The 230,686-nt window shown below is 61.7% G+C and carries 168 protein-coding genes and 3 pseudogenes (2 of these 171 only partly in view); 100 read left to right on the top strand and 71 right to left on the bottom strand.

The genetic code is table 11. From position 1 onward, the window contains the following. The 6 genes in view from ACMTA2_RS15365 to fabI are tightly spaced (at most 20 nt apart) and all read left to right on the top strand, a layout consistent with a single transcriptional unit that may run on beyond the window. A protein-coding gene (locus ACMTA2_RS15365; protein WP_413795525.1) for an extracellular solute-binding protein crosses the window boundary here: on the top strand, positions 1 to 551 show its end. It extends 1,282 nt beyond the left edge of the window; the window shows 551 of its 1,833 coding nt (coding positions 1,283-1,833); the start codon falls outside the window, past its left edge; the stop codon is at positions 549 to 551. Continuing rightward, entirely contained in the window at positions 548 to 2,401 is a 1,854-nt protein-coding gene (locus tag ACMTA2_RS15360; protein ID WP_413795524.1) for an extracellular solute-binding protein, read from the top strand. Before ACMTA2_RS15365 ends, ACMTA2_RS15360 begins: the two co-directional genes overlap by 4 nt. A 4-nt stretch (positions 2,402 to 2,405) precedes the next feature. Then, the gene (locus ACMTA2_RS15355) at positions 2,406 to 3,479 is read left to right on the top strand and encodes a microcin C ABC transporter permease YejB (protein ID WP_413795523.1); all 1,074 of its coding nucleotides are present in this window, start codon (positions 2,406 to 2,408) and stop codon (positions 3,477 to 3,479) included. A gap of 1 nt (position 3,480) precedes the next feature. After that, positions 3,481 to 4,500, top strand: coding sequence for an ABC transporter permease (locus tag ACMTA2_RS15350; protein ID WP_060741967.1), 1,020 nt, complete (start codon positions 3,481 to 3,483; stop codon positions 4,498 to 4,500). Between the two features lies 1 nt (position 4,501). After that, a complete protein-coding gene (locus tag ACMTA2_RS15345; protein ID WP_413795522.1) occupies positions 4,502 to 6,112 on the top strand; it encodes an ABC transporter ATP-binding protein in 1,611 nt (536 codons plus the stop codon). Between the two features lie 20 nt (positions 6,113 to 6,132). Further along, positions 6,133 to 6,927, top strand: a complete 795-nt coding sequence (fabI, locus tag ACMTA2_RS15340) for an enoyl-ACP reductase FabI (protein ID WP_003202751.1) — start codon at positions 6,133 to 6,135, stop codon at positions 6,925 to 6,927. Positions 6,928 to 7,179: 252 nt separating this feature from the next. Here fabI and ACMTA2_RS15335 read toward each other — a convergent pair whose 3' ends face one another. After that, positions 7,180 to 8,142 carry a GGDEF domain-containing protein gene (locus ACMTA2_RS15335; RefSeq protein ID WP_413795521.1) on the bottom strand — a complete coding sequence of 321 codons (963 nt, stop codon included), beginning with the start codon at positions 8,140 to 8,142 and terminating at the stop codon, positions 7,180 to 7,182. Positions 8,143 to 8,280: 138 nt separating this feature from the next. On the opposite strand from ACMTA2_RS15335, the gene ACMTA2_RS15330 reads away from it, so the two are divergent. After that, the gene (locus tag ACMTA2_RS15330; protein WP_413795520.1) at positions 8,281 to 9,105 is read left to right on the top strand and encodes a helix-turn-helix transcriptional regulator; all 825 of its coding nucleotides are present in this window, start codon (positions 8,281 to 8,283) and stop codon (positions 9,103 to 9,105) included. A gap of 176 nt (positions 9,106 to 9,281) precedes the next feature. Here ACMTA2_RS15330 and ACMTA2_RS15325 read toward each other — a convergent pair whose 3' ends face one another. Beyond that, positions 9,282 to 9,869, bottom strand: a complete 588-nt coding sequence (locus tag ACMTA2_RS15325) for a LysE family translocator (RefSeq protein WP_413795519.1) — start codon at positions 9,867 to 9,869, stop codon at positions 9,282 to 9,284. Between the two features lie 190 nt (positions 9,870 to 10,059). Here ACMTA2_RS15325 and ACMTA2_RS15320 point away from each other — a divergent pair, with 190 nt between their 5' ends. From ACMTA2_RS15320 to ACMTA2_RS15305, 4 genes are all read left to right on the top strand, one after another. Beyond that, positions 10,060 to 11,514, top strand: a complete 1,455-nt coding sequence (locus tag ACMTA2_RS15320) for a TrkH family potassium uptake protein (protein ID WP_413795518.1) — start codon at positions 10,060 to 10,062, stop codon at positions 11,512 to 11,514. 116 nt (positions 11,515 to 11,630) lie between these two features. Beyond that, the gene (locus ACMTA2_RS15315; protein WP_413795517.1) at positions 11,631 to 12,713 is read left to right on the top strand and encodes a bifunctional transcriptional activator/DNA repair enzyme AdaA; all 1,083 of its coding nucleotides are present in this window, start codon (positions 11,631 to 11,633) and stop codon (positions 12,711 to 12,713) included. A 23-nt stretch (positions 12,714 to 12,736) separates the two neighbouring features. Then, on the top strand, positions 12,737 to 13,351 hold the full coding sequence (locus tag ACMTA2_RS15310; protein ID WP_413795516.1) for a DNA-3-methyladenine glycosylase family protein: 615 nt from the start codon (positions 12,737 to 12,739) through the stop codon (positions 13,349 to 13,351). Between the two features lie 194 nt (positions 13,352 to 13,545). Beyond that, positions 13,546 to 14,034 carry a GFA family protein gene (locus ACMTA2_RS15305; protein WP_413795515.1) on the top strand — a complete coding sequence of 163 codons (489 nt, stop codon included), beginning with the start codon at positions 13,546 to 13,548 and terminating at the stop codon, positions 14,032 to 14,034. Positions 14,035 to 14,147: 113 nt separating this feature from the next. On the opposite strand, the gene ACMTA2_RS15300 is transcribed toward ACMTA2_RS15305, so the two are convergent. Beyond that, entirely contained in the window at positions 14,148 to 14,753 is a 606-nt protein-coding gene (locus ACMTA2_RS15300) for a MiaE family protein (RefSeq protein WP_413795514.1), read from the bottom strand. A 178-nt stretch (positions 14,754 to 14,931) separates the two neighbouring features. Between ACMTA2_RS15300 and ACMTA2_RS15295 the strand changes: the two genes are divergently transcribed. Beyond that, entirely contained in the window at positions 14,932 to 15,795 is an 864-nt protein-coding gene (locus ACMTA2_RS15295; RefSeq protein WP_413795513.1) for a universal stress protein, read from the top strand. 151 nt (positions 15,796 to 15,946) lie between these two features. Here the strand turns inward: ACMTA2_RS15295 and ACMTA2_RS15290 are convergent, their stop codons facing one another. Continuing rightward, entirely contained in the window at positions 15,947 to 16,417 is a 471-nt protein-coding gene (locus ACMTA2_RS15290) for a DUF1289 domain-containing protein (protein ID WP_003202781.1), read from the bottom strand. Positions 16,418 to 16,825: 408 nt separating this feature from the next. Between ACMTA2_RS15290 and acnB the strand changes: the two genes are divergently transcribed. Further along, a complete protein-coding gene (gene acnB / locus ACMTA2_RS15285) occupies positions 16,826 to 19,435 on the top strand; it encodes a bifunctional aconitate hydratase 2/2-methylisocitrate dehydratase (RefSeq protein ID WP_249877324.1) in 2,610 nt (869 codons plus the stop codon). Between the two features lie 125 nt (positions 19,436 to 19,560). On the opposite strand, the gene ACMTA2_RS15280 is transcribed toward acnB, so the two are convergent. Next, entirely contained in the window at positions 19,561 to 20,841 is a 1,281-nt protein-coding gene (locus ACMTA2_RS15280; protein ID WP_413795512.1) for a serine/threonine transporter, read from the bottom strand. A 386-nt stretch (positions 20,842 to 21,227) separates the two neighbouring features. On the opposite strand from ACMTA2_RS15280, the gene ACMTA2_RS15275 reads away from it, so the two are divergent. Next, positions 21,228 to 22,178 carry a 2-hydroxyacid dehydrogenase gene (locus tag ACMTA2_RS15275; protein WP_413795511.1) on the top strand — a complete coding sequence of 317 codons (951 nt, stop codon included), beginning with the start codon at positions 21,228 to 21,230 and terminating at the stop codon, positions 22,176 to 22,178. A gap of 301 nt (positions 22,179 to 22,479) precedes the next feature. Here the strand turns inward: ACMTA2_RS15275 and tssA are convergent, their stop codons facing one another. The 5 genes from tssA to ACMTA2_RS15250 form a co-directional block, all read right to left on the bottom strand. After that, on the bottom strand, positions 22,480 to 23,568 hold the full coding sequence (gene tssA / locus ACMTA2_RS15270) for a type VI secretion system protein TssA (protein ID WP_413795510.1): 1,089 nt from the start codon (positions 23,566 to 23,568) through the stop codon (positions 22,480 to 22,482). Then, positions 23,565 to 27,386, bottom strand: coding sequence for a type VI secretion system protein (locus ACMTA2_RS15265; protein WP_413795509.1), 3,822 nt, complete (start codon positions 27,384 to 27,386; stop codon positions 23,565 to 23,567). Before ACMTA2_RS15265 ends, tssA begins: the two co-directional genes overlap by 4 nt. After that, the gene (locus tag ACMTA2_RS15260) at positions 27,383 to 28,144 is read right to left on the bottom strand and encodes a DotU family type IV/VI secretion system protein (protein ID WP_413795508.1); all 762 of its coding nucleotides are present in this window, start codon (positions 28,142 to 28,144) and stop codon (positions 27,383 to 27,385) included. Before ACMTA2_RS15260 ends, ACMTA2_RS15265 begins: the two co-directional genes overlap by 4 nt. Positions 28,145 to 28,161: 17 nt before the next feature. Continuing rightward, complete coding sequence (tssK, locus tag ACMTA2_RS15255; protein ID WP_413795507.1) at positions 28,162 to 29,493, bottom strand: type VI secretion system baseplate subunit TssK; 1,332 nt, start codon at positions 29,491 to 29,493, stop codon at positions 28,162 to 28,164. Between the two features lie 64 nt (positions 29,494 to 29,557). Then, positions 29,558 to 30,007, bottom strand: coding sequence for a type VI secretion protein (locus tag ACMTA2_RS15250; protein WP_413795506.1), 450 nt, complete (start codon positions 30,005 to 30,007; stop codon positions 29,558 to 29,560). Positions 30,008 to 30,231: 224 nt separating this feature from the next. Between ACMTA2_RS15250 and tssB the strand changes: the two genes are divergently transcribed. From tssB to ACMTA2_RS15200, 10 genes are all read left to right on the top strand, one after another. Continuing rightward, positions 30,232 to 30,792, top strand: coding sequence for a type VI secretion system contractile sheath small subunit (tssB, locus tag ACMTA2_RS15245; RefSeq protein ID WP_413795505.1), 561 nt, complete (start codon positions 30,232 to 30,234; stop codon positions 30,790 to 30,792). Between the two features lie 30 nt (positions 30,793 to 30,822). Next, a complete protein-coding gene (tssC, locus tag ACMTA2_RS15240; protein WP_014337906.1) occupies positions 30,823 to 32,304 on the top strand; it encodes a type VI secretion system contractile sheath large subunit in 1,482 nt (493 codons plus the stop codon). 128 nt (positions 32,305 to 32,432) lie between these two features. Further along, a complete protein-coding gene (locus ACMTA2_RS15235; protein ID WP_109756006.1) occupies positions 32,433 to 32,930 on the top strand; it encodes an Hcp family type VI secretion system effector in 498 nt (165 codons plus the stop codon). A gap of 13 nt (positions 32,931 to 32,943) precedes the next feature. Beyond that, positions 32,944 to 33,387 carry a type VI secretion system baseplate subunit TssE gene (gene tssE / locus ACMTA2_RS15230; protein WP_413795504.1) on the top strand — a complete coding sequence of 148 codons (444 nt, stop codon included), beginning with the start codon at positions 32,944 to 32,946 and terminating at the stop codon, positions 33,385 to 33,387. Beyond that, complete coding sequence (gene tssF / locus ACMTA2_RS15225) at positions 33,371 to 35,161, top strand: type VI secretion system baseplate subunit TssF (protein WP_413795503.1); 1,791 nt, start codon at positions 33,371 to 33,373, stop codon at positions 35,159 to 35,161. Before tssE ends, tssF begins: the two co-directional genes overlap by 17 nt. Beyond that, positions 35,125 to 36,150, top strand: a complete 1,026-nt coding sequence (gene tssG, locus ACMTA2_RS15220) for a type VI secretion system baseplate subunit TssG (protein ID WP_413795502.1) — start codon at positions 35,125 to 35,127, stop codon at positions 36,148 to 36,150. Before tssF ends, tssG begins: the two co-directional genes overlap by 37 nt. Before the next feature lies 1 nt (position 36,151). After that, positions 36,152 to 38,695, top strand: a complete 2,544-nt coding sequence (tssH, locus tag ACMTA2_RS15215) for a type VI secretion system ATPase TssH (protein WP_413795501.1) — start codon at positions 36,152 to 36,154, stop codon at positions 38,693 to 38,695. A gap of 42 nt (positions 38,696 to 38,737) precedes the next feature. Beyond that, positions 38,738 to 39,304 carry a hypothetical protein gene (locus tag ACMTA2_RS15210; protein WP_413795500.1) on the top strand — a complete coding sequence of 189 codons (567 nt, stop codon included), beginning with the start codon at positions 38,738 to 38,740 and terminating at the stop codon, positions 39,302 to 39,304. Between the two features lie 11 nt (positions 39,305 to 39,315). Continuing rightward, on the top strand, positions 39,316 to 41,325 hold the full coding sequence (locus tag ACMTA2_RS15205; protein ID WP_413795499.1) for a type VI secretion system Vgr family protein: 2,010 nt from the start codon (positions 39,316 to 39,318) through the stop codon (positions 41,323 to 41,325). 13 nt (positions 41,326 to 41,338) lie between these two features. After that, positions 41,339 to 41,875 carry a toxin-antitoxin system YwqK family antitoxin gene (locus tag ACMTA2_RS15200; RefSeq protein ID WP_413795498.1) on the top strand — a complete coding sequence of 179 codons (537 nt, stop codon included), beginning with the start codon at positions 41,339 to 41,341 and terminating at the stop codon, positions 41,873 to 41,875. Positions 41,876 to 42,018: 143 nt separating this feature from the next. Here ACMTA2_RS15200 and ACMTA2_RS15195 read toward each other — a convergent pair whose 3' ends face one another. Both ACMTA2_RS15195 and ACMTA2_RS15190 read right to left on the bottom strand, forming a co-directional pair. Further along, a complete protein-coding gene (locus ACMTA2_RS15195) occupies positions 42,019 to 43,440 on the bottom strand; it encodes a diaminobutyrate--2-oxoglutarate transaminase (protein WP_413795497.1) in 1,422 nt (473 codons plus the stop codon). Between the two features lie 121 nt (positions 43,441 to 43,561). Then, complete coding sequence (locus ACMTA2_RS15190; RefSeq protein WP_413795496.1) at positions 43,562 to 45,622, bottom strand: TonB-dependent receptor; 2,061 nt, start codon at positions 45,620 to 45,622, stop codon at positions 43,562 to 43,564. Between the two features lie 249 nt (positions 45,623 to 45,871). Here ACMTA2_RS15190 and ACMTA2_RS15185 point away from each other — a divergent pair, with 249 nt between their 5' ends. The 8 genes from ACMTA2_RS15185 (at position 45,872) to ACMTA2_RS15150 (ending at position 84,307) form a co-directional block, all read left to right on the top strand. After that, complete coding sequence (locus ACMTA2_RS15185) at positions 45,872 to 46,849, top strand: TauD/TfdA family dioxygenase (protein ID WP_413795495.1); 978 nt, start codon at positions 45,872 to 45,874, stop codon at positions 46,847 to 46,849. Positions 46,850 to 46,856: 7 nt separating this feature from the next. After that, complete coding sequence (locus ACMTA2_RS15180; RefSeq protein WP_413795494.1) at positions 46,857 to 50,285, top strand: condensation domain-containing protein; 3,429 nt, start codon at positions 46,857 to 46,859, stop codon at positions 50,283 to 50,285. A 17-nt stretch (positions 50,286 to 50,302) separates the two neighbouring features. Beyond that, positions 50,303 to 51,349 carry a TauD/TfdA family dioxygenase gene (locus ACMTA2_RS15175; RefSeq protein ID WP_413795493.1) on the top strand — a complete coding sequence of 349 codons (1,047 nt, stop codon included), beginning with the start codon at positions 50,303 to 50,305 and terminating at the stop codon, positions 51,347 to 51,349. Between the two features lie 111 nt (positions 51,350 to 51,460). Beyond that, entirely contained in the window at positions 51,461 to 54,523 is a 3,063-nt protein-coding gene (locus ACMTA2_RS15170) for a non-ribosomal peptide synthetase (RefSeq protein ID WP_413795492.1), read from the top strand. 58 nt (positions 54,524 to 54,581) lie between these two features. Beyond that, positions 54,582 to 68,528 (top strand): non-ribosomal peptide synthase/polyketide synthase, encoded by a 13,947-nt coding sequence (locus ACMTA2_RS15165; RefSeq protein WP_413795491.1) that lies wholly within the window; start codon positions 54,582 to 54,584, stop codon positions 68,526 to 68,528. Positions 68,529 to 68,620: 92 nt separating this feature from the next. After that, positions 68,621 to 78,826, top strand: a complete 10,206-nt coding sequence (locus tag ACMTA2_RS15160; RefSeq protein ID WP_413795490.1) for a non-ribosomal peptide synthetase — start codon at positions 68,621 to 68,623, stop codon at positions 78,824 to 78,826. Further along, positions 78,823 to 82,659, top strand: a complete 3,837-nt coding sequence (locus ACMTA2_RS15155) for a non-ribosomal peptide synthetase (protein ID WP_413795489.1) — start codon at positions 78,823 to 78,825, stop codon at positions 82,657 to 82,659. Before ACMTA2_RS15160 ends, ACMTA2_RS15155 begins: the two co-directional genes overlap by 4 nt. A 1-nt stretch (position 82,660) precedes the next feature. Beyond that, a complete protein-coding gene (locus ACMTA2_RS15150) occupies positions 82,661 to 84,307 on the top strand; it encodes a cyclic peptide export ABC transporter (RefSeq protein WP_413795488.1) in 1,647 nt (548 codons plus the stop codon). A 104-nt stretch (positions 84,308 to 84,411) separates the two neighbouring features. Here ACMTA2_RS15150 and fhuF read toward each other — a convergent pair whose 3' ends face one another. Beyond that, complete coding sequence (gene fhuF, locus ACMTA2_RS15145; RefSeq protein ID WP_413795487.1) at positions 84,412 to 85,101, bottom strand: siderophore-iron reductase FhuF; 690 nt, start codon at positions 85,099 to 85,101, stop codon at positions 84,412 to 84,414. 199 nt (positions 85,102 to 85,300) lie between these two features. On the opposite strand from fhuF, the gene ACMTA2_RS15140 reads away from it, so the two are divergent. From ACMTA2_RS15140 to ACMTA2_RS15125, 4 genes are all read left to right on the top strand, one after another. Beyond that, the gene (locus tag ACMTA2_RS15140; RefSeq protein WP_413795486.1) at positions 85,301 to 87,004 is read left to right on the top strand and encodes an ABC transporter ATP-binding protein/permease; all 1,704 of its coding nucleotides are present in this window, start codon (positions 85,301 to 85,303) and stop codon (positions 87,002 to 87,004) included. A 295-nt stretch (positions 87,005 to 87,299) separates the two neighbouring features. Continuing rightward, positions 87,300 to 89,162, top strand: coding sequence for an ATP-binding protein (locus tag ACMTA2_RS15135; RefSeq protein ID WP_413795485.1), 1,863 nt, complete (start codon positions 87,300 to 87,302; stop codon positions 89,160 to 89,162). A 92-nt stretch (positions 89,163 to 89,254) separates the two neighbouring features. After that, positions 89,255 to 90,487 (top strand): porin, encoded by a 1,233-nt coding sequence (locus ACMTA2_RS15130; RefSeq protein WP_413795484.1) that lies wholly within the window; start codon positions 89,255 to 89,257, stop codon positions 90,485 to 90,487. A gap of 11 nt (positions 90,488 to 90,498) precedes the next feature. Beyond that, positions 90,499 to 90,936 (top strand): type 2 periplasmic-binding domain-containing protein, encoded by a 438-nt coding sequence (locus tag ACMTA2_RS15125; RefSeq protein WP_413795483.1) that lies wholly within the window; start codon positions 90,499 to 90,501, stop codon positions 90,934 to 90,936. A 4-nt stretch (positions 90,937 to 90,940) separates the two neighbouring features. Here the strand turns inward: ACMTA2_RS15125 and ACMTA2_RS15120 are convergent, their stop codons facing one another. Beyond that, entirely contained in the window at positions 90,941 to 93,313 is a 2,373-nt protein-coding gene (locus ACMTA2_RS15120) for a bifunctional diguanylate cyclase/phosphodiesterase (RefSeq protein ID WP_413795482.1), read from the bottom strand. Between the two features lie 354 nt (positions 93,314 to 93,667). On the opposite strand from ACMTA2_RS15120, the gene ACMTA2_RS15115 reads away from it, so the two are divergent. Beyond that, entirely contained in the window at positions 93,668 to 94,678 is a 1,011-nt protein-coding gene (locus tag ACMTA2_RS15115) for a response regulator (protein WP_413795481.1), read from the top strand. 3 nt (positions 94,679 to 94,681) lie between these two features. After that, positions 94,682 to 95,635 carry a sensor domain-containing diguanylate cyclase gene (locus ACMTA2_RS15110; protein ID WP_413795480.1) on the top strand — a complete coding sequence of 318 codons (954 nt, stop codon included), beginning with the start codon at positions 94,682 to 94,684 and terminating at the stop codon, positions 95,633 to 95,635. Between the two features lie 158 nt (positions 95,636 to 95,793). Here the strand turns inward: ACMTA2_RS15110 and treA are convergent, their stop codons facing one another. Further along, complete coding sequence (gene treA, locus ACMTA2_RS15105; protein ID WP_413795479.1) at positions 95,794 to 97,419, bottom strand: alpha,alpha-trehalase TreA; 1,626 nt, start codon at positions 97,417 to 97,419, stop codon at positions 95,794 to 95,796. Positions 97,420 to 97,782: 363 nt separating this feature from the next. On the opposite strand from treA, the gene ACMTA2_RS15100 reads away from it, so the two are divergent. The 3 genes from ACMTA2_RS15100 to ACMTA2_RS15090 all read left to right on the top strand — a co-directional run bounded on the left by ACMTA2_RS15100 (position 97,783) and on the right by ACMTA2_RS15090 (position 99,542). Beyond that, the gene (locus ACMTA2_RS15100; protein WP_413795478.1) at positions 97,783 to 98,301 is read left to right on the top strand and encodes a cysteine hydrolase family protein; all 519 of its coding nucleotides are present in this window, start codon (positions 97,783 to 97,785) and stop codon (positions 98,299 to 98,301) included. 60 nt (positions 98,302 to 98,361) lie between these two features. Then, entirely contained in the window at positions 98,362 to 98,682 is a 321-nt protein-coding gene (locus ACMTA2_RS15095) for an isochorismate lyase (RefSeq protein ID WP_413795477.1), read from the top strand. 335 nt (positions 98,683 to 99,017) lie between these two features. Next, a complete protein-coding gene (locus tag ACMTA2_RS15090) occupies positions 99,018 to 99,542 on the top strand; it encodes an AidA/PixA family protein (RefSeq protein ID WP_413795476.1) in 525 nt (174 codons plus the stop codon). 88 nt (positions 99,543 to 99,630) lie between these two features. Here the strand turns inward: ACMTA2_RS15090 and ACMTA2_RS15085 are convergent, their stop codons facing one another. The 5 genes from ACMTA2_RS15085 to ACMTA2_RS15065 all read right to left on the bottom strand — a co-directional run bounded on the left by ACMTA2_RS15085 (position 99,631) and on the right by ACMTA2_RS15065 (position 105,945). Next, positions 99,631 to 99,852 carry a formate dehydrogenase subunit delta gene (locus ACMTA2_RS15085; protein WP_413795475.1) on the bottom strand — a complete coding sequence of 74 codons (222 nt, stop codon included), beginning with the start codon at positions 99,850 to 99,852 and terminating at the stop codon, positions 99,631 to 99,633. Then, positions 99,849 to 102,725, bottom strand: coding sequence for a formate dehydrogenase subunit alpha (fdhF, locus tag ACMTA2_RS15080; RefSeq protein ID WP_413795474.1), 2,877 nt, complete (start codon positions 102,723 to 102,725; stop codon positions 99,849 to 99,851). The genes ACMTA2_RS15085 and fdhF overlap by 4 nt, the downstream gene beginning before the upstream one ends. Further along, positions 102,722 to 104,281 (bottom strand): formate dehydrogenase beta subunit, encoded by a 1,560-nt coding sequence (locus ACMTA2_RS15075; RefSeq protein ID WP_413795473.1) that lies wholly within the window; start codon positions 104,279 to 104,281, stop codon positions 102,722 to 102,724. Before ACMTA2_RS15075 ends, fdhF begins: the two co-directional genes overlap by 4 nt. Next, positions 104,275 to 104,757, bottom strand: a complete 483-nt coding sequence (locus ACMTA2_RS15070) for a formate dehydrogenase subunit gamma (RefSeq protein ID WP_413795472.1) — start codon at positions 104,755 to 104,757, stop codon at positions 104,275 to 104,277. Before ACMTA2_RS15070 ends, ACMTA2_RS15075 begins: the two co-directional genes overlap by 7 nt. A gap of 294 nt (positions 104,758 to 105,051) precedes the next feature. Beyond that, positions 105,052 to 105,945 carry a LysR family transcriptional regulator gene (locus ACMTA2_RS15065; protein ID WP_413795471.1) on the bottom strand — a complete coding sequence of 298 codons (894 nt, stop codon included), beginning with the start codon at positions 105,943 to 105,945 and terminating at the stop codon, positions 105,052 to 105,054. A gap of 125 nt (positions 105,946 to 106,070) precedes the next feature. On the opposite strand from ACMTA2_RS15065, the gene ACMTA2_RS15060 reads away from it, so the two are divergent. Both ACMTA2_RS15060 and ACMTA2_RS15055 read left to right on the top strand, forming a co-directional pair. After that, on the top strand, positions 106,071 to 106,517 hold the full coding sequence (locus ACMTA2_RS15060) for a cyclophilin-like fold protein (RefSeq protein ID WP_413795470.1): 447 nt from the start codon (positions 106,071 to 106,073) through the stop codon (positions 106,515 to 106,517). Positions 106,518 to 106,542: 25 nt separating this feature from the next. After that, a complete protein-coding gene (locus ACMTA2_RS15055) occupies positions 106,543 to 107,571 on the top strand; it encodes an alpha/beta hydrolase (protein WP_413795469.1) in 1,029 nt (342 codons plus the stop codon). Positions 107,572 to 107,590: 19 nt separating this feature from the next. Here the strand turns inward: ACMTA2_RS15055 and ACMTA2_RS15050 are convergent, their stop codons facing one another. Continuing rightward, positions 107,591 to 108,142, bottom strand: coding sequence for a cytochrome b (locus tag ACMTA2_RS15050; protein WP_413795468.1), 552 nt, complete (start codon positions 108,140 to 108,142; stop codon positions 107,591 to 107,593). Between the two features lie 320 nt (positions 108,143 to 108,462). Here ACMTA2_RS15050 and ACMTA2_RS15045 point away from each other — a divergent pair, with 320 nt between their 5' ends. Together ACMTA2_RS15045 and ACMTA2_RS15040 are read left to right on the top strand one after the other, a co-directional pair. Further along, positions 108,463 to 109,401 (top strand): hypothetical protein, encoded by a 939-nt coding sequence (locus tag ACMTA2_RS15045; protein ID WP_413795467.1) that lies wholly within the window; start codon positions 108,463 to 108,465, stop codon positions 109,399 to 109,401. Between the two features lie 36 nt (positions 109,402 to 109,437). Beyond that, a complete protein-coding gene (locus ACMTA2_RS15040; RefSeq protein ID WP_413795466.1) occupies positions 109,438 to 109,599 on the top strand; it encodes a DUF2986 domain-containing protein in 162 nt (53 codons plus the stop codon). Between the two features lie 23 nt (positions 109,600 to 109,622). Here the strand turns inward: ACMTA2_RS15040 and ACMTA2_RS15035 are convergent, their stop codons facing one another. Then, positions 109,623 to 110,339: a class I SAM-dependent methyltransferase gene (locus tag ACMTA2_RS15035; protein WP_413795465.1), complete on the bottom strand. Its 717-nt coding sequence runs from the start codon at positions 110,337 to 110,339 to the stop codon at positions 109,623 to 109,625. Between the two features lie 128 nt (positions 110,340 to 110,467). Between ACMTA2_RS15035 and ACMTA2_RS15030 the strand changes: the two are divergent. Beyond that, positions 110,468 to 110,858: pseudogene (locus ACMTA2_RS15030) on the top strand (NAD(P)H-dependent oxidoreductase); the annotation flags it as partial. Positions 110,859 to 110,943: 85 nt separating this feature from the next. On the opposite strand, the gene ACMTA2_RS15025 reads toward ACMTA2_RS15030, so the two are convergent. Continuing rightward, on the bottom strand, positions 110,944 to 111,249 hold the full coding sequence (locus ACMTA2_RS15025; RefSeq protein ID WP_413795464.1) for an NIPSNAP family protein: 306 nt from the start codon (positions 111,247 to 111,249) through the stop codon (positions 110,944 to 110,946). 205 nt (positions 111,250 to 111,454) lie between these two features. Between ACMTA2_RS15025 and ACMTA2_RS15020 the strand changes: the two genes are divergently transcribed. From ACMTA2_RS15020 to ACMTA2_RS15010, 3 genes are all read left to right on the top strand, one after another. After that, complete coding sequence (locus tag ACMTA2_RS15020; protein ID WP_413795463.1) at positions 111,455 to 111,748, top strand: hypothetical protein; 294 nt, start codon at positions 111,455 to 111,457, stop codon at positions 111,746 to 111,748. A gap of 37 nt (positions 111,749 to 111,785) precedes the next feature. Then, positions 111,786 to 112,352: a DUF6630 family protein gene (locus ACMTA2_RS15015; RefSeq protein WP_413795462.1), complete on the top strand. Its 567-nt coding sequence runs from the start codon at positions 111,786 to 111,788 to the stop codon at positions 112,350 to 112,352. A gap of 97 nt (positions 112,353 to 112,449) precedes the next feature. Then, entirely contained in the window at positions 112,450 to 114,216 is a 1,767-nt protein-coding gene (locus tag ACMTA2_RS15010) for a S8/S53 family peptidase (RefSeq protein ID WP_413795461.1), read from the top strand. Positions 114,217 to 114,236: 20 nt separating this feature from the next. On the opposite strand, the gene ACMTA2_RS15005 is transcribed toward ACMTA2_RS15010, so the two are convergent. Both ACMTA2_RS15005 and ACMTA2_RS15000 read right to left on the bottom strand, forming a co-directional pair. Next, positions 114,237 to 114,944 carry a class I SAM-dependent methyltransferase gene (locus ACMTA2_RS15005; RefSeq protein WP_413795460.1) on the bottom strand — a complete coding sequence of 236 codons (708 nt, stop codon included), beginning with the start codon at positions 114,942 to 114,944 and terminating at the stop codon, positions 114,237 to 114,239. Between the two features lie 192 nt (positions 114,945 to 115,136). Beyond that, positions 115,137 to 115,673, bottom strand: coding sequence for a dihydrofolate reductase family protein (locus tag ACMTA2_RS15000; protein WP_413795459.1), 537 nt, complete (start codon positions 115,671 to 115,673; stop codon positions 115,137 to 115,139). Positions 115,674 to 116,022: 349 nt separating this feature from the next. Between ACMTA2_RS15000 and ACMTA2_RS14995 the strand changes: the two genes are divergently transcribed. Beyond that, on the top strand, positions 116,023 to 116,490 hold the full coding sequence (locus ACMTA2_RS14995; protein ID WP_413795458.1) for a hypothetical protein: 468 nt from the start codon (positions 116,023 to 116,025) through the stop codon (positions 116,488 to 116,490). 126 nt (positions 116,491 to 116,616) lie between these two features. Further along, a complete protein-coding gene (locus ACMTA2_RS14990) occupies positions 116,617 to 117,990 on the top strand; it encodes a transposase (RefSeq protein ID WP_413794108.1) in 1,374 nt (457 codons plus the stop codon). Positions 117,991 to 118,978: 988 nt separating this feature from the next. Here ACMTA2_RS14990 and ACMTA2_RS14985 read toward each other — a convergent pair. Continuing rightward, on the bottom strand, positions 118,979 to 120,349 hold the full coding sequence (locus ACMTA2_RS14985) for an aminotransferase-like domain-containing protein (protein WP_413795457.1): 1,371 nt from the start codon (positions 120,347 to 120,349) through the stop codon (positions 118,979 to 118,981). A 133-nt stretch (positions 120,350 to 120,482) separates the two neighbouring features. Here ACMTA2_RS14985 and ACMTA2_RS14980 point away from each other — a divergent pair, with 133 nt between their 5' ends. The 5 genes from ACMTA2_RS14980 to ACMTA2_RS14960 all read left to right on the top strand — a co-directional run bounded on the left by ACMTA2_RS14980 (position 120,483) and on the right by ACMTA2_RS14960 (position 125,669). Beyond that, positions 120,483 to 121,769 (top strand): hydroxymethylglutaryl-CoA reductase, degradative, encoded by a 1,287-nt coding sequence (locus tag ACMTA2_RS14980; RefSeq protein ID WP_413795456.1) that lies wholly within the window; start codon positions 120,483 to 120,485, stop codon positions 121,767 to 121,769. After that, positions 121,769 to 122,689 (top strand): hydroxymethylglutaryl-CoA lyase, encoded by a 921-nt coding sequence (locus ACMTA2_RS14975; protein ID WP_413795455.1) that lies wholly within the window; start codon positions 121,769 to 121,771, stop codon positions 122,687 to 122,689. Before ACMTA2_RS14980 ends, ACMTA2_RS14975 begins: the two co-directional genes overlap by 1 nt. Positions 122,690 to 122,750: 61 nt before the next feature. Next, positions 122,751 to 123,227, top strand: coding sequence for a hypothetical protein (locus ACMTA2_RS14970; RefSeq protein ID WP_413795454.1), 477 nt, complete (start codon positions 122,751 to 122,753; stop codon positions 123,225 to 123,227). After that, entirely contained in the window at positions 123,224 to 124,612 is a 1,389-nt protein-coding gene (locus ACMTA2_RS14965; RefSeq protein WP_413795453.1) for a tripartite tricarboxylate transporter permease, read from the top strand. Before ACMTA2_RS14970 ends, ACMTA2_RS14965 begins: the two co-directional genes overlap by 4 nt. A 37-nt stretch (positions 124,613 to 124,649) precedes the next feature. Then, the gene (locus tag ACMTA2_RS14960; protein ID WP_413795452.1) at positions 124,650 to 125,669 is read left to right on the top strand and encodes an SMP-30/gluconolactonase/LRE family protein; all 1,020 of its coding nucleotides are present in this window, start codon (positions 124,650 to 124,652) and stop codon (positions 125,667 to 125,669) included. A gap of 399 nt (positions 125,670 to 126,068) precedes the next feature. Here ACMTA2_RS14960 and ACMTA2_RS14955 read toward each other — a convergent pair whose 3' ends face one another. After that, positions 126,069 to 126,308 (bottom strand): hypothetical protein, encoded by a 240-nt coding sequence (locus tag ACMTA2_RS14955; protein WP_413795768.1) that lies wholly within the window; start codon positions 126,306 to 126,308, stop codon positions 126,069 to 126,071. Here ACMTA2_RS14955 and ACMTA2_RS14950 point away from each other — a divergent pair. Further along, positions 126,216 to 127,439 carry an OprD family porin gene (locus tag ACMTA2_RS14950; RefSeq protein WP_413795451.1) on the top strand — a complete coding sequence of 408 codons (1,224 nt, stop codon included), beginning with the start codon at positions 126,216 to 126,218 and terminating at the stop codon, positions 127,437 to 127,439. The genes ACMTA2_RS14955 and ACMTA2_RS14950 overlap by 93 nt on opposite strands. Positions 127,440 to 127,515: 76 nt before the next feature. On the opposite strand, the gene ACMTA2_RS14945 is transcribed toward ACMTA2_RS14950, so the two are convergent. The 4 genes from ACMTA2_RS14945 to ACMTA2_RS14930 all read right to left on the bottom strand — a co-directional run bounded on the left by ACMTA2_RS14945 (position 127,516) and on the right by ACMTA2_RS14930 (position 132,868). After that, the gene (locus ACMTA2_RS14945) at positions 127,516 to 128,316 is read right to left on the bottom strand and encodes an IclR family transcriptional regulator (protein WP_092168902.1); all 801 of its coding nucleotides are present in this window, start codon (positions 128,314 to 128,316) and stop codon (positions 127,516 to 127,518) included. 74 nt (positions 128,317 to 128,390) lie between these two features. Then, the gene (locus tag ACMTA2_RS14940; protein WP_413795450.1) at positions 128,391 to 129,731 is read right to left on the bottom strand and encodes an MFS transporter; all 1,341 of its coding nucleotides are present in this window, start codon (positions 129,729 to 129,731) and stop codon (positions 128,391 to 128,393) included. Positions 129,732 to 129,816: 85 nt separating this feature from the next. After that, a complete protein-coding gene (locus tag ACMTA2_RS14935) occupies positions 129,817 to 131,406 on the bottom strand; it encodes a GMC family oxidoreductase (RefSeq protein ID WP_413795449.1) in 1,590 nt (529 codons plus the stop codon). 31 nt (positions 131,407 to 131,437) lie between these two features. Continuing rightward, positions 131,438 to 132,868, bottom strand: a complete 1,431-nt coding sequence (locus tag ACMTA2_RS14930) for an NAD-dependent succinate-semialdehyde dehydrogenase (protein ID WP_413795448.1) — start codon at positions 132,866 to 132,868, stop codon at positions 131,438 to 131,440. A gap of 193 nt (positions 132,869 to 133,061) precedes the next feature. Here ACMTA2_RS14930 and ACMTA2_RS14925 point away from each other — a divergent pair, with 193 nt between their 5' ends. From ACMTA2_RS14925 to ACMTA2_RS14910, 4 genes are read left to right on the top strand one after another with little or no spacing between them, the layout of a single operon-like run. Further along, positions 133,062 to 133,457: a cupin domain-containing protein gene (locus tag ACMTA2_RS14925; RefSeq protein ID WP_413795447.1), complete on the top strand. Its 396-nt coding sequence runs from the start codon at positions 133,062 to 133,064 to the stop codon at positions 133,455 to 133,457. Further along, entirely contained in the window at positions 133,454 to 134,221 is a 768-nt protein-coding gene (locus ACMTA2_RS14920; RefSeq protein ID WP_413795446.1) for an HpcH/HpaI aldolase family protein, read from the top strand. Before ACMTA2_RS14925 ends, ACMTA2_RS14920 begins: the two co-directional genes overlap by 4 nt. Positions 134,222 to 134,251: 30 nt before the next feature. Beyond that, positions 134,252 to 135,181 carry a DUF6282 family protein gene (locus ACMTA2_RS14915; protein WP_413795445.1) on the top strand — a complete coding sequence of 310 codons (930 nt, stop codon included), beginning with the start codon at positions 134,252 to 134,254 and terminating at the stop codon, positions 135,179 to 135,181. 11 nt (positions 135,182 to 135,192) lie between these two features. Beyond that, the gene (locus ACMTA2_RS14910) at positions 135,193 to 136,254 is read left to right on the top strand and encodes a beta/alpha barrel domain-containing protein (RefSeq protein ID WP_413795444.1); all 1,062 of its coding nucleotides are present in this window, start codon (positions 135,193 to 135,195) and stop codon (positions 136,252 to 136,254) included. Between the two features lie 167 nt (positions 136,255 to 136,421). Here the strand turns inward: ACMTA2_RS14910 and tssI are convergent, their stop codons facing one another. Further along, positions 136,422 to 137,813, bottom strand: a complete 1,392-nt coding sequence (tssI, locus tag ACMTA2_RS14905; protein WP_413795443.1) for a type VI secretion system tip protein TssI/VgrG — start codon at positions 137,811 to 137,813, stop codon at positions 136,422 to 136,424. 28 nt (positions 137,814 to 137,841) lie between these two features. After that, the gene (locus ACMTA2_RS14900; protein WP_413795442.1) at positions 137,842 to 138,945 is read right to left on the bottom strand and encodes a polyamine ABC transporter substrate-binding protein; all 1,104 of its coding nucleotides are present in this window, start codon (positions 138,943 to 138,945) and stop codon (positions 137,842 to 137,844) included. Between the two features lie 138 nt (positions 138,946 to 139,083). On the opposite strand from ACMTA2_RS14900, the gene ACMTA2_RS14895 reads away from it, so the two are divergent. Next, positions 139,084 to 139,875, top strand: coding sequence for a response regulator transcription factor (locus ACMTA2_RS14895; protein WP_413795441.1), 792 nt, complete (start codon positions 139,084 to 139,086; stop codon positions 139,873 to 139,875). A 28-nt stretch (positions 139,876 to 139,903) separates the two neighbouring features. Here ACMTA2_RS14895 and argC read toward each other — a convergent pair whose 3' ends face one another. Continuing rightward, the gene (gene argC / locus ACMTA2_RS14890) at positions 139,904 to 140,833 is read right to left on the bottom strand and encodes an N-acetyl-gamma-glutamyl-phosphate reductase (RefSeq protein WP_413795440.1); all 930 of its coding nucleotides are present in this window, start codon (positions 140,831 to 140,833) and stop codon (positions 139,904 to 139,906) included. A gap of 114 nt (positions 140,834 to 140,947) precedes the next feature. Between argC and ACMTA2_RS14885 the strand changes: the two genes are divergently transcribed. Together ACMTA2_RS14885 and ACMTA2_RS14880 are read left to right on the top strand one after the other, a co-directional pair. Continuing rightward, complete coding sequence (locus ACMTA2_RS14885) at positions 140,948 to 141,844, top strand: LysR family transcriptional regulator (protein WP_413795439.1); 897 nt, start codon at positions 140,948 to 140,950, stop codon at positions 141,842 to 141,844. A gap of 86 nt (positions 141,845 to 141,930) precedes the next feature. Then, entirely contained in the window at positions 141,931 to 143,790 is a 1,860-nt protein-coding gene (locus ACMTA2_RS14880; RefSeq protein ID WP_413795438.1) for an ABC transporter ATP-binding protein, read from the top strand. Positions 143,791 to 143,818: 28 nt separating this feature from the next. On the opposite strand, the gene ACMTA2_RS14875 is transcribed toward ACMTA2_RS14880, so the two are convergent. The 7 genes from ACMTA2_RS14875 to ACMTA2_RS14845 all read right to left on the bottom strand — a co-directional run bounded on the left by ACMTA2_RS14875 (position 143,819) and on the right by ACMTA2_RS14845 (position 151,247). Next, positions 143,819 to 144,337, bottom strand: a complete 519-nt coding sequence (locus ACMTA2_RS14875) for a hypothetical protein (protein ID WP_413795437.1) — start codon at positions 144,335 to 144,337, stop codon at positions 143,819 to 143,821. A 180-nt stretch (positions 144,338 to 144,517) separates the two neighbouring features. Continuing rightward, the gene (locus ACMTA2_RS14870) at positions 144,518 to 144,961 is read right to left on the bottom strand and encodes an HIT family protein (protein WP_413795436.1); all 444 of its coding nucleotides are present in this window, start codon (positions 144,959 to 144,961) and stop codon (positions 144,518 to 144,520) included. Between the two features lie 598 nt (positions 144,962 to 145,559). Then, positions 145,560 to 145,961, bottom strand: a complete 402-nt coding sequence (locus ACMTA2_RS14865) for a response regulator (protein WP_413795435.1) — start codon at positions 145,959 to 145,961, stop codon at positions 145,560 to 145,562. Beyond that, positions 145,958 to 148,141 carry a PAS domain-containing sensor histidine kinase gene (locus ACMTA2_RS14860; protein ID WP_413795434.1) on the bottom strand — a complete coding sequence of 728 codons (2,184 nt, stop codon included), beginning with the start codon at positions 148,139 to 148,141 and terminating at the stop codon, positions 145,958 to 145,960. The genes ACMTA2_RS14865 and ACMTA2_RS14860 overlap by 4 nt, the downstream gene beginning before the upstream one ends. 104 nt (positions 148,142 to 148,245) lie before the next feature. Beyond that, a complete protein-coding gene (locus tag ACMTA2_RS14855; protein WP_413795433.1) occupies positions 148,246 to 149,076 on the bottom strand; it encodes an amidohydrolase family protein in 831 nt (276 codons plus the stop codon). Between the two features lie 28 nt (positions 149,077 to 149,104). Then, complete coding sequence (locus ACMTA2_RS14850; RefSeq protein ID WP_413795432.1) at positions 149,105 to 150,394, bottom strand: MFS transporter; 1,290 nt, start codon at positions 150,392 to 150,394, stop codon at positions 149,105 to 149,107. 121 nt (positions 150,395 to 150,515) lie between these two features. Then, positions 150,516 to 151,247, bottom strand: a complete 732-nt coding sequence (locus ACMTA2_RS14845) for a GntR family transcriptional regulator (protein WP_413795431.1) — start codon at positions 151,245 to 151,247, stop codon at positions 150,516 to 150,518. A gap of 360 nt (positions 151,248 to 151,607) precedes the next feature. Between ACMTA2_RS14845 and ACMTA2_RS14840 the strand changes: the two genes are divergently transcribed. From ACMTA2_RS14840 to ACMTA2_RS14830, 3 genes are all read left to right on the top strand, one after another. Then, positions 151,608 to 152,951, top strand: coding sequence for an OprD family porin (locus ACMTA2_RS14840; RefSeq protein WP_413795430.1), 1,344 nt, complete (start codon positions 151,608 to 151,610; stop codon positions 152,949 to 152,951). 311 nt (positions 152,952 to 153,262) lie between these two features. Continuing rightward, positions 153,263 to 154,756, top strand: a complete 1,494-nt coding sequence (gene arcD / locus ACMTA2_RS14835; RefSeq protein ID WP_413795429.1) for an arginine-ornithine antiporter — start codon at positions 153,263 to 153,265, stop codon at positions 154,754 to 154,756. Positions 154,757 to 154,836: 80 nt separating this feature from the next. Next, a complete protein-coding gene (locus ACMTA2_RS14830; RefSeq protein ID WP_413795428.1) occupies positions 154,837 to 155,376 on the top strand; it encodes an Hsp20/alpha crystallin family protein in 540 nt (179 codons plus the stop codon). 331 nt (positions 155,377 to 155,707) lie between these two features. On the opposite strand, the gene ACMTA2_RS14825 is transcribed toward ACMTA2_RS14830, so the two are convergent. The 3 genes from ACMTA2_RS14825 to ACMTA2_RS14815 all read right to left on the bottom strand — a co-directional run bounded on the left by ACMTA2_RS14825 (position 155,708) and on the right by ACMTA2_RS14815 (position 160,493). Continuing rightward, a complete protein-coding gene (locus ACMTA2_RS14825) occupies positions 155,708 to 157,063 on the bottom strand; it encodes an MBL fold metallo-hydrolase RNA specificity domain-containing protein (protein ID WP_413795427.1) in 1,356 nt (451 codons plus the stop codon). Between the two features lie 100 nt (positions 157,064 to 157,163). After that, positions 157,164 to 158,054: a universal stress protein gene (locus tag ACMTA2_RS14820; RefSeq protein WP_413795426.1), complete on the bottom strand. Its 891-nt coding sequence runs from the start codon at positions 158,052 to 158,054 to the stop codon at positions 157,164 to 157,166. 66 nt (positions 158,055 to 158,120) lie between these two features. Next, positions 158,121 to 160,493 carry a phosphoketolase family protein gene (locus ACMTA2_RS14815; protein WP_413795425.1) on the bottom strand — a complete coding sequence of 791 codons (2,373 nt, stop codon included), beginning with the start codon at positions 160,491 to 160,493 and terminating at the stop codon, positions 158,121 to 158,123. 170 nt (positions 160,494 to 160,663) lie between these two features. Between ACMTA2_RS14815 and ACMTA2_RS14810 the strand changes: the two genes are divergently transcribed. Continuing rightward, positions 160,664 to 161,647 carry a zinc-dependent alcohol dehydrogenase family protein gene (locus tag ACMTA2_RS14810; RefSeq protein ID WP_413795424.1) on the top strand — a complete coding sequence of 328 codons (984 nt, stop codon included), beginning with the start codon at positions 160,664 to 160,666 and terminating at the stop codon, positions 161,645 to 161,647. Positions 161,648 to 161,757: 110 nt separating this feature from the next. Here ACMTA2_RS14810 and ACMTA2_RS14805 read toward each other — a convergent pair whose 3' ends face one another. Both ACMTA2_RS14805 and ACMTA2_RS14800 read right to left on the bottom strand, forming a co-directional pair. Further along, positions 161,758 to 162,669 (bottom strand): universal stress protein, encoded by a 912-nt coding sequence (locus ACMTA2_RS14805; protein WP_413795423.1) that lies wholly within the window; start codon positions 162,667 to 162,669, stop codon positions 161,758 to 161,760. 100 nt (positions 162,670 to 162,769) lie between these two features. Then, positions 162,770 to 164,020 (bottom strand): MgtC/SapB family protein, encoded by a 1,251-nt coding sequence (locus ACMTA2_RS14800; RefSeq protein WP_413795422.1) that lies wholly within the window; start codon positions 164,018 to 164,020, stop codon positions 162,770 to 162,772. Between the two features lie 395 nt (positions 164,021 to 164,415). Here ACMTA2_RS14800 and ACMTA2_RS14795 point away from each other — a divergent pair, with 395 nt between their 5' ends. Next, complete coding sequence (locus ACMTA2_RS14795; protein ID WP_413795421.1) at positions 164,416 to 167,163, top strand: cation-transporting P-type ATPase; 2,748 nt, start codon at positions 164,416 to 164,418, stop codon at positions 167,161 to 167,163. A gap of 116 nt (positions 167,164 to 167,279) precedes the next feature. Here the strand turns inward: ACMTA2_RS14795 and ACMTA2_RS14790 are convergent, their stop codons facing one another. Beyond that, positions 167,280 to 168,602, bottom strand: a complete 1,323-nt coding sequence (locus tag ACMTA2_RS14790; RefSeq protein ID WP_413795420.1) for a sigma-54 interaction domain-containing protein — start codon at positions 168,600 to 168,602, stop codon at positions 167,280 to 167,282. Positions 168,603 to 168,832: 230 nt separating this feature from the next. Between ACMTA2_RS14790 and ACMTA2_RS14785 the strand changes: the two genes are divergently transcribed. The 7 genes from ACMTA2_RS14785 to ACMTA2_RS14755 all read left to right on the top strand — a co-directional run bounded on the left by ACMTA2_RS14785 (position 168,833) and on the right by ACMTA2_RS14755 (position 174,544). Continuing rightward, positions 168,833 to 169,711, top strand: a complete 879-nt coding sequence (locus ACMTA2_RS14785; protein WP_413795419.1) for an MBL fold metallo-hydrolase — start codon at positions 168,833 to 168,835, stop codon at positions 169,709 to 169,711. Positions 169,712 to 169,751: 40 nt separating this feature from the next. Then, a complete protein-coding gene (locus ACMTA2_RS14780) occupies positions 169,752 to 171,422 on the top strand; it encodes a bifunctional protein tyrosine phosphatase family protein/NAD(P)/FAD-dependent oxidoreductase (protein WP_413795418.1) in 1,671 nt (556 codons plus the stop codon). A 28-nt stretch (positions 171,423 to 171,450) separates the two neighbouring features. After that, positions 171,451 to 172,254 carry a sulfite exporter TauE/SafE family protein gene (locus tag ACMTA2_RS14775; protein WP_413795417.1) on the top strand — a complete coding sequence of 268 codons (804 nt, stop codon included), beginning with the start codon at positions 171,451 to 171,453 and terminating at the stop codon, positions 172,252 to 172,254. Positions 172,255 to 172,297: 43 nt separating this feature from the next. Continuing rightward, entirely contained in the window at positions 172,298 to 172,732 is a 435-nt protein-coding gene (locus ACMTA2_RS14770; protein ID WP_413795416.1) for a YeeE/YedE family protein, read from the top strand. 2 nt (positions 172,733 to 172,734) lie between these two features. Beyond that, a complete protein-coding gene (locus ACMTA2_RS14765) occupies positions 172,735 to 173,172 on the top strand; it encodes a DUF6691 family protein (RefSeq protein ID WP_413795415.1) in 438 nt (145 codons plus the stop codon). Next, a complete protein-coding gene (locus tag ACMTA2_RS14760; protein WP_413795414.1) occupies positions 173,169 to 173,357 on the top strand; it encodes a YgaP family membrane protein in 189 nt (62 codons plus the stop codon). Before ACMTA2_RS14765 ends, ACMTA2_RS14760 begins: the two co-directional genes overlap by 4 nt. Before the next feature lie 95 nt (positions 173,358 to 173,452). Further along, positions 173,453 to 174,544 (top strand): ArsO family NAD(P)H-dependent flavin-containing monooxygenase, encoded by a 1,092-nt coding sequence (locus ACMTA2_RS14755; protein ID WP_413795413.1) that lies wholly within the window; start codon positions 173,453 to 173,455, stop codon positions 174,542 to 174,544. A 45-nt stretch (positions 174,545 to 174,589) separates the two neighbouring features. Here the strand turns inward: ACMTA2_RS14755 and ACMTA2_RS14750 are convergent, their stop codons facing one another. Genes ACMTA2_RS14750 through ACMTA2_RS14720 form a run of 7 tightly spaced genes read right to left on the bottom strand, consistent with a single transcriptional unit; the run spans position 174,590 to position 180,884 of the window. Next, positions 174,590 to 175,957 carry a sensor histidine kinase gene (locus ACMTA2_RS14750; RefSeq protein WP_413795412.1) on the bottom strand — a complete coding sequence of 456 codons (1,368 nt, stop codon included), beginning with the start codon at positions 175,955 to 175,957 and terminating at the stop codon, positions 174,590 to 174,592. Further along, a complete protein-coding gene (locus ACMTA2_RS14745; RefSeq protein ID WP_003201124.1) occupies positions 175,954 to 176,616 on the bottom strand; it encodes a response regulator in 663 nt (220 codons plus the stop codon). Before ACMTA2_RS14745 ends, ACMTA2_RS14750 begins: the two co-directional genes overlap by 4 nt. Before the next feature lie 11 nt (positions 176,617 to 176,627). Next, positions 176,628 to 177,272 (bottom strand): tetratricopeptide repeat protein, encoded by a 645-nt coding sequence (locus tag ACMTA2_RS14740; protein WP_413795411.1) that lies wholly within the window; start codon positions 177,270 to 177,272, stop codon positions 176,628 to 176,630. Further along, positions 177,269 to 178,078 (bottom strand): SDR family oxidoreductase, encoded by an 810-nt coding sequence (locus ACMTA2_RS14735; RefSeq protein ID WP_413795410.1) that lies wholly within the window; start codon positions 178,076 to 178,078, stop codon positions 177,269 to 177,271. Before ACMTA2_RS14735 ends, ACMTA2_RS14740 begins: the two co-directional genes overlap by 4 nt. After that, complete coding sequence (locus ACMTA2_RS14730) at positions 178,065 to 178,739, bottom strand: iron-containing redox enzyme family protein (protein WP_413795409.1); 675 nt, start codon at positions 178,737 to 178,739, stop codon at positions 178,065 to 178,067. Before ACMTA2_RS14730 ends, ACMTA2_RS14735 begins: the two co-directional genes overlap by 14 nt. Further along, positions 178,736 to 180,217, bottom strand: coding sequence for an AMP-binding protein (locus ACMTA2_RS14725; RefSeq protein WP_413795408.1), 1,482 nt, complete (start codon positions 180,215 to 180,217; stop codon positions 178,736 to 178,738). Before ACMTA2_RS14725 ends, ACMTA2_RS14730 begins: the two co-directional genes overlap by 4 nt. Next, entirely contained in the window at positions 180,207 to 180,884 is a 678-nt protein-coding gene (locus ACMTA2_RS14720) for a thermostable hemolysin (RefSeq protein WP_413795407.1), read from the bottom strand. Before ACMTA2_RS14720 ends, ACMTA2_RS14725 begins: the two co-directional genes overlap by 11 nt. 244 nt (positions 180,885 to 181,128) lie before the next feature. Between ACMTA2_RS14720 and ACMTA2_RS14715 the strand changes: the two genes are divergently transcribed. Continuing rightward, positions 181,129 to 182,835 carry an amidase gene (locus ACMTA2_RS14715; RefSeq protein WP_413795659.1) on the top strand — a complete coding sequence of 569 codons (1,707 nt, stop codon included), beginning with the start codon at positions 181,129 to 181,131 and terminating at the stop codon, positions 182,833 to 182,835. 41 nt (positions 182,836 to 182,876) lie between these two features. On the opposite strand, the gene ACMTA2_RS14710 is transcribed toward ACMTA2_RS14715, so the two are convergent. Then, positions 182,877 to 183,731 carry a LysR family transcriptional regulator gene (locus tag ACMTA2_RS14710; protein WP_413795406.1) on the bottom strand — a complete coding sequence of 285 codons (855 nt, stop codon included), beginning with the start codon at positions 183,729 to 183,731 and terminating at the stop codon, positions 182,877 to 182,879. A 74-nt stretch (positions 183,732 to 183,805) separates the two neighbouring features. Between ACMTA2_RS14710 and ACMTA2_RS14705 the strand changes: the two genes are divergently transcribed. Both ACMTA2_RS14705 and ACMTA2_RS14700 read left to right on the top strand, forming a co-directional pair. Beyond that, positions 183,806 to 184,762 carry a DMT family transporter gene (locus ACMTA2_RS14705; protein WP_413795405.1) on the top strand — a complete coding sequence of 319 codons (957 nt, stop codon included), beginning with the start codon at positions 183,806 to 183,808 and terminating at the stop codon, positions 184,760 to 184,762. 90 nt (positions 184,763 to 184,852) lie between these two features. After that, positions 184,853 to 185,251, top strand: a complete 399-nt coding sequence (locus ACMTA2_RS14700) for a VOC family protein (RefSeq protein ID WP_413795404.1) — start codon at positions 184,853 to 184,855, stop codon at positions 185,249 to 185,251. A gap of 21 nt (positions 185,252 to 185,272) precedes the next feature. On the opposite strand, the gene ACMTA2_RS14695 is transcribed toward ACMTA2_RS14700, so the two are convergent. Beyond that, positions 185,273 to 186,208, bottom strand: coding sequence for a LysR family transcriptional regulator (locus ACMTA2_RS14695; RefSeq protein ID WP_413795403.1), 936 nt, complete (start codon positions 186,206 to 186,208; stop codon positions 185,273 to 185,275). 149 nt (positions 186,209 to 186,357) lie between these two features. Between ACMTA2_RS14695 and ACMTA2_RS14690 the strand changes: the two genes are divergently transcribed. Then, a complete protein-coding gene (locus ACMTA2_RS14690) occupies positions 186,358 to 187,557 on the top strand; it encodes an MFS transporter (protein ID WP_413795402.1) in 1,200 nt (399 codons plus the stop codon). Between the two features lie 589 nt (positions 187,558 to 188,146). Here ACMTA2_RS14690 and ACMTA2_RS14685 read toward each other — a convergent pair. Next, complete coding sequence (locus ACMTA2_RS14685; protein WP_046062217.1) at positions 188,147 to 188,494, bottom strand: carboxymuconolactone decarboxylase family protein; 348 nt, start codon at positions 188,492 to 188,494, stop codon at positions 188,147 to 188,149. A gap of 110 nt (positions 188,495 to 188,604) precedes the next feature. On the opposite strand from ACMTA2_RS14685, the gene ACMTA2_RS14680 reads away from it, so the two are divergent. After that, positions 188,605 to 189,528: an AraC family transcriptional regulator gene (locus ACMTA2_RS14680; RefSeq protein ID WP_413795401.1), complete on the top strand. Its 924-nt coding sequence runs from the start codon at positions 188,605 to 188,607 to the stop codon at positions 189,526 to 189,528. 3 nt (positions 189,529 to 189,531) lie between these two features. Here ACMTA2_RS14680 and ACMTA2_RS14675 read toward each other — a convergent pair whose 3' ends face one another. The 5 genes from ACMTA2_RS14675 to ACMTA2_RS14655 form a co-directional block, all read right to left on the bottom strand. Further along, the gene (locus tag ACMTA2_RS14675) at positions 189,532 to 190,437 is read right to left on the bottom strand and encodes a LysR family transcriptional regulator (RefSeq protein ID WP_413795400.1); all 906 of its coding nucleotides are present in this window, start codon (positions 190,435 to 190,437) and stop codon (positions 189,532 to 189,534) included. After that, entirely contained in the window at positions 190,437 to 191,357 is a 921-nt protein-coding gene (locus ACMTA2_RS14670) for a LysR family transcriptional regulator (RefSeq protein WP_413795399.1), read from the bottom strand. The genes ACMTA2_RS14675 and ACMTA2_RS14670 overlap by 1 nt, the downstream gene beginning before the upstream one ends. A 79-nt stretch (positions 191,358 to 191,436) precedes the next feature. After that, positions 191,437 to 192,066 carry a glutathione S-transferase family protein gene (locus tag ACMTA2_RS14665; RefSeq protein WP_413795398.1) on the bottom strand — a complete coding sequence of 210 codons (630 nt, stop codon included), beginning with the start codon at positions 192,064 to 192,066 and terminating at the stop codon, positions 191,437 to 191,439. 130 nt (positions 192,067 to 192,196) lie between these two features. Continuing rightward, positions 192,197 to 194,251: a 2Fe-2S iron-sulfur cluster-binding protein gene (locus ACMTA2_RS14660; RefSeq protein WP_413795397.1), complete on the bottom strand. Its 2,055-nt coding sequence runs from the start codon at positions 194,249 to 194,251 to the stop codon at positions 192,197 to 192,199. Positions 194,252 to 194,425: 174 nt separating this feature from the next. Further along, entirely contained in the window at positions 194,426 to 196,033 is a 1,608-nt protein-coding gene (locus tag ACMTA2_RS14655) for an ATP-binding response regulator (protein WP_413795658.1), read from the bottom strand. A gap of 101 nt (positions 196,034 to 196,134) precedes the next feature. Between ACMTA2_RS14655 and ACMTA2_RS14650 the strand changes: the two genes are divergently transcribed. From ACMTA2_RS14650 to ACMTA2_RS14640, 3 genes are all read left to right on the top strand, one after another. Beyond that, positions 196,135 to 196,773 (top strand): LuxR C-terminal-related transcriptional regulator, encoded by a 639-nt coding sequence (locus tag ACMTA2_RS14650; protein ID WP_413795396.1) that lies wholly within the window; start codon positions 196,135 to 196,137, stop codon positions 196,771 to 196,773. A 315-nt stretch (positions 196,774 to 197,088) separates the two neighbouring features. Then, entirely contained in the window at positions 197,089 to 197,586 is a 498-nt protein-coding gene (locus tag ACMTA2_RS14645) for a hypothetical protein (protein ID WP_413795395.1), read from the top strand. 248 nt (positions 197,587 to 197,834) lie between these two features. After that, the gene (locus tag ACMTA2_RS14640) at positions 197,835 to 199,466 is read left to right on the top strand and encodes an ATP-binding response regulator (RefSeq protein WP_413795394.1); all 1,632 of its coding nucleotides are present in this window, start codon (positions 197,835 to 197,837) and stop codon (positions 199,464 to 199,466) included. On the opposite strand, the pseudogene ACMTA2_RS14635 reads toward ACMTA2_RS14640, so the two are convergent. The 4 genes and pseudogenes from ACMTA2_RS14635 to ACMTA2_RS14620 form a co-directional block, all read right to left on the bottom strand. Further along, positions 199,447 to 199,920 (bottom strand): annotated as a pseudogene (locus ACMTA2_RS14635) (methyl-accepting chemotaxis protein); the annotation flags it as partial. The gene ACMTA2_RS14640 and the pseudogene ACMTA2_RS14635 overlap by 20 nt on opposite strands. A 114-nt stretch (positions 199,921 to 200,034) precedes the next feature. Then, a pseudogene (locus ACMTA2_RS14630) lies at positions 200,035 to 200,772 on the bottom strand (PAS domain-containing protein); the annotation flags it as partial. A 291-nt stretch (positions 200,773 to 201,063) separates the two neighbouring features. After that, complete coding sequence (locus ACMTA2_RS14625; RefSeq protein WP_413795393.1) at positions 201,064 to 201,843, bottom strand: EAL domain-containing protein; 780 nt, start codon at positions 201,841 to 201,843, stop codon at positions 201,064 to 201,066. Between the two features lie 364 nt (positions 201,844 to 202,207). Beyond that, positions 202,208 to 203,164 carry a threonine dehydratase gene (locus tag ACMTA2_RS14620; RefSeq protein ID WP_413795392.1) on the bottom strand — a complete coding sequence of 319 codons (957 nt, stop codon included), beginning with the start codon at positions 203,162 to 203,164 and terminating at the stop codon, positions 202,208 to 202,210. 92 nt (positions 203,165 to 203,256) lie between these two features. Here ACMTA2_RS14620 and ACMTA2_RS14615 point away from each other — a divergent pair, with 92 nt between their 5' ends. From ACMTA2_RS14615 to ACMTA2_RS14555, 13 genes are all read left to right on the top strand, one after another. Beyond that, positions 203,257 to 204,072, top strand: a complete 816-nt coding sequence (locus ACMTA2_RS14615; protein ID WP_413795391.1) for a helix-turn-helix transcriptional regulator — start codon at positions 203,257 to 203,259, stop codon at positions 204,070 to 204,072. Positions 204,073 to 204,315: 243 nt separating this feature from the next. Then, the gene (locus tag ACMTA2_RS14610) at positions 204,316 to 206,190 is read left to right on the top strand and encodes a 3-dehydroquinate synthase (RefSeq protein ID WP_413795390.1); all 1,875 of its coding nucleotides are present in this window, start codon (positions 204,316 to 204,318) and stop codon (positions 206,188 to 206,190) included. After that, positions 206,187 to 207,077: a UbiA family prenyltransferase gene (locus ACMTA2_RS14605; RefSeq protein WP_413795389.1), complete on the top strand. Its 891-nt coding sequence runs from the start codon at positions 206,187 to 206,189 to the stop codon at positions 207,075 to 207,077. Before ACMTA2_RS14610 ends, ACMTA2_RS14605 begins: the two co-directional genes overlap by 4 nt. Next, on the top strand, positions 207,074 to 207,847 hold the full coding sequence (locus ACMTA2_RS14600; protein ID WP_413795388.1) for an EboA domain-containing protein: 774 nt from the start codon (positions 207,074 to 207,076) through the stop codon (positions 207,845 to 207,847). The genes ACMTA2_RS14605 and ACMTA2_RS14600 overlap by 4 nt, the downstream gene beginning before the upstream one ends. A 40-nt stretch (positions 207,848 to 207,887) precedes the next feature. Next, the gene (locus ACMTA2_RS14595; RefSeq protein WP_060741816.1) at positions 207,888 to 208,772 is read left to right on the top strand and encodes a TatD family hydrolase; all 885 of its coding nucleotides are present in this window, start codon (positions 207,888 to 207,890) and stop codon (positions 208,770 to 208,772) included. Then, on the top strand, positions 208,769 to 209,998 hold the full coding sequence (eboE, locus tag ACMTA2_RS14590) for a metabolite traffic protein EboE (protein WP_413795387.1): 1,230 nt from the start codon (positions 208,769 to 208,771) through the stop codon (positions 209,996 to 209,998). Before ACMTA2_RS14595 ends, eboE begins: the two co-directional genes overlap by 4 nt. Continuing rightward, positions 209,988 to 211,433 (top strand): alkaline phosphatase family protein, encoded by a 1,446-nt coding sequence (locus ACMTA2_RS14585; RefSeq protein WP_413795386.1) that lies wholly within the window; start codon positions 209,988 to 209,990, stop codon positions 211,431 to 211,433. The genes eboE and ACMTA2_RS14585 overlap by 11 nt, the downstream gene beginning before the upstream one ends. Next, the gene (locus ACMTA2_RS14580; protein ID WP_413795385.1) at positions 211,412 to 212,554 is read left to right on the top strand and encodes a hypothetical protein; all 1,143 of its coding nucleotides are present in this window, start codon (positions 211,412 to 211,414) and stop codon (positions 212,552 to 212,554) included. Before ACMTA2_RS14585 ends, ACMTA2_RS14580 begins: the two co-directional genes overlap by 22 nt. Before the next feature lie 10 nt (positions 212,555 to 212,564). Next, entirely contained in the window at positions 212,565 to 214,952 is a 2,388-nt protein-coding gene (locus ACMTA2_RS14575; protein ID WP_413795384.1) for a hypothetical protein, read from the top strand. 136 nt (positions 214,953 to 215,088) lie between these two features. Continuing rightward, the gene (locus ACMTA2_RS14570; RefSeq protein WP_413795383.1) at positions 215,089 to 216,009 is read left to right on the top strand and encodes a hypothetical protein; all 921 of its coding nucleotides are present in this window, start codon (positions 215,089 to 215,091) and stop codon (positions 216,007 to 216,009) included. Between the two features lie 19 nt (positions 216,010 to 216,028). Beyond that, on the top strand, positions 216,029 to 217,333 hold the full coding sequence (locus ACMTA2_RS14565) for a hypothetical protein (protein ID WP_413795382.1): 1,305 nt from the start codon (positions 216,029 to 216,031) through the stop codon (positions 217,331 to 217,333). Positions 217,334 to 217,336: 3 nt separating this feature from the next. Further along, entirely contained in the window at positions 217,337 to 219,154 is a 1,818-nt protein-coding gene (locus ACMTA2_RS14560; RefSeq protein ID WP_413795381.1) for a hypothetical protein, read from the top strand. Positions 219,155 to 219,186: 32 nt separating this feature from the next. Then, entirely contained in the window at positions 219,187 to 220,242 is a 1,056-nt protein-coding gene (locus tag ACMTA2_RS14555; RefSeq protein WP_413795380.1) for a hypothetical protein, read from the top strand. A 164-nt stretch (positions 220,243 to 220,406) separates the two neighbouring features. Here ACMTA2_RS14555 and ydiJ read toward each other — a convergent pair whose 3' ends face one another. Beyond that, the gene (ydiJ, locus tag ACMTA2_RS14550) at positions 220,407 to 223,469 is read right to left on the bottom strand and encodes a D-2-hydroxyglutarate dehydrogenase YdiJ (protein WP_413795379.1); all 3,063 of its coding nucleotides are present in this window, start codon (positions 223,467 to 223,469) and stop codon (positions 220,407 to 220,409) included. A gap of 157 nt (positions 223,470 to 223,626) precedes the next feature. Here ydiJ and ACMTA2_RS14545 point away from each other — a divergent pair, with 157 nt between their 5' ends. The 3 genes from ACMTA2_RS14545 (at position 223,627) to ACMTA2_RS14535 (ending at position 226,017) form a co-directional block, all read left to right on the top strand. After that, positions 223,627 to 224,529 carry a LysR substrate-binding domain-containing protein gene (locus ACMTA2_RS14545; RefSeq protein WP_413795378.1) on the top strand — a complete coding sequence of 301 codons (903 nt, stop codon included), beginning with the start codon at positions 223,627 to 223,629 and terminating at the stop codon, positions 224,527 to 224,529. A 246-nt stretch (positions 224,530 to 224,775) separates the two neighbouring features. Continuing rightward, positions 224,776 to 225,018, top strand: coding sequence for a hypothetical protein (locus ACMTA2_RS14540; protein WP_413795377.1), 243 nt, complete (start codon positions 224,776 to 224,778; stop codon positions 225,016 to 225,018). A 264-nt stretch (positions 225,019 to 225,282) separates the two neighbouring features. Then, complete coding sequence (locus ACMTA2_RS14535; RefSeq protein WP_413795376.1) at positions 225,283 to 226,017, top strand: EthD domain-containing protein; 735 nt, start codon at positions 225,283 to 225,285, stop codon at positions 226,015 to 226,017. Positions 226,018 to 226,098: 81 nt separating this feature from the next. On the opposite strand, the gene ACMTA2_RS14530 is transcribed toward ACMTA2_RS14535, so the two are convergent. From ACMTA2_RS14530 to ACMTA2_RS14515, 4 genes are all read right to left on the bottom strand, one after another. After that, positions 226,099 to 227,232 (bottom strand): FAD-dependent oxidoreductase, encoded by a 1,134-nt coding sequence (locus ACMTA2_RS14530; RefSeq protein ID WP_413795375.1) that lies wholly within the window; start codon positions 227,230 to 227,232, stop codon positions 226,099 to 226,101. A gap of 337 nt (positions 227,233 to 227,569) precedes the next feature. Then, positions 227,570 to 229,039 (bottom strand): NAD-dependent succinate-semialdehyde dehydrogenase, encoded by a 1,470-nt coding sequence (locus ACMTA2_RS14525; protein WP_413795374.1) that lies wholly within the window; start codon positions 229,037 to 229,039, stop codon positions 227,570 to 227,572. A 16-nt stretch (positions 229,040 to 229,055) separates the two neighbouring features. Continuing rightward, positions 229,056 to 230,072, bottom strand: coding sequence for a dihydrodipicolinate synthase family protein (locus ACMTA2_RS14520; protein WP_413795373.1), 1,017 nt, complete (start codon positions 230,070 to 230,072; stop codon positions 229,056 to 229,058). A gap of 29 nt (positions 230,073 to 230,101) precedes the next feature. Continuing rightward, on the bottom strand, positions 230,102 to 230,686 hold the 3' portion of the coding sequence (locus ACMTA2_RS14515) for an ornithine cyclodeaminase family protein (RefSeq protein WP_413795372.1). The gene runs 426 nt beyond the window's last position; 585 of the gene's 1,011 nt are visible here — the last part of the coding sequence; its start codon lies off the right edge, out of view; the stop codon is at positions 230,102 to 230,104.

The following is a 230,686-nucleotide window of genomic DNA, read 5'->3' as shown; positions in this document are numbered from 1 at the left end:
AGGCCGGCTGGAGCCTGAACGGCCAGCGCCTGTTGAACGCCGACCACCAGCCCTTGAGCTTCGAAATCCTGCTGGTGAACCCGAACCTGGAGCGCATCCTGCAACCCTACGTTGAAAACCTCGCCAGCATCGGCATCCAGGCCCGTTTGCGCACGGTGGACCGAGCCCAGTACAAGCAGCGCCTGGACCAGTTCGACTTCGACATGATCCTGCTGACCTTGAGCCAGACCCTCAGCCCGGGCCTTGAGCAATGGCAGTACTTCCACTCCAGCCAGGTCGGGGTCAAGGGCAGCAAGAACTACGCCGGGATCGCCAACCCGGTGGTCGACCATCTGCTGGAAAAACTGCTCGCCGCCCAGACGCGCGACGAACAGGTCGCCGCCGGCAAGGCCCTGGATCGCGTGCTGCTGTGGCAGCATTACTGCATTCCCAACTGGTATCTCAATTATCATCGCCTGGCGTACCGCAACCGGTTCGCCTTCGTCACTACGCCGCCCTATACCCTGGGCCTGAGCGCCTGGTGGCTGAAATCTTCGGAGAAAGATCAATGAAGCCTTTTCGCGCCCTGCTCCTGCCGGCCAGCAGCCTGTTATTCGCCGGGCTGGCCTGCGCTGCTCCGCAGCATGCCGTGACCTTGTACAACGAGCCGCCGAAATACCCGGCCAACTTCAAGCATTTCGACTACGTCAACCCGGACGCGCCCAAGGGTGGCATCTTCCGCCAGGGCGGCTTTGGAGGCTTCGACAGCCTCAACCCGTTCATCAGCAAAGGTGTACCGGCCGATGACATCGGCCTGATCTACGACACGCTGGCCAAGCAGGGCCTGGACGAACCTTTCACTGAATACGGCCTGATCGCCGAAAAAATCGAGAAAGCCCCCGATAATGCCTGGGTGCGCTTCTACCTGCGCCCCGAAGCCCGCTTCAACGACGGTCATCCGGTGCGCGCCGAGGACGTGGTCTTCAGCTTCCAGACCCTGACCAAGGACGGCGCGCCGATGTTCCGCGGCTATTACAACGACGTCGCCGACGTCATCGCCGAAGACCCGCTCAAAGTCCTGTTCAAGTTCAAGCACACCAACAACCGCGAACTGCCGTTGATCCTCGGTCAATTGCCGGTATTGCCGAAACACTGGTGGGCCGAGCGCGACTTCAACAAGGGCAACCTTGAGATCCCCCTGGGCAGCGGCCCCTACAGGGTTGCCGAAGTGAAGGCCGGCCGTTCGATCCGCTATGAGCGGGTGAAGGACTACTGGGGCAAAGACCTGCCGGTCAATCGCGGCTTCTACAATTTCGACGTGCTGGTCACCGATTACTACCGCGACAACACCGTCGCGGTGGAGGCGTTGAAAGCCGGGCAGTTCGACTTCTGGCTGGAAATGACCGCCAAGAACTGGGCCAACGCCTACAACATACCGGCGGTGACCGAAGGCCGGCTGATCAAGGAACAGATCCCCAACGGCAACCCCACCGGCATGCAAGGCTTTGTCTACAACCTGCGCCGGCCGATCTTCCAGGATGTTCGAGTGCGCAAGGCCTTGAGCCTGTTGCTGGACTTCGAGTGGACCAACAAGCAACTGTTCAACGGCGCCTACGCCCGTACCCGCAGCTATTTCGAGAATTCGGAAATGGCCGCCACCGGTCTGCCCGGCGAAGACGAATTGAAGATTCTCGAACCCCTGCGCGGCAAGATTCCCGAGCAGGTTTTCACCGAAGCCTACCAACCTTCGATGTGCGACGGCAGCGGGATGATTCGCGACCAGCAGCGCAAGGCCTATCAACTGCTGCAAGAGGCCGGCTGGCGCATCGTCGACGACAAGATGGTCGACGCCCAAGGCAAACCGGTGGTGCTGGAGTTCCTGCTGGCCCAGACCGAGTTCGAACGGATACTGCTGCCGTTCAAGCGCAACCTGAGCGACTTGGGCATCGAACTGGTGATCCGCCGGGTCGACGTGTCCCAATACATCAACCGCGTGCGCTCCCGGGACTTCGACCTGGTGGTCGGCAGCTTCCCGCAATCGAGCTCACCGGGTAACGAACAGCGCGAGTTCTGGATGTCCGCCGCCGCCGACAAGCCTGGCAGCCGCAACACCATGGGCCTGAAGGACCCGGCCGTGGACCAGTTGGTGGAACAATTGATCAACGCCGATTCGCGCAAGAGCCTGGTGGCCCATGCCCGGGCATTGGACCGGGTCTTGCAGTGGGGTTACTACGTGATTCCAAACTGGCACATCAAAACCTGGCGCGTGGCCTACTGGAACCACATCGGCCATCCGAAAATCACGCCGACCTATGACATCGGCACCACCACCTGGTGGGTCAAGCCGGAGATCAAGCCGGCCGATGAAGTAGAGAAGCAGGTCATCGAGCAGCAAATCGCCGCCCCTGCGAGCGTGGAGTAACGAAATGCTGGCTTATATTTTTCGGCGACTGCTGCTGATCATCCCGACCCTGTTCGGCATTCTGCTGATCAACTTCGTCATCATCCAGGCCGCACCCGGCGGGCCGGTGGAACAGATGATCGCCAAGCTCGAGGGCTTCGAGGGCGCCACCAGCCGCATCGCCGGTGGCGGTGCCGAAGTGTCGGTGGCCGGTTCTTCCTACCGCGGCGCCCAGGGCCTGGACCCGGCGCTGGTCAAGGAAATCGAGCGCATGTACGGCTTCGACAAATCGGCCCCCGAACGCCTGTGGATCATGATCAAGAACTACGCCCACCTGGACTTCGGCGACAGTTTCTTCCGCGATGCCAAGGTCATCGACCTGATCAAGGAAAAGATGCCCGTGTCCATCTCCCTCGGGCTGTGGAGCACGCTGATCATGTACCTGGTGTCGATCCCGCTGGGGATCGCCAAGGCCACCCGGCACGGGAGCCATTTCGACGTGTGGACCAGTTCGGCGATCATCGTCGGCTATGCGATCCCCTCGTTCCTGTTCGCCATCCTGCTGATCGTGGTGTTTGCCGGCGGCAGTTATTTCGACTGGTTCCCGTTGCGCGGGTTGACCTCCAACAACTTCGACGAATTGAGCCTGGGCGGCAAGATCCTCGATTACTTCTGGCACCTGGCCCTGCCCGTGACCGCCCTGGTAATCGGCAACTTCGCCACCATGACCCTGCTGACCAAGAACAGCTTCCTCGACGAAATCAACAAGCAATACGTGGTCACCGCCAAGGCCAAGGGCCTGACCCGCCATCGGGTGCTTTACGGCCATGTCTTTCGCAACGCCATGCTGCTGGTAATCGCCGGCTTCCCTTCGGCGTTCATCGGGATTTTCTTCACCGGCTCCCTGCTGGTCGAGGTGATCTTCTCCCTCGACGGCCTGGGCCTGATGAGTTTTGAGGCGGCCATCAACCGCGACTACCCGGTGGTGTTCGGCACCTTGTTCATCTTCACCCTGCTGGGGCTGGTGGTGAAGCTGATCGGCGACCTGACCTACACCTTTGTCGATCCGCGCATCGACTTCGAAAGCCGGGAGCATTGAGATGAACCTGTCCCCTCTCAATCGCCGTCGTTTCGAGCTGTTCAAGGCCAACAAGCGTGGCTGGTGGTCGCTGTGGCTGTTCCTGATCCTGTTCGGGCTGAGCCTGGGCGCCGAATTGATCGCCAACGACAAGCCGCTGGTGGTGCATTACGACGACGGCTGGTACTTCCCGGCCCTCAAGCGCTACCCGGAAACCACGTTCGGCGGCGAATTCCCCCTGGAAGCCAATTACAAGAGCCCGTACATCCGTGAACTGCTGGCGGCCAAGGACGCCTGGGTGCTGTGGGCACCGATTCCGTTCAGCTACCAGAGCATCAACTACGACCTGAAAGTCCCGGCCCCGGCACCGCCCTCTTCCGTGAACTGGCTGGGCACCGACGACCAGGGCCGCGATGTCCTGGCCCGGGTCATCTACGGCTTTCGCATCTCGGTGCTGTTCGCCCTGACGCTGACGCTGCTCAGTTCGATCATCGGCGTGATCGCCGGCGCCTTGCAGGGCTTCTATGGCGGCTGGGTGGACCTGGCCGGCCAACGGTTCCTGGAAATCTGGTCCGGGCTACCGGTGCTGTACCTGCTGATCATCCTGGCCAGCTTCGTGCAGCCCAACTTCTGGTGGCTGCTGGGCATCATGCTGCTGTTTTCCTGGATGAGCCTGGTGGACGTGGTCCGCGCCGAGTTCCTGCGCGGACGCAACCTGGAATACGTGCGCGCTGCGCGGGCGCTGGGCATGCAGAACGGCGCGATCATGTTCCGCCACATCCTGCCCAACGCCATGGTCTCGACCATGACCTTCATGCCGTTCATCCTCACCGGCGCCATCGGCACCCTCACCGCCCTGGATTTCCTCGGCTTTGGCCTGCCGCCGGGGGCGCCGTCCCTGGGCGAGTTGGTGGCCCAGGGCAAATCCAACCTCCAGGCACCGTGGCTGGGTATCAGCGCGTTCGCCGTGCTGGCCGTGATGTTGAGCCTGTTGGTGTTCATCGGCGAGTCCGCTCGCGATGCCTTCGATCCGAGGAAGTGATATGAACCAGGACAATCTGATCGAAGTGCGCGATCTGGCGGTGGAATTCGTTGTCGGCGAACGCCGCCAACGGGTGGTCGAGGGCGTGAGCTTCGACATCAAGCGCGGCGAAACCCTGGCCCTGGTGGGTGAAAGCGGCTCGGGCAAATCCGTCACCGCCCACTCGATCCTGCGCTTGCTGCCCTACCCACTGGCCCATCACCCCACCGGGACCATCCAGTACTCCGGTCAGGATTTGCTGGGACTGAAGGAAAAAACCATCCGCCATATCCGCGGCAACCGGATCGCGATGATCTTTCAGGAGCCGATGACCTCGCTCAACCCGCTGCACTCCATTGAAAAGCAGATCAATGAAGTGCTCGGCATCCACAAGGGCCTGAGCGGCAAGGTCGCCACCCGTCGGACCCTTGAGTTGCTGGAGCTGGTCGGCATTCCCGAGCCTCACAAGCGCCTCAAGGCCCTGCCCCATGAGTTGTCGGGTGGCCAGCGCCAGCGGGTGATGATCGCCATGGCCCTGGCCAACGAGCCGGAACTGCTGATCGCCGACGAGCCGACCACCGCCCTGGACGTCACCGTCCAGCTGAAAATCCTGGAATTGCTCAAGCAACTGCAGGCGCGATTGGGCATGTCGCTGCTGCTGATCAGCCACGATTTGAACCTGGTGCGAAGAATTGCGCATCGCGTATGTGTCATGCAGCGCGGTTGCATCGTCGAACAGGCATCGTGCGAAGAGTTGTTCCGCGCGCCGCAGCATCCGTACACTCAGGAACTGCTGGGCGCCGAACCCAGCGGCAACCCGGCGGACAACGTCGTCGGCCCGCCGCTGCTGCAGGTTGAGGACCTGAAAGTCTGGTTCCCGATCAAGAAAGGCCTGTTCAAACGCACGGTAGACTACATCAAGGCCGTGGACGGGATTCGCTTCAGCCTGCCCCAGGGCCAGACCCTGGGCATCGTCGGCGAAAGCGGTTCCGGCAAGTCCACCCTGGGACTGGCAATCCTGCGGCTGATCGGCAGCGAGGGTGGGATCCGCTTCGAAGGCAAGCAGCTGGACAGCCTGACGCAGCAACAAGTCCGGCCGCTACGCCGGGAGATGCAAGTGGTGTTTCAGGACCCGTTCGGTAGCCTGAGCCCACGGATGTGTGTGAGCCAGATCGTCGGGGAAGGCCTGCGGATCCACAAGATCGGCACCGAAGCCGAACAGGAACACGCGATAATCGCGGCATTGAAGGAGGTAGGCCTGGACCCGGAAACCCGGAACCGCTACCCCCATGAATTTTCCGGAGGGCAGCGGCAGCGTATCGCCATTGCCCGGGCCCTGGTGCTCAAGCCGGCGTTGATTCTGCTGGATGAACCAACGTCGGCCCTGGACCGTACTGTGCAACGCCAAGTGGTGGAGCTGTTGCGGTCGTTGCAAACCAAGTACAACCTGACGTACCTGTTTATCAGCCATGACCTGGCTGTCGTCAAAGCGCTGAGCCACCAACTGATGGTGGTCAAGCATGGCCAAGTGGTCGAACAAGGTGATGCCCGCAGCATATTCGCCGCGCCGCAGCACCCCTATACACAGCAGTTGCTGGAGGCCGCCTTCCTGGCCCCAACGACTGCCGAATAACCTGAAAAGAGGAGCAACACATGGGTTTTCTCGCCGGTAAGCGCGTACTGATCGTCGGTGTCGCCAGCAAGCTGTCCATCGCATCCGGCATCGCCGCCGCCATGCATCGCGAGGGCGCTGAGCTTGCCTTCACTTATCAGAACGACAAACTCAAGGGTCGTGTCGAAGAGTTCGCGCAAGGCTGGGGCTCGAGCCCTGAGCTGTGCTTCCCGTGCGACGTGGCCAGCGATGAAGAAATCGCCAAGGTCTTCGAAGAACTGAGCAAGAAGTGGGATGGCCTGGACTGCATCGTGCACTCCGTGGGCTTCGCCCCGGGCGACCAACTGGACGGCGACTTCACCGAAGCCACCACCCGTGAAGGTTTCCGCATTGCCCACGACATCAGCGCCTACAGCTTCGTGGCCCTGGCCAAGGCCGGTCGCGAAATGATGAAGGGCCGCAACGGCAGCCTGCTGACCCTGTCGTACCTGGGCGCAGAGCGCACCATGCCGAACTACAACGTCATGGGCATGGCCAAGGCTTCCCTGGAAGCCGGCGTCCGTTACCTGGCCGGCTCCCTGGGCCCGGACGGCACCCGCGTCAACTGCGTCTCGGCAGGTCCGATCCGCACCCTCGCTGCTTCCGGCATCAAGAACTTCCGCAAGATGCTGGCCGCCAACGAAGCGCAAACCCCGCTGCGTCGCAACGTTACCATCGAAGAAGTCGGCAACGCGGGCGCCTTCCTGTGCTCGGACCTGGCGTCGGGCATCAGCGGTGAAATCATGTACGTGGACGGCGGCTTCAATACCACCGCCATGGGCAACATCGAAGAGTAATCTTCACCCGCGCCACGCGTAAAAAACGCCGCTCGTCCTGGAAAGGCCAAGCGGCGTTTTTTATTGCCGATTGCCTGATTACACCGCAATTCCTTGTGGGAGCGAGCCTGCTCGCGATGGCGGTGGGTCTGCTTGCATCCATTTTGAATGGGCTGCCGCTATCGCGAGCAAGCTCGCTCCCACATTGAATGGGTGGTGGGTCTCGGCTCTTCGACCAACATAAATCCCTGTGGGATCGGGGGTTGGCTTGCGCTAGCTGCGTAGCGCCTGTTTCTGTGCGTACATCGCCGCATCCGCGTCAGCCAGTAGCGCGTCGATCGACTGATGGCGCTGGGGGTCGTACTCGATCTGGCCGACACTGAAACGAATGTCATAGCCACGCTGCAACATCGCATTGCGTTCATCGAGGATTTCCTTGAGTCGCGCCATGATTGCCGCGATCTCGACATGGGAAGAGCCGGTGAGCAACGCCACGAATTCGTCACCACCGAGGCGGCCGATCACGTCACTTTCGCGAAAGGCGATGCGCAGCACGTCGGCGAAGGTTTTCAGCGCGTTGTCGCCCTCGGCGTGGCCATAACGGTCGTTGATCGGCTTGAAGTCGTTGAGATCGAAAAACAGCAGCGTCGCCGGTCGCGACAAGCGATCGCATACATTCAGCGCATGCTGGGCCAACGTCCTGAAGCCGCGTCGATTGGACAGCAGCGTGAGCTCGTCCATGCTCGCCATCTGCACCGCGACCATTTCCTGTTCGGCCATGCGGGCCAAGTCGCGCAGCAGTTCGCGCTCCTCGTCATTGAGTTTGCGCGGCCGGGTGTCGAGCAGGCACAACGTACCGAGCTTGCTACCGTCCTCCAGCCCCAGCGGATGCCCGGCGTAGAAGCGAATACCAGGCGCATCCTTGACCAGCGGGTTGTCGTGGAAGCGTTCGTCCTGTTCCGCGTCGCAGATCTCCAGGATCTGATCCTGCAAAATCGCATGCCCGCAAAAGGAAATTTCCCTCGGGGTTTCGCTGGCGTCCAGGCCGGCGCTGGACTTGAACCATTGCCGGTTGGCGTCCACCAGTGACACAAGGGCGATGGGTACATCAAACAGACGCCGGGCAAGACGGGTCAGGCGGTCAAACCGTTCTTCAGGCGCGGTATCAAGCAGCTTGAGCGAGTGCAGATTTTTCAGGCGAGCGGCTTCGTCGTCCGGTTTGCGTGGCGCAAGCATCGGAAACTCCATTGGCAGAACTTCATGAAGTCTAGCCCAGGACCCCAGCCCTTCAAACCGAACGGGCTAAATCCGACGGGCATTTGCCGGCCAGGACTAATACACTGCGACTCAAGTTCAAGATGAGGACGCCGACCGATGAAGCACGCACCCCAAGACGCCGCCCCACGCTTCTGGCGCGACGCGGCCCTGCCCTTCATCGAGGCCCGGAGCATCGCCGATGGGCGCAAGGTCTGCTATTCGCGTCACTCCCATGACCACTTTTCCATCGGCGCAATCACCGCCGGGCGCAGTACCTATCTTCACGAACGCTCGAGTTTCCAGGTGGAAAGCGGCACGGTGGTGCTGATGAACCCCGGCGATGTCCATGCCTGCAACCCGATCGACGATCAGCCGTGGTCCTATGTGATGTTGTATGTCGACACCCATTGGCTCAGGGACTTGCAGCGCCGTATCGGCTTTGACGAAAGACTGGATTTCCAGGGTTTTGCCACCACTCACAGTCGCGACGTGGACCTGTTTGCCGCGCTGGGAAGGTTGTATGGGCAACTGGTGGACGAGTCACTCGACACGGCCCACAAGCACGCCGCCGCCGAGGCGTTCTTCATTGACCTGCAACAACGGCTCAACCCGGCCGGCCGGCCGGACCGGGGCAGTCATCCCGGATTGATGCGGGCGGCGCAGTTTATCCATGACCATTGCAGCGAAGCCTTGAGGCTCGAAGACATCTGCACCGCCGCGCAACTGTCACCGTCTTACCTGAGCCGGGCCTTCAAGCGCCATTACGGGATGACGCCCCACGCCTTCCTGGTCAATCGCCGGATCCAGTTTGCCCGACGCCAGTTGCGCGAAGGCAAACTGATCGCCGACGTGGCGTTGGACAGCGGGTTTGCCGACCAGGCGCACTTCCAGCGCGCCTTCAAGCAACACCTGGCCGCGACGCCCGGCCAGTATCGCGGTTGAGCTTCTCCTGCTTTTGTGGCGAGGGGATTTACCCCCGTTGGCTGCGCAGCAGCCCTGGAGGACTCAACCCAATCTATCTGCAAGATTGAGTCAACAGCTTTTAGGGCTGCTGCGCAGCCCAACGGGGATAAATCCCCTCGCCACAATTGCGTTCCGACCACAACGGTGGGTTTGGCTCAAGGCAACAGCAGATACACCGCACTGGCCACCAATAACACCGCCATCGTCCGGTTGAACAGGCGCATGGTCGCTGGATTGCCCAGCCAGCCGCGCAGAAAACTGCCAGCATACGCCCAGCAGCCCACCGAGACGTAGCAGATCACCAGGTAGATCGCCGCAAACTGCCACACCAGCCGCGCCTCGCCATCGGCCACGAATGCCCCCATTCCCGCCACGCAGGCCAGCCAGGCCTTGGGGTTGAGCCATTGCATCAGCGCGCCGTAGAACATCGAGGGGGCCCGTCCCTCCTCTGCGGCACCCAGGTCACCGTTATCCATCGCCAGCTTCCAGGCCATGAACAACAGAAACGCCACGCCCCCCAGTTGCACCAGTCGCGTGAGACCGGCCCAGCGCTGCAGCACTTCATGCAACCCCAGCCCCATTAGCACCAGCAGCAACACGAACCCCAGGGTTGCACCCGCCACATGGCGCAAAGTGGCACGAAAACCGTAGCGGGCCCCGGAACTCAGGGCCACGATATTGACCGGGCCCGGCGTGATGGAGGCGACCAGGGCAAACGCCGCCATGGAAAATAACAAGCTCATCGCATACCTTCTTCATCTCTATGGGGTGGCGATCAGGGTAAATGGCGCGCGGCATGAGGTATTGAACAAAACTGCCCAGTGGACGCGGCATAACGGCACAGATCCATCGCGGATTCTTTTTACGCAAATTTTACGCAACCTACGTCTGGGGATATCGATACTGGACGGCTCATTCAACCAGGCGCTCGCTATGTCCTTTGCGGTATTACGGTTCATCGGATTCATCCTTGGCATTTTCCTGATCACCCTGGCCGCCAGCATGGTGATCCCACTCCTGACGCTGATGATGTATGAACGAAACGATGACCTGTCGGCATTTCTCTGGTCGAGCCTGATTACCTTTGTCTGCGGCATCGCCCTGGTGGCTCGCGGTCGTCCGGAACACGCGCAGTTGCGCCCCAGGGACATGTACCTGCTGACCACCGGCAGTTGGCTGGCGGTCTGCATGTTCGCCGCACTGCCCATGGTGTTCATCCAGCACATCAGCTATACCGACGCCTTTTTCGAGACGATGTCGGGCATCACCACCACCGGCTCGACTATCCTGACGGGCCTGGACAATGCGTCTCCCGGCCTGTTGATCTGGCGTTCGATGTTGCAATGGCTCGGCGGTATCGGCTTCATCGGCATGGCCGTGGCGATCCTGCCGCTGTTGCGGGTCGGTGGCATGCGACTGTTCCAGACCGAATCGTCGGACTGGTCGGAAAAAGTCACGCCGCGTTCCCATGTCGCGGCAAACTACATCCTGTGGATCTACATCGGACTGAGCGCCCTGGCGGCCCTGGCCTTGTGGCTGGCCGGCATGACGCCCTTCGAGGCGATCAATCATGCAATGTCGATGATCTCTACGGGGGGCTTTTCCACATCGGATTCATCCCTGGCGCACTGGCCTCAACCGGCCATCCACTGGGTATCGGTCGTCATCATGATGGCCGGATCACTGCCTTTCACCTTGTATGTAGCCACCCTGCGCGGCCATAAACGCGCGTTGCTCAAGGACCAGCAAGTCAGGGGATTCGTCGGATTCCTGGTCATCACCTGGCTCATCGTGGGGACCTGGCTGAGCCTGAACAGCGACTATAGCTGGGGGGACGCGGTCCGTATCGTGGCCGTCAACGTGACGTCGGTGGTCACCACCACGGGCGTGGCGCTGGGCGACTACACCCTATGGGGCAGCTTTGCCTTGCTGCTGTTCTTCTATTTGACGTTCGTTGGCGGTTGCTCGGGATCGACGGCCGGCGGACTGAAGATCTTCCGCTTCCAGGTAGCCGGCGAGTTACTGATGGGCAGCCTGAAACAACTGATCCATCCCCGGGCGGTAATCCAGAAAAAATACAACAATCACCCCATCGACGAAGAGATCGTCCGCTCGCTGCTGACCTTTTCGTTCTTCTTCACCATCACCATTGGCGCTATCGCCCTGGGGCTGGCGCTGATCGGTCTGGACTGGACCACCGCCCTGACCGGCGCGGCCACCGCCGTGTGCAACGTGGGGCCCGGGCTGGGCACGATCATCGGGCCGGCCGGCAACTTCTCGACCTTGCCGGATGCGGCGAAATGGCTACTGACCATTGGCATGCTGCTGGGTCGACTGGAGATACTGACGGTGCTGGTGTTGTTCACTCCCGTGTTCTGGAAGTATTGAACGCTTTGCCTGACTGGCAGAAAAAAGCCGCGACACCGGGATCAGGCATCACGACTGGAAAATTCACTGTCGATTTTTCGGTGGAGCCGTCCCGGGCACGGCTCTATGCTCTGCCCATGAACCTACACGACTCGCTGCTCCCGCCCCACGCCGAGATGGTCCGCGCCATGCTCGAACGAGACACCGCCTACGAGGGGGTGTTCTTCACTGCGGTCAAGACCACCGGCATTTTCTGTCGCCCCAGTTGCACCGCGCGCAAGCCGAAGCCGGAGAACGTGGAGTTCTTCGCCCACGCCGACGAGGCCATGTCGGCCGGCTACCGGGCCTGCCTGCGCTGCAAGCCCCTGGACGCCGCCGCCATCGCGCCGGACTGGATCCAGGTCCTGCTCAAAGCCGTGGACGCCGAGCCTGACCTGCGCTGGACCGATGCCCTGTTGCTGGAACAAGGTATCGAGCCGCTGAAATTGCGCCGCTGGTTCAAGCAACATTTCGGCATGACCTTTCACGCCTATCTGCGCACCCGCCGCCTGGGCATTGCCCTGGGCGGCATCAAGGACGGCAGCTCCATCGACAATGCCGCGTTCGACTCCGGCTACGAGTCATTGAGCGGCTTTCGTGATGCCTTCGTGAAGTCCTTCCACATCACGCCGGGCCGCGCCGCCCTCAGCGAACCTTTGCTGTTCACCCGCCTGACCACACCGTTGGGCCCCATGCTGGCCATGGCCGAACGACGAGGCCTGGTGCTGCTGGAGTTCCTCGACCGCCCGGCCTTGACCAAGGAACTGGAAGAACTGCAACTGCGTTACGGCTACACCGTCGCACCGGGGCACAACGCTCACCTGCACCAGATTGAAACCGAACTGGCCGACTATTTCGCCGGCAAACTCACGACCTTCAGCGTACCGCTGCACCTGCCTGGCAGCGCGTTCGCCGTGAGGGTCTGGGCTGAGCTGCAAAGGATTCCCTACGGCGAAACCCGCAGCTACGGCGGCATCGCCACGGCCTTGGGCAGCCCTGGCGCCAGCCGGGCCGTGGGCCTGGCCAACGGACAGAATCGCCTGGCCATCGTCGTTCCCTGCCACCGGGTGATCGGTGCGGATGGCTCGCTGACCGGCTATGGGGGCGGCCAACCGCGCAAGGCGTTTCTGTTGCGGCTGGAAAAAGCCGCGGTGCACGTCTCGCTGCCCCTGGCGTTTTGAACGGCACGGAGAAGGAACGCCCGATGCCAATGCCCTATCACGACGCCAGTGCCTTCCTGGCCAATCTCGACGAAGACTGGCGACGACATATCGAGACGATCGGCCCTTGCCTGCTGCAACCCAAGCCGGCCCGCGATCCCTATGAAGCCCTGGTCCGGGCGATTGCCTACCAGCAACTGCACGCCAAGGCAGGCGACGCGATTCTGGGTCGCCTGCTGGCGTTGTTCCCGGCGCAGACCTTCCCCACCCCCGGACAGATGCTGACAACAGATGCTGAGCAACTTCGCGGTTGCGGGTTCTCCGCCAGCAAGATCGCAACCCTGCAGGGCATCGCCCAAGCGACCCTGGACGGAATCGTGCCGGATTACGCCACAGCGCGGACGATGGAGGATGAAGCGTTGATCGAACGCCTGGTCTGCTTGCGCGGCGTCGGGCGCTGGACCGTGGAAATGCTACTGATCTACAGCCTGGAACGCCCCGACATCCTGCCGGCCGATGACTTTGGCGTACGTGAAGGTTATCGACGGTTCAAGGGGTTGGAGCGACAGCCCAGCCGCAAGCAGATGATTGAGATCGGTCTGGCGTGGAGCCCTTATCGGACGGTGGCGGCGTGGTATTTGTGGCGGGTGCCGAAATAATGTTGGCTGCACCGACGTCTTCGCGATCAAGCCCGCTCCCACACTGACCGAGAGTGGGCAGAAGATCCGACACAGATCCCCTGTGGGAGCGGGCTTGCTCGCGAAGGCGGTCGCATGGCCACCCTCAGTTCAACTGCCAAGACACAGATTGTCTAGGCTGTACTGAGTCATTTCCAATCCCACTGGAGGTACCCATGCAGCTAGAAGGATCCTGCCACTGCGGCGCCGTGTCGTTCAGCCTGGCCTGTGCCCACCCCTACCCTTATCAGCGCTGCTACTGCTCGATCTGTCGCAAGACCCAGGGCGGTGGTGGTTTTGCAATCAACCTGGGGGGCGATGCCCAGAGCCTGAAGGTGCGCGGTCGCAAACACATCTCGATTTACCATGCGCGCCTCAAGGACGAAGGCGATAAACGCGCCCACCGCAGCAGTGCCGAACGGCATTTCTGTTCCTTGTGCGGTTCGGGGCTATGGCTGTTCAGCCCCGAATGGCCGGAGCTGATTCACCCCTTTGCCTCGGCCATCGACACACCGCTGCCGGTACCGCCGGAGCACACCCACCTGATGCTGGGTTCCAGGGCGCCGTGGGTGGAAGTCGAGGCGCATCCGGACGACCAGCAGTTCGAGGTTTATCCCGAAGAATCCATTGCTCGGTGGCATGAGCGCCTGGGGCTGACTGCTTAAGAGGCAGCGCTGCATAAGGCCTCATCGCGAGCAAGCTCGCTTCCACATTGGACTTGGGAAGTTCACAAATCCCTGTGGGGAGCTTGCTCGCGATGGCGTCAAGGCAAACAGCCCTATGCCGCAGGCACGCCACTGTGGAACCGAAACTCCACATCCGGTGACTCGATCAGCGCCCGCTCGGCCTCACGCACTTTGTCGATCACCAGGGCAATGTCCTTGGCGTCGCCATACTGGTAGGCCAGCTTCAGGTAACCCTGGAAATGTCGGGCTTCGCTTTTCAGCAACCCGAAATAGAACTTGCCCAGTTCCTCGTCCAGATGCGGCACCAAGGCCTCGAAACGCTCGCAACTGCGGGCTTCGATGAAGGCGCCGACCACCAGGGTGTCCACCAGTTTGACCGGCTCGTGGCTGCGCACCACCTTGCGCAGCCCAGAGGCATAACGCCCGGCGGAGAGCTGGCGCAAGCTGATCTTGCGCTTTTTCATCAAGCGCATGACCTGCTCGTGATGCACCAGCTCTTCCCGGGCCAGGCGCGACATCAAATTGATCAGGTCGACGTGGGAATGGTATTTGGCGATCAGGCTCAGGGCCGTGCTGGCGGCCTTGAATTCGCAGTTCTTGTGGTCGATCAGCAACGTTTCCTGGTCGGCCAGCGCGGCCTGCACCCAGGCATCGGGGGTGCGACAACCAAGGAATTCGTGGATTTCGGGAAGATTCATGGGGCTCACGGGCAAAGGTAGTCGAGCGAAGGGCGCCGATTATACCGGCCTGCCTCCAGACCACCAGCCACCGCCGTTGATATGCATCAAGTCGACGACTCACCCACAGCAACTAAACTGTTCCACAACAACTATAGTTGAGCAACGCCAGCCTTTTTATTGCCGGAGAACGCCGATCATGCAAGCCATTCGCAGCATCCTGGTGGTCATTGAGCCCGAACACTCGGAAAGCCTGGCGCTCAAGCGCGCCAAACTGATCGCCGGTGTGACCCAGGCTCACCTGCACCTGCTGGTGTGCGACAAAAAGCATGACCATGCCGGCCTGCTCGGCGTGCTCAAGGCCGCGCTGCTGGCCGACGGCTACAGCGTCACCACCGAGCAGGCCTGGAATGAAAGCCTCTACGAAACCATCATCGACGTGCAGCAGGCCGAAGGTTGCGGGCTGGTGATCAAACAGCACTTTCCCGACAGCCCACTGAAAAAGGCCCTGCTGACCCCGGCGGACTGGAAGCTGCTACGCCATTGCCCTACCCCGGTGCTGCTGGTGAAAACCGCCAGCTCCTGGAAAGACAGGGTCATCCTGGCCGCCATCGATGTTGGCAATGCCGACGGCGAACACCGCCACTTGCATTCCACCATCATCGACCACGGCTACGACATCGCCCTCCTCGCCAAGGCGCACCTGCATGTAATCAGCGCCCATCCCTCGCCGATGCTCTCGTCCGCCGACCCGACGTTCCAACTCAAGGAAACCATCGAGGCCCGGTATCGCGAGCAATGCCGGGCGTTCCAGGCCGAGTTCGACATCGATGACCAGCACCTGCACATCGAAGAAGGCCCGGCGGACGTCTTGATTCCGTACATGGCGCGCAAGCTGCAGGCAGCAGTGACCGTGATCGGCACCGTGGCCCGTTCGGGGTTGTCCGGGGTGTTGATCGGAAACACCGCCGAGGCTGTGCTCGATACGCTGGAAAGCGATGTGCTGGTGCTCAAGCCCCAGGAGGTCGAGGATCATCTGGTGGAGCTCGCGGCCAAGGAATAAGCCGTGGCGAGGGGATTTATCCCCGTTGGACTGCGGAGCAGGCCCCATCAGTCCAAACGCCAGACGCCTGCTTCGCAGCCGAACGGGGATAAATCCCCTCGCCACAAAAACTCCCGGGCACAAAAGCGCCTTTGCATAAATGGCCGGGGAGTCAGCCGCCGATCGCATCCTTCAGGAACCCTGGTGCGATGTAACGCTGGTAATGGGCTTCGGACAGGAGGAAAAACTCCCGATCAATGGCATCGCGCAGGTCCGGCAGGTCCCAATCGCGAAACTCCGGCATCAGCACCATGCCGTAGGCTTCCAGGTTGTTGATCACCCGCGCGCCCCGGGCGATCAACTGGTAGGCCCAGCAATATTCCGACTGGTGCGGCACAAAACGGATCTTGCGCGATTCCAGTTGCTGGCGCAGCAATACGGGATCGAAAACCTCCAACTTGGCCACCATCACCTGCACCAACAGCTGTTCGAGCCGCATCCACACCGCGCGTTTTTCGTCCTCGTTGTAGCCGTTCCAGTGAATCACTTCATGGTGGAACCGCTTGCAGCCACGGCACACCAGGTCACCGTAGACAGTGGAGCAAAGGCCGACGCAGGGGGTCTTGATGAGCTGGTTGGGCATAAGGAAACGCACACGCAAAAGCAGGACAGGCCGGCATGTTAGCCCTTTGTCTAAGATTGATCACCCCTTCAAACTTCGTAGGCCAACTTACCTTTAATGTTTTTTTCCCGTAGAATCAGCCAGCCTTTTAAGGCGCCAATGTCCGTTAGAAGCTGTTTTCAAAGCGTCACGAGCACAGTCGTTCCTTCAGAGCGGTGTTGGCGAAGGGTCTTTCCAGCGGGGAAAGCCCAACGCCAACCCTCATCAGCTCCCGTTCTGCAGGCGTAAAACTTTGAAAGCAGCTTCTGTGAGGAACGTGCGGAAACTCTGGCGTGATGGCTCAAAAAGCCGTCGACGCGCATGAGTACCGTGGGTTCCTGGATGAGCGTCCCGGACACCCATTTGGGACCACTGATGAGGGTAATAACTGTGCTTGAAGCCTACCGCAAACATATCGAAGAGCGCGCAGCCCTGGGTATCGTTCCCCAGCCGCTTAACGCCGAACAAACCGCAGGCCTGATCGAGCTGCTGAAAAATCCTCCGGCTGGCGAAGAAGCTTTTCTCGTTGACCTGATCACCAATCGCGTTCCGCCAGGCGTCGACGAAGCCGCCTACGTCAAGGCCGGTTTCCTGTCCGCCCTGGCCAAGGGTCAGGCCCAATCCCCTCTGCTGGACAAGAAGCGTGCCGTTGAACTGCTGGGCACCATGCAGGGCGGCTACAACATCGTGACCCTGGTGGAACTGCTGGACGACGCCGAGCTGGCGCCAGTGGCTGCCGAAGAACTCAAGCACACCCTGCTGATGTTCGATGCCTTCCACGACGTGGCTGAAAAAGCCAAGAACGGCAACGTCCACGCCAAGGCCGTGCTGCAATCCTGGGCTGACGGCGAGTGGTTCAAGAAGCGCCCGGTGCTGGCCGACAAGATCAGCCTGCGCGTCTTCAAGGTCACCGGCGAAACCAACACCGACGACCTGTCCCCTGCCCCCGACGCCTGGTCGCGTCCTGACATCCCGCTGCACGCCCTGGCCATGCTGAAAATGGCCCGTGACGGCATCGTTCCGGACGAGCAAGGCAAGACCGGCCCGATGAAGCAGATCGAAGAAATGCGCGGCCAAGGCTTCCCGATCGCCTACGTCGGTGACGTGGTCGGTACCGGTTCCTCGCGTAAATCCGCCACCAACTCGGTGCTGTGGTTCTTCGGCGACGACATTCCTTATGTGCCGAACAAGCGCGCTGGCGGTTTCTGCTTCGGCAGCAAGATCGCTCCGATCTTCTACAACACCATGGAAGATGCCGGCGCACTGCCCATCGAGTTCGACGTTTCGAACATGAACATGGGCGACGTGATCGACCTGTACCCGCATGCCGGCAAAGTCTGCAAGCACGGTACCGACGAAGTCATCACCACCTTCGAAATGAAGACCCCGGTACTGTTGGACGAAGTCCGTGCCGGCGGCCGTATTCCGCTGATCATTGGCCGTGGCCTGACCGAGAAGGCTCGCGCCGAGCTGGGTCTGCCGCCGTTCGACCTGTTCAAGAAGCCTGAAGCCCCGGCGGAAAGCACCAAGGGCTTCACCCTGGCGCAGAAGATGGTCGGCAAGGCTTGCGGTCTGGCAGAAGGCCAAGGCGTACGTCCTGGCACCTACTGCGAACCGAAAATGACCACCGTGGGTTCCCAGGACACCACCGGTCCAATGACCCGTGACGAACTGAAAGACCTGGCGTGCCTGGGCTTCTCGGCTGACCTGGTAATGCAGTCCTTCTGCCACACCGCGGCCTATCCGAAGCCGATCGACGTCACCACCCACCACACCCTGCCTGACTTCATCATGACCCGCGGCGGCGTTTCCCTGCGTCCGGGCGACGGCATCATCCACTCGTGGCTGAACCGCATGCTGCTGCCGGACACCGTGGGCACCGGTGGCGACTCGCACACCCGTTTCCCGATGGGCATCTCGTTCCCAGCCGGTTCCGGCCTGGTCGCGTTCGCCGCCGCCACCGGCGTCATGCCGCTGGACATGCCGGAATCGATCCTGGTGCGCTTCAAAGGCAAAATGAAACCTGGCATCACCCTGCGTGACCTGGTTCATGCCATTCCGTACTTCGCCATCCAGAACGGTCTGCTGACCGTCGAGAAGAAAGGCAAGAAAAACGCCTTCTCCGGCCGCATCCTGGAAATCGAAGGCCTGGAAGGCTTGACCCTGGAACAGGCTTTCGAATTGTCCGACGCGTCGGCCGAACGTTCGGCTGCCGGTTGCACCATCAAGCTGTCGAAAGAGTCGATCACCGAGTACCTGCAATCGAACATCACCCTGCTGCGCTGGATGATCGGCGAAGGCTACGGTGATGCCCGTACCCTGGAACGTCGTGCCCAAGCGATGGAAGCCTGGATCGCCAACCCGCAACTGATGGAAGCCGATGCCGACGCCGAATACGCCGAAGTCATCGAAATCGACCTGGCCGACATCAGCGAGCCTGTGCTCTGCGCGCCGAACGATCCGGACGACGCCCGTCTGCTGTCCAGCGTTGCTGGCGAGAAGATCGACGAAGTGTTCATCGGTTCGTGCATGACCAACATCGGTCACTTCCGCGCTGCCGGCAAGTTGCTGGATCAGGTCAAGGGCCAGCTGCCAACTCGTCTGTGGCTGTCGCCGCCGACCAAGATGGACGCTCACCAGCTCACCGAAGAAGGCTACTACGGCATCTACGGCAAGGCCGGTGCGCGGATGGAAATGCCAGGCTGCTCGCTGTGCATGGGTAACCAAGCACGCGTCGAGCCGAACTCCACCGTGGTGTCGACTTCGACTCGTAACTTCCCGAACCGTCTGGGCGACGGCGCGAACGTCTACCTGGCTTCGGCCGAACTGGCGTCCGTCGCTTCGATCCTGGGTCGCCTGCCGACCGTCGAGGAGTACATGGAATACGCCGGCAAGATCGACAGCATGGCAGCGGACGTGTACCGCTACCTGAGCTTCGACCAGATCGCCGAGTTCCGTGAAGCGGCTGCAAACGCCAACATCCCGGTCGTTCAAGCGTAAAGCTTAAGACGCCCAACTAAAAACGCCGCCCTTCTTGCGAGGGGCGGCGTTTTTTTATGCCTGTAGATTGATGCGAGCCGGGGCGTCGTCTTCGCGAGCAGGCTCGCTCCCCTGGACATGCCAGGTCAGGCGGCGAGGGAGTAGACCAGCGCAGTAATCGCCACCAGGCCCACCAGTACCACGAAGACATTCGACGCCTGGCCGCGATAGCGGGCCATGGCCGGGACTTTGCGGATGGCATACATCGGCATCAGGAACAGGATGGCCGCGATGACCGGGCCGCCCAGGGTTTCGATCATGCCCAGGATGCTCGGGTTGAGGGTGGCGACGATCCAGCACACCACCAGCATGAACGCAGCGGTGAGGCGGTCGAGGGTCTTGGGCGCCGGGCGGCGGCCGCTCTTGACGATCAGGCCCTTGAGGCCTTCGCTGGCACCGATGTAGTGCCCAAGGAACGATTTGGAGATGGCGACAAAGGCAATCAACGGCGCGGCAAAGGCGATGGTCGGGTTGCTGAAATGGTTGGCCAGGTACGACAGGATCGACAGGTTCTGTGCCTTGGCCTCGGCCAGTTGCGCCGGGGTCAGGGTCAGCACGCAGCTGAACACGAAGAACAGCACCATCACCACCATCAGCACATGGGCGCGCGACAGGATCTGCGAACTGCGCGCCTCGGCGTTGCCGCCATAGCGACGTTTCTGGTCCACCGCAAACGCCGAGATGATCGGCGAGTGGTTGAACGAGAACACCATCACCGGGATCGCCAACCATAAGGTATGCAACAGCGCCGAAGGTTCAGGCGGCGTCGACGCGGTGGTCAGGATGCCGCCGCTCCAGTGGGGAATCAGGAACACCGCCAGAAACAGCAGCGCAACGATGAACGGGTAGACCATCAGGCTCATGGCCTTGACGATCGCCTGCTCGCCGCAGCGCACCACCGCCAGCAGGCCCAGGATCAGCACCAGGGACAGCACGACCCGAGGGGGCGGCTGAATGTGCAACTGATGGGCCAGGAAACTGCCCACCGTGTTGGTCAGCGCCACGCTGTAGATCAGCAGGATCGGGAAAATGGCAAAGAAGTACAGCAGCGTGATCAGCGCACCGGCCTTGAGGCCGAAATGTTCTTCCACCACCTCGGTGATGTCCGCGCCGTCGCGACCGGATAACACGAAACGGGTCAGACCCCGGTGGGCATAGAACGTCATGGGGAACGCCAGCACAGCCAGGATCAGCAACGGCCAGAAGCCGCCCAGGCCCGCATTGATGGGTAAAAACAGAGTACCTGCACCGATGGCGGTGCCAAACAGGCCCAGCATCCAGGTGGTGTCCTGGCGACTCCATTGGCTGAGGGTGGCTGGGACTGTCGTTTCAAAGCGCTCTTCGACGCTATTGGCCTGATCATTCATCCGGGCGGATCTCCGTATTCCGGTCACATGCACCCGGCCGGGACGAGTCGGAAAAACCCGACAGGCAGCGCCCTGGCCGAAACAGGGGCGCGATTGTCCGGGATTCATGAGCAGAAGCAAAGACTTAGCTGAGGAGCGGTTGTACGGATCAGTTCAGCCATCCTGTGGGATCGGCTGTGGGAGCACGCCTTGCCCGCGATGCGCACGACACGGACCTCAGGTATTGGACCGCCTGCATCGCGGGCAAGCCGTGCTTCCACGACCAGCGCCACAAGGCGCAATGATGAACTTCAAATACACATAAAAAAGCCCAAGCCCCCCCTGCCCCCGGCTCCTACAATCAGGTTGAATACTTGAAATCGCCCCAGCGCCCACAGGAGCCCAGCATGACCGCCACCGTTCTGGTACTGGTTGAAACCGTCAATGAATACCTGCCGATTCTCGAGCGGCAGGGTTACCACCTGGAATTGGCGCCCACGCCGGCCGAACGCAAGACAGCGATTTTCGAACACGGTGAACGCTTCAGCGCGGTGCTGACCCGCGGCCCCCTGGGTTTGACAGCGGAAGAAATCGCTGCCCTGCCCAACCTGCAGATCATCTGCGTGATTGGCGCCGGTTACGAGCAGGTGGACCTGCAGGCCGCGCACCACCGGGGCATCGTGGTGACCAACGGCGCCGGCGTCAACGCGTCGTCGGTGGCCGACCATGCCATGGCACTGCTGCTGGCGCTGGTGCGCGACATTCCCCGGGCAGACGCGAGCGTGCGCCGTGGCGAGTGGGCCAAGGTCATGCGCCCGTCCCTGGCCGGCAAGCACTTGGGCGTGCTGGGCCTGGGCTCGGTGGGCATGGCGATCGCCAAGCGGGCCGCCCTCGGTTTTGACATGAGCGTCAGCTACCACAATCGCCGGATGCGCAACGACGTGCCCTACACCTTCTGCGCCACGCCCACGGAACTGGCCCGGGTCTCGGACTTTCTGATCGTCGCCACGCCCGGCGGCCTGGATACCCGGCAGTTGATCAACAAACAGGCGCTCGACGCCCTGGGCCCCCACGGCTTCCTGGTGAACATCGCCCGTGCCAGTGTGGTCGCCACCGCCGACCTGATCCATGCCCTGGAACAGCGCCGGATCGCCGGCGCGGCCCTGGACGTGTTCGATCACGAACCCGAAGTGCCCGACGCCCTGAAGCTGCTGCCCAATGTGGTCTTGACGCCCCACGTCGCCGGCCTTTCGCCGGAAGCGACCCGAGGCACGGTGGAGCTGGTGGGCCAGAACCTGAACGCGTTCTTTTCCGGCAAACCGGTGCTCACGCCGGTTCCGCTGCCCGAGGCGCATTGATCACAGCCCTGTAGAACTGACCACTGAACCTGTGACGAGGGGATTCATCCCCGCTGGACTGCGCAGCAGCCCCATTGAAGCCTGCAAGCCAACCTGACACACCGCGGCGGTGCGTGGGGGGCTGCTGCGCAGCCCAACGGGGATGAATCCCCTCGCCACAAAAACTATCCACTTGAACCATTCATCTGAACCATTCATCTGAACCATTCATCTGAACCATCCATCTGAACCATCCATCTGAACCGTTCGCCTGAACCATTCAACTGAACCGTTCGCCTGAATCAATCATTGCACATCAGGTTTAGAGAACCCCCAGCAATGTCCACAACCGTCGGGATTCGGCATCGGCGCTGATCAGTTCTCCCAGCAACTCGCTCAACGGTTTGTTGCCCCAATCCACGCCCCGCCGGATCAGGTAGGGCACCGGGCTGTGGGGTTCGGTGCGCGACAGGTAGGCGGCGATCACCAGCAACTGCCGATAGGCCTCTTCACGGCTGGCCGGTTCCTGGAAGACCTGGGCCGGCGCTGTACCCGCCTGGGGTTGGACAGTCGAGGGGGCGACCGCGGATGATGCTTGCGCTGGCACGACGGTGGGTTGTTGTGGATGCATCGCGATGAACTCCTCTACCAGTGCCAGCAACGCCTGTATCACGTCCTGCAGGGATTTGTAGCCTGGGGCCAGGTTGCCCAGGTAGGCATCGCTCCAGGCTTCGAGCCGTCGCAGGTGCTGCTGGCTCAACATCAGGCTGCCCTGGCGATGCAACCAGAACGACAAGGGTGTGCTGCGAATCAGTTCACTGAGCTTCTTTTGGTCGTTGCGCGCAGTTTCCGCCGAGGCCTTGGCGTTCTTGCTGTCGTTGACCAACACTTGCTGGCGCTGCAAGCGTTGCCAGTCGTCCAGGCAGAAACTGGCAAAAGCCGGATCCCGGCCATCGAGCAATGGCACCCGCGTCAGCAACACTTCGCTGTAGCGACGGGCCAACCACTCCAATGGAATCACCCGCCACGACTGGTCGCCTTCATCGGCCCGGGGGTGCAGTTGCTCCGGATAACGCTCACACAGCCCTGCCACCAGCGCCAGGCTACCCGGCAATCCCTCCAGCCCGGCCATGTGCAGCCAGGCCTCTCCCAACCAGGCGCTGATCATCAGGTCCTTGCTGCGCTCCAGCAGCAGTGTGGTCGCGAGCCGTTCCAGGTCCGGCCACAGCGCGCGCTTGATCGAAGACTGCCACACGCCGGTGGGCAGACTGGTGTCGTCCTCCCGGCGCAACTCGCGCAACTGGTCGTATTCCGGTTCGTAGCGCAGGTCCTGGCCGCAGGGCGATTCGACACTGATCGGCTCGAGCAACTGAGTGACCCGCTCGGGTAACGGCGATATCGGCAGGCTCACAGGCCCTCCTCACGGGTGGCGATGGCGGGGCTCGATGAGGTCGCCATGAACGGTGAACGGGGGGCCCGCGTCGGCAATGGGGGGATCGACAGCGGCAGCTTGGACCCCTGGCTCATCAACGACAGGCGCACGAACATCAGTGTCTGCTCCGCCGTGCGGGCCTGGGTCTGGGCGGTGACCGGCAGTTGCAGGGCCAGGGGAAAGTCGGTGTAGTCGACATTCGGCAGGCGCTGGGCCGACGCCAGCGAACGCATCAGGCGCAGTAATGACCACGGCCCCTGGTACTCCCAACCGGCCTCCAGGTCACGCACCACCAGGTTTGGCTGCAATGGGTCGTTGGCCGGACGCTGATAGCCGTTGCGGGCCCAGCGCAAGGTCAAACTCACGGGCTGGCCGACCATCCATCGCAGGTTCGGCTGGCCGCCGCCGGGGTAGCTGATCTGCTGGTTGCCGGCGTTCAGGCCCCAGGCGATCACCTGGTCGGCGCCGCGCTCTTCATCGCGATCGGTGCGCCAGCGTACATCCATCTCCACACCGAGAATGCCACTCTTGTCACGTACGAACAGTGGCGAGAGCCAGGTGCCGGCCTGTTTCAAACGGTTGAGGAAGTCCTCGGCCGCCAGCCGGTCCGGCGTCTGGCTCAACGCCAGCCCGGCCTCGGCCAGGGGCAGGCGTGTCTCGATCAATGCCAACAAGTGCTGGACCCGCGCCGGGTCGGCATCGCTGGCTCGCACATCCTGGGAAAACGGAAAACGCCCGGCCAGGTATTGATTGAAATAGTTGGCCAGGTCATTCCAGGCGGTCGCCGCCTGGTTCTGTTGCAGATACAGGCACCGCTGCAGGGCACCCTGCTGCAATACGATCGTGCGCTGTGCCAGGTCACCGCGCCCGCTGGGCAGGCTGGAGGTCTGCAAGATCTGCGCACAGGACGTGGCGTCCATGGCGATGAAGTCCCGGCTCACCAACTGCTCCAGTTGGGCCGCCGAACTGGCCGGGTTCTGGTTCTTGTACTTGAGCAACTCATCGTTGAGGGCCATGAAGCGCGCCACTTGGTCATGCTCCAGGGCCGACAGGTTGTCCTGCTGGACGATCAGCCATTCCAGGGCAGGCATTCGTTGCTCGGCGATCTGTAGCATCACACCGAATTGCTGGCTCAGGCTCAGCTTCAAGTCTTGCGGATCGCTGGCACCGTACAGCTGCAAGCCGAAGTTCTTCGAACCATCCCAGCGCTGGATATCGGCCCGCTGGCTGAACAGCGGCTGGGCATCGACTTCGTCCAGGCCACTCTTGATCTGCGCCAATGCCCGGCGATTGAGCAGACGCTGGAAACGGATCGCCAGGTCGCCGCGGTGCACATCCATGAAGGCTTTTTGCAGCGCCACGGCCTGGGCCGTTTGCACGTTGAAGCCCATGCCGGGCAACGATGCGTCGCTCTCATCCAGGCTCAACCACATGGCCTGTGCGGCGGCACCTTCGGCAGCCTGCATCAGCGCGTCACGGTAATCCGGCGGAATGCGCGGCAGTTCCTCACTGGCATAGGTCTTGTAGCTGGCGAAGTAGTTCAGGGCGACGCTGAAATCATCGCTGCCGTCACCCTGGCCCATCGCATCGGGATCGCTGTCCAACGACCCCTTGCGCATGGCCAACGCGACGAAGTCGCGCTTGAACAACGCCTGCACCGCACCGTCCAGCGCAATGACATGATCCTGCAAGACCAGCAGGCCGCTGCCCTGTTGCACCAGCAAGTTGTCCCGGGAACCGGTCTGGACGATCCACTGGTCGCGGAAACTCTGCTGCAACTTCGCCGCCTGGCTCTCCAGGTCCTGTTCGATATCCGGCCCCAGCAACGTGCTGTGGCTGACCTTGTCCAGCATCTGGCTGTAGCCAGGCACCAGGTCCTGGCCCTTGCCCCGGCCCCAGGCCGAATTGGTCAGGCTGACCAGCGTCTGCAGATCGTCGATCAACGCCATCAGGTCTTCGAGTTCGCTCAGGGAATTGCCGCTGCCGGCCTCCAGCCTTTGCAGGTGCAGCTTGAGGTAACCGGCCTGGCGCACGAAATTGTCCGCCAGGAAGTAATGGTCCAGCCAGCGCTGCATCAGGCCGGTGAAGTTATCGGAGATCACCGGGCGCGCGGCGTTCAGGTCCAGCCCTTTCAAATCGCTGTTCTGGGCATCGAACAGCACCCGGTTATAGAAGTGTGCGCGGCTCAAGGTGCCGGTGTTGAGGCCCAGGGACAAGGCGGTGTTGCTCAGTTGCACCAGTTCGTCCAGTGGCGCCTTGGGGTCGTTCACCACCTGGCTGAACATCTGGTTGTGCTGCTCCAGGCGTACCGCCAGGTCCACCAGCGCCTTGGCTTTCACATAGCTCTGCCATTGCGCCGGGTCTTCACTCTCGACGTTGCCCCGCCGCTCGGTGTTGCGGATGGACTTGAGTTGCTCCAGGTCCGCGTTCAACAAGTCACGCAATGGCAATATCCAGTGGTGCCGGGCGGTCAGGCGCAGCCCATTCTCCAGTTGCGTGTCCACGGAAGAAAACCACGAACTGGGAAAGACCACCGAAACGAAGCGCCAGCGCGGGGCTTTTTCCAACACGTTCCAGTAGTTCTGCACGTTGTGCCGGGTCGGCTCGAGTTGCGGTTCGTCAGGGTCGACCACGACGTGGTTCTTATGGGCACTGAGGATCAACCGCGACAACCCCTCGGCTTGTTCCACCGAATCGTGCCAGACCCAGACCATGCTCCCCAGCCAGACCAGGCCCACCACCAGTGCCACCGCCGCCGCCAACCGATGCCCACGCTGGCGCAAGCGCAACAGCCGTGGCACCGGCTGGGCCAGGCCACGCTCGGCCACCAGCCGCCGCGACCACAATTGCCGGGCGAACACGATTTGCCGCTGGATGTGGTCGGCGGTCAACCCGTCGCCACGGGTGGTCGGCGCCTGGCTGGCGGTGAAGTACACCCCGCGAAAACGCGGCGCTTCGCCTTGGGCATTGCCCTGGAACACCGGTTCCAGCAGGATCTGCAAGGCCCGCCGCAAGCCTTCGAAACGCTCCGGCAAGCCATAAAGATCGGAGCCCAACTGTCCCGACAGCGCACCGATCTCGATGATCGACTGCGACAGCGCGGCGTTGACCTGGTCCAGGGCCTGGTCGCTCCACTGCGATTGCCACGCCGCATCCGGCAAATACGGCGACGACCAGCCCAGCATCGACTCCCGCGCCTCGGCGGGCAGCGCGCTGACCAGTTCCTGGAACCCGGGCAGTTCTTCCATCCCGGTCAGCACCACATACACCGGAAGGCTGAGGCCGAAGCGTTGCAAAAGGTCGATGAAGCAGCGCCGGACCTTGAGGCTCAGCTCGGTGGTACGTTCGATGTCATCAAGGGTGCTGAACGGCACAGTCCAGATCACCGCATCCAATGGCCGCTTGCTGCGCAAGCGCAATATCAGCCCGAGCAGGCGCCACCAGTTGCCCCGTTGCCGGTTCATGCCCTCATCGGGCAGGAACAAGGCCTGGGGTACCACCAGCACCGCGCCTTCGACATCGCAAAACCAGCGTCCGAACCAGGCCGCCTTGTCGGTCGGCTGCAAGCGCCACTGGGCGCACAATTGGGCACCGTAGGTTTCATTGCCGAGCATCATCAGCCAGGGCATTTGGTAGCGGTCGCGGGTGCCCTGTTCCTGCTCCATGTGGCGCACCGCCCCATAGAAACTGCGGATCGCCGCCCCGCCCTGGGTCCGCAGCCACCAGACCAGGGCCGCGATCGACAGCACCACGACGATGGCGAGCAACACCAGGACGACGATGCTCAGGGTGCTCATGAGTCCTGCTCCTGGATCACGGACTCGCCCAGTTGCAGCACCGGTTCGAGTTCCAGGCGGATGTCACGCCAGAACACCTGCCCCAAGCCGGTCAACAGCAACACCATCGCCAGGATCGCCAGCCCCAGGCGCATGCCGTCCGGCAACGATTGCTGCACCGGCATGCGCACCGGCGACGTCGCCGCAGCCACCGCCAGGCGCTGGCTCACATCGACGTAATCGGGTTCGTGTTGCCAGGCGAAGGTGAACAGCGCCGCGCGCCACTTGGCCTGCTGGACCTGGCCGGACTCGCCGCGCAAGCGCCCCTGGAACCCCAGGATCAGGCATTGCAGGTAGACATTCGCCAAATCACGGGTGCCGGGCATCTGCTCATCCAGCAATTTCTTGATCGCCGCCGGCAAACGCTCGCCGGCCTGGCGACTGGCATACATGCGTGATTCCAGGGGGTGCTGCTGCCAGGCCAGTTGCCCGGGCCAGGGGCTGAACAGCAGGGTTTCGTCCACCAACGCCACGAAGGCATAGACCAGCGCCTTGACCTGTTCGGTGGCGGCATCGCCGACGGTGGCGAAGGCCACCCGCCACAGGCGCTGGGCACTGCGCCCGGAGAACTCCACCACCCGATTGACCAATACCGCGGGGTCGCTGTCCTTGGGCAAGTCTTGCCATTCCTGGGACCACTTCAGCCAGGCCTGGCGAAAAGCGCTGCTCAGCGGCGCCTCATGCAGACTCCGAACCGCCCCGCCACTTCCGTCAGGCATACGACTCCCCTTTGCGATCAGGCACTTTCACCGGCTTGCGCCACGAACAACACCACTTGCCAGGGGCTGCTGGCCTGGGCCGATGCCGGCGCCACGATGTGCAACGGCAATTGCCCGTCGAACCATTGCCCGCTGGCAGCCACCACGAACAAACGAGTGTCGTCGCCGACGCTATAGGCCACCTGTTCGTTGCGACTCATGGCCTGATGAGGCAAACCGCTCATGCGTTGTCGGCTCAGCAGCGGCACGTGGGGCGCCGACGCGATGATCGCCCCGCGCAACCAATCGGCCGCCGCTTGCTCGCTGGCACCGTTGGGCATGCGCAGACCGATCACCAGGCGTTGATCCGGCTGGTCGTCCGGCAACTGGATCGAGAAGACCTGCTCATCGCGCTCGAAGGCCAGGCTGCGATAGCCGGCGCGAACCCGTTCCAGGGTGGTTTCCAGCCATTCCAACAACGGCTCGTAACCCCGCTGCAACTCGAGAAAATCCAGCGGTGCGAAGGCCGGGACGCCCGCCAGCGGATCGAGGGCCGACCAGCTCCCGGCCAGCCCCAGCAGTAAGCCGTAGAGTGCCTGGGGCGTCGCCACCCGGGTGCTCAGCGCCCCTTCGACTTCCGGCAAACGCGCCCACAAGGCGGTCAACTGCCGGCGGATCTCCATGGCATCGTCCTGGTTGCCGGCCGCCTGGGCCTGACGCAAGCGACCGGCGAGGAACATGCATTTTTCCCGGGCCCGGGCGCACACCCCGGCGACCTGCCGACCGAGGGCCGACTCCGGCAGCAAGACCGGCGTCGGGGGGGTGTAGGGCACACGCCAGAAGCCCCCACCCTCCTTGCGGACGCGCAGCAGCGGCAGGCAGATCGAGTCAGCCTTGCTCAGTTGCGTGCACAGCCTCGGGTTGGGTCGCCAGACGGTGATCGACTCGGGAAACTCGCCGCTGGTCAAGTCCGGCAACGCCTCGCCGACCACCGATTGCAAACGGCCCTTGAGCGGCAGCAGTTGCCCGGCGCGCCACAGCGGGCTGACGGCCAGGTAAATGGTCACGGTGGCGTCGTCGGTCTTGTCGATGGCTTCGGTGATGTCCAGCTCCAGAGTCGGTCCGACACCCGCCTGCAGGTTGACCGGCAAGCCGTCCGGCAAGGTGCCTTGCAACTGCAGCAGCCGTACCTGGCCGGCGCTGAGGGCCGACGGATCGACCTCCAACTGGCTGATGCCCCAGAACCAGGGGTTGCAGGCCCCGGCGAAATGCGCGGCCAAGGCCTCGGCACGCAGCCCTTGCAACTGAAAATGCTGGGGCAGCAATTGCATGCCCTCATGCCAGCACACCGCGTCAGGTAACAGACTCATACGACTCCCTTCGACATCCCAATGTCGCCGCGCATGGCGGCCCGCGATCACTCCAGGCTGACTGTCATCGCGCCTCGTCATTGACGAGGGTCATCTCGCGACTGTCGAACTTCAGCCAGGCCTTGCGCTGGTCGTCCAGCCGAAGCCGGTGGGCTCCGGGAGTGTTATAGCTGGCGAAGACCAAAAGTCCAGCGGCGCGCCGGCCCTCCAACGGGAAGGGTTGGCGGTCGATGAATTGCCCCGGAACCAGCTCCAGCCCCCACACCGACATGAGTTGACGATAGTCGCGCTGGAACTGTTCGCGCTCGGCGAACCATTGACTGGCAGTGATGCCCGACAGTTGCTTGAGCAGGTCCGGGTCATTCACCGCGATGAAATCCACCGCGATCGGCGTGTCGTCATTGGCCCGGGGCGCGACATCCAGCGTCAGGCTGTCCAAGTCGACGCTGGGGGCAAAGAGCGAGCAACCGGTGAGTGCCAGACTCAAAGAAAACCCATAAAAAAAACCACGCAAAATGAATCTTCCTTTTCTCAGCGGTCCAAAATTGTTTTTGCTTGCTTTTTTATAGACCTGTTCTAGCGTCTTGGGTAGTTCGACCCATACGGTCGAATGGACCAGGTTCGTCAAGGGAATGACAGGTTTTCTGCCGCCCACTCGCAACCTGCGGATCAGCAAGGGAATGCGATGAGCGGGACTCCCGATGCATTGCTCCCACACATGCATCGGAGTCGGCCGCCATGGCAGAAAGTACCCAGCACAAGCTCGACAGAGTCCGTCCTCCCCGCGTCCAGATCACCTATGACGTGGAAATCGGCAACGCCATCGAGAAAAAAGAATTGCCACTGGTGGTCGGCATTCTGGCCGACCTCTCGGGCAAGCCGTTGGACCCGCTGCCCAAGCTCAATGAGCGGCGCTTCACGGAAATCGATCGGGACAATTTCAACGAGGTGCTCGCGTCCATCTCCCCCCGCGCCACCCTGCAGGTGAACAACACCCTCAGCGGCGACGACAGCAAGCTCAACATCGAACTCAACTTCCGCCACATCGACGACTTCGACCCGGTCAAGGTCGTGGAGCAGGTCACGCCGCTGCGCCGGTTGTTCGAGGCGCGCCAACGCCTGCGGGACTTGCTGACCAAGCTCGATGGCAACGATGACCTGGACAAATTGCTGCGTGACGTGATCGCCAACACCGAAGGCCTGCAGGAGATCAAGTCGGCCCGGCCCCAGGACGCCGCGCAAGAGTTGCCGACCGTCGCCGCCAACGATGACCCTGCCCCGGCCGAGCCACAGGCCTGACCGCGCGCCTCATTCAAGGGAGATAACGCCATGCCTGCTTCATCCAGCGCTCAAACCAGCGAGAGCACGACCCAGACCCTGTCCCTGCTGGACAAGATCATCGCCGAAGGCCGCATGGCCCACGACGACAGCCAGCAAGACTACGCCCGCGACATGCTGGCCGAATTCGCTACCCAGGTCCTCGACGAAGGCATGGCCATCGACAAGGACACCGTGGCGATGATCAACGACCGCATCAGCCAGATCGACCAGTTGATCAGCGCCCAGCTCAACGAAGTGCTGCACCATCCGGACCTGCAGAAACTCGAAGCCTCCTGGCGCGGCTTGCATCTGCTGGTGCAGAACACCGAAACCAGCACCCGATTGAAATTGCGCCTGCTCAACGTCACTCAGAAAGAACTGCAGAACGACCTGGAAAAAGCCGTCGAATTCGACCAGAGCGCACTGTTCAAGAAAATCTACGAGGAAGAATACGGCACCTTCGGCGGCCACCCGTTCAGCCTGCTGGTAGGTGACTACACCTTTGGCCGGCATCCGCAGGACATCGGCCTGCTGGAAAAACTCTCGAACGTCGCCGCCGCTGCACACGCTCCGTTCATTGCCGCCGCCAGCCCGCGGTTGTTCGACATGACCAGCTTCACCGAACTGGCGATCCCCAGGGACCTGTCGAAGATTTTCGAGAGCCAGGAGCTGATCAAGTGGCGCGCCTTCCGTGAAAGCGAAGACTCGCGCTACGTGTCCCTGGTGCTGCCGCACTTCCTGCTGCGCCTGCCGTACGGCCCGGACACGCTGCCGGTGGAAGGCATCAACTACGTCGAAGACGTCAACGGCACCGACCACAGCAAATACCTGTGGGGCAACGCCGCCTGGACCCTGGCGCAACGCATCACCGAAGCCTTCGCCAAATATGGCTGGTGCGCGGCGATTCGGGGGGCCGAAGGCGGTGGCGCGGTCGAAGGCCTACCGGCGCATACGTTCCGTACCAGTTCCGGGGACCTGTCGCTCAAATGCCCGACCGAAGTGGCGATCACCGACCGCCGTGAAAAAGAACTCAACGACCTGGGCTTCATCTCCCTGTGCCACAAGAAAAACAGCGACGTGGCAGTGTTCTTCGGCGGCCAGACCACCAACAAGGCCAAGCTCTACAACACCAACGAAGCCAACGCCAACGCGCGGATCTCGGCGATGTTGCCCTACGTGCTGGCGGCTTCGCGTTTCGCCCATTACCTGAAGGTGATCATGCGCGACAAGGTCGGCAGCTTCATGACCCGCGACAACGTACAGACCTACCTCAACAACTGGATCGCCGACTATGTGCTGATCAACGACAACGCGCCCCAAGAGATCAAGGCGCAATACCCCTTGCGCGAAGCACGGGTGGACGTGACGGAGGTGGCCGGCAAGCCTGGCGCCTACAAGGCCACGGTGTTCCTGCGGCCGCACTTCCAACTGGAGGAACTGACCGCCTCGATCCGCCTGGTGGCGACCCTGCCGCCACCGGTAGCCGCCTGACGGTTGAACCTGTGGCAAGGACGCCGGTGTGGCGAGGGGATTTATCCCCTCGCCACAGGTTCGGCGTTCGTCTTTAACGGATCAGTATCGGGCACCGCCCATTTCGTCTTCTTCAGGAGTTCCCCACAATGGATGCAATCATTCTCGACCTCGGCGGCGACATCAAGGGCGACAGCCTGCTGGAGGGGTTCACGGACAAGATCGAGGTCATGTCCTACAGCCACAACGTGGCAATGCAGGTCACCAACGACGTCAGCAACTCGGAGCGCACCTCCGGCCGTCCTCACATCGGCGAATTCACCCTGACCAAATTCATCGACAGCTCTACCCCCTCGCTCAACGAATATTGCTGCGCCGGCAAGCCGATCCCGCAAGCCGTCATCACCATTGGCCGCAATGCCGCCGAGGGCAGCGGCAAACTCATGCCGTTCATCATCTACACCCTGACCAACGTCGTACTGTCCAACGTCAGTGTCAGCGGCGGCACCGGCGGCAAACCGGTGGAAACCCTGTCGCTGAACTTCACCAAGATCAAATGGGAGCTCACCGCACAGAAAGACGACGGCACCAAGGAAGGCACGGCCGGCACGACCTGGGACCTGGCCGCCAACAAAATGACCAAGTAAGGAAGCCGTGCCCATGGCTGGCTTCGGGTTGCGCCCGCCCCTGTTCGAGCGCCTGGCCAGCCTGGCGGACGATACCGGGCGGGCGTTCGACCGACAGGCGCTGCAAGACTCGGTGCATGCCGAACTGTCGCGCCTGTTCAATACCCGTCGTGGCCCACGGGCGCTGACCGAGCCTCCCAGCATCCTCGACTACGGCGTCGCCGACTGGACCGCGCTGCAACAGCAGCGCAGCGATGACCGCCGCCAACTGACCCGGGAAGTCCGCCAGGCCATCACCCACTTCGAACCTCGCCTGCGCTTGGGCGAGGTCGAGGTCTGCCCGGTGCCGGGCCATCCGCAACGACTGTGCATACGGCTGTCGGGCGAGCTGCGCGGCGATCTGCACGCATGGCCCGTGGCCTTTGTCATCGAGCCGGCCGGCGATGGCCTGGAGGTACGCCATGAGCGACTCGATTGACCCGCAACTGCTGGACTATTACCAACGCGAACTGACCTGGTTGCGACATGCCGGGAGTCTGTTCGCCGAGCGCTACCCCAAGGTCGCCCGGCGCCTGGAGTTGTCCCCTGGCGAGTGCCCCGACCCCCACGTCGAACGCTTGCTGGAAGGGTTCGCCCTGCTGGCCGCGCGCTTGCAACGGCGGCTGGACGACGACTATGCCGAATTCAGCGATGCCCTGCTCGAGCAGCTTTACCCGTTGGCCATGCGCCCCTTGCCGTCCTGCGCCATCGTGCAGTTCGAGCCCGACCCGAGCAAAGGCAACTTGAACGAGGGCTACCCGCTGCCCCGCGACACACCGTTGTTCGTCACTACGGACAAAGGCCAGAGCATTCATTTTCGGACCACCGCCGCCGTGCATTTGTGGCCGGTGGAAATCAGCGAGGCATTGCTACTGGGCAGTGATGAAGCCCAGGCGCTGACCGGAGTGGTCCGGGCACGCTCGGCCTTGCGCCTGGAGCTGCGGTGCCTGGGCGAAAGCCAGTGGTCGACGCTGGGAATCGACTCGCTGCGTATACACCTGGCGGCGTCACCGATAATCAACGCCGGGCTCTACGACCTGCTGGGCGCGCACGCCATCGAGGTCCTGGCCGGTGCGCCGGGCAGCGTGCCGGAGTCGCTGACAGGCTTGCCACAGATCGTCGGCTTCGCCAATGACCAGGTCTTGCTGCCGGATGAAGACGGCGTGCATCCCGGCATGCGCCTGCTGGCGGAGTACTTTGCCTTCCCGGATAAATTCGGCTTCTTCGATCTGCCACTGGCCGGCGCCACCAGCGACGGTCCGTCGTTGTACCTGTACATCGTTTTCGACCGCCCTCCCACCAGCCGCCTGCCGCTCCAGGCCAGCGACATCGCCCTGGGCTGCACGCCGGTGATCAACCTGTTTCCCCGGACGTCCGAGCCGCTGCGCCCGGACGGCACCCGCAGCGAATACCGGTTGGTGGCCGACAGTCATCGGGAAAACAGCGTCGAGATCCACAGCATCCGGGGCATGCGCGCCATCTCCAGCCAGGGTGTGCGCAAAGTGCCGGCCTATTACGGAAGCCAGCATGGCAGCGACCAAACCTGTTATTGGCATGCGCGACGGGTCAGCGGCATGAGCCCCAACCGGCTGGGCACCGACGTGATGGTCAGCCTGGTGGACACCCAGTTCGACCCGCTGGGGGATACCCGCGACTACAGCCTCACCGCCGAACTGCTGTGCACCAACCGCCACCTGGCCCAAAGCCTGCCGGCCGGCACGCCACTGGGTTTCGAACGCCCGGGGCCGGTGGCCTCGGCACGCCTGCGCAACCCTCCCAGCCCGCAAAGCCTGCCGCGCCTGGATGGAGAGTCGCGCTGGCGGCTGGTGTCGCAATTGACGCTCAACCATTTGTCACTGGTCGAAGGTCCCCAGGCGTTGGACGCCCTGCGTGAGATTCTCGAATTGCACAACCTGCGGGACGAAGCCAACGCCCATCGCCAGATCGAAGGGGTCATGGGGCTGGGCTGCGAGCGCGTCATCGCCCATGTCGGCGAAGACGCCTGGCGCGGCTGGCGAAACGGCCTGGAAGTACGCCTGCAACTGGACCCGCAACACTTTGTCGGCAGCAGCGCCGTGCTCTTCTCCGGGGTGCTGGCGCAGTTCTTTTCCCTTTACGCCACCGCCAACCGCTTCGTGCGCACTGTGCTGGTCCAGTCCGACAAGGAGGTCAAGACATGGCAACCCCAAGCCGGCAAACCCCTGGTGCTCTGAACCTGAGCGAGCGACTGCGGCGTGACCCGCAACGCTTCGAATGGCTCCAGGCCTTGCTGTTGCTCGAACGCGAGCATCCCCAAGCCGAGCCCCTGGGCAGCGGCACCGCGCCGCACGCCGAAGCCTTGCGCCTGCGTGGCCCCTTGACGCCATTGTTCGCCGCCAGTGAAGTCGAGCGTCTGGACCAGCAACCCGGCTTGCCACCCACCCTGACCACACCGATCTTCGGCCTCGGCGGCCCCGACGGTCCGCTGCCCTACGCCTATCAGGAGTGGCTGCAACAACGGGCACGGGCGAAGGATCATGCCCCGGCGGAATTCCTCGACCTGTTCCAGCACCGCCTGCTCAGCCTGCTTTACAAGGTGATGCGCAAACATCGCATCGCCCTCGGTTTCACCGCCCCAGGCGCATCCGCCGTACACGCGCAATTGCGCGCGTTGACCGGCCTGCTGCCCAAGGCCTTGCAGGAACGCCAGGCCGCCCCCGACTCGGCGGCCCTGGCCTGCACCGCGCTGTACGCCGACGGCCGGCGCTCCCTGGACGGGTTCGCGGCGATTGTCCGTGAGCAGTTCAGCTTGCCCGTGGAGCTGAATGCCTACGAAGGTGGCTGGCGCGAAATCCCGCCGGCCAGCCGCAGCCGCTTGCAACCGGGCGGACGCAACCTGCGCCTGGGCCGCAACGCGGTGGCCGGCACCCACGTCTGGGACGAACATGCCGGCGTGCGCCTGACCCTCGGCCCGCTGACCACGGGCCAGGCCAGCGGACTGCTGCCCAACGGCGAAACCCATCCGCTGCTCGCCAGTCTCTACGCCCTGTACTTCGGCCCCGACCTGGATTGCACCCTGGTGTTGCTGATCCGCGGCGCCAGCCCGCTGCAACTGGACCGCCAGGCGGCGCCACGGCTGAACTGGAACGGTGGCCTGCAACACCAGCCAACCCTCGCCGTGCAACGGGTCGAAACCCGCCTTCGTCAGCCGGAGATTGCCTGAAATGGAACTGGCCAGTCTGATCGGACGCCTCAACCCGGACAACCGCCGTGCCCTGGAACGGGCCGCGCAACGTTGCATGCAACGCAGCCACCACTACGTGGAAATCGAACACCTGCTGCTGGAGTTACTTGACATCGAGGGCGGCGACTTCGCCTGCCTGTTGCCGCGTTTCGGCCTGGAGCGTGACGCCGTGGCCGCGGAAACCAACAAGGCCCTGGACCTGTTCAAATCCGGCAGCACCCGCACACCCGCGCTGTCGGCGCAAACCATCGGCCTGCTGGAAGACGCCGTGGTCCAGGCCAGTGTGCTGGGCCTGGACAGCATCCGTTCCGGGCTGTTGCTGTTGGCCCTGCTGGACCGTGATGAGCGCCGCAGCCTGCTGCTCAACAGCGCCTCGTCGTTGCTGCGCATCCCCCGCGACGCCCTGCGCGCCCACCTGTTGGAATGGACCGAAAGTTCCCGTGAACATGTCGGTGCCGTGCGCCCGGCCAAACCCGGCGAGCCCCCACAGAAACAGGACCCGGTGCTAGACCAGTACACCCAGGACCTGACCGCCGACGCCCGGGACGGCCGCATCGACCCCATCGTCGGTCGCGACGGCGAGATCCGCCAGTGCATCGACATCTTGCTCAGGCGCCGGCAAAACAACCCGATCCTGGTGGGCGCGCCCGGCGTTGGCAAGACCGCCGTGGTGGAGGGCCTGGCGCTGCGTATCGCCGCCGGGGATGTGCCGCCATCGTTGCAGGAAGTCACCCTGCGCGTCCTCGACCTGGGCCTGTTGCAGGCCGGTGCGGGCGTCAAGGGCGAGTTCGAACAACGCCTCAAGGGCGTGATCGACGCGGTACGCAGCGCCGAAAAACCGATCATCCTGTTCATCGACGAAGCCCACACGCTGATCGGCGCCGGCGGTGCGGAGGGAGGCAGCGACGCGGCCAATCTGCTCAAGCCGGCCCTGGCCCGGGGCGAACTGCGCACCCTGGCCGCCACCACTTGGCTGGAATACAAGAAATATTTCGAGAAAGACCCGGCCCTGGCCCGCCGCTTCCAGTTGGTGCAGGTCGAAGAGCCGGACGAACTCACCGCCGTGGAAATGCTCCGCGGCGTAGCGAGCAAACTGGAGCAGCACCACGGCGTGCAGGTGCTGGACGCGGCCATCCACGAGGCCGTGAAACTGTCCCACCGCTACATCTCCGGGCGACAGTTGCCGGACAAGGCCATCAGCGTGCTCGACACCGCCTGCGCCCGGGTCGCCCTCGGCCAGCACGACGTGCCACCGCCGCTGGAAAGCCTGCGTCACCGGCAGAACAGCCTCAAGGATGAAGTCGAACGCCTGCGCCGGGAACAGGCCACCGGGCTGGATCACCGCGAACGCATCACCCTGCTGGAGAGCGAATCAACCAGCAATGTGCAGGCCATCCGCGAGCTGGAAACCCGCTGGGGCGAAGAGCGCGAAGCCGTGCGCGAACTGCTCGACACCCGGCGCGAACTGCTCGCCCTGAGCGAACGCGCCGACGGTGAAAAAGCCGACACCGAGGTCGATAACCGCATCGACCACCTGGCCGCCGAACTGCTGCGTCTGGAAGCCGGCCTCGATGCCATTCGCCAGGACGATCCGCTGGTGCCCGAACAGGTGGACAGCAAGACCGTCGCCGCGGTGATCGCCGGCTGGACCGGCATCCCGGTCGGCAAGATGCTCGCCGACGAAGCCCACGCCGTGCGCACCCTCGGCCAGCGCATGGGCCAGCGGGTCATGGGCCAGGGCACGGCGTTGAATACCATCGCCCAACGCCTGCAAGCCTACCGCGCCGGCCTCACCGACCCGCAGAAACCGGTCGGTGTGTTCCTGCTGGTGGGCCCTACCGGCGTCGGCAAGACCGAAACCGCCTACGCCTTGGCCGATGCCTTGTATGGCGGCGAGCGCAATCTGATCAGCATCAACCTCTCGGAGTACCAGGAGGCCCACACGGTGAGCCAACTCAAAGGCGCCCCGCCCGGCTACGTCGGTTATGGCAGCGGTGGCGTGCTCACCGAAGCGGTGCGACGCAAACCCTATTCCGTGGTGTTGCTGGATGAAATCGAAAAGGCCCATCCGGACGTGCTCGAAGCTTTCTACAACGTCTTCGACAAAGGCCTGATGGAAGACGGCACCGGCCTGGTGGTGGACTTCAAGAACACCGTGATGCTCGCCACCAGCAACGTCGGCGCCGAGCTATTGCTGGATACGCCTAGCGCGCAACTGGGCAGCGACGCCTTCAACGAAGCCTTGCACAAGGTGCTGCTGCAAGCGTTTCGTCCGGCGTTCCTGGCGCGCATGACCGTGGTGGCGTATCGGCCGCTGGATGAGGCGACGCTGGAGGGCATCGTGCTGGCGAAGCTGGAGAAATTGCGCGGGCGCTACAAGGCCGCGACCGGCAAGCAGTTCGAGTTCGATGCGGGGATCGTCAAGGCCGTGTTGGCCAAATGCAGTGCGGCGGGGGCACGGGACGTCGAGAACGTGTTGATGACCCAAGTGACGGGGAAGTTGGCCGAGTGGGTGTTGGAATGATTTGCCCTGTATTTTTTCGCGATCAACGGAAGGAACGTTGCCATGCTGAAGGCAAGACTTGAACAGGAAAAACGCCATCTTTGTCCAACCTTTGCCAATACTCACGCGGGAACCGTTAGCTTCGACCTGCGCCTTGATATCGATCGAGACTTGCTGGCGTTGGCAGACGGCAATTCCCATCGTGCCTACTATCTGCCGTGGAATCCTGATGCGGGACTCTATGTCGACCTCCCTGCGAACCCGACGGGCAACGACCCCCTCTTGTTCCTCACTGCCAACCTGACGGGCTGCTGTGTGGGGATCCAGAACTTCGGTGGGTTCATCCGGGTTCGACACTACAACCTGTACACCACGGGCAATCAGAATCCGATTTTCTCCCAGGATGACCTTTTCCGCTATGGCACCAATGTTTCCTGGCTGCTGCCGTCGGATAAATACAACGTCCCCGCCATCCAGAGAGCGGTCCCGTATACCCATGGAGGGCCGTGGGCCGAAGCCGTCCTGTGGGGCGAGTATGTCGCCACCTACTGGCCCTTCACGTCGAAGTGGCACTTCTACTACCAGAATGGAAACGCCAACAAGGTCATCCATGAATTGAACTATCAGTAGCAGGCCATTCCATGCCCCGCTCCACCGACAGCAACACCACCCTCTCCCTCACCGCCACCACGCTGTCAGCGCTGTACCCCGATTCGCTGTCCGGCGAAGAACGCCTCAATACCTTGGGTTCGCACATCCTCAACGGCATCAACGACGGCGCTTCGCTGGACCTCACCACGGCCGTCGCCAGCCATGTGACCACCACGCTGCACAAGGATGCCTTGCTGCGCCCGTTGGATGGGTTAGTGGCCGAGATCCGCCAACTGCCGGCCGATGCTACCGCCGAGCGTTATCAGCTTTTGCTCCGGCCCTGGCTCTGGTGGTTGAGCCTGGCCAGCAACAACCGGGTGTTCCAGAACCTCGCCACGTCGGACATCGTCACCACGATTTTCAAAGCCCACGGCTTCACCGATTTCCAACTCAAGCTCAGCGGCAGCTACACCCCTCGCGAATATTGCGTGCAATACGGTGAAACCGACCTGGCCTTCGTGTCGCGCCTGCTGGAGGAGGACGGGATGTTCTGGTTCTTCAGCCATGAAGACGGCAAGCACACCCTCATATTGGCCGACAGCAACGACGCCTTCGTCCCCATCCCCAATGGGCCGACGGTGAATTATCTCGGGCAGAAACTGGGGGAACGAGAGCTGCACGGCATCCGCTCAGGGCAGGTATGCCTGCAAGCAGTGGCCGGGGTCTACCAGGCCACCGACTATGAATTCACCACACCGACCACATCGCTCTACAGCCAGGCCGAAGCCGTGGCCGGGCCGAGCTCGATGTATGAACATCCAGGCGGCTATACCGCCAAGGCCCAAGGCGATGCACTGACCAAGCAGCGGGTGGATGGCCTGCGCAGCCAGGAAAAACGTTTTGTCGGCGAAAGCGATTGCCGCTGGCTGGTGCCGGGGTATTGGTTCACCCTCGCCGGCCATGAAGATGCGACATTGAACATCGATTGGGTGGTGACCGCGGTAAGCCATGAAGCCAGCCACGACAGCTACCGCAACCGCTTCGAAGCGATCCCCAAGGCCACGGCTTATCGACCGGCCCGCGTCACGGCAAAACCGCGCATGCACACCCAGACGGCAGTGGTGGTGGGCAAGGCCGGTGAAGAAATCTGGACCGATGAATACGGCCGGATCAAGTTACAGTTCCCCTGGGACCGCACCGGCAAGAACGACGAGACCTCCTCCTGCTGGGTGCGCGTGGTCTTGCCCTGGAGCGGCAAGGGCTTCGGCATGCAGTTCGTGCCACGTATCGGCCAGGAAGTCATTGTCACCTTCATCGACGGCGACCCGGATCGGCCCTTGGTCACCGGTTGCGTCTATAACGGCGACAACGCCCTGCCCTATGCACTGCCGGCGAACCAGACCCAGTCTGGGATCAAGACCCAATCGTCCAAGGGCGGCGGCGGTTTCAACGAATTGCGTTTCGAGGACAAGAAGGACGCCGAGGAGGTGTTTCTCCAGGCACAAAAGGACTTCAACATCAACGTGCTCAACGACACCACCGCCACCGTCGGCCACGACGAAACCCTCACGGTTCAAAACGCCCGCACCCGCACGGTGAAGGACGGCGACGAGACCGTCACCCTGGAGAAAGGCAAGCGCAGCGTGGCTATCCAGACCGGCAGCGACAGCCTCGACGTGAAGGACACCCGCACCGTCACCGTGGGCTCGGACCAGACCCACAGCACCGGTGGCAACTACACACACAAGGTCACCGGCAATTACAACCTGACGGTGGACGGCAACCTGACCATCAAGGTCAGCGGCACCCTGACCCTGCAGAGCGGCGGCAGCTTCGCGATCAAGAGCGACGCAGACCTGGCGGCCCAGGCCAGCACGTCCATCAGCCAGAAAGCCGGCACGGCCCTGAGCAACCAGGCCGGGACGTCTCTGGAAAACAAGGCCGGCACCACCCTGACCAACGACGCCGGCATCAGCCTGGTGAACAAGGCGGCCGCCGAACAGACCGTGGACGGCGGCGGCATGCTGACGATCAAGGGTGGCTTGGTGAAGGTCAACTGACGGGAGCGCGACGATGACCACGAAAAGACTGGACGTGGAACGCGACGACAGCCGGCTGGACGGGCAACTGGTCGATGGCCGGCTCGATGGCCCGCTGCACATCGAAGAAGCCCAACGCCCGCAAGCAAAACTCAACTACAGCCAGGGTGAACTGCAAGGCACCAGCACCCTGTACCACCCCAATGGCAAGGTCTCGGCGGTCTTGCCGTTCGTGAAGGGAAAGTTGCAGGGCGTGGCGAGTTTCTACGCAGCCGAAGGCGGCTTGCAACGCCAGGCCACGTACCGCCGCGGGTTGTTGCACGGTGAGGCGAGCAACTACTTCCCCGATGGGCAACTGGCCGAAGCCGAGGTCTATCGCGACGGCGTGCGCGACGGCCGCTACCGCCGCCTGCACCCCAACGGCAACCCGGCGGTCGAAGCCCGCTACCTCAACGGCCAACTGCTGGAACCGGCCCAGGCCTACGCCCAAGACGGTCGCCCGCTGGACGCCGAGGGCAAACCGATCTCCCGACTGCGCTGGTGGTTCAAGCGCTGGGATGACCCCGCTTAAGCATGCTCCCGGAATGCCTGTCGGAGCTTGCTCGCGAAGCGGTGGTCAGCTTGAATCGATGCTGGCTGTGCCGCCGCCATCGCGAGCAGGCTCGCTCCCACAATGGCCCTGACCCAGCCGCCCGCGTGGCGCTAACCCGATGATCAGCGTGCGGGACGCTCGTTGATCGTGCTCGCAGCCTGGAACAGGATTTTCGCGACGAAATCGATTTCCTGCTCGGTGATGATCAACGGCGGCAGGAAGCGTACGGTCGCGCCGTGGCGGCCGCCCAGTTCAACGATCAATCCGTGTCTCAGGCACGCCTGTTGGAAAGCCTTGGCCCGGGTCGTGTCCACCGGAGGATGGCCCTGTACATCGGGGGCGCCCTGCGGGTCGACGATTTCCATGCCAAGCATCAGGCCGCGCCCACGCACATCGCCGATCCAGGCGAACTCGTTCTGCAGTGCCTGCAAATGTTTTTGCAGGTGAGCGCCCACCGTTTCGGCATGTTGGACCAATCCCTCGTCGCGGATGAAACGCAAGGTCGCCGTACCCGCCGCCATCGCCAACTGATTGCCGCGGAACGTGCCCGCGTGGGCACCCGGCTGCCAGACGTCCAGCGACTCGTGGTAAACCATGACCGACAGCGGCAACCCGCCGCCGATGGCCTTGGACAGCGTGATGACATCCGGGGTGATACCCGATTGCTCGAAGCCGAACATCCGGCCGCTGCGGGCAATGCCGCACTGGATCTCGTCGACGATCAATGGGATGCCATGGGCCTGGGTCAAGCGGCGCAACTCCTGCAGCCAGCGGTCCGGCGCGGCAATCACCCCGCCCTCGCCCTGGATCGGCTCCAGGATCATCGCCGCTGGAGCGGTCACCCCGCTTTCCGGATCGTTGAGCAGGTGTTCGAGGTAGCGCACGTTCAACGTGACCGCTTGATCGCCGGCCACTCCGAACGGGCAACGATAATCGTGGGGGAACGGCAGCCGCTGGACCCCTGGCATCAAGGCACCGAGGGCATTCTTGGGCGACAGGTTGCCACTGATGGCCAGCGTGCCCAGGGTCATCCCGTGGTAGGCCCCTTCGAACGCCAGGACCGAGTGTCGCCCGGTGGCGGTACGGGTCAGCTTGAGCGCGGCCTCGACCGCATCGGCCCCGCTTGGGCCGCAGAACTGGATGCGTGCATTGCGAGCGAACTTGGCGGGCAGGCAACCGAAAATCTCTTGGACGAATGCGTCCTTCACAGGGGTCATGAGGTCCAGGGTATGCATCGGCACACCGGCCGCCATGACCTGGGTGATGGCTTCGACGATCACCGGATGGTTATGCCCCAGCGCCAGGGTCCCGGCACCGGCCAGGCAATCGACGAACACTTGCCCCCGGCTGTCCTGCACATAAATGCCATGGGCCCTTTCAAGCACCAGGGGAATGCGTCGCGGGTAACTGCGGGCGTTGGACTCCTGCTGTTGCTGACGCTCCAGCAGCGGCGTCGAATCGAGGCAGTAAGGGCTCGACAGACCGGTGTGCAACAGGCGTAGCTGTTGCGCGCCACCTGCTGTGACATTCGAAAAAGCACTCATGATTTCCTCCATGGAGGCTGGGTTTGGAAGGGAACGAACAGCCTGGAAACAAACATCCGGAACTTGCAGGAAAGGTGCGGGGAGATTGCCTCCCCGCACCCGTGGTTTTGCATGTCGTAACTTACATGTCGTAGCGCAGGATCATCCCCACCGTGCGCGGTGCGCCGACGTCGATGATGTCGTCGTTGCGGTTGTTGGTGACGTATTCCTTGTCGAACGCGTTCTTCACGTAAGCGGAAACCGCGACGTTCTTGGTGACTTTGTACTCGGTGTTGAAGTTCACCAGCACGTAGTTGTCGCTGCGACGCTCACCGGTGACCTTGCCGTTGGCATCGAACTCATATTCCGAAGGCGCGGTGCTCTGGTAGGTAACGTCCGTGCCGAATATCAGACGGTCATCGAAGCGATAGACACCGCCCACGGACACCTTGTACTTGGGCGAGTAAAGGAACGACTCACCGCTCATGTCCTGGCCGCTGCCCGTGACGAAGTCCTTGTACTTGCTATCGGTAACGGCGCCACCGACATTCAGGGTCAACTGTTCAGTGATGTCCTTTTCTACGAAGACTTCCAAGCCCTTGATGTCACTGCGACCGGCGTTGAAGACATCAATGACTGAGCTACCGTTCTGCCGCACGCTGACCTGCTGGTCTTTCCAGTCCGTGTAGTACAGGTTGGCGCGGGTACGCAGAGTCTTGTCGAAGAACGAACCGCGATAGGACAACTCGTAGTTGGTGGTGTATTCCGGATCATAGGATTGGTGACCACTGCCGGAGCGCAAGTTGACGCCACCACCGCGGTAACCTTTCTGCACCATGAAACCGAGGTATTGGTCGGTGGCCAGTTCATAGTCGATGCCGAGCTTCGGCAGCACCGCATCAAACGACTTGCTGACTTTGGCCGACTCGGAGAAGTCGTCCTGCTTGACGTCGGTGTCGTTCGTTTCGTGGTCGTAACGCAGGCCAGTGATCAACGTCCAGCGCGGTGCGAAGGTCCAGTTGACTTCACCGAACACGGCCTTGTTCTCGATGGTGGTATCGCCCTTGACGGTACCGAACAGCGCGTCGTCGAACAACAACCGGTCGTGGAAGTCGTTGGAGTTGTGGCCATAGTACGCACCCACGAAACTCTTCACCGTATCCGAGGTGTAGTTCAGACGCAGCTCCTGACTGAACAGGTTACCGTCCTGCTTACGCAGAACCACCTGGTTGTCCACGGCAGTCTGGTCGAAGTCCAGACGGTTACTGTAGTCCGTGCTGGTGTTGGCGGTCATGCTTGTCAGCGACCAGGCATCGTTCAGGCGATAGTCCACCTTGGCGCTGAGGGTGTCCTGCTTGAGGTTGTCGAAGGCCTTGGTGTTGGACGCGATGTCATAATAGCTCGGCTTGCCGTTGACGCGCATGGTCGAACGGTCGCCCTGGCGGTGTTCGCTGTGGGCGTAGGTCAAGAGGACATCGGTGTCGTCGTTAGGCAGGATCAGCAATTTGCCGCGGACGTTGCTGGTACGACGCGGGTTGGCGTCGTCATTGAGCGTGGTGTTGCGGATGTAGCCGTCACCTTCGCCGTAATCCACGGCGATACGCCCGGCGATCTTGTCATCGACGATCGCCCCGCCACCCGCCACGGCCGCGCCATGCTCACCGTAGTTGCCCACGTTGGTCTGCGCCGAGAAGCTCGGTTCGAAGGTTGGGTTCTTGGTCTGGATAACCACCGCGCCGGCCAGGGAGTTGCGGCCCTGGGTGGTGGATTGCGGGCCGAGGAATACTTCGACCTGCTCGGCATCCCACAGCGGAACCGGGCTGAGGGTCAGCGCGCGGTTGGGCTGCACGGCACCGTCGACATACACCGACACCGCACCGTTGAGAGCCGCCGGGCCCTGGTCGTCGAAACCGGACACCGGCACGCCACGGATACCCCAGTTCTCATTGCCAGCCTGGCTATAGACGCCGGGCGTGCGGGCAAACACATCCACCAGGTCCTTGTCGCCGTGCTCACGCAGATTCTTGTCGGTGACGACCACGACGCTGGACTGGGTCTTTTCGAGGGTACGATCGATCTTTTCACCGGTCACGGTGATTGGAGCGATCTCCATCTTGCCGGCTTCTTCGGCCGCCCAAGCGCCGTTGCTCAAGCCTATGGCCGACCCTACAGCCAACGCAATTGTGTTCTTTTTGAAATTCACGCCCCGCTCCCCTGCGACAGATATTTTTAGGTTTTTTTGAGCTGGCCGAAGGCTGTTTGGCGCCAGCGGAGCGGAGTCTAATCCAAAAAAAAAATTAAATAAATAGTATTGATAATCCATCTCATTTGTACCTAGTATGTCGTCTTGTATCGCCTTACATACATTACAGACGAGTCCTACATCACTGACCGCTGCCCTGCTTTCAAGGTCTTGTGACTGGTCGAAGACGCTATAAGAGGATGCACAAGGATGACCTCAATCGAACACCTGAACGGGCGTTCCGAGCTTTTTTCAATGGCGCCCACGGATGCAAGCGCCCAATCGCTGCCCATGCTGGTGCAGGGGACATCGGGGCAGTCGATCCACGACCTGGACGCCTCGATTCGCGAAGGCCTGGCCCAAGTCCTGGCTACGGTCGGCGGCGTATTGTTCCGCGGCTTCACCGTCGCCACGCCCATTGACTTCAAACGCTTCGCCGCCAGTTTCGGCGCGCCGCTGGCCAGTTACGAATTCGGTTCCACGCCGCGCAGCAAAGTCTTCGCCGGGGTCTATAGCTCCACCGAATATCCGGCCCATCAATTCATTCCCTTGCACAACGAGCAGGCCTACACCCGCCCCTGGCCTTCGCGCATCTGGTTCCACTGCATCAAGGCCAGTGAAACCGGTGGCGAGACCCCGATTGCCGACAGCCGCCTGATCTACCAGCGCATGCCTGCCGAGATTCGCGAGCTGTTCGCCAGCCGTGAGTTGCTCTACGTGCGCAACTACAGTGGCGCCCTGGACCTGCCCTGGGAAAAAGTCTTCAACACCCAGGACCGTGCCCAGGTCGAGCGCTACTGCCAGGACAACGACATCGAGTGGGAATGGAAAGCCGATGGCGACCTGCGCACCCGCCAACGTTGCGCCGCCGTGCAGCAGCATCCCGAGACCGGTGAGTGGGTCTGGTTCAACCAGGCGCACCTGTTCCATGTCTCGGCCATCGAACCGAGCGTACGCGCCAGCCTGCTGGCGGCGGTGGGTGAAGAGAACCTGCCGCGCCATGTCTATTTCGGCGACGGCTCGCCGATTGCCGACGACATGCTCGACAGCGTGCGCGAGGTCTACCGCGAGACTGCCATCAGTTTCCCCTGGCAGCCCGGCGACATCCTGATGCTCGACAACCGACTGGTGGCACACGGTCGCAATCCTTTCACCGGTGACCGCAAAGTCATCGTGGCCATGGCGTGAATTGCACATGTATTCATTCGAACACTGGATCGACGTGCTGGAAGCCAACGCCCAGCACTTCCCTCAGCGCGCCGCCCTGCACTTTTTGCCGGACGGCGTAGAGATCGGCGAAACCCTGACCTTTGCCCAACTGCACGAACAATCCCAATCCCTGGCGGCCGCGTTGCAAGCGCGTTATGCGCCGGGTGATCGGGTGCTGTTGATGCTGCCCAGCAGCCTCGACTACGCCCGCGCTTTCTGTGCCTGCCTGTATGCGGGGCTGATTGCCGTGCCGTTGTTCCCACCGCCGTCGCGCAAGCCGCGCCACCTGGACCGCGTCCGCAACGTGGTGGTGGATGCCGAACCGGCGCTGATTCTTGCACCGGCAGATTATTGCGAAGGCTTGCTGGAACTGGTGGAGGGCCGTGTCGATGTGCTGACCGTCCAGCACCTGGGCATGCCACCGGCCAGCCAGTGGCAACGCCCGGTCATCGACGGTTCGACCGTGGCCTTCCTGCAATACACCTCGGGCTCTACCGGCTCGCCAAAAGGCGTCGAAGTGCGCCAGCGCAACCTCATCGCCAACGTTGAACTGATGCGCCAGGCCTATGCGTTCGACGAACACGGCGCCATGGTCAACTGGTTGCCGCTGTACCACGACATGGGCCTGATCGGTGGCATGCTGGCCCCGCTCTATAGCGGCATGCCGTGCTACCTGATGGCTTCCCAGACTTTCGTCAATGCACCGTCGACTTGGCTGCAGGCGCTGAGTCGCTACCGCGCCACCGCCAGTTTCGCCCCCAACTTCGCCTATGCCCTGTGCAACCGCGTGGTCAGCGACAACCTGATCGCACAGCTCGACCTGAGCGCCTGGAAACACGCGATCAACGGCGCCGAACCGATCCACCCCGGGACCCTGGAGGCGTTCGCCCAGCGCTTTGCCGCCTGCGGCCTCAACCCGCTGGCCATCAGCCCCGGTTATGGCCAGGCCGAAGCGACCCTGTGTGTCAGCGCCACGCCACCCGACGCGCTGCCAGTGGTGCTGCGCCTGGACAAGACCGTGCTGGAGACAGGTCGCGTAGCCCTGGCGACGGCCGATGCCGCTGCCGTGGAGTTCGTCGCCTGCGGTTACCCGCAAGCCTTGCACAGCATCGCCATCGTCGACCCGCACACCTTCGAACGTTGCCCCGCCGACCGCATCGGCGAGGTCTGGCTCAAGGGCCCGAGCAACGCCGAATCCTATTGGAAGAATCCCGAGGCCACTCGCGAAGCCTTTGAAGCCCGGATCGCCGGTTCCTCGGAGCATTACCTGCGCTCCGGCGACCTGGGCTTCATGCATGAAGGCCAAGTGGTGATCTGCGGACGACTCAAGGACCTGTTGATTCTCAATGGGCGCAACCTCTACCCCCACGACATCGAATTCGCCATTACCGACGCCGAGCCAGGTATTCGCACCGGACGCATCGCCGCCTTCTCGGAAATGGACCCGGCCCTGGGCCGCGAGAGACTGGTGATCGTCGCAGAGCCGCAGCGCAAATTCGTCGACCCGGCGCATCATCCGGCGCTGTTCGCGTCGATGCAAAACGCCGTGCGCGAAGCCGCCGATTGTGGCATCGACCAGATCGTGCTGGTGCAAGCCGGCACCATCCCGATGACCACCAGCGGCAAGATCGCCCGTCAAGGCGCGCGCAAACAACTGGCCGCGGGCACGTTGAGCATCATCGCCCAGAGCGGTGGAACGCAGGTCTCGAACGACGACGCCCTTGACCTTGCCCAGCTCAAGCGCCTGGTGACCGAAACACCGCAACAGGCCCAAGCCGCCTGCCGCCAATGGTTGAAACAGACACTGCACGCGATCAACCCGTACTTTTGCGCCGACGTCGATCTCAGCCTGATCGGCCAGGGCCTGGATTCCATTGGCGTGGCCGACTTCGCCGCGCGTCTGCATCGGGACCTGGGCTGGAACCTCGATACCCAGGACCTGTTCGGGGAAACCACCCTCGGGCAATGGGCGCAGGCCCTGCAAGCCTTTCTGAATGAGGCGGTGCCGACGGTCGAGGCATCGACCGAGCAGGCCAACCTCGGCCAGGGGCATCAATCGTTCGCCCAGCGCCGCCTGTGGTTCCTGCGCCAACTGAACCCGGACGACACCCGCCACAACCTGGTGCTGCACCTGCGCCTGCAAGGTCCGCTGGACATCGAGACGCTGGCAGTGCGACTGAACACCCTGGTCGAACGGCATGGCGTGTTGCGTACGGTATACCGCGACGGTGTCGAGGGCCCGCAACAACAGGTGTTGCCGGCCACGGCGGTCGCGCTGATCCATCATGATGTGCGTGAACAGAATGAAGCGCAGCAACAACAGGCGCTGAGCCAGCGCCTGGCCTACGAACACGCCACACCTATCGATTTGCAAGCCGGTCCGCTGCTGCGGGCGCAGTTGCTCAGTCGACATGACCAGCAGCACGACCTGCTGCTGACGCTGCACCACATCGCCTTCGACGGGCGCTCGGCGCAAATATTGTTGGCGGAACTGGCAGGTTCGGCGGACGCCATGCTTCCTGGGCAGTACCTCGATTTCGCCCAATGGGAAACACGGCACTGGAGCGAACAGCGGATCGTCACCGAGCAGGACTTCTGGCGCGAACACCTGGCCGGCATGCCGCAAACCTTGGAACTGGGCGGCAGCGGCCAGGTCCCGGGCGAACACAGCCTGGTCTTCAACGTGCCCCAGGCGCGCTGCGAGCAGTTGACGGCGCTGGCGCGCGAACAAGGCATGACTTTGTTCATGCTATTGCTGGCCAGCTACCAACTGGTGCTCAAGCAACTGGGCGGCCAACAGCAGTTTTTGCTGGGCACCGACGTCAGCGGCCGGCCACTGGCCGAGCACAACGACGTCATCGGTTTCTTCGTCAACCAGTTGACCCTGCGTTGCGACTTGCGTGGCGAACCGACCTTGGCCGGGTTCCTCGGGCGGGTTCGCGATGAGGCGCGCCTGGCTTATGCCCATCAAGGCCTGCCGTTCGACCTGGTGGTCTCGGCCCTCGCGCCGCAACGCCGTCCCGGTCACTCGCCGCTGTTCCAGGTCAAGCTCAACTATCAACCGTCACGGGTGACCCCGACCGACATCGCCGGCGCGCAACTGTCCGCGCTGGACGTGGCCCAGGCACCGGGAGATTTCCACCTGGTACTTGACCTCGTGCACGGCAGCGAAGGCCTCGCCGCGACACTCAAGTATCGCGGCGAACACTTCGACCAAGACCGTGCCTTGCGCCTGCAACACCTGTGGACACGCCTGCTGGAGCAAATACCCACCCTGCTGGATGAACCGCTGCCGGCGCTGGCCGAGCGCATCGACAGCTGGGACCAGGCTTTTGCCCGCGAGCGACAACAGTCCCAGGCACTGGCCGGTCGCAGCCAGATGATGCAAGCCAAACGTCGCTCCTTGTCCCTTTAACCGAGTCGGATGCTGTTATGTCTATCGTGCCCCCATCGCCCCGCGCCCTTGGCGCCGTGCGCCGCAAAGCCATGAACGTCTCGGAACAACAGTTGGTCAGCGAGCGCATGCTCAGCCCGGACCACGCCCTGCCCCTGGTGATTGAGCCTGCGGTCAGCGGTGTCGATCTGGTCGCCTGGGCCGCCCGGGAACGCGAGTCGCTGGAAAAGAAGCTGCTGCAGTACGGCGCCTTGCTGTTTCGCGGTTTCAACGTCGCGTCCGTCGAGCAGTTCGACCAGGTGATCGCCGCCCTCTCCCCCGGCGCTCTGGAATATATGTTCCGCGCCTCGCCCCGGACACGGGTCGGCGGCAACATCTACACCTCGACCGACTACCCGGCCGACCAGATGATTTTCCCCCATAACGAGCACTCCTATTCGCCGCGTTTTCCATTGCGACTGTTCTTCTATTGCCAATTGCCGTCCGAAACCGGTGGTGAAACACCGATTGGCTCGACCCGCGCCGTGAAGGCCAGGATCAGCCCGCAGATCGAAGCACGATTCCGGGAAAAAGGCGTGCTGTACGTTCGCAACTACGGCGACGGTTTCGGCCTGCCATGGCAGACCGTATTCCAATCCGAAGACCGCGACGAAGTGCAAGCCTACTGCGCCAGCGTCGGCATCGAAGTGGAATGGAAAGACAACAATCGCCTGCGCACCCGCCAACGCGGGCCGGCCGTGGTGCGCCACCCGCGCACCGGCGAAGAGGTCTGGTTCAACCACGCCACGTTCTTCCACATCAGCACCCTGCCTGGGCGAATCCGCGATTCGCTGCAAAGCAACTTCAACGACCTCGACCTGCCCACCAACACCTTTTATGGCGATGGCGAACCGATCGAGCCGCAAGTCCTGGAGTCGCTACGCGCGGCCTACCTCGACTCGCTGGTGAGGTTCAGTTGGCAACAGGGGGACGTGTTGTTCATCGACAACATGCTCGCCGTGCACGGTCGCGAACCCTTTACCGGCAAGCGCGCCATCATGACCGGCATGGCTGAAGCCCTGCTGTCGAGTGACGTTGCCGTCTGACATTCAACGGGTCTACCCACCGTTCGCAGGAGGCTTGCCCGACACGTGTCCAGCAAGCCCCGACGTCTGTGCGGTGATCCAGGCTCAAGCCCTTTTCCAGTCGAGATGAACATGAGCGGACTTCAAGGTTTTCGTATTTCGCCGCAACAGGCATCGGTTTACCCCCACATCAACGGCGCGGCGGAGCACCCGTTCAGCTGCCATTTGCAATGGTCGCTGTCACAGCCACTGGACGTCGAGGCACTGAACAACCGCTTGCAAGCCTTGGTGGCCGGCAGTGAAATCCTGCGCACGCGCCTGATGCCCGTGCCCGGCCTGCGCCACCCGGTGCAGGTGATCGCCGAAACCGCTCCGCTGGCGGTGAATCTCCAGGACCTGCGCCAGCACAGCCGTGCCGACCAGGACGCCGCGCTGGACCGGCTCGCCGCCCAGCCCCGTGACTGGACAACCCCACTGTGTGTGACCCTGGTGCGGCTGTCCGATGAACAAGCGGTCCTGGACCTGGCGACGGCCAGCAGCCACTTCGACCTCGCCAGCCTGAGATGGCTGGCCGGCGCACTGCTGCAAGACACCGCAACGGACCTGTCCGACACCTTGCAGTACGCCGATTACGCCGAATGGCGCTGGAGCCTGGTTGAAGACGCGCCGGACCATCCGGGCGTGAGCTTCTGGAAACCCTCGGGTGAAACCGAGCAGGCCACCTTGCAGTTGCCGCTCGAAGTGGCCCTCGATGGCGGGTTCGCGCCGACCCGACTGGACCTGACCCTGCCAAGCGACCTCGCCCGACACTCGGCCCTGACCCCGGACCTGCTGCTGGCGGCATGGGCAGCGGTGCTGGGACGATTGGCCGGCCAGCAACAGGTGCCGCTCACCCTGATCCATGAAAGTCGTGGCGCGGAGCTGGAAAGCACCCTGGGCCTGTTCGAGCAGTGCCTGCCCGTGAGCATCGAACTGGATGCCCAGGCGACCCTGCTGGAACAAAGCACGCAAGTGGCCGCCACCCTGGAACGTGCAATCGGCTGGCAAGACTATTACACCGGCCACCTTAACGCCGGCTATGCCTTTGCCTGGCGCTCGGGCGATGCCCGGGAGCGCCATGCCAGCGCGGTGATGAACCCGCTGAAGGCGTGCCTGAACGTACGCCAGTTGCCCGACAGCCTGCACGCGCAACTGGTCTACGACCGCCATGCCCTCAGCGCCGAAGCCGCAGGCTGCCTCGCCGAGCATTGGCTGCAACTGCTGCAAGGCGCCCTGGCTGAACCGCAACGGGCCTGGGCCCAACTGCCCCTGGGCGGAACGCTGCAATCGCAGTTGATCGGCACCGGCACAAGCGTGCCGTCCATCGAACCGGTGACGCTGGTGGAACTGATTGCCCGTCAGGTTCGCCAACAGCCAGACGCCATTGCCCTCAGCGACCAGGACGGTGACCTGAGCTACCGCCACCTCGACGCCTGTGCCACACAGCTGGCCCATCGACTGGTCGCCGCCGGCATCGGTCCCGACGTGCCCGTCGGCATCCTGTTCCCCCGCAGCAACGCGGCCATTGTCGCCATGCTCGCCGTCTTGAAAGCCGGTGGCGCCTACGTGCCAGTCGACCCGACCTACCCGGCCGACCGCCGCGCCTACATGCTCGCCGACAGTGCCATTGCCCACATCGTGGTCAGCGCCGAGCTGGCCGACAGCGTGCCGGCCAACCTGCAACGTTTCGTGCTGGATGACCTGGCAGCGCCGGACCTTGGCGATTGGCCGGCGTTGCCGTTGCCGGACGCGAACGACCTCGCCTACTTGATCTACACCTCGGGCTCTACCGGTGCGCCGAAAGCCGTGGAAATCAGCCATGGAGCACTGAGCTTCTCGACCCAGGTGCGCATGACCGCCTATGAGACGCCCGTGCGCGCCTACCTGCTGCTGTCGTCGTTCGCCTTCGACAGCTCGGTCGCCGGGATTTTCTGGACCCTGGCCCAGGGCGGACGCCTGGTGTTGCCCGCCCCGGGTGAGGAGCTGGAGATGTCCCGCCTGGCGCAACTGATAGCCCAACATCAGGTCAGCCACGGCCTGTCATTGCCGTCGCTGTACCAGGCCCTGCTCGATCAATTGCAGCGCAGCGCAAGCACCGACAGCCTCGCCTGCTGGATCGTCGCGGGCGAGGCTTGCCCGCCATCGCTGATCGCGCAACACAGCAAGACCTTGCCCTACGCCCGGTTGGTGAACGAATACGGTCCCACCGAAGCCACCGTCTGGGCCACCTATGAGGTGCTGGAGCCCAACCGCAACGTCAGCATTGGCCGCCCCATTGCCGGCATGGACCTGCGCCTGCTGAATGAGTTCGACACCGCCTGCGGCATCGGCGAGCCAGGGGAAATCGTCCTTGCCGGCCCGACCCTGGCCCGCGGCTATCGCCACAAGCCCGAAGAAACCGCCAAGGCCTTCGTCTCCCTGGCCGACGGCACCCGCGCCTACCGCACGGGCGACCTGGCGTGCTGGCTGGCCGACGGGCGCCTGGCGTTCCTGGGGCGCAAGGACCATCAGGTCAAGGTGCGCGGCTACCGCATCGAGCTGGGTGAAATCGAACGCCAGTTGTGCAGCCACAGCGACGTGCGCGAAGCCGCGGTGATCGTCCAGGAACACGCCGCCGGCAAGCGCCTGCTCGCCTACATCCTGGCCGCCCACGGCTACGCACCGGATTCCGAGGCGATCAAGCGTTTCCTCGGCGAGCGCCTGCCGTCATACATGGTGCCGGCCCTGGTGCTGACCCTGGCGAGCTTTCCGCGCACGCCCAACGGCAAGCTCGACACTCGGCAGTTGCCCGACCCTGATTCGTTCGATGAAAGCGCCCATGTGGCGCCGCGCAACGCCATGGAAACCGCCCTGCAAACCATCGTCGCCAAGGTCTTGAAGCTCTCGACGGTGAGCGTCGCCGACAACTTTTTCGCCATCGGCGGCGACTCGATCCTGAGCCTGCAAGTGGTGGCCCAGGCCCACGAACAAGGCATCGCGCTGTCGGCCAAGCAAGTCTTCGAACGCCAGACCATCGCCGCCATGGCCGAGGTCGCGCAACCGCTGGACCCGAGCGCCGCCGAGCCGCAAGCCGACAGCACCGAGTTCAGCGCCTCGGGCCTGTCCGATGACGAAATGCAAGCGCTGATGGCCGAACTGGACGAGGCCGACCTGTGAACGGTTCCTCCACTCGCCCCGCCATCACCGTTGCCCCTTTTTACGCAGGACGCTTTCAATGACCACCGAAAAAACCACCGGCAACCCGATCGAAGACATTTACCCGCTGTCGCCACTGCAACAAGGGATGCTGTTCCACTCCCTGCTGCACGAAGACTCCGGCGTGTACCTGATGCAGGATCGCTACCGCATCGGCGGGGCCATAGATGAAGGGGCATTCCTCGAATCGTGGCGCCAGGTGGTGGCGCTACACCCTTCCCTGCGCGCCAGTTTCCAGTGGAAAAGCCAGAAGCAACCGGTGCAGGTGATCCATCGCCAGGTCAAGGTGCCGCTGGACACCCTCGACCTGCGCGGGCTCGCCCCCCATGAGCAGGAAGCGAGAATCCGCACACTGCTGGAGGACGAGCAGAAAGTCGGCTTCAACCTGTCCAAGCCACCGTTGATTCGCTTCCGGCTGGTGCGCCTGGGCGATGAGTCCTACGAGTTCATTCGCAGCTTCCACCACATCCTGATGGACGCCTGGTGCATTTCCCTGGTGACCGTAGACTTCCTCAAAGTCTACGAAGCCCTGTGCAACGACCGCACGCCAGAGCTGAAAAGTCCGCGGCCGTTTCGCGATTACATCCAGTGGCTGCAACGCCAGGACGCGGGCAAGGCCGAGCAGTTCTGGCGCGGCCAGCTGCAAGGTCTCAACGCGCCCACGCCACTGACCGTGGACAATGGCGTGACCCGCGACCGCTACACCGATGCGGTGCTGGTGGACGACCAACTGATTCACCTCGACGAACAGGAAACCCAGGCACTGGCGGCGTTCTGCCGCAGTCGCAGGATCACCCCGAACACGTTCTTCCAGGGTGTCTGGTCGCTGCTGCTGTCACGCTACAGCGGGCAACAGGACGTGGTCTTCGGCGTCACCGTGGCCGGGCGCCCGGCCGACCTGACCGGCGTCGCTGAAATGATCGGCCTGTTCATCAACACCTTGCCACTGCGGGTTTGCGTGGACCCGAACGCCTCGCTCGGCAGTTGGCTGGGCGACCTGCAAAAGCTCAACGTCGACATGCGCGACTTCGAACACACGCCCTTGACCGACATCCAGGGCTGGAGCGATTTCCCCCGGGGCGAAACCCTGTTCGACAGCATCCTGGTGTTCGAAAACGCACCCATCGACGAACAGATCCTCGAAGGCGGTTTCCAGTTCAGCCTCGAAGGCATGGACCACAGCGTGCACACCCACTACGGCTTGACCGTGGTGATCCTGCCGGGCGAACAACTGGGCATCCGTGTGTCCTATGACCGCGAACGTTTCGAAGCCGCCACCGTGCAGCGCCTGCTGGGCCACATCGCCAGCCTGGTGCGCAGCATGCTCGCCGCCCCCGAGGCGCCGTTGGCCAGTTTCGAACTGCTGGCCGCCGAGGAACGCCAGCAGTTGCTGGGCGAGTGGGCACTCAACCCGCATGATTTTCCGCTGGATCAAAGCTACGCCGAGCTGTTTGCCGCCCAGGTCGCCCAGCGCGGTGATCAGGTCGCCGCGGTCTGCGCCGGTGATTCGCTGACCTATGCCGAGCTGGACCTGCGCTCCACCCGCCTGGCCCACGCCCTGCGCGAGGCTGGTGCCGCTGAAGACCAACTGGTCGCGCTGGTGGCCCCCCGTGGCCTGGCGCTGTTGACCATGATGCTGGCGGTGTTCAAGGCCGGCGCAGCGATGCTGCCCCTTGAGGTCAATCACCCGCCCGAGCGCCTGCGGGAAATCCTCGGGCTGTCCCGCGCCCCGCTCCTCGTCGCCAGTGAAGCCTGCAGCGGCCTGCTCGATCAACTGCTCAGCGGCCTTGACCAGGCACCCGAGGCGCTGTTCGCCGAAGCCTGCTGGACGTCCGGCAACGACACGCCACTGCCGGTGCTCGCAACCCCCGACAGCCTGGCCTACGTGCTGTTCACCTCCGGTTCGACCGGCACGCCCAAGGGCGTGATGATCGAACAGCGCGGCATGCTCAACAACATCTTCGGCAAGGTGCCGGCCCTGGGGCTCGGCGCCGCCGACCGGATTCCCCAGACCGCCTCGGTGGCGTTCGACATTTCGGTGTGGCAGTTCCTCGCCGCGCCGGTGCTCGGCGCCACCGTGCACATTCTTCCGGATGACGTCGCCCACGACCCGCAACGCCTGTTGCAAGTGCTCGCCAGCGAGCGCCTGAACGTGCTGGAAATCGTCCCGAGCCTGATGCGCACCTTGCTCGCCCTGTGCCCGTGCGACCTGCACCTGCCGGACCTGCGCTGGGTCCTGCCCACCGGTGAAGCCCTGCCGCCGACCGTGGCCCGCGACTGGTTCGCGCGCTTCCCCGACATCGCTTTGATGAACGCCTACGGGCCGGCCGAATGCGCCGACGACGTGGCCTTCCAGCCGATCTTCGCCGCACCGGGGGCCGAGGTCAGCCACATGCCCATCGGCCAACCGACCGCCAACAACCGCCTGTATGTGCTGGACGAATCCTTGCGCCCGGTGCCGGTGGGCGTGGCCGGGGAAATCTGTGTCGGCGGCGTCGGCGTTGGCCGCGGTTACCTGCACGACCCGCAGCGCACCGCAGACGCGTTTATCGACCACCCGCAATTTGAAGGTCGCCTGTACCGCACCGGCGACCTGGGACGCTGGCGTGCAGACGGGGTGATCGAATACCTGGGCCGCCGCGACCAGCAGGTGAAACTGCGCGGGCACCGGATCGAACTGACGGAAATCGAACACCGTCTCGCCCAGCACCCGAACGTACGCGAAGCCGCCGTCCTGCTGCGGGAAAACACCGTCGGCGAAGCCTGGCTGGTGGCGTACTGGTCGGCCCATGACGAAACCCTGGGCAGCGACGGCCTGAGCGAACACCTGCGCACGCAACTGCCGCCATACATGGTGCCGGCAGCCTTCGTCTGCCTGGACAAACTGCCCCTGAACAATAACGGCAAGGTCGATCGCAAGGCCCTCGCCGCCCGCGAGCTGGACTGGCAGGCCGACACCCAGCAAAGCATCGCCCCGCGCAACGCGCTGGAAACCACCGTGGCATCCATCTGGGCCGAGGTCCTGGGACGCGATACGGTGGGTGTGGAAGACAACTTTTTCACCCTCGGCGGACACTCGCTGCTGGCGACCCAGATCGTGGCCCGCCTGCGCACCGGGTTCAAGCTCGACCTGCCGCTGCGGGTGCTGTTCGAACACCCGACCGTGGCCTTGCTGGCCGTGGCCATCGCCGCACGCCAGGCCGAGGCCGCCGCACCGCAGGCCAGCGCGATCAGCGTGCCCAAGGCCCAGCCACGCCCGACGCTGCTGCCGCTGTCGTTCTCGCAACAGCGCCTGTGGTTCATCGAGCAACTGACGCCGGGCACCACCCTGTTCAACATCCCGTTCGCCCTGCACCTCAAGGGTGAACTCAATGTCGAGGCGCTGCACGCCAGCCTGAACGACCTGCTGGTGCGCCACGAAATCCTGCGCACCGGCATCCACAGCGTCGACGGCGTACCGTGCCAGCGCATCAGCCCAGCGCTGGACATCGCGCTGCCCTTCGAAGACTTGTCGGGCCTGACCGCCACCGCGCGTGCCGGCGCGCAGTTCAATGCCCTGCAGGACACCTTCGAGCAACCGTTCGACCTGGCCTGCCCACCGCTGCTGCGGGCGTGTTTGCTGCGCCTGGCGCCGGACGAGCATGTGCTTGGCATCGCCCTGCATCACATGGTCTCGGACGCCTGGTCGGCCACCATCGCCCTGCGCGAACTGGCCCTGGGTTACGAAGCCCGCTGCAACGGCACCCCCGCCGACCTGTCGGCCCTGCCGCTGCAATACGCCGACTTCGCCCTCTGGCAGCGCGAACACCTGCAAGGCCCCGAACTCAAGCGCCAGCTCGATTACTGGACCACCACCCTGGACCGCCGCGACAGCGACGCCAGCCCGCTACTGGCCTTGCCCACCGACCATCCTCGCCCCTCGGTGCAAAGCTACCGCGCCGGGATCGTACAGCGTGAACTCAGCGTCGACCTCAGCGCCCGGGTACAGGCCTTTGCCAGTCGCCTCGGCACCACGCCGTTCACCGTCCTGTTCGCCGGCTTCGCCGTGCTGATGCACCGTTTGAGCGGCGATGCCACGGTGCTGGTCGGCACCCCAGTCACCCATCGGGAACAGCCTGGCACCGAAGGCCTGCTGGGCATTCTGTTGAACAACCTGGCGATCCGCGCGGACTTCGAGCCACAAGCTGGCTTCACCGCCCTGGTCAAACAAGTGGCCGAACGTCTGCGCACTGGCCTGCAGCATCAGGACTTGCCGTTCGAGCAACTGGTGGACAGCCTGCAACTGCCACGCAGCCTCAGCCATGCGCCGCTGTACCAGGTGATGGTCGCCCAGCAACTGGCGATGGAGTCGCGGTTGCGCTTCCCCGGATTGGAATTCGAAGCGTTGGACACGCCGCTGCGGCATTCCGAATGCGACCTGGACCTGCACGTGCTGTGCCCGGCCAATGCGCCGATCCAGCTGGAGCTGATGTTCGCCCTCGACCTGTTCGTCGCCGACAGCGCCCGCCAGACCCTCGCCCGCCTGGAGCATCTGCTCGAACACATGCTCGCCGAGCCCCAGCGTCCGGTCGCCGCCTTGCCGCTGCTGATGGACGCGGAGTGGCAACGCACCGTGGTCGAGTGGAACCGCACCGAGATGACGGTGCCGACGCACCTGACCTTCGCCCAGTTGTTCGAGCAACAGGCCGAGCGCACCCCGGAGCGTGACGCCCTGTGTTTCGAAGGCCGCAGCCTGAGCTATGGCGAACTGAACCGGCGGGCCAACCAAGTAGCACATTACCTGCGCAGCCGTGGCGTCGGTGCCAACCGTCCGGTGGCGCTGTGTGTCGAGCGCTCGCTGGAACTGCTGGTCGGCCTGTTGGGCATTCTCAAGGCCGGTGGCGCCTATGTGCCGCTGGACCCGACCTACCCGGTGGATCGCCTGGCGTACATGCTCGAAGACGCGCAACCGACACTGTTCCTCGGCCAGCAGGGCCTGCTGGAACAGCTGGGCGCCGAACTGCCGCGCTTGCGCCTGGACAGCGACGCGGCCCTGTTCGCCAGCCAGCCGGACAGCAACCCCGCCCCGCTCGCCGGACCGCAAGACCTGGCCTACATCATGTACACCTCCGGTTCGACCGGTAAGCCCAAGGGCACCCTGGTGACCAACGGTTCGGTGGTCAACCTGGCCTGGGCGCGTATCCATGGCTTGTATCGCCGCTACACCGACCAGCCGATGCGCACCAGTTTCAACTACTCGTTCGCCTTCGACAGTTCGGTGGCCGAGCTGATCCTGTTGCTCGACGGCCACAGCCTGTACCTGACCCCGGAAGACGTGCGCTACGACCCCGAGGCCCTGGCCGGATTCTTCCGCGACACCCGCCTGGACGCTTTCGAATGCACCCCGGCACAGCTCAAGGCCCTGCTCGAAAGCGACGGCGTTCGCCGTGGCGAGGTGTACCTGCCACGCTTCGTGCTGTTCGGTGGCGATGCGGTGGACGCGCAGCTGTGGCAACGCCTGCCGTCGATTGCCGGCAGCCGCTTCTTCAACACCTACGGCCCGACCGAATGCACCGTGGATGCCACCGGCTGCGCAGTGGATGACTTCCCACAGCGGCCGATCATCGGCCGGCCCATCGCCAACGTGCGCACCTACGTGCTCGATGCCTTCCTCAACCCGATGCCGGTGGGCGTCCCGGGGGAACTGCACATCGGCGGTGCCGGCGTGACCCTGGGTTACCTCAACCGTGCCGAGCAGACGGCGAAGGTGTTTATCGAAGACCCGTTCTCGTCGCAGCCCGGCGCGCGGATGTACAAGTCCGGTGACCTGGTGCGCTGGTTACCCGACGGCCAGCTCGAATACCTGGGACGCATGGATCATCAGGTGAAGATCCGTGGTTTCCGTGTCGAGCTGGGGGAAATCGAAACCTTGATCGGCGCCCAACCGGGCGTGCGCCAGGCCGTGGTACTGGCCCGTGAAGACGTGCCCGGCGACAAGCGCCTGGTGGCCTACGTGACGTGCGACCAACAAGCCGACATCCACGCCTGGCGCAAAGCCATTGGCGCCGCCCTGCCCGACTACATGGTGCCCTCGGCATTCGTGCTGCTCGATGAACTGCCACTGACCGACAACGGCAAACTCAACCGCAAGGCCTTGCCGGCCCCGGACATCCAAGCCGCGCCAGACGCCCTGGATCCGCCCCGCAGCGCCGCCGAACAGCAATTGGCCGCCCTGTGGGCCGAGTTGCTGAACGTGCCGTCGTCGCAGATCGGCCGTGACAGCCATTTCTTCTACCTCGGCGGCCACTCGCTGCTGGCGGCGACGTTGTTTGCCCGCCTGCGCCAACAGTTCGCTACGGTACCTCCGTTACGGGCGGTGTTCGAACACCCGACTCTCGACGCCTTGGCCGCGCTGCTGGGCGATCCCCTGCAAGCCCCGACGGCGACCTTTGTCCCGGCAGCGCGCCCGGCGCGCCTGCCGCTGTCGTTCGAACAGCAACGCTTGTGGTTCCTTGAACAACTGAGCACCGGCGGTGGCGAGTACAACGTGGTCAGCGTCGTGCAACTGGACGGCGAACTCAACGTCCAGGCCCTGTGCACGGCCCTGAACAGCGTGGTCCAACGCCACGAAATCCTGCGCAGCCGCATCGTGCGCGATAGCGACGGCGAGTTGGCGCTGGTGGTCGAATCGCAGGCCGATATCGCCGTGCAGGTGAAGGCAATGCAGGCTGCCAGTGACGAGCAGTGGCAACAACTGACCGACGCGGCGATCCACGAGGAAACCGGCCGCCGTTTCGACCTCGCCGCCGAAATACCGGTACGGGCCACGTTGCTGCAACGCAGCGGTAGCGCCCAGTCACTGTTGTTGCTCAGCGTGCACCACTGCGCCATTGATGACGCCTCCAGCCAGAACCTGCTGGATGAGTTGCGACAACTCTATACCGCCCAGTGCCAAGGCACCCCGGCAGCACTGCCAGGGCTGGCGCTGCAATACCCCGATTACGCCCTCTGGCAGCGCGAACCCGGTCAACAGACCGCGTTCAGCAGCCAACTGGATTACTGGCGCAATCAACTGGAGGACGGTGACTACCTGCTGGACCTGCCGACCGAACAGGGCCGTCCGAACCAGCTCGCCCCGGCGGCCGGCGCAGTCCAACTGCAATTGCCGCCCGCCCTGGTGGAACGCCTGCGACAGTTCGCCCAACAACGCGGCGCCACGCTGTACATGCTCATGCTCGGTGCGGCGCAGTTGCTATTGGGCCGCTACGCCAACCAGCGCGATGTGCGGGTTGGCAGCCCAGTGGCCCAGCGTCCATTCGCCGAGCTGCAGCCGCTGATCGGCTGCTTCGTCAACACCGTGGTCATGCGTACCGACCTCGATCCGGCGCTGGACTTCGAAGGCTTGCTCGGCCAGGTGCGCAACCGTGTGCTGGATGCCCAGCAGCATCAGGACGTGCCCTTCGACCAGGTCGTGGAGCACTTGAAACCCTCCCGCAGCCTCGGCCAGACGCCGCTGTTCCAAGTGCTGTTCGCCATGCAGAACGCCGACTCGTCGAGCCAGCCATGGCCGCAGTTGCAGGTCCGCGAACGCGCCGTGACCGCCCAGGCCACCAAGTACGACCTGAACTGGGAAGTGCATGACGGCGAGGTGCTGTCGGTGTTGCTGGAATACCGCGCCGCGCTGTTCAGCGAAACCACCGCCCGGCGCTGGCTGGAACAATGGCAACAACTGCTGGAAACCATGCTTGAGGCGCCACGGACCCGCCTTGGCGACTGGACTCCGTTGCCGACGGCCGAACGTCACCGCCAACTGACCGAGTGGAACGCTACCGAACGTCACTACAACGGCCCCACCAACCTGCACACCGCCTTGAGTCAACAAGCCGCCCTGAGCCCCAACGCCCCGGCGTTGGTGTTCGAAGGCCAGCGCCTGACTTATGCCGAGCTGGACCAACGGGCACAAGCCGTCGCCCGTGCCCTGCGCGCCGCCGGCGTGGGCAGCGACAGCATCGTGCCGGTGTGCATGGAGCGCTCCGTGGAGATGGTCGTGGCCTTGCTCGGCATCGTCCATGCCGGTGCCGCGTGGCTGCCGCTGGATCCGGAACTGCCGGCCGCACGCCTGGCCTTCCTGATCCAAGACGCCGATGCCAAGGTCACCCTGACCCAAGCACAATGGCTATCGCGCCTGCCCGTCGGGCATCAGGCCTGGACCCTCGACGCCCTGCCGCACGCCGCTGCGTTCGAACCCATCAGCGTCGAGGCCCACGACCTGGCCTACGTGCTCTACACCTCCGGTTCCACCGGCCAACCCAAAGGCGTGATGAACGAACACGGCGCCTTGATGAACCGCCTGCACTGGATGCAGGACGCCTTCCCGATTGGCCCGAACGACCGTGTGCTGCAAAAGACCCCGTACAGCTTCGACGTGTCGGTGTGGGAGTTCTTCTGGCCGCTGATCACTGGCGCGACCCTGGTGGTTGCCCGTCCGGATGGGCATCGCGACCCGGCCTACCTCAGCCAGTTGATCCAGCAGGAACGGGTCACGACCTTGCACTTCGTCCCGTCGATGCTCCGGGCCTTTGTCGAGGAACCGAGCCTGGCCGACTGCCACAGCCTGCGCCAGGTGTTCGCCAGTGGCGAAGCCTTGCCGGTGGACCTGGTGCGACGTTTCATGGGCCAACACCCGGCAGCGCTGGTCAACCTGTACGGCCCGACCGAGGCGGCCATCGACGTCTCGGTCTGGCGTTGCTCGGCGGACGATGTGATCGTGCCGATCGGCAAGCCCATCGCCAACCTGCGTTTGTACATCCTCGACGAAGCCCTGCAACCGTTGCCGATTGGCAGTATCGGCGAGCTCTACATCGGCGGTGTCGGTGTGGCCCGGGGTTACCTGAAACGCCCGGACCTGACCGAGGAACGCTTCCTCGCCAGCCCGTTCGTGGCCGGTGAGCGCCTGTACCGCACCGGCGACCGCTGCCGCTTCCTGGCCGATGGCAACATCGAATACCTCGGGCGTCTCGACCATCAGGTGAAATTGCGCGGTCAGCGCATCGAACTGGGGGAAATCGACGCGGCGCTGCTGGCCCAAGCCGGTGTTCGCGACGCCGCCACCTTGTTGCTCGACCAGCGCCTGGTGAGTTTCTGGTGCGGTGACGCCGATGAGGCGACCCTGCGTGCCGACTTGAACGACCACCTGCCCGCGCACATGCAACCAAGCGTTTTCGTGCAGCTCGACCGCCTGCCGCTCAACAGCAATGGCAAGCTCGACCGCAAGGCCCTGACCGCCGCGCCGCTGCCACAAAGCCAAAGCGACCAGCCGCGCACCGCGCCGCGCAATGTCACTGAAACCGTGCTCTGCGAACTGTTCAGCGAAGTGCTGGGTGGTTCGCAAGTCGGCATCGAGGACAACTTTTTCCAACTCGGCGGTCACTCCTTGCTGGCCACCCGCCTGGTCAGCCGGGTTCGCGAGCGCCTGGGGGTTGCCCTGCCCTTGCCGCTGGTGTTCGCCCAACCGACGGTCGCGGCACTGGCCGAGCATCTGCGCGCGGCCATGCCCGGCGAATCGATCAGCGCACAACCGCGCCCGGCGCAATTGCCCCTGGGCCTGGCTCAACGCCGGTTCTGGATGCTCAGCCGCCTGGTACCGGAATCCCGCGAGTACCACATGCCATTCGCCCTGACCTTGCGCGGCGAGTTGCAGGTCCAGGTCTTGCGCGAGGCCTTTGCGCAGGTCAGCCAGCGCCACCTGGTGCTGCGCAGCCGTATCGTCGAAGTCGACGGCGAACCGCAATTGCTGATCGACGATCACGGCCCGGCGCTCGCGGTCACTGGCGTTGCCACCCAGGACTGGGCTGCAACCTGCGCCAGCGCCCAGAACGAATTAATGGCACCGTTCGACCTGGCCGCCGCGGCGCCTTGGCGTGCGCACCTGCTGCAACGCCAGGGCAGCGACGAACACCTGCTGCTGGTGTGCCTGCACCACAGCGCCACCGACGGCTGGGCGATGCAGTTGCTCATCGACGAACTGACCCAGGCCTACGCCGCCGGCCTGAACGGACAGTCGCCCGCCTGGGCACCGCTGGAGATCGACTACGTCGATTTCGCCCTGTGGCAACAGCACCCGGACACCCAGGCTCGGCGCAGTGACAGCCTCGACTACTGGAAAAACCACCTGGGCCAGGACGACTACCAACTCGACCTGCCCATCGACCATCCGCGCGGCGCCGAAGCCGATCGTCGCGCCCGGCAACTGAACGTACGCCTCGGCACCCAGCGCGCCGAAGCCATCCGACAGTTCGCCCGTCAGCGCGGCACGACCACCTACGTGGTGCTGGCCGCGGCCCTGAGCGCGCTGCTGGCCCGCTACAGCGGCCAACGGGAGATTCGCCTCGGCACGCCGGCGGACCAACGTGACCACGCACAAACCCAGACCTTGCTGGCCTGCCTGGTCAACACCCTGGTGATCCGCAGCGACGTCGACCAACGGGCCCCGGCCGAGCAACTGCTGGCCAACCTTGAGGCCGACCTGCGCGCCGCCCAGGCTCACGCCGACCTGCCCTTCGCCACCCTGGTCGGTGCCGTCGCGCAGAACCGGGACCTGAACCGTACGCCGTTGTTCCAGGTACTGTTCTCCCTCAACTATGGCCGCGTGGACAGCAGCCAATGGCCGGGGCTGAACGTCGAAGAGCAGATGTTGCCGGTAATCGACGCCAAGTTCGAACAGAGCTGGGAAGTCCAGGACGACGGCAGCGATATGACGCTGGCGCTGGAATACCAATCGGCTCTGTACGACGAAGCGACGATGCAACGCTGGAGCGCGCAGTGGTGCGCGCTGCTCGACGCCCTGGTGGCAAGCCCTGGACGCCCCCTGGTCGAACTGTTCCCGCAACAGCAGGATCAGCAGCAACTGGACCGCTGGAACGCCACCGACAGCCACTACAGCGGCCCTACCAACCTGCACACCGCCTTGAGCCAACAAGCGGCCCTGAGCCCCAACGCCCCGGCGCTGGTGTTCGAAGGCCAGCGCCTGACTTATGCCGAGCTGGACCAGCGAGCACAAGCCGTCGCCCGTGCCTTGCGCGCGGCCGGCGTGGGCACCGACAGCATCGTGCCGGTGTGCATGGAGCGCTCCGTGGAGATGGTCGTGGCCTTGCTCGGCATCGTCCATGCCGGTGCCGCGTGGCTGCCGCTGGATCCGGAACTGCCGGCCGCACGCCTGGCCTTCCTGATCCAAGACGCCGATGCCAAGGTCACCCTGACCCAAGGGCAATGGCTGTCGCGCCTGCCCGTCGGGCATCAGGCCTGGACCCTCGACGCGCTGCCGCAGGCCCCGGCGTTCGAACCCATCAGCGTCGAGGCCCACGACCTGGCCTACGTGCTCTACACCTCCGGTTCCACCGGCCAACCCAAAGGCGTGATGAACGAACACGGCGCCTTGATGAACCGCCTGCACTGGATGCAGGACGCCTTCCCCATTGGCCCGAACGACCGTGTGCTGCAAAAGACCCCGTACAGCTTCGACGTGTCGGTGTGGGAGTTCTTCTGGCCACTGATCACTGGCGCGACCCTGGTGGTTGCCCGTCCGGATGGGCATCGCGACCCGGCCTACCTCAGCCAGTTGATCCAGCAGGAACGGGTCACGACCTTGCACTTCGTCCCGTCGATGCTCCGGGCCTTCGTCGAGGAACCGAGCCTGGCCGACTGCCACAGCCTGCGCCAGGTGTTCGCCAGTGGCGAAGCCTTGCCGGTGGACCTGGTGCGACGTTTCATGGGCCAACACCCGGCAGCGCTGGTCAACCTGTACGGCCCGACCGAGGCGGCCATCGACGTCTCGGTCTGGCGTTGCTCGGCGGACGATGTGATCGTGCCAATTGGCAAGCCCATCGCCAACCTGCGTTTGTACATCCTCGACGAAGCCCTGCAGCCGTTGCCGATTGGCAGTATCGGCGAGCTGTACATCGGCGGTGTCGGTGTGGCCCGGGGTTATTTGAAACGCCCGGACCTGACCGAGGAACGCTTCCTCGCCAGCCCGTTCGTGGCCGGTGAGCGCCTGTACCGCACCGGCGACCGCTGCCGCTTCCTGGCCGATGGCAACATCGAATACCTCGGGCGTCTCGACCATCAGGTGAAATTGCGTGGTCAGCGCATCGAGCTGGGGGAAATCGACTCAGCCCTGCTGAACCTGCCGGCCATCACCGGTGCCTGCACCCTGGTCATCGACAACCGCCTGGTGGCGTTCTACAGCAGTCACACCGCGCAATCGGACCTCGACGCCCAGCTCGCGGCCGAGCTGCCGACCTACATGGTGCCGGCGGTGTGGGTGCAGATCCCGGCCCTGCCCCTGAGCACCAACGGCAAGATCGACCGCAAGGCCCTGGCCGCCCTGCCCTTGCCGAACACTCAGAAGGACTACGCAGCACCGCGCACCGACCTGGAGCGCCTGCTCTGCCAGTTGTTCGGCGAGCTGCTCGGCGAAACCTTGACCGGCGGCCGCGAAGTCGGCACATCGGACAGTTTCTTCGCCTTGGGCGGCGACTCGATCCTGGGCCTGAAACTGATCTCGCGCTTGCGTGAACAGGGCTATTCGCTCACGCCACGGGACTTGTTCCGTTCGCCGACCCCGGCGGCCCTGGCCCATGTGACCACGGCGCTGCTGGCCCAGGCCGAACAAGGTGACGTGACCGGGCCGATGCCGCTGATGCCACTGCACCAGTGGTTCTTCGACCAGCAGCAGGTCCAGGTCGCGCACTGGAACCAATCGGTGCTGGCCGACAGCGACCGTCGTCTGGAGCCAGCCATCGTGCAAGCCACGCTGGATCGACTGGTCGCCCACCACGACGCCCTGCGCTTGCGTTTCACCGACGTAGACGGCCAATGGCAGGCGCACATCGCGCCGGTGGCACCAGCCCCTCTGACCTGCTGCGAGCACCCGGAACAACTGCTGCAAGTCGCCCAGAGCCTGGACCTGCAACACGGCCCGCTGTTCGCCGCGGCGCTGCTGGAAGGCACCCCGCAGCGCCTGTACCTGGTGGCCCATCACCTGGTGGTCGATGCGGTGTCCTGGACGCCGCTGCTGGAAGACTTCCAGCAGTTGTACCCGGCACTGGAGCGTGGCGAGAGCCCGACGTTGCCGGCGAAAACCACCTCGTATCGTCAATGGGCCGAACACCTGCAAGCCCATGCCGCCAAGGTCGCTGCCGAGCATCGCTACTGGAGTGCCCAGATCGGCGCGACCCAGCCGCCCATGGCTCAGGTCGCCGAGCGCCAGACACTGTCGGCCCGCTGGGACGCCAGCCGTACGCACCAATGGCTGACCGAATCCCATGCGGCTTACCGCACGCAACCGGAAGAACTGCTGATCGCCGCCCTCGCCGCGACCCTGGCCGAGGCCGAACAGCGCAGCGACATCGTGGTGGACCTGGAGCGCCACGGGCGTGACGCACCGTTTGCCGGGCTGGACGTCGGCCGCACCGTCGGCTGGTTCACCACCCTTTACCCCCTTCGGGTGAATGCCAGCGGCGCCGCGGGCGATCAGGTGCGCAACGCCAAGCAAGCCTTGCGTGACGTACCTGGCCTGGGCCTCGGCTACGGCTTGCTGCGCCAGCGCGGCGAGTTGCCGGCCAGCCACGGTGATGTGCTGTTCAACTACCTGGGGCATGAGCAAACGCCAGAGGGCTGGTTGCGCGCCAGCAGCCTGACCCCGCCGCCGGACGTGGCCCCGGTGAACCGAGTGACCCACGCCCGTGAAGTGGTGGCCTGGCTGGAGGACGGCGTGTTGCGTGTCGAATGGCACAGCGTCACGCCGAATGCCGACAGCCGCTTGCCCGCTCGCCTGCTGGAACGTTTGCAGGCGCTGGTCGAACACTGCCTCGACCCGCAGGCCGGTTCGCTGATGCCCGCGGACTTCCCGCTGGCCAAGGCGCTGAACCAGAAATCCCTGGACAAGCTGCTGGGCAAGCTCAAGACCAAACCCGATTCCCAAAGCTAGCGAGTGACGCGGCGCCGCGCAGGTACGAGACCTGTGCGGCGCCTTGATCGACTCACTTGAGTTTTCAAGACTTTGAAATGGACCAAGCAAGCATGAACAACATCGAAGACATCTACTCCCTTTCGCCGACCCAACACGGTCTGTTGTTCCACAGCGTCTATGAACCGGATTCGCGGGTGTATTACCAGCAATTGAGCCTGGACATGAACGGCCCGCTGCAACTAAACGCATTTCGCGGCGCCTGGCAGGCGCTGATGCAGCGCCACGCGGTGCTGCGCAGTGCGTTTCTCTGGGAAGAACTGGACGATGCCTATCAGGTGGTGCAACAGGACCTGCCATTGCCCCTGACGGAACTGGACTGGCAAGACCGCGCCGAGCCCTTGGCCGCGCTCGGACAGTTGGCACTGGAGCAGCGGGCACAACCCCTGGAGCTGAACGACGCGCCCCTGATGCGCCTGTGCCTGGTGCGCCTGGCCCCCGAGCGCTGGCACCTGATCTGGACCTTCCATCACATCCTCATGGACGGCTGGAGCGTCGGCATCGCCGTCCAGGAGTGGCTGGCGCTGTACTACGAACAAGCCCACGGCCGCCCCGCCGACCTGGCGCCCACCCGCCCTTATCGGGACTACATCGCCTGGCTGGCGGAACAGGACATGGCCGCCACCGAAGGGTTCTGGCGCGAGCAGTTGCAGGACGTCAGCGAGCCGACCCCGCTGCCCACCTTTGACGTACGCCAGGCAGCACCGGCAGGAGCGCCGTTCGCCGAACGGGAAAGCCTGCTGGCGGTCAGCGAAACCGAGCAACTGGCCCACTTCGCCCGCCAGAACGACCTGACCATCAACACGCTGATCCAGGGCGCCTGGGCACTGCTGCTGGGCCAGCACGCCGGGCGTGACGACGTGGTCTATGGCGTCACCGTCGCCGGTCGTCCGGAGAACCTGGCGGCGGTGGACAGCACCGTCGGGCTGTTCATCAATACATTGCCGTTGCGCGTGCAATGGGCTGACGAGCCGACGCTGGTGACCTGGCTGCAGCACTTGCAGCAAGCCAACAGCGATCTGCGTCACCACGCCTACCTGCCGCTGGGCAAGCTCAAGTCGATGACGCGTATCGCCGCCGAACAGGCGCTGTTCGACTCGATCCTGGTGTTCGAGAACTTCCCGGTCACCGACGCGCTCAACCAGGACACCGGCGGCTTGAGCTTCAGTGCCCCGAGCAACGACCAGCAGGCCGACGGCATCACCCTCACCCAAGGCCGCAACCATTTCCCGCTGTCACTGATCGTGATGCCGGACAAACAGCTGCACTACCTGATCAGCTACGACCGCGCTCGCTTCAGCGATGCCGAGGTCGCGGTGTTGTCGGCACAATTGCGCGCCATCCTGTTGGCGATGACGGCGCAAGCGCAATGCCGGGTCAGCGAGCTTGAATGGCTGAGCCCTGAAGAACGCCAGCAACTGCTCATGCAGGGGTGCGGCGTGCAACTGCCGGTGCCGCAGGCGTGCCTGCACCAGCGCTTCGAACAACAGGTGGCCGCTCACCCGGAACACCTGGCGGTCCGCGACCGTCAGGTCGCCCTGACCTACCGTGAACTGGACCAGCAGGCCAACCGCCTCAGCCAGTATTTGCGCGCCCAAGGCATCGGCCACGACAGCGTCGTGGCCCTGGCCCTGGAGCGCAGCGCCGAGTTCGTGATTGCCCTGCTGGCCACCCTCAAGGCCGGCGCCGCCTATCTGCCACTGGACCTCAAGCAGCCCGCCGGGCGCCTGGCCGACGTGTTGGTGGACAGCCGCGCCGCACTGCTGATCGGCACCGCCGCCTCGCCCCTGCTCAACGGTCTGGCCGAGCACACGCCGACGCTGTGGCTGGCGGAACAGGCCGACGCCATCGCCTCCCAGCCCGACACCCCACCGGCCGTGGCCCACAGCCCGACTGATGCCGCCTACGTGATCTACACCTCAGGCTCCACCGGCACCCCCAAGGGTGTGGTGGTCGAGCACCAGTCCATCGTCGATTACCTGACGGCGGTGCACGCGGTACTCAACCCGCCACCAGCAGCCCGCTACGGCTTGCTGTCCAGCATCGCCGCCGACCTGGGCCACACGCAGTTGTTCGGCGCCCTGTGCAGTGGCGCCAGCCTGTTGTTGGTGGATGAAGACAGCGGTTTCAGCCCCCTGGCACTGGCCGAACTCTTCGACCAACATCCGGTGGATGTGCTGAAGATCACCCCAAGCCATCTGGCCGGCCTGTTGCAGGCGCTGCCCGATGCACGCCTGTTGCCTCGCGCGCTGCTGGTCTTCGGCGGCGACGCCCTCAGTCCGGCGCTGCTGGATCAGGTCAATCGCCTGGCCCCCGGACTCAGGGTGTTCAACCACTACGGGCCGAGCGAAGCGACGGTCGGGGCGATTGCCACCGAGTTGCCGGCGGGCCTGCGCAGCATTGCCCTCGGCAGGCCGCTGCCGAACCGCCGCCTGCAAGTGGTGGATGCCAACGGTCGCCAGGTGCCCACCGGGGTGTCGGGTGAGCTGTTGATCAACGGCGCCCTGGCCCGGGGTTACCTGCACCGCCCGGACCTGACCGCCAAGCGTTTCCACCTCGACGCGGATCAACAGCGCTGGTACCGCACCGGCGACCGCGTGCGCTGGCAAGTGGACGGCCAATTGGCATTCCTCGGCCGGGTCGACAGCCAGGTCAAGATCCGTGGCAACCGCCTGGAACTGGGCGAAGTCGAAGCGCAGCTCAAGCGCCTGTCACCGCTGATCGAACAGGCACTGGTCCGCGCCGTGGAACTGGACGGCAGTCTGCGCCTGGTGGCCTACCTGGTTGCCAGCCAGTCATTGTCCGCCACGAAACTGCGTAACGATCTTGCGGCGAGAGTGCCGGACTACATGGTGCCGGCGCACTTCATCACCCTCGACGAACTGCCCCTCACCCGTAACGGCAAGGTCGATGTCCAGCGCTTGCCACTCCCGCAAAAGCCCACGGACGACAGCGCCACCCACGTTGCCCCGCGCAATGAAGTCGAAGGGCAGCTGGCCGCCATCTGGCAGGAAGTGTTGAAGCTTGAGCGTGTCGGCGTGCATGACAACTTCTTCGCCTTGGGCGGCGACTCGATCATCAACTTGCAAATCATCGCTCGCGCCAACCAGCAAGGGCTGAAACTCACGCCCCGCCAGCTCTTCGAAAACCGCACCATCGCCGACATCGCCCGAGTGCTGGGCGCCGATGCCAGTCATGGCGTGGCGCACGAAATTGCCGATGGCCATGACCTGCCGCTCGCCGCCGGGCAACGGGCGCGCCTGCAACAAGGGCCATTGCACGCCACCTGGCGTTGCGTGGCGCTGACCCAGGCCATCGATAGCGAACTGCTGAGCCAAGCCATCGCCGCCCTGCAGCAACACCACCAGGCCTTGCGCCTGGCGCTCAAGGTCCTGCCGGAAGGCGAGTGGCAGCAACGGGTACTGGTCGCGGCCAAAACCCCGGTCATCACCACCGAGACACTGGAAGCCTGCGCCCCGACGCAACTGCAAGCCCTGGCCCAGGCTGGTGTCGACGCGCTGGACTTGGAAGCCGGCCAAACCTTGCACGCCACCTTGCTGGAAGTGGGCGGCAAGCAATCCCTGCTGCTGGCCGCTCATCCGCTGTGCCTGGACGAAGCCTCCTGGTCGCTGCTGCTGACTGACCTCAACCTGGCCCTGGCGCAACTGCGCTATCAACGACCGGTGCGCCTGTCCTACGCCGGTGGCGACTTCACCCAGTGGACACGGCACCAGCAGGCCCATGCCCAGGGTGATGCCCTGGATGACGCCTGGGAACATTGGCTGCAATACGCAGGCGTGGAGCCACTGCAATTGCCTGGCAGCCAGCAGCCGACCAGCGTGACCGAGCAAACCTTGCCAGCCACCACCTCAGGCGAACTCAAGCGCTTGGGCGAGGTGCTGCAACTGGACTGGAATAGCCTGTTGGCCGCTGCCGTGGCCGAACAGTGCCGTGAACTGTGCGGCAGTGGCCTGGTTGCGCTGAGCGTGCATGCTGCCCGTCCGAGCGCCGAACGCTTGCCGGTGGATGCGCCGATTGCCGTGGCCGACCTCGACCCGGCACGCATCATGGGCCCATTGACCCTGGCCGTGCCGTACTTCCTCCAGCCCGAAGGCGACAGCCTGCTGCAACGCTTGCAGGCACTGGCCGCGCAGATGCGCGCCTACCCGCAACACGGCGTCGACTATGGCGCCCTGCGCTACCTGTCGGACAACACCTACCTGCAAGAACCGCTGCGCGACCTGCCAACGGCCCCGATCGCCATTCGCTGGCTCGGCAACCTCGACAGCCATCGCGAAGAGCGCGGCATCCTGGCCCAGGTCGAAGCCGCAAGCCCGACGGCAGCTTTGCCTTGCCCACTGACCCTGGACGCCTGGTGGCAGGATGACTGCCTGCACCTGCGCAGCCAGGGTACCCTCGCCGCCGAATGGGCACCGCGCCTTGCTCAACGCTTGAGCGAACTCGCCGGGCTGGTCACCGCACCTGACCTGCGTCCTGCCAGCCAGGCATTCGCGCTGTGCCACAAGCAAGCGGCAACCTTGGCGGACGAACCGCTGGACTGGCTGAACATCGAAGACGTCTACCCGCTGTCGTCGATGCAACAGGGCATGCTCCTGCACACCCTGTTGCAGCCCCACAGCGGCATCTACCTGATGCAACAACGCTACAGCTGGGACGGGGTATTGCAACGCCCGGCGATGGAAGCGGCGTGGCAACTGTTCCTCGAGCGCCATCCAATGATGCGGACCGCCTTCTGGTGGCAGGACGACCATGAGCCGCTGCAATGCGTGTACCGCCAGACCCATCGGGCGTTCGACTGGCAGGACCTGCGCCATCTCGACGAAGAGCAGCAGCGCGAAGCGATGGACCAGGCCCTCGAAGCACAGCGCCTGCAAGGTTTCGACATGGCTTGTGCGCCGCTGACCCACCTGCGGGTGTTCCAACTCGATGAGCGGCGCTTCGCCGTGGTGCGCAGCTTCCACCACATCCTGACGGACGCCTGGTGCTTCGGCCTGCTGATGGAAGACCTGCTGGCGATCTACCAGGCCATCGTGCGCCAGGAGCCGGTGGCCCGTCCGCGCTTGCGCTCGTTCCGCGGCTACATGAGCTGGCTGGAACGCCATGACATGGCCGCCGCACACGCGTTCTGGCAGGCCGAAATGGCCGGTTTCAGCGAGCCGACGCCACTGCATGTGGACGGCCCCGTGGCCCGCCCGGAGCAGGCGCCGGAACAGGTCGGCGACTTCGACCAGACCCTGAGCATCGCTCAGACCCAACGGTTGCAGCAGCTCTGCCAGCAATACCAACTGACCCCCAACACCTGGATCCAGGGCGCCTGGGCGCTGTTGCTGTCGCGCTACAGCGGCAACCGCGACGTGCTGTTCGGCGTGACCGTCGCCGGCCGCCCGACAGACCTCGCCGGTGTAGAGGAAATGGTCGGGCTGTTCATCAATAGCCTGCCACTGCGCATCGATGTCGACCCAGACGCCCCCGTGGCCGACTGGTTGCAGGCGCTGCTGTCCCACAACGCGCAATTGCGCGAACACGAAAGCGCCTCGCTGGTGGACATTCAGCGTTGCAGCCAAGTGCCGCGCGGCCAGCAGTTGTTCGACAGCCTGGTGGTGTTCGAAAATGCCCCGCTGGACATCAGCAGCGTGCAACTGGACGCTTTCAGCATCGACATCTACGAAGACCGGGTGCACACCAACTTCCCGATGACGGTGGTGCTGTACCCCGGCGACCGCCTGGGCATTCGCCTGTCCTACGACAGCATGCGTTTCAGCACTGACACCGTGCAGCGCATGCTCGGGCATCTGGTGCAGCTGCTTTCGGGCATGCTGGAGACACCGCAGGCGCCCCTGGGCAGCTTGCACATGCTGTCCGAGGCCGAACGCCGGCACCTGCTGATCGACTCCAACCGCAGCGACATCGACTTCCCGCTGGAACGCGGCTATGCGGCGCTGTTCGCCGAACAAGTGCGCAGCCGCCCGCACCACCTGGCCGCCGTATGCCAGGGACAATCGCTGACCTACGCCGAACTGGATCGCCGCGCCAATGCCATCGCCCATGCGCTGCAAGCCGCCGGTGCCGGCCCGGAAACCCTGGTGGCGCTGTTCGCCGAGCGTGGCCTGACCTTGCTGACGATGATGATCGCCACGCTCAAGGTCGGCGCCGCCTTCCAGTCTCTTGACATTCAACAGCCCCACGCACGCCTGGCGGAACTGCTGGACCTCGGTGAAGCGCCTCTGTTGCTGGTGTGCGAGCACGCGACCTCGACCCTGGACAACGTCCTGCCGCAGATGCACGCGCAACCCACCTGCCTGATCGCCCAAGCACTCTGGCAAGGCCGCGAACAACCGCCGGTCAGCTATGCACACAAGCCGGATCAACTGGCCTACGTGATCTTCACCTCCGGTTCCACCGGCACGCCCAAAGGTGTGATGGTCGAACAGCGCGGCATGCTCAACAACATGTTCGGCAAGGTCCCGAGCCTGGGCCTGGGTGAGCACGACCGTATTGCCCAGACCGCTTCGGCGGCGTTCGATATCAGCGTGTGGCAGTTCCTCGCCGCGCCACTGTTCGGCGCCACCGTGCACATTCTTCCCGATGCCCAGGCCCACGACCCCGTGGCCTTGCTCGACGCCGTTCAAGAGCAGCAGCTGACACTGCTGGAAACCGTGCCGGCGCTGATTCGCGGCATGCTCCAGGAAAGCCAGGCACACCACAGCCTGGCGAGCCTGCGCTGGCTCCTGCCCACCGGCGAGGCATTGCCGCCGGCCCTGGCGCGGGACTGGTTCGCCCGCTTCCCAGCCATCCCGCTGATGAACGCCTACGGACCCGCCGAATGCTCGGACGACGTCGCCTTCTACCCCATCACCGAAGCGCCGGCCGACGACTGCTTGCACATGCCCATCGGCAAGCCGACCGCCAACAACCAGGTGTTCGTCCTCGACTCGGCGCTGCGTATGGTCCCCATCGGCGTACCCGGCGAGCTGTGCATCGGCGGTGTCGGCGTGGGTCGCGGCTACCTGCGCGACCCGCAACGCACCCGAGAAGCCTTTGTCCCCCACCCGTTCCAGGCCGACGCGCGCCTGTATCGCAGCGGTGATATCGGCCGGATGCGCGCCGATGGCGTGATCGAGTACCTCGGCCGTCGCGACCAGCAAGTGAAGATCCGTGGCCATCGTATCGAGCTGGGCGAGATCGAAAACCGTCTGATGCAACACCCGGCGGTAGACAGCGCGGCGGTGCTGGCACTGCCCGACGCCCGCGGTGCGTTGCAACTGGTGACCTGGTATGTGCTCGACGAAGCAGCCAACCTGGGCGGCGAGTCCGCGCAACAGGTCTTGAGCGCGTACCTGGGCCAGCAACTGGCAAGCTACATGGTCCCAGCCCGTTGGCTGGCCCTTGAACAATTGCCGCTGAACGCCAATGGCAAGGTCGACCGTCGCGCCCTCGCCGCCCTGGACGTGCCCCAGGACGAGGCCGCGCAGGCGCAATCCATGGCACCGCGTACACCGACCGAACACGTCCTGGCCGAACTCTGGCAAGACATTCTCGGCCTGGACAATGTCGGTGTGCACGACGACTTCTTTGCCATCGGTGGTCACTCGCTGTTGGCCACCCAGGTGTTGTCGCGGATTCGTCGACGGTTGAACGTGAACCTGCCACTGCGCACGCTGTTCGAGCGTGGCACCCTCGAACAATTGGCCGAAGCGGTCGATCAGCAGCGCAACGCCCAGACCGAAGTCGATGGCGACACCGAGATGACCCTGGCGCCGCGCAACCAGCCGTTGCCGCTGTCCTACAGCCAGCAACGGTTGTGGTTCCTGGATCGCTTCGAAGGCCCCAGCGCCGCCTACAACATGACCAGCACTGTCAGGCTGCGTGGCGCGCTGGACATCGCGGCGCTGCAAGGGGCCTTGCAGGCGGTGTTCGAACGCCATGAGTCCTTGCGCACCGCGTTCCACCTGCGCGGCGACCAGCCGTGCCAGGTCATCAGTCCGGCGCCGGTGGTCGACTTGACGCCAACCGAACTGAGTCACCTCGACCGCGAAGAACAGGCGCAAAGCCTGCAACGCCTGCTCGATGAACAGGCCGCGCGCCCATTCGACTTGCAACAGGCGCCGATGCTGCGCGCCAACCTGCTGCGCCTGGGAAGCGACGATCATGTGCTGCAACTGGTGCTGCATCACATCGCCACCGACGCCTGGTCCATGGGCATCCTGATGCAGGAGCTGATCGTCGGTTACCAGGCCCGCACCAGCGGTTCGACACCGGTACTGCCGGTGTTGCCGATCCAGTTCGCCGACTATGCCTACTGGCAACGCAGCGAAGCGCAACAGCGTCTGCTGGCACGGGCTATCGATTACTGGCGTCGCCAGCTTGACGGCGCGCCAACGTTGATCCCGTTGCCCCTTGACCAACCACGCCCGGCGCGGCCTGATTACCGGGGCGCGGCCCTTGAGCAACGCTTCAGCGCGGCCCAGACGCAGGTGCTCAAGACCTATGCACAAGCGCAACGGGCCACGCTGTTCATGGTCTTGCTCAATGCCTTCAACAGCCTGTTGCAGCGGGCCACCGGTGCCAACGACTTTATCGTCGGCACCGACCTGGCCAACCGCGAACATCCGGCCCTGGAACATCTCATCGGGTTCTTCGTCAACGTGCTGCCGATCCGTGCCCGCCTGAACGAGGGCGAAACCTTTGACGCCCGCCTGCAACGCCTGCGCGAGGATTGTCTGTCGGCGTTCCAGCACCAGCAAGTGCCGTTCGACAAGCTGGTCGAGGAACTGCAGCCGCCGCGTACGCCAGGGGTCAATCCACTGGTCCAGGTGCTGTTCGTCATGCAGAACACGCCCAGCGGCAATGCCAGCCTGCCGGACCTTGAAGTGCAGGACCTGGTGTCGCCCCAGGAGAGCAGCAAGTTCGACCTCGCCGTATTTGTCGAAGAGGACGAAGACCAGGGCCTGAATGTGCGCTGGGTATATCGCACCAGCGTGTTGCAGGAACAGACCATCCAGCGCCTCGAACAAGGTTTCGAACACCTGCTGGAGCGGCTCGTCTCGGCCCCCGCACAGGCGCTGGACCAGTGGTCGTGGCGCCTTGAAGGCCCCAACGCTGGCGCCGCGTCCCAGCCTGATGCGTCGCTCGACGAGGCCACCGCACGCAACGCACGCAAGCAGTCGAAACTGAGCAAGCTCAAGCAGACCCGCGCAACCGCCGTGAGCCAGGTGGCCCACGAGCAGGTCCGTACCCGTACCCTCGACGCCGGGCAAGCCTTGCCGTTGGTGATCGAACCGGTGCTCGGCGACCTGGATCCGGTGCACTGGGCACTGCAAGCCCGGGAATGGATCAATGCACAGTTGCTAAGCCACGGCGGCCTGCTGTTCAGGGGATTCAACCTGCCGGATGCCGCGGCCTTCGAGCAGTTCGCCCAGGCCATCGAGCCCGACCTCTACGGGACTTACGGCGACCTGCCGAAAAACACCTCCGGCAAGAATATCTACCACTCCACGCCGTACCCGGAACAGCACATGATTCTCTTCCACAACGAGAGCTCCCATCTGCCGCAGTGGCCACGCAAGCAGTGGTTCTATTGCGAAACGCCGGCACCACGCGGCGGCTGCACGCCCATTGTCGATTGCCGGCAGGTGTTGGCGCGCTTGCCCGAGGACATCGTCGCTCGCTTCAAGGCCCTGGGGCTGCTTTACGTGCGGCACTTCACCGACAAGCTGGATGTGCGCTGGCAGGACTTCTTCAAGACCGAACAGCGCGAGGAGGTCGAGCGCCAATGCCTGGCATCGGGCATGCGCTGGGAATGGCTGGGGACCGATAACCTGCGGATCGCCCAGCACTGTCCGGCCATCGTCGCGCATCCCGAGACCGGCGAACTGTCGTTCTTCAACCAGGTGCAACTGCACCACACCGCCTGCCTGGAGCCGGAAGTGCGCAGCAACCTGATCAGCCTGTTCGGCCCCGGGCACCTGCCCCGCAACGTGTACTACGGCGACGGCAGCGTGATCGAAGACGCGGTGATGCAAGTGATCGGCGAAGCCTATGAAGACTGCGCGGTACGTTTCAGTTGGCAAAAGGGTGACATGGTGATGCTGGACAACATGTTGGTGGCCCACGCTCGGGATCCCTTCGAGGGCGAGCGCAAGATCTGTGTCGCCATGGGCCAGATGATGCGCCGCGAACAACTGACCGGGAGCCTGCCCGAAACACCGTCGGTACCGGTAGCGGAGGTACAGGCATGAGCGCCTTCGAGAAACGTGAAGAAGCCTTCGCCCTCTCGCCCCAACAACGCAGCCAGTGGTTGGCGGGGTTGCCCGCGGTGCGCCTGGTACTGGAGGTAAAAGGCCCGTTGGCCCTGGAGCGCCTGCACCAGCGACTCGTCGCCCTGAGCGCGTGCCACGAAGCCCTGCGTCTGCGGGTGCGGCCTGAGCCGGGCTTGCTTGTGCCGTTGCAGGTGGTGGAGTCCACGGCCATGGCTGCGGACGCCATCAACGTCGAGGTGCAAGCGGTCGGTGACGATCGGCACCGGGTGACGCTGCATCTGCCGGGGCTGAGCGCGGATCGCGGGACCCTGCTGCGCCTGGCGCAGGCATTGGCCTCGACGGATGCGCCGACGGTGGATGACGAGGCCATGACCTATACCCAGTACAGCGCCTGGCTCTACGAATTGCAGGCTGATGAAGACGCCGAGCCTGGCCGGCGCTTCTGGGCCAGTCAGGCCCTCGACGAGCCGGCCGCCAGCGAGTTGCTCTACCGCCAGGTACGCAGCGACCGCCCCGATGCCCCGGTGACCACTCTCTTGAGCGCCAATCCACAGTTGGGCATGGCCCTGGACGGTTTTTGCCAGCGTCACGATGCCTCGCCCGAGCAGGTCCTGATGACGGCCTGGGGGGTGCTGTTGCAGCGTCTGAGTACCGGCGACAGCCCGACACTGACCTTGAACTGGGTACACGATTGCCGCGACGACTATGAAGAACTCGCCGACTGCTGGGGATTGTTCGCCAAGCCCCTGCCCTTGCGCTGGCAACCGGCAGCGGACAGCCATTTTGCCCAGGCCCTGGCGAACCTGCAGACGCTCTGCGAAGACGCCACGCAATGGCAGGAATACTGCGGTGTCAGCACCGCACTGTCGGCCGAGGCTTTGCAATACGGTTTCCAGTGGGGCGGGCAGTTGCCCGATCGGCTCGCCACTTTGGGCAGCCTGGGATCGACACTCACGGTGCTGGACGCCCAGGCCATCCCCGCCGGCATGGAACTGTTGCTGGTGGCTGAAACCAACGCTGGCGGCTATCGCCTGAACCTCTGCCACCTGCCAGGCCGCTACAGCGAACAAGCCGCGCTGACCTTGCTGGAGCAGTTCCAATCGCTGCTGCTCGACGCCCTCGTCCATCCCGGCAAGCCCTTGGCCGAGCTGTCCTTGCAAGCGCCGAGCTTCGCCACGACCCTGGCCGCCCTGCAGGATGATGCCCCCGCGCCGCCGTTCGCCAGCGTGCCGGCGGGTTTCGATACCTGTGCCGCGCAGTTCCCCGAGCACTTGGCCCTGCGCGACCACCACGGGCACCTGAGCTATGCCCAGTTGCAGGCTCGCAGCAACCAACTGGCGCATTACCTGCGCGGCCAGGGCGTGGGCCCCGAAGATCGCGTGGCCTTGTATCTCGATCGCTCGGCGCAGATGGTCCTGGCGATGCTCGCCGTGCTCAAGAGCGGCGCGGCGTTTGTCCCCTTGGACGTGCATCAGCCGACGCAACGTTCCCTGGCCATCCTGCAACAGGCCCAGCCGGTCTTCGTCCTGAGCGGCTCGGCCGGCAGCGCGCCCGCGTTGCCCGGCATCGGCAGCCTCGACCTGCGGGATGAAGCGACCTGGCAGCGAGCATCCGCCACGCCCGTCGACGTCGAGATCCAAGCCCAGGACGCGGCTTACGTGCTGTTCACCTCCGGCAGCACCGGGACGCCCAAAGGTGTCATCGTCGAACATCGGCAGCTCGCCAGTTATGTCGCCAGCGTGTCCCGGCGGCTGGCGCTGGCGCCCGGCGAACGCAGCGCGGTGGTCACTTCCCTGGCGGCCGACCTGGGCTACACGTTGCTGTTCCCAACGCTGCTTTGCGGCGGCGAATTGCACCTGCTGGACAAGGAAACGGCCATGGACGCCCAAGCCTGGGCAGCCTGGCAGGCGCAGTACCCGGTCGACCACCTGAAGGTCGTGCCGTCGTTGCTCGACGCCTGGTTGATTCACGCCCAAAGCGCTGCCGTGTTGCCGCGTAAGCAACTGATCCTCGGCGGCGAAAGCTGCTCGCGGCGCCTGCTGCAACGCATTCGCGGCCTCGCGCCGGCGCTGACGGTCTTCAACCATTACGGTCCGACCGAAACCACGGTGGGCGTGGTGATGCACAAAGCCGAACCGGCCGTGGATTATCGCCGCCTGCCCCTAAGCGATCGCCTCGATGGCATGCGCCTGTACCTGCTCGACGAGCAGCAAGCGCTGGCCGCTCCCGGGCAGAGCGCCGAGCTATATATCGCCGGCCCGCAACTGGCTCGCGGTTACTTGGACGTCCAACAAAATGCCGGGCGTTTTATCGAGTTGGCACACCTGCCGGGCGAGCGTCTCTATCGCACCGGCGACATGGCCCGCTATCGCCATGACGGCAGCCTGGAGATCACCGGGCGTGCGGACCACCAGGTGAAGATCCGAGGTTTCCGCGTAGAACTCGATGAGATCCAGGCACAGTTGACCGGCCTTCCTGGCGTGGCCCAGGCCGCGGTGGAATGCATCTCCCGGGGCGAGCTCGGCCAGCAGCTGTTCGCCTTCATGACCCTGGCGCCCGGGCATTCGACCACGGTCGCCAGGTTGCATGGCCAGGCCCAGGATTGCTTGCCGGACTACATGCTGCCCACCTTGCGGATCGTCGAGGCACTGCCGCTGATGGGCAACGGCAAACTCGACCGCAAGACCTTGCAGCAATGGGCCGACAAAGTCCTCGACACGGTCGGCAGTGCCTTGCCGCGCACACCGCTGGAAGCCCTGCTCGCCGAGGTATGGGCGCAGGTGCTGGGCCTGGAACGGGTGGGCATCGACGACGACTTCTTCGCGCTGGGCGGCCACTCCCTGGCGGCGGTGACCCTTGCCAGTCGCTTGCAGACCGCACTGTCGGCACCGGTGACGGTCAATGCGGTGTTCAACGCCCCGAGCGTCTCGGCGTTTGCGGCACTGGTGCAGGCCGAACTCAAGCTCTCGGCCCTGGTCAGGCTGTCGGCGCCAAACTCGACACCCGTCGAGGCCTGCCACCTGTTCTGCTTCCACCCCTCCACGGGTCATGTGCAGGACTACCGTCCTCTGCTGGCATCGCTACCGGCCTGGCAGCTGTGGGGACTCCAGGCGGCCTACCTGACCGACGACAGCACGACGCTGGGCGGTGACATCGAGAGCCTGGCGGCGCTCTACGTCGAGCATCTGCGTCAGCAACAAGCGCACGGGCCTTATCACCTGCTGGGCTTCTCTCTCGGCGGTCTACTCGCGATTGCCGCGGCCGCGCGCCTGGAAAGCCAGGGTGAAGAAGTGGCGTTTCTCGGTATCATCGACTCGCAATACCAGCATCAGGCCCCAGAAGACAGCGTCGAGGCGTTGCTGGAATCGGCTTCCCAGGCACTGACGCCGGACAGCCAGGCCGTGTTGCGCCGCTTGTCGCCGCCGATCATCACCGCGTTGCTCGCGCAACTGGGCGCCCTGCCCCCGGCGGCACGCCTGGCGGAACTGGTCCGGTGGGCACGACAACAAGGCCTGCAACTTGATGGCGACAGTTGGGAGCACCTGCAGACGCGGCTAAACTACCAGCAGCATACGCAGCATCTGCTGGCCACGTTCAACCCCGTACGGTTGAGCTGCCCGGTGCATGTCTGGTGGGCCAGCGATACCTTGGCCCAGGCTGAGTTCGCCGACCCGCATTGGGAAGACCTGAGCAGTGGGCCGTTGACCCGCGAGGTCATCGCGGCACAACACTTGACCATCCTTGAGCAACGCGCCTTGCATGAACAATTGGCGGCGCGCCTCACGGCCATTGCTACACACGGAGCGGTTTGAAATGGATCTGTTGTTACTCATGGCTAAACGCTCCTGGCGCGCACTGCTGGTGGCGACCCTCACGGGTCTGACCTGCGGCCTCGCGGCGGCCGGCCTGATCGCCAATATCAACCACAGCCTGGAGGTGTTCGATAAGCTGCGCCCGGTGGATGGCCTGCTCTTCGCCGGCCTGGTGGTGTTGGTCGCGGTGTCGCGGATCATCTCCGACATCAGCCTGCTGCGCCTGGGCCAGGCCGCGGTCAACGACATGCGCCTGCACCTGAGCGCCAAGCTGATCGACACGCCCTACGCGCAATTGCAGCGCCTAGGCAAGCATCGCCTGCTGGCGATGCTCACCGACGATACGCAGACCATCAGCCAGGCAGTGGAGTTGGTGCCGATCCTGCTGGTCAACGTCGGGATCATCGCCGCGTGCCTCGGCTACCTGGGTTGGCTCAGCATGCCATTGCTCGGCCTGACGCTGCTGCTGATCGTCCTGGGCAGCCTGAGCTTTCACTGGCCGCAACGCCGGGCGCTGACCTCGATCTCCCGCGCTCGCGAGCTCAAGGACCAGTTGTTCAATCAGTACCGCCTGCTCACCGATGGCAGCAAGGAACTGCAACTCAACCATCCGCGCCGGCAGCACTTCTTCACCCGGCTGCTGATACCGGTGAGCCAGCAATACCGCCGCGATTTTGTACGGGGCATGAGCATCTACGCCCTGGTCCTGAACTGGGGCAATGCGGTGTTCTACATGCTGATCGGCGTGGTGCTGTTCGCCGCGCCGCATTTCATTGACCTGAGCGCGAGCCTGGTCACCGGCTATATCCTGGCGATCCTCTATATGATCACGCCGCTGTCGGAACTGATGCATGCCTTGCCGACCCTCGGCCGGGCCAGCGTGGCCCTGAACAAGATCCGTGCCCTGGAAGGCGAGATGCAAACCGCCGACGAGGCCCTCGACACCATCTCGCCGACCCAGGTGCGCAGCCTGGTGTGCCGCCAGGTCACCCACACCTACTACCGCGAGCGCGAGGACGGCCATTTCACCTTGGGCCCTATCGACCTCACCCTCAATGCCGGCGAAGTGGTGTTCATCACCGGCGGCAACGGCAGCGGCAAGACCACCCTGGCCTTGTTGCTGACCGGGCTGTACCGTCCGGAAAGCGGCGAGATCATGCTCGACGAACAAGTGTCCTCGAGCAATGACAACCACCATTACCGGCAGCACTTCTCGGCGATCTTCACCGACTTCTGCCTGTTCGAGAATCTGTTCGATGGGGAGGATCCGCGCCTGGTGAAACAGGCGCAGGACTACCTCGTCCACCTGCAACTGGACCATAAGGTGCAAATCGAGGAAGGCAAGCTGACCACGCTGGCGTTGTCCACCGGGCAACGCAAGCGCCTGGCACTGCTCAGTGCCTATCTGGATGATCGTCCCTGCTACCTGTTCGACGAATGGGCCGCCGACCAGGACCCGGTATTCAAGCACTTTTTCTACACCCGGATCCTGCCGGACCTGCGCGAGCGGGGCAAATTGCTGATCGTCATCTCCCATGACGACGCCTACTTCGGCCTGGCCGACCGACTGATCCGCATCGAACACGGCAAGCTCAGCGAAGTCGCCCCGCAGGCTGATGCGATGCTCGTGGCGCAAATGATGTCTTGAAAAACCCTAAACCCTGTGGCTAAGGAGCTTGCTCCCTCGCCACAAGGGTTTATGCATGCCACAACAATGTGAGAGCTTCTGGCCGAGGCTGTTCAAACCTGCACTCAACCTTCCTCATAGATGTAACGCAGATAGCTCACCTGCTCTGCCACCGGCAGGCGGTGCAGCTTGGGGCAGGATTCGCAGAGCACGGGGGGTTGGCCTTCGACCGGCTCATGCAACTGGTAATGCAGGCAGCAATGCCGTCGCAGGGGCAAGCACGGGCAAATCTGCGGCGCCGGTGATTCGACCATGCGTTGCAGGCCTCGCAGCTTCAAGCGGCCGTTGTTCACCGTGACCTGCTCCAGCCACTGGTGAGCCTCGGCGAAGCCCTCCCTGGACAGGTCCGGGTCCATCCTGGCGAAGGCGCCGTCCCAGATGGCGACAAAGTTGCCCCACAGTATTTTCGGCGCCAGGCCACCGGCGACGGCCAACGTGCCGAACAGCGGCGCCAGGTGCTCGTGGACCAACCGCGACCAATAAACCGCCCGGTCCTGCGCGCCCAAGGACGACAGCCCGGCGGCCAGGCCCAAGGCCACCGGTTGGCCGTCGTCGTGCAACAGCAGCGCATCCTCGCCCCAGAACTCGATCGCGCAGTGACGCGTCAGTACACAGGCCAGGGTGGCCGGCAGGACAATGCTCATGTAGTTCATCGACCACTGCGAAACCACGGCGGCGCGGTTCACCCCCGGGTAACGCAGGGCGAACCGGGTCAGCAAGGGTTGCAGCACGGCCGGGTCGGCAAGCTGGCTCAACGCGATGGAAGGCTGGCCCCCAGGTGCCTGCCGGATGACCCGCTGTATCGGCGGCCAGGCCTGGTTAAGCCATTCTGGAAATTCGATAACGGGGCTCCCGTGGCTTTCCCTAATTAATGCAAACGATTAGCATTGGCTGATCCTATCCTCCCGCCCCTGCAAACTCAACGTCGTTAACGACCAGGCTCATCAAGACCCCATGCACACACTCCGCAATTTCTGGCGTCTCGCGCGGCCTTTCTGGGCCTCCGAGGAAAAGTACCCGGCCCTGTTGCTGCTGTTGGCCACTGTGCTGATGACCCTGTGCCTGGTCGGTGTCAACATCCTCACCAATTTCTGGAACCTGCATTTCTATAACGCCTTGCAGGCCCTGGACTACCACGGTTTCCTGATCGGCAGCCTGCAGTTCATCCTGTTGCAGATCGGCACGGCGGCCTTCACCGTGGGCGCGTTTCACTTCCAGCAAAAGCTCACCATCCGTTGGCGGGGCTGGGCGACCCGCAACATGCTCGATCAGTGGCTGGACAGCCAACGCTACCAGAAGCTGAAGTTGACCGAGACCGACGTCGACAACCCCGATCAGCGGATCGCCGAGGATATCGACCTGTTTATCGTCAAGTCGCTCAAGTTGAGCCTGGGCCTGCTGACGTCGGTGGTGTCGCTGTTTTCCTTCCTGCATATCCTCTGGCAAGCCTCCAGCCTCGTCAGCGTGCCGTTCAACGATCAGTCGATCGTGATTCCGGGGCTGCTGGTGTGGGTCGCCCTGGTGTATGCGCTCCTGGGCACCGGCCTGGCCTTCTGGCTGGGACGCGCGCTGCCCAGCCTCAATTTCATGCAACAGCGGCGTGAAGCGGATTTTCGTTTCTCGCTCATCCGCCTGCGGGAGAACGCTGACTCGGTGGCGCAATACCGCGGCGAAGTCGTGGAGAACGAACGCTTCAACCACCGTCTGGAGGCGGCGCTGGAAAACTTCTGGGCGCTGGTGAAAAAACAGAAGTTGATCATGGGCTACTCGACCTTCTACTTGCGCAGCGCGACGGTCATCCCGATGTTCATCATGGCACCACAGTTCTTTGCCGGCGCCTTTCCCCTCGGCCGCCTGACACAGATAAGCGCGGCCTTCGGCGAAGTGCACGCGGCCATCGCCTACCTGGTGAGCGTGTTCCCGGAACTGTCGGAATGGAAATCGGTGATCGACCGCCTGGTCGGCTTCCAGGATCGCCTGGATAACGTCGAGGTCAAGTCCCAGGTCCGACACCAACAGCAGACCAGCGGCCTTGATATCAAGGACCTGGACATCTGGCTGCCAAATGGCCGGCCATTGTTCAAAGGCTTCAACCTGTCCCTCAAGCCCGGTGACAGCCTGATGATCAACGCGCCATCCGGCTACGGAAAATCGACGCTGATCCGCACGATTACCGGGCTTTGGCCCCATGCGCGCGGCTCAAGCGGCTATGACCGTGAGCGCGCCCTGACCCTGTCGCAAAAACCCTACCTGCCGCTGGGCAGCTTGCGCGAAGCGCTCTGGTACCCCAGCCCACCCCGTCGCGAAGAGGATGCCACGCTGCGCCAAGTCATGGCGCAAGTGGGCCTGTCCCACCTGGCCGGTCAGTTGGACCAGGAGCGGGACTGGGCACAGACCCTCAGCGTCGGCGAACAACAACGCTGTGCGTTCGTCAGGGCCCTGCTGGCCCGGCCCACGGTGCTGTTCCTCGACGAAAGCAGCTCGGCGCTGGATGCGGCAAACGAAGCGCGTTGCTATCAACTGCTCAAGCAGACGTTGCCGGACACGATCCTGATCAGCGTCGGCCACAGCGCCTCCCTGGAGCACTTCCATTGGCACGTCCTGGAACTGCAGGACGAGGCGCGGTGGGTGCATCGCAAGGTCAAGCAAGCGGTGTGAGCCGATCCTGTGTCTACGCACCAGAGCCTGTAAAAGTAACCCTGTGACGAGGGCGCTTACTCCCTCACCACAGGGTTCCATATGTTCCCCCGTCCTTCGTGTTCAGGCCCCTGAAAAAGCGTAAACGCCCCGTGCGACATAACCCCCCTGTTCACCCATTGGCATGCAGAGTTTGTGGTCTATAGTTCTCACAGATTCAGGATCTTTCGCTCGGGCCATCAGGAGCAACATCCCCTCGAGCCGTAACCGTGTCGGATGCCATCAACCGTCGGTTGAATAATGCAGGGAGCACACTATGCCGATCCAGCGGCCTGAGACACAGACGTTGGCCCCTGGCGCTGCCCATTGTGCAGAGGCCGATCGCGGTACCGAGGCCGGCGGGCTTCGGCGGTTCTTCGACCAGGCCAAGGAAGCCTACATCCTGTTCCCGCTGCTGGCCGTCCTGCTGTTGCTGGTCATCTGGAGCGCCACCCTCTACCTGATCAAGGTTGAACATCTTCGCGCACAACAGAGCGCCGCGACGGCCAGCCTGGAAATGGGCGCCACCTACGAAGCGCAAATGCTACGCGCCATCCATGAAATCGATCAGACCCTCAAGCTGGTCAAATACACCTGCGAGACCGAAGACGAGCCAGATCCCCTGCGCCGGCTCCAGGAGCGGGCCTTGTTGCCGCCGCCGTTGGTGTTTGACGTCAGTGTGGTCAATCCCGACGGCAGGCTCGTGGCGAGCACGCGGGTCAATGACCGGGACAATATCGCTGACCCGAATGAGCAACAAACGCTGCGGCACGGCGATTCACTGTCCATCAGCCGCCCTTGGAGGAGCCCGGTCACCGGGGAATGGCGCTTGCGCTTCAGCCGGCGACTCGATGCCGCGGATGGCACGCTTTCCGGGATCGCCCGGGTCGAGGTCGATGCCGCCTATTTCGTCAGCAGCTACGATGCCTCGAAACTCGGCGAACACGGCGCGCTCGGACTGCTGGGCACTGACGGCATCTTCCGCGTACGGCGCACCGGGGAAACGGTACTGGCCGGCGATACGGTGGATTACACGGCAGTGGTGCCGGACGCGGAAAACACCGCGGCGGTGCTCTCGGTCAATGGCTGGGACGGGGTGCGGCGCTACACCAGTGCCCGCCAGCTCTACGACTTTCCACTGGCAGTGATCGTCGGTTTGTCCGAGGAAGAACAACTGGCGGTGGTGAACCAGCAAGCACGTACCTACCTCTGGCGCGCGGCGGGCGGCAGCCTGGTACTGGTGCTGCTGGTGGGCCTGCTCGCCCGGATGAGCTGGCAACTGGCGCAGAGCCGCTTGCGCGCCGCCGAAGCCCAGGCCCAACTGGCTGCCGCCGCTCGCCAGGCCGGCATGGCCGAAATCGCCACCAACGTCCTGCACAACGTGGGCAACGTGCTTAACAGTGTGAATATTTCCGCCGACCTGATCACCCGCAAACTGCGTACCAGCAAGGCCTTGGGGCTCGGCAAGGCGGTGCGCATGATGAACGAGCACGCCGATGACCTCGGCGACTTCATTTCCCACGACGAGAAAGGCAAGTTGCTGCCCGGCTACCTGAACCAACTGGTGGACGCATTGGCCGTCGAGCAACAGAGCATGACCGAAGAACTCGGCCAACTGAGCAAAAGTGTCGATCACATCAAGGAAATCGTCGCCGCCCAGCAATCCTATGCGGGCACATCCAGCCTTGCCGAAACGGTGCAGGTCAGGGAACTGATCGAGGATGCCCTGCGCATGAACGCCAGTAACATCGCGGCGCATCGGATTACCGTGGTGCGACACCTCGCCGAAACACCCTTGCTGCAACTGGATAAGCACCGGGTGCTGCTGATCCTGATCAACCTGATAAAAAACGCCAGCAGGGCGATGGATGACCGACCGGGGCTTACCCCTCAAATCATCCTTCAGAGTGAGATCCCCCAAGCAGATACCTTGGTCATCAAGGTCATCGACAACGGCGAAGGCATCGCGCCCGAGAACCTGACACGGATCTTTGCCCACGGCTTTACCACACGCAAGGACGGCCACGGCTTTGGCCTGCATAGCTGCGTCCTGGCGGCCATGGAGATGGGCGGTTCGTTGGAAGCCCATAGCGATGGTCCGGGCACAGGGGCGACCTTTACGCTCAAATTGGCGATCTAGACTACCCTTGGCTGCGTGGTAGCGCGCAGTTTCAGCCACCGTTACAAGGAGCAGACGAATGGCGATCCACACAACGAGGTTACCTTGAACCCATGGTGAAAAAGTCCAATGGATGGGCCCTGGTAGCCGTGACCCTATATGCCTGCGGCGCCAGTGCCAACGCGGGCGACATGTTCTCGCTGAGCAGTTTCGGCACGGTGGGAATCGTCCACTCCAGCGAGAAAAAAGCCGACTTCACGTCCAGTATCTTCAAGCCCAACGGCGCAGGCCATTCGCGGAACTGGAGCGCCGACGTCGACAGCCTGATAGGCGCCCAATTGACCGCCACCTTCACCCCACAGCTGTCGGCCGTGGTGCAGGTCATTTCCGAGCAGCGCTACGACAACAGCTACCGGCCCTTCGTCGAATGGGCCAACGTCAAGTACCAGTTCACGCCGGATTTCAACGCCCGCATCGGCCGTACCGTGTTGCCGACATTCCTGGTGTCCGACACCCGCAAAGTGGGCTACACCCTGCCCTGGGTGCGGGCGCCCATGGAGGTCTACAGCCTGATGCCGATCTCCAGCAGCGACGGCATCGATGGCAGCTACCGGTTTCGTGTCGATGAAATCACCAACACCGTTCAGGCCCATTATGGCCAGACCGACAGCCGTCAGCCCGCCGGGGCCGGCAAGGCGATGACAAGAGATTTCTGGGGGATCACCGATACCACCGAGTTCGACGCCCTCACCCTGCGCATCACCTACATGAAAGCCGACCTGACCCTGGAACAGTTCAACTCACTCTTCGATGCGTTCAGGGCGTTTGGTCCGCAAGGCATCGCCATCGCCGATCGCTACGACTCCGATGACACGCCGGTCGATTTTTTCGGCGTAGGCGCCAGCTATGACCCGGGGGACTGGTTCGTCATGAGTGAATGGGGACGTCTCGACAGCCGCTCCGGCCTGGGCAGGACCAGCGCCTGGTACATCAGCGGCGGGTACCGCATCGAAGCGCTCACGCCCTACATCACCTACGCGCGCTCCAAGACCGAAACAGACATCGCCAGCCCGGGCCTGACGCTATCGACCTTGCCGCCGGCCCTGACGGGCACGGCCGCCGAACTCAACGGTGCGCTCAACAGCATCCTGGGTTCGAACGAAGGCCAGCAGACCCTTTCCCTTGGCGTGCGCTGGGATTTCACCAAGAACATGGACGCCAAGGTGCAGTTCGATCACACACGTTTGAAGGGCAACTCGGTCGGTCCGTTGATCAATCCCCAACCGGACTTCACGTCGGGGGGCTCGCTCAACGTCATCAGCCTAGCTGTTGATTTTGTCTTCTGATGGAGCAGGCCATGCGGGTTGTGAGGCTTATCGGATTCGCCATGGCGGGGCTCGCCCTGTGCGCCGCCAGCGTTGCCGTCAAGGCCGACGTGGTGGTGATCGTCGCCACGTCCAGCCCGGTGACGATGCTCGCGCGCAATCAGGTGGCGGATATTTTCCTGGGCAAGGCCAGTCGTTTTCCCGGCGGAGGACAGGCCATTCCCATTGACCAGACAGAAGATTCGCCAGCCCGCGATGAGTTCTACACAACGTTCACCGGCAAGTCCGCATCCCAGCTCAAGGCGCACTGGTCGAAAATCATCTTTACCGGCCGGGGCCAGCCGCCACAGGCGGTTTCAAGCGGCACGGAAGTCAAGAAACGTATCGCAGAGAACCCCGACGCCATTGGCTATATCGACACACGGGAACTGGATGACAGCGTCAGGGCCCTGCCACTCGAGCCGCAATGAGCCCTTACGCACCGAGGCTCGGGGCAGCCGCCTCGGCTTGCAGCAACACCTTGAACTGATCGGCGGGAATCGGTTTGTTGAAGTAGAACCCTTGGAATTCATCGCAGGCATTGTCCCGCAGGAAATCGGCCTGCGCCTTGGTTTCCACGCCTTGGGCCACCACGGTGAGGCTGAGGGTCCTGCCCATTGCGATAATGGCCTCGGTCAAGGCCTTGTCTTCCGACACACTGCTGGTATCGCAGATGCATGAGCGATCGATTTTGATGACATCCAATGGAAACTGTTCGAGCGCAGAGAGCGACGAATAACCCATACCAAAATCATCGATGGCGATGCGGACCTGCAGGCGCTTGAGCCCGGTCAGCACACTCAACGCCCTTTTGACGTCCTGCATGAGCAGGCGCTCGGCGATCTCCAGTTCCAGCAGACGCGCGTCCATGCCGGTTTCGGCCAAAACCTCGGCCAAGTCCGTCAGCAGGTTCTCATCGGCAAACTGCCGTGCCGTGAGGTTCACGGCGACTCCCAGGTGCGGCAGCCCTTGTTGTTGCCAGGCGACGTTTTGCTGGCAGGCGGTCTTGAGCACCCATTTGCCGATCGGCACGATCAAACCGGTTTCTTCCGCCACCGGGATGAATTGCATGGGCGCCACGATCCCCAGGTCGGGATGCTGCCAGCGCAGCAGCGCTTCCATGCCGGTGATCTGGCCACTGCGAATATCCCGCTTGGCCTGGTAATGCAGCTGGAACTCCTGGCGCTCCAGCGCGTGACGCAGGCTCAGCTCCAGCGTCAGGCGTTCCAGTGAGTCCGCGTTCAGTTTCGCGGAGTAGAACTGGAAGTTGTTCTTGCCCCGTTGCTTGGCCTGGTACATCGCGCTGTCGGCGTTTTTCGTCAGTGTCTGCTCGTCCAGGCCATCGTGTGGAAACACACTGATCCCGACGCTGGCGGTCACACGGAACTCCTGGCCCTGGAGGTTGAAGGGCCGGGCAATAGCGGTCAGGATTTTCTGGGCGGCGGTTGCCACGTCGTTGTCCTGCGACAGCTCCGGCAGCAGGATCACGAATTCGTCACCGCCCAATCGGGCCACCGTATCACTGCTGCGCAGGCATGCCTCCAGGCGCTGCGCCACTTCCTTGAGCAGTTGATCGCCGGCATCGTGCCCCAGCATATCGTTGACTTGCTTGAAACGGTCGAGGTCAAGGAACAGCACCGCCAGTTGCCGATCATAGCGACTGGCCTCGCTGATGCTCTGGCTCAACAGCTTGCTGAACAGGCTGCGATTGGGCAACGTCGTCAAGCCGTCGTGATAGGCCAGGTACTCGACACTTTCCGCGTAGGCAATTTTCGCTTCGCCGGCGCGCAAGCGGCTTTGCGCCAACTGCCAGCTCATCCGCGCGAGCAATCCCGCGAGCAGCACCAGGGCCAGGCTGCCGCCCGCCGTGCGCCAGAGATAGCGGTGCGCTTGCCGGGTCACCGCGGCGAGTTGTTCTTGCTCGGACAAGCCGACGATCACCGCCAGCGGGAAATCGTAGAGCTGGCGGGCGCTGGTATAGCGCCGCACACCGTCCCATGGGCTGATCGCGCGTACGGCTTCGGTGTTTTCCGTGTCCGACACTACGGTTGCGTAATCGATCGAGTCACCGGCCGAGACGACTTCCCCGCTGCGCCGTGCCCGGAAGATACCGTCGATGCCCAGCAGGCCGAGCAAGCCGTGATTACCGAGCTTCGAGGGGTCATAGCTGCTGACGAAATAGGCCGCATCGACCTCGACCATGGCGATCCCGGCGAACGCGCCATCCACCGCGTCGAGCCGTCGGCTGAAACGCAATCTCCATTCCCCCGTCACCGGGCTTTTCCACGGGGGGCTGATCGACAGCGCCGTGTCCGGCCCCAGCGTTTGCAGCTCATCCTTGGCCATTCGACTTCCAGCCTCGCTCGACTGGGTGCTGGCGACGACCCGGCCGCTGGCGTCGACCACACTGACGTCAAACAAGTAGGGAGAAGGCAGCAGGCCACGCGCCTTGAGCTTGGGCAGCGGGTTTGGCTCCCGCTCCGACTCGTAGGTGTATTTGACCAGCTTGAGGGTTTGGTCGATTTCACGCACGGCCCGCAGGATCTGCGCTTCGTAGGTGGCGCCGATTTCCAGGCTCGCTTCGGCGATCCCCCGCTGCGCGCGGGCTTGTTCGACCTTGATCAGGTACAAGGTCCCTGCCCAGATGACCAGCAACAACAGAGCGGCCAACAGCGGGAACAGGATATAGGCTTCCCTGACCTGGTCGAGGCCGCGCCGAAACAGCGTGTTCGTCGCACCGGCCAGGGTGTCTTCACGATGGACGATACCCGGGGCCGACGTCATTGCACTCGCCCGTTGGATCGCCATGGTGTGCTCCCTGCATTGTTCACGGCTGACGCCTGCGGGTGTCCGACGCCGCCACGGATCGAGTCCTCCGCAGTCGCAGATCGCCGACACTGGAAGACTCCGGGCCTGCTGAAAACTATAGACCACAAACCGCGCCTGCCACGGCCAATCGCACGCCGACCGTGGCTTTGCGCGGGGAGTGAATGACGAAGTGCAGTTGACGCCCCTGACTTATTGGTCCAGTTTCTAATGCAACGGTGTCCTGCAGTTTCTCGTGCGGGACGCACGCTTGATAAACCCGGTTCGTCAGTCAAAGGGTCTCTGCAAGCCTATGAATGAACTCCGTAGGACCGCCTTCCCCGCCATTGATTGCCAATGGACATCCCTGTGTCGTTGATTCCCCTGGTGGTGTGTGACGACTCCAACATGGCGCGCAAACAAGTGTTGCGTGCATTGCCGGCAGACTGGCCGGTTACCGTCACCGAGGCGGTCAATGGGCGCCAGGCCATGGACGCCATACGCCAGGGCCTGGGGCACGTGGTGTTGCTCGACCTGACCATGCCGGAAATGGATGGTTACCAGGTGTTGAGCGCCTTGCGCGACGAGGGCTTGAAGGCGCAGGTCATCGTTATTTCCGGTGACGTCCAGGATGAAGCGGTGCGCCGCGTGCTCGAGCTGGGCGCCCTGGCGTTCCTGAAAAAACCGTTCGACGAAAACGACCTGCGCCAGACGCTGGCTAGGCTGGGGCTACTGACCCAACCTGGCACGCTCCCTCAGCAGAGCCGTTCGGCCACCCACACGGCCATCGGCTTTCACGATGTGTTCCGCGAAACGGTCAACGTGGCCATCGGCCGGGCGGCGGCCCTGATCGCCAAGGTATTGGGGGTCTTTGTGCAACTGCCGGTGCCGAACGTGAACCTCCTCGAGGTCGGGGAATTGCACATGGCGTTGAACGACGTCGGCAGCTCCCAACAACTCACCGCCATTTGCCAGGGCTTTATCGGCAGCGGCATCGCCGGCGAAGCCCTGCTGATCTTCCACGACTCGGAGATCACCGACATCGCGCAGTTGATGCAGCGCCAGAGCGCCGATTATTCGGACCTGGAAATGCTGCTGGACCTTTCCAGCGTGTTGATCGGCGCGTGCCTGAACAGCATTGCCGAACAGATCGACGTGGTGTTTTCCCAGGGCCACCCGCAGATTCTCGGCCAGCACGCGGCCATCGAGGAACTGATCCGGGACAACAGCAAGCACTGGAAAAAGACCCTGGCGGTGGAAATCAGCTACAGCCTGGAGGGGCACGATATCCGTTTCGACCTGTTGCTGCTGTTTACGGAAGATTCCATCGAACGGTTGACCCATAAACTCGCCTACTTGATGAACTGAGCCATGAGCGAATCCATCGATCTGAACGAATTCCATTGGTTGCTGGCCATCGTTCAGAGCATCGACGTCGGGGTGGTGGTGCTCGACCGCGAGTACCGCGTGCAGGTGTGGAACACCTTCATGGAGAACCGCTCCGGGGTGCAGCCCAAGGACGCTCACAACCAGCACTTTTTCAGCCTGTTCCCTGAAATCGATCGCCAATGGTTCAGCCGCAAGGTGGAAAGCGTCGCGACCCTGGGCACACCCGCGTTCACGGTCTGGGAGCAGCGCCCGTACCTGATGCGGTTCAAGAGCTACCAGCCGATCACCGGCCAGGAAGCGTTCATGTACCAGAACACCACGCTGCTGCCGCTGCGCTCGCCCGACAACACCATCAAGCACATCTGCCTGGTGATCTATGACGTTACCGACGTCGCCACGAACCGGCATCAGCTCCAGGCGGCCAACGCACAGTTGCTGCAACTCTCCAGCACAGATCGACTGACGGGGTTGTATAACCGCGGTCACTGGGAGAGCAGCCTGAAAGCCGCCTACGCCCGGCATCATCGCTACGGCAATGCGTTGAGCCTGGTGATGCTCGACATCGACCATTTCAAGCGGGTCAACGACACTTACGGTCATCAGGCGGGCGACCAGGTCATCGAGCACGTCGCCAGGCTGCTGCGCGAGCATGTGCGCGAGTCCGACGTGGCCGGCCGTTATGGCGGTGAAGAGTTCGGCGTGGTGCTTTCAGACACCGACATGGCGGGCGCACGGATGTTCGCCGAACGCCTGCGCAAGGCTGTTGAAGCGCTGGAAGTGGAGTTCAATGACCAGACTATCCGCTTCACCGTCAGCCTGGGAGTGGCCGACCTGAGCCAGCCCTCGAACAACCACGCCGACCTGATCGCCAGGGCGGACCAGGCGCTGTACACGTCGAAGAAGAATGGACGCAATCGGGTGACAGTGCATGAATAGCGAGCCCACTTTTTCCAGGATGACGGTGAAATTTGATGCCCACCACACATCCCTTGTGGGAGCGAGCTTGCTCGCGATAGCGTTGGTTCAGCAGCATTGAGGGTGACTGGCACGCCGTCATCGCGAGCAAGCTCGCTCCCACATAGGTTCACTGGCATTCACTCGCCAAGGCTTGGGGAGGCTTCACCCTTTTTACCCAGCAACTTGAGCGTCACTCCATTCGTCCAGCCGAAGCCGTCCTGCAACTCATATTCGCCACCGCCTCCGCCATCGCCCCGCCCGGACAGGTCGTATTTCTCCACCAGCTTGTTTTTCTTGCGGTAGAGGTTCTCGACCTGTTGCAAGAAGCGACTGCCGATCTGTTGCGCCAGGGCGGTGTGCCGGTATCGGTCCAGTCCTTGCACCGCGACCCATTGCAACGGTGCCCAGCCATTGGGTTCGTCCCACTGCTGGCCATTGCTGACCTGGGTGGTGGCGATGCCCCCGGCACGCAACAGACCATCACGTACCGCATCGGCAGTGCGCTTGGCGTGCTCGGCGCAAGCCAGCCCCGTGTACAGCGGGAAAAGCGTCGCTGCCGTAAGTTGCTGGCGTTGCTGGTTGCGCTGCCAGTCATAGTCCACGTAGAAGCCTTTATCGGCATTCCACAAATGCTGCTCGATGGCCCGCTGGCGCAGTTCGGCGCGCCGGCCGTAAGCCTGGACGCAGGGCGTGTTCTGCACCGTCGCGCAGGCTTTGGCGATGGTGTGCTCGAGATGATAGATCAGGCTATTGAGGTCCACGGGCACAATGGCCGTGGTGCGAATGCTCGCCAGGCGCTGGCCATCGTCCAACCAGCGCGAGCTGAAGTCCCAGCCGCTTTCGGCACCGGCGCGCAGGTCACGCCACACCTCCTCCCTGGGACGGTCCGGCGCCTGTTCGGCGGTGCTGACATCCTGCAGCCAGGATTCCTGTCGAGGCGTCGGGCTGGCATCCCAATAGCGGTTGAGCACACTGCCATCGGCGAGCTTGACCACGTGCCGGTTGGCCGCACCGGGCTTGAGAGCCTGGGCACCCTCCATCCAATAGGCATACTCCTTCTGCAACTGTGGCAGGTATCGCCTATAGGCCTGGTCACCTTCGATACGCGCCTGCAACTCCACCATGTAGGCGAAGAATGGCGGCTGCGACCGGCTCAGGTAGTAGGTGCGATTGCCGTTGGGGATGTGGCCGTAGGTGTCGATCATGTAGGCAAAGTTATCGATCATCTGGCGGACCTGGGCCTTATCGCCGCTTTGCTCAAGCCCCAGCATGGTGAAATACGAATCCCAGTAGTACATCTCGCGAAAGCGTCCGCCAGGCACCACGTAGGGCTGCGGCAACGGCAACAAACTGCTGTAGGCCGGAACTTGGGCGTAGGACCGGCTCAGCACCGGCCAGAGGCTGTCGATGTGCTCCTTGATCGGAGCACCAGGCTTGGGTGCCGGACTTTCGGCTTCGCCGGATTCAACGAAGTTGTCTTTCACGAAGGCCTTGATATCGAAGCCATCGCGACCACGCTGGGCCAGGTAATCGGCGCGGATCTGGGCCGGATCACGGTTGGGCAGTGCGTCCACGAAATGCTTCTGGTCGGTGAACACTTGCCCGCGCTGCACCGCTTCAAAAAGCTCGGGATAGGCCTGGTCGGGGGGGAGAACGGTCCGTCCCTGGGCGTCGGCATGGCTCCAGGTTGCTGGCGGTTGGCTTGAACAGGCCACGCATAGCAGCGCGGCAAAGGAGAGGCTGGCAAGGTCAATGAGGCGCATCAGAGGGTCCATCCTGTTTTCGTTCCTGACAAACGAGTGACCCGTCGGACTGGACCAGGGTTCAAAATGGCGGCCAGCCCGAGCCTCCTTTACGAGCTTGCACGGCACCGTCAACCTTTCTACGGGCTGCTCCACCGTTTTCATAAGCAAGCTCACACCCCCGCTTGCCAAACCCCAGGGTGTGCCGATATTGTCAGCACCATGAATCGCCCATGGATGACCTCGACCACCACGACCACGACCGCCCAGGAGGGTCGTGAGGTGGCGTGAACGAATAACACACGTCTCTCAAAGGCCCGCCAGTGATGGTAAGGGCCTTTTCTTTTGCCCTTGCGTCTCTGGCTCAAACGCAAGGAAAGCACGATGCACGCACTGTTGATTCTCGATATGCAAGTGGGGTTGTTTCACGGCCCGGATAAACCCTGGGCAGGCGAAGTGCTGCTGGATACGCTAAATGCCCTGTTGACCAAGGCTCGCAACGCCGCAGCCCCCATCTTCCTGGCTCGCCATGTCGGTCCGCCTGGTTCGCCCATCGAACCGGGAAGTCCATTGACGCAACTGCTGCCGGAGCTGCGGCTGGCAGGCAACGAGGTGATTTTCGAAAAAAGCCGCCCCAATGCCTTTGCCATGACGGGTCTGGTCGAGCAGTTGCGGGCCTGTGGTGCCGAGGGCGTGGTGATCGCCGGCATGAAAACCCAGTATTGTGTCGACAGCACATGCCGCGCCGCCCGGGACCTGGGTTTCGATGCCGTGCTGATCGCCGACGGTCATACATGCGCCGACACGCCGGACGTGAAGGCGCCAGTGATCATCGCGCATCACAACGCAACGTTGGCCGGCCCCTTTTGCCGGGTCGTTCGCGCCGAGGATTGGCATTTTTAGTTCACATCTGCACATCGACCTGACTGGGTCGACCCTGTTCATACCAAAGGAGTGATCTACATGGAAGTCCGCAATCGTCTGCAACCCTCGGAGTGCGTCAACACGGAAGACATCCGAAGCGAAATCGATGCCCTCGATCAGGCGGTCATCAAACTGTTGGGCAAGCGCTTTCAATACGTGCTCGCGGCCTCGAAGTTCAAGACCTCGGCCACTTCGGTACGTGCGCCGGAGCGTTTCAAGGCCATGCTGGCGACACGGCGGGAATGGGCCGAGGCCGAGGGCCTGAGCCCGGATGCCATCGAAAAAATGTACAGCGACCTGGTGAATCACTTCATTGCCGAAGAAATGAAGCACTGGGCGGCTGATCAAGCACGGCACTGATTTTTCCTGCTTCGGTGGCAAGGGCGCCTGTCCCCTTGCCCACCGCCCTACCCTGCGGTGAGATCGGGCGCAATCGCCGACAACGTCCGTACGCCTTTGGCTACTGAAAGCACCCGCAAACCACCTGAAATCCATTGAGTGATCGGACACACCAGAGGTAAATCAAAGCCTTGGCTGCGTTGCGCTTCGCTCTGCTTCGCCAACGTCATGCCTTCGAAATTTGACACCACAACGCTATCACCTATCGTTCCTCTCGAGACCGCACCCAAGGACCGGGTGGCCCGGACGCCTTTGCAGGCGCGGTCGTCAATGTCATTCCCTCAAGGAGCAACAAAATGTCTGGATCGACCCAAACCATTGATGTGCTCGTCAACGTTGACGCCGATTACCTGCTCGCCCACCCCAACGACGTAGGCGGCGCGATTGCCATGCTGGTGACCCGCAGTGCCGTCGACAGCCATGCCAGCGGCAACACCGGCGAAGGTGGCAACGAGTTGTGGTTCGACGTAAACCCCGGTGACATCATTCGTTGGCGCGCCACCACGCTGTCGCGCAACTTCGACCGCATCGCCTTGATCAAAAACGTCCTGATCGGCGACCCTCATCAGGGCGGTGATTACAAGGGCACCATCTCGACCCCGCAATCTTTCAATATCCCCGGCATTCCAGTGCCCTATCTGGACAATGGCGCCCCCGGAGGCATTGCCAAGACCGATGTGACCTATACCATCTGGCAGTCCACTGCACTGAGCCCGGGAAAGCTCTGGTACCAAATCGTCTTCGTTCTGCTGGACCGTAACCTGAACCAGATCGGCCCGAACAACACATGGGATCCCTACATCACCGTCAATAATCAATAACTGAAATGCACACAGCCCCGGTCGGTTCCCTTCGTCGTTGACGAGGGCGTCGGCCGGGGCTGTGTGCAGGTTCTACAGCATTTCCTTCCTAAGCCGCTTTTTCAAACTCCATCAATGCCGCCAACACCAACGGATGCAGGACAGCCTCGGGATGTTTCGTTTGCCAGGACATCAAGTCGCGGCACATGGCCGGCGTCCAGAAGCTCTTGATGTGTTGGTACACGCCACGCACCGCCACCGCATGGTCCGGCTCAGTGGCGAAGTACTGACCGATCTGGTTGGCCATCTTGATCAGGCTGTCAGAACTCATCGGCGCACCTCGGCTTTCTCGGCGTGACGACGCTCGCGCAGCAGGCGACCTTGTTCATCACTGAACGCCTGGTAACGCTTCTGCCATTCAGAAGGCTGGCTGACCCGCACGATTTCCACCGCCGTCACCTTGTATTCCGGGCAGTTGGTGGCCCAGTCGGAGTTGTCGGTGGTGATCACGTTGGCACCCGATTCCGGGAAGTGGAACGTGGTATAGACCACGCCCGGCGCCACCCGCTCGGTCACCCTCGCGCGCAGCACCGTCTGCCCGGCACGGCTGCCGATACCGACCCAGTCTTCGTCGACGATCCCGCGGTTCTCGGCATCGGTCGGATGGATTTCCAGACGGTCTTCCTCGTGCCAGGCCACGTTGTCGGTGCGCCGGGTCTGGGCACCGACGTTGTACTGGCTGAGGATTCGGCCGGTGGTCAGCAGCAGCGGATAGCGGTTGTTGACCTTCTCGTCGGTGGGCACGTAGCCGGTGAGCATGAAACGGCCCTTGCCGCGTACGAACTGCTCGATGTGCATGGTCGGCGTGCCGTCCGGCGCCGCATCGTTGCATGGCCATTGCAGGCTGCCGTGACGCTCCAGTTCGGCGTAGCTGACGCGGGTGAAGGTCGGCGTCAGGCGGGCGATCTCATCCATGATTTCCGAAGGATGGTTGTAGTGCATCTTGTAGCCCAGGGCGTCGGCCAGGGCGATGGTGGCTTCCCAGTCGGCCTTGCCGGCCAATGGGTCCATCACCTTGCGAACGCGGGAGATGCGGCGTTCAGCGTTGGTAAAGGTGCCGTCCTTCTCGAGGAACGAGCTGCCCGGCAGGAACACGTGGGCGAACTTGGCCGTCTCGTTGAGGAAGATGTCCTGGACGATCACGCATTCCAGAGCGGACAGCGCGGCCGTCACATGCTGGGTATTGGGGTCGCTCTGGGCAATGTCCTCGCCCTGGCAGTAAAGCGCCTTGAAGGTGCCGTCCAGCGCGGCCTCGAACATGTTCGGAATACGCAGGCCCGGGTCAGGTTGCAGGGTAACGTTCCAGGCCTGCTCGAACTCGGCGCGGACCGCATCGTTGGAAACGTGCCGGTAGCCGGGCAGTTCGTGGGGGAACGAACCCATGTCGCAGGAGCCCTGGACGTTGTTCTGTCCACGCAGCGGGTTCACCCCGACACCTTCGCGACCGATGTTGCCAGTGGCCATGGCCAGGTTGGCGATGCCCATGACCGAGGTGCTGCCTTGGCTGTGCTCGGTGACGCCGAGGCCGTAGTAGATGGCCGCGTTGCCGCCGGTGGCGTAGAGCCGTGCAGCGGCGCGGATCTGCTCGGCAGGCACGCCGCAGACCGGGCCCAGGATCTCGGGCGCGTTTTCCGGCTGGCTGACGAAGTCGCGCCAGCGGGCGAAGTCCGCCGCCTCGCAGCGGGCCTCGACAAAAGGCTGGTCAATCAAGCCTTCGGTGGCAATGACATGGGCCAACGCGTTGAGCATCGCCACGTTGGTGCCTGGACGCAGTTGCAAGTGCAACTCGGCGCGGGCATGGGGCGAATCCACCAGGTCGATGCGCCGTGGGTCGATGACAATCAGCCGTGCCCCCTGACGCAGGCGGCGCTTGAGCTGGGAGCCGAACACCGGGTGCGCATCGGTGGGGTTGGCGCCCATCACCAGGATGACGTCGGCCTTCATCACCGAGTCGAAATTCTGGGTCCCGGCCGACTCGCCCAGCGTCTGCTTGAGGCCGTAACCGGTAGGCGAATGGCAAACACGGGCACACGTATCGACGTTGTTGTTGCCGAACGCGGTGCGCACCAGTTTCTGCACCAGATAGGTTTCTTCGTTGGTGCAGCGGCTGGACGTGATGCCGCCGATGGAGTCGCGCCCGTACTTGAGCTGGATCCGACGCAGTTCACTGGCGGCGTAAGTGACCGCCTCGTCCCAGCTGACTTCCTGCCATGGATCGTTGATGTGCTTGCGGATCATCGGCTTGGTGATGCGATCCGGGTGCGTGGCGTAACCCCAGGCGAAGCGGCCCTTGACGCAAGAGTGGCCGTGGTTGGCCTGGCCGTTCTTGTCCGGGACCATGCGCACCAGTTGTTCGCCTTTCATTTCGGCGCGGAACGAGCAACCCACGCCGCAGTAGGCGCACGTGGTAATGACGCTACGCTCCGGCTGCCCAATTTCCACGACGCTCTTGTCGATCAGGGTCGCCGTCGGACACGCCTGCACGCAGGCGCCACAGGACACGCATTCGGAATCGAGGAAGTTCTCGCCACCGGCCGCTTCCACCCGGGAGTCGAAGCCGCGTCCGGTGATCGTCAGGGCGAAGGTGCCCTGGATTTCCTCGCAGGCACGCACGCAGCGGTTGCAGACGATGCACTTGCTCGGGTCGTAGTCGAAATACGGGTTGGAAACGTCCTTGGCCTCGGCCAGGTGGTTGGCCCCTTCGTAGCCGTAGCGCACTTCCCGCAGGCCCACCTGCCCCGCCACGGTCTGCAATTCGCAGTTGCCATTGGCCGAGCAGGTCAGGCAGTCCAGCGGGTGGTCGGAAATGTACAGTTCCATCACGTTGCGCCGCAGTGTGGCGAGCTTGGAGGTTTGCGTGCGCACCACCATGCCCTCGGTCACCGGCGTGGTGCAGGACGCGGGATAGCCGCGCATGCCGTCGATTTCCACCAGGCACATGCGGCAGGAGCCGAAGGCCTCCAGGCTGTCGGTGGCGCAGAGCTTGGGAATGGTGGTGCCGAGCAACGCCGCGGCACGCATGACCGAGGTGCCGGAGGCGACGCTGATTTCGCGCCCATCGATGGTCAGGCTGACCTGCACATCGCTTTCACGCGCCGGGGTGCCCAGGTCGATATCGGTGCTGGGATCGAAGATGGTGATCATTGGTCGGCCTCCGTGGTCGCCAGACCGAAGTCGGCGGGGAAATGCTTGAGGGCGCTGGCGACAGGGTAGGACGTCATCCCACCGAGGGCACAGAGCGAACCGTACTGCAGGGTGTCGCACAGGTCCTGCAACAACAGGGCCTGTTCCTGGCGGTCACCGGCTTCGGAGCTGGCGATCAAGCGATCCACCACTTCCACCCCACGGGTGGAGCCGATCCGACACGGCGTGCACTTGCCGCAGGACTCCTCGGCGCAGAACTGCAGGGCGAACCGAGCCATCTGGGCCATGTCCAGGCTGTCGTCGGCCACCACCACGCCGCCGTGGCCGAGCATCGCGCCCATGGCGGCGAACGCTTCGTAGTCCAACGGCGTATCGAATTGCGAAGGCGGCACCCAGGCCCCCAACGGCCCGCCCACTTGCGCAGCCTTCAGGGGCCGGCCGCTGGCGGTACCGCCGCCGTAACCTTCCACCAATTCCCGCAGGCTCAGGCCGAAGGCGCGTTCCACCAGGCCGCCGTGACGGACGTTGCCGGCCAGTTGGAATGGCATCGTGCCCAGGGAGCGGCCCATGCCGAAATCGCGATAGAACTGCGCGCCCTTCTCCAGGATGATCGGCACCGAGGTCAGGGTCAGCACGTTATGCACCAGCGTCGGCAACCCGAACAGGCCCTGAATCGCTGGCAGTGGCGGTTTGGCGCGAACCGTGCCGCGCTTGCCCTCGAGGGATTCGAGCAGCGCCGTTTCCTCGCCACAGATATAGGCACCGGCGCCGACTCGCACTTCCAGCTCGAAGGCGCGGCCGCTGCCGTCGACGTTCGCGCCCAGGTAACCGGCTTCACGGGCGATGTGCAGCGCGTCGTTCAGTGTACTGACGGCGTCCGGGTATTCCGAGCGCACGTAGATGTAGCCCATCGTCGCGCCCACGGCGAGGCCGGCGATGATCATGCCTTCGATCAGCAGGAAGGGATCGCCTTCCATCAACATGCGGTCGGCGAAGGTGCCGGAGTCGCCTTCGTCGGCGTTACACACCACATACTTCTGTGCGCCCACGGCATCGCGCACCGTGCGCCACTTGATGCCCGCCGGGAACGCCGCGCCACCGCGGCCGCGCAGGCCGGAATCCAGCACGCTGGCGACCACATCCGCGCCATCCATCTGGATGGACCGGGCCAGGCCCAGGAAGCCGCCCCGGGCACGGTAGTCGTCCAGGGACAGCGGTTGCGTGATGCCCGCGCGAGCGAACAGCAGGCGCTGCTGGCTCTTGAGATAGGGAATCTCCTCCACCGGCCCCAGGGCCAGCGGATGACTCCCGGGATCGCCTGCCAGGGCATCCAGCAGGCCCGGCACATCGGCCGGCGTGACCGGGCCGAAGCCCAGCCGGACGCCGGCGCTGTCAAGCTCCACCAGCGGTTCCAGCCAATAGAGGCCACGAGAACTGGTGCGCAACACCGTCAACGGCAACTGTCGACGCTCAGCCTCAAGGACCAACGCATCGGCCACCTTGTCCGCGCCCACGGCACGGGCTACCGAATCGCGGGGGATACAGAGCGTCAGCATGCGCCCTCCTCCATGCAATCATTGACCAACTGACGCAGACGCTCGGGCGTGATCCGCGCATGCAACTCCCCGTCCAGCTCCAGGGCCGGCGAACAGACGCAGGCGCCCAGGCAATAGACCGGCCGCAGGCTGATACTGCCGTCGGCGCTGGTGCCGTGATCATCCAGCGACAGTTGCTCACGCAACTGCGCAGCCAGGGTTTCGGCCCCCATGCTCTTGCAGGACTCGGCCCGGCACAGGCGCAGGGTATGGCGCGCCGGCGGCGTGGTACGGAAATCGTGGTAGAAACTGATGACCCCGCGCACTTCAGCCAGGCTGAGGTTCAGGGCGTGGGCAATCTCCGGGACGGCACTGTCGGGGACATACCCGCAGCCTGCCTGGATGGCATGGAGAATAGGCAGCAAGGCACCGGGGGTGTCCTTTTCGCGCGCAAGCACGCTGTGGATCAAAGGCAGGTGAAGCGTCTCATCGGGCATAAACGTACCTCGGCATCTCGAACGACACCGCCGCATAGCGGCAGCCGTCCGGAGTCTTGGCTGCGGCGTCCGGCCCACGTCACGGTCGCGTGGCACATCCGATCGCCATTCTCGCTCTCCGGCCAGGTGTCTTTGGCGCACCTGATCCGGGGCATCCTCACAGCTTGCCACTCCCGGGGGTTGGCGATTGCACATGGACGACGAAACGTGTTCTGAAAGCGACTACTTGATAACTTGGCCCGGTGGACGATGCGCAAAGTCCTGATTCACCGGCTGAACTGTCAATCGGCCTTCTTAGATGACTTGGCGCAATGCATTGGCAACCAATGTAAACGCAGGCGAAGGCTGTCGCCGGCTGGGATAGTACAAATAGTAGCCTGAAAATGGCGGACACCAATCTTCCAGCACTCGCACCAGCCGACCTTCTTGCAGGTACGGTTCAAACTCTTCTTCTGGCAGGTAGGCAACCCCCAGCCCGGCCACTGCCGCCTGCACGATATGAGTCGACGTGTTGAAAATGAGTTGGCCCTCAACTCGCACGTTCACCTGTTTGGCTCGCCGCTCAAAGTCCCAGACATAGAGCCCGCCGGATGTCTGCATGCGCTGGTTGATACAGCGATGGCTCATCAGGTCGCGGGGGGTCTTGGGAATGGCGTGGGCGGCGAAGTACGCTTGCGAAGCGACGACAGCCATCCGCAATGGAGGGCCTATCGGAACGGCAACCATGTCTTTGTCGATGGTGTCCCCCAGGCGCACACCAGCATCAAACCGATCCGCCACGATGTCTCGAAATCCGTAACACACGTCAAATTCAACGTTTATATCCGGGTAGTCGTGCAGCAACCCAGTAAGTTTGGGTAGCAAGGTCGTGCGCAAGACATGATCACCGCAGGTGATGCGTACGGTGCCCGCGGGCTTGTCGCGCATCTCCGTCAGCCTATCCAGCTCGGTTTCTATTTCATCGAAGCGATTGCCTATCGCTTGCAGCAGTCGCTCGCCAGCGATGGTCGGCGAAACGCTGCGAGTGGTTCGCGTCAATAACCGGATCTGCAAGCGTGCTTCCAGGCCATTGATCGCCTGGCTCAGTGCAGATTGTGTGACACCCAATGCCCCGGCAGCGCGCGTGAAGCTGCCTTCGCGCGCGACCGTGACGAAAGACAGCAGATCATTGAGATTTCTTTTGATCATGGTGAAGCACATCTAAGCCAATTAATTAGCCTTGCTTATAGCCTTCTTAAGCATTCATTAGCTAGTCGCGTGACTGCACGTCGTTCACCATGTTCCCCATGAACAGGAACGGACGCAGAACTGCGATGAGGGCGACCTGGCTTGGTTTGCTGGCTTCAATGCTCGTGCTCGGCAGCTACTCGACAATGAATGAAGCCGCATCGGCGTCTTCGCTAACGGAGAACACGGGCATGTGGATGACCGTCGGGGAACAACGCATCGCCATCACCCTGGCCGACAACGGAGCTGCCCGCGCGCTTGTCGCGTTATTGCCACTGACATTGGACATGAGTGAACTCAACCGCAATGAAAAGTACGCCACCCTCCCCCAAGCACTACCTACCCAAGCGAGCAAGCCGGGAACGATCCACAACGGCGATCTGATGCTGTATGGCCCGGACACCCTGGTCGTCTTCTATACGGACTTCGATTCAACCTACGCATACACGCGCCTGGGGCGTGTGGACGACGCCGCAAGACTGGCTCAAGCGCTGGGTCGGCGGGGTGTGCAAGTGACGTTTTCCAAAAACTGATTACTCCGCATCGACAGGATTCCCAATGAAAAAGATCATCGTTTTATTAACCCTTCTTATCAGTTCGCTCTCAGCAATAGGAGCCGATATGTCCAGCGGCGCGGATAACTTCTATACCAGCGACGACGTGACCGTACAAAAGGTCAATTTCAAGAACCAGTACCAAATGAACGTAGCCGGCAACCTGTTCATCCCGAAGAGACTCAATGGCAAGACCAGAAATCCGGCGATTGTCGTAGGCCACCCGATGGGCGCGGTCAAGGAACAGAGCGCCAACCTTTATGCCACGAAAATGGCAGAAAGAGGCTTCGTGACCCTTTCCCTGGACTTGTCATTCTGGGGCGAAAGCGAGGGGCAGCCGCGCAATGCGGTTTCGCCGGATATCTATGCCGAGGACTTCAGCGCCGCAGTGGACTTTCTCAGCGCCCAGCCTTTTGTCGATAAAGAGCGGATTGGCGCAATCGGCATCTGCGGCAGTGGCAGCTTCGTGATCAGTGCTGCCAAGATTGACCCACGCATGAAGGCCATTGCAACCGTGAGCATGTATGACATGGGTGGCGTCAATCGCAACGGATTGAAGCACTCCCAAACGCTTGAACAACGCCGGGCTATCATCGCCCAAGCCACACAGCAGCGTAATGTGGAGTTCGCAGGTGGTGAAACGCTTTACACCAGCGGTACGGTGCATCAGTTGGATGAAAATACTCATCCTATCCAACGTGAGTTCTATGACTTCTACCGCACGCCGCGCGGTGAGTTCACGCCATCGAGCTCGTCCCAAGACCTGACCACGCACCCAACGCTGACCAGCAACGTCAAGTTCATGAATTTCTACCCGCTCAATGACATCGAGACCATTTCGCCTCATCCGATGTTATTCATTGCTGGCGCCGATGCTCATTCCAGGGAGTTCAGCGAAGAGGCTTACAAGCTCGCCGGTCAACCCAAGGAACTTGTCATCATTCCCGGGGCAGGCCATGTCGATCTTTATGATCGGGTCGACCTCATTCCGTTCGATAAGCTGACGAGCTTTTTCCAAAACAATCTGAGATGACAACGGGACGGGAAAGTAGTCAAGAGCGGTTTCGCCCCGGCAGCATCCGGGCCAGGGTATCGTCACCCACCCAGTAATGATGGAACAGCCCCGCCGCCGCATGCAGGCCGATGAGCCAGTAGCCACTGCTGCCGAGCAATTCGTGCCAATACTTGAGCTGTTTGCCCAAATCGGGATCCACCGCCACCGGTGCTGGCAAGAAGAACCCGAAATACGGTACGGGCTTACCTCCGGCGGCCAGCATCAACCAGGCCAGTACGGGTGTCGCAATCATCAGGCCATACAGGGCCGCATGCATTAAGTGGGAAACACCCGTCTGCCAGGCCTGCGGCGCGGGTTTGACTGGCGGACGCGGCGTCAGGCGCCCGAACAGACGAACCCAAACCAGTGCAAAAATGCTCAGCCCGAAGAGCCCGTGCAACCCCAGGAACAGGCTTCGCCCGGTGCTACCACGGGGTAACAGGCCCTTGATTTCAATGCAGGCATACACACCGACGAACAGCGCCAGCATCAACCAGTGCAGCGTCATCGACAGTTTTCCATAACGGTTTACAGCAATATCGCGGGTCATAACGCGCCTCAAGAAAGTCTGACGGACTGCCGACTCATTCGGCAGCACGATCCGGTCGCTGGGAAGCGATGCTGCCAACCTGCGGGTAAAGTCTTAAGGCAGTCTGAAGACCGACATTTCAAGGCGTTTTTTTACCTTTAGACGCTGCTACCAAGTGCGAACCCGCGATCACCTCCAGAGGCTCATGGGAAACATTCGCCAGCCTCGCCCCCACTCTCCGCGCACTCACGCGCCACGAAAAACCAAAAGCATCGCTATGCTCTCTACGGATAGATGCGTCCGGGAGCGACCATCTGCAGCTTAATATCAAGGAGGATTCCATGATGCGGGAAGCACCCACCGGACTCGAAAAACAGATAGAGATCGCAACAAAAATACTCTCCCTGTCGGCAAAAATCGGATTACTGATTGGCGGCACGTGCATCGTCAGTTATTTACTGAGCAACGGTCATTACCCGCAAGGCGTATCCGTTGGAGACAGTTTGTTATTTCTGGTCGCGGCGTTTTGCTTTGGGCTGGTTTGTGTTTATTTTTCAGTCTCCGTCACGGCTGTAGGGATATTACTTTCGCCGTTCTTCATACCCGTGCTTAGAAGCTTCGTCTGGCTACATGGAAAAATCACCGATAAAAAACCCATACTGGAATTCAAACGACCAAAAATAACCTTCCTCTCGGTGTTTTTTGGAATATGCGGCGCGCTGACCATCTATTTCCTTACCCATAAAAGCCCTTTGGAACACATTCAGCTCATCCTCCTGCCCATTTTTCAGTACATCGTTTACTCCTCCTACCTGGAGCAGAACAAGAAAATACAAGCAGCGCAGCCATCGGCATCTGAAGTCGTCGATTTCGAACATCCTGACCAGAATCCTCACGCCGAAATGAAACCCTTGAAAAGAACCAGGGCGGTGATCGTTGGAGTCATCCTCCTGACGCCCCTTCTCATGGGGGGCGTGACTTCGGACTTGCTGCAAGCGGCCATGAGCTTCGCGCAGATACGTATAGAAAGGGCAACGATTCTGGTGAAACCGCCTTACGCCAATCTATTGCCAGCTCCCAAGGATTCCCCACTGGAAAATTACAAGAAATTTGAAAACGCGACGGTGATTTTCCGAGGCGTGGGCAACTCGACGCTCATTGAAATGCACGCCGAGGAAACGGCGATCCGGTTGGAAATCCCGAATGACTCGATCATTATCGAGCGCCGTGTGAAGCCCTCTGCAAAAATGAGGAAAAATCCTGAGAAAACGGAAAGCTGATACCATCCGGAAAATTGACATGCTGAGCAGAACACCATGAATCGCCGCAAGAAAATAAACCAGTTATTGAAGGCTAACGCCAAAAAAGCCAGTGCCAAACTGGCCCCCAAAAGCAAGACTCAATACATCAGCAAAGCCGACCGACTGAAACTTGCGGCTGAAGCCAGTGACGCACCCATCACGCCGCCGGAAAGCTGATTCACGTCGCTGAAGCTCCATCCTCAGGCCGTTTTGCACGTTAACCAGGCGCTCCAGAAAAGACTGCTGAAGAACCGGGTAGCACTGCCGAATCCTGCATCACTCAACAGTTTTTGAACCGCAGCCTCGGAATGTGGAGGGTCGGCGCCTTGAAGAATCTTGCCAAGCTTGACCGTCACTTCTTCCGGACTGGCGCCATGCTGTCGCCACCGTTGCCCCCAGGCCGCGAGGAGTAACGGTTGACTGGCATACGCATATTGGTTCCCGGCGACAACCAGCGGCGCTCCCGGCTTTAGATGTGCCTGGATGGACCGTAATATTTTCAACTTGGCTTCATCCCCATCGAGATGATGGAGCACACCGATCAAGGTGGCAGCATCGTACGACCCGTTGGCTACCAGGTCTTCAATATGCCCAAGATGCAGGGCGGTTCTTCCGAGCAAGTTGTTTGCAGCCAATTGCTGCTTCGCGGCCTCCAGCATAGGCCCCGACGGATCGACGGCAGTGAAGCGCCAACCCGGCTCCAGCTTGGCCATTGCAATGATCTCTTGCGCCGTACCGCCAGCGCCCACCACCAGTATTTTCGCCGAGCCCACGTTCCCAAGGGTCGCCGCCAGCATGCACGCCGCCAGATCCTGGCAGGCGTCGTATCCAGCGAGCGCAATGCGGCTCTGCCGGCCGTACTCGTTGGCCCGTGAGGTATCAAATTTTTCCGCTGAATTAAACGAGGATGATTTCAAGGCGCAGTTCTCCATGTGCTGAAATCAAGCTACGCCTCGCTTAGGAATAATAAAAATTCATTAATTTTATGCGTGGCATTCCCACAAGGAATATCGGTTTCCATCGGCAGAATTTTGCGCGGTCAGCCATCAAGGCACAGATCGACTGGATCCCGCTCGCGCTGGGCGCGGTTCGTCCTTTCCCAAGGCAAGACATTGGCGGTGATGCAGGTATGCGGCGGCTCACAATCCTTAAACACGGTGAACCAACTTCGCGTGCTGGGTCGCTGGATGCGCGTGGTCACGATCCCCAATCAATCCTCCGTCCCCAAAGCCTTCCTTGAGTTCAACGAAGCCGGGCGCATGAAGCCATCGTCCTATTACGACCGGATCGTCGATGTCATGGAGGAACTGATGAAGTTCACCTTGCGGGTACGCGGCAGAGAAACCTATTTGGTCGACCGCTACTCCGAGCGCAAGGAAAGCGCCGAAGCGCTCTCCAAACGCGTTAACCAGAGGTCTATCCAGGCGCAGCGATAGTGATAGGTTCTTCGGTGTGATGTAGGACTTTAACGAACGTTGGCTCATGGCTTGAAATCTGGCATTGATGCAAGCAGCCACCCGCTCAAGCCAGGACGGGGCGCAGGAAACTACGCTCATAACTCAGAATGAATCGTTGTTCCGTCGCCTGGGTCACCAATTCAACGCACGCTGGATCCTGGTCGGTTTTTCTTCGATAGTTTTCGTAGTCGGCCAGGCTGGAAAAGCTGAACAGGCAGTAGGCGATGTTGTTGGCGCCTTCGGCGGGAAGAAAGTAGCCATGATGGACGCCCCCCATTCGAGTCACCACTTCAATCCATTGGCGCGAGTAGCTCTCGAAAGCTGGGATCTGGTAGGGGTCAATGACATACCTGACATGGCAAGTAATCATGGGCTCAATCCTTTGAAAACTAAAAAAACGGATTCTACACAGGATACGAGGCATGTCGTCGAGGATTGCCATTGGCCGAACAACTTCGTTGCTCGCTCAATCTCATCACCGAGGCAGGGTCAGTAACCCCCTGTCATGATCTAGCGCTTAAAGAACCAAATGCGGCGCTTGCCCGCGATCAATCATCAACCAGGATCGAAACACCATGGATGAACGCCAAGCAACCATCAAGAACAAGGTCCACGCCGTGGTGACGAGCGGCGAATCCGACGAGATCACCTATCGGTCAGAGTGGCTCGGTTACCTGCCCTTCCCGGTTTTCCGATGGGTTGAATATCAGGGTGAAAGCTTTTCCAGCGACTTCCCCTTTGATTGGACCGTTGAGGATCTGGCGAGTCTTGAGCGCACAGGGTTCTTGGAAACACTCGAAGCTTATGAAAACCCGGAAGACAGTTTTGATCGGGATATCAGGTATCGTGTTCATGTTGGGCGCGGGTAACGGTTGACTGGAAAGATGAACAATTCAAGGAAAGAAAATGGGCATTCTTGATCGCTTGTTCGGCGGCCGTTTTACGCTGCCGCCACCGGAGGAAACGACTGTCAGCGACGCGGCGATCATGCGGGAGCTGCATCCCTATCGCTCCGAGCTCAAGGCATTTGCTCAAGCCCTATTGGCCCGCATGCCGGAAGACGAGCGCGCCAGGCTGGTTCGGCGCGTGCTGCGCCTATACGGCTCGGGCCAAGAGCCAGTCTCAGCGCTGGTGGAAGGATTGCTGGATACAGACCGGGGCCAGAAGCTCGAACACTTGGCTTTGCTCGGCGTCGACTGGAAAGGCTTTGATGGTTTCGAATATCTGGCGCCTTACCTGGTGAGCGCTAGCGGGGTGAAAGAGGCTTACACCTATCGGCACGAGGGCACGCTATCAATGCCGGAGACGCTGGCCAGTTTTGACCAGTGGCTGGCGGCGTTCGACAAACGCTACCTGCACCTGGACTCTGGTGGCGACGAATATGTGGGGTTCATCGCCGATACCGGCCAGGTTGAAGCCATGATCGAGCTCGCGCGGCAAGCAGGTGTTGAAGTACGCCTCGATAGCTTCTGAACGAAGAGGCGTCATCACTGGGTAGCGTTATTGCGCTGAACGAAGCGAGCCCCGTAACAGTCGGAGCAACAAGACCCTTGGCAAAGAAACCTGGCTCATGCCCCTACGATCCGCTGCCCTCGCTACGTTGTTCTCTTTGGCTGCCAGCACGGCAGCCGCTGTGCCTGAACCCCTGCGCCTGGAAAGCCTGAAACGCTGCGGCGACATCCTGCAAAGCCAGCGCCAGGATTGGTGCCTGACAGTGCGCGGGCTGGGCGACGGAGCGCCGCAACTGAAACTGGGCGCAAAGGCGATACCCGCAGAAACAGTCCGGCGTGAAGGGAATAACCTGCGCTTGCGCCTGGACAGCGCCGATTACCAGAGCGGCCCGCTCTGGCTGGAAGACGGCCCACGCAGCAGCAATGCCGCCTGGCTGACCTTGCGCAACAGTCATGTACTGGCCGCCGGCCCGGACGAAGTGGCAAAGAACATGGACGGCCTGACCACCTACGTCGACCTGGTCAGCGTGCTGATCGAGGAAGACCGTGATGGCCGTCAGGAAGCCGAGCGCCTGGCCAGCAAGTTTGGGGCAACGGTGGTCGGCAGCATCGCGCCGCTGAACCTGTACCAACTTCGCCTGCCGGCCAAGGACTTGATGCAACGTGACGCCCTGGTGCTGCGCCTGGGCAGCGAGACCGGCGTGGATGCCGTGGTGATCGAGGAGTCGGCGGCGGAAGAAACCGAGCAGGCCGCAACCCATCCTGAAGAACCGAAGAAGCCGGCCCTGGACTCCGATGAATGGGCCGCGAATCGCTTTCTCGACGCGGTGAACTATTACCAACGGCGCATCCCCGGGCGAAAGCCACCCATCCAGCCGCAACCGGTGCGCATCGGCCTGATCGAGCGCGATGTGGATTTCGACACGACGGACTTCGCGGACTACCTCGGTGCCTGCTCACCACCGCGCACCTGCGTCTACGCCCGAGATGCAGACCAACCGGACAACCATGGCACAACCGTCGCCGGCATCCTCGCCGCGCGTTGGGACGACAGCGGCAACACCGGTTTCCTTCGCGGACTGGACAAAACCAGCGGTGGCTTCGAGGTCATCGTCGAACGAAATTCCGATGCCGGCATCACCGCCAATATCGCAGCCTCGGTCAACCTCGTGGAAGACGGCGTGCGCGTGCTCAATTGGAGCTGGGGTATCCACCGCGTCGGCGCCAAAGACATCAAGGGCGATGACGTCGATTCGCTGCTGCGTTCGGGGATCGCCATGGGCGGCTACGAAGAACTGCTGGAGGAGTTCTTCCTCTGGCTGCGCAAGGAACATCCCGACGTCATCGTGGTGAACTCCGCCGGCAATGGTTCTTCGTTCTCGGGCAGCGACGAATACCGCCTGCCCTCCTCCTTCATCACCGAGCAATTGCTGGTGGTCGGCGGACACCAGCGCAGCGAACGCACTGGCGTCGCCGTCGACGACCCGGCCTATGCGGTCAAGCGCAGCTCCTCGAACGTCGACATGCGCGTCGATATCACCGCCGCCGCGTGCACCCACGCCTCGACGACCAACACCGACCAGCAAGGCGCAGTGCATTGCGGCACGTCCTACGCCACGCCCATGGTCACGGGCCTGCTGGCGGCGATGCTGTCCATCAATCCGCAACTGCAACCCGAGCAGTTGCGCATGCTGCTACGCCGCAGCGCCATGACCATCGGCGACAACCACGACTTCGAACAGATGGACGCCGAAGACCTCACCGCCCCCATCCTGCCGTCGGAGCGACGCTATCACCTCAACGACAAAGACGTCGGCCGCTCGGCGCGGCTGGACATGCAAAAGGCCCTGGACCTGGCCGCGCAAAGCCGTGATCGCGTGCGTTGAAAGTCAAGGTCACGCCTAACTCAAGACGATGTCTGCTTGCGCGGGCAGAACCAGCCGTGCATCAGCCCCGCCTGGAAGAACTGTACCGGAGCCTCGAATCCAGCGGTCTCGATAAGACCGGCGACCTGCTGTGTCGGCAAGATAGCCACGTCCCGGGCGTAGGCGGCACGAGCTCTGACCAGCATTTCCGGCTGTACGCCTGCAGAGGACATCAGCGTCATCCAGTTGCGCAGTAGTGCCTCATAGGCAGGTGATTCGATGTCAGCCGCAAGGTCGGCGTTTGCCAGTATTGCGCCCGGCTTAAGCCGGCGGGCGATCTCGTGGAAGAACGTTATACGAGCCTGTGGCTCGAGCAAAAATTGGGACACCAGAAAGCAGGTAGCGCCGTCGTGGTCAGGCTCGGCAGGCAGCGTGTCCAGGTAACCTTGGTGGAAGCTGCAACGCGAGAGGAAACCTTCTTGTACCGCTTTCTGCCGGCAGATATCGAGCATGGCGTCCGAGGGGTCAACGGCGGTGAAATGCCAGCCGGGGTTCTGCTTGGCCAGGTGGGCCAGTTCCGCACCGGTGCCCACGCCGACACAGAGTACCCGGGCATTCTCCGGTAAGTCAGCGAATACGGCGTCGAGCAGGGTGTACAGGGCCTCACGAATGGGCGCCATTCCCGCCCATTGCTTATCGTAGCTGGCGGCCTGCTGGTCGAATAAGGCCTTGAGTTCTTCATTGCGCATGGAGAGCACCTTCCTTTGCGTCGTGACGGGATGTACCGCAATGGATGCGGCTACGCTTTCAGTATCCCAGGGCTGTCAAGCCCCACCGGTTGTGCCGCAGGGCTAAACGGCCTCAGGCAGACAGTCGAGCTTAGCTCCACTGGGTACGGGCGTTGCTCCTGTCACAGGTGCGACGCGACCTGAGTCGGCCGATCATGGAACCAGTCGGTAGGTGGACTGCACCAGCCCCGAAGGAAAGCTGCGGCTGGATACCAGTTTCAAATCCACATCCCGCTCAAGCTCGCCAAACAACGGCCGCCCCGAGCCGATCAACACGGGAACGGTGGTGATCACCATGTCAGTGACCAATGCGTCGCGCAGGAACGACTGCACCACCCGCCCGCCATCCACATAGACGCGCTGCACGCCTTGGCTCGCCAGCTCCGTCATCAAACCCGTGGGTGTCAGGCTGGAGAAACGCAGCTTGCCCTTTAATGCCTCGGGTACTGGCGAACCGGCCAACTGTTCAGACAACACCACCACAGGCCGGTCGTAGAACCAGGTGTCGAAGGTCCGCACCTTTTCATAGCTCCCGCGCCCCATCACGATCACATCCTTGTCGGCGATGAAGGCTGAGTAGCCGTGGTCTTCGGAGGGGTCATCGCGTTTTAGAAGCCAGTCGATGTCACCGTCGGGGCGAGCGATGAAGCCATCCAGGCTGGTGGCGATGAAGACATGGGCCGTGGGCATTTTGGGGGCCTTTGTTGTGGGGTGGTATTGGGGGTTGATGGTGAGGGGGAATGTAGCAGTTCAGCGGATCGAATATTTGATTAGGGGTCGGTTTCGACCGAGGGTGTGTAAAAACGTTTTTGAGCGCGACAGACACTCAAAACTGGACTGGAAATCTCGCTTCTACGCGAAATCCACATCTACTGACGTGCCGATAAATTTCAGGTTTAACGTAGACGCGCACACTTCAATTTTGGCGAAGCGTTTTTACACACTCTGGGCCAGAAGCGGACGGTCCGCGAAAAGACTTCCTGCATTTGCTACTATCGGACACTCTTCATTTGGCACGACGCCAGCATTAGGTTATTCCATGTTTGACAGAAGCGACTTTGATCAACTCTCCAATGAGCAACTGACTTTTTGGACAGCACACAATCAGTGTCCCGGTATCTACTACACCGTTTATCCACAAAGTGCCTTTCGAACCCGCTCATCTGAGGAGTACATCAGGGTAACCAGAGTTCGCAAGCGGCAAGGCGAGAGCGGATTAAATTTCTGGCTTTTCGCGGAATGGATTGATTGGCGGCCTGGAGGAGAAAATTGTTTCGCGGGATACGTTTCCGGCGCTAAGTTTGAGGATATCTCAGAAGCCGTGTTCAATAGAATGGTTGCGGATCAGACAATTGATTTGATTGCTCCGCTCAAACAACCGCTGCATGAGTCGACCGATTTCGTTGGGGCGTTATTGATGTACTCAATGAAGACTGAGTTCATCGTTTCGCTGTTTGCGGAGTATGGAGATGAGTACATCCATTTCTTTTGGGAAACGACTGCATAAGCGGCAGCAATGGGCCAATTTCTGCCTGTGGCCACCGTCAGCTTTTGGTCGATTCTGTTGAAAAAGTAGCTCCCCTTTCTGGCCTGCGGCAAAATCGCTGCATTGGCCAGCAGGGAAGCACGCAGCATGATGGGACAGTTATCGAGTGGGCAGGAGCGGCTGTTTTACTCGTTCAACCTTGAAGATCACATCCCCGCCAATCACCTTCTGCGCAGCATTGATCAATGTCTCGATCTGAGCGACCTGCGCCATTACCTCGCCGATTTCTACAGCCCGATTGGGCGTCCGTCGATTGATCCAGAACTGATGATTCGTATGCTGATCGTGGGCTATTGCTACGGCATTCGCTCAGAGCGCCGACTGTGCGAAGAGGCCCATTTGAACCTGGCGTATCGCTGGTTCTGCCGGTTAAGCCTTGAAGATGAAGTCCCCAATCACTCGACCTTTTCCAAAAATCGACACGGCCGTTTTCGGGACAGCGATCTCTTTCGCTGGCTGTTCAATGAAGTGCTGCGTCGTTGCATGGACGCAGGCTTGGTCAAAGGTGAAGGCTTTGCCGTAGACGCCAGCATCATCAAAGCGGATGCCAGCCGGCAGCGCGGTGTACCGGGTGATGAACAGGTCAACTGGAGCGATCTGGCCCTGAGCACCCGCGCCGTGCGTGAGTATCTCGAGGCACTCGATGAAGAGGCTCTGGCCGAAACGCTACCGAAGCGCCTATCGCTGACTGATCCTCAAGCCCGCTGGACCGCAGCTCCAGGTGGCCCAGCGTTCTACGCTTACGCCACGAATTATCTGATCGATACCGAGCACGGCGTGATCATGGATGTGGAACCCACACCGGCTCATCGAACCGCAGAAGTCGAGAGCACCAAGACGATGATCGATCGGGTCGAAGCGCAGTTCGACATCAAGCCGGAGCGCCTCATTGGCGATACCGCTTACGGTACCGCGCCGATGCTGGCCTGGATGGTGGAGGAAAAAGACATCGAGCCGCATGTGCCGGTGTGGGACAAAACCGAGCGCAAGAACGACAGTTTTTCGAGCAACGATTTCCACTGGAATGAAGAGGCTGAGGAATACCGCTGCCCGGCCGGCAACCCATTGCGCAGCGAATGGCGAGCCTTCAAGAATGAGCGTTCACACGTCACCAAAGCCAACACCATCATCTTCCGATCCCGGCAGACCGACTGCGCTACGTGTCCGATGAAAGCCAAGTGCTGCCCGAACACTTCGATTCGCAAGATCGCTCGCAGCGTCCATGAAGCCGCTCGCGATGTGGCTCGGCGCATTGCAGCAACGCCGGCATATCAGCGCTCTCGCCACGAACGTAAAAAGGTCGAAATGTTGTTTGCCCACCTCAAACGCATCCTGAAATTGGATCGCCTGCGGCTACGTGGCATGAGTGGCGCGACGGATGAGTTCACGCTGGCCGCAGCGGTGCAGAACCTGCGACGGCTGGCCAAATTTTCATCTCAAGGGCCACCAGTCACGGGATAGGTGCGCCTGCACCAAGCAAAAAACCTCAAATTAACCCAATAGCAGAGCAGCAAAGGTCACCGAAGGGCCGAAAAACCACTCAATGTGGTGAGTAGGTTCTCCGGTGGTGGTCGTGCCTGAGTTTGGGCCAGCTGAAAATCCGACTTTTTCAACAGAATCGGTCGAAAGCCGCCCGTCGCCACCGGCACCAGTCGGCCAAGGCCGGACGTTTGGAAAGCGGGATTATGACGAACAGCAATAAGCCGGAATACTGCACGATCTGCAGACGCTTACTCGACACCCCAGCAGATCCGCTATCAGGCAATTGCGGCGGAGATTGCTGGGGATGCATAGGCGCTATCGAGGCGGAAATGGGATGCGCAGAGTCGCTCGCCTACGTACGCAAAGAATACGAGGCAGGACTTCGGCCTGGCTGGATTGATCCATTCAAGCCCTGATTTGAAAGCTGCGTTACGACCGCTTCGGGTCGTCTTCTGCCCGTCGCGAGACGGACGAAAACAACTCAATACAGCCGGTCGACGCTGGCTATCCCAGTCACGATGGCTACCTTAGGGGGCACCCTTACTTGGGTCAAAACCGAACTCGGCGGGCGGTACTGTGAGCTGTATTTAATAGTGTGCGTCGCAACCAAATTGTCTTGGAGCGAGGTTGTCATAAACTCTGAGATAGCTTTGCTCGCTGGTCAAGCTGGTGCGGCGATTAAGGTTGCTTTTAAGCAAGCGTGATTTCATCTCTGCAGTATCCACATTGGGTCGAAAGCAGCCTTTTATGACTGGCAGCTTTTGGCCGACTCTGTTGAAAAAGTCGCTTTGCCGAAACGGTCTCATCGCTGATCTGTGAAAACGCCTTTTTTGCACGCCCTACGTGAAATCGGAGTCCGGAAGCCTCCGTTCAAAGTACAGCTACGCCGAGAGCGGAGCGACAGACTTCAACAAACCGAAGCTATGGGGCGGTACCGATGAGCAGGCCTCTCCCCCGCTATCAGCTCTCACTGTTGCAGCGTGGACTTGAAGACAGGGTCGTTCAGATAAGCCACATTGAGTCTCGTCCATGGATTGATACGTGATTGCTCGGGCGAAAAAATGTGCCCGGGAGCGATCATGAAACCCTTCGGCAACAGCAGCCGGGTCAACGCCCTGGCATCGTCGAAGTTAGGAAACCTGGCCCATAGATACAGGCTTTGCTCAGGACGACAGAACACGTCGGCCCCCATCTCGTCCAGCATTTCCAACGCTGCGGCGGTCGCCGATTTGGCCCGTTCTTGAAGCCGAATCAAGTGCCTCAGGAAATGCCCCTCCATTAACACCACGTCGACCGTTCGCTCGCAAAGCTCAGAAGAACTGGTGTGCAGCAACATTTTCAGGTCACCCAACTCATCGATAACATCCTTGCTGCCCGCGATGAACCCCACTCTCAGGGCTGCCGAAACGGATTTCGAAAAGCTCCCCACGTACAGCGAACGCTTCAGTTGGTCCAATGCCGACACCCTGATGGCTGCGGCGGGCTTGAAATCAGCCAACGCATCATCGTCCACCAAAATGAAATCATGCGCCTGTGCCAACTGGACCAGTCGATGCGCCTTACCCGGCGAAATGTCAGACCCTGTCGGGTTATGGCCAACGGACTGCAGGAAAAACAGTTTCGGTTTATGCAGGCGCAGGTGTGCTTCTAGCGCATCAAGATCCGGCCCGTCGGGCAAACGCGGCACGGACAGCATTCGAGCCCCCTGCAATTGCAGCTTGCCAAACAGAGGGTAATAGCCTGGATCCTCGACAAGTACCGTGTCCCCCGACGCAAGGAAGCGTCGGATGATCAGGTCCAGCCCATGATTTGCACCGTGAGTCGTGACGATTTGCCGAGGATTCGCGCTAATGGCGTAAGACGCCAATTTCTGCACCAGATGCTGGCGCAGGCTGGCATTGCCCAGCCGATTTCCGTACCTGAACAACGTGGTAACGCCCATCCGCATGATTTGCCGGGTGAACTTGTCCAGGCGCATGTCCATTAACCACTCTACGGGAGGGAATCCTTCCCCAAGAGGCGAATGCCCGGGCTCGCGGACGAATTGCTGGCGCATTAGCCAAATGGTGTCCATCGCCCTGGCATAGGGTAGCGGTTCCTCAGGTTCGTAGGGACCGCTGGTGCCTTGTTTGACGAAAAAACCCTGCCCATGCCTGGCTTCAACCAAGCCTTGAGATGCCAGCGCTTCATACGCCGTGATGACGGTATTTTTTGAGTGTCCCAACAAACGCATGCATTCACGAAGTGACGGCAAACGGTCGCCCACACGATAAGTCCCGTCGGCAATCCGGGCTGCCAACGAAGCGGTGAGCTGCTGAGCCAAGGTCATTCTGCTCATGCTGAGACTCCTTCCAGTGTCAGCATCAAGGGTACAGCTTAGGTACTGTCTATCCAAACTGTACCTTCTTTAGAGGCACAGAGCGCAATAGTGTGGCTCCAACTTAAAACAACAACCGCGACAGGATTTTCAGATGAGCATCGACTCTCGCCTTCCCCATTTTCGCAGCTTGACGCCTGCCGAGCGCCTCAATCATCTTCAAGACCTGCTCAACCTCCCAGCCGCTGATGTTGCCCTGCTTAGCGATGAAGGCACGCTCCCGCTCGAAATGGCTGACGGCATGATCGAGAACGTGATCGGCAAGTTCGAATTACCGTACGCCGTCGCCAGCAATTTCCAGATCAATGGCCGAGACGTCATTGTCCCACTGGTCGTGGAAGAGCCTTCCGTCGTTGCCGCGGCCTCTTTCATGGCCAAGCTTGCCCGTGACGCGGGTGGATTCCTGACTTCCAGTTCGCAACCGCTGATGCGCGCACAAGTTCAGATCGTAGACATTGAAGACCCCTTCAATGCCCGGCTCAGCCTCCTGCGTCGCAAGGACGACATCATTGAATGGGCAAATCGCAAGGATCAATTGCTCAATAAGCTAGGGGGCGGTTGTCGGGATATCGAAGTCCACACCTTTGCTCAAAGCCCGAGAGGCCCCATGCTCGTGGCTCACTTGATCGTGGACGTGCGTGACGCGATGGGTGCCAATACCGTGAACACGATGGCGGAAGCCGTCGCCCCGTTGATGGAGGAAATCACCGGTGGGAAGGTACGCCTGCGCATTCTCTCGAACCTCGCCGATTTGCGCCTGGCGCGTGCCCAAGTCCGTATTGCCCCAGCGTTGCTCACCACTGCCGCTTATAAAGGTGAGGACGTGATCGAAGGCATTCTCGACGCCTACAACTTTGCCGTCATCGATCCCTACCGTGCCGCGACCCACAACAAGGGCATCATGAATGGGATTGACCCGCTGATCGTCGCCACAGGTAACGACTGGCGCGCAGTGGAAGCGGGGGCTCACGCCTACGCTTGCCGCGATGGACACTACGGCTCGCTGACAACGTGGGAAAAAGACAGCAAAGGGAATCTGGTGGGCACTCTCGAGATGCCGATGCCTGTCGGGCTGGTCGGCGGTGCCACGAAAACCCACCCACTGGCGCAACTCTCCTTGCGCATTCTGGGGGTGAAAACCGCTCAGGAGCTCGCCGAAATTGCGGTCGCTGTCGGCTTGGCACAAAACCTCGGAGCGCTGAGAGCCCTCTCTACGGAAGGCATCCAGCGTGGCCACATGGCGCTGCATGCACGAAATATTGCGCTGTCAGCCGGCGCGAAAGGGGATGAAGTGACTTGGCTGGTCAAGGAGATGGTCGATGCACGCGACGTTCGCTCCGACAAAGCGGCGGAGCTTCTCAAGCAAAAGCGAGCCGAGTGATGAATAGCCATCTCGAACTGCCCGTTCGATTGGTGGAAGTCGGTGCCCGCGACGGCTTGCAAAACGAGAACCGGACGCTAGCGCCCGCCATACGAGTCGAGCTGCTTGAAAAACTCGCCCATGCGGGCCTGCGGACGCTGGAAGCCGGTGCATTTGTCTCTGAACGATGGGTGCCACACATGGCAGGATCAGGTGAGGTCTTAAAAGCGTTGCCGGACCTGCCGGATGTCACCTGGACTGCGCTCGTCCCGAACACTCGCGGACTGGAGGAAGCACTGGCAGCGGGGTGCCGCGAGGTGGCGGTATTCGCCGCCGCTTCCGAGGCGTTCTCTCAAAAGAACATCAATTGCTCCATAGCAGAGAGCCTCGAACGCTTTGAGGCAGTCATGGTGCGCGCCCTGGATGCCGGCGTCAGGGTGCGAGGCTATGTCTCGTGCGTGATGGGTTGCCCGTTCACAGGTCACGTTCAACCTGAAACGGTTGCTGACGTGAGTGCCGCTCTCTACGGGATGGGCTGCTACGAAATCAGCTTGGGCGACACCATAGGAACAGGAACGCCCGCAGCCACCAAAGCATTGCTGGATGCCTGTACCCAGGTTGTTCCAGTGAACGCCTTGGCAGGCCATTTCCATGACACTTACGGCATGGCGATTGCCAACATCCATACCGCGCTGGGAATGGGTGTTCGTGTGTTCGACAGTTCCGTGACAGGGCTGGGTGGTTGCCCCTACTCCCCTGGCGCGACCGGAAACGTGGCAACCGAAGATGTGCTTTATCTGCTGGATGGCCTGGGGATCAAACACGGCGTCGATCTGGATGCCGTCGTCGATGCCGGGGCGTTCATTGACGCTCATCTGGGTCGTGAAACGGCGTCCAGAGTTGCGCGAGCACGCTTGGCGAAACGACGACGAGAGGCCTGACCCCGCTACATTCCTTGATGTTCATAACAATAAAAGCTCGCAAGGGCAGTAGGAGAAATCCTTGAAATCCGATCTCTATGAATTATGGGGTGACACCGTAAACGGTCGTCACCTGATTTACGCCATTGCCATAGGCGCATCCGTCAGCCTGGGTGCTTTTTTCTTGGCGAAACACCTGCTCGTGGGGTGGGTAGACAATGTCCAAATGGCCAAGGCCTACGCCATGCTGGTGGGCATCGTCGGCTGCCTGGTGGGAGGCGCCATCAGTGCAAAGCTCTTCAAACCCAACCGCAATGTGGTAGAGCACCAGGCAGACCCTGCGTGGCGAGCAAAGGTTTTAGCGGAGTTGCAAGACGAGTTCGGGGACCTTGGAAACCTGTCGGATCTACCCGCAGAAACGCTCGCTGAACTGCATGAAATGGATCTTTATGAGGTGTTTGCAGAGTACGAGACAAACCTCACGCGTCCCGCTAACGCTCAAAAAGACGCAACGGTAGCCCCGGTCGCTCCGATCCGGGCCAACGGTGGCCGGTCATGATGACACCTCTGTTGGAGCAGATTCTCATTGCGTTTGGGATGGGCATATTAGGTGCAGTGATCTTCGCCGGGATTGGCCTCATTTCGGGCAGCGATGAAACCACCACCCTCGCCCCGCTCACATTGCTTGTGGTGCTGTTGGGTGTACCTGCGCCCGGTGTCCTGACGTTCTTTCTCGCAGGCGCAGTGGCCAAACACATGACCCACGCCGTGCCCACGGCATTACTGGGCATCCCCGGCGACACCCTGGCAACGCCCCTGATGCGCGAGGCCAACTTCCTGCGCAATCTGGGTGTACCGCACGTCGCCCTGCGCAAGATGATTTCAGGCGCTGTTATCGCGGCGCTGATTGCAGTCCCCACGGCGGTGCTATTCGCCGTGATGCTCGCGCCTTTTGGCGACACGATCAAGCGCGCCGCCCCATGGGTCTTCCTGCTCGCTGCGATCGCCATTGCAGGGTTTTCCAAGGGGCGGCTTGCGGCAGTGCTCGCGCTTGTCCCCTTCGTGATGGTCATCGTCGGTCTGCAAAGCATCACTGGACAATACGGTGTCAAGCTGAGCGTCAGCTATTTCCTCGGTATCGCCATTGGACCGCTGATTGCCGCGCTATTTTCAATGCTCGCCCCCGCTGAACGGGAGACGATGAGACGCCAGGAGGTGCGCACCTTCTCGCTGTCTGCGGATGTGAAAAGCTGGGGCGGCTTTTTCCCCAGCCCGCTCAAGGTGCTGGACAGCAAACAGAGCCTGTGGACTGCGATCACTGCCATTATCTCCAGTGCAACGTTCGTCTTCAGCCCCGTTGCGATGACCGTGATCATGGGCGAACTCGTCGGGTCACGGGTCAAGCATGTCTACCATCGGCTGACAACGGTGATCACGGCCCGTAACGGCGTCACCGAAGCGACATACATCGCCGAAGCCTTGATCCCGTTGATCGCGTTTGGCTTGCCGTTGAGTCCGGTCGCCGCAGGGGCGGCCGCACCGTTATTCAACGCCCCGCCTCGCTTCAGTGTTGACACCGCCACCGGGCAGGTCAACAACCTCCATACCCTGCTCAGCACGTGGGAGTTCCTGGGTTACGGAATGCTGGCGGTGATCGTGGCGATCCTCATTGCCTATCCCTTCACGATGAACTATGCCCACCGGGCAGCGTCCTTCGTCTCACGCAAAATCAGTCACGAAGCGGTGATCTCGACGTTTGTCGGCCTGATTCTGGTGATCGGCATTTGGGAGGGCGGAGCACTCGGCCTACTGGTCATCGTCACCGTCGGCCTGCTGGGTGGTTTTCTATCGCGATTCCTTGGCTTCAACATCGGTGTGCAATTCATGGGGTACTACACCGCTGTACTGACGGTGCCCGCTATCGTCGCCCTATTGAGCGTATGAGCCACTTCAACATAACAACAACACGAAGGTCACCAACATGCGCAAAAACCTCTTGGCTTCCCTGTGCTTAGCCTTCAGCGCTGGCATCCTACAAGCCCACGCGGACGCTATCCCCACCCTGAACTACCCGGCAGAGGGCCAGCAACTTCAGGCCATTGGGTCACCAGAAAAAGAGTTGCCGACGGTGACTGCCGATCTGTGGATGAAGGTATCCGACGGCCCCCTGCAACTGGAAGGTCCATCATTCGACAGGGCCGGCAATCTGCTGTTTGTCGAGGTGTTCGGGGGGCAGGTTCTAAAGGTCGATCCCGAAAAGAAACTCAGTGTCGTTGTGCCGAAAAACGCGCTGGGAAGTGCGGGACTGGCTATTCATAAAGACGGCAGATTGTTTGTGGCAGGGCTGGGTAACTTCAAAAATACCGGCAACCTGACAGCCTACAAACCGGACGGTTCAGGAAAGCAAGTCATCATCCCTGGAAGCAAACACTATCTGGTGGATGACCTCGTTTTCGACAGCACAGGGGGATTTTATTTCACCGACTTCAAGGGTACATCGACCCAGCCCACCGGGGGCGTCTATTACGTCCCAGCTGGCGGCAAGACAATCGTCTCGATCCTGCCCAATCTCGCGATCGCCAACGGCATTGCGCTCTCTCCCGACGGCAAGACCCTTTGGGTCACTGAGTTCGCGACGGGGCTGCTGCACCGAATCGAACTGAAAGATGCCAAGACAATCGCTCCCTTCGGGGAAGCCGTTGTTTACCGATTCAGCGGTCCATCACCTGACTCAATGCGTGTCGATCAAGATGGCAATCTGTACGTGGCCATGTACAGCCAAGGCCGCGTGCTGGTACTCAATCCCAACGGCTTGCCCATCGGCCAGATCTTGATTCCCGGACGCGAAAAGGGCCACTTTCTTCGCTCAACGAGCATGGCGCTCAAGCCCGATACTAACGAGGTTTATCTCGTGAGCAATGACGGCAGTCTCGGCGAGGGCAGCGCTATTTTCAGAGCCAAAGGCTTTGCCAATGCTGCGAAACTGTACTCCCATCAATAGCGAAATCCCGACGCACTTCATCCCGGCAGCTGTGTCGGTTTTCGATACCGAGGACTCACATACAGGGCGCAAAGTCTCACTGATCCGGGCGTACTCTTCCCTGGTAGGCCGCCCTTATGGCGTTTGATAACCGACTTCAGTAACACCCCTCTGCTGCGCGCCTGCCAGGCACGTCTTCTCTCCCGTTGCGCACAGGCAACGCCTGGAACAATCCCCCCGCCTCAGTTGCATCGAACCCGTTTACGGCGCTTGACAGCATTCTCCATAGATCACTACCATCGAAACATCAAGAGAAACAATATTTCTCTGAGAGATACAACATGGTTTAATTCAAGGCTCGTACCCATTTGTGCAAAAAGGAATGACTGAGCCAATTATTTTCCCCATGCGCCCATCAAATCAGGAGTGTCCATGAAAACCTAAACGATAAAAGACCGTCCCTTCACTGGCAGAACGCTGCACGCCCATAACAACAATTACAGCGCTGACTGTTTCCTGACCAAAGGAAATGGCTGGACGCTTGCGCACGCCTGGAACATGACTCATATGAACAATAAACATGTTTTGACTGTTGCCCTCACCTGCACCCTCCCCCTTAACGCGCTCGCCGATAACGGCGGCTTTGTCGAGGATGCGCACTTCTCGATCAAAGCGCGCAACTTCTACATGAACCGCAACTTCCTCGATGACCGCACTGCGCAGAATTATTCCGAAGAATGGGCCCAGGGTTTCATCGGCATCTTCGAGTCCGGTTTTACACCGGGAACGGTCGGGTTCGGTGTGGATGCCATCGGCTTGTTGGGGATCAAGCTCGACACCGGCAACGGGCGCAAGGGCGGCGGCACGCTGCTGCTCGAAGAAGACAGCGACGGGGCCAAGGACGAGTACACCAAGGGCGGCATGGCGCTCAAGGCGAAGCTATCGAAAACGGTGTTGAAGTACGGCGAGCAGTTGGTGAACCTTCCGGTGCTGGCGACCAGTGACAATCGTCTGCTGCCGGAAACCACCCAGGGCTGGCTGGTCACCAGCAAGGAGTTGCCTGGCCTCACCCTCAATGCAGGGCATTTCACCGCCCTGCGCGGTCGCGATCAGAGCGAGCACGACAGCGGCCGCCTGACCGACCTCGACCTGATCGGCGGCACCTACCAGTTCACCCCCAACCTCAGCGCACGGGTCTACCACTCCGACGTTGATGACTACTGGCGCAAGACCTACGTGGGCGCTACCTCAGTCCTGCCGCTGGGCACGGGCTACAGCGCAACCTTCGACTTCAACGGCTACGACACCAAGAGTCAGGGCCAGCAACGAGGCGGCGTCCTGGACAACCGCATCTGGAGTCTGTCGGCATCCCTGGCGGCCGGGCCACACACGTTTCTGATCGCTCACCAGCGCGTCACCGGCACCGGCAATTACACCTACGGCGTGGACGGTAACAGCACAGTGTTCCTGGCCAACTCGGTTCAGTATTCGGACTTCAACTATGAGAACGAACGCTCGTGGCAGGCGCGCTACGACTTCAACTTCGCAGCACTCGGCGTACCGGGACTGACGTTCATGACCCGCTACCTCAAAGGCACCGATTTCCACACGGCGCTGACCGACAACGGCCACGCGTGGGAACGTGACATCGAGATGAAATACGTGCTGCAATCGGGCCCGGCCAAGGACCTGTCGTTCCGGGTGCGCCAGGCCAGTTTCAGAAGCCCGGATCGCGGGCTGAACTTCAACGAAGTCCGGTTGATTACCGAGTATCCGATCAACGTCTTCTGATCGTCATCGCCTTGAAAAACAAAACCCCAGACCTGAACCAGGCTGGGGTTTTGTCGTGAGGATCAGGTGCGGGACATCACAGACGCTGGTAAGTCCCCGCGTGAAGCCGCTCGCTGATTTCTGCCGCAGCCGATTGCAGTTCGCGCAACATGGCCGCTGGTGGGGGGGAAGGAATTGCCGCGCTCGGCCCGACGATACCGATGGTGCCCACGATCACATCGTTCTCGCGAAAGATCGGGCAGCACAGGGCGTTGATGCCCATGGTCACTTCGCTGTCGGCGTCGTCGTACAGACGCTGACGAATCAACTCCAGACGCTGTGCCAGCAACTCAGGCTCATGCAGGGTGCGCTCCGTCAGTCGTGGCATCTTGCGACGCATCACCCGCTGCTGACTGGCGGCATCGGCGAACGCCAGCACTGTACGGCCCTGAGCCGAGCAGTAAGGCAATACGCGGTTGCCCGGCTTCACCGAGATGCACACGTTGGCCTTGGACTCGACGCAGGACACGACCAGTGCGGTGTCATGGGTGGCGACAGCCAGCAAAGCCGACTGCCCCGTGGCATCACGGATACGGGTCAGGTAAGGGTCTGCGATTGCGCGCAGGTCGAACTGCTCGCCCGCGGCCTCGCCGTACGCCACCAGGCGAGCGCCCAGCAGGTATTTCTCAGTGACGGGATCCTGCTCAAGGATCCCGAGCTGACGCATCGAAGCCAGATGCCGGTAGGTCCTAGGCTTGGCGGTTTGCAGCTGATGCGCCAGTTCGGTCACGCCCAGAGGACGGCGTGCAGCCGTCAATTCATCGAGCAGACGGAACACCATTTCGACAGACTCGAGCAATACCGGTCCGGTGGTGGGCTTTTCGTCATCCTGTTCCAAGAGGTCACCTCAGATCGATCACTGGAAAAGCCCGATTGTATCTCCTGCCGAAACGCTTGTGTTGTTCTGCGATATCAAATTGCGGAAGGTTCCGGCATGGTCACCACGGCTTGGGCGCTGGTCGGCTTGACTCTCGACATCACCCACGCGCCGATCAGCGTCATGACCGCCAGCACGTACAGGCCATACTCCAGATGCCCGCTGCTCTGCTTGATCCAGCCCATCATGAACGGACTGGCATAACCGCCCAGGTTGCCGACGGTGGCAATCAGTGCGATGCCCGCAGCCGCGGCCGTGCCGGTCAGCAGCACGCCAGGCAAGGCCCACAGCACACAGAAGCCCGCCAGGCCGCCGGACATCGCCAGGCTCAGACCGGCCAGCGACAGTATCGGCTGATCATGAAAGAACGCAGCTATCGCCAGACCCAGTGCCGAGGCGAGGTTGCACAACGTGCCGTGCCAGCGGCGCTCACGGGTCCTGTCCGAATGACGGCTGACCAGCACCATGACCACCGACGCCACGGCGAACGGAATCGCCGCAACCAAGCCGGTGTGGAACAGGCTCTTGACCCCCAGGCTCTGCACGATCTGCGGCAGCCAGAACGACACGCCGTAGGTACCGCACAACAAGGCGAAGTTCACATAGATCAGGCACCACAGCCCCTTGCTGACGAATGCAGCACGAAAGTTGTGCCCCGCCCCTGCCGCCTCATGCTCCTGCCGTTGCTCGGCCAGATGCTGCACGACCCGCGCGTTCTGCGCCGGGGTCAGCCAGTGAACGTTGCCAGGGCGGTCATCCAGATAGAAGAACACCACTATTCCCAACAACACGGCAGGCATGCCCTCGAGCAAGAACAGCCATTGCCAGCCCGCGAGCCCATGGACCCCAGCGAAGGTCTGCATGATCCAGCCGGACAACGGGCTCCCCAACACGCCCGCCATGGCGATCCCCAGGTTGAACCAGGCCATGCCCTGTGAGCGGGCGTAGGACGGGAACCAGTAAGTCATGTACAGGACGACGCCGGGATAGAACCCCGCCTCCGCCATGCCCAGCAGGAAGCGCAGGATGTAGAACGATGTCGGTGTCTGGACGAACATCATCGACATCGACAAGAGCCCCCAGGTGATCATGATCCGGGTGATCCAGTACCTCGCCCCGACCCGCTGCAGCATCAGGTTGCTGGGGATTTCACACAGGCAATAGCCAATGAAAAACACCCCGGCGCCAAACCCGTAGGCCATATCGCTGAGGCCGACATCGGCTGCCATCTGCAGCTTGGCGAACCCCACGTTCACCCGATCGAGAAAGGCAATGATATACAGCACGAAAAGGAACGGCAGCAGGCGCCAGGCGATGCGATTCCAGAGGACGCTGTCCTGCTCGTTTTTAAAGGTGTTACGAGAGATAAGGTTCATCGCTGTACTCTTGTAATTGTTGTGCATGCGAAGAGAAACCGGTTCCGAAAACCGGCTTGTTTCAAGACATCCGAAGTTCAGGAAATCAGGCAGCGCTCCCCAGGATGAAATCGGCACAACGTTCGCCGATCATGATACTGGGCGCGTTGGTATTGCCACTGACGATCGTCGGCATGATCGAAGCGTCAGCCACACGCAGCCCCTGCACACCGTGCACTTTCAGGTCAGGGCCGACCACGGCATCGGCGTCGGTGCCCATTCGGCAGGTGCCTGCGGGATGGAAAACCGTCTTGGCCACGCTGCGCACATAGTCCTCCAGCACATGATCGGGAATGTCGTCGTGGTTGGGCAGCAGCAGCATGTTTTCCACCATGCTGGCCAACGCCGGTGCACGCAGAATACGGCGGGCAAACCTGACACCGGCGACCATGGTGCGCATATCGTGTTCGTCGCTCAGGTAATTGGCCTTCAGCGCCACTTCCTCCATCGGGTCTGCGCTCTTGAGGCGCAATTGGCCTCGGGAACGTGGCCGTAGCGCACAGGGATTGATGGAGATGCCGTGGCCGCCGGGCGGCATACGATCAATGTCGCCGACCAACGCCGGCACCACGTGGAACTGCACGTCGGGGCGGCCACAGCCGGTGGCATCGACGAATGCACCACTCTCGACCACATTAGAGCTCAGCAGTCCCGAGCGATTGGCCAGGTACTTCAACCCATGGCCCACGGCACGCAGGCCCCGATCATGGCCCAGCAAACTGACTGGCTCGCGGGTCTGGGCGTAGACCGAAGCACTGAGGTGATCCTGGAAGTTCTCGCCCACCCCCGGCGAATGGACCCGCGTGGCGATGCCCATCGCTTGAAGATGACTCTGCGGGCCGATACCCGACAGCATCAGCAACTTGGGCGAAGCGACCGCACCGGCGCTGACAATGACCTCGGCCCGGGCCGTAAATTGTATCGCAGCACCACCACGACCCAGCGCCTGCACGCCCGTGATACGGCTGCCATCGAACAGCAGCCCTGTCACATGGGTATCGGTCATGACGGTGAGATGGGGATCGCGTCGCATCGGCTTGAGGTACGTGACAGCAGAACTGGCGCGACGTCCTTGTGAGGTCGTGGTCTGGTAGAAGCCTGCACCTTCCTGCTTCGCACCGTTGAAATCATCGGTCTCGGGCACGCCGGCCTGCACCGCTGCCTGAACGAACGCGCGACTCAAGGCATGTCGGTGATCCGGGTCGCTGACCTTCAACGGACCGTCCTGGCCATGCAGCTCGCCACTCAAGCGAGCATTGGACTCGCAGCGGCGAAACACGGGCAAGACATCCTGCCAGCCCCAGCCAGGGCAGCCAGTGGCTTGCCACTCGTCGTAGTCCTCTGCCTGGCCGCGAATGTAGATCATGGCGTTGACCGAGCTTCCGCCTCCCAGGGTGCGTCCCTGGGGAATGTAGATACGACGCTGATTGACGAAGGGCTCAGGCTCGGTGCGGTACATCCAGGTCCGCTGCGAACCGTGAACGCGAATGAAGGTGCCGGGAATGTGGATGTAGGGATGATTGTCGGCAGGACCTGCTTCGAGCAGCAGTACCTGCTTGCCCGCCTGTGCCAGCCGTGCGCTCAACGCACAGCCGGCCGAGCCGGCCCCGACCACGATGTAATCGAAGGTTTTCATTGTTGTTGTTCTCGTTGTGTGGCGTCTCTTCTCAGCCGATCTGGCTGACGAATTTGGTGGTGAAATAGGCGTCCAGCCCTTCGCTGCCACCTTCGCTGCCGTAGCCACTGTCCTTCACGCCACCAAACGGTGTTTCCGGTGCTGCCAGGCCGAAGTGGTTGATGGACACCATGCCGGATTCCAGCTCGTCGGCCAGCAAGGTGGCGCGCTGGATCGAGCGGGTGAAGGCAAAGGCCGCCAACCCGAACGACAGGCCGTTGGCTTTCTCGATCACCTCTTCGACGGTGTCGAAGCGAACGATCGAAGCGATGGGCCCGAACGGTTCTTCGCTCATCACCCGGGCGTTGTCCGGAACATCGGTCAACACCGTGGCCGGGTAGAAAAAGCCGGCGCGTTGTGCCGGTTTGCCGCCTAACATCAACTGCGCACCGACAGCCAACGCGTCATCGACGTATTCCTGTACTGCGCTGACCCGACGCGGGTTGGCCAGCGGTCCCAGTTGGGTTGACGCGTCATGACCGTCACCCACCTTGATCGCTGCACCGGCCTGGCAGAATGCGTCAACGAACGCCTCGTAGATCGGCGACTGCACATAGAAACGCGTCGGCGACGCACAGATTTGGCCGCCGTTGCGAAACTTCAGGCCGGCCCCCAGCGCTGCCACGGCCTTGACGTCCACATCGTCACAGACGATGAACGGCGCATGCCCGCCCAGCTCCAGGGTACAGCGTTTCAGATACTGCCCGGCCAGCGCGCCCAGTGCGCGGCCAACCGGCACGGAGCCGGTGAACGACACCTTGCGAATGACCTCGGAGCGAATCAGGTAATCGGAGACTTCGGCAGGCACGCCGAACACCAGGTTCAGAACGCCATTGGGCACACCAGCATCCTGAAACGCCCGGCACAATTCGATGCACGACGACGGTGTTTCTTCCGGCCCTTTGGCAATGATCGAGCAGCCAGCGGCGAGTGCTCCGGCGATCTTGCGCACCAGTTGGCTCACCGGGAAGTTCCACGGACTGAACGCCGCGACCGGGCCCACCGGTTCGCGCAGAACGGTCTGCCGCACACCACGGGCACGAGGCGGAATCACACGCCCATAGGCGCGACGCCCTTCTTCGGCGTACCAGTCGATGTGATCGCCAGCGCCGAACGCTTCAAGCTTGGCCTCTGCCAGCGGCTTGCCCTGCTCCAGCGTGATCAACGCGGCGATCTCGTCCGAACGCTGACGCACCAGATCGGCAGCTCGGCGCAGAATCTTCGAACGGTCATAGGCAGACGTCTTGCGCCAGGCCTGGAACCCACGCTGCGCGGCGGCCAGTGCTCGGTCCAGGTCGGCCGTCGAAGCCAGGCTCAGCTCCGCGATGACCTCACCGGTGGCAGGGTTGAAGACATCCGTCCGACGCTCGTGAGCACCGGCGCACCACTGGCCATCAATGAGCAGGGATTCAATAACTCGCATATCACGTGCCCCTCAGAAATTAATCACATTTGATTTCATTGAGAGAAATACTGTTTCTCTGAATGACGCCATCCTAGATTTCCAGAAGAACAGGTGTCAAGCCAAAAAAGTCACTTGACCACCTATTTGCACGGGCGTTAGTTTTATCTCAGAAAGAAACATCATTCTTACAAAAGAAACAAAGGAGTCACCGATGAGCCTAGCCAATGCATTGCTTCACAACTGGAATGACCTGCCACGCGAGACGGTTCGCAAAGGTGTGGAGCGCGTCGCGTTCCGCGGGGATGACACCCTCTGCGTCATGAACTGGTTGACGCCGGGGATGGACGTGTTTCCCCACAGCCACACCTTCGAGCAGCTCGTCGTCATCGTGCAGGGTCGGGTGCGCTTTCATCTGGGGGACGAGGTCGTCGAAGGTGGCCCGGGCAGCATGATTCGCATCCCGCCCCATGTGATGCATTACGCAGAACCTGTGGGCGATGAAGTGGTGATGAATCTGGACGTGTTCTCGCCGATTCGCGATGACTACCGCCACTTGATCGAATACCAGGCGGCCGAATTTGCGGATGCCGAGCACCGGCCGTCATGAGCCGCACGGATTTCGCGGCCAGGCTGCGCGGCGGTGAAGCGCTGATCAGCACCTTCATCAAGACGCCAAGCCATGCCGTGATCGAAATCGCGGGTGACTGCGGCCTGGATGCGGTGGTGCTGGATGCCGAACATGCGCCCTTCGACCAGGGCAGTCTCGATCTTGGGCTGCTGGCCTGCCGCGCCAGCCATGTCGCAGGCGTGGTGCGCGTGGCCGACGATCGCCCCACGACCCTCCTGCAAGCGCTGGATCTGGGGGCCGATGGCCTGGTACTGCCGCATATCGTCCATGCCGCCCAAGCCAGGCAGGTCTTGCAAGCCACCCGCTACCGCAGTGGCAACCGCGGCTTCTCCAACTCGCCCAGAGCAGGCGGCTATGGCCGCGCGAATCTGGCAGAACACATGGCCGCCGAAGATGGTCGCCACGGGATCATCGCGCAAATCGAAGACCGTGAAGCGCTGGACAACCTCGCGGCCATCGCCAACGTCGAACAGATCGATTGCTTGCTGGTGGGCCGTGCGGATTTGAGCGTGTCGCTGGGCGTCAGCACGCTGGATGACCCGCGCGTGGAGTCCGCGGTCAGCCGGGTGATCGACGCGGCACAACAGGCCGGCAAGGCGGCCGGCATTTTTGTCTCCAACAGCGACGACCTGGCGCGCTTCCGCGCCATGGGCGTGCGCTTTTTCATTCTGGGTGCAGACCAGGCCGTACTGCGTGCCGGCTGGACGCAACAGGTCCGGCACTTTCACGGCCTGGTTCGCTGAGCCCTATCCAAAACAACAAGAGGTAACGCCATGAACGCCATCGTCAAACCCACCACCGAGAACCGCCAGGCCCATATCGACAACCTGATGCGCGGCGCCATCGACCTGCACTGCCACAGCGGCCCGTCCGTGATGCCTCGCTATTGCGACCACCTCGAGGCCATGCGCGAAGCCAGCGAAGCCGGGCTCAAGGCTGTGCTGCTCAAGGATCACTACTACAGCTGCACACCGGTCACGACCTTGCTGAACAAGCATTTCAGCGAGCTTGACGTGCACATGCTTTCCGGCGTGCCACTGAACAACGCGGTCGGCGGCCTGAACGTACATGCGGTCGAACATGGTTTGAAACTGGGAGCGAAACTGGTCTGGATGCCGACTTTTTCTTCAGCCAACCACATCGCCCACCACCATCAGGACGCCAAGTTCACCGAGAAATTTCCGCAGACCACCCAGCGCATGTTGCAGCCAATTCCGCTGACCGTACTCGATGACGACGGCCATCTGAAAGAAGAAGTCAAAGCGATTCTGGACCTGATCGCCGCCGAAGACATCGTGCTTTCCGCCGGTCACCTGAACATCCGCGAAATCTGGCCGCTGTTCGAAGAAGCTCGCAACCGCGGGGTCAAGCGCTTGCTGGTCAACCATCCAACCTACGTGGTCGACGCGACCCTCGATGACATGCGTCAGCTGGCCAAGGAAGGTGTGTTCATGGAGCACTCGATGTGCATGTGGGTGCCCGGTTCGAAGTTCAAATTCTACGATGATCAATTCCTGCGACAAGTCATCGAAGCCGGCACGGTCGACCTGACCATCCTCGGCTCCGACCTCGGCCAGCAGGGCAACCCGAGCATTGCCGAAGGCTTTCGCAACGTGATCGGGCAACTGCTGGACCTGGGCTACAGCGATGAGGACATTCGCAAAATGACCTCCGGCAACGCCTCCCGCCTAATGAACCTGTGAGTGGAATGACCATGACGCGACTCACCACACCCATCGCAAGGCTGACGCTGAAAAACCCGGTTATCTGCGGCGCCGGCGAACAGACCATGACCCGCGAGGCCATTCGTGCCGCCCTCGCCACCGGAGTTGGCGCGGTAGTGGCCAAATCCACCAACGAATCCCAGGCCGCCAAACAGCAACTGGACAAGACCGACTACGTGCTGCTGGATTCGAACTGGAACCGTTTGCCGTGGGACTTCTCGCCACCAGCCGATGCCAGCCTCTTCGGTCGCTCCGGCCTGATTCAGCGCGAGTTTTGCGAATGGCTCGATGAACTGGCGGCCTTGGACATCGAAGCCCGACGGCAAGACGCCTATGTCATCCCAAGCCTGATCCTCAGTGACCTTGAGCAATGCGCCGAGTACGCCCGCCAGGTCGAACAGGCCGGTCTGCGCGTGCTGGAGCTGAACATCGGCGCACCTCATGGCGAAGAAGCGGCCAAGGGCGCCATCGTACTGGAACGGGGAGCGGCGCGAATCGAGGCGATTGTGTCGCGCATTCGCAAGGCCACCACCCTGCCCTTGTGGATCAAGCTGACCGGACAGAGCGAGGACGTGGTCGGCCTGGCTCAGGCGGCACGTCGGGGGGGCGCGGACAGCGTGGTGATGATGGGTCGCTTCATGGGGTTTCTGCCGGACCTGGACACCGGCCTGCCAATGCTTGGGACCAGTGCAGCCATCGGTGGTGGCTGGGCGCTGCCACTGACCGCCCGCTGGCTGATGATGACCCGCAAGGCCATGGGTGACAGCTACCCGCTGATCGCCACCAACGGTGCCCGTAACGGCCTGGATGTCGCGCGTTTTCTACTGGCGGGGGCTTGCGCCACCGAGATGACGTCGGCGGTATTCGCCGGCGGTTACCCGGTACTTTCACGCGCAGTGCAGGAACTGGACGACTATGTCAGCCGGCGCGGCCTGAGCGTGGAACAACTGCTGGGCAGCGCAGCCGATCAGGTGCAGACCTATCAGCAACAGGCTGACCGTCCCGACTGGTGGAAACACTTCGCCCCGGAGTACCCAGGGTCTCCAGGCTGAAGCGGCTCGGCCGGGAGATCACTGAAAGCTGGCGATTGATGTTGCCGTGAAAAAGCCCCCATCTGGGGGCTCGTTACCACAATATCGGTTTGAAGGTCAGCCCCCGACTATCTCCACCGGCGATCGCACGCCCCTTCTGCCCCAAAGGAGAACAACGGCAAGCCGCCTTAGTGACAACACAGGCAACCATTGATCAGTGGTTGATCGGGGTCGTTTTCAAGAAATGTAACCATGACCTCCATGCCCATCCGCGGGGGGCCGATTTCACACCCCCAATCGGAGGGCTCCATCAGCCAACACCGACTCTTGTCGTCAAATCTATCTTCACGGTCCCAGGGGAACTTGACCTTGATCCGCCCAAAGCGCCGATCACTCTGGATCCCCTCGCCTTCTAAAGCGACGACTACAGCAGTGTGGATGCTTGGCACCTGAGGTTTCTTGTGGGCCAACGGCGGACGATAGGACACATTCCACGGAAGAACGACAAAGCGGTTGCGGTATCCCTGATGAAAGTCACCTTCGTTCGCAGTGTTGCCACTGGCGAAGTTCTCACCCAACACCTGTGGTTGCCGGCCTTCGTGGATGATCTCGGTCAGTAGCCATAGGGTGTTCCACTCTTGGCGCGGATGGCCTGAGATTTCCAGCACGTGGCCGCTGACTAACCGAGTCTGGTCACTCTGCCCTTCGGCTTGACGATAAGCCGCATGGCGGCGTTCCATAGTCCGAAGACGTATCTGCTTGCCGTGCTCATGACCGGTAAAACGCTCCGGACTGTCATCTTTTTCAATGTCCGGCTGTTGCTCGACATCATAGTTGCGGTGAGAAATACGACTGGTGAGCTGTCCCAGACGCAGGTTGATGCGCTTGATCAGTGGCTCGTCGGCCACCCTATCGCTCTCATGCCTATAAGCAGTGGGTTGGCCAATGCTGGGAAAAACCGACTGATCATCGCCAAAGACCAGCACGTGGCCTTGAGCGCTGTGCTGGAAGTGAAAGTGGATCCCTTCTTCTTCGCACAAGCGCTGAATGAAGTGCAAATCCGTTTCGTCGTACTGGGTACAGTAGTCACGCTCGGGGTAGGTCGCCCCCAGATGAAACCGATAGGCGTCGCCCAGAATGCCGTGTTCTTCCAGTATCAAGGCGACGATTTTCGGCACCGAGAACTGTTGATAGATCCTCTGGTTGATGCGATGGCGCAAGTAGGCCAGGTGCGGCACGAGGGCCAGCCTGTAGCGCATCAAACGCTCACTGTTACCGATGTGAGCGATGTGATAGACCCGTCCATGAATACCGTTGCCCTTCGAGTCGAAGGTCAGAAAAGCCTCTACGTCGAAGAGGCTCTCGAGATCAAGGTCAGACCGTTCGCTAACAAACTCCACATTCAAGAGGTAAGGCCTGCTGATCGCCTCTTTTCCAGTGAATGCGAGCACTTGAAAATCGTGCTCAAAACCTTCGACGGTCAAACTGAAGTGCGTTTGATTGGCAGGGCTGAACATCCGCTGTTCTCTTTTAAAACCTGCAGTTCGCCGCAAGCCCACATATAAAATGAAGGCTTGCATCGAGCGACAGGCGACAAATCAAATTAAATCACACACCACTCTTTACTTTGGTCCAGATCCGCGTACGGATTCGTTCCAGTTTCAATGGCAGCGGTTCAAGCGGAATAAGTGTAGCGATCGTCTTTTTGTCCGGATAAATCCAAGGATTGTCTCGCAGCTTCTGCTCGACGAACTCAGCAGCATCCTTGTTGGCGTTAGGGTATAGCGTGTGATTTGAGGTCTTGGCGATAACTTCTGGTCGCATCATATAATTAATGAACGCCATACCTTCCTTGGGATGGGGAGCATCTTTCAGCAAAACCAGGTTCTCCGACCAGGACAGCGCGCCTTCGCGAGGAAGGCTGTAGGCGATCTTGCGCCCCGTGTTGGCCTTCTCGTTGATGGCCTGCGCAGCAAGGGCACCATTAGCCCATCCCACAACTGCACAAATATTGCCATCAGCCAGGTCAGCGTCGATTTTGGAGGAGTCGAAATAGAGGACGTAAGGACGAATTTTCAACAGTAAAGCTTGGGCTTTCTGGTAGTCATCCGGGTTCTTACTGTTGCTCGGGAGCCCAAGGTAATTCAACGCAATCGAAATGATCTCACTTGGAGAGTCAAGCATCGCCACACCACACGACTGTAGCTTACTAATGTTTTCCTCTTTGAAGATCAGATCCCAGCTATTCACCGGAGCATTATCGCCCAACGCGCCCCTGACTTTGTCAACGTCATAACCAATGCCAGTAGTGCCCCATAGATAAGGTACGGCGTAACGGTTGCCAGGGTCATTGACCGCGAGCTGGGACAAGAGATCAGGATCGATGTGTGAAAAGTTACTCAGTTGACTACGATCCAACGGCTGAAGGACTCCCGCCTGGATCAGGCTGGGCAATACATTGGAGGTCGCCACAACCACGTCATACCCGGTGCGCCCAGCCATGACCTTGCTCTGCATGATTTCAGCGCTGTCGAACGCATCCATGTGCACGCTCGTGCCAGTTTCCTGTTCAAACTCCTTTGGCGTCTCCGGCGCAAGCAACCCGAACCAGTTGTACAGATACATCCCGGGCTCTGCAGCCGCGACTGATGTGCTAATCCCTGCACAGAGAAGCGAGGCGGAAAAAATGGTTCGCAAATGTGACTTTCTCATGCAACATCCTTGTCAAGACGATATGCCCTCATGGCCATCGTTAACCCTGGCAGCGAATATACCGGGTGCCAGCGAATAGTAAATACCTACGAATACTTACCTTTGACCTGCGAATCCCTAACCCAAAAGGGGTAGAAAATGTCGTTTGACCTCCATAGCCTGGCCTGGCATCGATCGATTGGGAAGCTGATCATGCAGCTGAATCGTCCAGATTTCTGGAGTTCACTGGTTCGCACCTTGAATGAATATGTACAAATCGATAATTGGGTTGTATTGATTTTCAGCAATCAACACGTGCAGGTCGTCAGCCTTCCGGAGATAGCAGACGCGGAAGAAGTCGACGCATTCATTCATCGTTATGTGAAGGGTCTTTACTTGCTGGATCCGTTCTATATAGCCAATCGGGAAAATCCACAGAGTGGTTTCTTCCACCTATTGGATATAGCACCGGAATACTTTCTTGAAACCGAGTATTACCATCAATACTTTGCACAGTACATCTCCATGGATGAGGCACAGTTCAATGTCCAACTCGACCCCGACAGAACGTTGTGCATTTCCATCGGCAGCAAAATCCGCTTTAGCCAAGAACAAATAACCATGCTGGACATCATAAAACCGTGGGTGACTGCATTGATGCATCAGCGCATGGGTTTTGAAATTGACGTAGAGAAAACCCTGACTGAGCCGCCTCTGTGGCCGGAAACGGTCAATCAGCTTGGCACCCAAATAACGGCACGCGAGAGTGACGTACTCCGCTTATTACTCAGCGGCTTCTCCAATAAGGAAATAGCCGGAAAGCTGTCCCTCTCGGCGGAGACCATAAAAGTTCACCGTCGCAACATTTACGCAAAATTAAATATCAAGTCGCAATCTGAGCTATTTGCTCGATTCTTCATGCCCAAACAGAATGTTACCGCTACCCATTGAGGTCAGGACATCGGGCTGATTTGCTCGGTCATGCGCCTGCAAGCATCAAGTTCAGATTCTGCACCGCCGCACCTGCGGCGCCCCTCCCCAGATTGTCAAACACCGCAGCCAGCAAGACCTGCCCGGTCTCATCATTCTCAAATACCGACAATTGCAAATCATCTGTCCCGTTCAGGGCCTGAGGATCAAGGGACGCCAGCGCTTTAGCTTCCTGCATCGACATCACGTGCACATGGCTCGCATCGGCGTAGTGCTGCGTCAGACACGCATGCAACTGCACCGCACCCACGCCTGGCGCCAACAACCGGGTTTGCACAGGTATGGTCAGCACGATCCCCTGCCGAAAAGCACCGTAAGCCGGCACAAACATCGGCCGTTCCATCAGACCGCTGTGCTGCTGGATTTCCGGAATATGCTTGTGTGCCAGCCCCAGCCCATAGACCTGAAACGCTGACGCTTGAGCTGCGCCTGCTCCCTCATGTTCTTCCACGCCGACCCGTCCTTTTCCGGAATAACCCGACACCGCATGAATGCTCAGCGGGTAATCCCTGGGCACCCATCCGGCCTCCAGCAAGGGGCGCAGCAACCCTATCGCCCCCGTTGGATAACAACCGGGATTGCTGACCCGTCGCGCAGCGGCGATGCGTTGAGCCTGTTGCGGATTCATCTCTGCGAAACCATAGGTCCAGTCTGCGTGGGTGCGGTGCGCCGAACTCGCATCGATCACCCGAACGGCGGGGTTTTCGATGGAACTTACAGCATCGCGCGCGGCGGGGTCGGGCAAGCAGAGAATCGCGATGTCGCAGTGGTTGATGGCTTCGGCGCGACGTTGCGGGTCCTTGCGATATTCGGCGCCGAGGGTGAGCAGTCGCAGATCGCTCCGGTCGCGCAGACGTTGATGGATTTGCAACCCGGTGGTGCCTTGGTCGCCATCGATGAATACAAGGGGACTTGCCATGGAATTGCTCTCGGACATTGGAAATCAGGGTTCCAATGTTCAGCGAGGCGCTAAGATAGGAAAAGTTGAATTTATAAACGCTGAAATTCAGTTTTTCTGAACAAGGACTCATTTATGCGGGAAATCAGCCTGGACCGTCTGCGCACGCTGGTGGCGATTGCCGACCTGGGGTCATTTGCCGAGGCGGCCCGCGTGCTGCATCTTGCGCCCCCCACCGTCAGCCTGCACATCGCCGACCTGGAGTCGCGGGTCGGCGGCAAGCTGTTGTCGCGCACACGCGGGCGTATTCAACCTTCAGCGATAGGGAACACACTGGTGGAACGCGCGCGGCGTCTGTTGGCAGACGCGGAGCAGGCACTTGAAGACGTGGAGCGTCAGGTACAGGGATTGGCCGGGCACGTGCGGCTAGGTGCCTCCACAGGGGCCATCGCACAGTTGCTGCCGGACGCGTTGGAGACGTTGGGGCAACGCCATCCCACTATCGATGTACAAGTGGCGGTACTCACCTCCCAGGAAACGTTGACGAAGCTGGCCGAGGGCTCCTTGGAGATCGGTCTGGTGGCGTTGCCGCAGCCGCCAGTGAAAGGCTTGCGGATCGAGCCGTGGCGACGAGACCCCGTCATGGCTTTCTTGCCGGCTCGCTGGGAATGCCCGGAGGTTATGACGCCCGACTGGTTGTCCACTCAGCCGTTGATTTTGAATGACACCACCACTCGCCTTTCGCGCTTGACCTCAGAGTGGTTCGCCAGTGATGGAAGGCAGCCTGCGCCACGCATTCAACTGAACTACAACGATGCGATCAAAAGCCTGGTGGCGGCTGGATATGGCGCGACATTGTTGCCCCATGAGGCCTCCACGCCATTGCCCGATACCAGGATCGTCATGCGGCCATTGGAGCCCTTATTGTGGCGTCAACTGGGTATTGCCCACCGCAGCCAGGACATCGAACGGCCTACGCAACACGTGCTGGATGTGTTGTGGGAATTGAGCCGGATGAACTCAACCGCCTGAGGACGGTCAACTCGCCACAGCGCCCCATAACCCTCACAGCATCCTTTAAATGGCAAAATCCGTAATCGATCGTTTCGGAGAGCACCATGCTTCGCGCATTTGAACAAAGACTCGACCCCTTCCCGCCCGACGAGGTCCCCCCGCCGCCCAACGGCCTGGCTCAATTTCTGTGGGCCTGCACACGGGGCGCCCGCGGTTACATCCTTGCATTTGCGCTGCTCAGTGCCGGCGTTTCGATCTACGAAGCCTGGCTGTTTTCTTTCCTCGGCCAGGTCGTGGACCTGCTCTCGACCTGGCAGGCCGGTGGCGATGCGGCGGCGCAGGAAAGTCGTGTGTTGTGGGGCATGGGCATCGTCATGCTGGCCAGCATCGGGTTGGTAGCGTTGCGTACCTTGGTGCAACACCAGATATTGGCGATCAATCTGCCGCTGCGGCTGCGCTGGGACTTCCACCGCCTGATGCTGCGGCAAAGCCTTTCATTCTTTTCCGACGAGTTCTCCGGCCGGGTCACCACCAAGGTGATGCAGACGGCGCTGGCCGTGCGCGACGTGCTGTTCACCCTGATCGAGATCGCACCCGGAATCGGCGTGTATTTCATCGCGATCATCGCGTTGGCCGGCGGCTTCGCATTGAAACTGATGCTGCCTTTCCTGGCCTGGATCGTGTTGTTCGGGCTGGCCATGCTCTACTTCGTGCCCCGCTTGGGGAAAGTCGGACAGGAACAGGCCCATGCGCGCTCCTCGATGACGGGACGTATTTCGGACGCCTACACCAACATCACGACCGTGAAGCTGTTCTCCCATTCCAATCGTGAAGCGCACTTTGCGCGCGCCGCCATGGAGGATTTCAAGCAGACCGGTTTTCGCCAGATGCGCCTGGTCAGTCAGTTCGAGATCGTCAACCAGGCGTTGGTGGTAGGGTTGATCATGGCCGCAGGCGGCTACGCGCTTTGGCTATGGCACCAGGGCGACGTCGGCGCAGGTGCCGTGGCGGCCATCACCGCCATGGCATTGCGTATCAACGGCATGTCGCACTGGATCATGTGGCAGATGACCTCGCTGTTCGAAAGCATCGGTACCGTGCAGGATGGCATGGCAACCCTGACCCACGGCCCCAAGGTGCAGGATGCGCCGGACGCCGGGATGCTGGAGACCTCCGGCGGTGCGGTGACCTTCGACAATGTGAGCTTCAACTACAACGGTGAACGCCAGGTGCTCGATGGCCTGAGCCTGGACATTCGCCCGGGCGAAAAAATCGGCCTGGTCGGCCGCTCCGGCGCAGGCAAATCCACGCTCATCAATTTGCTGCTGCGCTTCTATGACGTCGACAGCGGACAGATCCGCATTGACGGGCAAGACATTGCGCATGTGACGCAGGACAGCCTGCGCAGCGCCATCGGCATGGTCACCCAGGATACGTCCCTGCTGCACCGCTCCATTCGCGACAACATCGCCTACGGCCGACCCGATGCAAGCGATGCACAAATCCGCCGTGCCGCGGCCAATGCCCAGGCCGATGAGTTCATCAGCCAACTGAGCGACCGCCAAGGTCACACCGGCTACGACACCTTGGTGGGCGAGCGCGGTATCAAGCTGTCGGGCGGCCAGCGCCAGCGCATCGCGATTGCCCGAGTGATGCTCAAGAACGCCCCGATCCTGCTCCTTGACGAGGCCACCAGCGCGCTGGACTCGGAAGTCGAAGTGGCCATCCAGGAAAGCCTCGATGAAATGATGGAGGGCAAGACCGTCATCGCCATCGCCCATCGACTGTCCACGATTGCGGCGATGGATCGACTGATTGTCATGGACGATGGACGCATCATCGAACAAGGCACCCACACCGAATTGCTCGCCAGGAACGGCATCTATGCGCGGCTGTGGCACCATCAGAGTGGCGGGTTCCTGGGTGAGGACCGGTGGGTGACCGAGGCGATGGATCAGGTATGAGCGTGGATGGCCCGGGGGACAACGCGACTTACCTTTTCTCGACCAATCGCAGCGACTGTGCCCCCTCCAGCGATAGGTGAATCACAGCAGCTCTGCTCGGGAAGTTCGGCGCATCGTCATCGGTATTCTCCATCACAGGAATATCGATCAGGGTCTGCTCACCGGTCGGATCACTGACCAGCCTGGCATCCAGTTTGTCGATGGCACGCCAGCTATCGCCACCGATGCGCATCACGTCCAACAGGCTGTAGTGCGGCACACCTTCTTCGTTCTCTTCGGGCGTAAAGGCCGCCAGGTATTGGCTGTAGTTGTTGCCCATACCGAAACCCTCGATGGTGAAGACCGCAAGGGTGACCTGGCTGTCCTCGCCGGTGTCCAGCGTCTGCACCAGCGTCGCTTCAGGATAGCCGGTGGCATAGCTGTCCTTGATGAGCGCTACCAAGTGCCCGATTTGTTCCTCCAGGGCTTTCGGAACGGTTTTCGATTCAGCGGCGTGGGTCAGGGTGCAGGTGAAAAACAAGGCAGCGGTCAGCAGGCGCAATTTCATGGCAAGTGAGGTCCGGGGTATTGGGAGATCAGCGCACAATAGTAGCGGTTGGCCAGGGATTGGGTGGCGACCTGTTGATGGGTTCTGTGGCGGGATTCACAACCTTGGACGTTGTGGCAAGGTTGCCGAGCATTTGATAGTGGGGCACGCTCCGTGCCCCTTACGGCGTCCTGCCCAGCGTCAGGCTTGCGAGCGAATGCGCTCGACCAGACGCGCCTGAAGTGTTTCCAGCTCCTCGGGATCCGCCTTGCCCCTGCCATGCACACCAGGAGCCTCACCGTCCCAACGAGGAATGATGTGCATGTGAATGTGATAGACCGTCTGCCCGGCCACAGCCCCATTGAACTGCGCGACCTGGACCCCATCCGGCTGCAACTCGTCCACGATGACGTGTGTCAGGCGCTGCACGGCAGACATCATCGCACCCAGGACGGCGGGCTCGACCTCGAGGATATTTCGCGCCTGGGAGGCTTTGGGGATGACCAGGACATGGCCGCGCGATTGAGGGAAGAGATCCAGGAAGGCCAACACATCGGCGTCTTCGTAAATCTTGTAGCACGGCGCATCGCCGCGAAGGATCAGCGCAAAGATGTTCTGCGGATCGTAATGACCGTGGAGACTCATGATCACTCCTTGGAGTTTGGGGAGGTTGGTTGCCGGTAAGAGATTTAGCACAGTCCAGAGACAACGTCTCGTAAAGGCCTGCCTGGAAGCCAGGGCTGGGCCTGCTCCCACAGTTTTTTTCGAGCGGTTCGCAAAAGTCGTGTCTGGCCCAAATCCCTGTGGGAGCGAGCTTGCTCGCGAAGAGGCCGGCACATCCAACATCCCGGCAAGCTGACCCACCGCTATCGCGAGCAAGCTCGCTCCCACAGAGAGATCTGTGTCGAACACAATTTTCTTGCCCTCTGGAGATCCAGTGTGGCAGCGAGCTTGCTCGCGAAGAGGCCGGCACATCCAACATCCAGGCAAGTTGACCCACCGCTATCGCGAGCAAGCTCGCTCCCACAGAGGGATCTGTGTCGAACACAAATTTCTTGCCCTCTGGAGATCCAGTGTGGCAGCGAGCTTGCTCGCGAAGAGGCCGGCACATCCAACATCCCGGCAAGCTGACCCACCGCTTTCGCGAGCAAGCTCGCTCCCACAGAGGGATCTGTGTCGAACACAAATTTCTTGCCCTCTGGAGATCCAGTGTGGGAGCGAGCTTGCTCGCGATGGCGGCGGGTCAGTCGGCATCGGTGCTGGCAGCCAAGCCGCTTTCGCGAGCCCCCGTCAGCGTAACGGCAATTTTTTGCTGCAGCTCACTTTGCGAAAACGGCTTGTGCAAGACCGGGCAGCCGGCGTATTCGGTTGGCAGTCCGCTGGCGCCGTATCCGGTGCTGAACAGGAAGGGAATATGGCGACCGCGAAGGATTTCGGCCACCGGAAAAACGCGCTCGCCAGCCAGGTTGACGTCCAGGATCGCCAGATCAACCTGCACCGAGCCGGCCATGTCACGTGCTGCAGCGAGCCGGGCGACTGAGGCCACCACTTCGCATCCGAACTCCTCCAGCATGTCCTCGATCAACAGGGCAACCGCGCCTTCGTCCTCGACGACCAGCACCCTGACGCCAACAAATGGGGTCATGCCCCCGTCACCCCAATCAGGAACGAAAAACGGCAGCAAACGCCTTCCGGCGCGTAGGTAATGTCGAACTTGCCGGCCAAGTCGCGCTCGATGCAACGCTGCATCAAGCGAGAACCCAGCCCTTCCCGTTCCGGCGGTGTCACGGGAGGTCCTCCTTGTTCGCGCCAGTCGAGGGTCAGCAATGTTCCGTCCTCCCGGGCTTGCAGATGCCAGATGACGGCAAGCGTCCCGCTCTCGACCGACATCGCCCCATATTTCAGCGCATTGATCGCCAATTCATTGAGGGTCATCGTAAGGTTGAGCGCCACGCGAGTGCCGACGTCTGCAGAAGGGCCTTGAATCACGATGCGGCCAGGCTCATGCCCAAACACCGGCATCAACACGTCTTGGGCCAGGGTGTCGAGCGGCGTCTGCCCCCAGTGCCGTTTCGTCAAGAGATCGTGTGCCCGTGACAACGCCAGGAGCCTTGCCTCGAAACGCCTGTAGCCGTCTTTCGCATCCTCTGCGTTGCGTGCCGTCTGGGCTGCCAGCGATTGCACCGTGGCCAGAGTGTTCTTGACCCGGTGATTGAGCTCATCGATCAGCGTCTTCTGTCGGTTTTCCGCCTGTTTTCGTTCGGAAATGTCGACCAGCATGTTGATGGCACCCACCAGGTTTCCATCGGCATCATGCAAAGGCGTGGGAAACGGCGCGAACGGTACACGGCTGCCATCCGGCCGCTCTGCAATTGCCTCGACACCGCGTATCGGCCGGTTTTCCTTCAGCGCCACTGCCATCGGGCACTGGTCGTGGGCAAGCGCGGTGCCGTCCGTATTGAACAGCTTCCAGGTCACGCACCACATGTCGCCCAACTGGGGCGTGCGCCCCGACAGTTCGACAGCGGCGCGATTGAAGAACGTGATGCGACCCTCGGCGTCGGTGGTGTACACCGCGGCCGGCAATGCCTCGAGAAGATTGCGCATGTGCCGTTCGCTTTCGCGGATCTGGTTTTCCATCCGCCGCGCCAGCGTAACGTCCTGCAGCACCCGCACGCCATAACGAAACGTACCGTTGGCGTCCCTCACCGACGAGCTGTGGATGTCGAGGTAGACCACCTCGCCATCGGGCTTCAGGGCGCGCTTGCGCAGCACGTAGTTATCCAGTTCACCGGCCACCTGGCGGGCATACAACTGCGCATCCTGCGCGATGCAGTCCGGGTGGGTGTAGTCCAGGAATGTCATCGACAGGAGCTCCTCCCGCGACCGGCCCAGCATGTTGCACAGGGCGTCGTTCACCCGGAGCAAGCGACCGTCGATATCGGCCTCGGAAATCCCGACGGTCACCGCCTCATAGGTCGCTGAAAGCCGGTCATCGCTGTCCTGGCGTGCCGCCTCGGCCGCGTGGACACAGCTCCTGTCGATGGTGAAGCACCGGGTGTTGAAAAGCTTTCCGTCCTCGAAGCGCCCGTTCGAAGTGATCGTGACATGCTTGATCGAGCCGTCTCTCGCCCTCAGGCGCGCCGGATAGCTCTCCAGGCAATCGCCACTGCCCAGCTTGGTGAGAATGTCGCCGATCACCGGTTCATCGACATGAAACTCGGTGATGTGCCGACCTATGTACTCTTGCGCCGGATAACCCAGCAGTGCCAGCTCCGCCTTGTTGGCGCGCAGGATGATGCCCTCGCCACTGACGATATGCAGGCCCACCGCACTGTTTTCGAAAAAGTCCTCCAGGTCGGCACTCTTGCGCCGGAGTTCCTCGGCCACGGCATGGTGCGCCGAGACGTCCTGAAAGCAGTTGATCACTCCTTGGATATCGCCCCGCCGGTCCTTGAGGGCTCGGATGTTCATCAACGCCACGAACCGCGAGCCATCCGGGCGCTGGATGATCACTTCCTGGTTGCGCGGCGCAATGCCGGTATCGAGCGCCGAGGCCGTCGGAGAGTGCTCGAATGCCAGCGGCGTGCCGTCGGTCAGGAACAATCGATGGGCGCCGCAGAAACGGGGGCCGTTCTCTCCAAGCGCCGGCGCCCTGCCCCATAGTTCGGACGCCTCGCTGTTGTACCGCACGAGCCACCCCTGGCGATCACAGAGGTACACCGCACCAGGAATGGCATCGAGCGCACTCGTCCCCATCGCGATCAAGCTTTCGTATTCGCTGGGCGCGCACGCCTCCAAGGGGAGCTCTTCAATGCTTGACATCGGTCATCCTCAAACCCTCTGGCTGCAACGCTCAGAGTCTCAATGGATTCTAGATCGCTATCGATCGCACGAGTTCAGGAAATCGTCATCGCCCCCTTTGCACCTCAGAAACCGAACAATGCCCGGGGTGCCTGGATCATTAACGCATGCATCCGCGACGCCGAACACTCTAACGCACTCAATTGCGCCATGACCGTTTCGAAGCCGACATCGGCTTCGTGCTGCGTGTGCGGCCAGTCGCTGCCCCACACCAGGCGCTCGGGGCCGAAGCTGTGTTCCAGTCGCGTCAACGAGGCACGAGCGAATGCGAGGTTCTGCGCAGCCGTTGCACCCAATCGATAAATCCCGGACACCTTCACCCAGACCCGCCCACTCTGCCCCGCCGCCATCAATTGGGCGAAGCCAGGTTGATCCAGCCCCAAGCGCGCATCCGGACGAGCGAAATGATCGACCACCAACTTGATGCCCAGCGGCAACAACTGAGCCACCAACCCCGGCACGTCCACCAGGTTGGCATGCAACTCGACATGCCAATCCAGTTCGGCGATGTGGCCCAAAAAGCCGCTCCAGGCAGCGTCACGAAAATCAGGCAGGGCTTTGCCCATCAGGTTCAAGCGCACACCGACCACGCCCAACCGGGCCATGTCGTCCAACTCGGCTCGGCTGACGTCTCGCTCCACCACCACGACCCCGCGCAATTGCTCCGGTGCCTGCCGCAGCGCAGCCAGCAGGTAGCGGTTATCGGTGCCGAGAAAGCTCGGCTGCACCAACACGCCATGGCTCAAGCCGTGGGCGTGCAAGTGGCTCAGGTATTGAGCGAGCGTGGCGTCATAATCGGGTGTGTAGCGCCGGACAGCCGCCAGCTCCAGCTCGCGACTGAAAACGTGAGCGTGGCCGTCAATGCCGGTTATCGGCTTGGTACAGGTATCAACCATGGGTCTCATCTATCGACAATAAAGAAAATCAGGCCCGGGCGCCCTGGCTGTCACTCTCCACCACAGGCGCCGATGCGCCAGTGGCTTCCAGGCTGCGGCCGCGGGTTTCCGGCAGGCACAGCGCCGCGATCACTGCCACGCCGTAGGCAATCCCGGCGTCGATGCCAATGGCCGAGCCCAGGGACATGGAGTCGCTCATGTGGCCGACCAGGAAGGGGAACACCGCCGAGAGCACCCGGCCGAAGTTGTAGCAAAACCCCACGCCGGCGCCGCGCACATCCGCCGGGTACAACTCGTTGAAAAACGCCCCGAGGCTCGCCGGAATGCCCGCCGCGAAGAAGCCGAGCGGGAAGCCCAGGAACAGCATCTGAGTGTTGGTCAACGGCAGGAACACATAGCACTGCACGGTAACGACGCAGCACAAGGCGAACAACACGATGTTTTTCCGACGCCCAATGCGATCGATCAACAGGCCACTGGCCACACAGCCGCACCAGAAGGCGAAGATGATCACCGCCAGGTAACCGCCGGAGTTGAGCACCGACAGGTTGCGCTCGGTCTTGAGGAAGGTTGGCAGCCAGGTCATCACGGCGTGGTAACCGCCGTGCGCGCCCAGCCCCAGCAACCCGCCAAACAAGGTCACACGGATCAACTCCGGGCGAAAGATACCGCTCAGGGACTTGAAGAAACTCTGCGGGATGACGTTGTCTTTTTTCAGGCGTTGGAAACTGTCCGGCTCTTCAACGTTGCGCCGTACCCAGATGATCAAGAACGACGGCAACAGGCCCACGACGAACATTACCCGCCAGGCCATGTCCTGCGGCACGAGGGAGTAGATCAGCGTAAAGACGCCGACCGCCAATCCCCAACCCACCGCCCAGGCGCTTTGTACAGTGCCCATGACCTTGCCGCGGTACTTGGGGTTGATGGTCTCGGCCATCAACACCGCGCCGGCCGCCCACTCCCCGCCGATCCCGAAGCCCTGCAGCGCCTTGACGATCAACAGTTGATGAAAACCGGTGACGAACGCCGACAGAAAGGTAAAGAACGAAAACCACAAGATCATCCATTGCAGCGTGCGCACCCGACCGTAGCGGTCCGACAACGTCCCGCCGACCCAACCGCCAATGGCCGAAGTCACCAGGGTCACGCCGCTGACCAGCCCGGCATCCCCCTTGGTCAGGGCGAACGCGGCGATCAACGCCGGTATCGCCAGGCCGAACATCTGTACTTCCAGCGCATCGAGCGACCATCCGCCGAAACAGGCCCAAAACGTTTTGCGCTCCCGCGCAGTGACTTGGCGATACCAACTGAACATGATTTTTATCCTTATGGGTGGAACGAAAGGCAGCCGAGAGCGAACCGCGCCGCTACAGGGCCAGTCATGGCAAACAAAACGATAAGGCTGCGGCGACCAACTCGCCGCTAACCAAGTGGGGTCAGCGGATTTCCACGCGGTAGCGGAAATGCTCGGCGTGCCCACGGGAACGTCGCCACTCCAGGGGATTACCGGCGTAGTCCCGCGCCAGACGCTCGATCACCACCACCGGGCTGTTGACCGGTACCTGCAGCAATCGCGCGTACACCTCATTCACCGATTCGGCGGTGAGTGTTTCTTCGGCATAGGCGACGACCTGGCCGCAAACATCTTCATAGATGGGATAAAGCAGTGGGCCTTTCTGACTCAGGTCGACTTCGAGCAAAGGCTGGAAACGGTTACGGGGCAGCCAGATTTCTTCGGCGAGCACCGGCTCTACTTCCAGCAGACGCACCCGCACAATGCGAATCACCGGCGCATCCACCGGTAGCCCCAGCGCCTGGGCCACCGCCGAAGGCGCGGCCACCGGCTCCACGGACAAAATGCGGCTCTCGGGAACCCGGCGTTCGCCTGAAGCGCTTTGGAAGCGGAAGAAACGGAACAGCGACGATTGAAATTGCGGCCGGCGAATGAAGGTGCCGCGCCCTTGCTGGCGCTCCAGGACGCCCTCGCTGACCAGCGCATCGATGGCCTTGCGCACCGTGCCGGTAGACAACTGGTATTCGGCTGAAAGTGCCGCCTCAGTAGGAATCGCCTCCCCCGGACGCCAACGGTTATTGGCGATCTGTTCAGCCAATTGGTCGCGTAAACGCTGATAAAGCGGCAGGCGGGCATCACTGGAGAGAGATTTCATCGACCTTATTCACCTTGTTATCTAGTCATATATATGAATATGGACGCAAGTATTTGCCCAAGCCCGGTGGATTGTCAAGAATGTCGGGCTAGCGGACTGACGCCTGGGCCACAGCTTTGATGGTACTGGGCGAAACCCAAGCCCCCCGCCTGTGAGTGCAGCGCCCGATGTTGACCTGAACGCAATTAACAACGTTTAACTCGCACGCCCGCGCCCCACGCCCAAGAATGAAGCCCTCTGCCCAGACCTGTTTGCTCAAGCGGGAAGCTGCCGGCCCACCTTGCGGTGCGCCGGACATTTCCCACCTGGCTGCGCGTAGTACCGCCCCTTCGCCCGCCCAATTTCACATGGAAATGAAGCATGTTACTTGCACCACACCGCTCAGCCGCCGCCCTGAAGCCGCTCTGGCTGCTTGCCCTGCTCACCGGCAGCACCGCACCGGCGTTGGCAGCGGAACAGGCGCAAAGTACGCCAGGCTTTCTCGACGGCGCGACGCTGGAAGTCCTCAGCCGCAACTTCTACCTCAACAATGACTATCGCACCCCGAGCCCGGCAGGCAAAAGCTACAAACAGGAATGGGCCCAGGGCTTCATCGCCTCGTTCGAATCCGGCTTCACCCCCGGCACGATCGGCGTAGGCATCGATGCCCACGCGTTCCTGGGGTTGAAACTGGACGGCGGCAAGGGGCATTCCGGAACGGGATTATTGCCACTGGATGAGAACGGGCGAAGCGAGGACCACTACTCCAGTGCGGGCGGTGCGCTGAAATTCAACACCTCACGCACCACCCTGGCGGTCGGCGAAATGACCGTACAGAGCCCGGTATTCGACACCGCAGACAAGCGCCTGCAACCCGAATACGCCAGCGGCCTGCTGCTCTCCAGCCGTGAGTTGGAAGGGGTCGACCTGCAGGCAGGCCACTTCAGTGCGTTCAAGAATCAGGACGCCTCGACCGGCAAGGGTGATTTTTCCGGGTATGGGGCGACGACGCGCAACGGCGCCATCGACTTCATCGGCGCCGACCTGCTCACCGGCCAAGCCCTGGGCGGCGCGCTCTACGCCTCCGAACTGAGCGATACCTGGCGCCAGTACTATGCCAACCTGCATGCCACCCTTGGCGAATTGTTCCTTGACGGCAACCTGTATCACACCCGCGACTATGGCAAGGCCAACGCCGGGGCCATCGACACCACGGCCTATAGCCTGAGCGGCAAGTACCGAATCAATGCCCAGGCGTTCACCTTGGCCTATCAGAAAATCAACGGCGACACGTCCTTCGATTTCGTCGGCGGCGACTCCATCTACCTGGCCAACTCAATCAAATATGCCGACTTCAACGGCCCGGGCGAGCGCTCATGGCAAGCGCGCTACGACCTTGACCTGGGCACCTTGGGCATCCCCGGCCTGAGCTTCATGGCCCGCTATGTGACTGGACGCGGGATAGACGGCAGCCATGCGCCCCAAGGCGGTGCCTACAACCCGTTCGATTCCGATACCGGCACTTACCGTCCGCAACAAGGTACTGGCGGACGCCATTGGGAGCGCGACCTGGACCTGCACTACATCGTGCAGTCAGGCCCGGCCAAGGACCTGTCGTTGCAACTGTCCCATGTCACCCATCGCGCCAACAGCAGCCAGGGCGGCGATGACATCGACCGGCTGTATATCGTCATCCAATACCCACTCAAGCTGGGGCCGTTCTGACCCTGCCTCATCCCACGCCCTTGCTGGGTCAGGAAGACGGCGCGAGGCCTTATCGGTCATCCGAGTGGCCCACCTGCGCCAGGAGGAACTGGTGGACATGCATGGGCGCAATGTCACGCTTCTGGACTTGCCCGGCCTCAAGCAAAAAGTCGCCGGTTGTCATCGTCATGCGGAACTGTGATGCCTGCTCTGCATGACCTCTGATCTGCGTCAATACCACTCCACGCCTCCAAGCCGAAATTAAGACTCAGCGTTCGAACCTTTGTATCGACGAAGGTTACCGAACCTCCCGTCTCATGGAGGCTTTGATCATGGCAACGCACCTGCAAGGTACAGAACCGGTCATCCCGACCGTCACACCTCACCCGTTGGCCGGCAGTTTGCGAAAGGTCGAGCCCAGACGCCTGTCACTGAGTTTGCTGATCGCCCTGGTCGTCGGTTCGATGATCGGCAGTGGCATCTTCAGCCTGCCCCAGAACATGGCAGCCAGTGCCGGTGCCGGGGCAATCCTGATCGGCTGGCTCATCACCGGCGTGGGCATGCTCTCGCTGGCCCTGGTCTACCAGACCCTCTCCAACCGCCAACCGGAACTGGACAACGGTGTGTTTGCCTATGCCCGTGCCCTGGGCGGCGAATTCCTGGGTTTCAATTCGGCGTGGGGTTATTGGATCAGCGCCTGGATCGGCAACGTCAGCTACCTGGTGATTCTGTTCGCCGCGCTCAGTTACTTTTTCCCCGTGTTTGGCGAAGGCAATAACAAAGCCGCGATCGTCGGCGCTTCTGTGGTGCTGTGGGCATTGCATTGGATGATCCTGCGCGGGATGCGTACCGCCGCCAAGGCCAACGCTCTGACGACGATCGCCAAGGTGGTGCCGTTGCTGTTGTTCATCGGGCTGGTCATTGCCGCTTTCTCCAAGGACACCTTCATGGTGAATTTCCGGGGCACGCCGGCGCTGGGCAGTACGCTGGACCAGGTCAAGAGCACCATGTTGGTGACGGTCTGGGTGTTCATCGGTATTGAAGGTGCCAACGTATTCTCCGCCCGGGCCGCCGAACGGGCCGACGTCGGCCGCGCCACCGTTATTGGCTTCATCCTGACATTGATGCTGCTGATCGCCGTTTCCCTATTGTCGCTGGGCATCCTCAGACAGCCCGAACTGGCCGCGCTGAAGAACCCTTCCATGGCGGGTGTACTGGAAGCGGTGGCCGGGCCTTGGGGCGCGGTGCTGATCAGTATTGGCCTGATCGTGTCAGTGGGCGGCGCGTTGCTGGCCTGGACGCTGTTGGCAGCCGAATCGGTGTTCACGCCGGCCAAGGAAAAGGTCATGCCGCGCCTGCTGGCCACGGAAAACCAACAGGGCGCACCGGCCAACGCGTTGTGGATCACCAACGGCTGCATTCAACTGTTCCTGTTGCTGACCCTGTATTCGAGCGCCAGCTACCTGGCGCTGATTTCACTCGCCACCTCGATGATCCTGCTGCCCTACCTGTTCAGTGGCTTGTATGCATTGAAAATGACCTGGCAAGGCCAGACCTACGCCGGCCATCGCGGCCTGCAACTGCGCGACATGGCCATCGCTGCGGTCGCGACGGGCTATTGCGTCTGGCTGCTCTACGCCGCCGGCCCGCGCTACATGCTGCTCAGTGCCCTGCTCTATGCCCCCGGCTCGCTGATCTACCTGAGCGCTCAACGGGCCAGGACGGGCCGGGCCCTCACTGGTTTTGGCTGGGGCCTGCTGCTGGTGATCTGGGCGGCGGCGATCTTCGCCGGCTGGATGCTCTGGTCCGGCCAACTGTCTTTGTAAGTTCGCAAGCGTGCATTGACCCGTTCGGCAGCGGTATCTGGTCAGGTACCCGCCCGAACATCACCTAAGAGGGAAATCAAATGTCCAATTCAGTGAAAAAGATGCCGGTCAAAACCGAAGACAACGCTTCGCATCCCGCCAAGACGGACCTCAGGCATCCATTTGAGAAGCTCCGCCAGCAGGTAGATCGCCTATTCGATGACTTCAACCGGGGCACGGGAATTTCGCCCTTCAGTCGCGGGTTGTTCGATGTCGAACCCTTCTGGCGTCGCGAGTTTTCCAGCAGCAGCCTACCGGCCGTTGACATCAGCGAGAAGGAAAAGAGTTTTGAAATCACCGCCGAGTTGCCCGGTATGGATCAGAAAGACATCGAAATCCGCCTGGCCAACGGCAACCTGATCATCAAGGGTGAGAAAAAAGACATCAAGGAAGAAAAGAGAAAGGGTTATCACCTGTCCGAGCGCCATTACGGCTCCTTCGAACGAGTGTTCAACCTGCCAAAAGGCGTCGACAGCGACAAGATCGAAGCCCAGTTCAGCAAAGGCGTGCTAACGCTGACGCTGCCTAAAAAACCGGAAGCACTGAAAGCGGAAAAGGTCGTGCCGATCAAGGCCGACTGATCGCTTTGAGCCCTGCCCCTCGCCGGCCAACGACGAGGGGCTTTTTCATGCCTGTGCTTATTTCAGGCCGAATGCGTCGGTGAAGCGACCACCGCTATCGCGAGCAAGCTCGCTCCCACACCGGGCCGTGGCGGGTACAAATCCGGCGACCACAGAAAATCCCCTGTGGGAGCGAGCTTGCTCGCGATAGCGGTGGGTCAGCTTGCATTGATGTTGAATGTGCGGCCGTCTTCGCGAGCAAGCCCGCTCCCACACTGAACCGTTGCGGGTACAAATCCGGCGACCACAGAAAATCCCCTGTGGGAGCGAGCTTGCTCGCGATAGCGGTGGGTCAAAGTTCGACGCTATCGCGGTACTCCGGCACCGACACCGACCACCCCAGTTCGTCGCCAATGCGATGGCGCAAGACGTCGGACGCATTGGGTTCGCCATGCACGACATAGGTGTGCCGCGGTGGTGTCTTGAAGCCGCGCAGCCATTGCATGATTTCGTCGGCGTCGGCATGGGCCGACAACGTTTGCATCGGCACCACTTCAGCATTGATCGGTACATCCTTGCCATGGATACGCACCGAAGGCTCACCCGCCACGATCCTGGCGCCTCGCGTACCGCCAGCCTGGAAGCCGGGCATCAGCAAGGTATTGATGGGGTTGGGCGCCAGGCTCTTGAGGTGGTGCAGCACTCGCCCGCCAGTGGCCATGCCACTGGCGGCGATGATCACCGCCGGGGTGCGTTGCAGGTCCAGGGCCATGGAGTCCTTGACCGAGCGCACCGGATGGGCGATGTGGCACATGCCTTCGCACTCTTCCCTGGAGAGACGATGCTCGTCACCAAAGCGCTGGTACAACCGGGTGACGTCGATGGCCATGGGGCTGTTGAGGTAGATCGGGATATCGGGGATCGCCCGGCGTTGTTTCAGGCGATACAGGTGGTACATCAGCAACTGGGCACGGCCAACCGTGAACGAGGGCACCAACGTGATGCCACGGCGCAGCGCGGTGCGCATGATCACCTCAGCCAATTGATCTTCCGGCGACTCGTGTGGGTGTCGACGGTCGCCGTAGGTCGACTCCACCAGCAGGACATCCGCCTGCTCGATGAGTTTCGGCGCGAACATCACCGGATCCTCGGGTCGCCCCAGATCCCCGGAACACACCAGCGTCACCCCACCGGCCTGGACCTGTACCGTCGCGGCACCGAGGATGTGCCCGGCGCGACGCAGCAAGATGGTCATCCCCCGGGCGATCTCCACCGGGTGGTCGAATGCAATCGGACGCAGCAGTTTCAGCGCTCGTTCAGCGTGTTCACGGGTGTACAGCGGGAAGGCCGGCGCGTGTTTGGAAAACCCCTTGCGGTTGGCGTATTCGGCTTCTTCTTCCTGCAAGCGAGCGCTGTCGCGCAGCAGGATCTTCACCAGCTCGCAGGTCGCCGGCGTGGCATAGATGGGGCCACGATAGCCATTACGCACCAGCACCGGCAGGTAGCCGCTGTGGTCCAGGTGGGCGTGGGTCAGTACGATCGCATCCAGGTCACGCATCGGCAGCTCGAAGGGGTCCCAGTTGTGCAGGCGCAACTGCTTGTAACCCTGGAACAGACCGCAATCGATCAGGATGCGCTGATCGTCGTGTTCCAGCAGGTACTTGCTGCCAGTGACCGTACCGGCGGCCCCGAGAAATGTCATGCGCATGGCGGTGCTCCTGGACAATCGATCGTAAGTCTATTGGTCACATTGTTTGACCTCGTTGCCGTTGATCTTTGTCAACAACCCAGCGGTCAAGTCCGATTCATCACACCGCCAGAACACTGCACGACACCTGGTACAGGATGTGCTCGGTCGTGCTGCCCAGTAGCCCATGCAGATCGTCGTGCTGGAATCGCCCCATGACGATCACATCCACGTCATGCTCCAAGGCAAATTCACTCAGGGCCGAGACCGGATGCCCCAGTAGAAAATGCCTGCGCTCGGCCGGCACACCAAACAGGTTCGCCAGTTCCAGGAAGGTTTTTTCCAGGCTCCTGCGCAGCTCCTTGCTGAGCTGCGACAGCGACAGGCCGCCACCGCCCGCATCCCCCAGATAGACTGACGACACCTCATAGGCGTGAACCAGATGCAACTCGGCGTCGCACTGCAAGGCCAGCCCCATTGCCTGGCGGATGATCCGGTCATTCATCCCGCTGTTCTGGGCAAACGCACTGCAAGGGTCAACCGCTGCGACCACTGTGCGAGGCAACGCATGACCGGCGGCCCCCACCAGGTACGTCGGAACAGGACAGTTGCGCAGCAGTTGCCAGTCCAGCGGGGTGAAAAAAGCCCGCTTGAGCATGGGCTCGTGTTGTACCTGCTTGATCAGCAAATCGGGCTGGATCTGCGTAACGTGTTGCAGGATCTGCGTGCCCATCTTCTGGGCCCATTCCACCTCAGTGGTGACCCGCAGGCCACGGCGGCGCATCTTGTCCGCCTCATCCTCCAACCAATGGCGATGGTCCTGGAGATAGTTCTGCCGCGCTTCCTCACGAGGCCCCTCTTCAAGCAGCGAAAGAATGTCCAGCGAGGGAATCAAGGCGGTGACATGCAAGTGCGCCCCACTGGCCGCCGCCAGGGCCGCGGCGTGATGCAGGGCGGGAGAATGGCGTTGTGCCGGGTTGAGGATCAGCAACAGGCGTTGGTACTGGCTCATGATGGGTCTCCAAAGTCGGGCTCGAACGCCACGGGGCAGCGTCGATGCCATGAGGCATGTTGGCGGTCATTGCGGCGTCGGCGTCCAGCGCCAATTCAAGACGTCGGGCATGTCCTGCCCATGCTCGATGAGGTAAAGCTGATGCCTTTCCATGGTTGCCCAATAGCGATCCCGAGCGCTGTCCACCAGCGGCTTCAACCGTGGCACGCGCTGGATGACATCGAGCGCCAGCTGGTAGCGATCCAGGTGATTGATGACCGCCATGTCGAACGGCGTAGTGGTGGCGCCCTCCTCCATGAAACCTCGGACATGGAAGTTATCGTGGTTGTGACGCTTGTAGACCAGCCGATGGATCAGCGACGGATAGCCGTGGAAGGCGAAAATCACTGGCTTGTCCACGGTAAACAATCCATCGAACTCGGCGTCCGGCAACCCATGGGCATGCTGTTGCGGCGGTTGCAGGGCCATCAGGTCGACGACATTCACCACCCGCACCCGCAGGTCCGGCACGTATTCACGCAGCAGCGTGACAGCGGCCAGGGTTTCCAACGTTGGCACGTCACCGGCACAGGCCATCACCACGTCCGGGTCTTCGTCGTTGTTGCAGGCAAAGGCCCAGCGACCGATCCCGACCGAGCAGTGCCGAACGGCCGAATCGATGTCCAGCCACTGCCATTCCGGCTGTTTGCCGGCCACGATCACATTGATGTAATCGCGGCTCTTGAGGCAGTGATCGGCAACGGACAACAGGCAATTGGCGTCCGCTGGCAGGTAGATGCGCACCACGTCAGCGCTCTTGTTCGCCACCAGGTCGATGAACCCCGGGTCCTGGTGGGAAAAGCCGTTGTGGTCCTGTCGCCAGACATGGGAGGTGAGCAGGTAATTGAGCGAAGCAATCGACGCGCGCCACGGGATCTGGGCGGCGGTCTTGAGCCATTTGGCGTGCTGATTGAACATCGAATCGACGATGTGGATGAACGCCTCATAGCAGGAAAACAGCCCATGCCGGCCAGTCAGCAAATACCCCTCCAGCCAGCCTTCACACACTTGTTCGCTGAGGATTTCCATCACCCGGCCATCGCACGCCAGGTTCGTATCACCCGCCTCCAGCGCGGCCATCCAGGCTTTATCGCAGACCTCATACACCGCATCGAGGCGATTGGAGGCCGTTTCGTCAGGGCCAAACAGACGGAAGTTGCCTGCCCGAAGGTTGTTTTTCATCACATCGCGTACAAAGCCACCCAACACCCGGGTGGCCTCTGCCTGCACGCTACCGGGCGCGCTGAATTGCACGGCGTAATCGGTGAACCTGGGCAGTTCCAAGGGTTTGAGCAGCATGCCGCCATTGGCATGGGGATTGGCGCCCAGGCGCCGATGTCCCGTCGGCGCCAACGCGGCAATCTCCGGCAGCAAAGCACCGTTGTCGTCGAACAATTCCCGCGGACGGTAGCTCTGGAGCCACTGCTCCAGTTGCATCAAATGCATGGGCAGCTCGAAGTGGCTCAGCGGCACCTGATGGGCGCGCCAGGTGCCTTCAACCTGCTGGCCATCGACGAATTTCGGACCGGTCCAACCCTTGGGCGTACGCAGCACCAGCATCGGCCAGAGCTGGCGTTCCAGGGTACGTCCCGAAGCATCCGTGCGGGCCATGCGCTGGATTTCGCGAATCTTGAGCACCATGCCGTCCAGGGTCCTGGCCAACTGTTGGTGCACCACTTGCGGATCGTCGCCTTCGACAAAATAAGGATCGTAGCCGTAGCCATACATCAGGGCCGACAGCTCGTCTTCACTGATACGCGAAAGCAGCGTGGGATTGGCGATCTTGAAACCGTTGAGATGCAGAATGGGCAGTACAGCGCCGTCGCGCCTGGGGTTGAGGAATTTGTTGGAATGCCAGCTCGCCGCCAACGTGCCGGTTTCAGCCTCACCATCGCCGATGACGCAGGCCACGATCAAGTCAGGGTTGTCGAACGCCGCGCCATAGGCATGGGCCAGGGAATAACCCAACTCCCCACCTTCATGGATGGAGCCGGGAATCTGCGCCGAGACATGGCTGGATAAACCATAAGGCCAGGAAAACTGCCGGAACAGGCGCAACATTCCGTTTTCGTTCTGCCCCACCGAGGGATAACACTGGGTGAAGCTACTCTCCAGGTAGCTCTGGGCGACGATGGCCGGGCCGCCATGACCGGGGCCGGTGATCAGGATCATATTCAGGTCATGGGACTTGATCAGGTGATTGAGGTGCACATAAATCAGATTCAGCCCCGGCGTCGTGCCCCAGTGGCCCAGCAAGCGAGGTTTGACGTGCCCCTGTTGCAGTGGTTTGCGCAGCAACGGGTTGTCCTTGAGGTAGATCTGACCCACGGCCAGGTAATTGGACGCACGCCAGTAGGCGTCAATGCCTTCCAGTTGGTCGGGGCTGAGAAAATCGCTCATCACGTCCTCCGCAAAAACACAGGGTTGCCATGCTTGATTCTGGAACGCGGGAATGAGGGTGACTTGATTTACATCAGAACCAGGGACGCTAAGGTCATACAAGGTGCTTGTTCGATGCCCTCGCGCCGCTCATTGGCATGGCGAGCGCCCGCTCACACAGGAGAATGCTCATGCGCGCCATGGTCCTGCACTCGATTGGCCAGCCCTTGCAGCTGGAGGAACGTCCCCAACCGACGCCGGCCGCCGGGCAACTGCTGATCAAGGTGCAAGCCTGCGGTGTGTGCCGCACCGACTTGCATCTGTTCGACGGCGAACTGCCCCAGGCTCGATTACCTCGGGTGCCGGGCCACGAAATCGTCGGCGAGGTCACCGCCGTCGGTGCGCAGGTGGCCCCGGACTGGATCGGCCGACGGGTGGGCGTGCCCTGGCTGGGGTGGACGTGTGGCGTATGTGAGTTCTGCCGCTCGGGCCGGGAGAACCTCTGCGACCAGGCACTGTTCACCGGCTGCCAGCTGGACGGCGGTTATGCCGACTACACCGTCGCCGATGCGCGATTCTGCTTCCCCCTCCCCGATACGCTTGAGTCCGCCGAAGCCGCGCCCTTGCTGTGTGCAGGGCTGATCGGTTTCCGAGCCTTGCAGATGGCGCAAAACGCCCCTCACTTGGGCCTTTATGGCTTCGGCGCCGCTGCGCACCTGGCGATCCAGGTCGCCGTGGGCCGGGGCCAGCACGTCTATGCCTTCACTCGCCCCAGTGATGACAGCGGCCAGGCCTATGCCCGTTCGCTGGGCGCGACCTGGGCCGGGGCATCGGACCAGCTCCCGCCACACCTGCTGGACGCCAGCCTGATCTTCGCCCCCGTCGGCGAATTGGTGCCGCTGGCCTTGCAAGCCACCGCCAAAGGCGGCTGCGTGGTGTGCGCTGGCATTCACATGAGCGACATCCCTGCCTTCCCCTACCGCCTGTTGTGGCAGGAGCGCAGCGTGCGCTCAGTGGCCAATCTGACCCGCGCGGACGGCGTGGCGTTTTTCGAACAGATCCAACGCACACCCGTGCATTGCAACGTGACCTGCTACCCATTGGTCCAAGCCAACCAAGCGCTGGAGCACCTGAGGAGCGGACAGGTCAACGGGGCCATCGTACTCATCCCTTGACCGCCGGCGCGGTGCACAGCGCCCGGCCAGGCTCATCCCAAGCCCCGGCCAGCAACGAGGCTTCGCCATTGAAGGCCGCCTGGGTATGGCCTCGCGCAGCGTTGCTCCAATCACGCTTGCGGCTTGATCGCCAACACGCTGCAAGGCGCCCGTTGCAGCAGTAACTCGGCGGTGGTGCCCAGGCGCTTGTCCAGGCCACGATGTGCCATGGTACCCATGACAATGACATCGATCTGGTGATCGGTGGCGAACGTGCAAATGCTGTTCAGCGGCGCCCCTTCTATGAAGTGACGCTGCTGCGGTGCGACCCCATGCCGCTCGGCCAGGGACTCGAACACCTCATGCTGTGCCTGGCCCAACGCTTCATAGAGCCCGGTGGCCAGGGGCAGCGCACCAATGCCCATGTCCGAGGCGTAGACAGCCGTCCAGTCGAAGGCGTGCAGCAACTCGACCTGGGCGTTGCATTGCTCCGCCAGTTTGACCGCGGCGTCGACGATACGGTCGTTGAATACCAGGTCCTGATCCTCGCTGCGCAGCACATCGACAATCGCCAGGACCCGCCGAGGCCGCGGGTTACGAGAATCCGTGACCAGATGCACTGGCACCGGGCAGTCGCGCAGCAAGCGCCAGTCCAGGGGCGTGAAAAACACCCGCTTCATCGCCGGTTCCGGCTGCGCGTCCTTGATGATCAACGCCATCGGCATCTCCTTGACGTATTGCTGCAAGGCTTGGAAGGCGTCCTTGCTCCAAACCACCTCGCAGGTCACCTCGACGCCGTGCCGGCGCGCCAGTTCGGCCTGTTGCCACAGCCAATGCCGATGGGTTTCCAGATAACCCTCACGCGCTTGCTTGACCTGCTCCGGGGCGAACAGGCCGGCCACCGAGAGCACCTCCAGGTAATCGATCGCCACAATGTGCAGGGGCAAGTCCAGCGCCAGGGCCAACTCGGTGGCGCGGTCAAACGCCGGCGTACGGATCATGGCGTCGGGCGCCAATAGCAACAAACGTTGAGTCTGGGACATGGAACACCTCGGCACGTGGCGACAGCCACTTAAAGGGTTGAGGTTTCCAGAATGGACGCCTGCCAGAGACAGGACTTGATCTTCATCAAACAGCCATCATTCAGGCTGACAAACGCGGGAGCAACAGCCCCGCCCACATCGCCAGCGTGACCAGCACCTGGCCGGGAATCACATACCCGGCGAACCTTCGCCCGCCACTGAGCCAGGCGACGACGCATTTGCTCAAGGAGTTGCTGCTCAGCGCGATCAAGACCGGCACGGCGACGCCGTCGAAGGGCAACAACCCGCCCTTGGCCAGGGAAGCGATGGAGGCTGTCGAAGCATGGGCGTCGAGCAACCCGCTGAACATCGCGGTGACGGTCACCCCGGCCTGGCCAAACGCATCGAGCATTGCCGACGAGAGGACGGTGATACCGGTCATCGCCAGGACCATCGTCATCGCCAGTTTGAGGCTGAAGGCGCCGCCGTGCTTGATGGTTTCATCGGCCCGCACCCTTGGCCGGGGAAACATCAGCACGCCGGCATAGAGCAATACCATCAGCACCCCGCACAACAGCGGCCCCCACATCCAACGCAGCAGCGCGGGGTCGACGGCGGCAAGAATCAGGCCCATTTGAACCACCGTCGCAAGGTTGGATAACACTGCCGCGGCGCTCACCACCTTGAGGTTGATCGGGTCTTTGGCCGCGATGCCACCCATGGTCGCGACTGTCACTGTGGCGGAGGCGAATCCTGAGGCAATCGCACTGAGAGCGTATCCGTAGTGGGTCCCCAGGGTTCGAACCGCGACGTGCCCCAGCGCACCCACCGCCATCAGCATGACGGTGAGGGTGCACAGGTTGCGCAGGTTGATTGCGTCATAAGGCCCGAGGAAACGATCCGGCGCCAGCGGTAGCACGACCAGCGCGGCGATCAACAGCACCAGGCCATCGCGCATCTCGGTGGCCGTCAATTGGTTGCGGGCAAAGTGGTGCAATGCCTGGCGGCTGGCGAGCAGCCCGGCCATCACCACCCCAATCGAGGTCGCCAGGCCTGGGGCGCTCGCACAGAGCGCGCCCAGTGCCAATACCGCGAACAAGGCCACCTCGCTGGTAATCCCCGGATCCTTGTCGAGGTTTCGCCAATAGGCCACGGTGACCAATGCGCCCAGGGCGAGCGTCATGCCGCCCAGCAACAAGGGACCGCCCGCCTGGACCGCCAGGTAGCCGAGCACGGACGTGATGGCGAAGGTACGCAGGCCGGCGAAGTCGCGCCGGTCGCCCTCGCCTTTGCGCCGTTCGCGCTCAAGCCCCACCAGCAGGCCGATTCCCAGCGCGGCGGCGGCATTGGCGAAGGCCAGGGTTTCAGTCATGGTTACGGCTCTCTGGCACTGCCTGCGGTTGTCACTCAATCCAGAGGTCCGAGCCGGCTACGCTCGTGCCCTGGGGCGACTGATCATGTTCAAACATAGCGCGATTGCCTCGCCGTTGCCGCCTTCGATGCAGCGCTTTGAAGCGTGTTTGATGCAAATCAAGTTACCGGGCGCCATGACGCTCATGATCGATGACAGACACCACACCGCGCGAAACGTCGCCCGGCGCCAACAGGTCCTTGCCCGGGAGGTTTGTCATGTCTAGGCAATCACGATGGATGCTGGTCGTCTCGCCACTGATGAAACACAGCCCGGCGTTCGACCAGGCCGCCGCATGGCAGCCCTGTGCCGATGGGCTGTAGAACAACCGCTCCGTATCCACAGGAACGCGGCTGATGAACCAACCAAGCAACATACCAGCGGCGCACCCGACAACGCCCTCGCAGGGCCTGGCCTGGTACACGTTGCCCGCCGAACAGGCACTCGAACACCTTGATGTCGATGAGCAGGCCGGGCTGGACATCGCCCAAGTCCAGGCCCGGCTTGAGCGTACAGGTTTGAACCGGTTGTCAGCGTCAGCCCGACGGCCAGCGTGGCGGCGATTTCTGCTGCAATTCCATAACATCCTGATTTATGTGCTGCTGGGTTCCGCTGCAATCACCGCAACGCTGCAACACCTGTGGGACACGGTGGTCATTCTCGCTGTTGTGGTGGCCAATGCGATCATTGGCTATGTCCAGGAAGGCAAGGCCGAACAGGCCATGGACGCCATCCGCAATATGCTCGCGCCCCGTGCGACGGTGATACGTGCCGGCGAACGCCTGGGCATCGCAGGCGAGGAACTGGTACCCGGCGATATCGTCTTGCTGGAGGCCGGCGACAAAGTCCCGGCGGATCTGCGCCTGCTGCATGCCAACCGGCTCCAGGTCCAGGAAGCCATCCTGACCGGAGAGTCCGCACCGGTTGAAAAAAATACCGAACCGGTGCGCATCGAAGCGGCCCTGGGTGATCGTGCCTGCATGGCCTTCAGTGGCACCCTGGTGACCTGCGGACAAGCAACAGGGGTCGTTGTCGCCACCGCGACATCGACTGAAATCGGGCGCATCAGCAACCTGCTGTCGGCAGTGGAGCCACTGACGACGCCCCTGATAGAGCAAATGGATGTCTTCGCCCGCTGGCTGACGCTATTGATTTTGCTGATCGCCGGTCTGCTACTCGCTTATGGCCACTTTGTCGGGCATTACGTCTTCACTGAGATATTCATGGTCGTGGTGGGCATGTCGGTCGCAGCCATACCCGAGGGATTGCCCGCCGTACTCACCATCACCCTGGCGGTGGGCGTGCGAGCGATGGCCCATCGCAACGCCATTGTTCGGCGCCTGCCGGCCATCGAAACCCTGGGCTCGGTATCGGTCATCTGCACGGACAAGACCGGCACGCTCACCCGTAACGAGATGATGGTGGCGTCCGTCGTCACCAGTGACCTGACCTTCACGGTCGACGGTGTCGGCTACCAGCCTTCGGGCAACATGAACCTTGCCGATCAGTTGATCGACACCTCCCACCACCCGGTGCTGGCCGAACTGGGGCGCGCGACCAGCCTTTGCAATGACGCAAGCTTGAGACAGCACGAAGACACCTGGAAAGTCGAAGGGGACCCCATGGAGGGTGCATTGCTGGTGTTTTGCGCCAAGGCCGGCCTCAACGGCGAAGAGGAACGCGGCACCTGGGCCCGCACCGATGCCATTCCGTTCGACGCCAAGCACCGCTTCATGGCGACGCTGCATCACAACCATGACCGGCAAGCCGCAATTTATGTCAAAGGCGCGCCGGAGCAGATTTTGACCATGTGCACGCGCCAGCGGAGCAGCACGGGGGCTACGGCCCCGCTCGATGCCGACTATTGGCACGCGCAGGCCACTGCCATCGCTCGTAAAGGCCAACGCGTGTTGGCGCTCGCCGTCAGGTCCGTCCCGCCCGAACACGCCATCCTGGAGTTTGCCGATGTGCAAGGGACACTGACCTTGCTTGGCCTGGTCGGGATGATCGACCCGCCCCGCCCGGAAACGATCCAGGCGATCAAACAGTGCCAGGCGGCCGGCATTGTCGTGAAAATGATCACAGGGGACCACGCCGGTACCGCCTGCGCCATCGGTGATCAGATTGGCCTGGACAACCCCGACAAGGTACTGACCGGCATTGACCTGGACGCAATGAACGATGCCACCCTCAGGGAATCGCTCAAGCAGGTGAACATCTTCGCGCGTACCAGCCCCGAACATAAGCTGCGGCTGGTGACATTGCTGCAACTCAACGGCATGACCGTGGCCATGACCGGCGACGGCGTCAACGACGCGCCAGCGCTCAAACGCGCAGATGCCGGCATCGCCATGGGTTGCAAAGGCAGTGAAGCGGCCAAGGAAGCCGCGGACCTGGTACTGGCGGACGATAACTTCGCCTCCATCGTGGCCGCTGTGCGTGAAGGCCGGACGGTCTATGACAACATCAAGAAAGTGCTGAGCTGGACGTTACCCACCAACGCGGGCGAGACAATGACCCTGATTGTCGCGCTGCTGTTTGGCCTTACATTGCCAGTCACGGCGATACAGATCCTGTGGATCAACCTGATTACCGCCATCACGCTGGGTATCGCGCTGGCGTTCGAACCGACCGAAGACAACACCATGCGCAGGCCTCCGCGCTCACGACAGGAGCCGTTGATCAGCGGTGCCTTGGTCTGGCATATGGTGCTCGTTTCCATTCTGTTCCTGTGCGGTGTCTACGGCATCTTCACCTATGCCCTGGACCGAGGCTACCCCGTCGAACTGGCCCGCACCCTGGCAGTGAACACCTTGGTCGTGATGGAAATTTTCCACCTGTTCTTTATCCGCAATCTCTACGGCACGTCGCTGACCTGGAAGGGCCTTCGGGGTACGAAGGTTGTGTGGGCGACCATCGTGGTGGTGACCGTCGCTCAGTTCGCCATCACCTACGCGCCGCCGCTGCAAACCGTGTTCGCGACCCAAGCGGTCCCCTTCATGGACGGACTGCTGATCATCGCGGTGGGTATTGCGCTGTTCGCCATCATCGAAATTGAAAAACAGCTTCGACTGCGTTTGACCGAGTCCGATCGTCAACCGTGACGATCACTCCCCAGCCCACCACTGCGCTAGGATCTGAACCATGAACGCATCCAGACTCGCCGCCCTCGCCCTGACCGCGGTGCTTTTCCCCACGCTGACGGTCTGTCTTCCGACGATCAGGCCAGGCCCTGCGCCTTCAACCGCCTGTATAACGTGCGCTCACTCACGCCCAGGTGCCTGGCCAGTTCGCTGCGGGTGCCTTTGAAAGTGGCCACCAGTTGTTCCAGGTCCCTGCTATCGCGGGCAGGCGTCAAGGCTGGGGCGGACAACGCCAAGGGGCGCGCGGGCAGATGCAAGGCGTGAATGACGCCGTCGTCGGCAAACAGCGCAGCTCTTTCCAGGACATTGCGCAGCTCGCGGATATTGCCCGGCCAGGCAAACCGCTGCAGTTGCATCAGCGCCTCGGGATCGATGGTCAGCCGACGCTTACCGATCCCGGAACGTTGCAGGAATGAATCCACCAGCAAGCCGATGTCTTCAAGGCGATGACGCAACGGCGGTAAATGGATAGGGAAAACGCTGATGCGGTAGTACAAGTCCTGCCTGAACTCGCCCTTCTCCACCATCTTTTCCAGGGGCTTATGGGTCGCGGCCACCAGCCTGAAATCAGCGTGCTGGGTTTCTACACTGCCAACACGGCGATAGGTTCCAGACTCGATCAGTCGTAACAGTTTCACCTGCATGGCCAGGGGAACGTCGCCTATCTCATCGAGAAACAGCGTACCGCCCTGTGCCGTTTCCACCAGGCCCACCTTGCGCGTGGTGGCGCCGGTAAATGCCCCCCTCTCGTGGCCGAACAGCTCGCTCTCGAACAAGGTTTCGGTCAAGCCGGAGCAATCCACCACGACAAAAGGCCCGGCTGCCCGCTCACTGGTTTCATGGACGGCGCGGGCAAACAGCTCCTTGCCTGTGCCGGACTCTCCCAACAACAGCACCGGTAACATCGAGGGCGCTACCCGCTGCAGTTCCGACAGCGCCTGATTAAAGGCCGGCGAGCTGCCCACCAGCCCTTCATTACTGGGACGGGCCGAGGCGCTACGCACCAAGGTGAGCCGTTCCACATAAGCGGTAATGGCACCATGCTCATTGAGGATCGGGCGCAATTCCACGTCGACGTGTTCCGGCCCTCGCGGAGTGTGGTGGATGTGCAAGACCCGATCCGGCCCGCGCATTTCCCTGGCCTTTTTCATCGGGCAGTTCTCACCGGCCTGGTCACAAGGCACATCGTAGTGGTGGGAAATCCGATAACACTTATGACCAATGAACGGTTTGTCGGCGCTGCCGAACTGACGCAAGTAAGCCGTGTTCGCCGCCAGGATGTTGTAATCAGGATCGAGGACGATCATCGGCTGGGGCTCATGCTCCAGAAACGAGACCAGGGACTGCACCTGGTCTGGACGTGGAAGCGGGTCTTGGGTGGGCGGCAGGCTGTGTGTCATCGCGGCTCCAGTGAACTCATCCAGCAGGGGTGGCACTGCCACTATGCCAACAAACACTGCCAATGGCAGTTAAATTGTCTGGATATCGGCCCTACCCTCGCGAAACCCATGAATTTAAATCAATAAAATCATAAGGTTAGACTTATACAACGACCTAGCACTCACCTGGCAGCAATATTGCTGTGTCTGTTCTTCAAGCGGTTCGATGAGAGCCCCGAAGGAGACCGTTCATGACCGTAAAACCGTACGTCGAAGGATTTTTCGATCCTGAGACCCACACTGTCAGCTATCTGGTGCTGGACGAAACAACCCGCCAGTGCGCCTTGATCGACAGCGTCCTGGATTTCGATCCCAAATCCGGCCGTACCACAACCACCTCGGCCGACAAGCTGATGGCCAGGGTGATCGAGCTGGAGGCGAAGGTTCAATGGATTCTTGAAACCCACGTCCATGCCGACCACCTCACCGCCGCCCCGTACCTGAAGGAAAAGCTCGGCGGCACGATAGGGATCGGCAGCCAGATTACCGCCGTGCAGGAAGTCTTTGGCACGCTGTTCAACACCGCTGGGGAGATGCCCCGCGATGGCAGTCAGTTCGACCATCTGTTCGTCAACGACGAGTCGTTCACCGTCGGAACGCTGCAATGCCGTGCGCTCCACACACCGGGCCACACGCCAGCCTGCATGACGTATGTCATCAACGACGGCCAGGAAACGGCGGCATTCGTTGGCGACACCTTGTTCATGCCCGACTACGGCACCGCACGGTGTGACTTCCCGGGTGGCAACGCGCATACCTTGTTCCGGTCCATCAACAAGGTCTTGAGCCTGCCGGCCAACACCCTGCTCTACACCTGTCACGATTACCAACCCGGCGGCCGCGAGGTGCAATTTTCCAGCACCGTCGCCGAGCAACGCGCCGACAATGTTCATGTCCGTAACGGCATCAGTGAAGAAGCATTCGTGGCCATGCGCACCCAACGCGATGCCTCGCTGGACATGCCGACGCTCATCCTGCCATCGGTCCAGGTCAACATGCGGGCCGGGCATTTCCCGGAGCCGGAATCGAACGGCACGTGCTACCTGAAAATCCCACTCAATCGGCTCTGAAGCCCCCCCTATAAGAAAAACCGTCATCACGGAGACATTCATGGACATCCGCCACCTTGCGTCCGGCCTCTCGATCTCGGGGCAGATTCAACCCGATCAAATGAGTGAGATCAAAACCAGCGGCTTTCGCGCCATCATCTGCAACCGCCCGGATGGTGAAGGCAGCGATCAACCTTTGTTTGCCGACATCCAGCGGGCGGCACAAGCGATGGGCATCGAGGCGCACTACCTTGCCGCAGAGTCCGGCAAGGTGACCGATGAGCAGGGCGTTGCCTTCGGCACATTGCTCGAGTCCTTGCCCAAGCCGGTGTTGGCGTATTGCCGTTCCGGCATGCGCTCGACGACGATGTGGGCACTGTCCCAGGCCGGCCAGCAGCCCTTGCCGCAGATTGTCGAAGCCGCCAGGAACGCCGGTTTCGACATCAAAGGCGTCATTCGCAGAATTGCCAACGAGGGACGCACGCCTGTTGGCGTGGCCGAGGCCCGACATGCCGTGGTGATTGTCGGCGGCGGCGCGGCGGGCATCGCCACCGCCTCGAGCCTGTTGGCCCGCGAGCCAGGCCTGGACATTGCCATCATCGATCCGGCGGACGTGCATTATTACCAGCCCGGCTGGACCCTCGTCGGCGGTGGCGTATTCGAGGCCCAACAAACCGCCCACACGATGGGTGCGACCATTCCCCGGGGCGTGCATTGGATCAAAGCGGCTGTCGCGGCTTTCGAACCTGAAAACGACGCCATTATTCTCGACGGGTGCCGCGTGCTCCGCTACGAGCAGTTGATCGTATGCCCGGGCCTGAAACTGGACTGGCATGCCATTGAAGGCTTACCGCAGACACTGGGGCGCAACGGCGTCACCTCGAACTATCTGTACCACCTGGCCCCCTACACCTGGGAACAGGTGCAGCAACTGCGCAGTGGCCGGGCCATCTTCACGCAGCCCCCCATGCCGATCAAATGCGCCGGGGCCCCTCAAAAAGCGATGTACCTGTGCGCCGACCACTGGAAACGCCAAGGCGTACTCGGCGATATCGAGATCGATTTCTGCAGCGCCGGGGCCGTCCTGTTCGGTGTTCCCGACTACGTGCCGGCCTTGATGGAGTACGTCCGCGCCTATGAGATCGACCTGAATTTCGGCAGTACGCTGACCTCTGTCGATGGACCGGCCCAAACGGCGACCTTCAGCTGCGTCAAGGCCGATGGCAGTACTCACCTGGTGACGCACGACTTCGACCTGCTGCACGTGGTGCCCCCTCAGGTTGCGCCGGATTTTATCCGCGTAAGCCCTCTGGCCGATGGGGCGGGCTGGATTGATGTCGATCCCGACAGCTTGCGGCATAAGACCTGGGCGAATATTCACGCACTGGGCGATGCCACCAATACCAGCAACGCAAAAACCGCAGCGGCGGCGCGCAAGCAGGCGCCCGTGGTCGCCCATAATGTGCTGGCGGCCATGGGCAAGGCCAAGGGCAGCGCCCATTACGACGGCTACGGTTCTTGCCCGCTGACCGTGGAACGAGGCAAGGTAGTGCTCGCTGAATTCACCTACGGCGGCAAGCTTGCCCCCAGCTTCCCGTCCTGGCTGATCGACGGTACTCGGCCTTCCAGACTCGCCTGGCTACTGAAAGAGCGAATTCTTCCGCCGCTGTATTGGAAAGCCATGCTCAAGGGCCGTGAGTGGCTGGCGAAACCTGAACTGGCGGATCTATGAAATCGAATCTCTGCTCCAGGAGACCGCGATGATTGCAGTCCTGGTACTGGGCTTTGCGGTGGGCGTGATCCTGGCGCTGACCGGTGCCGGCGGCGGCATACTCGCCGTCCCGTTCCTGGTTTTTGGCGTGGGCTTGAGCATGGCCGAAGCGGGGCCCATCGGTCTGCTGGCGGTGGGCCTGGCCGCCACCCTGGGCGCCGTGATGGGCCTGCGCAACGGCATCGTGCGCTACAAGGCGGCACTGTTGACGGCCAGTGCGGGGGTCATCTGCTCGCCGCTGGGCCTTTGGCTGGCGCAGCGCACGCCCAACCGTCCGCTGACGATCCTGTTTGCCTTGTTGCTGATGTACGTGGCGTTCCGGGCCTTGCAGAAATCACTGCCCACTCGCATCCGGGCAAAGGCATCCGCCACGCGCAAACCGCCGCCCTGTGTCCTGGACGAAAATCGCGGCAAGCTGAACTGGACCGGCCCTTGCGCGTGGGCGCTCACGGCTTCGGGCATGATCGCCGGGGTACTTTCCGGACTGCTCGGCGTGGGCGGTGGTTTCGTCATGGTTCCGGCGCTCCAGCGGTACACCAATTTGACCACGCAGTCGGTGCTCGCCACGTCGCTGACCGTCATCGCTTTGGTTTCCATGTCAGGGGTGCTGGCGAGTTCGGCGATGGGCCATCTGCAATGGCCAATAGCGCTGCCCTTTTCCATGGGGGCCATCGTCGGCATGCTCGGCGGGCGCCTGGTCGCCGCGAGGTTGCCGGAACCCTACCTGCAAAGAGGCTTCGCCCTTTTATCGACGCTGGTGGCGGTCGCGCTGCTGGTAAAAGCCCTGGGTTGAATCGCCTAGTGGAATATCAACGATTGTGCATTGGAGAACGCTGATGAATCTTGACTGGCTCAACTTTACGCCGTGGTCGTCCCTGGCCGGCGGCATGTTGATTGGCCTGGCGGCCAGCCTGTTCGTGGTCGCCAACGGCCGGATCGCCGGCATCAGCGGGCTGATCGGCAGCCTGCTGCAGCGGGGCAGCGAAGGCTTGGGCGAAAAGGCCCTGTTTCTCCTGGGCCTGCTCGTCGCGCCGCTGGTATGGAGCGTGTTTGCGACCTTGCCGCCCATCGAGTTCCATAACGGCTGGTTCGGCCTCGCTGTCGCCGGCCTATTGGTGGGTGTCGGCACTCGTTACGGTTCGGGCTGCACCAGTGGCCATGGCGTCTGCGGTATATCGCGCCTTTCACCGCGTTCAATGGTCGCCACGGCGTGTTTCATGCTCAGCGGTTTCACCACGGTATTTGTCCTGCGTCATGTGATGGGGGTTTGAATATGCGCAAACTGACGGCATTCATAGCGGGTTTGCTCTTTGGCTTCGGGCTGCTCCTGGCAGGCATGGCCAACCCGAAAAAGGTGTTGGGTTTTCTGGATCTGGCCGGCACTTGGGACCCGTCCCTGGCGCTGGTGATGATCGGGGCGATTGGCACCGCCATTGTCCCGCTGGCCTGGGCGCGCCAACAGACTCATTCGCTGCTGGGCAGCCCCATGCAGTTGCCAGTCAAGCGAGAGCTGGACCGTCGCCTGATCGGTGGCAGCCTGATGTTCGGCATCGGCTGGGGCATCGCCGGCATCTGTCCTGGCCCCTCCGTGGCCATCCTGCTGACCGGACACTGGCAAGCCTTTGTGTTCATGCTGGCCATGTTGGCGGGCATGTTGTTGTTCACCGTGCTGGAAACCCGGCGCGATCAATTGATCGGGAGATTGTCATGAAAGCCAACATTGGAACCATTGACCGGGGCGCACGTATTGCCGTGGGACTCGTCCTCATCATCCTTAGCCTGACGGGCTTGATCGGCGCGTGGGGCTGGATCGGCCTGGTGCCATTGGCCACCGGTTTCATGCGTTTCTGCCCGGTCTATTCGTTGCTGGGCATCAAGACCTGCAAACGTTGCTGAGGCGCACAGCGGCCTTTCTCCTGGAACGGCCATTGACCTTGCAAGCCCCTCTTGGAGCCTTGCAACTGGCTCTCTCAACCGAAGGATTCGCCGCCATGCCCTGCTCACAGCCCGAGACATTTGACGTTGTCATCGTCGGTGGGGGCCAAGCAGCCTTGGCGGTAGCCTATTTCCTGCGGCGCACGCCTCTGTCGTTCGTCATCCTCGATGCCCAGGAGGGACCCGGTGGTGCCTGGCGTCATGGATGGAACTCGCTGCGACTCTTTTCCCCGGCGACCTGGAGTTCGATCCCCGGCTGGATGATGCCCCCCACACCGGATGGCAATCCGTCGCGGGACCATGTGATCGACTATCTCAAGCAGTATGAACAGCGCTATGGATTCCCCGTGGTGCGGCCGGTACAGGTCACGCGTGTGGAACGCACAGCAACGGGTTTGCGCGTACATTCCCCGGACAGGCAATGGGACGCCCGGGTCGTGGTCAGTGCAACGGGCACGTGGAATAACCCCTACATCCCTCACTACCCTGATGCGGCCTTGTTCGCCGGCCAGCAAGTGCATTCGGCGGCCTATGTCGAGGCGTCCTCGTTCGCCGGCAAGAAAGTCCTGGTGGTGGGCGGCGGCAATTCAGGGGCGCAGATTCTGGCCGAGGTGTCGAAAATCGCCGAGACCACTTGGGTCACTCCCGTCGAGCCGTTGTTCCTTCCCGACGAAGTGGATGGACGGGTGTTGTTCGAGCGTGCCACCGAGCGCTGGAAGGCCCAGCAGGAAGGTCGCGTCATCGACCAACCCGTGGGAGGCTTGGGTGACATCGTCATGGTGCCGCCGGTAGTCGAGGCCCGTGAACGCAACGCCCTGCAGTCGGTCAGGCCATTCGTGCGCTTTACCCGCAACGGTGTGGTCTGGGCCGACGGCCGCGAATCGGCGGTGGACGTGGTCATCTGGTGCACCGGTTTCAGGCCTGCCCTGCAGCACCTTGAGGCGCTGGGGGTGCTCAACAACGAAGGTCGCGTGGCGGTCGAGGGCACCCGCTCGACACAAGAGCCCAGGCTGTGGCTGGTCGGCTACGGCGAGTGGACGGGTTCGGCTTCCGCCACCCTGATCGGCGTTACACGTACCGCACGCAGCACGGTCGGCGAGATCGTCGACTTTCTCGCCGAACAACCCAGGGGCGACGCGCCCGCTTGAACCACCCGATGAGCTCGGCAACCTGTCATGGCGCCGGAGAATCGCCTAGAAGCGCCCTATTTCCAAGGTCGCGCACAGCCCACCCTCGGTGCGATTCTCCAAACGTATGCATCCTCCCAGACGATCCGCGATGGTGCGCACGATCGTCAGCCCCAACCCCGCTCCCTGGTCGTTGCCACGGCTATAGAACCGTTCGAAGAGCCGCTCACGCTCGGCCTCGTCGATACCCGGCCCCTGGTCTTCGACGGACAGCTCGTAGTGATCGCCCTTCCTGGCCAGGCGTACGGTGATCGTGCCGTTGGCCGGCGAAAAATTGGCCGCATTGGTCACCAGGTTGTTCAAGGCGATATCGATGGCCACCGGGTCGATGCGAACCGGACCGATGTCATCGCTGACATCCAGCACCGGCTCGAGCCCCTTGCTCAACAACCAGGGCGTCAGTTGAACCAGGCTCGCACGAACCGTGGCGGGCAGGTCGATGACAACAGGCGTCGGCACACCTGCCTGCGGTTCGAGCCGCGCCATGGTGAGCAACTGATTGACCAAACGCGTGGTGCGATCGACGCCCGCGATCAGGTGTTCCAGGGACTCGCGACGGCTTTGCTCGCTCCCCGCCTCCATCAGGTTCTGCGCATGCACCCGCAGCACCGCCAAGGGCGTACGCATTTCATGGGCGGCGTCGGCAATGAAACGCCGCTCACGGCCCATCACCTCCTGGATCTGCGCCAAGACGCGGTTGAGGGCCGCCTGCATGGGTTCAAGCTCCGTAGGGAGTGGCATCATTTGCAGGGGCTCCAGTGAGCCGGGATGCCTGGCCCGCAACTTCGCCGCCATATCGACCAGGGGTTTGAGCCCCCAGCCGATGGCCAGCCAGATCACTGCGGCAAGCACCACACTGCCGATCACGTTGGGTACGACGGTGTGACGAACAATGCGGTCGACCAGATCGGCACGCACGTCGTCACGCTCGCCCACCCAGATCTTCAAGCCGTATTGCGCGTCGTCGAGGACGAACGCCCGCCACTTACGGTTTTTCTGGTCCACGACCTCACTGAAACCGGGCGCGCCCGGCGGTGAGGTGAACGACGGTGCGCTGGAGGTATGCACCAGCACCGAACCTTGTGAGTTCCAGACTTGAAAAGCAATCTTGCTTTCATAGGGATGGCCATCGACCCTGGGAACCGCCTGCCCCAGCGCCGAATTGAACGCCTGATACAATTCGGCGTGCTCCTTGCTCGCCATCGGCATGCGCATCACGCCCTGCAACAGCCGGGCATTCTGCGCCAACTGGGCATCGTAGACCTCGGCGATTTCGTGGTTGCTGTCATGCAGGTTGAATACGGTGATGATCAACAGGCCAAGGAACAGCAGGCCAAGGATCAACGTGAGGGTACGACGCCGGATCGAACTCATCGGCGCTCCTCCACCAGGTAACCGACACCGCGAATGGTGCGGATCAGGTCGGTGGAGAATTTCTTGCGCAGGTGATGGATGTGCACTTCCAGCGTGTTGCTCTCGGCCTCCTCGCTCCAGCCGTAGAGCAACTGCATCAGATGATCGCGAGTCATGACGCGACCCGGCGGCGAAAGCAGTTCATGGAGCAGTTGATATTCCTTGGGCGTCAGGGCCACCGGCTTGCCTTGGTAACTGACTTGCTGGGTACCTGGGTTCAGGCTGATGCCGGCATGTTCGATCAACGCTTGGGCGCGACCGGCGCTGCGCCGCAACAAGGCCCGCAAGCGGGCCTTGAGTTCCGCCAGATCGAAGGGCTTGACCAGATAATCGTCGGCCCCGGCGTCCAACCCGGCGATGCGATCCTCGGTAGCATCCCGGGCAGTGAGGATCAGCACCGGCAGGTTGGAGCCGCTGTCACGCAAGCGCCGCAACACTTGCAGGCCGTCCATGCGTGGCAGGCCCAGGTCGAGCACCGCCAGGTCGAATGTTTCACTGAGCAACGAATGCAAGGCGCTGCTGCCGTCCTGCACCCAGTCGACGGTATAACCTTCGCGACTCAGGGCCTGGTGGATGCCTTCGCCCAGGGCCACGTCATCTTCGATCAGTAATAAACGCACATCCGCTCCCGTCAGTTCAGTTGCTTGTTCACATCCACCAGTAAAGCGTCGATCTCCTTGCGGCGCCCAGCATCGGCCGTTTCCCGACCTGGCCGCGGTGCTGCCTGCAAGGCTTTTTGCAACGCTGCCTTGGCTTCGCTATAGCGCTTCTGACGGTAGAGGTGATCCCCCCAAAAGTACAGGCTGTCGATGCCGTTCGGGTTGAGTTGCAACGCCTGCTGGAGCAATTGCTCGGCCTTGTCGGAGTCGCCGAAACCCAGGGGCCAGCCCGGCACCCGGTCGTAGAGTGCACCCAGGCTGGTGTAGGCCGAGCCTTGCAGGGCCTTGGGGTCCAGGGTCAGGGCTTTTTCCAGGTCGCCCTTGGCATCCTTGACCTTGCCCAGTGCACCGATCCCACCCTTGGCACCGGCCCAACTGCTGTTGACGATGCCAGACCAGATCCACGCTTCGGCCACCGATTGGCGCTCCTGCTTGAACGCCGATGCCTGGACGGCGAGTTTTTCGAACGCATCGGCGCGTTGGCCTTCGGGCACTTCATATTGAATATGGGCCCAACGCTGCTGGATGTCGCTGAGACGTTGCTGGTCGGTCGCCTCCAATGCCCAGACGCTTTGGCTCAGGGTGCCGATCAACAGGCAAGCGAGGATTTTTTTCATGGCTTGAGATGCTCGTTTTCGGGTTTGTGACTGAGACGGCGCACCAGTGGCAATTGCTTGCGCAGGCCACGGTCCACCAGGTTGGGCAGCAGGCTGTTGAGGCCGACGAAAAAGCGTTCGGGCCAGCCCAGATACAGCTCGCGTCGGTCGCCGATAATCGCGTGGATCACCGCCGCCGCCACGGTTTGCGGGTCGTCGACGTTGGCCTTGAGGGCCTGGTTGAGGGCATCGGCCGCCGGGCTGTTCATCGAGGTACGGGTGGCCCGGGGCGCTACGTAGAGCACCCCGACACGGGTATCGGCCAACTCCCGGCGCAACGCTTCGGAAAAACCGCGCAAGGCAAACTTGCTGGCGCAGTAGCTGGCATAGCCCGGGTAGCCGATGGATCCATAGGTCGAGCCGACGTTGACCACCATCGCGCTGTCAGCCTGCTTGAGCAGTGGCAAGAGCAGTTTGGTCAGGCAAATCGGCGCGCTGATATTCAGCGCCAGCATGGTGTTGATCTCGCTGTCGTCGAGTTGTTCGAGCATGGCGAAGTGGTTCACGCCGGCGGCATTGATCAGCAGGTTGATACCGCCCTGGGCCTCGGCGGCGACCCGTATTTTGCGCCGATCGGCGAGGAAGGTCAGGTCGGCTTCGACCCAGCTCAAGTGCTGCGGATAACGCTCCAGCAACGGCTGCAAGGCTTCGCGACGCCTGGCCACGGCCAGGACCCGCGCGCCACTGGCGCACAGGGCGGCGGCGATGGCCTGGCCGATTCCGCCACTGGCGCCGGTCAGCACGACACGCGCATCACACAGGCGCATGGTCATGCTCCTCGTCGCGCGGCAGGCCGCGGAACATGTCGGTGTACAACCGGTACACCACCTTGGAGGCATGGATCACCGCAGCCTGGTCCGCCGGATCTTCCAGCCGGTTCATCAAGCCGCGATAGGTTTGCATATGCTCAATGTCGAGCGAACCATGGGAGCTGAGGTAGCTGAACGCCGTGGGTGGCAATTCCAGGCGCTGACGGATGCTGTCGGCGGCATGGGTCGCCAGAGCGATACTGGTGCCTTCGAGCACATTGACCATGCCGAACAGGCCCACCGGGTTGCCTCGGGCGATCAAGTCGTAGAGGTAACTGACCATCAGCTCAATGGGCAACGAAGGCTGACCGTTGCGCACCGCGTCCTTATCGCCACCGCACACGGCAATGTCATCCAGCACCCATTGCTCGTGGCCGTACTCTTCGTCGATGTATTCGCACACGGCCTTGCGCAGCCATTCCAGATGCGCTGGCAGGCGCGCTCCGCAAGCCATCATCAGCGGTACGGTGTGGCGCACGTGGTAATACGCCTGGATCAGGAACCCCCGGTAACTGGCCAGGCTGACTTGGCCGTTGAGGGCGTCGCGAATGATCGGCAGATTGAACAGGGTCTGGCGCTCTTGTTGGGTGACTTCTTGCAACGTGTCAAAAAAACTCATGATGGGGATTCCTCGGACAAAACAGATGAAGTGAGCTGCGCGCGGTAATGCTCGACGATGGCCTGCCGGCGTGGCCGGCCATTGGCGGTGAGCAGGCCGTTGGCGGCGCTGAAGGGGTGGTCCAGGCGCGTCCAGTGATGGACCCGCGCGTAATCGGGCAGCGTGTCGTTGGCCTTGGCCACGGCCAGCGCCAGCGTTTGATCCGTGCAGTCGACCCGGGCGGGCCAGAGCAATGCATGGTTGTGCGGCATGGCTTCGCCATAGACAAAGGCCTGGGCAATGTCACCGCCCTGGGTGAGTTCGGCTTCAACCCATTCGGGGTTCACGTTGCGACCGAAACTGGTCACGAACTGGTGCTTCTTGCGACCGCGCAGGTAAAGGAAACCGTCTTCGTCGAACTCACCCAGGTCGCCGCTGGGCCACCATTCGCTGGCATGCGGTGGCTCACCCAGGTAACCGAGCAGCACCGAGCCCTTGATCAGGACTTCGCCGTCATCGGCCAAGCGGATCTCCACATGGGGCAGCGGTTGACCGACACTGCCGGCGCGATGAGCCTGTGGCCGATTGAGGCAGACCACCGAGGCGCATTCCGACAGCCCATAGCCTTCAAACACCGGCAGGCCAGCGCGCTGGGCCCGCTGCAACAAATCGTGGGACACCCGTGCCCCGCCCACGGCGGCGAATCGCACGATGTACGGGTTGAACATCTTTTGTTCGGCAGCCATGACCAACATCAGCAGCAGCTGCGGAACCAGGATCAGGCTCTGCGCCCGACGCTCGGCCAGGCATCCCAGCAGCCGCGTCGGGTCGACTCCACTGGCGCCCTGGATGCCGAGGGTTTTCTGGCTGGGCAGGCTCAGCATCGCACCGGCATACAACGCCGCGTAGCAGCCAAGGTTTTCCAGCAAAATCGCCAGGGGCAGTAACGCCAGGTGATGCCTGGCCTCGACCGGTTGGCTGGCCTGCTCCAGTTCACGGGCCACCCGCAACAGGCTGTCGGCGCTCAGGCAGACGCCCTTCGGCGTGCCGGTGGTGCCGGAGGTGAACGTCAGCTTGGCGGTGCCTGCCGGCAAACGGCTCGGGCCGTCGAAGTGCCGTCGCCAGAACTCTCCGCTGTGCTGGTATCCGGCAGCTTGCAGTTCCGCTTCGAACGCCGGCTCGGCAATCACTCGCTCGGCCTGGCTCTGTTCCAGGCAGTGCCGACGTTGAGCCTGGCTGAAAAACCCCGGCAGGATGACGCAGGTCAGCCCTTCGAACAGTGCGGCAAGGTCCCAGAGCATCGCTTCGATGCCGTTATCCAGAGCCAGGGCGACAACACGGATGTGTTCATCGCGCAAGCGTTGCTGGCGGTACACCACTTCGGAATAAAGTGTCGCGTAGTCGAGCTGCGAGCCGTCGCCCCACAGTGCCACGGCATGGCCCCTGCGCTCGGCATGACCACGCAGGGTGCGCTTGAAGCGTTCCATTTCAGGCGACATGGCTGGTTTCTCCGAGGTCCGTCGGCAGTCCCAGGCGATTGAACAGGCCGGTATTGCGCAGATGAATGAAACCGGCGCGGATGTTCCCGACATGAACCCAGGGCTGGCTCTCGTAGTAGCGGCCCCAGAGATGACGGTCCTCGCCGAGGCGCTGCGGGTCTGCCGGGCACAGCGTCACAGGCTTGAGGCCCAGGCGATGGAAGCTGTTGACCAGGCCGATGTTGCCAGTGAACGCGACCCACTCCAGGCCGCCCATGGCCAACAGATAAGTGATCGCTATGATGCTCAGCCGGGCGCTGCCCGTGTCGCTGGCGGCCAGGTTGCCAACCTCGACGATGCCAGCGCGGTCCACCGGACGATCGGCGGCGGCACTGATCAAGGGCTCGATGGGGCTGTCCAGATAATGTTCGAGGAACAGCGGTCCCTGGGCGGCCCGGCGCACGCCAGCGGCTGCGCAGAGCGTGCCGCGGAGATCGTCGAGCCCGAACAGCTCCGGCATGAAGTGCCGAATATCGGCACCGTGGACCTGGCGAAAACGCTGCTGGATGAACGCCTCGAACTCAGCTCGCCGTGCTTGTCCCGGCAACGCCCGGTGCAAGTGCCGAACCGGCGGGCCGGCATCACCGAAGGCCAGCGGCAGGTGGATGTTCCAGTCAAAATCGGGCATGGCTCAACGTTCTCCCTCGGGCTATTGGGGGAAAGTATCGAGGCCGTTTCTTAACGAAGTCTGAAGGTGGCCAATTTATGGCTCGCTCGAGAGACAGTCCGGTCAAACCTGACTGCCCCTGATCGCTATTCCGTAGTACAGTGCGCAAGTCCGATAAATATCCACTTTGAGATGACCTGAAGTCTCAGGAGCAACTTCAATGGACCCGAACACCCCGCAACCCCTCTGCCGCGGCGCTAACAGCATGATCGAAATCACCGAAGCCTCCATTGCCCAATTGCGCGCTGCGCTGGAGTCGGGCCAGACGACCGCGGTGGCGCTTGTCCAGGCCTACCTCGCCAGGATCGATGCCTACGACGGCCCCGATACGCCCGCAGCCCTCAACGCGGTGGTGGTTCGCAACCCCGATGCGTTGGAAGAGGCCCAGGCCTCCGATGCCCGTCGGGCCAGCGGCCAGACCCTGGGCCCGCTTGACGGCATTCCCTATACGGCCAAGGACAGTTACCTGGTCAAGGGGCTCACTGCCGCTTCCGGCAGCCCGGCGTTCAAGGACCTGGTTGCTTATCGCGATGCGTTCACCATCGAACGGCTTCGCGCCGCCGGGGCCATCTGCCTGGGCAAGACCAACATGCCGCCCATGGCCAACGGCGGCATGCAGCGCGGGGTGTATGGCCGTGCCGAGAGCCCGTACAACGGCGACTACCTCACCGCGCCGTTTGCCTCCGGCTCCTCGAACGGTGCCGGCACGGCAACCGCCGCCAGTTTCGCGGCGTTCGGCCTTGCCGAAGAAACCTGGTCGAGCGGGCGCGGTCCAGCGTCGAACAATGGCTTGTGCGCGTATACGCCGTCGCGCGGCGTGATTTCGGTGCGTGGCAACTGGCCGTTGACGCCGACCATGGACGTCGTCGTGCCCTTTGCCAGAACCATGGCCGACCTGCTCGAAGTGCTGGACGTGGTGGTCGCCGAGGACCCGGACACCCGTGGCGACCTGTGGCGCCTGCAACCCTGGGTGCCGATTCCGAGCGTCGACTCGGTTCGCCCCGCCTCGTATCCAAGCCTTGCCAGCAACCCGGGGGCCCTGGCCGGCATTCGATTCGGCGTGCCACGGATGTACATCAACGCTGACCTTGAAGCCGGCACGGCCGAGGCCCCCGGTATCGGCGGCCCGACGGGCCAGCGAATCGTCACCCGCGCCTCGGTGATCGACCTGTGGGAACAAGCCCGCAAGGCGCTTGAGGCCTGTGGTGCCGAAGTGGTCGAGGTGGATTTCCCCCTGGTGTCCAACTGCGAGGGCGATCGTCCCGGCGCGCCGACCGTGTTCACCCGTGGACTGGTTTCCAAGGAGTTCCTGCACCATGAATTGTGGGACTTGTCGGCCTGGGCGTTCGATGACTTCCTGCGGGCCAACGGTGATCCGAAATTGAATCGCCTGGCCGACGTCGACGGACCGAAGATTTTTCCCCACGACCCGGGCACCCTGCCCAACCGGGAGGACGATCTGGCCGCCGGCATGGATGAGTACGTGAAGATGGCCCAACGCGGTATCACGCCCTGGGACCAGATCCCTACACTGCCCGACGGGTTGCGGGGGCTTGAGGCCACACGCCGCATCGACCTGGAAGACTGGATGGAGCGGCTGGGCCTGGACGCGGTGATCTTCCCGACCGTTGCCGACGTCGGGCCGGCGGATGCGGATGTCAACCCGGCATCTGCCGATATTGCCTGGAGCAACGGCGTCTGGGTCGCCAACGGTAACCTCGCCATCCGCCATCTGGGCGTACCCACGGTCACCGTGCCGATGGGCGTCATGGCGGACATCGGCATGCCCGTCGGGCTGACGTTTGCCGGGCGCGCCTATGACGATTCGAAGCTGTTGCAACTGGCGTCGGCGTTCGAGTCGATTGGCTCCAAGCGCCTGGTCCCGCCCCGGACACCGCCGCTGTCGGCATGACTAGGGTCATTGGGGCTGCGCAGCGGCCCCCGTCTCCATTTCTACAGCCGGAAATATTGCTGCATAGCACGTGAAAGCAGGCTCACGGCTTCGTCGCCCTGTGACGCCTGGGTTCGCATGAACACCACCTCATGCTCGGCGATGACCGGCAGGCCGTCGAGGATCCGCATGGCGTCCGTCACCCGCGCACGGTCGATCAGGCTGATCGCCAACCCGGCCTCCACACAGGCTTTGACGGCTTGGTTGGAGGGGCTTTCCAGGACGATGCGGGTCCTGCGCCCGCTTTGCCTGAGAGATTCCATCATCGCCTGCCGATAAGGGCATTGCGTCGCATGCACCGCCAGCGGTAGCGGCTCCATCGAGGCCGCCGCCGTGTGGGCCGGCCCGACCCAGACCGGCAGCGTGGACACCAGCACTTGCGCATCGGCGTTCGCCAGCCCCTTCGGCTGGGCAACGACCGCTGCCTGGAGCTTGCGGCGCTGCACCAAGTCACGTAGCGCGTAGCTAGGCGCGGTCTTGAGTTCCAGCACGACGTTGGGCCAGGCGGCGGCGAACGTCGGGAGGATGTCGCGGATGACATGATCCGCGTATTCATCCGGCACCCCCAAGGTGATGCGTCCCGCCAAACGGGTTCCGTGCAAGTCGGCCAGTACCCGGTCATGGGTGTTCAGCAGTTCCGTCGTCGCCACCAGCAAACGCTTGCCCAACGCGGTGAGGGAGACCGATTGGTTGTCCCGGTTGAGCAGCCGCCCGCCAGCGACCGCTTCCAAACGCTGGATATGCACGCTCACCGCCGCCGGGCTTTTGTGCAACTGTTCTGCCGCCCCGCTGAATTTCCCGATCCGCGCCACCGCATGAAAAGTCCGTATCAAATCGATATCGAGTATGGCCGTCATGATTCAATCTTCGTGAATGACTGATGCACTATATTTTGATTTATTAGATTAGCCGGGTTTCGTAGCCTGGGGTCATGAACCCAACTAAATCGATGACCTGCACCTCCCTGCCCGGGCCCGCCTGGTATTGGCTGATCCCCTTGCCATTGCTCGAAGCGGCATTGCTTTTGTCCTGGAGCTCCGGCTTCATTGGCGCGCGTTTTTCAATTGACTACGCGCCGGCCCTGCTGGTGGTGTTCTGGCGATGCGTCGTGGTCACGCTCGTCCTGTTTCCCTTCGTCGCCAGGCAGCTACGCCGAACCTCGCCCGTCGTGCTGTTGAAAAACGCCGGCATCGGCCTCCTGGCGATGGCCGGCTACCTGGGCGGCATCACCCAGGGCATTGCCCTGGGCGTGCCGGCGGGCCTGGCCGCACTGGTCGCCGACCTGCTGCCGATGGGCCTGGCACTGCTGGCCGCAGGCGTACTCCGGCAACGGCTGGCCTGGCAGGTATGGGTGGGCCTGCTCATCGGCCTGTTCGGCGTCATGCTGGTAACCCAAGGCGCGTTGGCGTGGGGCAACGCACCTCTGTGGGCCTATGGCCTGCCGCTGCTTGGAATGCTCTCGCTCGCCGTCGCCACCCTGTGGCAAAAATACCTTCCCGCCGGACAATCACTGGGCCTGCTGCCCAACCTTTGGCTGCAGTGTTGCGTGTCGGGCCTGGCCTTCGCCTTGGTCGAGGGCGCACGTGGCAGCCTGGCCCCGCTCCCCAGCACGGGCTTTGCACTGAGCGTCTTGTGGACCGCGGGTCTGTCGACGATGGGCGGTTATGGCCTCTATTGGTTGTGCCTGCGCCGCGCAACCGCTACCCGGGTCGCCAGCGTGCTGTATCTGAGCCCGCCCATTACCATGTTCTGGGCCTGGGCGATGTTCAACGAACCGCTTTCATGGCAGATGGTGGTGGGGATGGCGGTGTCCGGCGTGGGCATCTGGCTGGTCGTCGGTACCGAAGCGCGGCAGGCCAGGCATCACGTGCCTGGGGGGACGTCTTAACAGCCGGAACTTGGCATCGCGATGATGCTTGTGGCAGCGTACGCTGGATCGCAAACAATCCTTCACGCCCACAGACAAGCGGTAGCCCTCATGATTTCCCACGTCTTTTTAGGTATTGCCGATTTTGATCGCGCCTTCGTGTTTTATTCAAAACTCATGGCCGGGCTGGGCCTGACCCTGAAATTTTGCGACGCCACCCAAGGCTGGGCTGGCTGGATGGCCGAGAACTCGCCTCGCCCGCTCTTCGTGATTGGCAAACCATTTGATGGCAAGGCAAGCGAACCCGGCAACGGACAGATGGTGGCCTTGCTTGCCCCCAGCCGGGAGGCCGTCAGGAGCAGCTACGCCACAGCGATGGCGCTGGGCGGGACGTGTGAGGGGGAACCCGGCTTGAGACCCCACTACCATCCCGATTATTACGGCGCCTACTTTCGAGATCTCGATGGCAACAAGCTGTGCGTCTGCTGCCATGACCCGGTGTCGACTTAATCGTGCCCCCAGCTAGAACATCTATAACCGCTGCGCTCGTCCTCCTGCTGCCTGGGCCAGGCGGGTGGTCAGCACATCCAATAAAGCAGCGACCTTGGGCAGCGTCTCACGGCTTTTCTGCCAGGCAAGATTGATCGCCATCCCATCGGTTGCCAACTGGGGCAGCACCTCAACCAATGTCCCTTCGTCCAGTTGCCGCTGGACCAACCAGGACGGCAATTGGGCAATACCGCAACCGGCCAATACCGCAACCACCAAGCCCTCTCCATCGCCCACCACCAGCGTTGGCGACACCTGTTTCCTGAGCGTTTCGCCCCGATGGCGCCCGGCGAAACTCCAGGGGCTGACGTTGCCATTGCGCCAACCGTAGGCGATGCACTGGTGGTGCTCCAGATCACATTCAGACAAGGGCGTGCCATGCCTGGCCAGATATGCAGGCGATGCGCAGAAAATATGCCATTCGCGGCCAAGGTAACGACGCCCCAGCGCATCCGGCCAAACCTCGGCGCCTCCCAAGCGGATAACGATGTCCACGCCTTCCTGCACGGCGTCGATGAAACCGTCGGAGAACGACAGGTGCGGAACCAGTTGCGGGTATTGCGCCAGGCATTGCAAGACGATAGGCAGCACCAGGGAACGGCCAAAAGCACCGGGAAGGTCGATCCGAACGCGGCCGCGTGGCTCGGCGTTTTCAGCCTGCAGCGACAGCTCGGCCTCCTCGAGATCGGCAAGCACGCCTGTGCAGGTGCGAAGAAAGACGCTCCCTGCATCGGTCAGCGAAACACGTCTGGTTGTACGGTCGAACAGTCGAACACCGAGCCGGCTCTCCAGGCGGGCAACGCTTTTACTGATCGCAGACCCCGTGAGGTTCATCCGCTCAGACGCAGCCTTGAAGCTGCCGGATTCGGCGACGCAAACGAATACATCGATACCCTTCAGTCGTTCGGAGGAAAACATGGACGCCCTTCATTAATGAACTGCATTCAATCAAACCAAGAAAAAACATCATAAATCAGAACCGAGTTCCTCAGTAAACTTGGCAACCGCGTACCCGTCCGAGAGATGACGCGGCCCCTTATCAATATCTTCGGTCGTATGAGGCAAGGATGCTCGCCACCCTCAAGCGCTATCCCACGTCAGTCCATTTGCTGCTGTCAGCCTCACTCATCCTGACCCTGGCTCGGGCAATCACACTGCCGTACCTGGTCATCTACTTGTCGAACAGCTTTGGCTTGAACGTTGCCGACACCGGCCTGGTGATCGGCAGCACATTGATCATCGGTTCCCTGTTGAGCCTCTACGGCGGTTTCCTGGTGGACAACCTGTCCAGCCACCGACTCATCCTGGGGTTCAGCGTGCTGTTCACGGTGGGGTTTGTCGGCACGTTCCTGGCTCGCGATCTCTGGTTGTTCTACAGCTGCCTGATATTGATCAACCTGGCTTATGCCGTCATCGATATCGCCGTCAAGGCAGGATTTGGCGGCATGCTTGCAATCGCCGAACGCAGCGAAGCGTTCTCGATCAAATACACACTGACCAACATCGGCTATGCCGTCGGGCCGTTTCTCGGGGCGGGGATGGCCAAGCTGGACATCAGCCTGCCATTCCTGTTGTCCGGCCTGCTGGGCGCGGGGTTCTGCCTGGTGTATTTCGTGTGGGGCGACAGAGACCTGGCGGTGGTCGATACCGGTCACAAACCCGCACCCTTTCTGGCCGTGGGCAAACTTCTGCTCCAGGACTACCGTTTAGTGTGCTTCACCCTCGGTGGCCTGCTCAGCGCGGTGGTCTTCGGCCAGTTCACGGCCTATCTCTCACAGTACCTGGTGGTCACGACAACGGCCGAGTTCACCTATCGCATCATCAGTGCCATTGTGACGACCAACGCGTTGATGGTGATCAGCCTGCAATACGTCATTGGCCGAAGAGTGTCCCAGCGTCACCTGAAACTGTGGCTGGCGGCGGGGCTGAGCCTGTTCATCCTCGGGCTGGCCGGCTTCGCCCTGGCCGATACCCTGCTGCTCTGGGTAATCGCCATGGCGGTGTTCACGGTCGGGGAGATCATCGTCTTCCCCGCTGAATACATGTTCATCGACAACATCGCGCCCGACCACCTGCGGGGCATGTACTACGCCGCGCAAAATCTTGGCAACCTCGGCGCCGCCTCCGGGCCGGTGCTGTGCGGCCTCGTATTGGCAACGCAGCCACCTCACTACATCTTCTACATGCTCGCCCTGTTCGTTGTTGCCGGTGGTGTGTTTTATTTCCTGGGAACTTATCGGCTGATCGACTCGCCGGCCAAGACGTAATGCATGGCCTGTGAAGATCGCTACGACGATCCGACGTTTCATTGCCTGGCGGCACAGTGTCGGCCTGATCCGACCCTGTGGGAGCGAGCCTGCTCGCGATGACGCCGGCACATCCAACATCACTGCAAACTGATACACCGCTTTCGCGAGCAAGCTCGCTCCCACAGGGAATCGCGGTCGTTCGCAGCATCTGAACACGACACAAAAAACCATGCGGGAGCGGGCTTGCTCGCGAAGGCGGCGGCACATCCAACATCACTTCAAACTGAACCACCGCTATCGCGAGCAAGCTCGCTCCCACAGGGAATCGAGGTCGTTCGCAGCATCTGAACACAACACAAAAACCATGTGGGAGCGAGCTTGCTCGCGAAGGCGGCGGCACATCCAACATCACTTCAAACTGAACCACCGCTATCGCGAGCAAGCTCGCTCCCACAGGGAATCGCGGTCGTTCGCAGCATCTGAACACAACACAAAAACCATGTGGGAGCGGGCTTGCTCGCGATGAGGCCGGCACATCCAATATCACCGTAAACTGACCCGGCATGGATGCCGGGTTAGGCGCCCGGGGTATGGGAGCGGGTGAAAATCACACCGACGCTTTCAGCATGTCATACGCTTCAAGCGATCGCAGCGAGTAGATGTAGGCCGCCCCCGCATTCAACGAAATCGCAGTTGCCAGGGCCGCTGCAACCTCCTCGCGACTCGCGCCGGCCTTGATCGCCGCGTCCGTATGGGCGGCGATGCAGCCGTCGCAGCGGGTGGTGACGGCGATAGCGATCGAGATCAGTTCGCGGGTCTTGGCATCGAGTACATTGTTTTCGCTGGCGGCTTCCCCTAGCGCCATATAGGCCTTGACCATTTTCGGGTTGCTGCGGCCCAGCGCGCCAAAGGCTTTCTGAATGGTGGGCAACAATTCGGACCAGTTATTGAACATGGCATTAACTCCTGAGTGGGTTAGGTGTACTGTTTTGACGCCCTCAGTTTTTCACCCTGGCGCCACTCGGGTTTGCTCAATGCGCTCAGGTTTTTTGGCGAAACGCTCAAATGAATGCGATCGATAAACTCATCAGCCTGGCCAACGTGCGCGGCAGCCTGGACCTGCGCTGTCAGTTCCAGGGCGACTGGGCCCTGGATCACGGGCAGCAAGCCCTGGGCACAGCGCCCTATCACATCGTGCTGGCCGGCGAATGCCGCGTCGAGTTTGCCGATGGGCAGCGCTTGCCCATGCGCGCCGGTGACATCCTGCTGTTGCCGCGCGGTGCCCCTCACGTCATGCACAGCCCTGGCAAAACGGTAACGCCGACCTCACCCCGGGTCGTGACCGGGGGCACCCTGCCGATTCATCGCATTGGCGGCGCCAGCGCGGAGCTGGACATGCTTTGCGGGGGCTTTCACTTCAACCGGGCTTCGTTGCTGTTCGGTGCCTTGCCCGAATACCTGGTGATTCCCAGCGGCGCATTACCAGCCAATGGGCCGTTGCCGGCGCTGGTGGAGGTCATGCGCGCAGAAGCGGATGGGGATAAGGTCGGCGCGCGCTTCTTGCTCGATGCCCTGTCACAGGCGCTGTTCACCTTGATTCTGCGTGCGCATCTGGCCAGCCAGGGACAGGACAGCGGCTCGCTGGCCCTGCTCGGCGACAAACGTCTGGGCCGGTCCTGGCAGGCCATGTTGGCAGACCCTGCGCACGAGTGGACCATCCAAGGCCTGGCGGACATCGCGAGCATGTCCCGGGCCAATTTCATGCGCGCATTCGTCAAGGTGGCCGGCGTTTCGCCGTGGGTGCTGTTGACGCAAGTACGCATGGAGTTGGCCTTCAGCCTGCTCAGCCATTCACACTTGGGACTAAGCGATATCGCCGTACAGGTCGGTTACCAATCCCAGGCCGCGTTCAGCAAGAAATTCAAGGAAGTCTTCGGCGAGGCGCCAGGACGCGTGCGCCGCGGGATCCTGAGCCCAAGCGCGAGCTGATACTCAAGAAACATCCGCTCGCAGGGCCGGGTGCTCGCGCAGGCGCTCGACGATGTAGTCCACGAAACTGCGCACGCGCATCGGCGCCTTGCTTCTTTCGCGGTAGACCACATGAACCGGTATCGCGGGCGGCTCATAAGGTTGCAAGACCCGGCGCAAGCGTCCGCTGTTCAGATAGTCGTACAGCGGATAGTTCAAGCAGCGCATCAACCCAGCCCCATGAGCCGCCGCATCAATGGCCGCCTGCAGCGAGGCGCAACTGAGCCGCGTGCGCGCCTTGAGGCCACTGGCCTGCTGATGGAAAGGCCACTGGACCCAATCCTGGTTGGCCTGCGTGGCGATCAGTCGATGATTGCGCAGATCCTGCGGCACAACGGGTTCACCATGAATCGACAGGTAGCCAGGACTGGCGCAGACGAGTGAACGAACGCTGCCGACCGGACGCGCGATCAATGAGCAGTTGGGCAGATGCCCCACCAGCACCGCCACATCCAACCCTTCCTCATGCATGTTCGGAAAACGATCGTGGTAGTGGGCGAATATCCTGATCCCGGGGTACTGATCCATGTAGCCGGCCAGCACCGGGGCCATGACATAGCGGCTGAACAGCAAGGGCAACAGGATCGTCAGGTTGCCTTGGGCCTGGACATGCCAGCCCTTGGCTGATGCCTCTGCCTCGTCAATCGCCTTGAGGATCCGTGAACAGTCGGCCATGAAGCCGACCCCGGCTTCAGTCAGCACGACCCCGCGCGTGCTGCGCAACAGTAACTGCACACCCAGTCGCGCCTCCAACCGAGCGATGGCACGCATCACGGTCGGTCCGGAAACGTTCAGGCGCTGGGCTGCCGAAGCGAGACTGGGGCACTGCGACAGCGCATGGAACATCCGCATTTCATGGTGGCGAGCCATCAGACGATGTCTTTTACGACAGGCTTGAGCGTGACGTCGTCCCCCAACCGATCAGCGAGGAAGGCCACAAACGTGCGCACCTTGGCCGGCACTCGAGTGCTCTTCTGATACACCACGTGAATCGGCAACGCTGGCGGCTCGAACGCCTTGAGCACCACCTCAAGTTCCCCATCGGCGACCTGTCGGGCTACTTGATAGGACAAGACCCGGGTCACGCCCCAACCCTGGCAGGCGATGTTGATCGCCGCCTGATTCGCGGTCACCACCAGGCGTGGATCAAAGCGCAAGCTCAGCGAATTGGCCTCGTCCATGAATTGCCAGTGACTCAGCAAATGACTGGCCGAAGACATCACGATATTGGCCTTGCTCAACTCGCCAGGATGCGTTGGCCGTCCGTGTCGCTGGAAATAGGCCGGTGCGCCACAAATCACCTGGCGCACTTCACCGACCTTGATGGCGTGCTGATTGTTTTCCTGCAAATGACCGATGCGGATCGCCACGTCGATGCCTTCGTCGGCGATGTTCACCACACGGTCGACGAACAAGGCGTTGAGGTGTACCGAGGGAAATTGATCCAGGTAATCCGTCAGCAGAGGCGCGATGTACAGCTCGCCAAACAGCACCGGAGCGGTGACCGTCAGATACCCGCAGGGGATCGAATAGCTGCCGGCAGCGGCCTCCTCGGCTTCATCGAGTTCACTCAGGATTCGTCGGCAATCTTCCAGGTAGCGTTGCCCCGCTTCGGTCAGGTACACATTGCGGGTGGTGCGCGACAACAACTGGGTGCCAATCCGCTCCTCCATCGCCGCAATGGCGCGCGTCACGCTTGGCGGTGAAATACGCAGTCGACGGGCAGCAGCGGCGAACCCTTCCTCCTCGGCCACCGCCATGAAAACCTGCATTTCCTGAAAGCGATCCATGGGCGATCCAGCCTTGAGGGCACGTGGCTTGAATGTACTTGCCGGAAGATGCGCCCCCGGCAAGCACCTGCGGTTTGAATCAGGCTTGCTGCAAGCCCTTGGCGGTACGTTGCATGCCGACGAAATTCGGCAAGGCTTCGATGCTGCCCAGCCAGGCCCGGACGTTCGGGTAGTCGGTCAGCGCGACGTTGCCTTCGGGGGCATGGGACACGTAGGTGTACGCGGCCACATCAGCGATGGTCGGTTGCTCACCGGCCAGGAACCGGCTTTGCCCCAACTCCGTCTCCATCACCTTCAACAGGGCATGGGAGCGCTTGATGGCGTCTTCGGCGTCATAGCCGGCACCGAACACGGTGATCAACCGAGCGTTGGCCGGCCCCTGGTTGATCTGGCCCGCCGCCACCGACAGCCAGCGCTGCACCCGCGCCTGGGCAAGCGGATCACTGGGCAGCCATTGCCCCTTGCCATACTTGGCCGCGAGGTAGACCAGGATCGCGTTCGAGTCGGCCAGGACGGTGCCGTTATCGTCGATCACCGGCACCTGGCCAAAGCTGTTGATGGCGAGAAACTCCGGAGTCTTGTGCTCACCTTTCATCAAGTCCACGAATATCAACTCGGTTGGCAAGCCAAGCAGCGAGAGCATCAGCTCGACACGATGGGCGTGCCCCGACAGCGGGTGGCGATAAAGTTTGGTCGCTTTCTCAGACATGACGTACTCCATGTTGTTTTGGGCTCGAAGCGGTGATCGCATCGATGGCGCTATCCTCTGCTCCTGTCCCGGACAGCGGAATAACCAGCTTCTACAATCCAGCATTTCATCCGGTGAAACAGTCGGGCCACTAGACCTCAAGCACCAACGGCTCGCTCCCTTGGGCCGGCACGGCGCAACAGATCAGCACTTCACCCTCGCCAACCGGTTCGGCCGGCTGGCTCAGGTAATGCACCTGGCCGCGGCTCAAGCGGGTTTTGCAAGTCCCGCAGGAACCGCCGCGGCAACTGAACTCCGGGTTCAGGCCGCGGGCTTCGGCCAGTTCCAGCAGCGTCCCGCTGCCGGGTTCCCAACGAGCCTCCTTGCCGGAACCGGCGAACAAGACCTTCACCGCCTCGCTCGCTGCCGGTACTTGCTGGGGTGCCGGGACACTGACTTCGATATCCCGAACCAGGGTGGAGGGCCCGAAGGTTTCCGCATGGATGCGGTCGTCAGGAATGCGCAATTTGCGCAGCCCGTCGTACAGCGCCTGGGTAAAGCTGCCCGGCCCGCACAGATAGAAGTCGTAGTCATTGAGCGGCAGCAGTTTCTTGAGCAGTTCCACATCGATCCGGCCCGCCAGGTCATAGCCTTCGCCAACCTTTGCTTCGGTGGGCGGTTGGCTGACCATGCGCAGAACCTGGAGCTTGTCGCCGGCACGGGCGGCCAGTTCGTCGATCTCTTCACGGAACGCCAGGTCGGCCACCGAGCGGGCGCTTTGCACCAGCCAGACCGGGCGCATGCGGCTGATGCGTTGCCCCTGGTAAACCACCTCGCGCAACATCGACAACAGCGGCGTGATGCCCACCCCCGCTGCCAGCAATACCAACGGACGCCGCTCGGTGGCCTGGACGGTGAAATGGCCCTGAGGCGCCCGCGCCTCAATCTCGTGCAGCGCCTGCACCTGATCATGCAGGTGGGACGACACCGAGCCATCGCGCTTGACGCTGATACGCAAGAAATCATCCGACGGCGCACTGGATACGCTGTAGGTCCGGATCGATGGCGCTTTCTGCCCCTCCAGCTGGATCCGCACCGGCAAATGTTGCCCGGCTTCAAACCGGGGCAGCCCCAAGCCATCGCTCGTCTGCAGGTAGAACGAACGAATGCCGGGGCTCTCATCCACCACCCGCGAAACCTGCAACGAACGCCAGCGACTGCGCAACGCCTCGGCCTGCAAGCGCTCGGCGGCCTGCTCCCAACTGCCGGTCATCAATGAATTGGGCGAGTCGCCCTCGTCCTGATCCTTCCAGCGCAACGCGATGGCGGCCGGACGATAGACGATGCGTTGCGGTGTGAAGCGCAGCAGCCGCTCGGCGCCTTGGAAGGCATTGATCTGGGGATCGTCCAGCAGGACTTGCGCCGAGCCGCTCATTTGCAGCAGATCGCCGGTCTGGAAATCGACGAACACCAGCCCGGCCCGTGGGTTGAGCAGAATGTTGCCCAGGGTGTTGAAGAACAGGTTGCCGGAAAAGTCAGGAATGGTCAGCGATCCATCTTCATCCATGCGCACGAACCCCGGCTTGCCGCCACGGTGAGACGCATCGACCTGCCGCTCGCCATCGCGCACCACGTAGGTGGCGATATAAAACGAATCGGCCGCCGTCACCAGGCGCCGTACCAACGGGTCCGACACGGTCAACTGACGCGGCGCGACCGCCTGTGCATCGACAAATTGATACTGGCGCAGGTTGATGTAGCGAGGGCAGTTGCCATAGGCCTGGCTCACTGCAATCTCCAGCCCTGGGGCAAGCTGACGGCGCACGACGCCGTTCATGCGATTACGTCGGCGGGTGTGCAATTCGATCCCCAGCATGCCAATGGCATCGCCCTCGCCCATGCCCTCCTGGGCCGGGTCGTTCGGCTCGGGCTCGAGGTTGATGTGCAGGGTCTGCGGGTCGGGGGAGTTCATGAAACCCGGCTGCCCCGTGCGCAGGGTCGCCCACACGTCGCCTTGCCGATCCACCGCCCCCAGCACCACGAAAGGCAACTGGGCGTAGAACTCACGGTGCTGGTCCGGCATCCACGTACGCGCCAATTGCCGTTGGCCGACGCTGGCCATCATGTCGACGGCCCCGACGGAGCGCTGCAAGGTCAGCTCTCCTTCGTGCCAGGGCGAGGTTTTTGCTTGCAAGGCTTCGTCCATCGGCTACTCCTCGCGCTCGCAGCATGAACGCCTGCGCCAGTGCGCTACGGTTAGGGATTGTCCGCCATCGTTTGCACGGGTGTGCAAGTGGCTGGCGTCATCTTCTGCCCAAAGCGGTTGCTCAGGAATACGCACAAACTGCAATCCACCGTTTCACAAAATGGAATGGTGGGCTCATGGCCTGACACTGGCGAAATGCTTGGTCAATTCGAGCAAGGTCGCCCGCAATTCCGGAGGCCGCACGGGTTTGGCCAGGATCGAAATGTTCATGTGGTGCAGCGCGTGGCGGATTCTTTCGATTTCATGGCCGGTCATGATCATGGCAGGGACTTCGCTGCCCCGCTGTTCGCGAATCGCGGCGATGCATTCGGCGCCCGAGACTTTCGTGCCCAGGTCGAAGTCGGCAATGATGATGTCGCAATCACTGGTCACCCCCACCCCGTCACTGTGGGTTTCCACTTCGCACCCCCACTTCTCCAACAGCGCAGACGTCGCCATCAGCACGTTGGCGTCATCCTCCACCAGGCAAACCCGCAAACCCTGCAAACGGCTTTGCGTGGGCACCGGTTTTTCCACCACAGCCCCTGGCGCAACCCTTTCCAGCCCTTGGATCATGGCGCGCGTGCCCTGGCCGAGCCGGGAGTCCAGTTGGATGTCCAGATTGATCAGGTGGCTGATCCGCTTGACGATGGACAACCCCAGGCCCAGCCCCTCGACATCTTTGTCACGGACGTGGCGTACCCGATAAAACTCCTTGAACACCTCAGGCAGATGTTCGGCGGCAATGCCCCGGCCCTTGTCGTAGATGACGATGGCCAGGCCACTGCCTTTCGGACGCACACCGATCAACACCGGTTGGCCGGGGGCATACTTGAGCGTATTGGAGACCAGGTTCTGCACCATGGTCGCCAACAAACCGGCATTGACAGTGACCCAGTGCCGGCAAGGCCGCAGGCGCAACTCGACACCAGCCCAGCGGGCGGCTTCGGTGTTCTGCTTGACCACGTCCTGGAGCAACGCGCCCAGGTGCACGGGTTCGGCCTGCGGTTCAAGCTGCCCGTTGTCGAGGGTGTAGATGTCCAGGATAGAACGAAACAGCTGCGACACGATGTGCAGCGAACGGTCGATGTTGTCCACCAGTCGCAACTCTTCCTGGCCCAGCCGGGCATCACGCAGGCAGGCGGTAAACAAACCGATGGAGTGGATCGGCTGGCGCAAGTCATGGCTGGCCTGGGCCAGGAAGCGGGATTTTTCCTGGTTCGCGGCAATCGCCTCTTCCGAAGCGATGCGGGTACGGGTCAACAGGATATGCGCGTAGGCGGGCACCACGATGGTGGTGACGATCAACGTGAGGAACAGATAGGGCTGGCCACGCCAGAACGGCGTGAGCAGGAAAATCACTACCAGGTTGGACAGCGCGATAACGGTGGCCAGCGCCAGGTAGCGCGAACCGAAGCGCATGCCATTGCCCAACGTGACCCAGAGCAATGCGGCGTACACCGGTAGCGTACCCTCCCCACCCACGATCAAGGCAAAGGCAAGACTGGCATAATCCAATGTCATGGCAAAAAGACGACGCAAGAAGAAGTGCCCGGGCCAGCGCTTGACCGCCATGCGCAGCGGGATCGCGGTGCCGAAGAAAAAGGTCATGTACCACAGGATCGGTACATAAGTTTCGAAGTCGCTGGCCAGAAAGGCCACCACGATGATGTAGAGCGCTGTACACGCCCCGACCGTCAATCTCAATGTTGCCTGATCAAGCTCGCTATTCTTTTCCGTCATATTCACAGGTGTATTCCAACATGAAAGTTTGTTTCAACTTGAAAACCAAGGGAGTCGTTTAGGTTACGATGGGCAAACTTGAAGTCAGAAGGATCTGAAGCATGATGTGCAGAGTCATTGTGGCAGATGATCATCCTTTGTTCCGTGAAGGCATGTTGAGAACCATCGAACGGCTTCTGCCGACGGCCACCATAGAACAAGCTGGCAATCTGGATGAAGTATTGGCATTGGCACGTTCAGGGATGGAAGTGGACTCCCTGATACTCGACTTGCGCTTTCCCGGGATCAAATCGCTGCACGTCATCGGCGAGCTGCGCAAGGAATTCAAACGCACCACGATCATCGTGGTTTCAATGGTGGATGACGTGGATGTTATTTCCCAGGTGATGGCGCTGGGGGCCGACGGTTTCATTGGCAAGAATATCGATCCCGGTGGTATTGCCGACGCCATCATGGCAATACGCGAAGGCGAAGTGGTGGTGAAGTATCAAGCCGAGCACTCGGTACTGGACGACGCACTTTCACAACTGACCACGCGTCAACGGCAAGTACTTGCCTTGATCGCGGCCGGCAAGACCAACAAGGAAATAGCCCGGGACCTGGGCATCTCCCCCTTTACGGTGCGCATCCATGTCTCGAGCCTGCTCAAATCCCTGGGCGTCCCCACGCGCGCCGCGGCAGCGGCGCAATTTCCCAACTTCCCAGGCAACGACGGATGGCCGGAAAAGCATGACAATTGAATGTATAACGGTCTCGGATATTGATTGAGCGTTATCCTCTCTACTTGCATCTACGGCTATAGCACACTTGTGCTATAGCATCGCCCAGTACTCTCCCCCTAAGCTGTGGACGCTCCAGAAAAGGCTGCTTGAACAGCCAGACATAAAGAAAGCCAACGCGCCTTACGCCGTGCAGTATCACTGTGCCTATCGAAACATCATGGCGTGCGAAGCCTGTGGGTTAAATAACTCGATAGGCGGCGCGATGCTGGGTCAACTTCACCGCCTGCCCGGTTGAAGTGGAAGGGTCCTGACATTAACTCAAGGAAAGTCATCATGTTCTTCGAATATGGAAAAACACTTGGAAACGGATTGGCACTGTGCGTGCTGGCGGGCGTACTTACCGGTTGTGCAAATACTGGCGACCTGGGCAGCTTGATGAACACATTGAATCAGGGTTCCCAAAAATACGACGTCGCCTACCTCAAGCAAACGATCATTCCGGGCAAGACGACAAAAGGCCAGATCACGCAAATGTTCGGCGCGCCGACCAATGAAGAACTCAACTCGACCAGCACCAGCAACGAGTCGAACTGGACCTATGAAAAGACTGATGAGGGCCTGGATAAGTACATGAAGCTGGCCCATAAGTACGTGTCGACCGAAACGAGCCTGAAGATGTATGAAACTTCGGCACAGCTGGCCAAGGCACAAACCGTGGCCAATGACGTCAGCAGCGTGACCGGTACGAAAACGGGGCAAAGCCAGACCCAGGGTTCGGTACTGACCATCTACTTCGTCGATGACGTCGTGAAGTACTACAGGGTCTACTGACGCAATGGCATTGCCTTTGGGGACAGCATCAAGCCTGTCCCCAATCCTCACCTCATTTCTTCCAAGTACCTGCGCTCAAGACGCAAGCCTTGCAGATAACGAACGACTCCGTTCACGTGCTCTCCCGACGTCCTGCGTGGTGATCCCCTCCTGAAGTATCCCGGCCCGGGCAACTATTCTGAATCGCATTGATGGGCTAGCCGCTACGCTAGTTCAAGGCATCAGAAGCCCATGAGGTTCGAAAACCGGTGGAAAAGAACAGTGAACTCGACCAGGCCACATTACGCCTGACCGTCAGCGCCTGTGCGCTGTTGTATATCGTCATCCTGGCCGGCCTCTATCCAGAAGACGCCGCGAGCTACGTACCCATCATTATCTACATCTGTACGTTCATCGTCGTCTCGGTGTTCCTGCGCATGATCATCAAGCGCTGGCCCGGACACTTCTTCTGGCGGCGCCTTTTCACGATGCTGCATGACTATGCCGGCATCGCATTTGCCATGATCGTGGGTGGAGAGGACACGCTCCCGGTGTACGCTGCATTACTCTGGGTCACGCTGGGCAATGGCATGCGCTTCGGCTCGCGCTACCTGGCGCTGGCAACCGTTGTCGCGCTGTCGACCCTGGTACTGGTTTTCTGGCTGACCCCGTTCTGGCATACGCAGCCCTACATGTTCCTGATGTTGATCGTCACCACCATTGTGGTGCCCGCCTACGCGCACATTTTGCTCAAGCGCACACGGATTGCCTCCGAAGAAGCCATTTTGGCCAATCAGGAGAAATCGCGATTCCTCGCCCAGGCCAGCCATGACCTGCGCCAGCCAATCCATTCCATCGGCCTGTTTACGGCCTGCCTGCGTGACGCCCGACTGGGGCTGGAGGAATTGCGCCTGGTGGACAACATCGACCGTTCGCTGCATACCGTGTCGCAGCTGTTCCGCTCGATCCTGGACATCTACACCCTCGACCACGGCAAGCTGGTCCCACAGGCCGATACCGTCCACCTGGGCACGTTGCTGCAGGACCTCGTCAAGCAGAACACCGAGGCAGCCCGCTGGGCCGGGGTCGAGCTGCGCCTGCGCACCTGTCCTTACTGGGTCAGCGTCAATCCAGGCATGCTGACCACAATGGTCCAGAACCTGCTATCCAACGCCCTCAAATACGCGCCCGGCCAACCGGTGCTGATCGGCGTGCGCCGCCAGGGCAAGCGGCTGGCCGTGGTGATCTACGACAAGGGACGCGGCATTGCCGCCGAACATTTATCCGAAGTGTTCAAGGAGTTCTACCGCGTTCGCCAAGTGCGCGACAAAGATGTCGAGGGCCTCGGCCTCGGCCTCTCCATCGTCAAGCGCATCAGCCAGCTACTCGACGTCGATATACACATCCGCTCCCAAGTCGGAAAAGGCACCCAGGTGGCAATCAGCGGCCTGGAACTGGTAGCGCCCAGGACCCTGGAGCCCAAGGTGCCCCCCGTCCAGAATCGCCTGGACGGATTACGGGTGTGCTTGGTAGAAGACGACGCCAACGTCCTGATGGCGACGTCAGCGCTCTTGGAAAAATGGGGCTGCCAGGTCGAAACCCACAGCGACGGCGAAGGACTGGCCAGCGATTGCGACATTGTCATTGCCGACTTCGACCTGGGCACGAAAGTCTCGGGTGCCGAATGCATCGCCGCGATACGCCAGCAGCGCGGTTGGCAAGTCCCGGCGCTGGTCATTACCGGACATGAGATCGAGCGGATACGCCAATCGCTCCACGACCTGGACATCTCGGTGCTGGCCAAGCCCGTGCGCCCGCCAGAGCTGCGAGCGGTATTGCTTGAACGGGTCAAGCCCATGGATCGCACGGACTCAGTTCACCTCACCCCACCCAGCCGATAGCCGTCTTGGGAATCACTTCGGACTCGTCGAGCTTGGAGGCAAACATGCTCACCGCATCGAGGGCGTCGGTGGTCCCGTTCCGGATCTGCACGATGACCGATCCGGCCTGGTCTGCCAGGGTGACGCCGCGCAAGGCGCCCTCATGGGTCACGTTCATGCTCGCGACCGCTTCCCGGGTTTCGGAGAGGATCATGCCGATCATCTCGGCGATCTCCGACGTGGAGCGACTGGTGCGCCCGGCCAGTTGCCGGACCTCGTCGGCCACCACCGCGAATCCCCTGCCCTGGTCCCCGGCCCGCGCGGCCTCGATGGCCGCGTTGAGGGCCAGCAGGTTGGTCTGGTCGGCAATGCCGCGAATGGTGTTGACGATGGCTGTGATCTCTTCCGAACGTGCGCCCAGTTGTCCAACGAGACGCGCGGAGGCGCCGATGTTGTCGGCAATCTCGCGCATCTCCTTGGCAGTCTGGTGGATCACCTGGGCGCCTTGTTCGGCCACGCGCTCGGTCTCGGCGGAGATATGGTACGCACGGGAAGCACCACGGGAATCCTCTTCGAATTTCTCCACCCGTTCGCTGATGTCACTGGCGAACTTCACGATCTTGCACAACTTGCCTTCGGCGTCGTAGACCGGGTTGTAGCTGGCTTCCAGCCAGACGACTTTGCCGTTTTTACCGAGGCGCTTGAATTGGCCGCTGAAAAACTCGCCGGCGTTGAGACGACGCCAGAAATCACTGTACTCCGAGCTGCTGACCAGGCTCGGCTCACAAAATATCCGGTGGTGCTTGCCCTTGAGTTCAGCCAGTGAGTAATTCATGACATTCATGAAGTTATCGTTGGCTGTCAGGATATTGCCGCCCAGGTCGAACTCGATCACTGCCATGGCCCGGTCGAGGGCCGCCAGCCGGCCACGGGTTTCGGCCTCATTGGCAACCTTGGCGGTGACATCCAGTGCGTACTTGACCACCTTCACGACGCGGCCTTGTTCATCCATCACCGGGTTATAACTGGCTTCCAGCCACACGTTCTGACCTGATGCGCTGCGCCGCTGAAACGTGCCGGACACGAATTGACCGGCGCGCAACTGGTTCCAGAACTCACGATACTCGGCGCTACCCACCAACGCTGGGGGGCAGAAATCCTTGTGGGACACGTTGGCCAATTGATCCGCGCGATAACCCATCGTGCTCAGGAAATTCTCGTTAGCCCGAAGGACCTTGCCATCGGAGCTGAATTCGATAACGGCCATCGATCGCTCGAGGGCATTGACCAGTCCTTTGTAGGTTGCCAATTCGACCGTCCTGGCCATCAGTTCATTTTTTAGTGTTTTATTAAACATGACGTACCCTCGGTAAACCCAGAAGTAACCGGACCTTCTATTCATATCGGCGCGCTGGCGAGGGGCTGAACGGTACGGCGTCATTATGTTTTGGCGTCAAAACCCACCGGATCCATCAACCAGGTTCTAAAGGCCCGCACTTTTGGAGCATCGAGCCGTTCATGGGGATGCTCATGGCGCGGGTCGCGGCACGCCCCAGTGTACGGGCGGCCATGGCGGCGGAAGCCGCGTGGGCACAGGCCTGGGCCGCGACTCATCGATTCAATCGAAGTGGCAAGTGGGGAGGCGCCCGATCTCGGGGCGCGCGTACAGATAGCCTTGCATCAATTCAACCCCCAGGCCCCGCAGCGCAGCACTTTCTTCGTGGGTTTCAACGCCTTCGGCCACGACAATGATCCCCAAACGCTTCGCGACCAGGATAACGCCCTCGACAATCGCTTGCTTGACCGGGTCCTGGTCGATGGTGCGGGTCAGCGCCATGTCGATCTTCAGCACATGGGGCTGGAACATGGCCAGCAAGTTGAGACCTGAATAGCCGGATCCGAAATCATCGATCGCGGTGATGAAACCCTGGCGTTCGTACTCCATGAAAATCGCCTTGAGGTGTTCAGGATCATCCACTCGCTCACCCTCGGTCACTTCGAACATCAGCCTGTCGAGTGGGAAGTGGGCCAGGCGAGCGGCCTCCAGCGTGGCGCGAATACAGGTCTCGGCCCGGTACACGGCATTAGGCAGGAAGTTGATGCTCAACAGGCAATCCGCAATATCCAGGATACCCAGCCGGGCCGCTTCTTCGATGGCCTTGACCCGGCACGCCTGGTCGAACCGATAGCGATTGCCGTCATTCACCTGCCCCAGGATATGGCCGGCCGACTCACCGTTCACCCCTCTTACCAGGGCTTCATACGCGAACGCAGCGCCGGTCCGGACATTGAAGATGGGCTGGAAAGCCATCGTGAAATCAAACCCTAGTGCCGCGTGGTTGCGGCATTCGGCGCAACCGAGGGGTTTGAACGTGTCAGGGGGGAAGTGTTCGGTCATGTCAGATTCCGTCGTGGTCACAGGTCGTCCTTGCCGTTGCAAAGACTCTAGCCAACGCTCACTGAATCGGCAAAGACCCAGGGTTCTGGAGTGCCAGGGCAATACCCTCTTCACCCTTTGCTCGCCGCAGAGGGCCGCGTTCAATCCCAGGGTTGTCGGGGTGTGAGGGCCCTTTCGCGAGCAGGCTCGCTCCCACACGTGATCCTTCACAGTGGATTTGGGGCAGCGCTGAACCCTGTGGGAGCTGGGCTTGCCCGCGAAGGCGGTGGGTCAGGCTGCATGGATTTCGCGGGCAGGCTCGCTCACAAGGACTCAGCCAGTCTGCGAGGTGTGTGAACGATTCATGAAGTGGCCCTGAACCCGTTCAGCCAATCAATTTCGCATACACCGGCCGGTCAATATTCCCACCGGACAGGATCACGCCCACCTTTTTCCCCTGCATCGCTTCACGCTCCTGCATGAGTGCTGCCAAGGCCGCGGCGCCCGCGCCTTCGGCAAGGTTGTGGGTGTCGGTGTAATACACCCGCATGGCCTCGGCAATTTCCGCGTCGCTGACCGCCACGATCCGCGCAGCCCCGGCCCCATAGACAGCAAAGGCCTCGGGAATCGGTCTACGCACGGCCAGGCCGTCGGCAAAGGTATTCGCCGACGCGGTCTCGCATAGCCTGTCCGCTTCAAACGACAACTTCGCCGCAAGGGCCTCGGTGGACACCACGCCCACCACCTGGGTCTTCAGGCCCAAGGCATCGCGGGCGGCGATGACCGCGCAGATCCCCGAGCCGCAGCCTATCGGCACATAGACGGTGTCCAGGTCCGGCACCGCGTTGAACAGCTCAAGCCCATAGGTCGCCACGCCCTTGACCAACTCGGGATGGAACGGCGGCACCAGATAGAGGCCATGCGCTTGGGCCAGGCGTACGGCCTCTTCACGGGCCTCATCGAAATCGCGGCCATACTCGACCACCTCACCGCCAAAACCGCGCATGGCGTTGTTCTTCTCCACCGAGTTACCTTGCGGCACGACGATCAACGCTTTCAAACCCAAGGCCGTGGCCGCCAGCGCCAGGCTCTGGCCATGGTTGCCGCGCGTCGCCGTAACGATACCTTTCACTTCGGGATGCTCACGCTTGAGCCAGCGCACGAAGGTCAGGCCGCCGCGTACCTTGAAGGCCCCCGTCGGGGTGTGATTCTCGTGCTTGACCCACACCGTGCAACCCAGCCGTTCAGCCAACAAGGGCCAGGCGTATTGGGCGGTGGCGGGCATGACTTCGTATAAGTGGCGGGCAGCTTGTTCGATATCGTCGCGAGTCAGTGTGTGCATGATGGACCTCCGGGTTTTGCCCAGTCTAATCAGGGCACCACCGACGGGCTTTCAGAAAACTGACCTGACTTTCAGGCCCGCTCTTCACTACTATGCTGTTCATGAACCCTCGAAACCGCCAACAGCCGCCCCAGTCCGAACCGGTCCGTCGTATCGAAGCAGGGCCCTGGGCGATCGAATTGCTGCCCGGCTGCGCCTACGCCACCCGCTATGTCGCCACCCAGTCGGCCATCGGCTTTGCCTTCGACAGCCAGCGCGGCCTACACGCCATCGGCAGCGACCGCGTGCAACCCTTCGAGGCGATCCCCAACGGCCTGGCTTTCGTCCCCGCCGAATGCGACGTGTTCTCCGAATCCCCCAGGGGCGGTGAATACCTGCGGGTCGTGCGCACCGACGGTATGGCGTTGCCGGGGGAACATGCGTTCAACAACCGTATTGACCCCCAGGCCATCACCCTCGCCCTGAGAATGCGCAGCGCACTGCTGCGTGCCACCGCAGAGGATGACTGGGAGGCCTGGGCGCTCGGATTGGCTGCACGGGTGAAGGACCACAAGACATTTTCTGTACACCCCCACGGCTCCATCACCGGCGGGCGAATGCGCCTGCTCGACGAGTTCATCGATGCCGGTCTCGACGGTCCGCTGGGGGTCAAGGAAATGGCCGGGCTGCTTGGCTTGTCCGAAGGGTATTTCATGCGGGCATTCAAGACTGCCACCGGCAAAAGCCCCCACAGCTACCTGATCGACCGGCGCCTGGCCAAGGCACGGGCGCTGATGCGCGACTCAACTGCCCGACTGACCGATATCGCCCACACTTGCGGCTTCAACTCCCAGGCGCACATGACCACGCTGTTCAAGCAACGCCTTGGCGTCAGCCCGGCGCAGTTGCGCGGGTATTCGAGGCCCTGAACGGGCCGGGCAAGCAGATAGTTTTCGGATCACCTGAGACGCGAGTGGCGCCCAAAATCAAATTGCCATCAGATTGCCTTGCAAAAACACCCGGCCCGTCTAGATTCAAACCTGTCTCCAACCACATCATCAACCACACCTGACAGCCCTTCGGGCGAGAGCGTCTATTGACCTGAAAAACACACTTGGCGTTGCTTTCAATTACTGACACGGAATCAGTCATAACAACAAGAGGGATGCTTGATGAAGCATGGCCATGGGTATCGTTCGCGCTCGCAAAAAGGACCAGCCGGTCTTTTCTGGCTGTCATTGGTTTGCTTTTCAGGCCTGGTGATCGCCAGCTTCTTGCTGTTCGAACAACAGATCCAGGACTTCCTTACATCTCTCAACCTGTACCTGCCCTCGACACCCTCGCAGAAACTCTACCTGGCGTTATTGCTGATCGCCCTGCTGGCGCTGGACGTGGCGCTGCCTGTGCCGTCGAGCATGGTCGCGCTGCTGGCTGTGGCCCTGCTCGGCAGCGTCGGGGGTTACCTGGTGATTTTCGTGGGGCTGTGCCTGGGCGCCGGACTGGGCTATGCCTTGGGAGCCGGCTATTTGCGCCTGTTGTCCGGCCGCCTGGGCCTGCATCAGCGCCAGCCAGGGCAACTGGCCTATCGGTTGGGAACGCTGTCGCTGGTCTGCCTGCGCGGCGTCCCGGTATTGGCGGAAACCTCGGTCGTCGCCGCTGGTATGCAACGCTACCCACTGCGCGCGTTCATTCTGGTCACCACCCTGGCCAACGCAGGCCTCGCATTGGCCTACAGCGCCATCGGCACCTTCCTGGTCGAGCAGAACGTGCTGTTGGTGACACTGCTCGCCAGCATGGTATTGCCCGGGCTGTTCATCGCCGGCTACAGCCTGTTCAAGAGCCTTCGCCGGCACGACGCAGAACAGCCCTTGCACGGACGCTTCAAGGTCAGCTACGACTACCCGGTGGTGTTCACCGACCATGTGTTCGACCCGCTCAATCCCTGCCTGCACCGCCAACTCATGGCCGGTCACAGAGGCCCGGTCACGGTGTTGATATTCGCCGATGAACAACTGCTGCAAAGCACCCCGCACCTGCTGGAACAAATCAACGCCTACTTCGCTTGCCATGTTCCCGACCTGCATCTGCAGGCGCCGCCGATAGCGGTCCCGGCCGGCGAGTCGAGCAAGGATTCACAGGTGTTGCAGCGGCTGTACACCGACATGCTGAAACATGGCTTGGACCGGCATTGCCATGTGCTGGCCCTCGGTGGCGGCGCGGTGCTGGATGCGGTGGGCTACGCCTGTGCCACCTTCCACCGCGGCATTCGCCTGATTCGCATCCCCAGCACCGTGCTCGCCCAGAACGATGCCGGTATCGGGGTGAAAAACGGCATCAACGCCTTTGGTCAGAAGAACCTGCTGGGCGCCTTCTATCCCGCCACCGCGGTCATCAACGATTTTCAGTTGCTGACCAGCCTGACCCGGCGCGACCAGATCGCCGGGCTGGCCGAGGCGGTCAAGGTGGCACTGATCAAGGACCAGGTTTTTTTCCAGTGGATGGAACAACAGGCCGACGCCCTTGCCCACTTCGATCATGGGGCCAGCCGCTATGCGATCCGTCGTTGCGCCGAACTGCATCTGGCGCACATCACCGGTGCCGGTGATCCCTTCGAACGCGGTAACGGGCGGCCCTTGGACTACGGGCACTGGGCCGCCCATAAACTGGAAAACCTCAGTCACCACCGCTTGCGCCATGGTGAAGCCGTCGCCGTGGGCATGGCCCTTGATGGACTCTATGCCAATGCCCTGGGGCTGTTGAGCGATGTCGACTGCGACCGGGTGTTGCGCCTGCTGCTCAAGCTCGGTTTCTGTCTGAACCCTCCGGAGCTGACCTTGAAGGACGCACAGGGACGCTCACAGGTACTGCTCGGGCTGGAAGAGTTCCGCCAGCATTTGGGCGGCCAACTCTCCATCCCCATGCTCAGCCGGATCGGCGAGTCGGTGGACTTGCATGACATCGATACGGCGCGAATGGAGCAGGCCTTGCAGCGACTGTCCACCCAAGTCGATCTTGCGCTCACGCTGGACGAGGGTTGTGCACAATGAACCCTTCGTCGCCGGCCCTCAAAACCTGGCTGACCCTCGGCCGTGTCTCCAACCTGCCCACGGTGTGGACCAACACGTTGGCCGCCGCCCTGCTCGCCAGCAGTGCCGGAGCCCTGGCACCGCCGTCGTCCCTGATGTGGCTCCTGTTGCTGGCGGCACTGTCGCTGCTGTACCTGGCGGGCATGCTGTTGAATGACTTGCTGGACGCCGACTGGGACCAACGACACAACAATCCCCGTCCCATCACCCTGGGGCTGGTCAGCCGCCAGCAGGTGCGACTGGCCACGGCGCTGTTGCTGGTGCTGGCGGCCGCCGCGTTGCTGGGCCTGAGCCGGCTGATCGAACAGCCGCACTGGCTGCTGGGCAGCGCCGCCCTGTTGCTGGGCTGCATCCTCGGCTACAACCTGCTGCACAAGAAATACGCCCACAGCGTATGGCTGATGGGGGCCTGTCGCTCGGCGCTCTACCTCACCGCGGCGGCCAGCCTGGCGATGCCACCGGAACCGATCTGGCTCTGCGCCCTTTTGCTCGGTGTCTACATCAGCGGCCTGACCTATCTGGCCCGCCAGGAACACCGCAACCAACTGGTCAGCCGCCTCCCCCTGCTCTTGATGCTGAGCCCACTGGCCTTGGCGATCTATGCAGGCAGCGCCTGGTTCTGGCCGGTGCTGCTGATATGGCTTGGCTGGTTGGGCTGGCATTACAGGCGCCACCTGGCCAACCCGCGGCAACGGCAGGTCCGCGCGTTCATCGGTGCCGGCCTGGCCGCCCTGCCGCTGTTCGATGCCCTGGTGCTGGCCGTCGCCAACCAGCCGCTGGGCAGCCTGACATGTGTCCTGGTGTTTTTCCTGCTTCCTCATTTCCAACGCTGGATCAAACCCACATGAACACGGACGTGACTGCATCGGCATCGGCGGCCCTCGACATGCGCCACGACTGCCTGAACGAACAAGGTCGGCACTTCATCCAGTCACTGGACGAAACCGAGCGGCAATGGTGGCTCTCGGCGCAGGCGCAACTTGCCCAACGGCCTGACGCCAATACCGCGGCGCTCATGAGCAGCCAATGCAAGCGCAACCTCAAGGAGCGTGCCCAGCCCGACGCTGACGGCTGGAGCAACGTCCAGCTTGCCCGGGCGTTGCTGCTGGCCCAGGTGCTGGAACAGCAGCCCGCCGCCGGGCAAGTCCCCCTGCTGCACCAATTGTTCCTGTGGGGCGACGACCAGGAAAAGGTCGCCACCTTGAAAGCCCTCGATTGGCTCGATAGCCGCGGAGCGTGCTTGGAGCTTGCACGCCAGGCCGGGCGCACCAGTAACAGCCAAGTGTTCGCCGCCCTCGCCCTGGACACCGCCTACCCGTCGCGTCACTACGACGAGCGCGCCTTCCACCAACTGGTGTTGAAAGCCCTGGGCATGGGCCTCGATGTGCGACGCCTGATCGGCCTGACGCAACGACACAGCGTCAGCCTCAACCAGTTGGCCCTCGACCTATTGGACGAACAACTCGCCGCCGAACGAGCGGTGTCCACCGGACTGCCCCACGTGATTGCCTTCGACCTGCTGAGCCCGGCGCAACGCCAACGCCTGGCCGGCCTGAGCCAGCAGCAACGCTTGCCGCCGTCATGGCACGCGCACCTGAGTGGCGCTTCGCCGAACTGATACACGACCGTCTCCCCTGCCTTTTTGACGAGGATTCACCATGCTCAAGTACTTTGACCCGCATATCCACATGGTCAGCCGCACCACCGACGATTACCAGAACATGGCGGCCGCCGGCATCACCGGGGTGATCGAGCCGGCCTTCTGGCAGGGCCAGGCCAGGACCAGCGTCGGCAGCTTCATCGACTACTTCGACACACTGTTGGGCTGGGAACGTTTTCGCGCCAGCATGTTTGGCATCCATCATTTCTGCACCATTGGCCTGAACCCAAAGGAGGCCAATGACCTGTCGGTGGCCAATGAGGTGCTGGAGATTCTGCCGCGCTACCTGGTGAAAGACGGCGTGGTGGCGGTGGGTGAAATCGGCTACGACGACATTACTCCGGAAGAGGATCGCTTCCTCGCCGCCCAATTGGAGCTGGCCAAGCAATTCAATCTGCCGGTGCTGGTGCACACCCCGCACCGCGACAAGATCGGTGGCACCAAACGCACGCTCGCCGTCATTCGCGAGGTCGGCATTGCCGAACATCTGGTGATCATTGACCACCTCAACGAACTGACCCTGCCCCTGGTGTTGGACAGCGACTGCTGGCGCGGCCACTCCATCTACCCCAACACCAAAATGTCGGAACAGCGCATGGTCGCGCTGCTGCAGCAGTACGGCACGGAAAAAATGGTGGTCAACAGCGCCGCCGACTGGGGCATCAGCGACCCGCTCAAAGTGCCCAAGACAGGCCAGGCGATGCTGGCCGCCGGCTTCAGTGAGGCCCAGGTCGAACAGGTGCTGTTCCACAACCCGGTGGACTTTTTTGCCCAGAGCGGCCAGTTGGACAAAACCCTGGTCAGCACGCCCCTGCCCATCGATCAGCGGCGGCAATGGCAAGACAACTCGGCCTTGCGGGGCCAGGAACCGGTGATCAAATGAGTGCCCGCACGGGTTGGACGGCCACGCAGATCGGCTATTGCAGCAACGTGCACCCGACCCACGACCTGGCTGGGCTGCGCGCGTCCATCGAACGGCACTTCCAGACCGTACGCACCCTGCGCGGGCTCGACACGCAGGACAGTGGATTGTGGATCAGCGCCCTCGCCGCCGCCGAACTCCAACAAGCGCCGACCCGTGCGGATTTCCTCGACCTGCTGCAGCGCAGCGGGCTACGCCTGACCTCACTCAATGGGTTTCCCTACGGCCAGTTTCACCAAGGCGCGGTGAAAGCCGATGTCTACCTGCCCAGTTGGGCCGATCCGCAGCGGCTGGCGTACAGCCTGGACCTGGCCCGGTTTCTCGCCCAGGCCCTGCCGGCGGACTGTGCCCAGGGGGTGATTTCCAGCCTGCCCCTGGGCTATGCCGCCCACTGGAGTCCGACGCTACAGCAACGTGCCGAGCACCAACTGCGCGAGCTCACTGCCGGGCTGGCCCGGCTGCAACGGGAGACGGGCAAGAAGATCGTGGTCTGCCTGGAGATGGAGCCCGATTGCGTGCTGGAAAACACCGAGCAGGCCATCGCCTTCTTCCGCCACTGGCAAGCCACGGACCCGCACCATGAACACCTGGCACTGTGCTTTGACGTTTGCCACCAGGCCGTGATGTTCGAAGACTGCTATCAATCACTGGACCGATTGCGTCGGGCCCAGGTCCCCATCGGCAAGATCCAGTTATCCAATGCACTGATTTGTCGCCTGCCTGAGGACGAGCACCGGCGCGAACAGGTGCTCAAGACATTGAGCGGTTTCGCCGAGCCCACCTACCTGCATCAAGTAAAGGCCCGCGATGGGCATGATCGGTTATCGGCCTGGGCCGACCTCCCCGCGGCCCTGGACGATTGTGAGCAGAACCGCGTCTCTCATCCCGAACTGAGGATTCACTTCCACATTCCGCTGTTCAGTGAGCACCTGCTGCTGCCCGAACTCAGCAGCAGCCAGCTTGCCCTGTCGCAGACTTTCGATTTTTTGGCCGACCATGGGGATTTTCGCCCCGTACTGGAAGTGGAAACCTACAGCTGGGGCGTCCTGCCCAGCCAATTGCGGCCCACGACCGAGCACGCCCAACTCCAGGGCATCGCGGCGGAGTTGCATTGGGTCGAGGACCAGTTGCAGCAGCGCCGCTTGCTGCAACCTCAAGCGCCGGAGGCCCATGCCCATGCGCTCTGATCCTGCGCGCCAGCCACTGCTGCTGATCAATGTGGTCGGCCTGACGCCCGCGCTGTTGGGTGCCGCGACGCCCTGCATCAATGCCCTGTTGAAAACGGCCAAGATGGCCACGCTGCAACCGGTGTTCCCGGCGGTCACCTCGACCGTACAGGCTTCGATACTCACGGGCCAGCCACCGTCGGAACACGGCATCGTCGGCAACGGCTGGTATTTTCGCGATCAGGCCGAAGTGCGTTTCTGGCTGCAACCCAATGCGTTGATCCAGGGGGAAAAGGTCTGGCAGACACTCAAGCGTCAGTACCCCGGGTTTCGCTGCAGCCAGTTGTTCTGGTGGTACAACATGTATGCCGACGTGGACGCCGCCATTACCCCACGGCCCCACTACCCGGCCGATGGTCGCAAGATGTTCGGCCTGTATTCGGCGCCGGCCTCGTTGCATGAGCGTATCGAACAGCAGATCGGCGAGTTTCCCTTTCCGAGTTTCTGGGGCCCGGCGGCGGGTATCGCCTCGAGCCGCTGGATCGTCGATTGCGCCATCGCCGAATTCCAGCTCAACCGCCCCGATCTGCAATTGATCTACCTGCCCCACCTCGACTACAGCCTGCAACGCCTGGGGCCCGATCACCCGTCGATTGCCGACGAGGTAAGGGCCATCGACGGTGAAGTCGGGCGCCTGCTGGACTTTGCCCAGGCACAAGGCGCGGCAGTGATGCTGCTGTCCGAATACGGGATCGAAGCCGTCACCCAATCCGTGTCCATCAACCGGTTGTTACGTGCCGAGGGCTTGTTGCAGGTACGCCAATCGCTGACCTGGGAGTTGCTCGACCCCGGTGCCAGTGCCGCGTTTGCCGTGGCCGATCATCAGGTCGCGCACATCTATGTGAAGCAAGCGCGCGACATCCCCCGCGTCAAGGCGCTGTTGCAACGCCAGGCCGGCATCGAACAGGTACTGGATAAAACCGAACAACAGGCCTGGCAACTGGATCATCCCCGCAGCGGCGAGCTGGTGGCCGTGGCCGCGCCCGGTCATTGGTTCGATTACTACTACTGGTTCGACGAGCGCAAGGCCCCCGACTTTGCCCGCACCGTGGATATCCATCGCAAGCCAGGCTACGACCCCCTAGAGCTGTTCATCGACCCGGCCATTCGCTTCCCGAGATTGAAAGTGGCGCGCCGCCTGCTCCAGAAAAAGCTCGGCTTTCGCTACTACATGGACCTGATTCCGCTGGACACCCGCCTGGTCCGCGGCAGCCACGGACGGCTGCCCACGAGCGAGAAGACCGGCCCGCTGCTCATCACCAATTGTGATCTGTCGTTGCCGCAGCACCTTGCGGCCACGGCGGTGAAGCAACTGCTCCTGGAACACTTCCGGGGGCACCCTCATGCCGATACGGCGAATGCCAAGGAGCTTCCATGCGGCGAGCCATTTCCATAACCGTTCTCAGTGCCCTGGCCGGTTTGGCCCAGGCACAGGACACCAATAACTTCGATTGCAGCAACTTCCTGCAATTTGGAGCAGACATCAACCAGACCCGGACCGCGTTTGCCCAGAGTCCCGAGACCATGGCCTGGAACTGGTTCGTCTGCCTGAACCAACCCAGCACCGCGCAAAGCAGCAATCTCGTGTGGGAGATGATGAAGCCCTCGGACCAGGTCTACCTGCCCAACGGTGCTCCACCGGGCACCTATGAAAGCTCCGCGCCGCTCCCGGCCGCGGTGGTGACGCAAGCCACGGCACAAGGCATGGACCTGTCCCGATCCTTCCATAACATCAATGCCACCCAACAGGTCGATGGCCTGATCCTGCAAATGGGTGGTGCCGTGCCCGATGCCCAACAAGGCCACCCCGTACGTTTTCAGTTGCTGATGGGCAAGGACACGTTCGATTACATCGTGAACAAGCAGGTCTACAACGTGAATGGCCAGGCCGCCCTGGCCAACGACCTGAACTTCCCCCCCACCGCCTGGGAGTTGAAAGCCGCGTGGCTGTGGATCGGCACAGACACGACCTACCGACAAACCCTGGTGAACGACGGCTACTACATTGCCCAGGCCTACTACCAGCAGGACGACGGTACTTACCAGGTTGGCTATGTGGCATTGAGCGGTCTGCATGTCGTCAACAAACTGAACGCCAACTGGGTCTGGACCACCTTCGAAAACATCAACAACAGCAAATACACCGTCACCAATGCTGCCCCGCCTGCACCGATGACCAACACCACGGGGCCAACTCCGGCCGCCAAGCCAGTGAATGCCAGTTTCCAGGCCAATAACCGGAACCTGTCGAAGTACGAGTTGATCGGGGTCGAGTTCCAACCCATCACCCAGGTACTGGCCAACTCACAACTGGAATCGGCGTTCCAGAACACCTCGTCCTGCCTGGCCTGCCACGGCACCGCCGCCTATTCGAACGACAAAGGCTACTTCAATTTCGCTCTGAACCAAGGGGGCGGCATCGTCTATCCCACCACCCCGCTGCCGCCCTCGGCATTCGATGGCTACAAAAAACTGGACTTTGTCTGGTCGCTGAAACGCGCCCAGTGGCAACGCTAAGGAGCATGACATGAGCGTATTGAATTTCCCCCGTATCTACCTCAACGGCCATATGTTCTGGAACCCACCAACGGCCAACAACAACGACGTATATCCGCTGTATGACGCGGTCAACGCAGACATCAACTGGCCGTTCATGAGCCACTTCGACATCAACGCCGCGAACGCCCCCACTCTACTGATGCCCTGGGCCATCAAGCCCCTGACAATGGCAGAGCTGCCGTCCTATATGCTGCAGGTACCGACCAATGCCAACCCGGCAACCTACCCGTACATGCCCGCCGAATGGGATCTGTTTGGCGACAATGCCTGCGGCACGGTGAGCTACAAAGGGACTCGCTCAACGATCATTGGCGGCGAGTTGCAGGCCAACACCTACATCACCGAGGATGCGCTGGTTGGCAGGGACTACCAATTGCTCGGCAATCCCTTTGGCAGCAACGCTCCCACGGCCGCGCGCTTCGTGGACGTCAGCCCGTGGCAGAACACCTTCACCGCATTGTATTTCGACAAGCTGATGCTGGGGGATGCCACGTGTGGCCTGACCCTCAATCGCCAGTATCGGATGATGGATCGTTTCCTGAATTTCAATTGGGCCAGCACCTTCCATGGCCTGGTGTATGTCACCACCACCTGGCAGACCTGCTTTCCCCAGGAAAACCTGGAATGGGTCATCGGCGATTCGGCGCTGCTGAGTAACCTCCAGCAGCAGATGAAGCTGCAAGGGGCAAAGGGCCTGATGTTCAGGTTCTCCACCTACCTGACCTGCTACGACAGGAACGGTGTTTTCAACGACTTCCCGTACGTCAACACCCGTTCCAATGCCCCCTCGGATACGGCTCGCCTGCAAGCGATGTATCAGAAAGGCCTGGACAACGTTTCCGGTATTTTCTTCAACCCCGCCTACAGTCGCACCGCCGCGACCCTGGGCCTCTGGTTCGCCGACGAATACCCGACCGCCCCCGCCGGCCTGCGCCTGGTGCCCTCGCAGGCCGTATCGGTTGTTCAACCAGGTGGGACTCCCCAAAACGCCAAACTGGGCGTGACTTCGGTGCAGATTACCGGCAACACCCTGTCGCTGGATCTGGCCAACACGTTCCCGTTCTATCCGGTCGAGCCCGATGCCCCCATCCTGACCGCCGCAAAATTCCAGGCCGGCGACTATCAACTGGGTGTATGCGAGGGTAATCAATTCACGCCGGTGGTGGACTTCGGTTCCGACCGGTATGACCAGGCAGCCTTCGACAAACGCTCCGGCCTGCAGGACTTCCCCCTCAGCGACGCGGACCTGACGAAACTACAGCCAGGTCATCCATTGGAGCTGCGACTGAAGGCCACGGCCGCCCCGACACCCGTGATCGCCGCCACCCAGCAAACCTGGACCGCCGAAGTGGTGGAGAGCGGCAGTTTCATTGACGTGGGTGACCATAAGACACTGACCATCATGGTGCAGAAAAATGGTCAGCCGGCGCCCAATACCACGCTGTGGGTGGCGGAATATGGCAACCCCTACATGGTGACCACCAGCGACTACTACCTGGCCTCCAGCAATGCGGCCAATTTCACGCTGTTCTTCGACCACCCAAACGACCCCAACCTGAACAAGGCCAATCTGCCGAACTTCAATAACGCGCCGCCCGTACAAAACTATCAGGCCAAAGGCAGCGGCCGTCGACTGACCGCGCTGCAGAATACGGATCAGCCCAGTGGAGACCCGATCGGTTATCAGCAATTCCTGCAGGGCGACGGCAAACCGGTCACGATCGACTTGCACCCTTGCCTGGCATTCGATGCCGGCGTCTACGCCACCGGAACCCTGAGCGACGACGTCCACGCCACTGCGGTGGATTATTCCTATGTCACCACCACCACCGACGCCAACGGCATTGCCCAGGTGAGTTTCAGGGCCGTGGCCCCGGGCTTCCCGACCTTGCGTTTTTTCGTCAAGGAAGGCGACAGCGATCCCGTCATCCCCTTCAGCTTCCCGCTGCCCCAAGCCTACATCGACTTCCTCGCCCCGCTCCGCGTCCTGCCCCTGGACGTGCAACTGCAACAGGACTTCATCAACTACTGGAACACCGTCTACCAGGATCAGAACGCCGCCACGCAGCTGTGGGAGGGGTTCCTCTACCCACGCATCCTGCAGACCTTCTATTACCTGTACCCCATCATGAACAAGTACATGCCCCTCAACTCCCAGGCGCGCGTCGAAGGCGCCATCGACCAGTTGATCGTGCTGATCAGCAAGCCCTACCAGGAAGAAAGCACGCTCGCGATGCCCATCACCCGTGACATGTCCCAGAGCCGCCGCGCGGTATTGGAGCTGTGGGCCCAGAAGCTGGTGAAGCGCAACTATCCACCACAACAACTCAAGATGAGCGATTACGACAACCTCTGAGCTTGTGTGGGAGCCGAGCTTGCTCGCGATGAAGGCACCTCGGTCTTTCGAATGACCGCGTTATCGTTCATTGCGAGCAAGCTTCGCTCCCACAGGCTCCCACAGTGTCACTCGGTACTTTTCAAAGGAATGACCTATGAAAACCAGTCTCTTGAACCGGCTGTTGCTGTTGATCCTGCTGTTCAGCCCACCACTGTTCGCCCAGGACAGCGGCGCCGTGTACTTCACCATGGGCGTGCACAACACCGAGGGCTGCAACGAACAGAACGGCAACTGCATTGCCAAGCGTGCTCCAGGCGAGCCTTCCGACCCATTTTTCCCGGCGTTCTGGATCAGCGATTGGACCATGTACCGGGTGATGCACAACTACGAAAAAAACCCGCCGCCCTACAGCAATCCGCCCTCCACCCTGACCCCGGCGGACTACACCGTCTCTCGCGGGACCAGCTATTACGACACGGCCTATATCCCGGCCGATGGCGATGGTTTCGGGGCGATGATGGAGCACTATGAGAAGTACTGCCTGCCGATCTTCCCGATCAAAAACAACAACTACACCTGCTCCTTCGTGTCCCTGGGCAACAAGGCCTACTTCCTGACCTACCCGCAGGATCGCCCCAAGGACATGCCGGCCTGTTGCATGTTTTCGCCGATGAATCATCCGCCGCGGCAAGATTTCATCCAGCACCTGCCCTACAGCGCCGCGCGCAGCAAAAACCTGGATGGCAGCGTGCAGGCCTACGCCCTGGACCTGGATTCGCCGCAGGGTCCGATCCTGTTCGGTTATGCCTTCTACAAAAAGATGTCGGGACAACCGCCCTACCGGCAGCCCCAATCGTTCTTTTTCTCCGGTGACACCAGTGTCGCCAATGCCCCCATCGTCAGCCAGAACTACACCCACTTCCGCATCGCCAAACCGGACCCTGCCCAGACCTGGGCGCAAGTGGCGGCGATGTGCCCGGCCAATCCTCCGCCCTGCCAGTTGTTCGAGCCACCGGCTTCACAGAGCAACGGGCAAAAGGCGCAGTGGAACAAGCTCATGCAGCGCAAACCCTGACCAATGACGAAGGATCGCCATGAACACTTCACTCCGTTTCACCCTGGCACTCCTGGGTCTGGCCAGTCTTCCGGCCCTGGCCCTGGAGCAATCCCAGGAACAAACCATGCCGAAGACGCAGGCCTCGAACCTGAATTGCCAGCCCCCCAGCACGGCGCCAGCGGCCAACGCCAGCCAGGACCTGTTCGATCAATACAGCTGGCAGTTGTTCATTGCCGTGAACTGGCCCGCCCAGGCGGGGCAACGCGGTGATCCCGACTGCAGCAAACAACCGGGAGACCCTGGCTACACCGTCTGGCAGACCTACAAGACCGTGGAAGAAACCTTCCTGCCACGGGGGGCCGATCCAGGCCCCTGGAACACCCCGCAGCTTGCAAAGAACCTGGGTATCATCAACATCGCCGCGCTGAAGAACAGCTCCCAGGTGAATGCCGTCGACCAGGCCGTCGGCGGCTGGCTGATCGACCAGGCCGGCAACCCGACCTACTACGACATCTCGGCCAACGAGACCTCCTACAACTACATCGTCGCCAACCAGTTCTACAACGCCGATGTGGTCTCCAAAGCCAACAACATCAACTTTCCCTATGGGGTCATCGAGGTCAAATCGAGTTGGCGCATCCTCACCCCGAATGACAACGCCAGCCGCTACCTGACCATGCTTGCGCGCGTGGCCACGTTCGACGACCAAGGCCAGCGCACCGGCGTCACCGAGGCCTACCTGGGCCTGGTGGGGCTGCACGTCATCACCAAGGTGAACGGCTATCCGCAGTGGATCTGGTCGACCTTCGAGCAGATCGACAACGTTCCGCCCAAAATGCTGGTGAACGGCGTATGGGTCGACCAGCCGGCATCCGGCACGGCCTATTCCTACTTCAACGCCAACGCACCGGCAGCCACGCTCAACCAATCGCCCTGCGACTGGCAGACCCAGGGCGCGCACCTGGTCTGCGTGCCCAAGCCTGGCACCACCTTCCAGACCCCGAACCCGTTGAACCGGTACACCCCGATCGCCGAGATCACCAACGAGGTCAACGCCCGTTACCGCAGCGACCCGGACCTGCAACGCAGCGTGCTGAAGTACTACCAACTCATCACCACCCAGCGCCCGCTGATGCCGGACAACCCCAGCAACCCACTGGGCCAGCCGACCCCCGCCCTTTCGGCCAACGTGACCATGGAAAGCTACATCCAGCCCAACAGCAGTTGCATGAATTGCCACTCCATGGCGACACCGGTCAAGAGCCCCTACAAATCCGACTACTCCTACCTGTTCAAATTCGCCAATTCGCCTGTCGGCAAAACCATCAAGGACGAGGAATAACTCATGAGCATCCTGAACGGACCACGGCTGAATTTCTGGGGCGGCATCCGCACGGACGTCAGCCTGCCGAACAACTCCCCGACCATTCCTTACGATGGCAACGATGACTGGCCGCTCTTCGACCTGACCACTTCGACCCTGGCACCAAGCGCCGAGTCCTACTCCGACGACCAGTTGAACAACATGATCAATGCCCCCACCGGGAACTACTACACCGCCGGGGGCTGGAATCACTACGGGCAGCATGTCGTGGACATGCAGAACGCCTTGATCAGCTCCCAGGGCATCCCCGGCAGCATCAACACCACCGGCGACCTGGTAGGCCAGGCCGTCTATCTGCTCGGCTCGGTGGACCCGGTAACCGGCCAGGGACCGGTCTCCGGCCCGATGATGGTGGACCTGGACCCCACCGCCTCGACGACCACCCAAATCTTCGTCGGCGGTCTGCAAATCGGTGGCAACGACAACATTCAACTGCTGATCCGCAGCAACACCGTGTGCAGCAGCTTCGACGTGGCAGGACGTGTGCTGCTGCCCAAAAAAATGGATGCGCCGGGCTCTTTCCACGCCAGCGGCACGTTTCAACTGACCTTCCCCTTGAGCAGCATTGTCAGCTGGAACCAGAACAGCAGCGGCCTGCGCTCGATCATTCAGGCACCGGGGGCAACAGGCATCGTCCTGCGTTTCGTCATGTTCGAAATGTGCCCCACGATGACCACCGAACAACTGGACGCCGACTATGCCGCCGGCCGGTACACGCCCAACCCGAGCATCGGCCGGGTCATCGGCACACTGGCCCCGGCTTTCGCCGACGAGCCGCTGAACTGCCAGCCGGGTCGGCAACTGGTCAACCAGAGCACGGGCAATGCCGGTTATGCCGACCTGGACAACACCGGTTACCTGAGCATCGACATGGTAAACGTCATTCCGAAGGAAACCTTCCGGGCCGTCAGGGACGACATCACCAGCCCGATCGGCCCCAATGCCGATTACGGAACCGTGACCATCAGCGCCGGCACCACCACCCTGATGACCCTGGAGCCGACCAGCCGCTTTTTATTGGATTACTACGTGTATGGCGGCATCGTCGACCTGCCCCTGACCGCCAACCAGCTACAGGCGGTGCGGACCAGCGCCCTGGCGATCAACGCGCCGGGCAAGGTCGCCGGAACCACGTTGCAGGCCACCGAGTCGACCTATCGGATCTATGCCGACCAGCGCAACGTCTACCTGGAAGACTACCCCAACGGCCTGTCGATCACCCTGCAAGTCAGGTACCTGGGCGGGGCGGTCCCCAGCACCACCGAAATCGGCCTGCAGGCAATCCCGGCAGCTGATCCTCCCACGTACAAGGAACCGCAGTACTGGGACTTCCTCGACTACCCTGACTCGCTGACGGTCAGCGCCGGCCAGCTTTCAGTCAGCGTCCCCGTCACCGTCAAACCCGGCAGCGCCGCCCAGGCCGGTTTCGTCGCCCTGACCTGCACGGCCAATGGCCTCGACAGCAGCGCTTACTTCACTAACTTTCGCAAATACGCCCAGACCGACTTCGGCATTCCCCAGGGCACCACCATCACCTGGCCGCTGATGTACCCCAACGTGCTGCGCTTTCACTACCTGGCGTTCCCCGCCATGTCGCGCTATATCCCGCTGAATCAGCCCGACGCCATCATGGGTGCCAAGAACCCCATCCTCGCCCGCACCTCGGACGCCTACAAAGGCACCACGCTGTTCATGCCCGTGGTGCGCTCAATGTCGCCCTGCCAGCGGGCACTGCTGCGGGCCTATCTCACCGGTGAACCGTGGCAGCCGCCGCAATGACCGTATCCCCTTCTCATTCATGGAGAGAGCCTATGCCCGTTCCCCTTCAGATCCCCGCACACCCCAGGGAAAGCCTGCGCCCCAGCACCCTTGTCGCCGAGGACCTGCTGAACCCTCGTGGCCTCTGCCTGCAAGCCGATGGCAGCCTGCTGCTGACCGAAGCAGGCTCCGGACTGCCCGACCAGCCCTTCAGCGGCCGTATCAGTCGACTGCGGCCGGATCCGCAGCGGCCCGGCGCCTACCTGCCGCGCGAAACATTGGCGCAAGGGTTTCGTGCCATGAACATGCAGGCGCGCATGCTGCGTGATGAAATCATGGGAGTGTCGGACATCGCCTGCGGTGACGGGCGCTGTCTGGTCAGCCAGACCGACTACGTGGCGGGCTCCAAACTGCTGGACTTGCAGTTCACACCGCCCGAGCCGGTCTTCCACAGCCGCGGCAACCTGAATGCGCTGTGCTACCACCCGACCCGCCGCAGCTGGCTGGCCGTCAAGCCCGATACCAATCAATTGGTGGAGTTCATCACGGGCCAGGACGAGCGTGTGCTGGCCCAACTGCCCGAACTGGATCAAGGCCAGGAAGCCGTTCCCGTGACCCTGGTGTACGAACCGGCGACAGACGCCGTGCTGATCAGCCTGTTTTCGGGCGAACTGCACGGCGACCCGAGCCGCAAGGGCATCGATTTTGCCGAAAAGGCAGGCCAGGTGATCCGGGTCTGGCCGGCCAGCGCCGAGATCGACCTCCTGATTCGCGGCCTGCAACTGCCCACCGGGCTGGCGCTGCGCCCCAACGGCGACCTGCTGGTACTGGAACTCTGCGAGCACCTGCAACAACCGCTGCTCCCCGACTGGAACGGCGAACCCCTGCATGGCGGCTTTACCCGGTTCAGTGGGCGGCTGCTGAGCTGCGACTTGCAAACCGCCCAAGTCATCGTACTCGCCCGCGACCTGGATACCCCTTCCAACCTGTGCCTGTTACCGGACGCGGTACTGGTCAGCGAAGGCATGGGGCTGGTCGGGCGGCCACTGCCTACGCCAGATGGAAGCGTGATCCCCCTGAGCGGCAGGCTTCGTCGGGTGCAGCTCTGAAAAAACACCGACCGGGCGCATGACCCGGCCGGTTACCACGGCCCGTCCCGTGCGGGCCATCTCGACGGGCGATCCCCGGTAGCCTGGGCACCTACAGGCTAAGGAACAGCACTCCAGGCCCGCTTGAACTGCGGCGAGGACGCCAGCGCCCTCGCCACAGATAACTATCCGCACTGGGGCAACACCTCTTTCACCCGCGCCAACAGAACCTGCAGCGGATGAAGCACCGTGACACCCTCTTGGCGCTTGACCTGGCTACGGCAGGAGTACCCATCGGCAACCACCCTGCCCGATCGATTGAGTGTGTGCAGGAGCGGCTTCCAGGATTGCCCGTAGATCGTGTCAGACGTGCCAGCGTTTCGTGCCTCATGCCCGTAAGTGCCCGACATCCCGCAACAACCGCTGGCTTGCACGTTGAGTGTCAGGCCCATGCGTTCGAAACTTTTCTGCCATTGCCCGATGCTACCCGGCTCGTTGGTTTTTTCCGTGCAGTGCGGCAGGAAGTGGTAAGGCTCGCCATCCTTCACTGTTTCTATTTCCGGCAACGCATCAAGCAGCCACTCCTGTGCAAGCCGCACCTGAGGAGCGTTGCCGGTTTCCAGTGTCTTGGCGTACTCCTGCCGATAAACCAGGGTCATTGCCGGATCGAGGCCCACCAAGGGAATTCGATACGACTGGAGGCTGAGCAAGGACTGGCCATTGAAGCGGGCGGCCTTCTCGAACGCTTTCAAGAAACCCTGCACCTGAAGCGGCTTGCCGTTGGGCGCGTAGGGGGCCAGGAAGACTTTGTAGCCCAGCCTCGAAATCAGCTCCACCCAGTCAACAAGCAATGGCGTTTCAAAAAACCGAGTGAAAGCGTCCTGCACGAGAATGACACTTTTCTCACGCTGCCCCGCGCCCAGCGCTTGAAGGCGCTCAGGTGTGGCCACTTCCACGTTCCAGCGCCGGCACACGGCGGCAAAATCCACCAGGCTGAGCAGCGGGCTATCGACCATCCCGGCCACGCGCTCGAGCCCCCAGCGGATTGGCCGGGCACTCATCACGAAGTTGTACAGGCGCGGCATCCTGGCCAGATACGGAACGGTGTATTCCAACGAGCCAATCAGGTAGTCCTTGAGGGGACGCAGGTAGCGGCTGTGATAAAGCTCGAGAAAGCGTGACCGGAACTCCGGCACATTCACTTTGACAGGGCATTGCCCCGCGCAGGATTTACAGGCCAGGCAACCGCTCATCGCCTCGTAGACCTCATGGGAAAAGTCTGGCTGCCCCATCTTCCGGGCCAGGCTGTTCACGGCCCGACGCGCAACGCCCGGCACTGCGCCAGCCCCTTGGACCCGATCGCTCGCCGCCAGCACATCGACACCCTGCTCGCCCTGCAACCTCAACCACTCCCGTATCAGCGAGGCCCGCCCCTTGGGCGAGTGAATGCGGTTGCGCGTCGCCTTCCAGGACGGGCACATGGCGTCATCAGGGTCGAAGTTGTAGCACGCACCATTGCCATTGCAATGAACCGCCGTGTCGTAGCGTTGCCAGACGCGTTCATCAATGGTGCGGTCCAGGGCACCTCGCAGTTGCACTTCGTCAACGCGTGTCAGTCGAGCACCAGGCACCGTGCTCGGGGTGGCGATCTTGCCCGGGTTGAGCTGGTTGAAGGGGTCGAAAGCCGCCTTGAGCGCTTGCAGCGCGGGGTACAAGTCACCGAAGTACTCGGGCACGTATTGCGACCTCAAGCCCTTGCCATGTTCGCCCCATAACAATCCGCCATACTTTTGCGTCAAAGCTGCCACCGCATCGGAAATCGGCCGGATCAAGGCGGCCTGGGCGGGATCCTTCATGTCGAGGATCGGCCGCACATGCAGGACGCCGGCGTCGACGTGGCCGAACATGCCGTACTGCAGGTCATGGCTATCGAGCAGCGCGCGGAACGCCTGGATGAAGTCCGCCAGGTTTTCGGGCGGAACCGCGGTGTCTTCGACAAAAGGCTGGGGCCTGGCCTCGCCCTTGACGTTGCCCAATAAGCCCACGGCGCGCTTGCGCATCGCATAGACACGCTTGAGGGCATCGGCACCGATCGCCAGCGTGTGCCCCAGCCGGACAACGGAAGTGTCCCGCTGCAGGTGCAGGACGAACTCATGAACCTGCTGCTGGAGCGCCGCTTCGTCATCCCCGCTGAACTCAATGAGATTGATCCCGAGCGTCGGCGTATCGGGGTCCTCGGGGAAATACTCGGCGACGCCGTGCCAGACAATGTCCTTCATCGCCAGCATCAGCACTTTCGAATCCACGGTCTCGATCGACAGCGGTTTCATTGCCATCAACGCCTTTGCATCACGCAGGGCATCCATGAACCCGGCGTAACGCACGTTCACCAGAATGGAATGGTTGGGAATGGGCAGGACGTTCAGTTTGGCCTCGACGATGAACCCCAAGGAGCCTTCGGAACCGCACAGAACACTGTTCAAATTGAAACGCCCATCGGGTTCGCGCAGGTGGGCCAGGTCATAACCGGTCAGGCAGCGGTTAAGTGTCGGAAAAGTGTCCCGGATCAGTTCGGCGTGGGTATCGGCGATGTCCGCCGCACACTTGTAAACCTCTCCCACGCGATCCTGGCGTTCGACCAGCGCCGTTAAAAGCGCCGCGTCGACAGCGCAACTGGTGAGGCGATGACCGCCCAGCAATACCGTCGAGAGTTCGAGAACATGATCGCGCGTCTTGCCGTAGGTGCAGCTCCCCTGGCCACTCGCGTCCGTGTTGATCATGCCGCCAATGGTGGCGCGATTCGACGTCGAGAGTTCGGGGGCGAAGAACAAACCGTAGGGCTTGAGCGCTGCGTTCAACTGATCCTTGACCACGCCACTTTGGACCCTGGCCCAGCGCTCCTCGACGTTGATGTCCAGAATGCTGTTGAGGTGGCGGGAAAGGTCGACCACCACGCCGTCGGTGAGCGATTGCCCATTGGTGCCGGTGCCTCCACCACGTGGTGTGAGCACGACCGCACGGTGCGCGTGTTCGGCCACCAGGCGTGACAGGATCATCACGTCCTGTTCATCCCGTGGAAAAACCGCCGCTTGGGGCAGGCGCTGGTAAATGGAATTGTCGGTGGCCAATACCGTCCGGTCGCCATGGTCGCGGGCAATCTCCCCTCGAAACCCCGCCACTTGGAGCGCATTCAGAAACGCGTCATAGACCGCTTTCTGGGGATCGGGAGGGGATAACCGGGCAATCATGATGTATTCCTACAGGCTGAAAAGCTAATCTATGCATTCACATTACGCATGCTCCATACAAGACGTATCGAGCAACCGCATGAGGCTTCCGTGATTCTTGCCTTCTCGTACGGTTGGAGCAAACGTAATTCCTGCTGGTTTTGCATGAGTTTTTTGAATGAACCCCAGACGACTGACGCCGTCGATGTCACTGCTGGTTGCCTTTGAGGCCGCCGCACGCCATTGCAGCTTCACCAAAGCGGCGGAAGAGTTGGCTTTGACTCAAAGCGCCGTCAGCCGGCAGGTCCAAACCCTGGAGGCGCAACTTGAAATCGAACTCTTCCGGCGTGAAGGCCGAAAGATTGAATTGACGGCGGCTGGCGCGCTGTATCAGCACGAGTTGGCGGCCGCGTTGGGGCGTATTCGAAGCGCAACGTTGCAGGCCATCGCCTACAAGAACGATAGCGGCCCACTGAACCTGGCCGTCCTGCCAACCCTCGGTTCCAAATGGCTTCTGCCACGGATGCATGAATTCTACGCCAGGCACCCGGACCTGCTGGTGCACGTGCATTCGCGGATCATCCGCGAGGACGTCCAATCCTCGACCCATGACATGAACGCAATCATCTGCGCAGGCTCGGGAGAGTGGCCCGGCTACATTGCCCATCAGTTGCTCACGGAGAAGCTGGTGGTGGTCGCCAGCCCGGCCGCATTGCCCGAGTACCGGACGATGTCGCCCGCGAACGTTGCCGAGCATGCCTTGTTGAACGTTGTATCAAGGCCCGGTGTCTGGCCGGACTGGTTTGACAAGCATGGCGTCGATCACCGCAACATGCGGTCCGGCCCAAGCTTCGAACTCACCGCCCACCTTATCCAGGCCGTATCGGCGGGGATCGGGATCGGGCTGGTTCCGCAAATCCTGGTACAGGATGAACTGAAAAGCGGCGACCTGGTTGCGTTGTTCGAACCGATGGAAAGTGGGCGCAGCTATTACCTTGTCTACGCAAGCCGATACCAACACCTGCCGGCCCTGATGGCCTTCAGCGCCTGGCTGCTCTCATTGCCGTTTCCCGATAACTGAGCTCGCCCGTTCCCGGATCCAGACTGATCCTCGTCACCCAGGATGACGCCAACTTATTGGCACAAAAACCAATCAGATAAAAATATATTAATACAGCGACGGTTTCCCGACGCACGGTACTAATGTGCCATTGCTGGGGGTTTAAATCGAAGCTCATCATCCGCAGGCAGTCCCCGCTAAACGTTTGGGCCGCCGACCTGGACTACAGGATGTAATCACTCGTACCTCGCAATGGAGCACACCGAGATGATGACTGTTTATTTTGTTGTGATGACGATCTGCAGTGGCATCGAAGGCTGTGTCGAGGAGCGAAAACCAGGGCCTACCTTCGCTTCCAGGGCAATGTGCATGGAGACGGCCAGAGTCATGGCACCGCGCAAAGGTGTGAAGTTCAAATGCCGCAGCGAGCGCATGTGGGTGGTCAATGAGACGCCGCCAGTAGAAGGTTACGACAAAATCGTCACCACCAAGAGCACGGGCCAACCTTAGCCTTATTTTTTCGTCGACAACGCAGATCAAGCGATGGAAGCGCTGTTGCTTATCCGCAGGGCAAAGGCGTCAGCCCGCTATAACTCGCCAAGCATGTACTTACGTGATACCTGCTAGCGGAAACACTGATTGGTTGAAGGGCTGCGTTGGTTTTATCTTTGTTTCTTAAGACATCATCATGGTGAATGCCGCCTGCAGAAATGCATGGGATGTTTGGAAGATAAAAACAACATAGTAAGAACCCAATCAGACGCGAGTACCCTCATGATTAAAATGCTAGCTGCCGTACGCCGGAAACCCGGCATGACTCAAGCGGAGTTCTTGAACTATATAGAACACCAGCATGGAGAAATCGCCCGGGCTAAACCCTTAGGCGTCAAACGATACGTGCAGAACCATGTCATCGACTCTGCTTTCGGCGTTGACTCCGATAATGCCTACACACAAACATTTCACCGAGACTCCGTCACGGAATTATTCTTTGACGACATGTCAGGTTTGATTCACACCTTCAGCGATTCCTATACCCGACAAACCGTTGGACCTGATGCGAAAAACTTCGCCGACCTGTCTAAACAGGCCGCTCAGTTGATGGATGAAGTAGAGATCTTCAATGCCGGTCCAGCCCCCTTGAACTGGAAGGCGATCATTTTCCTGAAGAAGAACCCAACGGTGCAACTCGATGCCTTTTTCGCCGCCTGGGATTCAGCACACGACACAATTGCCCGCCAATTCCCGGGCTTCCAAAGTGCGCTACGCCGCCATGTTCGTTCCAGATACCTGCCCGAAGGTGACAGGGTGACATCCTATTTCGGGCCAGACGTAGCGGTATACGAAGGCACTTCCAGTCTGTGGTTTGAACATGAAGCCGATCTTTCTATTTTTCGTCAGTACCAGCGATCACTGTTCCAACAACTTTCTGACGAGGGGATAGTGTTGTCGTCTGAATCCTTTTTCGTCTATGTCAATGAAGTCGTCATTATGGACTTGTGCCACTAAAGACTTCACCCTCTCTTCTGACCAGATGCGGGAGCGATTCAAGATCGCTCTCTTCATCTTCTTTTAGGGGGTATCGATCACTCAGATAGGCTCAGCCAACGTCGCAGTGGACTCGCGCATGATCTGGGCATGCTCTTGCTTGTCACCCCCGCTCTTTTCTATCTCACACAGGCGCGCGGAGTTCTCGACCACCAGTTGGCAGCGTTCCCAACGCCGCGCTTCGAACCGCGTCAGAGCGGCCTGAAGATCGCTCCCGGCGAGCAGTTCTTCGGCGAGTACGATGGCGCTTTCGATGCCAATACCCGCTCCGGAGGCCAGATGTGGCGTGGTGGCATGCACCGTGTCTCCAATCATCACGATGCGACCTTTATGCCATGGCAACGGCACCAACAGATTGGCCAGCGGACGATAATCGATGTTGGCACCCGCCTCGTACAATTGTGAAACCAGCCCTTGCAGGATCGGCGCGGGGAACTCACCCAGCAGACGCGCCATTTCAGCTGGCCAACTGACCGGATCGATCCACTCTGAACCTTCGCGGTTTTCCATGAGGAACATATACATGTGCGTTTCGGAGATGGGATTGACGCCGACCTTGGTGCGGCCCAGCCAATGAGTGGGGCGTACGATTTCCGGGGGACGCCTCAGCACCGCTCGCCAGACACTCTGGTGAATGGGTTTTGGCGACGGCGCCTGCGGAAAAAAATCCTTTCGCATACGCGAATGCACGCCATCGGCGGCAATAACCAGGTCATAGCGCCCAGAGGTGCCGTCAGTGAAAGACACTTCTACGCCATCGTCATGTTCGATCATGTTGTCGAACGTGATGCCCAGGCGCACATGGGTGCCCACTTCCCGTGTCTTGTCGGCAAAAATCCGAGCCAGCACCGGGCGCAGGATGCCGCCGCCACAAGGTATCGGTTTATCGCTGACCGGAGGCCTCAGCGCCAACTGCACGATCAGCTCGCCAGCCGGTGAAAACACATCGAAATTGGTCGATAGATACCCTTCTTCGGCCACACGCTCAAGAATCCCGACCGTATCAAGCGCTCGCAACGTGGGCCCACTGAGCGTAATGCCCGCCCCCAGAGGGCACCACAAAGGGTCTATTTCCACCAGGTCAACTTGCACACCCTGACGGGCGAGTTGGATCGCCGCGGTCATACCGGAGAAACCTCCTCCGATCACCAGGACCTTATTGACTGCTGCAATCATCACGCTCTCCTAATTATTCTTGTTCACTCGGGCTGACATTGCATGACGTACCGACGAGCTTGGCCGCGGTGTCGAGTCAATGCTGCAGGATCATGAATTTCCGACGAAAAAAGTCAGTTCGACGACGAGACTATCGAATTGGTTATCAGCGCTGAAATCGCTTTGCACAATCCGAGGTATCGCTCCAGCCGATGGATCCCGCAGGTGCGCCCCCTTGCTCGAGGACCCTGCTGTTGCGGCAGGACCCGGTGTGATCAGCCTGTGTACGTGTCAATAAAAAGACCGACTGATTGCCGTTCACTCGAACCGCAATCAATCGGCCTCCAACGACACGAATTCACACGCTTTCCAAGCCATCCCAGCAGAGGTATTTCACCTCCAGGAATTCGTCGATCCCAAGGTGGGACCCTTCTCGCCCAAGGCCGCTCTGCTTGACACCACCGAAGGGGGCGACTTCATTTGAAATCAAGCCGCAGTTGATCCCCACCATGCCCGATTCGACGCGAGCGGCGTTGCGCCAGATGCGGGCCGCGTCACGGCTGAACAGATACGCCGCCAAGCCGAACTCGCTGTCGTTGGCCATCGCAATCGCTTCGTCATCACTGTCGAAACGCACCAGTGGCATGACTGGCCCGAAGATTTCTTCGCGAGCGACGCGCATCCCAGGGGTCACATCAGCCAACAATGTGGGTTGGTAGAAACATCCGCCGAGCACATGGGGCTTGCCGCCGGACAGCAGTCGGGCACCGTGCGCCAGCGCGTCGTCAACCAGCGCCTGGGACTTTCGGACCGCCGCACCATCGATCAACGGCCCGACCTGTACGCCCGGCTCCAGGCCATTGCCGACCTTCAGGCGCGCCATGCGCTCGACGATGCGCTCGGCCAGTGCGTCATACACCCCGGACTGCACCAAGACCCGGTTCGCGCCGATACAGGACTGTCCACCATTGCGAAATTTGGCCAACATCACACCGTCAGCTGCGGCATCAAGGTCGGCATCGTCGAAGACAATGAACGGGGCATTGCCGCCCAGCTCCATGGAGCATTTCTTGACCGTCTGCGCCGCTTGCGCCAGCAGCAGCCGACCCACTTCCGTGGACCCCGTGAAAGTGAGTTTGCGCACCAACGGGTTGGCCGTGAGTTCACCGGCAATGTCCCGGGTGTCATTCCCCGTGATCACACTGAAAACACCGGCCGGCACACCCGCGCGCTGGGCGAGCTCGGCGAGCGCCAGGGCGGTCAGAGGCGCCTGGCTGGCCGGTTTCACGACCATCGTGCAACCGGCCGCGAGGGCCGGAGCGGCCTTGCGCGTGATCATGGCCGCCGGGAAATTCCAAGGCGTTATCGCAGCGCAGACTCCGATGGGTTCGCGCAGTACCACGATGCGCTGAGTGTCCTTTACACCCGGGATCAGATCACCACGTACCCGCGTGGCTTCCTCGCCAAACCATCGTACAAAAGACGCCGCGTAATCGACTTCACCCCGCGCCTCCTCCAGTGGCTTGCCCTCCTCCAGGGTAATCAGCGTGGCGATATCCTCACGATGTTCGACCATCAACTCATACCAACGGCGCAACACCTCACCACGGCGTTTAGCCGTCAGCCGACGCCACGGGCCGAAGGCCTCATGCGCCGCATCGATGGCGTGCCGAACCTCGGCTTCACGGCAGCGTGGCAACTCGGCCAGCACGCTGTTATCCACTGGATTGCGCAGCGTGTATTGACCGTGCGGCGTCTCGGTCCGCCATTCCCCAGCAATGTAGGCACTGGTACGCCAAAGCGTGGGATCCTTAAGTAAATGCTTCACTGTGCACTCCTCGTCATTAGCACGGATGACGCCCGATCATGAAGGCGCTGTCAGGATCCGCAGTCACCGGCAGCCCCGCCGCAACCAACCCTTGACGCAGAGACTTCATCAGGCGATCGGGCACACGCATCGCCGGGGCACGCAGTGGGCCGCCATTGAAGCCTGCGAGCCAGTCCTGGTATTTCCACATCGTGCGGTTGAGCACGCCGGTACCGCCGGCATAGGTTTGAGCTGCGGCGCCGTTGGCACTGCGTGCCGGGTTGACCTTCCAATACAACGCCATCGCCTCCTCGAATCGTCCCGTGCGTGCCAGTTCGAACGCCTTCGGGTAGTAATCACTCATCCAGGCCGTGTTGCTGGTGCCGGAAAACTGCAGCTTCATCAGGCTCATCAACGGGATTGCGTCACCTTCAATCGGGCAACTGATCACCACCTGATCGCGGAAGTGGTAGTACATCTCGCAAATGCCCGCCGGCAACGGAAATCCTTGCTCGGACTTGATGGCCGCGATATTCGGGCAATCGGCCAGAAGGCGACGGACCAACTCCAACGACATACCCGCCGGATGCACGCGCTCAAAGCCCCAGAGCGGAATCGGGAAGAGCATGACGGCCAGGTCCGTCGCATCGCAGAACGACTTGGTGTAGTCGTAGATCTCCTGCTCGCTGGTCGGCCAGAACTGCGGCGGATAGGAAAGCAGGACGATGTCTGCACCGGCATTCTCGGCGAGCTTCACCGCCTCGATGTTCTCGGCAAGCGTGCCAAAAGCCGCGTGGAAGAACAGGATCAGGTCTTTCCCCGACTCACGGGCCCAGGCCGTGAACCGGGCGTTTTCCTGGGGAGAGATCGCCAGTTCGCTGCACAGCAACGTGCTGCTGTAACCCAGTCCAACCGTATGTTCGATGTCGTGGCGTATACCCCGCTCATTGAGACGCTTCAAATCAGCACTGAAGCTTGGGATGGTGACAGCCGAGCAGCCCACCAGGTATTCACGGGCCCAGGCGCGGGCATCAGCTTTCTTGTAAGTGGCCATGATGATTTTCCTTCGAACAGTGGAGGGGGTTATTTCGAGACAGGGACAATGCTGGCAGGCAGCTCGATGCCGAGGCCTTGTTGCCTGGCGCGCTCGTACAGCGCTTGTGCGATGACGACATCCTGCAGCGCCGAGCCAACCGATTTGTAGAGAACGATGTCGCTTTCCTTCTGGCGCGGATTGACGCGACCCGCGACCAGATCCGACAGCGCGACCAATTTGTCGGCGACATAAACACCGGCGCTGATCGCCGCAATGGCGTCGCCGGTATCGTGAAGTACTTCTTGGGGCATATCCGCGACGATGCAGACGGCTCGCTCCATCGTGGCCGGGTCAACCTCCCGTTGCTCAGGCAAGGTGGATCCCAACGACACGACCGTCACGCCTGCGCAAAGCCATGCCCCTTGCAACACCGGAGACTCGTCACGACTACGTGCGGCACAAATCACCACATCGCAGTCCTGCACGGCTTCTTGCGCAGTGTTCACCGCTTGGATATCCAGCCCCGGCCTGAAGCTTTCGGCAAACTGCTCACGACTCGCGGGCGTTGGACTGAACACCCGGACATGAGCCACATCGCGCACAGACTTGAGGCAGTCCAGCGCGCCACGCGC

Source organism: Pseudomonas medicaginis, assembly GCF_965119365.1.
Taxonomy (GTDB): Bacteria; Pseudomonadota; Gammaproteobacteria; order Pseudomonadales; family Pseudomonadaceae; genus Aquipseudomonas.
Note: the sequence above shows the minus strand (reverse complement) of the source record. Positions and strands in the feature narration are given on the sequence as shown.

Excerpts from the sequence above, each read along its gene's own strand:
- ACMTA2_RS15360 (WP_413795524.1), top strand. The coding sequence starts at position 548 with ATGAAGCCTTTTCGCGCCCTGCTCCTGCCGGCCAGCAGCCTGTTATTC.
- ACMTA2_RS15355 (WP_413795523.1), top strand. The coding sequence starts at position 2,406 with ATGCTGGCTTATATTTTTCGGCGACTGCTGCTGATCATCCCGACCCTG.
- ACMTA2_RS15350 (WP_060741967.1), top strand. The coding sequence starts at position 3,481 with ATGAACCTGTCCCCTCTCAATCGCCGTCGTTTCGAGCTGTTCAAGGCC.
- ACMTA2_RS15345 (WP_413795522.1), top strand. The coding sequence starts at position 4,502 with ATGAACCAGGACAATCTGATCGAAGTGCGCGATCTGGCGGTGGAATTC.
- fabI (WP_003202751.1), top strand. The coding sequence starts at position 6,133 with ATGGGTTTTCTCGCCGGTAAGCGCGTACTGATCGTCGGTGTCGCCAGC.
- ACMTA2_RS15335 (WP_413795521.1), bottom strand. The coding sequence starts at position 8,142 with ATGCTTGCGCCACGCAAACCGGACGACGAAGCCGCTCGCCTGAAAAAT.
- ACMTA2_RS15330 (WP_413795520.1), top strand. The coding sequence starts at position 8,281 with ATGAAGCACGCACCCCAAGACGCCGCCCCACGCTTCTGGCGCGACGCG.
- ACMTA2_RS15325 (WP_413795519.1), bottom strand. The coding sequence starts at position 9,869 with ATGAGCTTGTTATTTTCCATGGCGGCGTTTGCCCTGGTCGCCTCCATC.
- ACMTA2_RS15320 (WP_413795518.1), top strand. The coding sequence starts at position 10,060 with ATGTCCTTTGCGGTATTACGGTTCATCGGATTCATCCTTGGCATTTTC.
- ACMTA2_RS15315 (WP_413795517.1), top strand. The coding sequence starts at position 11,631 with ATGAACCTACACGACTCGCTGCTCCCGCCCCACGCCGAGATGGTCCGC.
- ACMTA2_RS15310 (WP_413795516.1), top strand. The coding sequence starts at position 12,737 with ATGCCAATGCCCTATCACGACGCCAGTGCCTTCCTGGCCAATCTCGAC.
- ACMTA2_RS15305 (WP_413795515.1), top strand. The coding sequence starts at position 13,546 with ATGCAGCTAGAAGGATCCTGCCACTGCGGCGCCGTGTCGTTCAGCCTG.
- ACMTA2_RS15300 (WP_413795514.1), bottom strand. The coding sequence starts at position 14,753 with ATGAATCTTCCCGAAATCCACGAATTCCTTGGTTGTCGCACCCCCGAT.
- ACMTA2_RS15295 (WP_413795513.1), top strand. The coding sequence starts at position 14,932 with ATGCAAGCCATTCGCAGCATCCTGGTGGTCATTGAGCCCGAACACTCG.
- ACMTA2_RS15290 (WP_003202781.1), bottom strand. The coding sequence starts at position 16,417 with ATGCCCAACCAGCTCATCAAGACCCCCTGCGTCGGCCTTTGCTCCACT.
- ACMTA2_RS15280 (WP_413795512.1), bottom strand. The coding sequence starts at position 20,841 with ATGAATGATCAGGCCAATAGCGTCGAAGAGCGCTTTGAAACGACAGTC.
- ACMTA2_RS15275 (WP_413795511.1), top strand. The coding sequence starts at position 21,228 with ATGACCGCCACCGTTCTGGTACTGGTTGAAACCGTCAATGAATACCTG.
- ACMTA2_RS15265 (WP_413795509.1), bottom strand. The coding sequence starts at position 27,386 with ATGAGCACCCTGAGCATCGTCGTCCTGGTGTTGCTCGCCATCGTCGTG.
- ACMTA2_RS15260 (WP_413795508.1), bottom strand. The coding sequence starts at position 28,144 with ATGCCTGACGGAAGTGGCGGGGCGGTTCGGAGTCTGCATGAGGCGCCG.
- tssK (WP_413795507.1), bottom strand. The coding sequence starts at position 29,493 with ATGAGTCTGTTACCTGACGCGGTGTGCTGGCATGAGGGCATGCAATTG.
- tssB (WP_413795505.1), top strand. The coding sequence starts at position 30,232 with ATGGCAGAAAGTACCCAGCACAAGCTCGACAGAGTCCGTCCTCCCCGC.
- tssC (WP_014337906.1), top strand. The coding sequence starts at position 30,823 with ATGCCTGCTTCATCCAGCGCTCAAACCAGCGAGAGCACGACCCAGACC.
- ACMTA2_RS15235 (WP_109756006.1), top strand. The coding sequence starts at position 32,433 with ATGGATGCAATCATTCTCGACCTCGGCGGCGACATCAAGGGCGACAGC.
- tssE (WP_413795504.1), top strand. The coding sequence starts at position 32,944 with ATGGCTGGCTTCGGGTTGCGCCCGCCCCTGTTCGAGCGCCTGGCCAGC.
- tssF (WP_413795503.1), top strand. The coding sequence starts at position 33,371 with ATGAGCGACTCGATTGACCCGCAACTGCTGGACTATTACCAACGCGAA.
- tssG (WP_413795502.1), top strand. The coding sequence starts at position 35,125 with ATGGCAACCCCAAGCCGGCAAACCCCTGGTGCTCTGAACCTGAGCGAG.
- tssH (WP_413795501.1), top strand. The coding sequence starts at position 36,152 with ATGGAACTGGCCAGTCTGATCGGACGCCTCAACCCGGACAACCGCCGT.
- ACMTA2_RS15210 (WP_413795500.1), top strand. The coding sequence starts at position 38,738 with ATGCTGAAGGCAAGACTTGAACAGGAAAAACGCCATCTTTGTCCAACC.
- ACMTA2_RS15205 (WP_413795499.1), top strand. The coding sequence starts at position 39,316 with ATGCCCCGCTCCACCGACAGCAACACCACCCTCTCCCTCACCGCCACC.
- ACMTA2_RS15200 (WP_413795498.1), top strand. The coding sequence starts at position 41,339 with ATGACCACGAAAAGACTGGACGTGGAACGCGACGACAGCCGGCTGGAC.
- ACMTA2_RS15195 (WP_413795497.1), bottom strand. The coding sequence starts at position 43,440 with ATGAGTGCTTTTTCGAATGTCACAGCAGGTGGCGCGCAACAGCTACGC.
- ACMTA2_RS15185 (WP_413795495.1), top strand. The coding sequence starts at position 45,872 with ATGACCTCAATCGAACACCTGAACGGGCGTTCCGAGCTTTTTTCAATG.
- ACMTA2_RS15180 (WP_413795494.1), top strand. The coding sequence starts at position 46,857 with ATGTATTCATTCGAACACTGGATCGACGTGCTGGAAGCCAACGCCCAG.
- ACMTA2_RS15175 (WP_413795493.1), top strand. The coding sequence starts at position 50,303 with ATGTCTATCGTGCCCCCATCGCCCCGCGCCCTTGGCGCCGTGCGCCGC.
- ACMTA2_RS15170 (WP_413795492.1), top strand. The coding sequence starts at position 51,461 with ATGAGCGGACTTCAAGGTTTTCGTATTTCGCCGCAACAGGCATCGGTT.
- ACMTA2_RS15165 (WP_413795491.1), top strand. The coding sequence starts at position 54,582 with ATGACCACCGAAAAAACCACCGGCAACCCGATCGAAGACATTTACCCG.
- ACMTA2_RS15160 (WP_413795490.1), top strand. The coding sequence starts at position 68,621 with ATGAACAACATCGAAGACATCTACTCCCTTTCGCCGACCCAACACGGT.
- ACMTA2_RS15155 (WP_413795489.1), top strand. The coding sequence starts at position 78,823 with ATGAGCGCCTTCGAGAAACGTGAAGAAGCCTTCGCCCTCTCGCCCCAA.
- ACMTA2_RS15150 (WP_413795488.1), top strand. The coding sequence starts at position 82,661 with ATGGATCTGTTGTTACTCATGGCTAAACGCTCCTGGCGCGCACTGCTG.
- ACMTA2_RS15140 (WP_413795486.1), top strand. The coding sequence starts at position 85,301 with ATGCACACACTCCGCAATTTCTGGCGTCTCGCGCGGCCTTTCTGGGCC.
- ACMTA2_RS15135 (WP_413795485.1), top strand. The coding sequence starts at position 87,300 with ATGCCGATCCAGCGGCCTGAGACACAGACGTTGGCCCCTGGCGCTGCC.
- ACMTA2_RS15130 (WP_413795484.1), top strand. The coding sequence starts at position 89,255 with ATGGTGAAAAAGTCCAATGGATGGGCCCTGGTAGCCGTGACCCTATAT.
- ACMTA2_RS15125 (WP_413795483.1), top strand. The coding sequence starts at position 90,499 with ATGCGGGTTGTGAGGCTTATCGGATTCGCCATGGCGGGGCTCGCCCTG.
- ACMTA2_RS15120 (WP_413795482.1), bottom strand. The coding sequence starts at position 93,313 with ATGGCGATCCAACGGGCGAGTGCAATGACGTCGGCCCCGGGTATCGTC.
- ACMTA2_RS15115 (WP_413795481.1), top strand. The coding sequence starts at position 93,668 with ATGGACATCCCTGTGTCGTTGATTCCCCTGGTGGTGTGTGACGACTCC.
- ACMTA2_RS15110 (WP_413795480.1), top strand. The coding sequence starts at position 94,682 with ATGAGCGAATCCATCGATCTGAACGAATTCCATTGGTTGCTGGCCATC.
- treA (WP_413795479.1), bottom strand. The coding sequence starts at position 97,419 with ATGCGCCTCATTGACCTTGCCAGCCTCTCCTTTGCCGCGCTGCTATGC.
- ACMTA2_RS15100 (WP_413795478.1), top strand. The coding sequence starts at position 97,783 with ATGCACGCACTGTTGATTCTCGATATGCAAGTGGGGTTGTTTCACGGC.
- ACMTA2_RS15095 (WP_413795477.1), top strand. The coding sequence starts at position 98,362 with ATGGAAGTCCGCAATCGTCTGCAACCCTCGGAGTGCGTCAACACGGAA.
- ACMTA2_RS15090 (WP_413795476.1), top strand. The coding sequence starts at position 99,018 with ATGTCTGGATCGACCCAAACCATTGATGTGCTCGTCAACGTTGACGCC.
- ACMTA2_RS15085 (WP_413795475.1), bottom strand. The coding sequence starts at position 99,852 with ATGAGTTCTGACAGCCTGATCAAGATGGCCAACCAGATCGGTCAGTAC.
- fdhF (WP_413795474.1), bottom strand. The coding sequence starts at position 102,725 with ATGATCACCATCTTCGATCCCAGCACCGATATCGACCTGGGCACCCCG.
- ACMTA2_RS15075 (WP_413795473.1), bottom strand. The coding sequence starts at position 104,281 with ATGCTGACGCTCTGTATCCCCCGCGATTCGGTAGCCCGTGCCGTGGGC.
- ACMTA2_RS15070 (WP_413795472.1), bottom strand. The coding sequence starts at position 104,757 with ATGCCCGATGAGACGCTTCACCTGCCTTTGATCCACAGCGTGCTTGCG.
- ACMTA2_RS15065 (WP_413795471.1), bottom strand. The coding sequence starts at position 105,945 with ATGATCAAAAGAAATCTCAATGATCTGCTGTCTTTCGTCACGGTCGCG.
- ACMTA2_RS15060 (WP_413795470.1), top strand. The coding sequence starts at position 106,071 with ATGAGGGCGACCTGGCTTGGTTTGCTGGCTTCAATGCTCGTGCTCGGC.
- ACMTA2_RS15055 (WP_413795469.1), top strand. The coding sequence starts at position 106,543 with ATGAAAAAGATCATCGTTTTATTAACCCTTCTTATCAGTTCGCTCTCA.
- ACMTA2_RS15050 (WP_413795468.1), bottom strand. The coding sequence starts at position 108,142 with ATGACCCGCGATATTGCTGTAAACCGTTATGGAAAACTGTCGATGACG.
- ACMTA2_RS15045 (WP_413795467.1), top strand. The coding sequence starts at position 108,463 with ATGATGCGGGAAGCACCCACCGGACTCGAAAAACAGATAGAGATCGCA.
- ACMTA2_RS15040 (WP_413795466.1), top strand. The coding sequence starts at position 109,438 with ATGAATCGCCGCAAGAAAATAAACCAGTTATTGAAGGCTAACGCCAAA.
- ACMTA2_RS15025 (WP_413795464.1), bottom strand. The coding sequence starts at position 111,249 with ATGATTACTTGCCATGTCAGGTATGTCATTGACCCCTACCAGATCCCA.
- ACMTA2_RS15020 (WP_413795463.1), top strand. The coding sequence starts at position 111,455 with ATGGATGAACGCCAAGCAACCATCAAGAACAAGGTCCACGCCGTGGTG.
- ACMTA2_RS15015 (WP_413795462.1), top strand. The coding sequence starts at position 111,786 with ATGGGCATTCTTGATCGCTTGTTCGGCGGCCGTTTTACGCTGCCGCCA.
- ACMTA2_RS15010 (WP_413795461.1), top strand. The coding sequence starts at position 112,450 with ATGCCCCTACGATCCGCTGCCCTCGCTACGTTGTTCTCTTTGGCTGCC.
- ACMTA2_RS15005 (WP_413795460.1), bottom strand. The coding sequence starts at position 114,944 with ATGCGCAATGAAGAACTCAAGGCCTTATTCGACCAGCAGGCCGCCAGC.
- ACMTA2_RS15000 (WP_413795459.1), bottom strand. The coding sequence starts at position 115,673 with ATGCCCACGGCCCATGTCTTCATCGCCACCAGCCTGGATGGCTTCATC.
- ACMTA2_RS14995 (WP_413795458.1), top strand. The coding sequence starts at position 116,023 with ATGTTTGACAGAAGCGACTTTGATCAACTCTCCAATGAGCAACTGACT.
- ACMTA2_RS14990 (WP_413794108.1), top strand. The coding sequence starts at position 116,617 with ATGATGGGACAGTTATCGAGTGGGCAGGAGCGGCTGTTTTACTCGTTC.
- ACMTA2_RS14985 (WP_413795457.1), bottom strand. The coding sequence starts at position 120,349 with ATGAGCAGAATGACCTTGGCTCAGCAGCTCACCGCTTCGTTGGCAGCC.
- ACMTA2_RS14980 (WP_413795456.1), top strand. The coding sequence starts at position 120,483 with ATGAGCATCGACTCTCGCCTTCCCCATTTTCGCAGCTTGACGCCTGCC.
- ACMTA2_RS14975 (WP_413795455.1), top strand. The coding sequence starts at position 121,769 with ATGAATAGCCATCTCGAACTGCCCGTTCGATTGGTGGAAGTCGGTGCC.
- ACMTA2_RS14965 (WP_413795453.1), top strand. The coding sequence starts at position 123,224 with ATGATGACACCTCTGTTGGAGCAGATTCTCATTGCGTTTGGGATGGGC.
- ACMTA2_RS14960 (WP_413795452.1), top strand. The coding sequence starts at position 124,650 with ATGCGCAAAAACCTCTTGGCTTCCCTGTGCTTAGCCTTCAGCGCTGGC.
- ACMTA2_RS14950 (WP_413795451.1), top strand. The coding sequence starts at position 126,216 with ATGAACAATAAACATGTTTTGACTGTTGCCCTCACCTGCACCCTCCCC.
- ACMTA2_RS14940 (WP_413795450.1), bottom strand. The coding sequence starts at position 129,731 with ATGAACCTTATCTCTCGTAACACCTTTAAAAACGAGCAGGACAGCGTC.
- ACMTA2_RS14935 (WP_413795449.1), bottom strand. The coding sequence starts at position 131,406 with ATGAAAACCTTCGATTACATCGTGGTCGGGGCCGGCTCGGCCGGCTGT.
- ACMTA2_RS14930 (WP_413795448.1), bottom strand. The coding sequence starts at position 132,868 with ATGCGAGTTATTGAATCCCTGCTCATTGATGGCCAGTGGTGCGCCGGT.
- ACMTA2_RS14925 (WP_413795447.1), top strand. The coding sequence starts at position 133,062 with ATGAGCCTAGCCAATGCATTGCTTCACAACTGGAATGACCTGCCACGC.
- ACMTA2_RS14920 (WP_413795446.1), top strand. The coding sequence starts at position 133,454 with ATGAGCCGCACGGATTTCGCGGCCAGGCTGCGCGGCGGTGAAGCGCTG.
- ACMTA2_RS14915 (WP_413795445.1), top strand. The coding sequence starts at position 134,252 with ATGAACGCCATCGTCAAACCCACCACCGAGAACCGCCAGGCCCATATC.
- ACMTA2_RS14910 (WP_413795444.1), top strand. The coding sequence starts at position 135,193 with ATGACGCGACTCACCACACCCATCGCAAGGCTGACGCTGAAAAACCCG.
- tssI (WP_413795443.1), bottom strand. The coding sequence starts at position 137,813 with ATGCAAGCCTTCATTTTATATGTGGGCTTGCGGCGAACTGCAGGTTTT.
- ACMTA2_RS14900 (WP_413795442.1), bottom strand. The coding sequence starts at position 138,945 with ATGAGAAAGTCACATTTGCGAACCATTTTTTCCGCCTCGCTTCTCTGT.
- ACMTA2_RS14895 (WP_413795441.1), top strand. The coding sequence starts at position 139,084 with ATGTCGTTTGACCTCCATAGCCTGGCCTGGCATCGATCGATTGGGAAG.
- argC (WP_413795440.1), bottom strand. The coding sequence starts at position 140,833 with ATGGCAAGTCCCCTTGTATTCATCGATGGCGACCAAGGCACCACCGGG.
- ACMTA2_RS14885 (WP_413795439.1), top strand. The coding sequence starts at position 140,948 with ATGCGGGAAATCAGCCTGGACCGTCTGCGCACGCTGGTGGCGATTGCC.
- ACMTA2_RS14880 (WP_413795438.1), top strand. The coding sequence starts at position 141,931 with ATGCTTCGCGCATTTGAACAAAGACTCGACCCCTTCCCGCCCGACGAG.
- ACMTA2_RS14875 (WP_413795437.1), bottom strand. The coding sequence starts at position 144,337 with ATGAAATTGCGCCTGCTGACCGCTGCCTTGTTTTTCACCTGCACCCTG.
- ACMTA2_RS14870 (WP_413795436.1), bottom strand. The coding sequence starts at position 144,961 with ATGAGTCTCCACGGTCATTACGATCCGCAGAACATCTTTGCGCTGATC.
- ACMTA2_RS14865 (WP_413795435.1), bottom strand. The coding sequence starts at position 145,961 with ATGACCCCATTTGTTGGCGTCAGGGTGCTGGTCGTCGAGGACGAAGGC.
- ACMTA2_RS14860 (WP_413795434.1), bottom strand. The coding sequence starts at position 148,141 with ATGTCAAGCATTGAAGAGCTCCCCTTGGAGGCGTGCGCGCCCAGCGAA.
- ACMTA2_RS14855 (WP_413795433.1), bottom strand. The coding sequence starts at position 149,076 with ATGGTTGATACCTGTACCAAGCCGATAACCGGCATTGACGGCCACGCT.
- ACMTA2_RS14850 (WP_413795432.1), bottom strand. The coding sequence starts at position 150,394 with ATGTTCAGTTGGTATCGCCAAGTCACTGCGCGGGAGCGCAAAACGTTT.
- ACMTA2_RS14845 (WP_413795431.1), bottom strand. The coding sequence starts at position 151,247 with ATGAAATCTCTCTCCAGTGATGCCCGCCTGCCGCTTTATCAGCGTTTA.
- ACMTA2_RS14840 (WP_413795430.1), top strand. The coding sequence starts at position 151,608 with ATGTTACTTGCACCACACCGCTCAGCCGCCGCCCTGAAGCCGCTCTGG.
- arcD (WP_413795429.1), top strand. The coding sequence starts at position 153,263 with ATGGCAACGCACCTGCAAGGTACAGAACCGGTCATCCCGACCGTCACA.
- ACMTA2_RS14830 (WP_413795428.1), top strand. The coding sequence starts at position 154,837 with ATGTCCAATTCAGTGAAAAAGATGCCGGTCAAAACCGAAGACAACGCT.
- ACMTA2_RS14825 (WP_413795427.1), bottom strand. The coding sequence starts at position 157,063 with ATGCGCATGACATTTCTCGGGGCCGCCGGTACGGTCACTGGCAGCAAG.
- ACMTA2_RS14820 (WP_413795426.1), bottom strand. The coding sequence starts at position 158,054 with ATGAGCCAGTACCAACGCCTGTTGCTGATCCTCAACCCGGCACAACGC.
- ACMTA2_RS14815 (WP_413795425.1), bottom strand. The coding sequence starts at position 160,493 with ATGAGCGATTTTCTCAGCCCCGACCAACTGGAAGGCATTGACGCCTAC.
- ACMTA2_RS14810 (WP_413795424.1), top strand. The coding sequence starts at position 160,664 with ATGCGCGCCATGGTCCTGCACTCGATTGGCCAGCCCTTGCAGCTGGAG.
- ACMTA2_RS14805 (WP_413795423.1), bottom strand. The coding sequence starts at position 162,669 with ATGTCCCAGACTCAACGTTTGTTGCTATTGGCGCCCGACGCCATGATC.
- ACMTA2_RS14800 (WP_413795422.1), bottom strand. The coding sequence starts at position 164,020 with ATGACTGAAACCCTGGCCTTCGCCAATGCCGCCGCCGCGCTGGGAATC.
- ACMTA2_RS14795 (WP_413795421.1), top strand. The coding sequence starts at position 164,416 with ATGAACCAACCAAGCAACATACCAGCGGCGCACCCGACAACGCCCTCG.
- ACMTA2_RS14790 (WP_413795420.1), bottom strand. The coding sequence starts at position 168,602 with ATGACACACAGCCTGCCGCCCACCCAAGACCCGCTTCCACGTCCAGAC.
- ACMTA2_RS14785 (WP_413795419.1), top strand. The coding sequence starts at position 168,833 with ATGACCGTAAAACCGTACGTCGAAGGATTTTTCGATCCTGAGACCCAC.
- ACMTA2_RS14780 (WP_413795418.1), top strand. The coding sequence starts at position 169,752 with ATGGACATCCGCCACCTTGCGTCCGGCCTCTCGATCTCGGGGCAGATT.
- ACMTA2_RS14775 (WP_413795417.1), top strand. The coding sequence starts at position 171,451 with ATGATTGCAGTCCTGGTACTGGGCTTTGCGGTGGGCGTGATCCTGGCG.
- ACMTA2_RS14770 (WP_413795416.1), top strand. The coding sequence starts at position 172,298 with ATGAATCTTGACTGGCTCAACTTTACGCCGTGGTCGTCCCTGGCCGGC.
- ACMTA2_RS14765 (WP_413795415.1), top strand. The coding sequence starts at position 172,735 with ATGCGCAAACTGACGGCATTCATAGCGGGTTTGCTCTTTGGCTTCGGG.
- ACMTA2_RS14760 (WP_413795414.1), top strand. The coding sequence starts at position 173,169 with ATGAAAGCCAACATTGGAACCATTGACCGGGGCGCACGTATTGCCGTG.
- ACMTA2_RS14755 (WP_413795413.1), top strand. The coding sequence starts at position 173,453 with ATGCCCTGCTCACAGCCCGAGACATTTGACGTTGTCATCGTCGGTGGG.
- ACMTA2_RS14750 (WP_413795412.1), bottom strand. The coding sequence starts at position 175,957 with ATGAGTTCGATCCGGCGTCGTACCCTCACGTTGATCCTTGGCCTGCTG.
- ACMTA2_RS14740 (WP_413795411.1), bottom strand. The coding sequence starts at position 177,272 with ATGAAAAAAATCCTCGCTTGCCTGTTGATCGGCACCCTGAGCCAAAGC.
- ACMTA2_RS14735 (WP_413795410.1), bottom strand. The coding sequence starts at position 178,078 with ATGCGCCTGTGTGATGCGCGTGTCGTGCTGACCGGCGCCAGTGGCGGA.
- ACMTA2_RS14730 (WP_413795409.1), bottom strand. The coding sequence starts at position 178,739 with ATGAGTTTTTTTGACACGTTGCAAGAAGTCACCCAACAAGAGCGCCAG.
- ACMTA2_RS14725 (WP_413795408.1), bottom strand. The coding sequence starts at position 180,217 with ATGTCGCCTGAAATGGAACGCTTCAAGCGCACCCTGCGTGGTCATGCC.
- ACMTA2_RS14720 (WP_413795407.1), bottom strand. The coding sequence starts at position 180,884 with ATGCCCGATTTTGACTGGAACATCCACCTGCCGCTGGCCTTCGGTGAT.
- ACMTA2_RS14715 (WP_413795659.1), top strand. The coding sequence starts at position 181,129 with ATGATCGAAATCACCGAAGCCTCCATTGCCCAATTGCGCGCTGCGCTG.
- ACMTA2_RS14710 (WP_413795406.1), bottom strand. The coding sequence starts at position 183,731 with ATGACGGCCATACTCGATATCGATTTGATACGGACTTTTCATGCGGTG.
- ACMTA2_RS14705 (WP_413795405.1), top strand. The coding sequence starts at position 183,806 with ATGAACCCAACTAAATCGATGACCTGCACCTCCCTGCCCGGGCCCGCC.
- ACMTA2_RS14700 (WP_413795404.1), top strand. The coding sequence starts at position 184,853 with ATGATTTCCCACGTCTTTTTAGGTATTGCCGATTTTGATCGCGCCTTC.
- ACMTA2_RS14695 (WP_413795403.1), bottom strand. The coding sequence starts at position 186,208 with ATGTTTTCCTCCGAACGACTGAAGGGTATCGATGTATTCGTTTGCGTC.
- ACMTA2_RS14690 (WP_413795402.1), top strand. The coding sequence starts at position 186,358 with ATGCTCGCCACCCTCAAGCGCTATCCCACGTCAGTCCATTTGCTGCTG.
- ACMTA2_RS14685 (WP_046062217.1), bottom strand. The coding sequence starts at position 188,494 with ATGTTCAATAACTGGTCCGAATTGTTGCCCACCATTCAGAAAGCCTTT.
- ACMTA2_RS14680 (WP_413795401.1), top strand. The coding sequence starts at position 188,605 with ATGAATGCGATCGATAAACTCATCAGCCTGGCCAACGTGCGCGGCAGC.
- ACMTA2_RS14675 (WP_413795400.1), bottom strand. The coding sequence starts at position 190,437 with ATGGCTCGCCACCATGAAATGCGGATGTTCCATGCGCTGTCGCAGTGC.
- ACMTA2_RS14670 (WP_413795399.1), bottom strand. The coding sequence starts at position 191,357 with ATGGATCGCTTTCAGGAAATGCAGGTTTTCATGGCGGTGGCCGAGGAG.
- ACMTA2_RS14665 (WP_413795398.1), bottom strand. The coding sequence starts at position 192,066 with ATGTCTGAGAAAGCGACCAAACTTTATCGCCACCCGCTGTCGGGGCAC.
- ACMTA2_RS14660 (WP_413795397.1), bottom strand. The coding sequence starts at position 194,251 with ATGGACGAAGCCTTGCAAGCAAAAACCTCGCCCTGGCACGAAGGAGAG.
- ACMTA2_RS14655 (WP_413795658.1), bottom strand. The coding sequence starts at position 196,033 with ATGACGGAAAAGAATAGCGAGCTTGATCAGGCAACATTGAGATTGACG.
- ACMTA2_RS14650 (WP_413795396.1), top strand. The coding sequence starts at position 196,135 with ATGATGTGCAGAGTCATTGTGGCAGATGATCATCCTTTGTTCCGTGAA.
- ACMTA2_RS14645 (WP_413795395.1), top strand. The coding sequence starts at position 197,089 with ATGTTCTTCGAATATGGAAAAACACTTGGAAACGGATTGGCACTGTGC.
- ACMTA2_RS14625 (WP_413795393.1), bottom strand. The coding sequence starts at position 201,843 with ATGACCGAACACTTCCCCCCTGACACGTTCAAACCCCTCGGTTGCGCC.
- ACMTA2_RS14620 (WP_413795392.1), bottom strand. The coding sequence starts at position 203,164 with ATGCACACACTGACTCGCGACGATATCGAACAAGCTGCCCGCCACTTA.
- ACMTA2_RS14615 (WP_413795391.1), top strand. The coding sequence starts at position 203,257 with ATGCTGTTCATGAACCCTCGAAACCGCCAACAGCCGCCCCAGTCCGAA.
- ACMTA2_RS14610 (WP_413795390.1), top strand. The coding sequence starts at position 204,316 with ATGAAGCATGGCCATGGGTATCGTTCGCGCTCGCAAAAAGGACCAGCC.
- ACMTA2_RS14605 (WP_413795389.1), top strand. The coding sequence starts at position 206,187 with ATGAACCCTTCGTCGCCGGCCCTCAAAACCTGGCTGACCCTCGGCCGT.
- ACMTA2_RS14600 (WP_413795388.1), top strand. The coding sequence starts at position 207,074 with ATGAACACGGACGTGACTGCATCGGCATCGGCGGCCCTCGACATGCGC.
- ACMTA2_RS14595 (WP_060741816.1), top strand. The coding sequence starts at position 207,888 with ATGCTCAAGTACTTTGACCCGCATATCCACATGGTCAGCCGCACCACC.
- eboE (WP_413795387.1), top strand. The coding sequence starts at position 208,769 with ATGAGTGCCCGCACGGGTTGGACGGCCACGCAGATCGGCTATTGCAGC.
- ACMTA2_RS14585 (WP_413795386.1), top strand. The coding sequence starts at position 209,988 with ATGCGCTCTGATCCTGCGCGCCAGCCACTGCTGCTGATCAATGTGGTC.
- ACMTA2_RS14580 (WP_413795385.1), top strand. The coding sequence starts at position 211,412 with ATGCGGCGAGCCATTTCCATAACCGTTCTCAGTGCCCTGGCCGGTTTG.
- ACMTA2_RS14575 (WP_413795384.1), top strand. The coding sequence starts at position 212,565 with ATGAGCGTATTGAATTTCCCCCGTATCTACCTCAACGGCCATATGTTC.
- ACMTA2_RS14570 (WP_413795383.1), top strand. The coding sequence starts at position 215,089 with ATGAAAACCAGTCTCTTGAACCGGCTGTTGCTGTTGATCCTGCTGTTC.
- ACMTA2_RS14565 (WP_413795382.1), top strand. The coding sequence starts at position 216,029 with ATGAACACTTCACTCCGTTTCACCCTGGCACTCCTGGGTCTGGCCAGT.
- ACMTA2_RS14560 (WP_413795381.1), top strand. The coding sequence starts at position 217,337 with ATGAGCATCCTGAACGGACCACGGCTGAATTTCTGGGGCGGCATCCGC.
- ACMTA2_RS14555 (WP_413795380.1), top strand. The coding sequence starts at position 219,187 with ATGCCCGTTCCCCTTCAGATCCCCGCACACCCCAGGGAAAGCCTGCGC.
- ydiJ (WP_413795379.1), bottom strand. The coding sequence starts at position 223,469 with ATGATTGCCCGGTTATCCCCTCCCGATCCCCAGAAAGCGGTCTATGAC.
- ACMTA2_RS14545 (WP_413795378.1), top strand. The coding sequence starts at position 223,627 with ATGAACCCCAGACGACTGACGCCGTCGATGTCACTGCTGGTTGCCTTT.
- ACMTA2_RS14540 (WP_413795377.1), top strand. The coding sequence starts at position 224,776 with ATGATGACTGTTTATTTTGTTGTGATGACGATCTGCAGTGGCATCGAA.
- ACMTA2_RS14535 (WP_413795376.1), top strand. The coding sequence starts at position 225,283 with ATGATTAAAATGCTAGCTGCCGTACGCCGGAAACCCGGCATGACTCAA.
- ACMTA2_RS14530 (WP_413795375.1), bottom strand. The coding sequence starts at position 227,232 with ATGATTGCAGCAGTCAATAAGGTCCTGGTGATCGGAGGAGGTTTCTCC.
- ACMTA2_RS14520 (WP_413795373.1), bottom strand. The coding sequence starts at position 230,072 with ATGGCCACTTACAAGAAAGCTGATGCCCGCGCCTGGGCCCGTGAATAC.